At 43.9% G+C, this 228,496-nt stretch carries 228 protein-coding genes and 2 pseudogenes; 130 read left to right on the top strand and 100 right to left on the bottom strand.

The window, feature by feature from the left end:
- The 5 genes from OH461_RS08910 to OH461_RS08890 all read right to left on the bottom strand — a co-directional run.
- Positions 1 to 1,395 (bottom strand): VWA domain-containing protein (locus tag OH461_RS08910; RefSeq protein ID WP_270020279.1); only part of this gene is annotated, 1,395 nt, incomplete at its 3' end.
- Positions 1,388 to 2,356 (bottom strand): vWA domain-containing protein, encoded by a 969-nt coding sequence (locus OH461_RS08905; RefSeq protein WP_270020278.1) that lies wholly within the window; start codon positions 2,354 to 2,356, stop codon positions 1,388 to 1,390. The genes OH461_RS08905 and OH461_RS08910, both read right to left, overlap by 8 nt.
- Positions 2,357 to 2,358: 2 nt before the next feature.
- Positions 2,359 to 2,820: a DUF4381 domain-containing protein gene (locus tag OH461_RS08900; protein WP_270020277.1), complete on the bottom strand. Its 462-nt coding sequence runs from the start codon at positions 2,818 to 2,820 to the stop codon at positions 2,359 to 2,361.
- A 4-nt stretch (positions 2,821 to 2,824) separates the two neighbouring features.
- Positions 2,825 to 3,748, bottom strand: a complete 924-nt coding sequence (locus OH461_RS08895; protein WP_270020276.1) for a DUF58 domain-containing protein — start codon at positions 3,746 to 3,748, stop codon at positions 2,825 to 2,827.
- Between the two features lie 2 nt (positions 3,749 to 3,750).
- On the bottom strand, positions 3,751 to 4,707 hold the full coding sequence (locus OH461_RS08890) for an AAA family ATPase (protein WP_270020275.1): 957 nt from the start codon (positions 4,705 to 4,707) through the stop codon (positions 3,751 to 3,753).
- 346 nt (positions 4,708 to 5,053) lie between these two features.
- Here OH461_RS08890 and OH461_RS08885 point away from each other — a divergent pair, with 346 nt between their 5' ends.
- From OH461_RS08885 to lhgO, 4 genes are all read left to right on the top strand, one after another.
- Positions 5,054 to 6,970, top strand: a complete 1,917-nt coding sequence (locus OH461_RS08885; protein WP_270020274.1) for a methyl-accepting chemotaxis protein — start codon at positions 5,054 to 5,056, stop codon at positions 6,968 to 6,970.
- A gap of 112 nt (positions 6,971 to 7,082) precedes the next feature.
- The gene (locus tag OH461_RS08880; protein WP_270020273.1) at positions 7,083 to 7,283 is read left to right on the top strand and encodes a restriction endonuclease subunit S; all 201 of its coding nucleotides are present in this window, start codon (positions 7,083 to 7,085) and stop codon (positions 7,281 to 7,283) included.
- A 450-nt stretch (positions 7,284 to 7,733) separates the two neighbouring features.
- Complete coding sequence (locus tag OH461_RS08875; protein ID WP_270020272.1) at positions 7,734 to 7,955, top strand: hypothetical protein; 222 nt, start codon at positions 7,734 to 7,736, stop codon at positions 7,953 to 7,955.
- A gap of 110 nt (positions 7,956 to 8,065) precedes the next feature.
- The gene (gene lhgO, locus OH461_RS08870; RefSeq protein ID WP_270020271.1) at positions 8,066 to 9,280 is read left to right on the top strand and encodes an L-2-hydroxyglutarate oxidase; all 1,215 of its coding nucleotides are present in this window, start codon (positions 8,066 to 8,068) and stop codon (positions 9,278 to 9,280) included.
- Positions 9,281 to 9,292: 12 nt separating this feature from the next.
- On the opposite strand, the gene OH461_RS08865 is transcribed toward lhgO, so the two are convergent.
- Positions 9,293 to 9,652 (bottom strand): 2-oxoglutarate dehydrogenase, encoded by a 360-nt coding sequence (locus OH461_RS08865; RefSeq protein WP_270020270.1) that lies wholly within the window; start codon positions 9,650 to 9,652, stop codon positions 9,293 to 9,295.
- 241 nt (positions 9,653 to 9,893) lie between these two features.
- On the opposite strand from OH461_RS08865, the gene OH461_RS08860 reads away from it, so the two are divergent.
- The 3 genes from OH461_RS08860 to OH461_RS08850 all read left to right on the top strand — a co-directional run bounded on the left by OH461_RS08860 (position 9,894) and on the right by OH461_RS08850 (position 11,982).
- Entirely contained in the window at positions 9,894 to 10,730 is an 837-nt protein-coding gene (locus OH461_RS08860) for a DUF6279 family lipoprotein (RefSeq protein WP_270020269.1), read from the top strand.
- A gap of 90 nt (positions 10,731 to 10,820) precedes the next feature.
- Positions 10,821 to 11,588, top strand: a complete 768-nt coding sequence (locus OH461_RS08855) for a sulfite exporter TauE/SafE family protein (RefSeq protein ID WP_270020268.1) — start codon at positions 10,821 to 10,823, stop codon at positions 11,586 to 11,588.
- A 193-nt stretch (positions 11,589 to 11,781) separates the two neighbouring features.
- The gene (locus OH461_RS08850) at positions 11,782 to 11,982 is read left to right on the top strand and encodes a hypothetical protein (RefSeq protein WP_270020267.1); all 201 of its coding nucleotides are present in this window, start codon (positions 11,782 to 11,784) and stop codon (positions 11,980 to 11,982) included.
- A 35-nt stretch (positions 11,983 to 12,017) separates the two neighbouring features.
- On the opposite strand, the gene OH461_RS08845 is transcribed toward OH461_RS08850, so the two are convergent.
- Entirely contained in the window at positions 12,018 to 12,350 is a 333-nt protein-coding gene (locus OH461_RS08845) for a zinc ribbon domain-containing protein YjdM (protein ID WP_270020266.1), read from the bottom strand.
- A gap of 379 nt (positions 12,351 to 12,729) precedes the next feature.
- On the opposite strand from OH461_RS08845, the gene OH461_RS08840 reads away from it, so the two are divergent.
- A complete protein-coding gene (locus OH461_RS08840) occupies positions 12,730 to 14,886 on the top strand; it encodes a toxin-antitoxin system YwqK family antitoxin (RefSeq protein WP_270020265.1) in 2,157 nt (718 codons plus the stop codon).
- Positions 14,883 to 17,069 carry a hypothetical protein gene (locus OH461_RS08835; protein WP_270020264.1) on the top strand — a complete coding sequence of 729 codons (2,187 nt, stop codon included), beginning with the start codon at positions 14,883 to 14,885 and terminating at the stop codon, positions 17,067 to 17,069. The genes OH461_RS08840 and OH461_RS08835 overlap by 4 nt, the downstream gene beginning before the upstream one ends.
- A 76-nt stretch (positions 17,070 to 17,145) precedes the next feature.
- Here the strand turns inward: OH461_RS08835 and OH461_RS08830 are convergent, their stop codons facing one another.
- Positions 17,146 to 18,450, bottom strand: coding sequence for an inosine/guanosine kinase (locus tag OH461_RS08830; RefSeq protein WP_270020263.1), 1,305 nt, complete (start codon positions 18,448 to 18,450; stop codon positions 17,146 to 17,148).
- A gap of 166 nt (positions 18,451 to 18,616) precedes the next feature.
- Positions 18,617 to 19,090 carry a CreA family protein gene (locus OH461_RS08825; RefSeq protein WP_270020262.1) on the bottom strand — a complete coding sequence of 158 codons (474 nt, stop codon included), beginning with the start codon at positions 19,088 to 19,090 and terminating at the stop codon, positions 18,617 to 18,619.
- Positions 19,091 to 19,252: 162 nt separating this feature from the next.
- Here OH461_RS08825 and OH461_RS08820 point away from each other — a divergent pair, with 162 nt between their 5' ends.
- From OH461_RS08820 to OH461_RS08810, 3 genes are all read left to right on the top strand, one after another.
- The gene (locus tag OH461_RS08820) at positions 19,253 to 19,756 is read left to right on the top strand and encodes a flavodoxin (protein ID WP_270020261.1); all 504 of its coding nucleotides are present in this window, start codon (positions 19,253 to 19,255) and stop codon (positions 19,754 to 19,756) included.
- A 69-nt stretch (positions 19,757 to 19,825) separates the two neighbouring features.
- Positions 19,826 to 21,580, top strand: a complete 1,755-nt coding sequence (locus OH461_RS08815; protein WP_270020260.1) for an HD domain-containing phosphohydrolase — start codon at positions 19,826 to 19,828, stop codon at positions 21,578 to 21,580.
- Between the two features lie 144 nt (positions 21,581 to 21,724).
- On the top strand, positions 21,725 to 22,366 hold the full coding sequence (locus OH461_RS08810) for an HAD-IA family hydrolase (RefSeq protein WP_270020259.1): 642 nt from the start codon (positions 21,725 to 21,727) through the stop codon (positions 22,364 to 22,366).
- 54 nt (positions 22,367 to 22,420) lie between these two features.
- On the opposite strand, the gene OH461_RS08805 is transcribed toward OH461_RS08810, so the two are convergent.
- Positions 22,421 to 22,627 carry a hypothetical protein gene (locus OH461_RS08805; RefSeq protein ID WP_270020258.1) on the bottom strand — a complete coding sequence of 69 codons (207 nt, stop codon included), beginning with the start codon at positions 22,625 to 22,627 and terminating at the stop codon, positions 22,421 to 22,423.
- A 262-nt stretch (positions 22,628 to 22,889) separates the two neighbouring features.
- On the opposite strand from OH461_RS08805, the gene OH461_RS08800 reads away from it, so the two are divergent.
- The 3 genes from OH461_RS08800 (at position 22,890) to cutA (ending at position 27,461) form a co-directional block, all read left to right on the top strand.
- Positions 22,890 to 23,999: an efflux RND transporter periplasmic adaptor subunit gene (locus OH461_RS08800; RefSeq protein WP_270020257.1), complete on the top strand. Its 1,110-nt coding sequence runs from the start codon at positions 22,890 to 22,892 to the stop codon at positions 23,997 to 23,999.
- Positions 24,000 to 24,008: 9 nt separating this feature from the next.
- Entirely contained in the window at positions 24,009 to 27,074 is a 3,066-nt protein-coding gene (locus OH461_RS08795; RefSeq protein WP_270020256.1) for an efflux RND transporter permease subunit, read from the top strand.
- 72 nt (positions 27,075 to 27,146) lie between these two features.
- On the top strand, positions 27,147 to 27,461 hold the full coding sequence (gene cutA / locus OH461_RS08790; RefSeq protein WP_270020255.1) for a divalent-cation tolerance protein CutA: 315 nt from the start codon (positions 27,147 to 27,149) through the stop codon (positions 27,459 to 27,461).
- On the opposite strand, the gene OH461_RS08785 is transcribed toward cutA, so the two are convergent.
- Entirely contained in the window at positions 27,425 to 28,039 is a 615-nt protein-coding gene (locus OH461_RS08785; RefSeq protein WP_270020254.1) for a DUF2238 domain-containing protein, read from the bottom strand. The genes cutA and OH461_RS08785 overlap by 37 nt on opposite strands.
- Positions 28,040 to 28,273: 234 nt before the next feature.
- On the opposite strand from OH461_RS08785, the gene OH461_RS08780 reads away from it, so the two are divergent.
- Positions 28,274 to 28,888, top strand: a complete 615-nt coding sequence (locus OH461_RS08780) for a DNA-J related domain-containing protein (protein WP_270020253.1) — start codon at positions 28,274 to 28,276, stop codon at positions 28,886 to 28,888.
- Positions 28,889 to 28,940: 52 nt separating this feature from the next.
- On the opposite strand, the gene OH461_RS08775 is transcribed toward OH461_RS08780, so the two are convergent.
- The 4 genes from OH461_RS08775 to OH461_RS08760 all read right to left on the bottom strand — a co-directional run bounded on the left by OH461_RS08775 (position 28,941) and on the right by OH461_RS08760 (position 34,690).
- Positions 28,941 to 30,596 carry an ABC-ATPase domain-containing protein gene (locus OH461_RS08775; RefSeq protein WP_270020252.1) on the bottom strand — a complete coding sequence of 552 codons (1,656 nt, stop codon included), beginning with the start codon at positions 30,594 to 30,596 and terminating at the stop codon, positions 28,941 to 28,943.
- A gap of 87 nt (positions 30,597 to 30,683) precedes the next feature.
- Positions 30,684 to 32,597 (bottom strand): bifunctional diguanylate cyclase/phosphodiesterase, encoded by a 1,914-nt coding sequence (locus OH461_RS08770; RefSeq protein WP_270020251.1) that lies wholly within the window; start codon positions 32,595 to 32,597, stop codon positions 30,684 to 30,686.
- A gap of 193 nt (positions 32,598 to 32,790) precedes the next feature.
- On the bottom strand, positions 32,791 to 33,993 hold the full coding sequence (fabV, locus tag OH461_RS08765; RefSeq protein ID WP_270020250.1) for an enoyl-ACP reductase FabV: 1,203 nt from the start codon (positions 33,991 to 33,993) through the stop codon (positions 32,791 to 32,793).
- 94 nt (positions 33,994 to 34,087) lie between these two features.
- Positions 34,088 to 34,690, bottom strand: a complete 603-nt coding sequence (locus OH461_RS08760) for an arylesterase (RefSeq protein WP_270020249.1) — start codon at positions 34,688 to 34,690, stop codon at positions 34,088 to 34,090.
- Here OH461_RS08760 and OH461_RS08755 point away from each other — a divergent pair.
- The 3 genes from OH461_RS08755 (at position 34,689) to OH461_RS08745 (ending at position 39,529) form a co-directional block, all read left to right on the top strand.
- Positions 34,689 to 35,363, top strand: coding sequence for an ABC transporter ATP-binding protein (locus tag OH461_RS08755; RefSeq protein WP_270020248.1), 675 nt, complete (start codon positions 34,689 to 34,691; stop codon positions 35,361 to 35,363). The two genes, OH461_RS08760 and OH461_RS08755, sit on opposite strands and share 2 nt — an antisense overlap.
- Before the next feature lie 2 nt (positions 35,364 to 35,365).
- On the top strand, positions 35,366 to 37,801 hold the full coding sequence (locus OH461_RS08750) for an ABC transporter permease (RefSeq protein WP_270020247.1): 2,436 nt from the start codon (positions 35,366 to 35,368) through the stop codon (positions 37,799 to 37,801).
- Between the two features lie 288 nt (positions 37,802 to 38,089).
- Positions 38,090 to 39,529 carry an FAD-dependent oxidoreductase gene (locus OH461_RS08745; RefSeq protein ID WP_270020246.1) on the top strand — a complete coding sequence of 480 codons (1,440 nt, stop codon included), beginning with the start codon at positions 38,090 to 38,092 and terminating at the stop codon, positions 39,527 to 39,529.
- A gap of 30 nt (positions 39,530 to 39,559) precedes the next feature.
- On the opposite strand, the gene OH461_RS08740 is transcribed toward OH461_RS08745, so the two are convergent.
- From OH461_RS08740 to OH461_RS08730, 3 genes are read right to left on the bottom strand one after another with little or no spacing between them, the layout of a single operon-like run.
- Positions 39,560 to 40,486: a biotin-dependent carboxyltransferase family protein gene (locus OH461_RS08740; protein ID WP_270020245.1), complete on the bottom strand. Its 927-nt coding sequence runs from the start codon at positions 40,484 to 40,486 to the stop codon at positions 39,560 to 39,562.
- Positions 40,483 to 41,190: a 5-oxoprolinase subunit B family protein gene (locus tag OH461_RS08735; protein ID WP_270020244.1), complete on the bottom strand. Its 708-nt coding sequence runs from the start codon at positions 41,188 to 41,190 to the stop codon at positions 40,483 to 40,485. The genes OH461_RS08740 and OH461_RS08735 overlap by 4 nt, the downstream gene beginning before the upstream one ends.
- A 1-nt stretch (position 41,191) precedes the next feature.
- Entirely contained in the window at positions 41,192 to 41,935 is a 744-nt protein-coding gene (locus tag OH461_RS08730) for a 5-oxoprolinase subunit PxpA (RefSeq protein ID WP_270020243.1), read from the bottom strand.
- Between the two features lie 391 nt (positions 41,936 to 42,326).
- On the opposite strand from OH461_RS08730, the gene galE reads away from it, so the two are divergent.
- The 6 genes from galE (at position 42,327) to OH461_RS08700 (ending at position 45,911) form a co-directional block, all read left to right on the top strand.
- Positions 42,327 to 43,343, top strand: a complete 1,017-nt coding sequence (galE, locus tag OH461_RS08725; RefSeq protein WP_270020242.1) for a UDP-glucose 4-epimerase GalE — start codon at positions 42,327 to 42,329, stop codon at positions 43,341 to 43,343.
- 134 nt (positions 43,344 to 43,477) lie between these two features.
- Positions 43,478 to 43,924 (top strand): type II RES/Xre toxin-antitoxin system antitoxin, encoded by a 447-nt coding sequence (gene parS, locus OH461_RS08720; RefSeq protein ID WP_270020241.1) that lies wholly within the window; start codon positions 43,478 to 43,480, stop codon positions 43,922 to 43,924.
- On the top strand, positions 43,924 to 44,388 hold the full coding sequence (locus OH461_RS08715) for an RES family NAD+ phosphorylase (RefSeq protein WP_270020240.1): 465 nt from the start codon (positions 43,924 to 43,926) through the stop codon (positions 44,386 to 44,388). Before parS ends, OH461_RS08715 begins: the two co-directional genes overlap by 1 nt.
- Positions 44,389 to 44,468: 80 nt before the next feature.
- Positions 44,469 to 44,939, top strand: coding sequence for a DUF5680 domain-containing protein (locus OH461_RS08710; RefSeq protein WP_270020239.1), 471 nt, complete (start codon positions 44,469 to 44,471; stop codon positions 44,937 to 44,939).
- A 127-nt stretch (positions 44,940 to 45,066) separates the two neighbouring features.
- Positions 45,067 to 45,507, top strand: coding sequence for a GNAT family N-acetyltransferase (locus OH461_RS08705; protein WP_270020295.1), 441 nt, complete (start codon positions 45,067 to 45,069; stop codon positions 45,505 to 45,507).
- A gap of 2 nt (positions 45,508 to 45,509) precedes the next feature.
- Positions 45,510 to 45,911 (top strand): NUDIX hydrolase, encoded by a 402-nt coding sequence (locus OH461_RS08700; protein WP_270020238.1) that lies wholly within the window; start codon positions 45,510 to 45,512, stop codon positions 45,909 to 45,911.
- Between the two features lie 132 nt (positions 45,912 to 46,043).
- Here OH461_RS08700 and OH461_RS08695 read toward each other — a convergent pair whose 3' ends face one another.
- From OH461_RS08695 to nikA, 5 genes are read right to left on the bottom strand one after another with little or no spacing between them, the layout of a single operon-like run.
- Positions 46,044 to 46,922 (bottom strand): ATP-binding cassette domain-containing protein, encoded by an 879-nt coding sequence (locus OH461_RS08695; protein WP_270020237.1) that lies wholly within the window; start codon positions 46,920 to 46,922, stop codon positions 46,044 to 46,046.
- Entirely contained in the window at positions 46,915 to 47,673 is a 759-nt protein-coding gene (locus tag OH461_RS08690; protein ID WP_270020236.1) for an ATP-binding cassette domain-containing protein, read from the bottom strand. Before OH461_RS08690 ends, OH461_RS08695 begins: the two co-directional genes overlap by 8 nt.
- A complete protein-coding gene (gene nikC, locus OH461_RS08685; protein WP_270020235.1) occupies positions 47,670 to 48,497 on the bottom strand; it encodes a nickel ABC transporter permease subunit NikC in 828 nt (275 codons plus the stop codon). The genes OH461_RS08690 and nikC overlap by 4 nt, the downstream gene beginning before the upstream one ends.
- Positions 48,488 to 49,432 (bottom strand): nickel ABC transporter permease subunit NikB, encoded by a 945-nt coding sequence (gene nikB / locus OH461_RS08680; RefSeq protein ID WP_270020234.1) that lies wholly within the window; start codon positions 49,430 to 49,432, stop codon positions 48,488 to 48,490. Before nikB ends, nikC begins: the two co-directional genes overlap by 10 nt.
- 41 nt (positions 49,433 to 49,473) lie before the next feature.
- Positions 49,474 to 51,024, bottom strand: coding sequence for a nickel ABC transporter substrate-binding protein (nikA, locus tag OH461_RS08675; RefSeq protein WP_270020233.1), 1,551 nt, complete (start codon positions 51,022 to 51,024; stop codon positions 49,474 to 49,476).
- Between the two features lie 384 nt (positions 51,025 to 51,408).
- Between nikA and OH461_RS08670 the strand changes: the two genes are divergently transcribed.
- From OH461_RS08670 to OH461_RS08660, 3 genes are all read left to right on the top strand, one after another.
- Positions 51,409 to 52,059 carry a Qnr family pentapeptide repeat protein gene (locus tag OH461_RS08670; RefSeq protein ID WP_270020232.1) on the top strand — a complete coding sequence of 217 codons (651 nt, stop codon included), beginning with the start codon at positions 51,409 to 51,411 and terminating at the stop codon, positions 52,057 to 52,059.
- A 169-nt stretch (positions 52,060 to 52,228) separates the two neighbouring features.
- Positions 52,229 to 52,708 (top strand): hypothetical protein, encoded by a 480-nt coding sequence (locus OH461_RS08665; RefSeq protein WP_270020231.1) that lies wholly within the window; start codon positions 52,229 to 52,231, stop codon positions 52,706 to 52,708.
- A 182-nt stretch (positions 52,709 to 52,890) separates the two neighbouring features.
- Positions 52,891 to 53,145, top strand: coding sequence for a DUF4282 domain-containing protein (locus OH461_RS08660; protein WP_270020230.1), 255 nt, complete (start codon positions 52,891 to 52,893; stop codon positions 53,143 to 53,145).
- A gap of 89 nt (positions 53,146 to 53,234) precedes the next feature.
- Here the strand turns inward: OH461_RS08660 and OH461_RS08655 are convergent, their stop codons facing one another.
- A complete protein-coding gene (locus OH461_RS08655) occupies positions 53,235 to 54,620 on the bottom strand; it encodes an MATE family efflux transporter (protein WP_270020229.1) in 1,386 nt (461 codons plus the stop codon).
- A gap of 95 nt (positions 54,621 to 54,715) precedes the next feature.
- Here OH461_RS08655 and OH461_RS08650 point away from each other — a divergent pair, with 95 nt between their 5' ends.
- Together OH461_RS08650 and OH461_RS08645 are read left to right on the top strand one after the other, a co-directional pair.
- Complete coding sequence (locus tag OH461_RS08650) at positions 54,716 to 55,567, top strand: AraC family transcriptional regulator (protein WP_270020228.1); 852 nt, start codon at positions 54,716 to 54,718, stop codon at positions 55,565 to 55,567.
- A 61-nt stretch (positions 55,568 to 55,628) separates the two neighbouring features.
- Entirely contained in the window at positions 55,629 to 55,973 is a 345-nt protein-coding gene (locus OH461_RS08645; protein WP_270020227.1) for a HopJ type III effector protein, read from the top strand.
- 55 nt (positions 55,974 to 56,028) lie between these two features.
- Here OH461_RS08645 and emrD read toward each other — a convergent pair whose 3' ends face one another.
- Positions 56,029 to 57,234 (bottom strand): multidrug efflux MFS transporter EmrD, encoded by a 1,206-nt coding sequence (gene emrD, locus OH461_RS08640; RefSeq protein WP_270020226.1) that lies wholly within the window; start codon positions 57,232 to 57,234, stop codon positions 56,029 to 56,031.
- Between the two features lie 197 nt (positions 57,235 to 57,431).
- On the bottom strand, positions 57,432 to 57,740 hold the full coding sequence (locus OH461_RS08635; protein ID WP_270020225.1) for a DUF1289 domain-containing protein: 309 nt from the start codon (positions 57,738 to 57,740) through the stop codon (positions 57,432 to 57,434).
- A gap of 89 nt (positions 57,741 to 57,829) precedes the next feature.
- Here OH461_RS08635 and OH461_RS08630 point away from each other — a divergent pair, with 89 nt between their 5' ends.
- Positions 57,830 to 58,096 (top strand): hypothetical protein, encoded by a 267-nt coding sequence (locus OH461_RS08630; RefSeq protein ID WP_270020224.1) that lies wholly within the window; start codon positions 57,830 to 57,832, stop codon positions 58,094 to 58,096.
- On the opposite strand, the gene OH461_RS08625 is transcribed toward OH461_RS08630, so the two are convergent.
- Entirely contained in the window at positions 58,088 to 58,573 is a 486-nt protein-coding gene (locus tag OH461_RS08625; protein ID WP_270020223.1) for a MarR family winged helix-turn-helix transcriptional regulator, read from the bottom strand. The genes OH461_RS08630 and OH461_RS08625 overlap by 9 nt on opposite strands.
- 323 nt (positions 58,574 to 58,896) lie before the next feature.
- On the opposite strand from OH461_RS08625, the gene OH461_RS08620 reads away from it, so the two are divergent.
- Together OH461_RS08620 and OH461_RS08615 are read left to right on the top strand one after the other, a co-directional pair.
- Entirely contained in the window at positions 58,897 to 60,471 is a 1,575-nt protein-coding gene (locus tag OH461_RS08620) for a BCCT family transporter (protein WP_260260215.1), read from the top strand.
- 196 nt (positions 60,472 to 60,667) lie between these two features.
- The gene (locus OH461_RS08615; RefSeq protein WP_270020222.1) at positions 60,668 to 61,009 is read left to right on the top strand and encodes a hypothetical protein; all 342 of its coding nucleotides are present in this window, start codon (positions 60,668 to 60,670) and stop codon (positions 61,007 to 61,009) included.
- 188 nt (positions 61,010 to 61,197) lie between these two features.
- Here OH461_RS08615 and OH461_RS08610 read toward each other — a convergent pair whose 3' ends face one another.
- Complete coding sequence (locus OH461_RS08610; RefSeq protein WP_270020221.1) at positions 61,198 to 61,962, bottom strand: hypothetical protein; 765 nt, start codon at positions 61,960 to 61,962, stop codon at positions 61,198 to 61,200.
- Positions 61,963 to 62,048: 86 nt separating this feature from the next.
- On the opposite strand from OH461_RS08610, the pseudogene OH461_RS08605 reads away from it, so the two are divergent.
- From OH461_RS08605 to OH461_RS08460, 26 genes and pseudogenes are all read left to right on the top strand, one after another.
- Positions 62,049 to 62,438: pseudogene (locus tag OH461_RS08605) on the top strand (hypothetical protein); the annotation flags it as partial.
- A gap of 263 nt (positions 62,439 to 62,701) precedes the next feature.
- Entirely contained in the window at positions 62,702 to 63,004 is a 303-nt protein-coding gene (locus OH461_RS08600) for a hypothetical protein (protein WP_270020220.1), read from the top strand.
- 146 nt (positions 63,005 to 63,150) lie between these two features.
- A complete protein-coding gene (locus OH461_RS08590) occupies positions 63,151 to 63,603 on the top strand; it encodes an NUDIX hydrolase (protein ID WP_270020218.1) in 453 nt (150 codons plus the stop codon).
- A 121-nt stretch (positions 63,604 to 63,724) separates the two neighbouring features.
- Entirely contained in the window at positions 63,725 to 64,039 is a 315-nt protein-coding gene (locus OH461_RS08585; protein WP_270020217.1) for a DUF2834 domain-containing protein, read from the top strand.
- Between the two features lie 130 nt (positions 64,040 to 64,169).
- Entirely contained in the window at positions 64,170 to 64,667 is a 498-nt protein-coding gene (locus OH461_RS08580) for a hypothetical protein (RefSeq protein ID WP_270020216.1), read from the top strand.
- A gap of 158 nt (positions 64,668 to 64,825) precedes the next feature.
- Positions 64,826 to 65,181, top strand: a pseudogene (locus OH461_RS08575) (DUF6404 family protein).
- A 145-nt stretch (positions 65,182 to 65,326) separates the two neighbouring features.
- Complete coding sequence (locus OH461_RS08570) at positions 65,327 to 65,731, top strand: hypothetical protein (protein WP_270020214.1); 405 nt, start codon at positions 65,327 to 65,329, stop codon at positions 65,729 to 65,731.
- Positions 65,732 to 65,876: 145 nt separating this feature from the next.
- Positions 65,877 to 66,638 (top strand): PhzF family phenazine biosynthesis protein, encoded by a 762-nt coding sequence (locus OH461_RS08565; protein ID WP_270020294.1) that lies wholly within the window; start codon positions 65,877 to 65,879, stop codon positions 66,636 to 66,638.
- A 62-nt stretch (positions 66,639 to 66,700) separates the two neighbouring features.
- Positions 66,701 to 67,375: a DUF4272 domain-containing protein gene (locus OH461_RS08560; protein WP_270020213.1), complete on the top strand. Its 675-nt coding sequence runs from the start codon at positions 66,701 to 66,703 to the stop codon at positions 67,373 to 67,375.
- A 128-nt stretch (positions 67,376 to 67,503) separates the two neighbouring features.
- Positions 67,504 to 67,962, top strand: a complete 459-nt coding sequence (locus OH461_RS08550) for a hypothetical protein (RefSeq protein WP_270020212.1) — start codon at positions 67,504 to 67,506, stop codon at positions 67,960 to 67,962.
- Between the two features lie 215 nt (positions 67,963 to 68,177).
- Positions 68,178 to 68,444 (top strand): hypothetical protein, encoded by a 267-nt coding sequence (locus tag OH461_RS20095; RefSeq protein ID WP_333482220.1) that lies wholly within the window; start codon positions 68,178 to 68,180, stop codon positions 68,442 to 68,444.
- A 147-nt stretch (positions 68,445 to 68,591) separates the two neighbouring features.
- Positions 68,592 to 68,993, top strand: coding sequence for a hypothetical protein (locus OH461_RS08540; RefSeq protein WP_270020211.1), 402 nt, complete (start codon positions 68,592 to 68,594; stop codon positions 68,991 to 68,993).
- Between the two features lie 291 nt (positions 68,994 to 69,284).
- Complete coding sequence (locus OH461_RS08535) at positions 69,285 to 69,611, top strand: GNAT family N-acetyltransferase (RefSeq protein WP_443088452.1); 327 nt, start codon at positions 69,285 to 69,287, stop codon at positions 69,609 to 69,611.
- 145 nt (positions 69,612 to 69,756) lie between these two features.
- Positions 69,757 to 70,212 carry a GNAT family N-acetyltransferase gene (locus OH461_RS08530; RefSeq protein ID WP_270020210.1) on the top strand — a complete coding sequence of 152 codons (456 nt, stop codon included), beginning with the start codon at positions 69,757 to 69,759 and terminating at the stop codon, positions 70,210 to 70,212.
- A 665-nt stretch (positions 70,213 to 70,877) separates the two neighbouring features.
- Positions 70,878 to 71,234, top strand: a complete 357-nt coding sequence (locus OH461_RS08525) for a MerR family transcriptional regulator (protein ID WP_270020209.1) — start codon at positions 70,878 to 70,880, stop codon at positions 71,232 to 71,234.
- Positions 71,235 to 71,292: 58 nt separating this feature from the next.
- Positions 71,293 to 71,670: a carboxymuconolactone decarboxylase family protein gene (locus OH461_RS08520; protein ID WP_270020208.1), complete on the top strand. Its 378-nt coding sequence runs from the start codon at positions 71,293 to 71,295 to the stop codon at positions 71,668 to 71,670.
- A gap of 137 nt (positions 71,671 to 71,807) precedes the next feature.
- Entirely contained in the window at positions 71,808 to 72,500 is a 693-nt protein-coding gene (locus tag OH461_RS08510) for a hypothetical protein (protein ID WP_270020206.1), read from the top strand.
- Between the two features lie 87 nt (positions 72,501 to 72,587).
- On the top strand, positions 72,588 to 73,055 hold the full coding sequence (locus tag OH461_RS08505) for an ASCH domain-containing protein (RefSeq protein WP_270020205.1): 468 nt from the start codon (positions 72,588 to 72,590) through the stop codon (positions 73,053 to 73,055).
- 223 nt (positions 73,056 to 73,278) lie between these two features.
- A complete protein-coding gene (locus OH461_RS20115; protein WP_443088451.1) occupies positions 73,279 to 73,587 on the top strand; it encodes a lysozyme inhibitor LprI family protein in 309 nt (102 codons plus the stop codon).
- 163 nt (positions 73,588 to 73,750) lie between these two features.
- Entirely contained in the window at positions 73,751 to 74,275 is a 525-nt protein-coding gene (locus OH461_RS08495) for a hypothetical protein (RefSeq protein ID WP_270020204.1), read from the top strand.
- A 195-nt stretch (positions 74,276 to 74,470) separates the two neighbouring features.
- A complete protein-coding gene (gene cyaB / locus OH461_RS08490; protein WP_270020203.1) occupies positions 74,471 to 75,034 on the top strand; it encodes a class IV adenylate cyclase in 564 nt (187 codons plus the stop codon).
- A gap of 157 nt (positions 75,035 to 75,191) precedes the next feature.
- Entirely contained in the window at positions 75,192 to 75,689 is a 498-nt protein-coding gene (locus tag OH461_RS08485; RefSeq protein ID WP_270020202.1) for a hypothetical protein, read from the top strand.
- 197 nt (positions 75,690 to 75,886) lie between these two features.
- Entirely contained in the window at positions 75,887 to 76,450 is a 564-nt protein-coding gene (locus tag OH461_RS08480) for a rhomboid family intramembrane serine protease (protein WP_270020201.1), read from the top strand.
- A 135-nt stretch (positions 76,451 to 76,585) separates the two neighbouring features.
- Entirely contained in the window at positions 76,586 to 76,957 is a 372-nt protein-coding gene (locus tag OH461_RS08475) for an acyl carrier protein (protein WP_270020200.1), read from the top strand.
- 90 nt (positions 76,958 to 77,047) lie between these two features.
- Entirely contained in the window at positions 77,048 to 77,665 is a 618-nt protein-coding gene (locus OH461_RS08470) for a LysE family translocator (RefSeq protein ID WP_270020199.1), read from the top strand.
- 158 nt (positions 77,666 to 77,823) lie between these two features.
- Positions 77,824 to 78,576 carry an SDR family oxidoreductase gene (locus OH461_RS08460; protein WP_270020198.1) on the top strand — a complete coding sequence of 251 codons (753 nt, stop codon included), beginning with the start codon at positions 77,824 to 77,826 and terminating at the stop codon, positions 78,574 to 78,576.
- 120 nt (positions 78,577 to 78,696) lie between these two features.
- Here OH461_RS08460 and OH461_RS08455 read toward each other — a convergent pair whose 3' ends face one another.
- The gene (locus OH461_RS08455) at positions 78,697 to 78,984 is read right to left on the bottom strand and encodes a 2TM domain-containing protein (protein ID WP_270020197.1); all 288 of its coding nucleotides are present in this window, start codon (positions 78,982 to 78,984) and stop codon (positions 78,697 to 78,699) included.
- A 346-nt stretch (positions 78,985 to 79,330) separates the two neighbouring features.
- On the opposite strand from OH461_RS08455, the gene OH461_RS08450 reads away from it, so the two are divergent.
- The 5 genes from OH461_RS08450 (at position 79,331) to OH461_RS08430 (ending at position 82,807) form a co-directional block, all read left to right on the top strand.
- A complete protein-coding gene (locus tag OH461_RS08450) occupies positions 79,331 to 79,678 on the top strand; it encodes a hypothetical protein (RefSeq protein WP_270020196.1) in 348 nt (115 codons plus the stop codon).
- A 147-nt stretch (positions 79,679 to 79,825) separates the two neighbouring features.
- Complete coding sequence (locus OH461_RS08445; RefSeq protein ID WP_270020195.1) at positions 79,826 to 80,374, top strand: GNAT family N-acetyltransferase; 549 nt, start codon at positions 79,826 to 79,828, stop codon at positions 80,372 to 80,374.
- A 659-nt stretch (positions 80,375 to 81,033) separates the two neighbouring features.
- Positions 81,034 to 81,441: a PH domain-containing protein gene (locus tag OH461_RS08440; protein WP_270020194.1), complete on the top strand. Its 408-nt coding sequence runs from the start codon at positions 81,034 to 81,036 to the stop codon at positions 81,439 to 81,441.
- The gene (locus OH461_RS08435) at positions 81,438 to 82,148 is read left to right on the top strand and encodes a rhomboid family intramembrane serine protease (protein WP_270020193.1); all 711 of its coding nucleotides are present in this window, start codon (positions 81,438 to 81,440) and stop codon (positions 82,146 to 82,148) included. The genes OH461_RS08440 and OH461_RS08435 overlap by 4 nt, the downstream gene beginning before the upstream one ends.
- A 47-nt stretch (positions 82,149 to 82,195) precedes the next feature.
- Complete coding sequence (locus OH461_RS08430) at positions 82,196 to 82,807, top strand: chloramphenicol phosphotransferase CPT family protein (protein WP_270020192.1); 612 nt, start codon at positions 82,196 to 82,198, stop codon at positions 82,805 to 82,807.
- A gap of 145 nt (positions 82,808 to 82,952) precedes the next feature.
- On the opposite strand, the gene OH461_RS08425 is transcribed toward OH461_RS08430, so the two are convergent.
- From OH461_RS08425 to OH461_RS08405, 5 genes are all read right to left on the bottom strand, one after another.
- Positions 82,953 to 84,551 carry a BCCT family transporter gene (locus tag OH461_RS08425; RefSeq protein ID WP_270020191.1) on the bottom strand — a complete coding sequence of 533 codons (1,599 nt, stop codon included), beginning with the start codon at positions 84,549 to 84,551 and terminating at the stop codon, positions 82,953 to 82,955.
- A gap of 209 nt (positions 84,552 to 84,760) precedes the next feature.
- Positions 84,761 to 85,480 carry a 3'-5' exonuclease gene (locus OH461_RS08420; protein WP_270020190.1) on the bottom strand — a complete coding sequence of 240 codons (720 nt, stop codon included), beginning with the start codon at positions 85,478 to 85,480 and terminating at the stop codon, positions 84,761 to 84,763.
- A 7-nt stretch (positions 85,481 to 85,487) separates the two neighbouring features.
- On the bottom strand, positions 85,488 to 87,377 hold the full coding sequence (locus OH461_RS08415) for a DUF294 nucleotidyltransferase-like domain-containing protein (RefSeq protein WP_270020189.1): 1,890 nt from the start codon (positions 87,375 to 87,377) through the stop codon (positions 85,488 to 85,490).
- A 142-nt stretch (positions 87,378 to 87,519) separates the two neighbouring features.
- A complete protein-coding gene (locus tag OH461_RS08410) occupies positions 87,520 to 88,950 on the bottom strand; it encodes a methyl-accepting chemotaxis protein (protein WP_270020188.1) in 1,431 nt (476 codons plus the stop codon).
- A 287-nt stretch (positions 88,951 to 89,237) separates the two neighbouring features.
- A complete protein-coding gene (locus OH461_RS08405) occupies positions 89,238 to 90,452 on the bottom strand; it encodes an aromatic amino acid transport family protein (protein WP_270020187.1) in 1,215 nt (404 codons plus the stop codon).
- A gap of 501 nt (positions 90,453 to 90,953) precedes the next feature.
- On the opposite strand from OH461_RS08405, the gene OH461_RS08400 reads away from it, so the two are divergent.
- A complete protein-coding gene (locus OH461_RS08400) occupies positions 90,954 to 91,547 on the top strand; it encodes an acyl carrier protein phosphodiesterase (protein ID WP_270020186.1) in 594 nt (197 codons plus the stop codon).
- Positions 91,548 to 91,603: 56 nt separating this feature from the next.
- Positions 91,604 to 92,863: a DEAD/DEAH box helicase gene (locus OH461_RS08395; RefSeq protein WP_270020185.1), complete on the top strand. Its 1,260-nt coding sequence runs from the start codon at positions 91,604 to 91,606 to the stop codon at positions 92,861 to 92,863.
- Positions 92,864 to 92,905: 42 nt separating this feature from the next.
- On the opposite strand, the gene OH461_RS08390 is transcribed toward OH461_RS08395, so the two are convergent.
- Entirely contained in the window at positions 92,906 to 93,619 is a 714-nt protein-coding gene (locus tag OH461_RS08390; protein WP_270020184.1) for a TetR/AcrR family transcriptional regulator, read from the bottom strand.
- Positions 93,620 to 93,778: 159 nt separating this feature from the next.
- Here OH461_RS08390 and OH461_RS08385 point away from each other — a divergent pair, with 159 nt between their 5' ends.
- The 10 genes from OH461_RS08385 (at position 93,779) to def (ending at position 105,779) form a co-directional block, all read left to right on the top strand.
- A complete protein-coding gene (locus tag OH461_RS08385) occupies positions 93,779 to 94,855 on the top strand; it encodes an efflux RND transporter periplasmic adaptor subunit (RefSeq protein ID WP_270020183.1) in 1,077 nt (358 codons plus the stop codon).
- A gap of 2 nt (positions 94,856 to 94,857) precedes the next feature.
- Positions 94,858 to 95,910, top strand: coding sequence for an efflux RND transporter periplasmic adaptor subunit (locus OH461_RS08380; RefSeq protein ID WP_270020182.1), 1,053 nt, complete (start codon positions 94,858 to 94,860; stop codon positions 95,908 to 95,910).
- Entirely contained in the window at positions 95,907 to 98,966 is a 3,060-nt protein-coding gene (locus OH461_RS08375; protein ID WP_270020181.1) for an efflux RND transporter permease subunit, read from the top strand. The genes OH461_RS08380 and OH461_RS08375 overlap by 4 nt, the downstream gene beginning before the upstream one ends.
- Positions 98,967 to 99,547: 581 nt before the next feature.
- Positions 99,548 to 100,288, top strand: a complete 741-nt coding sequence (locus OH461_RS08370) for an SDR family oxidoreductase (RefSeq protein ID WP_270020180.1) — start codon at positions 99,548 to 99,550, stop codon at positions 100,286 to 100,288.
- Between the two features lie 10 nt (positions 100,289 to 100,298).
- Entirely contained in the window at positions 100,299 to 101,513 is a 1,215-nt protein-coding gene (locus tag OH461_RS08365; protein ID WP_270020179.1) for an acetyl-CoA C-acetyltransferase, read from the top strand.
- Between the two features lie 25 nt (positions 101,514 to 101,538).
- On the top strand, positions 101,539 to 101,886 hold the full coding sequence (locus tag OH461_RS08360; RefSeq protein WP_270020178.1) for a phasin family protein: 348 nt from the start codon (positions 101,539 to 101,541) through the stop codon (positions 101,884 to 101,886).
- 66 nt (positions 101,887 to 101,952) lie between these two features.
- On the top strand, positions 101,953 to 103,758 hold the full coding sequence (gene phaC, locus OH461_RS08355; RefSeq protein ID WP_270020177.1) for a class I poly(R)-hydroxyalkanoic acid synthase: 1,806 nt from the start codon (positions 101,953 to 101,955) through the stop codon (positions 103,756 to 103,758).
- A 313-nt stretch (positions 103,759 to 104,071) separates the two neighbouring features.
- Positions 104,072 to 104,848, top strand: a complete 777-nt coding sequence (locus OH461_RS08350; protein WP_270020176.1) for a hypothetical protein — start codon at positions 104,072 to 104,074, stop codon at positions 104,846 to 104,848.
- Between the two features lie 21 nt (positions 104,849 to 104,869).
- Positions 104,870 to 105,196: a hypothetical protein gene (locus OH461_RS08345; protein ID WP_270020175.1), complete on the top strand. Its 327-nt coding sequence runs from the start codon at positions 104,870 to 104,872 to the stop codon at positions 105,194 to 105,196.
- 85 nt (positions 105,197 to 105,281) lie between these two features.
- Positions 105,282 to 105,779, top strand: coding sequence for a peptide deformylase (def, locus tag OH461_RS08340; RefSeq protein WP_270020174.1), 498 nt, complete (start codon positions 105,282 to 105,284; stop codon positions 105,777 to 105,779).
- A gap of 54 nt (positions 105,780 to 105,833) precedes the next feature.
- On the opposite strand, the gene OH461_RS08335 is transcribed toward def, so the two are convergent.
- Entirely contained in the window at positions 105,834 to 107,486 is a 1,653-nt protein-coding gene (locus OH461_RS08335) for an FAD-dependent oxidoreductase (protein WP_270020173.1), read from the bottom strand.
- A gap of 176 nt (positions 107,487 to 107,662) precedes the next feature.
- On the opposite strand from OH461_RS08335, the gene OH461_RS08330 reads away from it, so the two are divergent.
- Genes OH461_RS08330 through OH461_RS08320 form a run of 3 tightly spaced genes read left to right on the top strand, consistent with a single transcriptional unit; the run spans position 107,663 to position 108,834 of the window.
- The gene (locus OH461_RS08330) at positions 107,663 to 107,971 is read left to right on the top strand and encodes an ArsR/SmtB family transcription factor (RefSeq protein ID WP_270020172.1); all 309 of its coding nucleotides are present in this window, start codon (positions 107,663 to 107,665) and stop codon (positions 107,969 to 107,971) included.
- Positions 107,971 to 108,375: a YeeE/YedE family protein gene (locus tag OH461_RS08325; protein ID WP_270020171.1), complete on the top strand. Its 405-nt coding sequence runs from the start codon at positions 107,971 to 107,973 to the stop codon at positions 108,373 to 108,375. Before OH461_RS08330 ends, OH461_RS08325 begins: the two co-directional genes overlap by 1 nt.
- Before the next feature lie 9 nt (positions 108,376 to 108,384).
- Positions 108,385 to 108,834, top strand: a complete 450-nt coding sequence (locus OH461_RS08320) for a YeeE/YedE family protein (RefSeq protein ID WP_270020170.1) — start codon at positions 108,385 to 108,387, stop codon at positions 108,832 to 108,834.
- Here OH461_RS08320 and OH461_RS08315 read toward each other — a convergent pair.
- Positions 108,815 to 109,705, bottom strand: coding sequence for an endonuclease/exonuclease/phosphatase family protein (locus tag OH461_RS08315; protein ID WP_270020169.1), 891 nt, complete (start codon positions 109,703 to 109,705; stop codon positions 108,815 to 108,817). The genes OH461_RS08320 and OH461_RS08315 overlap by 20 nt on opposite strands.
- Positions 109,706 to 109,999: 294 nt before the next feature.
- Between OH461_RS08315 and nrdD the strand changes: the two genes are divergently transcribed.
- Positions 110,000 to 112,120: an anaerobic ribonucleoside-triphosphate reductase gene (gene nrdD, locus OH461_RS08310; RefSeq protein ID WP_270020168.1), complete on the top strand. Its 2,121-nt coding sequence runs from the start codon at positions 110,000 to 110,002 to the stop codon at positions 112,118 to 112,120.
- Positions 112,121 to 112,204: 84 nt separating this feature from the next.
- Complete coding sequence (nrdG, locus tag OH461_RS08305; RefSeq protein WP_270020167.1) at positions 112,205 to 112,669, top strand: anaerobic ribonucleoside-triphosphate reductase-activating protein; 465 nt, start codon at positions 112,205 to 112,207, stop codon at positions 112,667 to 112,669.
- A 100-nt stretch (positions 112,670 to 112,769) separates the two neighbouring features.
- Here nrdG and OH461_RS08300 read toward each other — a convergent pair whose 3' ends face one another.
- On the bottom strand, positions 112,770 to 113,288 hold the full coding sequence (locus OH461_RS08300; RefSeq protein WP_270020166.1) for a phosphoribosyltransferase: 519 nt from the start codon (positions 113,286 to 113,288) through the stop codon (positions 112,770 to 112,772).
- Entirely contained in the window at positions 113,285 to 113,716 is a 432-nt protein-coding gene (locus OH461_RS08295) for an N-acetyltransferase (RefSeq protein WP_270020165.1), read from the bottom strand. Before OH461_RS08295 ends, OH461_RS08300 begins: the two co-directional genes overlap by 4 nt.
- A 258-nt stretch (positions 113,717 to 113,974) precedes the next feature.
- On the opposite strand from OH461_RS08295, the gene OH461_RS08290 reads away from it, so the two are divergent.
- The 3 genes from OH461_RS08290 to OH461_RS08280 all read left to right on the top strand — a co-directional run bounded on the left by OH461_RS08290 (position 113,975) and on the right by OH461_RS08280 (position 116,458).
- A complete protein-coding gene (locus OH461_RS08290) occupies positions 113,975 to 114,331 on the top strand; it encodes a hypothetical protein (RefSeq protein WP_270020164.1) in 357 nt (118 codons plus the stop codon).
- A 277-nt stretch (positions 114,332 to 114,608) separates the two neighbouring features.
- On the top strand, positions 114,609 to 115,790 hold the full coding sequence (locus OH461_RS08285) for an amino acid aminotransferase (protein ID WP_270020163.1): 1,182 nt from the start codon (positions 114,609 to 114,611) through the stop codon (positions 115,788 to 115,790).
- Positions 115,791 to 115,855: 65 nt separating this feature from the next.
- Positions 115,856 to 116,458, top strand: coding sequence for an ATP-dependent zinc protease family protein (locus OH461_RS08280; RefSeq protein WP_270020162.1), 603 nt, complete (start codon positions 115,856 to 115,858; stop codon positions 116,456 to 116,458).
- A gap of 103 nt (positions 116,459 to 116,561) precedes the next feature.
- On the opposite strand, the gene OH461_RS08275 is transcribed toward OH461_RS08280, so the two are convergent.
- Entirely contained in the window at positions 116,562 to 117,035 is a 474-nt protein-coding gene (locus tag OH461_RS08275) for an FKBP-type peptidyl-prolyl cis-trans isomerase (RefSeq protein ID WP_270020161.1), read from the bottom strand.
- A gap of 17 nt (positions 117,036 to 117,052) precedes the next feature.
- Entirely contained in the window at positions 117,053 to 117,673 is a 621-nt protein-coding gene (locus OH461_RS08270; RefSeq protein WP_270020160.1) for a thiol:disulfide interchange protein DsbA/DsbL, read from the bottom strand.
- Between the two features lie 215 nt (positions 117,674 to 117,888).
- Here OH461_RS08270 and OH461_RS08265 point away from each other — a divergent pair, with 215 nt between their 5' ends.
- Entirely contained in the window at positions 117,889 to 118,500 is a 612-nt protein-coding gene (locus OH461_RS08265; protein WP_270020159.1) for an OmpA family protein, read from the top strand.
- Positions 118,501 to 118,643: 143 nt separating this feature from the next.
- Here OH461_RS08265 and OH461_RS08260 read toward each other — a convergent pair whose 3' ends face one another.
- The 3 genes from OH461_RS08260 to OH461_RS08250 all read right to left on the bottom strand — a co-directional run bounded on the left by OH461_RS08260 (position 118,644) and on the right by OH461_RS08250 (position 119,879).
- Positions 118,644 to 118,817, bottom strand: a complete 174-nt coding sequence (locus tag OH461_RS08260) for a hypothetical protein (protein ID WP_270020158.1) — start codon at positions 118,815 to 118,817, stop codon at positions 118,644 to 118,646.
- A gap of 198 nt (positions 118,818 to 119,015) precedes the next feature.
- Positions 119,016 to 119,267, bottom strand: coding sequence for a YgjV family protein (locus tag OH461_RS08255; RefSeq protein ID WP_270020157.1), 252 nt, complete (start codon positions 119,265 to 119,267; stop codon positions 119,016 to 119,018).
- Positions 119,268 to 119,558: 291 nt separating this feature from the next.
- The gene (locus tag OH461_RS08250; RefSeq protein WP_260261903.1) at positions 119,559 to 119,879 is read right to left on the bottom strand and encodes a DUF496 family protein; all 321 of its coding nucleotides are present in this window, start codon (positions 119,877 to 119,879) and stop codon (positions 119,559 to 119,561) included.
- A 188-nt stretch (positions 119,880 to 120,067) separates the two neighbouring features.
- Here OH461_RS08250 and OH461_RS08245 point away from each other — a divergent pair, with 188 nt between their 5' ends.
- From OH461_RS08245 to luxQ, 5 genes are all read left to right on the top strand, one after another.
- Entirely contained in the window at positions 120,068 to 120,262 is a 195-nt protein-coding gene (locus tag OH461_RS08245; protein WP_270020156.1) for a hypothetical protein, read from the top strand.
- 53 nt (positions 120,263 to 120,315) lie between these two features.
- Positions 120,316 to 120,969 (top strand): YceH family protein, encoded by a 654-nt coding sequence (locus tag OH461_RS08240; RefSeq protein WP_270020155.1) that lies wholly within the window; start codon positions 120,316 to 120,318, stop codon positions 120,967 to 120,969.
- Positions 120,962 to 121,255, top strand: a complete 294-nt coding sequence (locus OH461_RS08235; RefSeq protein ID WP_270020154.1) for a GIY-YIG nuclease family protein — start codon at positions 120,962 to 120,964, stop codon at positions 121,253 to 121,255. The genes OH461_RS08240 and OH461_RS08235 overlap by 8 nt, the downstream gene beginning before the upstream one ends.
- Before the next feature lie 180 nt (positions 121,256 to 121,435).
- Positions 121,436 to 122,536 carry an autoinducer 2-binding periplasmic protein LuxP gene (locus tag OH461_RS08230; protein WP_270020153.1) on the top strand — a complete coding sequence of 367 codons (1,101 nt, stop codon included), beginning with the start codon at positions 121,436 to 121,438 and terminating at the stop codon, positions 122,534 to 122,536.
- Positions 122,536 to 125,100 carry a quorum-sensing autoinducer 2 sensor kinase/phosphatase LuxQ gene (gene luxQ, locus OH461_RS08225; protein WP_270020152.1) on the top strand — a complete coding sequence of 855 codons (2,565 nt, stop codon included), beginning with the start codon at positions 122,536 to 122,538 and terminating at the stop codon, positions 125,098 to 125,100. Before OH461_RS08230 ends, luxQ begins: the two co-directional genes overlap by 1 nt.
- Here the strand turns inward: luxQ and OH461_RS08220 are convergent.
- The 3 genes from OH461_RS08220 to yccS form a co-directional block, all read right to left on the bottom strand.
- Positions 125,087 to 125,746: a PilZ domain-containing protein gene (locus OH461_RS08220; RefSeq protein WP_270020151.1), complete on the bottom strand. Its 660-nt coding sequence runs from the start codon at positions 125,744 to 125,746 to the stop codon at positions 125,087 to 125,089. The genes luxQ and OH461_RS08220 overlap by 14 nt on opposite strands.
- A 268-nt stretch (positions 125,747 to 126,014) precedes the next feature.
- Positions 126,015 to 126,218: a hypothetical protein gene (locus OH461_RS08215; RefSeq protein ID WP_270020150.1), complete on the bottom strand. Its 204-nt coding sequence runs from the start codon at positions 126,216 to 126,218 to the stop codon at positions 126,015 to 126,017.
- 157 nt (positions 126,219 to 126,375) lie between these two features.
- Positions 126,376 to 128,532: a YccS family putative transporter gene (gene yccS, locus OH461_RS08210; RefSeq protein WP_270020149.1), complete on the bottom strand. Its 2,157-nt coding sequence runs from the start codon at positions 128,530 to 128,532 to the stop codon at positions 126,376 to 126,378.
- 194 nt (positions 128,533 to 128,726) lie between these two features.
- Here yccS and helD point away from each other — a divergent pair, with 194 nt between their 5' ends.
- Positions 128,727 to 130,793: a DNA helicase IV gene (gene helD, locus OH461_RS08205; RefSeq protein WP_270020148.1), complete on the top strand. Its 2,067-nt coding sequence runs from the start codon at positions 128,727 to 128,729 to the stop codon at positions 130,791 to 130,793.
- A gap of 101 nt (positions 130,794 to 130,894) precedes the next feature.
- Here helD and OH461_RS08200 read toward each other — a convergent pair whose 3' ends face one another.
- Positions 130,895 to 131,350, bottom strand: a complete 456-nt coding sequence (locus OH461_RS08200) for a methylglyoxal synthase (protein ID WP_270020147.1) — start codon at positions 131,348 to 131,350, stop codon at positions 130,895 to 130,897.
- Between the two features lie 9 nt (positions 131,351 to 131,359).
- On the bottom strand, positions 131,360 to 132,379 hold the full coding sequence (gene torT, locus OH461_RS08195; protein ID WP_443088450.1) for a TMAO reductase system periplasmic protein TorT: 1,020 nt from the start codon (positions 132,377 to 132,379) through the stop codon (positions 131,360 to 131,362).
- A gap of 58 nt (positions 132,380 to 132,437) precedes the next feature.
- On the opposite strand from torT, the gene torS reads away from it, so the two are divergent.
- Complete coding sequence (gene torS / locus OH461_RS08190) at positions 132,438 to 135,323, top strand: TMAO reductase system sensor histidine kinase/response regulator TorS (RefSeq protein WP_270020145.1); 2,886 nt, start codon at positions 132,438 to 132,440, stop codon at positions 135,321 to 135,323.
- Between the two features lie 80 nt (positions 135,324 to 135,403).
- Here the strand turns inward: torS and OH461_RS08185 are convergent, their stop codons facing one another.
- Together OH461_RS08185 and glgC are read right to left on the bottom strand one after the other, a co-directional pair.
- Positions 135,404 to 136,552 carry an iron-containing alcohol dehydrogenase gene (locus OH461_RS08185; RefSeq protein ID WP_270020144.1) on the bottom strand — a complete coding sequence of 383 codons (1,149 nt, stop codon included), beginning with the start codon at positions 136,550 to 136,552 and terminating at the stop codon, positions 135,404 to 135,406.
- Positions 136,553 to 136,913: 361 nt separating this feature from the next.
- Positions 136,914 to 138,128, bottom strand: coding sequence for a glucose-1-phosphate adenylyltransferase (gene glgC / locus OH461_RS08180; RefSeq protein WP_270020143.1), 1,215 nt, complete (start codon positions 138,126 to 138,128; stop codon positions 136,914 to 136,916).
- Positions 138,129 to 138,394: 266 nt separating this feature from the next.
- On the opposite strand from glgC, the gene OH461_RS08175 reads away from it, so the two are divergent.
- Positions 138,395 to 138,694, top strand: a complete 300-nt coding sequence (locus tag OH461_RS08175) for a hypothetical protein (protein ID WP_270020142.1) — start codon at positions 138,395 to 138,397, stop codon at positions 138,692 to 138,694.
- A 67-nt stretch (positions 138,695 to 138,761) separates the two neighbouring features.
- On the opposite strand, the gene fruA is transcribed toward OH461_RS08175, so the two are convergent.
- From fruA to fruB, 3 genes are read right to left on the bottom strand one after another with little or no spacing between them, the layout of a single operon-like run.
- The gene (gene fruA, locus OH461_RS08170; protein ID WP_270020141.1) at positions 138,762 to 140,480 is read right to left on the bottom strand and encodes a PTS fructose transporter subunit IIBC; all 1,719 of its coding nucleotides are present in this window, start codon (positions 140,478 to 140,480) and stop codon (positions 138,762 to 138,764) included.
- A 15-nt stretch (positions 140,481 to 140,495) separates the two neighbouring features.
- Positions 140,496 to 141,446 carry a 1-phosphofructokinase gene (gene pfkB / locus OH461_RS08165; protein ID WP_270020140.1) on the bottom strand — a complete coding sequence of 317 codons (951 nt, stop codon included), beginning with the start codon at positions 141,444 to 141,446 and terminating at the stop codon, positions 140,496 to 140,498.
- A 10-nt stretch (positions 141,447 to 141,456) separates the two neighbouring features.
- A complete protein-coding gene (gene fruB / locus OH461_RS08160; RefSeq protein ID WP_270020139.1) occupies positions 141,457 to 142,593 on the bottom strand; it encodes a fused PTS fructose transporter subunit IIA/HPr protein in 1,137 nt (378 codons plus the stop codon).
- 227 nt (positions 142,594 to 142,820) lie between these two features.
- On the opposite strand from fruB, the gene cra reads away from it, so the two are divergent.
- A complete protein-coding gene (gene cra / locus OH461_RS08155; protein ID WP_270020138.1) occupies positions 142,821 to 143,798 on the top strand; it encodes a catabolite repressor/activator in 978 nt (325 codons plus the stop codon).
- 87 nt (positions 143,799 to 143,885) lie between these two features.
- Here cra and OH461_RS08150 read toward each other — a convergent pair whose 3' ends face one another.
- From OH461_RS08150 to OH461_RS08140, 3 genes are all read right to left on the bottom strand, one after another.
- Positions 143,886 to 145,766, bottom strand: coding sequence for a methyl-accepting chemotaxis protein (locus tag OH461_RS08150; protein WP_270020137.1), 1,881 nt, complete (start codon positions 145,764 to 145,766; stop codon positions 143,886 to 143,888).
- 205 nt (positions 145,767 to 145,971) lie between these two features.
- Positions 145,972 to 146,493: a hypothetical protein gene (locus tag OH461_RS08145; RefSeq protein WP_443088449.1), complete on the bottom strand. Its 522-nt coding sequence runs from the start codon at positions 146,491 to 146,493 to the stop codon at positions 145,972 to 145,974.
- Positions 146,494 to 146,571: 78 nt separating this feature from the next.
- The gene (locus OH461_RS08140) at positions 146,572 to 146,937 is read right to left on the bottom strand and encodes a YgiW/YdeI family stress tolerance OB fold protein (protein WP_270020136.1); all 366 of its coding nucleotides are present in this window, start codon (positions 146,935 to 146,937) and stop codon (positions 146,572 to 146,574) included.
- Positions 146,938 to 147,126: 189 nt separating this feature from the next.
- On the opposite strand from OH461_RS08140, the gene OH461_RS08135 reads away from it, so the two are divergent.
- The 4 genes from OH461_RS08135 to modC are packed head-to-tail and all read left to right on the top strand — an operon-like array spanning position 147,127 to position 151,177.
- The gene (locus OH461_RS08135; protein WP_270020135.1) at positions 147,127 to 148,605 is read left to right on the top strand and encodes a cobyric acid synthase; all 1,479 of its coding nucleotides are present in this window, start codon (positions 147,127 to 147,129) and stop codon (positions 148,603 to 148,605) included.
- 22 nt (positions 148,606 to 148,627) lie between these two features.
- Positions 148,628 to 149,371 (top strand): molybdate ABC transporter substrate-binding protein, encoded by a 744-nt coding sequence (gene modA / locus OH461_RS08130; RefSeq protein ID WP_270020134.1) that lies wholly within the window; start codon positions 148,628 to 148,630, stop codon positions 149,369 to 149,371.
- On the top strand, positions 149,358 to 150,074 hold the full coding sequence (modB, locus tag OH461_RS08125; RefSeq protein WP_270020133.1) for a molybdate ABC transporter permease subunit: 717 nt from the start codon (positions 149,358 to 149,360) through the stop codon (positions 150,072 to 150,074). The genes modA and modB overlap by 14 nt, the downstream gene beginning before the upstream one ends.
- Positions 150,071 to 151,177, top strand: coding sequence for a molybdenum ABC transporter ATP-binding protein ModC (gene modC / locus OH461_RS08120; protein WP_270020132.1), 1,107 nt, complete (start codon positions 150,071 to 150,073; stop codon positions 151,175 to 151,177). The genes modB and modC overlap by 4 nt, the downstream gene beginning before the upstream one ends.
- Before the next feature lie 64 nt (positions 151,178 to 151,241).
- On the opposite strand, the gene OH461_RS08115 is transcribed toward modC, so the two are convergent.
- Positions 151,242 to 151,679 carry a DUF3069 domain-containing protein gene (locus OH461_RS08115; RefSeq protein WP_270020131.1) on the bottom strand — a complete coding sequence of 146 codons (438 nt, stop codon included), beginning with the start codon at positions 151,677 to 151,679 and terminating at the stop codon, positions 151,242 to 151,244.
- A gap of 156 nt (positions 151,680 to 151,835) precedes the next feature.
- Between OH461_RS08115 and OH461_RS08110 the strand changes: the two genes are divergently transcribed.
- The gene (locus OH461_RS08110) at positions 151,836 to 152,780 is read left to right on the top strand and encodes a GGDEF domain-containing response regulator (RefSeq protein WP_270020130.1); all 945 of its coding nucleotides are present in this window, start codon (positions 151,836 to 151,838) and stop codon (positions 152,778 to 152,780) included.
- A 32-nt stretch (positions 152,781 to 152,812) separates the two neighbouring features.
- Entirely contained in the window at positions 152,813 to 153,793 is a 981-nt protein-coding gene (locus OH461_RS08105; protein WP_270020129.1) for a Solitary outer membrane autotransporter beta-barrel domain, read from the top strand.
- Here the strand turns inward: OH461_RS08105 and OH461_RS08100 are convergent.
- Positions 153,790 to 155,025 (bottom strand): GGDEF domain-containing protein, encoded by a 1,236-nt coding sequence (locus OH461_RS08100; protein WP_270020128.1) that lies wholly within the window; start codon positions 155,023 to 155,025, stop codon positions 153,790 to 153,792. The two genes, OH461_RS08105 and OH461_RS08100, sit on opposite strands and share 4 nt — an antisense overlap.
- A 255-nt stretch (positions 155,026 to 155,280) precedes the next feature.
- Here OH461_RS08100 and OH461_RS08095 point away from each other — a divergent pair, with 255 nt between their 5' ends.
- From OH461_RS08095 to OH461_RS08050, 10 genes are all read left to right on the top strand, one after another.
- Entirely contained in the window at positions 155,281 to 155,646 is a 366-nt protein-coding gene (locus OH461_RS08095) for a late competence development ComFB family protein (protein ID WP_270020127.1), read from the top strand.
- A gap of 10 nt (positions 155,647 to 155,656) precedes the next feature.
- Positions 155,657 to 155,935 (top strand): HlyU family transcriptional regulator, encoded by a 279-nt coding sequence (locus OH461_RS08090; protein WP_270020126.1) that lies wholly within the window; start codon positions 155,657 to 155,659, stop codon positions 155,933 to 155,935.
- 294 nt (positions 155,936 to 156,229) lie between these two features.
- Complete coding sequence (locus OH461_RS08085; RefSeq protein ID WP_270020125.1) at positions 156,230 to 157,786, top strand: Re/Si-specific NAD(P)(+) transhydrogenase subunit alpha; 1,557 nt, start codon at positions 156,230 to 156,232, stop codon at positions 157,784 to 157,786.
- A 12-nt stretch (positions 157,787 to 157,798) separates the two neighbouring features.
- A complete protein-coding gene (gene pntB / locus OH461_RS08080; protein ID WP_270020124.1) occupies positions 157,799 to 159,193 on the top strand; it encodes a Re/Si-specific NAD(P)(+) transhydrogenase subunit beta in 1,395 nt (464 codons plus the stop codon).
- A 199-nt stretch (positions 159,194 to 159,392) separates the two neighbouring features.
- On the top strand, positions 159,393 to 160,805 hold the full coding sequence (vxrA, locus tag OH461_RS08075) for a sensor histidine kinase VxrA (RefSeq protein ID WP_270020291.1): 1,413 nt from the start codon (positions 159,393 to 159,395) through the stop codon (positions 160,803 to 160,805).
- Positions 160,780 to 161,439, top strand: coding sequence for a response regulator transcription factor VxrB (gene vxrB, locus OH461_RS08070; protein WP_260261869.1), 660 nt, complete (start codon positions 160,780 to 160,782; stop codon positions 161,437 to 161,439). Before vxrA ends, vxrB begins: the two co-directional genes overlap by 26 nt.
- The gene (locus OH461_RS08065) at positions 161,436 to 162,314 is read left to right on the top strand and encodes a DUF2861 family protein (protein WP_270020123.1); all 879 of its coding nucleotides are present in this window, start codon (positions 161,436 to 161,438) and stop codon (positions 162,312 to 162,314) included. Before vxrB ends, OH461_RS08065 begins: the two co-directional genes overlap by 4 nt.
- A 60-nt stretch (positions 162,315 to 162,374) precedes the next feature.
- Positions 162,375 to 163,514 (top strand): conjugal transfer protein TraF, encoded by a 1,140-nt coding sequence (locus tag OH461_RS08060; RefSeq protein WP_270020122.1) that lies wholly within the window; start codon positions 162,375 to 162,377, stop codon positions 163,512 to 163,514.
- Positions 163,515 to 163,567: 53 nt separating this feature from the next.
- Positions 163,568 to 163,720 (top strand): YoaH family protein, encoded by a 153-nt coding sequence (locus OH461_RS08055; RefSeq protein ID WP_270020121.1) that lies wholly within the window; start codon positions 163,568 to 163,570, stop codon positions 163,718 to 163,720.
- 934 nt (positions 163,721 to 164,654) lie between these two features.
- The gene (locus OH461_RS08050; protein ID WP_270020120.1) at positions 164,655 to 165,029 is read left to right on the top strand and encodes a regulator; all 375 of its coding nucleotides are present in this window, start codon (positions 164,655 to 164,657) and stop codon (positions 165,027 to 165,029) included.
- A gap of 719 nt (positions 165,030 to 165,748) precedes the next feature.
- Here OH461_RS08050 and OH461_RS08045 read toward each other — a convergent pair.
- From OH461_RS08045 to OH461_RS08000, 10 genes are all read right to left on the bottom strand, one after another.
- Positions 165,749 to 166,306, bottom strand: coding sequence for a DUF2726 domain-containing protein (locus tag OH461_RS08045; protein WP_270020119.1), 558 nt, complete (start codon positions 166,304 to 166,306; stop codon positions 165,749 to 165,751).
- A gap of 446 nt (positions 166,307 to 166,752) precedes the next feature.
- The gene (locus tag OH461_RS08040; RefSeq protein ID WP_270020118.1) at positions 166,753 to 167,874 is read right to left on the bottom strand and encodes a zonular occludens toxin domain-containing protein; all 1,122 of its coding nucleotides are present in this window, start codon (positions 167,872 to 167,874) and stop codon (positions 166,753 to 166,755) included.
- Positions 167,871 to 168,182 carry a VSK receptor gene (locus OH461_RS08035; protein ID WP_270020117.1) on the bottom strand — a complete coding sequence of 104 codons (312 nt, stop codon included), beginning with the start codon at positions 168,180 to 168,182 and terminating at the stop codon, positions 167,871 to 167,873. Before OH461_RS08035 ends, OH461_RS08040 begins: the two co-directional genes overlap by 4 nt.
- A gap of 1 nt (position 168,183) precedes the next feature.
- Complete coding sequence (locus tag OH461_RS08030) at positions 168,184 to 169,503, bottom strand: hypothetical protein (protein ID WP_270020116.1); 1,320 nt, start codon at positions 169,501 to 169,503, stop codon at positions 168,184 to 168,186.
- A gap of 129 nt (positions 169,504 to 169,632) precedes the next feature.
- Positions 169,633 to 169,848: a phage coat protein gene (locus OH461_RS08025; RefSeq protein WP_270020115.1), complete on the bottom strand. Its 216-nt coding sequence runs from the start codon at positions 169,846 to 169,848 to the stop codon at positions 169,633 to 169,635.
- 8 nt (positions 169,849 to 169,856) lie between these two features.
- On the bottom strand, positions 169,857 to 170,105 hold the full coding sequence (locus tag OH461_RS08020) for a single-stranded DNA-binding protein (RefSeq protein ID WP_270020114.1): 249 nt from the start codon (positions 170,103 to 170,105) through the stop codon (positions 169,857 to 169,859).
- 14 nt (positions 170,106 to 170,119) lie between these two features.
- Positions 170,120 to 170,428, bottom strand: a complete 309-nt coding sequence (locus tag OH461_RS08015) for a hypothetical protein (RefSeq protein ID WP_270020113.1) — start codon at positions 170,426 to 170,428, stop codon at positions 170,120 to 170,122.
- Positions 170,421 to 171,677 (bottom strand): replication initiation factor domain-containing protein, encoded by a 1,257-nt coding sequence (locus OH461_RS08010; protein WP_270020112.1) that lies wholly within the window; start codon positions 171,675 to 171,677, stop codon positions 170,421 to 170,423. The genes OH461_RS08015 and OH461_RS08010 overlap by 8 nt, the downstream gene beginning before the upstream one ends.
- A complete protein-coding gene (locus tag OH461_RS08005; protein ID WP_270020111.1) occupies positions 171,670 to 171,891 on the bottom strand; it encodes a hypothetical protein in 222 nt (73 codons plus the stop codon). The genes OH461_RS08010 and OH461_RS08005 overlap by 8 nt, the downstream gene beginning before the upstream one ends.
- A 1-nt stretch (position 171,892) precedes the next feature.
- Positions 171,893 to 172,447 (bottom strand): 3'-5' exonuclease, encoded by a 555-nt coding sequence (locus tag OH461_RS08000; RefSeq protein ID WP_270020110.1) that lies wholly within the window; start codon positions 172,445 to 172,447, stop codon positions 171,893 to 171,895.
- A gap of 228 nt (positions 172,448 to 172,675) precedes the next feature.
- On the opposite strand from OH461_RS08000, the gene OH461_RS07995 reads away from it, so the two are divergent.
- Positions 172,676 to 173,044 (top strand): DUF3693 domain-containing protein, encoded by a 369-nt coding sequence (locus OH461_RS07995; protein WP_270020109.1) that lies wholly within the window; start codon positions 172,676 to 172,678, stop codon positions 173,042 to 173,044.
- A 485-nt stretch (positions 173,045 to 173,529) separates the two neighbouring features.
- On the opposite strand, the gene OH461_RS07990 is transcribed toward OH461_RS07995, so the two are convergent.
- From OH461_RS07990 to OH461_RS07980, 3 genes are all read right to left on the bottom strand, one after another.
- Positions 173,530 to 174,105 (bottom strand): hypothetical protein, encoded by a 576-nt coding sequence (locus tag OH461_RS07990; protein ID WP_270020108.1) that lies wholly within the window; start codon positions 174,103 to 174,105, stop codon positions 173,530 to 173,532.
- Between the two features lie 134 nt (positions 174,106 to 174,239).
- Positions 174,240 to 174,551 (bottom strand): stress response translation initiation inhibitor YciH, encoded by a 312-nt coding sequence (gene yciH, locus OH461_RS07985; RefSeq protein WP_270020107.1) that lies wholly within the window; start codon positions 174,549 to 174,551, stop codon positions 174,240 to 174,242.
- A 3-nt stretch (positions 174,552 to 174,554) separates the two neighbouring features.
- The gene (locus OH461_RS07980; protein ID WP_270020106.1) at positions 174,555 to 174,929 is read right to left on the bottom strand and encodes a DUF3319 domain-containing protein; all 375 of its coding nucleotides are present in this window, start codon (positions 174,927 to 174,929) and stop codon (positions 174,555 to 174,557) included.
- A gap of 100 nt (positions 174,930 to 175,029) precedes the next feature.
- Between OH461_RS07980 and OH461_RS07975 the strand changes: the two genes are divergently transcribed.
- Complete coding sequence (locus OH461_RS07975; protein WP_270020105.1) at positions 175,030 to 175,986, top strand: tyrosine-type recombinase/integrase; 957 nt, start codon at positions 175,030 to 175,032, stop codon at positions 175,984 to 175,986.
- Here the strand turns inward: OH461_RS07975 and OH461_RS07970 are convergent.
- Positions 175,983 to 176,975: a D-alanine--D-alanine ligase gene (locus OH461_RS07970; protein ID WP_270020104.1), complete on the bottom strand. Its 993-nt coding sequence runs from the start codon at positions 176,973 to 176,975 to the stop codon at positions 175,983 to 175,985. The two genes, OH461_RS07975 and OH461_RS07970, sit on opposite strands and share 4 nt — an antisense overlap.
- A gap of 150 nt (positions 176,976 to 177,125) precedes the next feature.
- Positions 177,126 to 177,650: an SPOR domain-containing protein gene (locus tag OH461_RS07965; protein WP_270020103.1), complete on the bottom strand. Its 525-nt coding sequence runs from the start codon at positions 177,648 to 177,650 to the stop codon at positions 177,126 to 177,128.
- Positions 177,651 to 177,867: 217 nt separating this feature from the next.
- Here OH461_RS07965 and OH461_RS07960 point away from each other — a divergent pair, with 217 nt between their 5' ends.
- Positions 177,868 to 180,546, top strand: coding sequence for a bifunctional acetate--CoA ligase family protein/GNAT family N-acetyltransferase (locus tag OH461_RS07960; protein WP_270020102.1), 2,679 nt, complete (start codon positions 177,868 to 177,870; stop codon positions 180,544 to 180,546).
- Between the two features lie 13 nt (positions 180,547 to 180,559).
- Here the strand turns inward: OH461_RS07960 and OH461_RS07955 are convergent, their stop codons facing one another.
- Positions 180,560 to 181,447, bottom strand: coding sequence for a LysR family transcriptional regulator (locus OH461_RS07955; protein ID WP_270020101.1), 888 nt, complete (start codon positions 181,445 to 181,447; stop codon positions 180,560 to 180,562).
- A 266-nt stretch (positions 181,448 to 181,713) separates the two neighbouring features.
- On the opposite strand from OH461_RS07955, the gene OH461_RS07950 reads away from it, so the two are divergent.
- Positions 181,714 to 183,849: a TonB-dependent hemoglobin/transferrin/lactoferrin family receptor gene (locus OH461_RS07950; RefSeq protein ID WP_270020100.1), complete on the top strand. Its 2,136-nt coding sequence runs from the start codon at positions 181,714 to 181,716 to the stop codon at positions 183,847 to 183,849.
- 380 nt (positions 183,850 to 184,229) lie between these two features.
- Here OH461_RS07950 and OH461_RS07945 read toward each other — a convergent pair whose 3' ends face one another.
- From OH461_RS07945 to OH461_RS07930, 4 genes are all read right to left on the bottom strand, one after another.
- A complete protein-coding gene (locus OH461_RS07945; protein WP_270020099.1) occupies positions 184,230 to 184,481 on the bottom strand; it encodes a hypothetical protein in 252 nt (83 codons plus the stop codon).
- Positions 184,482 to 184,484: 3 nt separating this feature from the next.
- Positions 184,485 to 186,185: an SgrR family transcriptional regulator gene (locus OH461_RS07940; RefSeq protein ID WP_270020098.1), complete on the bottom strand. Its 1,701-nt coding sequence runs from the start codon at positions 186,183 to 186,185 to the stop codon at positions 184,485 to 184,487.
- A 70-nt stretch (positions 186,186 to 186,255) separates the two neighbouring features.
- Positions 186,256 to 186,489: a DUF3389 domain-containing protein gene (locus tag OH461_RS07935; RefSeq protein WP_270020097.1), complete on the bottom strand. Its 234-nt coding sequence runs from the start codon at positions 186,487 to 186,489 to the stop codon at positions 186,256 to 186,258.
- Positions 186,489 to 186,926 (bottom strand): hotdog fold thioesterase, encoded by a 438-nt coding sequence (locus tag OH461_RS07930; RefSeq protein ID WP_270020096.1) that lies wholly within the window; start codon positions 186,924 to 186,926, stop codon positions 186,489 to 186,491. The genes OH461_RS07935 and OH461_RS07930 overlap by 1 nt, the downstream gene beginning before the upstream one ends.
- A gap of 135 nt (positions 186,927 to 187,061) precedes the next feature.
- Here OH461_RS07930 and OH461_RS07925 point away from each other — a divergent pair, with 135 nt between their 5' ends.
- Positions 187,062 to 187,850, top strand: coding sequence for a M48 family metallopeptidase (locus tag OH461_RS07925; protein WP_270020095.1), 789 nt, complete (start codon positions 187,062 to 187,064; stop codon positions 187,848 to 187,850).
- A gap of 50 nt (positions 187,851 to 187,900) precedes the next feature.
- Here OH461_RS07925 and OH461_RS07920 read toward each other — a convergent pair whose 3' ends face one another.
- Positions 187,901 to 188,983 (bottom strand): site-2 protease family protein, encoded by a 1,083-nt coding sequence (locus OH461_RS07920; RefSeq protein ID WP_270020094.1) that lies wholly within the window; start codon positions 188,981 to 188,983, stop codon positions 187,901 to 187,903.
- Positions 188,984 to 189,248: 265 nt separating this feature from the next.
- Here OH461_RS07920 and OH461_RS07915 point away from each other — a divergent pair, with 265 nt between their 5' ends.
- A complete protein-coding gene (locus tag OH461_RS07915; RefSeq protein WP_270020093.1) occupies positions 189,249 to 189,806 on the top strand; it encodes an alkylphosphonate utilization protein in 558 nt (185 codons plus the stop codon).
- A gap of 71 nt (positions 189,807 to 189,877) precedes the next feature.
- On the opposite strand, the gene OH461_RS07910 is transcribed toward OH461_RS07915, so the two are convergent.
- The 4 genes from OH461_RS07910 to OH461_RS07895 form a co-directional block, all read right to left on the bottom strand.
- Positions 189,878 to 191,428: a methyl-accepting chemotaxis protein gene (locus OH461_RS07910; RefSeq protein WP_270020092.1), complete on the bottom strand. Its 1,551-nt coding sequence runs from the start codon at positions 191,426 to 191,428 to the stop codon at positions 189,878 to 189,880.
- A gap of 206 nt (positions 191,429 to 191,634) precedes the next feature.
- Positions 191,635 to 191,823, bottom strand: a complete 189-nt coding sequence (locus OH461_RS07905; RefSeq protein WP_270020091.1) for a hypothetical protein — start codon at positions 191,821 to 191,823, stop codon at positions 191,635 to 191,637.
- A 301-nt stretch (positions 191,824 to 192,124) separates the two neighbouring features.
- Positions 192,125 to 193,072 (bottom strand): TerC/Alx family metal homeostasis membrane protein, encoded by a 948-nt coding sequence (locus OH461_RS07900; protein ID WP_270020090.1) that lies wholly within the window; start codon positions 193,070 to 193,072, stop codon positions 192,125 to 192,127.
- A gap of 469 nt (positions 193,073 to 193,541) precedes the next feature.
- Positions 193,542 to 195,272: a bifunctional metallophosphatase/5'-nucleotidase gene (locus OH461_RS07895; RefSeq protein ID WP_270020089.1), complete on the bottom strand. Its 1,731-nt coding sequence runs from the start codon at positions 195,270 to 195,272 to the stop codon at positions 193,542 to 193,544.
- A gap of 215 nt (positions 195,273 to 195,487) precedes the next feature.
- Here OH461_RS07895 and OH461_RS07890 point away from each other — a divergent pair, with 215 nt between their 5' ends.
- Complete coding sequence (locus OH461_RS07890; protein WP_270020088.1) at positions 195,488 to 197,122, top strand: ATP-dependent endonuclease; 1,635 nt, start codon at positions 195,488 to 195,490, stop codon at positions 197,120 to 197,122.
- 83 nt (positions 197,123 to 197,205) lie between these two features.
- Here OH461_RS07890 and OH461_RS07885 read toward each other — a convergent pair whose 3' ends face one another.
- Complete coding sequence (locus tag OH461_RS07885; protein WP_270020087.1) at positions 197,206 to 197,700, bottom strand: DUF1097 domain-containing protein; 495 nt, start codon at positions 197,698 to 197,700, stop codon at positions 197,206 to 197,208.
- Between the two features lie 193 nt (positions 197,701 to 197,893).
- Entirely contained in the window at positions 197,894 to 198,799 is a 906-nt protein-coding gene (locus tag OH461_RS07880) for a LysR substrate-binding domain-containing protein (RefSeq protein ID WP_270020086.1), read from the bottom strand.
- A gap of 219 nt (positions 198,800 to 199,018) precedes the next feature.
- Here OH461_RS07880 and focA point away from each other — a divergent pair, with 219 nt between their 5' ends.
- Positions 199,019 to 200,464, top strand: coding sequence for a formate transporter FocA (focA, locus tag OH461_RS07875; protein ID WP_270020085.1), 1,446 nt, complete (start codon positions 199,019 to 199,021; stop codon positions 200,462 to 200,464).
- A gap of 107 nt (positions 200,465 to 200,571) precedes the next feature.
- Here focA and OH461_RS07870 read toward each other — a convergent pair whose 3' ends face one another.
- From OH461_RS07870 to OH461_RS07860, 3 genes are all read right to left on the bottom strand, one after another.
- Complete coding sequence (locus OH461_RS07870; RefSeq protein ID WP_270020084.1) at positions 200,572 to 201,141, bottom strand: YceI family protein; 570 nt, start codon at positions 201,139 to 201,141, stop codon at positions 200,572 to 200,574.
- Complete coding sequence (locus OH461_RS07865; protein WP_270020083.1) at positions 201,138 to 201,677, bottom strand: cytochrome b; 540 nt, start codon at positions 201,675 to 201,677, stop codon at positions 201,138 to 201,140. The genes OH461_RS07870 and OH461_RS07865 overlap by 4 nt, the downstream gene beginning before the upstream one ends.
- Positions 201,678 to 201,813: 136 nt before the next feature.
- Positions 201,814 to 202,068, bottom strand: coding sequence for a DUF2164 domain-containing protein (locus OH461_RS07860; RefSeq protein ID WP_270020082.1), 255 nt, complete (start codon positions 202,066 to 202,068; stop codon positions 201,814 to 201,816).
- Between the two features lie 125 nt (positions 202,069 to 202,193).
- Between OH461_RS07860 and OH461_RS07855 the strand changes: the two genes are divergently transcribed.
- The 4 genes from OH461_RS07855 (at position 202,194) to dcuC (ending at position 206,485) form a co-directional block, all read left to right on the top strand.
- Positions 202,194 to 202,829 (top strand): hypothetical protein, encoded by a 636-nt coding sequence (locus OH461_RS07855; RefSeq protein ID WP_270020081.1) that lies wholly within the window; start codon positions 202,194 to 202,196, stop codon positions 202,827 to 202,829.
- A 67-nt stretch (positions 202,830 to 202,896) separates the two neighbouring features.
- On the top strand, positions 202,897 to 203,685 hold the full coding sequence (locus OH461_RS07850) for a lipase family protein (protein WP_270020080.1): 789 nt from the start codon (positions 202,897 to 202,899) through the stop codon (positions 203,683 to 203,685).
- A gap of 279 nt (positions 203,686 to 203,964) precedes the next feature.
- Positions 203,965 to 204,759 carry an EAL domain-containing protein gene (locus OH461_RS07845; RefSeq protein WP_270020079.1) on the top strand — a complete coding sequence of 265 codons (795 nt, stop codon included), beginning with the start codon at positions 203,965 to 203,967 and terminating at the stop codon, positions 204,757 to 204,759.
- A gap of 358 nt (positions 204,760 to 205,117) precedes the next feature.
- Positions 205,118 to 206,485 (top strand): anaerobic C4-dicarboxylate transporter DcuC, encoded by a 1,368-nt coding sequence (gene dcuC, locus OH461_RS07840; RefSeq protein ID WP_270020078.1) that lies wholly within the window; start codon positions 205,118 to 205,120, stop codon positions 206,483 to 206,485.
- Between the two features lie 94 nt (positions 206,486 to 206,579).
- On the opposite strand, the gene OH461_RS07835 is transcribed toward dcuC, so the two are convergent.
- Positions 206,580 to 207,212, bottom strand: coding sequence for a response regulator (locus OH461_RS07835; protein WP_270020077.1), 633 nt, complete (start codon positions 207,210 to 207,212; stop codon positions 206,580 to 206,582).
- Complete coding sequence (gene narQ / locus OH461_RS07830; RefSeq protein WP_270020290.1) at positions 207,199 to 208,926, bottom strand: nitrate/nitrite two-component system sensor histidine kinase NarQ; 1,728 nt, start codon at positions 208,924 to 208,926, stop codon at positions 207,199 to 207,201. Before narQ ends, OH461_RS07835 begins: the two co-directional genes overlap by 14 nt.
- Before the next feature lie 203 nt (positions 208,927 to 209,129).
- Between narQ and napF the strand changes: the two genes are divergently transcribed.
- The 7 genes from napF to OH461_RS07795 all read left to right on the top strand — a co-directional run bounded on the left by napF (position 209,130) and on the right by OH461_RS07795 (position 214,916).
- Complete coding sequence (napF, locus tag OH461_RS07825) at positions 209,130 to 209,621, top strand: ferredoxin-type protein NapF (RefSeq protein WP_270020076.1); 492 nt, start codon at positions 209,130 to 209,132, stop codon at positions 209,619 to 209,621.
- A gap of 22 nt (positions 209,622 to 209,643) precedes the next feature.
- Positions 209,644 to 209,949, top strand: coding sequence for a chaperone NapD (locus tag OH461_RS07820; protein WP_270020075.1), 306 nt, complete (start codon positions 209,644 to 209,646; stop codon positions 209,947 to 209,949).
- Positions 209,946 to 212,435: a periplasmic nitrate reductase subunit alpha gene (napA, locus tag OH461_RS07815; protein WP_270020074.1), complete on the top strand. Its 2,490-nt coding sequence runs from the start codon at positions 209,946 to 209,948 to the stop codon at positions 212,433 to 212,435. Before OH461_RS07820 ends, napA begins: the two co-directional genes overlap by 4 nt.
- A 76-nt stretch (positions 212,436 to 212,511) precedes the next feature.
- Positions 212,512 to 212,976 (top strand): nitrate reductase cytochrome c-type subunit, encoded by a 465-nt coding sequence (locus OH461_RS07810; RefSeq protein WP_270020073.1) that lies wholly within the window; start codon positions 212,512 to 212,514, stop codon positions 212,974 to 212,976.
- A 26-nt stretch (positions 212,977 to 213,002) separates the two neighbouring features.
- Entirely contained in the window at positions 213,003 to 213,581 is a 579-nt protein-coding gene (locus tag OH461_RS07805) for a NapC/NirT family cytochrome c (protein WP_270020072.1), read from the top strand.
- A gap of 11 nt (positions 213,582 to 213,592) precedes the next feature.
- Complete coding sequence (locus OH461_RS07800; RefSeq protein ID WP_270020071.1) at positions 213,593 to 213,730, top strand: TIGR02808 family protein; 138 nt, start codon at positions 213,593 to 213,595, stop codon at positions 213,728 to 213,730.
- 247 nt (positions 213,731 to 213,977) lie between these two features.
- A complete protein-coding gene (locus tag OH461_RS07795; RefSeq protein ID WP_270020070.1) occupies positions 213,978 to 214,916 on the top strand; it encodes a hypothetical protein in 939 nt (312 codons plus the stop codon).
- Positions 214,917 to 214,963: 47 nt separating this feature from the next.
- Here OH461_RS07795 and OH461_RS07790 read toward each other — a convergent pair whose 3' ends face one another.
- Genes OH461_RS07790 through OH461_RS07780 form a run of 3 tightly spaced genes read right to left on the bottom strand, consistent with a single transcriptional unit; the run spans position 214,964 to position 220,626 of the window.
- On the bottom strand, positions 214,964 to 216,466 hold the full coding sequence (locus tag OH461_RS07790) for an efflux transporter outer membrane subunit (RefSeq protein WP_270020069.1): 1,503 nt from the start codon (positions 216,464 to 216,466) through the stop codon (positions 214,964 to 214,966).
- Positions 216,463 to 219,534, bottom strand: coding sequence for an efflux RND transporter permease subunit (locus OH461_RS07785; protein ID WP_270020068.1), 3,072 nt, complete (start codon positions 219,532 to 219,534; stop codon positions 216,463 to 216,465). The genes OH461_RS07790 and OH461_RS07785 overlap by 4 nt, the downstream gene beginning before the upstream one ends.
- Before the next feature lie 9 nt (positions 219,535 to 219,543).
- A complete protein-coding gene (locus OH461_RS07780; protein ID WP_270020067.1) occupies positions 219,544 to 220,626 on the bottom strand; it encodes an efflux RND transporter periplasmic adaptor subunit in 1,083 nt (360 codons plus the stop codon).
- 311 nt (positions 220,627 to 220,937) lie between these two features.
- Between OH461_RS07780 and gltS the strand changes: the two genes are divergently transcribed.
- On the top strand, positions 220,938 to 222,161 hold the full coding sequence (gene gltS, locus OH461_RS07775) for a sodium/glutamate symporter (protein ID WP_270020066.1): 1,224 nt from the start codon (positions 220,938 to 220,940) through the stop codon (positions 222,159 to 222,161).
- Between the two features lie 108 nt (positions 222,162 to 222,269).
- Here the strand turns inward: gltS and OH461_RS07770 are convergent, their stop codons facing one another.
- The 6 genes from OH461_RS07770 to OH461_RS07745 form a co-directional block, all read right to left on the bottom strand.
- The gene (locus OH461_RS07770) at positions 222,270 to 222,734 is read right to left on the bottom strand and encodes a GNAT family N-acetyltransferase (RefSeq protein ID WP_270020289.1); all 465 of its coding nucleotides are present in this window, start codon (positions 222,732 to 222,734) and stop codon (positions 222,270 to 222,272) included.
- A gap of 300 nt (positions 222,735 to 223,034) precedes the next feature.
- A complete protein-coding gene (locus OH461_RS07765; RefSeq protein ID WP_270020065.1) occupies positions 223,035 to 223,832 on the bottom strand; it encodes an AraC family transcriptional regulator in 798 nt (265 codons plus the stop codon).
- Between the two features lie 16 nt (positions 223,833 to 223,848).
- Positions 223,849 to 224,460 (bottom strand): LysE family translocator, encoded by a 612-nt coding sequence (locus OH461_RS07760; protein WP_270020064.1) that lies wholly within the window; start codon positions 224,458 to 224,460, stop codon positions 223,849 to 223,851.
- Between the two features lie 140 nt (positions 224,461 to 224,600).
- A complete protein-coding gene (locus tag OH461_RS07755; RefSeq protein WP_270020063.1) occupies positions 224,601 to 225,482 on the bottom strand; it encodes a LysR family transcriptional regulator in 882 nt (293 codons plus the stop codon).
- A gap of 79 nt (positions 225,483 to 225,561) precedes the next feature.
- Positions 225,562 to 227,106 carry a cryptochrome/photolyase family protein gene (locus tag OH461_RS07750; protein ID WP_270020062.1) on the bottom strand — a complete coding sequence of 515 codons (1,545 nt, stop codon included), beginning with the start codon at positions 227,104 to 227,106 and terminating at the stop codon, positions 225,562 to 225,564.
- A complete protein-coding gene (locus OH461_RS07745; protein WP_270020061.1) occupies positions 227,103 to 228,446 on the bottom strand; it encodes a DASH family cryptochrome in 1,344 nt (447 codons plus the stop codon). The genes OH461_RS07750 and OH461_RS07745 overlap by 4 nt, the downstream gene beginning before the upstream one ends.
- Positions 228,447 to 228,496 lie beyond the last annotated feature (50 nt).

Below are 228,496 nucleotides of genomic sequence, written 5' to 3'. Positions count from 1 at the left end.
TTGCTGTTGCTGTTGCTGTTGCTGTTGCTGTTGCTGTTGCTGTTGCTGTTGCTGTTGCTGTTGCAGCGCTTTCGCCGCTTTAGTTATCTCTAGGTTGTTCTTCGCAGAAGCATGATTAGGTTCGGCCTTTAGCAATTGCTCGTATAGCTTGATCGCTTCATCATACTGTTTATTTTGCGCATAAGCGTTGGCTAGATTGTATTGGGTATGAGGGGATTCAGTTTTACTCAGCGTATCAATAGCACCTTGATAATCTCCGGCTTGATATTGAGCTACGCCTTTCCATTCTGGGTTCTTAAATAGCTCAGCGGCTTGTGTGAACTCTTCGTTTTCATAGTGCTTTAACGCTTGCTGGTCTTGAGTTAGGAAAGGGTTAGCTTGCACTGGCTTAACTCCCATCAGTGGGAGAGCAATGATGACGCTAAATAGCATGCCTTTACGGAATATGAAAAGGCAAGGCAGTATCAACAATAGCACTAACCAATAACCGCTATTTACGTAGTTACTTACCGTCTCACCAGAGTCATTTTTCTTCGCGTTACTAACCTGATTAGTAAACTTAGCAAGAACCTCAACATCTTGGTTATCAAACTGGATTGCACTAAATAACCCATTATTTTTGCTAGCTAATGATCGCATATTGCTGAAATTGGTTTTTGCAATCACGGTTTGGCCCAGTGAATCTCGAAGTAACGTTCCATCTTCCAGTTGAATGGGGGCACCTGCCGCAGTGCCAATACCAAGGACACTTAAACGCCATGGAGCACCAGCTAGTAAATCGTTGATATCTCGTAATTCTTGACTATCAATGTCATCGCTAAATAAAACAATATCTCCCTCATCCATACCCGCATTGGTCAGCATATTGATGGCTTCTTGTACGCCAAGCGCGGCGTTAGCACCAACGATGGGCATGATGTCTGGTGATAGATTTGGTACTAAAGAAACTAATGTTTTGCTATCGCTGGTCAAAGGGCTTATTACGTACCCGTCCGCAGCGTATGCGACAAGCCCAGTATCGCCTTCTTTCCACAAGTTAAGTAAATCGATGGCTTTATAGCGTGATTGAGATAAACGGTTTGGCTTGACGTCAGTGGCATACATTGATCTCGACATGTCCATGACCAATACACGGGCCGCTGAATGACTAAAGCTAGGGCGTTCATTCTTTGAAAAGCTTGGGCCAGAGAGCGCGATGATTGCCACAATTCCCATTGTCGCAAAAACGTAGCGTACAAGATAAGTGTGCTGTTCTACTGCGATGCCCATAAGTTTAGCGATGTGGGGCGCAATCAGGGTTTGAGTGCGCTTACGATTGCCTATCCAAATAAACAGAGCAATCCATGGAATGAGTGCCCAAAGCCACATTGGATGAAGGAGTGCAAATTCAAACATGATTTCTCCTAAGCATGACGAGTAAAAAGCCTGCAATGAAAGCTAGAGAAAGAGGATAGTGGAACCATTCTTGTTGTGGTCGCCATGTTTGAGTCGCTTGACTAATGGGTTCTAACTTATTGATGGTTTGATAAATGTCAGCAAGATCTTGACTGTTGCGTGCTCGGAAGTATTGACCGCCAGTGAGTTCAGCAATTTTGGTCAGCGTGGCTTCATCAAGATCTTTAGCCGTATTGACGGTACGAGTGATAAAGAACTTGCTCACTTCCATTTCACCAGCGCCAATACCGACCGTATAAATAGTGGTGTTGAGTTTTTTAGCGATATTCGCAGCTTGAATAGGATCCAATACACCTGCTGTGTTGCTGCCATCACTTAGCAATATCATCACTCGTTGTGGCGCTTCACTGTCTACAAAGGTCTTAGTCGCTAAGCCAATGCCTTCACCGATTGCTGTACGAGCCCCAATCATATTCAACACAGTTCGTTTAAGCTGATCTTTAACTGTGTGGCGGTCTAGGGTTAACGGGGTTTGTAAGTACGCGTGATCGGCAAACAGTACCAATCCGACTCGGTCGCCCTCACGTTCATCAATAAAGTTACTCACAACGTGTTTTACTGAAGTAAGGCGGTCAATGTATTCGTCTTGATACAACATGTCTTCTTTAGCCATCGAGCCTGAGAGATCGACAACTAACATCATATCGCGGTGTTTAGGGTGAGCAGTCACCGGTTCTCCGTACCAAACTGGTCGTGCGGCGGCTGCAACAATTCCTATCCACATCAGCGTTGCTAGTACCTTCGCTAACAAGTTATTAGGCGCAGTCTGAACTGCACCTTTTGGCAAATATGGTAAATATATCGGCGATTGCTGTTTCACCGATGGAGCTAACCAATAGACAAGAAGTGGAAGAGGTAGCAGTAGCAACATCCACCACCAAACGAGCTCAAAATTGCCCAATGTTATTTTCTCCTTCTCTTAGGCGGAAGCGCTTGTTCTACCCATTGATAACAGTGTTGTACGAGCTCGTCAGAATTCTCGATAGGTTGTTTACTGTAGAGTACTTGTTGCCAGGTTTCGAAATTGTTTTCAAACATGGCGCCATCGGCTTGTTGATCTAAAAACGCATACCAATCTCGCCCAGTTAATTGAGCGATTTGCTCTCTAGGGAAATAGCAAAGAGCAGCTTGACGCACTAGCTCGATAGCCGCCGCAGGAGATTCTCGTTGAATTAGAGCGAGGGCGGTTTTCTTTGGCGCGAGTCGCTTTTTGTTCCAGCGAAGGTAATAAAGAAAGCTTAAACTGACGACGAAAATTGCAGCAATAGTTGCCCACCATCCCCAAGCGAGAGGCAACCATGATGGAGCGTCGGGTAATTGCATAGCATCAAGCGGTAATAAAGAATTATTGGTCGAACTGGTCATACACTTATCCAGAAATTTGTTGTAATAATTGTTGGGAAGAGGACAAGGTGCTATAGCTGATGCCCATTTGAAGGGCTAGGTTTTGCAATCCTTGCTGTTTTTTATCAAATACGTTTTCTATTTCTTGCCGGGTTTTACGTGAAGAGAAATCCAGCCATTGATTTTGCTGATGGTCAGAGACTTGCTCAACGCCACGATAATGGGTGTTTCCCGTTTCTAGTGGGTCTGAAATATGAACAAATCGCACTCGATTGTGTTGTCTGATGCGCGATAGTAAAGGCTTATGATTTTCGTTTAAGCGTATAAAGTCGCTAATAAAAATGACCTCACTTCCTTTCGGACATAGCCTGTTTACAGTGTGGAGCGCTTTGCTCATAGACTCATCATCGGCATCAATAGGCGATTTGAGCTGCTGAGAGTGGGTATCAATCAGTTTTTGCATGATGCCTAACGGCCCACGTCTTTGGCTGGTAGGTTTCACCTCAATAAGCTGATGACCCGTATCAATGATGGCCCCTACGCGATCCTTTTGAGCAACAGATAGCCAACTTATTAGGCTTGCCATATGAGCCATTAGTACTGATTTAAGCATTAAGGTCGAGCCAAAAATCATACTGCTCGTCAAGTCTAGATACAGTATGACGGGTTTCTCGCGCTCTTCGGTAAATAGCTTGGTATGAGGTCGGCCGGTTCTGGCAGTTACACGCCAATCGATGGCGCGAACATCATCACCGGGTTGATACTGACGTACTTCTGCGAAGTCCATACCGCGACCTAACTGACGGCTTTGATGTTGTCCAAGCATCTGTGACCAGAGGCTTTTCGCAGGAGGCAGCCACTTAACACTATGTTGCTGGTAATACAGCAATTCATCGAGATTTAGCGTTACGCCGTCACTATGGGGAGGAAGAGCATTATTGCTGTTCACGGTTACGCACTTCCCACTAAAGAGAGCAATTTGTCGATAACTTGATTCGCTGAAATGCCTTCAGCTTGAGCTTGGTAGCTAAGCAGAATACGGTGGCGAAGAACAGGGTAAGCCATCGCTTGAACGTCTTCAGGTGAAACGAAGTCACGGCCTGCAAGCCAAGCGTGAGCTCGTGCGCAGCGGTCAAGTGCAATCGTAGCACGTGGACTTACGCCCATTTCAATCCAATCGGCTAATTGGCCGTCGTAATCAACAGGGTTACGTGTCGCCATGATTAAGCGGATAATGTATTGTTCGACACCGTCTGCCATGTGGGTGTTGAGTACTTCATGACGCGCTTTGAAGATATCCGCTTGGCTAAGTGTTGGTGGCGTAACTTGATGGTCACCTTTGGCTTCTCCGCGGTTCAAGCGCAGTATTTCAAGCTCGCTCTCTGCATCTGGGTAATCAACTGCTAAGTGAATTAAAAAGCGATCTAGCTGCGCCTCTGGTAGAGGGTAAGTACCTTCCTGTTCGATTGGGTTCTGGGTCGCCATGACCAAAAACAATTCAGGTAAAGGGTAGGTATTACGACCTGCGGTGATCTGCTTTTCAGCCATAGCTTCAAGCATTGCAGCTTGGACTTTAGCAGGAGCACGGTTGATTTCGTCCGCAAGCACTAAAGAGTTAAAGATTGGTCCCGCTTGGAAAGTGAATTCCCCAGTTTCTGGGCGGAAAATATCAGTACCGGTTAAGTCGGCAGGAAGTAAATCAGGCGTAAACTGAATGCGGTGGAAGTTACCTTCAATGCAATCAGCTAGGGATTTTACCGCGCGGGTTTTCGCTAGCCCGGGAGGGCCTTCAACTAAAATATGTCCATCTGCCAATAGAGCGACCAACAGTTGTTTGACGAGTTCTTGTTGCCCGATAACTTGATTGTTTAAATATTCTCTCAGTTGGGCAAGCGCTTGTGATGTCATTAGTGTATATTCTCCTCGTTTTTCACTTAGTCAGCGGATTAAGTGAAAAGTTTTCCTTGTGGATCTCGATTGGCTATTTTTTATGCTACTACGCTTATAAAAAATATATGGGGATCATTGGCATAAGAAACAAGGTTAATTAGATGGCACTTATCTATATTTATGCAACGCAAACTTAGATTTCTGTAAAGTTTGTACGGTATGTGGCGATATAGAAGATGGTGACATCGATAGTTATGCGCAAGGCGCAAACCATTGATGCTTCCTTGAGCTGTTTTTAACCGCAAAAGGTTAATATGCCCTAGTATAATACTCTATAAAAATCAAAACTTTAAAGAAATTCTACATGATAAATTTCAATAATATCAGCATTAAACAGAAAGTGGTTGCCGGAATTACGCTTGCGGTACTTGCTTCGACTATCATTGTGGGCGTCATGGCCCAACGTCAGGCTAGAGAGGTTCTAGAACACCGCTTAGTCGATATTGAACTGCCATCTATGCTAAACCAAATCTCAACCGAGATTGATAACGAAGTACGCCAACTTTTAGAGGCAGCCAAACAACTAGCGACCAACGAGTTTGTTAAAGCTGCGATTCATAACGACGTGGTAACTGCCTCGGATGAAGCGTTAGTGGTTAAGCAGCTCAACAACGTGCGCAACCAGTACAAGCTGAATGATGCATCTGTTGCCAACCGTAATAATGCGAATTACTGGAACCAAAATGGCTTCTTACGCCAACTTAATCACCAGCAAGATGGCTGGTTCTTTGGTTTTACTCAGTCAGGCGCTCCAACTTCTGTCAGCATTTTCCAAGAAGCCAATGGCGATGTAAAAATGTTCGCTAACTACCAAGAGCTTAATGGCCTTGGCATGTCGGGCTTGTCAAAGTCGATGGACGATATGGTTAGCCTGTTAAATGGCTTTAAGATTGAGAAAACGGGTTTTGTATTCCTAGCCAATGCTGAAGGTGACGTACAAATCCACCGCCAAGCAGACAAGGCCAAATCGAACTTAAGTCAGTTGTATGGCGCGAAGTCTCGCGAACTACTGAACAAAAACAGCTTTAACCTGATTCAAACAGATTACCAAGGTCAACAAGTGTTTATTGGTTCTACGTATGTTGAGTCAATGGACTGGTTTGCTATTGGTGTTGTGCCCGTAGATGAAGTCTTTGCTGATTTGAATGACGTTGCGCGTAAGATGCTATTCACAACGTTAATTGTTGCGGCGGTATTCATCTTTATGGGAATTTTGCTAGCGAACAGCATTACTCAGCCGATTAAGGCTATCGCAAAGCGCTTTACCGACCTAGGTAAAGGTGATGGTGACTTGTCACAGCGTATCGAAGTGAAAGGTAATGACGAGATCGCGCAGCTTTCGTCAGGCTTTAATGGCTTTATTGAAAAGATTCACGTATCAATGCGTGAAGTAGCAGAAACCTCGAGTGCGCTTCAATCTGCAGCAGATGGCGTGTCGGGTAAAGCCAACCAGACTCATGACAACAGTCAGTTACAACGCGATCAGACGATCCAAGTCGTAACTGCGATCAACCAGATGGGCGCAACCATCAGTGAGATTGCTTCAAATGCAGCAACAGCGGCTGAAACCGCGAATCAAGCATCTGGCAACACGCAAGAAGGTCAGCATGTTGTTGGACAAGCAAAAGATGCCATTAGTCGTCTAGCGTCTGATATTGAAAGCACAGGTCAAGTTGTTGGTCAGCTTGCGACCACCACTCAAGAGATTGGCTCTATTCTTGATGTTATCCGTGATATCTCAGAGCAAACTAACTTGCTAGCTTTGAACGCTGCAATTGAAGCGGCGCGTGCGGGTGAGCAAGGCCGTGGCTTTGCTGTGGTTGCCGATGAAGTACGTAATCTGGCTAGTCGTACGGCTGTTTCTACTGAAGAAATTCAGAAAATGATTAACCAACTGCAAAGCGATGCTCGTGATGCTGTTACGGCGATGACTGCTGGTCAATCAGTAACTCAAGAAGGGGTAACCGCTTCGGATGAAGCAGTAGAGGTATTAGTAAGTATTTCTGAGCGTATTCACGATATTTCGGACCGTAACACTCAGGTGGCAACAGCGACGGAAGAGCAGTCGACCGTGGTTCATACCATCAACCAAAATATCGAAGAGATTAATGCTATTAACGAAATGACGACCAGCACAGCAGAAGAGCTTGCTGCGGCAAGTAGTGAACTGAAAGAGCTATCACTTCGTCTTGATCGCATGGTTGGCAGCTTCAAGTTGTAGTCGGTTGGATAACTCTGACATCAATTTGGTTTTCAGATTGTCTGAAACCTAGAATAACAAGGGCTAAGTAGGTAAACTTAGCCCTAATTGTTTTTAATAGGTAAGAAAAATCATGAGTGATTTTGCAAAAGAACTTGAGGCGATGACTCAAGAGATGGGCGATGAGCCTGAAATTAAACTGCCTTCAATTGAAGAGCAAAAAGCGATCGCTGCAGAACTTAAAAAGCTAGAAGCGGAAGGTAAGCTGACTCCTGAAGTATTGGAGCAGCACTTCGGTAAGTTCTACGCAAAGAACGATCGCCCAGTACACTAATCGCTTAGTATAATTGAAGCGAGCTGTTGCTCAATTAGAGAACCCGTATTAGCTAAAAGCCGGTCAAACTGCTGTTTGATCGGCTTTTTTGTGCTTAGTTTTCAGAGTGTGAAGCAAGATCGCTTTATATTGCAATCACTTAGGTAACAGGGATGTATTATTTGAACGATTATTACAAAGTTACAATTGTGGGCTTTTGGTCCATCAACATTTCTGTTTGTTTGCGCTAATCAATGCCATAAAAGGAAATTCAACTAAGTTTATATTTAACAATAAGTTATATTGATTCTATAGTGAGTGGCAAATTGCTTAGTAATTTAGGTACGATTGGGCTGTATTTAAATTACGTAAAATCATTACAAAAGCAGGGGGTTATGCGACCAAGGACGCTTTATTCCTGAATAAAATTCCAGTAAAGTGCCCGCGTTTTTATGCAACAGGGTTCGTTAAATGGATTTGTATGAAGTTGAGAAGTTACTTCATTCTCAAGGTGTTGATTTAAAAGATGTCGAGATTCGTCCTGCGTTAGTTATCAACGATAAAGTGGCATTACTGGGTAAACAAGGAAGAAACCCTATGTCCTTTGTGCGAGATATAAAAGTTGAGCTAGAGAAAGAGCAAATACAACAACGTCTGTTAAAACAAGGATTAATTAAAGTCACGAAACGTTAGTGAGTGGCTAGTGTGTTAATAACTTTTGTCGCTCTTCGTGCGTTTGCTGCCGGAATTACTTGTACAACATGAGTAAGATGCCAATATGGCAACGTGTTGATAGAGAAAGTATGTACGATTATATAATCGTGGGTGGGGGCATTGTTGGGGCTTCCACTGCATGGCAGCTAAAACAGAGATTACCTGAAAAGCGAATATTGCTGGTCGAGAAAGAAGCGCAATTTGCGCAGCATCAGACTGGGCATAACAGCGGTGTCATTCACGCGGGTGTTTACTACCCACCAGGCTCGCTTAAAGCGGATTTTTGCAAACGCGGTGCAAAGGCCACCAAAGCTTTTTGCCTTGAACATAACATTCCCGTTGAGCGATGCGGAAAATTGATTGTCGCGACTGACGAGTTAGAACAAGAACGTATGTCAGCTCTGTACGACCGCTGTGTTGAAAATGGTATAGAAGTGGATCTGCTTGACCACTTACAGCTAAAACTCGCAGAACCTAACATAGTCGGGGTTGGGGCAATTTATGTTAAGCAGACAGCCATCGTAGACTATCAGCAAGTGACGAAGGCTATGGTGGATGAGTTCAAAGCATTAGGCGGTGAAACTAGCCTGCGTACTGAGGTGATAGCCATCAATGAGTTGCCAGAAGAAGTTCAGCTAACTTGCCTCTCAGATGGTCAGACTATGCAACTCAATAGCCAACATTTGATTACTTGTACAGGCCTAATGGCCGATAGAGTAAGCCGTATGCTCGGCATTGAGACCGACTTTCAGATCATCCCTTATAGAGGTGAGTACTTTCGCCTTGATGCCCGCCACAATCAGATTGTAAATCACCTTATTTATCCAGTGCCTGATCCTAATTTGCCTTTTTTGGGTGTGCACTTAACGCGCATGATTGATGGCAGTGTAACCGTAGGGCCAAATGCAGTGCAAGGATGGAAGCGAGAGGGTTATGGCCGCTGGAATATGAGTATTAAAGACACTTGGCAAATGCTTCGTTTCAGTGGTTTTTGGAAAGTAACGAGAACGCACCTACAAACGGGTTTTAAAGAGTGGCTCAACTCTTGGTGGAAGCCGGGCTATCTTCGTCGCGTTAATCTATATTGCCCTTCCATAGAATTGGCGGACTTACAACCGTACCCTGCTGGTATTCGCGCCCAAGCCGTGACTAAAGATGGTCAGTTGGTGCATGACTTTTTGTTCAGTGAGAGCGAGAGAAGTCTTAATGTATGTAATGCGCCAAGCCCTGCTGCGACGTCAGCCATTCCTATCGGTGAGTATATTTGCGACAAGATTGAGCGCAAGTTCTCAGGTAAAGACTGACGTCAGTGCATTCTAGTGACAAAGAGGGCCTTGTTTTGCCACGCTGTCGATCATGTAGTCGTTGCGTAGGTTTCGGTGCACTATGCCATTCCAAACTTGGCCATTCGTCAGCTCGATTTCAATGGCGTAGTTTGTCCCATTCACAATTTGACGACGCACTTGGTTAATTTGTTTCAGCTCTGAGTCTGTTTCTATGCGTAACATGAGCGTTTCCACGGCTTGGTCAACTTCAGGCGAGATGTCGACCGCTTGCCAGCTGCCGGGCATGGCTTTAGATTGGCAAATTGGGGATGTATTTTGTTTCGGCGCGTCTGACTGAGCGCAGCCTGCTAGAGCGAGAGTTATTGATATCGCAATGATCATCATCTTCATGATGGCTTCCTTACAAAGAGTAACGCATTCTAAAAGTATGGTGTATTTGGGATGTTTATCTTCTCACTGATAAACCACGCCATTTTACTTCGCTAGTTTGAGCTAAGTGTTTGGTCAACGTCAGATTTGATCGCTGACTTATCCAGATTAGTATAATACTAAAGGTTTAGTCTCGTTCTTTACGAACTATCTTTATGGGCAATGCTCTAATTATTTAGGCTCTGACTAACAAGGAGAGGGCATGACAAGACGTTTGTTAATACTGATGCTAAGTTTAGTTCTGTTCGGGTGTGGCTCTCGTTTTGTGTACGACAATCTTGATTGGTTTGTGTTGCAGTACATCGACGAGTTTGTCGAGTTGAACGACCAACAAGAGCAGCTTATAAAGTCGAGCCTAAACGATTCTATTGAGTGGCATCGCGGGAAAGAAGTGCCGCAATATCTCGCTCAATTAAAGACTATTCAACTATCAGACCCTCGCAACGTGACGGACCAATTTTTGTTGTCACAAGAGCGGCAATTACGCGAGCATTCGACTCGGCTACTCGATAAGTTTTATCCTGCAATCGTTCAGCTAGTGGCAAAGTTGAATGATGAGCAGGCTGAACAATTGATGGATGCGATTCGAGTAAAGCACATCAAAGTAAAAAGCAAGTATGGCAGCCTTGATGAACAAGAGATTCGCGATTTGTACCAACAGCGAATTGAAGAGAATTTGACTGACTGGATAGGTCGGTTGAACACCAATCAAAAGCAACTTATTGAACAATGGGTTGCGGAACTCCAAGTAACCACGCCATTGTGGCTAAACTATCAAACCAATTTAAGAATCGAACTAAAAACGATACTTGCCCAGCGAACTAGCTCTGAAAAGCTTGAACAAGGATTGCACGCCTTATTGTATAACCCTGAACAATATTATGGTGAGCCGTTGGCTAGTGCGGTAAAACACAATAAGCAGGTCGGTAGAAAGTACATGATCTTAATGGGGCGGAGTATGTCCGAAAAACAAATTGAACATTGGCGAGATGAGTTACAAGACTGGATTGATATAGCGACAGATGTTGAAAAGCCCTAGTTTATTTGTGTGCAGCTAAAGTTGTATATCATCAGTGCTAAACCTTAGTAATAATAGTGATAGGTTATGGTCAATAAATAGAGGTGTTCAGTGGATTGGGTAGTTCTATTTTGTGCAGGTTTGCTAGGGGGAGTTCTCAATAGCGTTGCTGGAGGCGGCAGTTTTATTACCTTCCCAGCTTTATTGTGGTTCGGTTTAGCGCCCATAGTTGCCAATGCGACCAACACCTTTGCCGCTTGCGCCGGTTATATTAGCGGAGCGTGGGGGTTTAGACGAGATATCGCCAGTCAACCTAATAAAGTGTGGTCAATCGTAATCTTTAGTTTGTTTGGCGGCGCGTTAGGGGCGTGGTTATTGCTCAATACCTCAGAAGATTTGTTTGTTGCAGCCATACCGTGGCTACTGTTGTTTGCGACGTTACTTTTTTTGCTTGGCGAGAAAGTGCGTCATTTTGCTGATGTGCTCGCTTGTTCGTCCGTGAAATCAAAGAGACTTGCATCACTGGGATTGGTGCTCTGTTTGGTATCGGTTAGTGCTTACGGCGGCTTCTTTAATGCTGGCTTAGGTGTGATTGTTTTGAGTTACCTTGTTATCGCCGGCTTTAATGACATCCATCAAATGAATGGTCTAAAGTTGCTTATCTCAACCTGTGTATCACAGAGTGCGATTGTTTTGTTTTTGTGGCAGGGGGCAATCCATTGGCAAACTGGAAGTATTGTTCTTCTTGGCACATTAACAGGAGGCTATTTAGCCGCAACGATATCACGTCGTTTATCTCAACGAGCGGTTAAGAGGTTTGTCGCGATTTCAAGCCTTTGTATGACAGGCTACTTCTTCGTCGATGTTTATATGGTTTAGCAACATCACCGGGTAAACTGTCACCAAAGTAACACAAGCTGTTATGCTCACAGATTTATAATATTTGATTTTGTTTTAGCTGCTTTTTTGACCGGTAAAGCGCACAATAAATGCGTGGCAGAGATGAACTTGAGCCGGTTAATCGCATCGTCCACTGCCATGTGTGTTCGTACTTTTCTATTAAGGGGGAGTTATGGATAGAAAACTTGGTCAAGTGATGACACAAAGCCGAATGATTACTTTTATAGCGTTTCTAGCGGCGATATTTTCTTGGGCTTTGAATATGCGGGCTTTGCTATTCGTGTCGGTAGTTGCGTTGGTTGTCGCGATAGTTGTGTTTGTTAAACACAAACTGCATATCGGGCATCATCACAACAAAGAAAAGAGCGCCTAATTAGGCGCTCATTAATGAAAGATGAGATGTTTTCGTTACGCCTTCTTGACGAACTGAGCCGTTACCATCATTTCCCCAGCACCATCAACCTTGCAATCTAACTGATGGTCTTTCCCTTCGACAATACGTCTGATAATGGCTTTAGTACCAATCTTCAATACCAAAGAGCTGCCTTTTACTTTGAGATCTTTCGCTAGAGTGACTTTATCACCTTCCGAAAGCAGAGTGCCGTTGGCGTCTTTTACCGTAATGGCGGCTTCATCCGGCTCACTTGGGTTCCATTCGTGAGCGCATTCAGGACACACAAGATGCGCTTGATCTTGATAAACATATTCAGAGTGGCAACTTGGGCAAGGGGGGAATGACATAGCGTATTACTTCAATTGTGTTGTTTTGACCTTATGTTAAAGGCTTCGGGCTGCAATGGCGAATCAAATTGCACAGTTTATGCAGGTTGATTGGTTTTGGCTTCACGACAACTAAGTTCGAATCTTTAGCAAGAAAGACGCTTTAGTTTTGGCGTTTGATTATGAGGAGCAAAAAAGCGCCACCAAACTGAGTAATGGCTTTACATATTTCCTTAGATCTGAAACGTGATCACATATATGAATAGATTCATATTCTTATCGGTAAATAACAGTTTCATAGTTGTCCGCTCGGTTGCATAATCCCTCACTTTCAATCAACGTCAAAGACTCTATTTGGTTCAAGCTGAGGATATAACGTCAGCTCCGACAGGTAACAACTATGATTAACAAATTCACGCTTTCGGCACTCGCTTTAGCGGTGGCATTACCGCTAAGTGCGGGACAGGGTTCAATTTCCTACTTAGATAGCAACCTTGACCCGGCCACTAAGTCCGAGGCTTTGTATCAACACAGCCCTTTTAATGAAAATGAGCAGGGCGTGGTTGTTATCAATATCTACTACAAAGGCAGCGATCAAATTTACCTCGCTACACAAGGTTTTCGAGATGAGAGCGGTGCGTTAATTTATAATGGTAGCTTCGAGTATTTTACCCCTGAAGGCAGTGTTCTAGAGAAAGGTCAGTTCAAAAATAACCAGCGCGACGGCTTAATCATTAAGTCGGGTGATTACCAAGGGGTTGAATACCATACTACCTACGCGAATGGACTGATTGTTGATAAGCAAGAGTTTTACAACGGTGAGCTAGCGCGACGTGAAACTTACGAATATGACCCAAACAACAGCAAAAACTATGTGTGGCGCTGCTATTTGGGTGAAGAAACAACGTGTGTGAACCGCTTTGTAAATGGTTTACAGGAAGGCTTGCAAGAATCGTACGATGAGCGAACCAAGCGCCGACAAGAGTTACATTACCTCGCAGGCAAGATGCACGGCCTACAAAAGGTGTTCGTTGAGGGAGTGCTGTTAGTGACCGAAAACTACCAGCATGGTGAGCGACATGGCATCAGTAAAAGTTACCAAGAAGATGGAACGGTAGTCGCTGAGCGAAACTATCGCCATGACGTGCAGTTTGGTGAGACGATCATTTATTTTGCTGATGGCGGGATTAAGAAAAAAGTGATGTATGGAGAGGAAGGCGAGCCCATTTCCCATGATAGCTACAACCAAGATGGCACATTGCGTGAGACCATGCGTAGTGACGAAAAGCTAAATCAAACGTTAACTCGATTTGGCAATAACGGCGAAGTTGTCTTGGTAAAACATCAGCCCCGATTAGACAGTGACTGGAGTGAAAAACTGACGTTTGGTGAAGGCGGCTACTTGTATGAACGTTATCGCGCAGTGAAATCTACCGAGCAACGCCATGTAAAAGTATATCACCGTAATGGTGTGGTTAAGCGAGAGTACACCATCGCGGCTAACAGAGATAAGCATGATCGACAATGGGACTCAGATGGCATTTTAACCAGTGAGCTATTCGAGCCAGGCGACAGAGCACAATGGGTTAAAAGCTACAGCTATTACGACAATGGCGCGATTGAACGAGAGTCATTGGATTTACGAGAAGGACGCGTTGCGATTCGACACCGCTATAACAAAGAAGGTGTCCTTATCGCCAGAGAAGAACGAGTTGGGTTCGACAAACAAGGTGAGCAAATTACGTTGAGTGCTTCAGGCAATTACATTGATTTTACTCATTACCAGAACAACCAACCACACGGCTCATATAAACGGCGCAGTTTTGACGGCGAGTTTCTTGCCGCAGGCCAATACATAGAGGGTAATAAGAGTGGAGTGTGGCAGCAAATTGGCTTTGAAGATTTGCCTATCCCTGACGTGTTCCACTCGCGAACCAGTTATCCGATAGCGGAGCATGGCCAAGGCAGCCGATTGATCAGTGAATACAGAGATGGCCAGTTACATGGTAAATACCGTTTTAGCGACCATACTGGCGAAGTTCTGATTGATGGCTTGTTACAACAAGGTAAGCCTGTGGGCGATTGGTTAATTAAACGTAGCGCTAACGGTGAAGTACTAATGAAAAATCACTATGAAAACGGTCAGCCTAATGGCGATTGGGTTGATACTGATTTTCGTCATAGTGTGACCATGAAAGGCCGCTACCAACAAGGACTAAGAGTCGGGGAGTGGAAAGCGCGCGATGAGCAAGGACGAGTCCTCATTCAAGGCGAATTTAAAAACGGTCTTGCTGAAGGTGAATGGAAAACCTTCTCTTCTGATGAGCGCCTGCTGTGCAGCATGAATTATCAAAAAGGACAGCCAGAAGGCGAGTGGAAGCATTACAACCACAAAGGTGAAGTCACATGGGAGAGAACGTTGTCACCGGGTGAAATCTCAATTGAAACTAACCATGAAAACAGCATTGGCTATCGTTGGAACCGTGAAAACCAAGTGGGTATCCCTAGCGACTGTTACATCAATATCGAAAATTACTTCACGGTGGAATACAAATGAAAACGGCCACTTACAATAAAACCATCCTCGCGACGAAATGGTTCAAAGTTGGATCATTATCTAGTCTAGCGCTTCTTTTGGGTTGTTCTGAACCTAAACCGCTAGAGCTTCAAGCACAAGCGGGAAAAACCGTTAACTATTACGCTCAAGTTGAAGTTGAATTTGATTCATTCTCTCCTTATCAAGAAGAGCTACCTGTTGGCGACGCAAGTTTTCATACACCCATTTCTATCACCGTAAAAAATAACAATCAATCGGAGTCGACCCTAGTTGTCAAAGCTCATGAAACTGAATTTACCCGTTTAGATTTTCGTCAGTATGATGCAATTAATGAGCTGATTGAGGGGGGAATAGCGGTAACCCGAACAGGCGATACAGATTTAGCTTATGAGTTCAGTGAGGAGCAAAAAGCATTAGCGAATAATGAGGAGTTGTTTGCCGATTTTACCTCTTTGGCGACCCTGAGTGACTCTGCCGCACTGCATTCACTCGCTGTTTTCCCGCCTAAACTGCTTAAACAAGTAGGGGCTCAAACCAGCAAGACATACTCGAATGGCTTCGTCGCCAATTACTCAGTGACTTTAGCCAGTGAGCACCGAGTACGCGTTGAAATGAGCGGGAGCTTGCCACAAGCGAAAGCCCCACAAGAAATGACAGAGGAAGAGCGTTACCTTGAAGAGACTAAGGTTAAAGAGTCGATTCAGGGTTGGGCTGATTATCATCCTGAGACCGGTCAACTGATTCAGTTAAAAGCGGTAGTTAGTCTGCCTATTGGCGAACAAAGTAGTATCAAAGCGATGTTATTGGTGTCTGACAACCCTTTGATGCAGCCAGTTGAAGAGATTGATTCATATGCTTATCGCCACGGGCTAACAGATAAGCAGCACCGCCTGATGGTAGAACAGTTATCGACGAAAGCGCGTATTGCGAACACGCCGACAGTATTTTTATCAGAAGAGAATCAGCAACCGGAAGCGTTGCAAATTTCTGCTGTTCAGCAAGGTGATGCGAAGCCGATTTTGAAAAACTATGCTCTACTTGATTTAAATGGTCAGCCGATGGACAAGCAGTTCTTGGTCTACCATTATGCGTCACATGGCACGTACGGAGACCAATATCCAGACGATAGCACTGAACACAAGTTTAGCGGGATGATCTCTTCAGTTGCGCAAAGACCTGCCTATATCGAGGTCAATTATGTTCCTGAGAACTATGTTCAACATTCAGAGTCATTACCGATAAAAGAAGGAAAGGTTTCGTTTACCCACCCGCAATTTACTCTTGAAGGAAGCCAGATGGCACGGGAGCGCGGTTGGGAGTTTACCCTTACGGAGCATAAGAACGCGGATATTGGGTTCTATTCGCTGTTCGATAAAAGCAATGACATGCACGTATATAACTTAGACATGTTGTTTGATGAATCTCAAGGCTGGCAATACCCTGAAGGTTGGAATATTGCACGAGCAGACAAGAATACCTATCAAATACAAGTCAGCTACGATGAAGTGCCAAGTGGTCATATTGCATTTTCATGGTATGAAAAGCCTAAACAGCAAAGTGCTAAGATTCCATTTTGGTTCGCAGTGGAGAGCCTAAAAGAGCAGGCGCCAACGCATGACTTCTTTAATAACCGAGCAGTAACGGAACAGTACGAGAAACCGGTTATCGAGATTTTAAATCATCAATTGGTGGTCAACATGCCTCACTATATGGTGGCCTTGTGTGAAATGGATAACCCACCAGAAGGGGATTATCGTGGTACTGCTTATCAATGGCGCGAGAAAGCCAGTCGTCGTTTAGATAAACCATATCAATACTTCCTTTCTGCGTTTAACCAGTCGGTGTGGCATTTTTATGATGCTCATGTCGATGCGAAGTTGATGTGTAGTGAAGCGAGTTTATCTGAACTCGAAAAAGAAACGGATTACCGTCAACCTAAGCCTTGGATGATTGAGCTTACTGGCAAATATAGCCATTTTACATGGCAACAAGTGATGAAAGAGCTTCAGGCATACAACGAGAAAGGTGAAGTTATTCAGTGGGTAACGCCGAGCGATCAGGCGGATTACTCCGTCCCTTACGTCAAAGCTTGGGGCAACATTGCGAGTGTAAAACTGATTCAGCGTCGAGAGCCTAAAGTGGAATTTGAGCAATCAATACAATTTGGCTCAATGCCAGACTAAAATGCGAACCAACCCAATCGCGAACAACAAAAAAGCCGCTAAATGTTTAGCGGCTTTTGATTGTTTGCTATGGGGACTATCTGTCCCAGTATGCTTCTTCTAAACTGTCTTCACGTTCTGGAAGCGCGCGTGATAGGCGAGGTGAGTGCTGGGTTAGCACTTCGTAGCTCACGCGGTTAGCGTATTTACAGATCTGCGATAACGATGAGTAAGTCAAATATGGCTTATCATGTTTGGTCGAGTTTGGCACCGTCACTTCGTGGAAGCTGTTTGCTGCCATGTCATGCAATAGTGCAGAAAGAGCGGCATCGCCAGCGCCATTGGTATTCTTAATCTCTACCGGGCCGCCAAGGTATGGGCCAATATGAGAGTAGACTTTCGCTGCGTTTTGACAGTCTGCTTTACGCATTGCTCGGCTGAACTCATATTGGTTGAACTCAGCAATCGTGCCATGCTGAATTGGCAACTCAGTTTCACGCTTCACGTCTTCATCCGTATAGCCAGCCATGTAGAGACCATGCGGGCCAGCAGTACAAAGAACAAGGTCAACCCATTCCAATGCACGGTCAGCCGCTTGTAGCGGATCACTGAATCCTGTTAGCGCCTCACCTTCTTCTTCGTTCATAGCGACAACCGATACGTTTTCACGTAGGTAGTTCTGCCACCATTCTGCATTGCCTTCAATAACCCATTTAGTGCCAAGGGTCAGTACCACAGGAACATTCTTTTGCTTGGCAATTTCAATAGCGCGAGCAACGGCTTGCGGCATCGGGTCTTCTGGTTTACCACGCATTAGGTAAGAAGAGACAACAAGCGCGGACGCTTTGTCGAATACGCTTTCAGGAATGCTGTCTGGGCGCAGTTTGTTCATATGACCTTCGTTGATAGCGAATGTGCGTTCACCATCTTTAGAAATCAATGTGTAACAGCGACCAATCGGGCCTTCAACGGTTTGAAGGTGGTTCAGGTTCATGCGAGATGAAGTTCGGCATAGGTAACGATACGCGAACGAGCCAACTTCAATGTTGCGTGACATTACGCCAAGCAGTACAGACTTGCTGTCAGCGAGTACTGAATAGTTGTGTAGCGTGTTACCAATCGTGTCACCAGGGTACTGATGGGTAATCAGGCCGCGTTCAACCAACTCATCATAAAGGGCATCGGCTTTGCTTTCTTCAAGAACCAAAGAATGGCCTTTACTTAGCTCATATTTTTCTAAGAATTCGTCATCTACTCTCGCTTCAATATCAACGATGGTTTGACCAACACCGACAACAATTGGTCGGTACAGTTTAGGGGACTGTGTTGCTTGATTGATCAATGGATCGCGAGCATGAGATGGGAAATAGTGCTTAGATTTGCGCTGGCCAGGAAACTTCATCTTTTCATCAGGATTGAGAATTTTCCTGCATCATATCACACGACGTCTAGTTTCGTTTCATCTTTATTACATCAAAATTGATTGGTTAAACGAGTTTGCTCTGATTTTGCACAGTTTCGGGTGGGGGTAAAAAAGCGCGATGTTGATTCATCGCACTTAATTGAGATTATTCTTCTGTTGGTGGGTTCGTGCTGTAAGCTTTCGTTCCCCATAGCGGTACAGTAGAGAGGCTATGTTTAAAGCTGCCGCTGGTTTCCTTGGTTGTGTAAGACAAGTAGAGCAGCGTTTGATTTTCAGCGTCGTAGATACGGCGCACTTTCATCGTTTTAAAGAAGATACTTTTAGACTTTTTGAAGACCACTTCACCTGAGTCGCTTTTATCAATTTTAGCGATCATCTCTGGCGTGATGTCACCGGTCTGACGGCACGAAATTGAGCTATCACTTGGGTCAGCAAGGCTAAGGTCAGCCTCGACAGAAGCGATATGACACGTCACACCCGCAACAAGCGGATCATCAATCGATGAGATTTTAATATCTTTAAGAGTAAATAGACCTAAGCTGACATCGCCTACTTCACTGCTGTCACAAGCGGTTAGCGAAGCCGCCATGATTGTTGCTGCAATCCACTTCTTAAACATTATCAATTCCTTGGTATGTTATTTCTATCCTGTCAGCTTATCAGGTTTTTGGTTAAGTGGTGCATATCAAAGGTGAAAATAGTCAGATGCTTTATCAATCGCTTGTATTGTATCTTGGTACTGTTAAGCTGATGGCTCATTGATTACGAGTGTTCCGCCGTTATGACAACCTCAGTTCCAGCAATCGCTAGTGCGAAAAACCAGTGGCTCTATCAACATATAGATGTTAAGTATCCAACCAAAGAGTGCTTAGAAGGGCGTAAACTTTATAAACAGCGCATCGAGAGCGTGTCTTATAAGACGCTCGCTGAACTAAACTGGCAGGCTCCAGAATCTCCCGCGTCTTTGGAAATCCATAAGGTTGATTTTCACCGTTTAACGGTAATGTTCGCATTAATGCAAGCCAAACATTGGCCGCAGCAAGCTCAACAAGACCTCATCGTCGAATTTCTCACCCAGATTATCTACTCAGAGCCTTGTGAGCTCTATTTAGGGTTTATTGATGGTAATCCGGTCGCAGCGTCGATCATCACTACTCTGGATGGACAAGTGTTATTGTCGGACTTCTTCGTTGAAGAAGGGGTAAAAGATCAGTTTATCTCAGGCCTACTTGATCTGATTGATTCTGACACTATTGATAATAGTGACGTTTATCTCGAAATCTAATGCTTGTCTTACTCATGTTTTAATCAGTATGTTATTTTTAAATGACTGTTTGATTAGCGATGGGTTATTGTGCGTTCAACCATACTGCTTATAGCGTTACTACTGACGAGTTCATTTTTTGTTCAAGCCAAAGATTGGCAAACAAGAAATGTACTCGTATTGCATTCCTATTCTCCTTCTTATCAATGGACCGCTGATTTTCAAAAGGGCATCGATCAAGCCATCAAGAAATCGAACTATCAGTTCAAGCTCTCTATCGAATATTTAGATACCAAACGTATCTTCCATGAACAGTATTTCGCTGAGTTTGTGAAATACTTTGATGCCAAATATCAAGGCTACGAATTTGATGCGGTATTGGTTACGGATGACAATGCATTGAAGCTGTTAAAGCAATGGCCGAATAATCCGTTACGGGGCCTGCCGATCATCGCGGCCGGAATTAATGATCATCAAGCCACGTTGGCTGACGTTTCAGACCGAACCCACATCATCTATGAGCAAGATGAGATAGAGAAAACGATTCGTTTGATTAAAGACTTAAGGCCAAAACTTAAAAAGCTCTATTACCTTGCTGACCGTAGCGTTACCTCCGAGCTAGTTCGTAATAAGGCGAACGTGTATTTTGCGCAGCAGCCTGAGTTAGAAATTGTTGAAGTCCGTGATATCCCATTGAATGAACTGGGTAAGGTTTTGGGTGATATTGACCCAAATGACGCGGTACTGCTTACTCATTTTAATACCGATCTCGATGAAGGGATCTACCACAGCTATCAACATATTGCTGAACGAGTGGCTAGCAGTAGTGCTGCGCCAGTGTTTGTTTTCTGGGAGTTTTACATTCGTGAAGGCGTTTTAGGTGGCCATGTAAATCGGTCTGAGCAGATTGGACGCCAGATGGTATTGGCGTTAGATAACTTTTTACCACTCGATCTCACGTCAGAAATAACCGTTGGCAATGCAGCGCGCCCGGTAGTTGACCACAATGTAATGACGCGTTTTGGTATGTCTGATTCGTTATTGCCTCCTGAAACATTAATTCTCAATGAGCCAAGTAACTTTATTAAGCAAAATTGGCAAGTTTTTTCAGTCGCGTTCATTATTATCATCTGTTTAAGTTTGGTCATTGTTACTCAGGCGATTGTAATTAGGCATAAGCGAGAGTTAAACCTTAAGAATAAACGCATTGTCCAGTTACAGGGGCGAACGTTACAAACCCAGAAAGACGTTATCGTTGTACTGGGTGAGGCGATAGAAACTCGCTCAGGTGAAACCGGCAATCACGTAAAGCGAGTTGCTAAACTCTCATCGATGTTAGCGAAGCTAAATGGCTCTACCCATAGAGAAGTGGAACTTCTTGAAATAGTCAGCCCAATGCACGATGTCGGTAAAATCGCGATCCCTGAATCCATTCTCGACAAGCCAGGTAAGCTGGATCCGCAAGAGTGGGAGATCATGAAAACCCACACAACCCACGGTTATAACTTACTCAGTGCCAGTAAGGGGGATGTGTTCAGCTTGGCTGCAACGATTGCGAATGAGCACCATGAACACTGGAATGGCAAAGGTTACCCACAAGGTTTAGTGGGAGAAGAGATTCATATCTTTGCGCGTATTACTGCGATAGCCGATGTGTTCGATGCACTATTGAGTGTACGTTGTTATAAGCAAGCGTGGTCGTTAGATGAGGTCATCGCATTGCTTGAGCGTGAAAAAGGCGAGCAATTTGATCCGCATTTAACACAGCTGTTATTGGATAATCTCGATACATTTGTTGAGATTCGTAATACCTATCCAGATAAACCCACCAACAAAACACGCTAACAGTAGACTGCGGGAAAGTGATCGAGTCTATGTTTTGATTCATCCCCTAAAGGTGTGATTCGAAACTGTTAACTCGGTTACTGCAGTTTACTGATTCCCCCTTACTATCAGACTAATAAAAAGAAAAAGTAAAGGTGGCCAACCGTGAATAATACCCAATGTGTAATCTTTGATTGTGAAGGCACGCTTGTAGACAGTGAAACACTTTGTTGCCAAGCTTTATCGATCGTTTTTAGTCAATTTGGTGCCCATTTAACTACCGAGCAAGCCATGAACCATTTTGTTGGTGGAAAGCTTGCTGATATTTTGGAAGAGACGCGCAGACGTTTAAATATTTCGGTTTCAATCGATACTCTTGAGCCACTATATCGTGAGACGCTGAAAGAACTGTTCGATAGTCAACTTGAGCCAATGGAAGGGGTATTTGACGTATTAAAGGACTTAGAAAGCAAAAATATTACCTACTGCGTCGCCTCGAATGGGCCAAGAGATAAAATAGAACACGCGCTTGAACTTACAGGGCTACTGCCGCATTTTAAAGGCAAAATATTTTCAGCGTTTGAGACGAATAGCTGGAAGCCAGAACCTGACCTTATTCTCTATAGTGCGATGAATATGGGATATAGCGTCGATCAATGTCTGTATATCGATGATACCCCGAAAGGCATTGAGGCAGGAGTAAGAGCAGGAATGAAGTCCGTTCGGCTGTCAGGAGTGAGTGAGGGGACTTTCCCCGGAACCTATCAGACCATTGATAAGCTCAGCCAATTGGTAGAAATCGTATAAAAAAAGCCCGTTTAAGGGCTTTTTCTTTGCTTGAACATTTGTGAGTTAATGAGGTTAATTCATCATCGTACTAGCGTTGAAGTGGATAGGGGTCGCTGCTTTGATTTGCATAGGCTCTGTGGCAACCATTTGATGAACGTTTTCAAAAAACGAACCACATCCAGCACATAGCATCGAACCGGAATTTGAAACTAGGTATTCATCATTGCCACATAACGGGCAATGTTGAACGCTTGGGCTGAGCGCTTTCTTATCTTTCATTTTTTCTCCTACAGCGAAGCAAATAATGAAGGCAATATATTGTGCTTTTTGCCTTTTGTTAGTTTTATTAGTTATCGACCGCTAGACTAATGGGTAATTTGTCTATACGCAATTTAATTTTAGTCAATAAATCGTAAATTAAGTTTGTTACGAATTTATTGCACCAGACTCTGGGATGAGTTTCATAAAAACGCGGTTGTTTCTTCTAAAAATACGCTGTTTTGTTTATAATGGTATGAAATACCATAAATGAGACATCCTTGTGAAAATCTACTGGTTCATTCCCCTTGTCGCCCTGTTATCTGGTTGCGGCGACAACACGGCTGATATTCAAGATCAGCAAACCGAAGTCCGTTCAGTGAAATACACTGAAGTTTCCTTTGAAAACTATGAGCAAAGCCGACAGTTCGCAGGCGCAGTGAAAAGTGCAACCACTTCACCGCTCAGCTTTAAAGTGAATGGAACCACTGCCAAGATTGCGGTTAAAAAGGGTGAGGTAGTGACCAAAGGCCAATTGATCGCAGAATTAGAACAAGAAGAGTTTGTGATTGCGCTACAAAAGGCGAAAGCGTCATTAGGGTCGGCAATTGCGGCTAAGCGTCAGGTCGAAGACCAATATCAGCGCGCAGTAAAACTACAAGACAAAGGTTTTGTCTCCGATTCAGAGCTACTGTCTATTAAAGCAGATTTAGACGCGAAAACTCAGCAAACAAACGTCGCTCAAACAGACGTGAACAACGCTCGCCTGAGTTTAAAACGCACTAAGCTTTATGCGCCATTTTCTGGCCAAGTCAGTGCGGTATTTTTGGATGAGTTTACCAAGATCAACTCAGGAACAACGGTTGTTGAGCTAATCAGTTACAGTGCTTATCAAGTGGATTTTCTGGTACCAGAAAGTCTTATCGGTGAAGTTAAGTTTGGTGACAAACTGAATGTCACGATTCCTGCCCTTCATAATCTACCTTTTGTTGGCGAAGTCAGTGAAATTGGTGCTGTCGTTGAAAAGGGCAATGCTTATAGCGTGTCTTTGATCATGACGGATGACAAGTTGACCGAAAATGCCAAGCTGCTAAGAAATGGTATGTCCGCGAACATTGATTTTCGTATCGGAGAAAAACAACAAAACGTAGTTCGCTTACCTCTTGAGGCATTTGATCTAAGTGCCCCAGACGGCAAACATACTAAAACCCAAGCGCCGATTTATGTGATTACACCAGAGATGACGCTAGAGAAACGTTACGTTGATATCTTGCGTACGGTGAACACTCGCGTTGTTGTGGTGAATAATCTAGCTGAAGGTGAAAAAGTCGTCGTCGCGGGCGTGCCGTATCTGTATGAAGGGCAAAAAGTCTCTTTATGGAAAGGCATTTAAGGAGTCGTCATGCATAAGTTGACTCAGTTAGCGCTGGATTATAAGCGATTTACTCAAGTTTTCCTGTTGATGTTATTGGTGATTGGTTACCAAACATTTTTGAACGCGCCGAGTAAAGAAGATCCAGAAATATTAATTCGTAACGCCGTGGTGGTTGCTCAGTTTCCGGGGATGTCTCCTGAGCGTGTGGAAAAGTTCATCACAAAACCATTAGAGCGCGAGATCAAACAAATCCCAGAGGTGACTGACATTAAGTCAATGTCACAGACGGGCTTCTCGCAGATCACGGTGTCAGTGCACGATCGGTACTTTGACCTGCAACCGATTTGGGACAATTTGCGTAATCGCATGAACGCAATGGTGGCGGAATTACCGGAAGGCACACAAGGGCCTTTTGTTAATGACGAATTTGGTCAAGTTTATTCAGCGACGTTAGCACTAACCGGAGAGGATTTTTCTCAGCGTGAGCTAAACAAGACGGCGGAATGGCTTCAAGATCGCTTGAACAGTGTGGCAACGGTTTCTCAGGTTGAGTTGTATGGTGTTAATAAAGAAAGAGTATGGATTAAAGCCAAGCCAGATGCGTTAGAAAATGACAAATTCCAGTTTAAGCAGGTTGGCCAAGCGCTGAATGAACGTAATGTTGTTTTGCCGGGTGGCTTGATTGAAACGGACACTCTAGAGATTGAAATCGAACCGACGGGCAGTTTTAAAACGGTTGAGGATATTCTCAATGTCGATTTGTACATTCGAGAGCTAGGACACTCCGTTTTTCTACGTGATTTGGCGGAGGTCTACCGAGGCTACGAAGAGCCTTTTAATACGCCAGTGTTCTTTAATGGTGAACGTGCGATTACGATTGCCGCTGCTATGGTCGATGGTGCACAAAGTGATGAATTTGGCGTAGATATTCAAACATTCTTAGCCGAATACACACCACAACTGCCAGTGGGAATGTCGCTTGAAATCGCCACTTTCCAACCTGAAAAAGTAGAAGTGGCGGTTAGCTCTGCAACCAGTAACTTGATGCAAACCGTAGCGGTTGTATTAGCAGTTGTGATGTTGTTCCTTGGTTTGAGAATGGGCCTGATCGTTGGCAGCATCGTACCACTGACCATCCTTATGACCGTGATTGGCATGAGCATTTGGGGAGTGGAGTTGCAACGCATGTCTATTGCAGCAATCATCATTGCACTTGGTTTGCTGGTGGACAATGGCATCGTGATTGCCGAGTTCATCAAAAGCAAAATTGCGCAGGGCGTGGATAAGGTTGAAGCCGCTATTGAAGCTTCAAAAACGATGGCCGTACCGCTGCTTACCTCGTCGTTAACAACCATCTTAGCCTTTATGCCGTTACTTCTAGCTCAAGATGTCACGGGTGAATACCTGCGTTCTCTATCACAGGTAATTTCGTTGGCGCTGCTGTCATCTTGGTTCTTGTGTTTGTTCGCAACACCAGTGCTGTGTGTTTGGTTTATGAGCAGTAAACCTAAACAAGCGACAGCGCAAAAAGAGAGCCGGTTCCATCTAGGGTATCGTGCGGCGATCACCAATATCATCCGTTTCCGCTGGGTATTTTTGGCTGCGGTAATTGGCATCTTTGCTCTTTCGTTGTATGGATTCAAATACATTACTGTACAGTTCATGCCGGGTTCTGAGCGTAACCAATACCTGGTGTTTGTTGACTTACCAGCAGGTACGAAAGTCGAAGAAACAACCAAAGTCACCAAACGACTCAATGACTGGTTATTGGATAAAGAACAAAATCCAGATGTCGTTAATACAGTCGCTTACATTGGTGATGGCGGCCCACGTTTCTTCTTAGCATTGTCTCCGATCGACCGAGCTACCAACCGCGCATTCTTAGTGGTGAACACCAAAGATGTGGAAGGTGCGCTGGCGATGGTTGAGAAAACCAACCGTTTCTTTACTACAGATCTTCCCGAGGCGAGCGGCCAAGCAAAACGTATGTGGCTGGGTGGTACAGAACTTGGCTTGGTTGAATATCAAGTAGTAGGCAGTGATATTGAAACACTGCAGGTATTTGCTAAGCAGATAGAAAATGCATTGCGCCAAGTGCCGGGTGCGGTAGGTATCCGTAACGATTGGGAAAACAACGTTGCAAAACTGATCGTAAACATCGAACAGGGGCAAGCTTTACGAGCAGGAGCGACGAGCCGGGACATCGCAAACAGCTTAGACAGTTACCTGCGTGGTCGTGAAGTCACAAGCTTTAGAGATAATGACGATGTGATTCCAGTGATGATCAGTGGCGCAGACTCAGACAAACAAATCGAGAAGCTTACTTCGGCGCAGATCGTTGCTACAGGGTCGGGCGCATCACTGCCGCTGTTGCAGTTTGCTCACATTGAAACCAAAAATGAGCCATCGGTGATTCGTCGATTCAACTTAGAACGAACCATTACCGTAAGCGTGAAACATGATTCGCTACAAGCGAGTGAGTTAAATGCCATCGTACAACCTAAGTTGGCTGAACTCGATCTACCGTCGGGGTATGAGATCTTGTTGGGTGGTGAGCTGAAAGGCGCAAGCAAAGCCAACGGCGCGCTATTTGGTTATTTGCCGCACTGCTTTGCTGTGATGGTTCTATTGCTGTTATTGCAATTTAACTCGATACGTCGTCCAGCAATTATTCTGATGACCATTCCACTGTCGCTTATTGGTGCAGTATCTGGTCTATTGGTTATGGATGCGTATTTCACCTTCCCAGCCATGCTTGGTATCTTCAGTTTAGCCGGGATTATCATCAATAACGGCATCGTATTGATTGACTGCATAGAGCAGCAACGCGATAACGGTTTGAGTGTTAGACAGTCGATTATCGAAGCGTGTGTAGAACGATTCAGACCGATCGTTATGACAACCTTAACTACGATACTCGGACTGATTCCACTTGCAATTTCAGGTGGTGAATTCTGGTATTCGATGGCGATTGTTATGATCTTTGGTATGGCTGTAGGGACAGTGCTGACACTTGGTGTTGTACCAGTGCTGTACAGCTTGTTCTTTAGAGACAAAGCGGTCGAGGTTCAACCAGAGCTGACGCAAGCCTAGTGCACTAAAGGGTTTGCAAGTAAACTAAAGCCAGTGATGAACACTGGCTTTTTTACGTTTGAGGGAAAAATAATGGCGTATTGCATTACTCTAACCACCACCAATAGTGAAGAAAACAAGCAGGCACTGATTGAACAGATACTCAATCAACAACTAGCAGCTTGTATCCAAACCATGCCGATTGAGAGCCACTATGTTTGGCAGGGAAAGGTGTGCAATGATAAAGAGTGGCTTTTAGTGATAAAAACCACTCAGAAGAATTATCAAGCGTTAGAGCAAGTCATTGTTGCTCACCACAGCTATGAAGTACCTCAGGTTATCCAAGTTCCGTTTGTCGAAGGTTATAACCCTTATCTCAGTTGGTTAGAAGCAACCACTCGACCTTGAAACTTCATCAATAATAGCGAACTGATTGCGCCTAGGGTGTCCATTAGAATATCTTTTTGGGCATCCCAAATGTCACCTTGAGAGCCTAGGAACGCGATCCCTTCATCGCCACCCGCCAGTTCGGCATACCACCACTCAATCACTTCATAAGCAGCCGCAAGCGACATAATTGAGAATAGGGCGAAAACACACGCCAGTACGGGTTTCATTAAGTTTCTACGAATGAGATATTCGGCAATAGGGTAGGCGTAAAAGCCTATCGAGAAATGCGCCACGCGGTCGAAGTGATTTCGATCATCTGAGCCAATGAGGTTATTGAACCAATCAAACGGAACTTCTGCAAAGGTGTATTTAGAACCAATGGTATGCATCACAATCCAAACAAACATCAATACATAAGCGGTTTTGGAAAAAACGAAAGAACGAGACATCCACCAGATGATTGCCACAGCAATGACGACAGGGATTATCTCTGCGATCCATACCGCGCGAGATACAGGCTCGATAGCAGCGAATACAAACACAAGCGAATAAAGAGCTGTGAGAATTTTAAGTAATTTTAGGTTGGCGTTGTTCATGTTGAATGTCCGTATTGATTCAGTGCGTTTATCATGACAGATAATAAAACAGTGTTCAATTGCAAATTTAACCGATTTTAGAGTCGTTAATATTGGAAAGTGCACTGCCTTATGGTGAGCAAGATGCGTGACTGCTTCAAACTGTGAGTTAAAACTGGTACTTTCGATTGAAGCGGCAGGGACTGGGAAGGTAAGCTACACTTCATAAAAATACATCATTCTAATTAAGGCGTTATGGAACAACAAAGTCACTTGGCTAGATACAGTGAGATGGAGAATCCACTACTGTGGCCTATTCTAGAGATCTTACGTAAGCAACCTAGCGGATGGAAAGTTCACCTTTTAGCAGCGCATTTGATTGAGTTGGATCTGATGCCGGTGTTGGATGAGCGCCCAGAGAAAGATCTGTTTAAACGCAATTTCTTAATTATGAATGCGCTTTATCAGTTGCAAGAGACGCTTTATCCAGACAGTTGGGTACAAGTTGAAGCCATGTCCATTTCGTTGCATGGTTGTCGTGGAAGCCATGTCGCGCATGTGATTGATATGCAAGACCCGCTGCGAGAATACTACACTCAGTGGTCAAACTACGAAGCTGAAGAAGGCGAGATTAAACGGTTGTTGAACGAGTTTTGGACTCGTTATCGAGACTTTGTCGGCGGTAATGCTGCCAATCAGCTCGACAGAAACAAAGCGCTTTCATTGTTTGAGCTAGATCGAGACGCGAGCGATGGAGAAATTCGTAAGCGCTGGCGTAAATTGGCTTTGAAATGGCATCCTGATAGAGAGAATGGTAACTCCGAACGTTTCAGAGTGCTATGTGAAGCTTGGAACGTGCTTCGAGCATAAACTGGGAATTAGAAGATAGAAAAAGCGCCGTTAGGCGCTTTTTTAGTATCTTTTATTTTGATGTCTTGAACTGAGATTTTCTCATTCGGTTAAGTGCAGCCATGACATCTAAAACGCGAGGCTTAGCAAGGTCACCTTGATTTGGCATCATGGTGTGCCAAGAGTTAGTCAGCATTGCGGCTACTTCTTTTGCGGGGTTACTCGACCATCCCGGCAATTGAGCGAGTTGGAACCACAACCAACCGATCGCATTGATTTCTGCGCTTGATTCAAGCTGTTCTAGTGCTGATAGGTCAGCAAACTCTTTACCAAAGCGAAGCGAGTCTGTTCCTTTTGCAGCCACGCGGAATTTGCCGTCAGCCAAAATAGTTTGCAGCGCTGCGCGGTTCAAGCTACGAGGGCGGAAAGTAACCAGTGCACTTTCACTTTCGTTATGACGCTGAGTTGGGTGTTGCTCAATGACTTGCTTCGCTTTTTCCGTCACGTCAATGGCTTGATAGTCGTGCATTTGGATAACAGTATCCGCCACATCAAGGTAGTCGCCTGAACCACCCATAACCACGAGGGTTGAAATCTCAAGTTCATCACGTAATTGACCAATACGATCCACTAGCGGAGTAATCGGTTCGTCGCCTTTTGCCACTAGCGCTTGCATACGCTCATCACGAATCATGAAGTTAGTTGCTGACGTATCTTCATCAATGAGCAGGCTCGTTGCCCCTGACTCAATCGACTCTTGTAACCATGCTGCTTGAGACGTTGAACCTGACGCATCCTGAGTAGAGAAATCAGCTGTGTCTTTACCCATCGGTAAGTGGTTAATGTAGTTTGATAGGTTAAGGTTGTGTACACAACGACCATCTTCCGCACGAATCTTCATCGCAGCAGCATTGGTCACGATACGTTCACGGCCATCGCCTGGAATGTGATCGTAAATAGAGCGCTCAATAGCAGTTAGCAAGGTCGATTTACCATGAAAGCCACCACCAACAATTAAAGTAATGCCTTTTGGAACACCTAAGCCCGTAATGTCACCTTGGTTTGGTGTGTTCAGTGTCACTTCTAGTGAGGCTGGGGCGTTAAATGCAACCGCATCTTTCATTGGTAAATCACAGTTACCCGCAATGCGTGGTAATACTGAACCGTTCGCGACAAATGCGACTAGGTTGTGTTGATCAAGTTGAGCGCGAAGGGCATGTTGGTCTTCCACAACCTGACAATGTTCAATCAGGGCTTGTTTGTCGATTTCACGTTCTAACGTTGCGCGGCGAATAAACTTAGGCAGATGGAACGTGAGGATGTTCGTTGCTTTCTTGCCTAATACTGAACGGCCTTCTGCTGGTAAGTTAGCGCGGAAACGAAGCTCAATACCTTCTTCAGTAAAGAGTATCGCAGTAGAGTCCAATACCGTTTGACCTGATAGTGAAATATCAATATGTGACTCTTGCTTTGCGAACGCTGCAAACTGTCTAGCGATAAAGTCGCGAGCAGCAATTTGGTAGGCATCAGATTGTTCTTTTAACCAATCAAGACCAGTCACAGACCATGGGCGAACAGCACGTAATCGTGAAGCAGAGGCGTATGGATCAGCTTGGACGTAATCAACATGAAGAGTGAAATCAGTAAAGTCATATTGACCTTTGATTTGTTGATACGCGCGGTAGTTTTGTTTTTCGATTTTCTTTAGGGTCGCGATTAGCTGGTCCATAATGAATTCACTTCAAATAATAAAGGCGAGGATTATAGAAACCGCTCGCCATAGAGTAAAGAAACACACGAAGATAAACGCATTTAATTATTGTAAAGAGGGCTTAATCTCGTCGTAGTTTTGTTGATTGAGCAAATTGACCTCGAATTCTTCGCATGGCATAGGCTTTCCGTAAAAGAAACCTTGGCCAAACTCGCAGCCCTCACTAATGATGAATTCCTCGTGGCTGACGTTCTCAATGCCCTCAACGGTCACTTGCAAGTTAAGCTTTTTAGCCACACTGATGATGGAGCGGACAATCTCTTTGTCTTCCTCGCAGTTGTCGAGTTGTTGAATAAAGCTCTTATCCACTTTGATGGCATCGAACGGGAATTTCTTCAGATAGTTGAAAGAAGAATACCCAGTACCAAAGTCATCAAGTGACAATGTAACACCTAGTTTGTGTAGTGCTGCCAGCGTATTGCTTGCGGTACTTTCATCGGCAATAAGGCCACTCTCGGTCACTTCGAGCTCTAAGTACTCTGCTGGTAGGTTGTAGGCGTCAAGCAACTCTTTAATCTGCTCTGCAAAGTGGGGGTTTTTAAGCTGAACGGCTGAAATGTTAACGGCAATTTTGAAGTCGTTAACTTGGGTTACCCATTCGGCCGCTTTTTGAATGGCTGAACGCAATACAAATGTACCGACTTCAAAAATGAGCCCATTTTGTTCTGCCATGTGTATCAGCGTTTCGTTGGAGATATCGCCTAATATTGGATGACGCCAACGAAGCAGGGCTTCAGCCCCTGTCCATTGGTGCGACGTTGGTGATACTTTTGGTTGGAAGTACAACAACAAATCATCACTTCTAACCGCTTGTAATAAATAGCTTTCGAGCTGGTTGATGTTGGTTTGAACATCAGAGATGTCTTGAGAATAGAAGCTGTATTTGCGCCCTGAATCTTTACAAGCGCGCATCGCTTCAGCGGCATGTTTTAATAGACCTAAGCTGGTTTTTGATTCATTGGTCGTACTTACGCCAATGTAGGAGTGTAAATGTAAACGATCCCCTTCAACGTCAAATTCAGAATGGCTTGCTTCAAGAACTTGTGCGCATAAATGATTCAGTGTTTCTGCTAAATTGGCGGAATGAGTCAGTAGCACCAAATCGGTAGATGTTGGGCGAGCGACGAGCAACTCGACATTGGCGATTTGATTCAAACGTTGATGAAACTGAACCAAAATCCCTTCCCAAACATCATAACCATATTTTGCTTGGATCAACTTACCGTTGGTAAAGCCAATATGTAGCGCTGCCGCTTGATAGTGTGAATGTTTTTCACATTCCAATAAGATCTGCTCGGTTTCAAATTCTAACGAGTTGCGGTTAAGAAAGCCGGTGCCCAAATCGTGTCTTTGGTGATAAATGATTTTCTGCTCTGCTGCTCGGCGTTTATTAATTTCTTTGTTTAACGAGTAATTAAGGTCAACCAAGTCTTGAGTACGCGTGCTCACACGAGATTTAAGCTCTTGATTGAGCTGTTTCAGTTTTTCGTTTTGGTACAAGGTTGCTAGCTGTGCTTGAACCGTATCGCGAAAGCTCTCAAGCAGAGACTTGTAGGTGTCTGAAAACAGATTAGTTTCAGAGTCTAAAATACAGATGGTTCCAAATGGGTCACCATTTGGCCAGTTAATTGGCAGGCCACAATAGGCAATCATGCCCAGCTTAATATCAGGGTTGGTATTCCAATCGGCATCGTTAAGAGCATTGGGGACATGGAGCTCTTGCTGTGTACTGATGACGTGCTCGCAGTAAAGGCCTTGCCCTAGCGTTTCGCTGTCACCATTGTGATAAGGGTGCGAAGTGTTGTCATTATTTGATACCACCTCAATCGTTTTGGGGTGAATACGCATGATTAATGCCGCAGGAACGGAAACAATAGTAGAAAGTAAGTTGACGATATTTTGCCAACTTTGCGACATTTCATCGGGGATGGATAAATTCTCTGTTACGATTTTCGACATACTCGAATAGTCCTTCATGCCTATGGCAAACGAGAGCATTCCGTGCTCTTACTAATAATAGACTTATTTATTTGGTTAACAATGGCAGTGCAAGCAAACAGTGCTCATGACTGTTAACTGTATCAAAGAAAAACCCTGCAATGGTTGCAGGGTTTTGGCTTATTTCGTCGATCTCATTTTTGAGACGGTATTTTTAGCCTGAGTAAGGTTTGATAATTTTTTCTAAATCAACTGGTTGCGTATAATCAATTTGGTCAAACTCAAAGCCATTTAACTGCATAAACTCTTGCTTAAATCCAGCATAATCCCCCAACTGAACGAAGTTGTTTTGATCCATTTGAGATAATAATTGCGAAACTTGCTGTTGAGTATCAGCATCGAGCTCTAAATCATCAATACGAATTAAGCGCTCACCATCAACAGGCACATTCACTTGGCCGTAAAGCTTACTGTTGAATAGGCGTTGCATTTGTTCGATACACCCTTCGTGAGTTCCTTTTTGTTTCATCACTTGGTAAAGAGCGAGTAAGTAGGGCGTAAGGCCCGGAATGAACACACTGGCTTTCGTGACAAGCGCTTTACATACACTGGCGTAAGCGCCGCCATCAAAGTTGGCCAGTTTCAGATTCAGTGAGTGGCTGGTTTGGTGTAAATCGACTTTCGCTCTGCCTAATGTCCCGTCTAAATAGATAGGGTGGGTGAGCTCGGGGCCAATGTAAGAGAAAGCCACGGTTTGGCAACCTTGAGCTACTGATTCTGCATTAATTAAGGTGTCTACCCATGCTTCCCAGTCTTCACCGCCCATTACTTTAAGTGTGCCTTCAATTTCGGCTTCACTCGCGGGTTCAAGTGATGATTCGATCCATTGCTCATTGTCGAGCATGACTGAAGCGCCGGATACGGCTTCACCGATAGGCTTGATGGCTGAACGCCATATCTCACCGGTTTGATAGTTGGGTCTGACACCGCTGGCAACGCTGTATATGATTAAATCGACTTCACCTTCAAAATAGGTTTCAATCGCCTCAATGACTTCTTCTTTTATTTCTTTGGAGAACGCATCGCCTTGGATGTTTACCGCGATACGGCCTTCAACTTCAGCGTGCTTTTTAAAATAGAGGTTATTGTAAAAGCCGGCGCTGCCAACGCCCTTTTCTGATGGTCCGCGTTCAAACGAGACACCGATTGTGTCGGCCTCTGCGCCACCAAATGCAAGCGCAATACGAGTGGCTAAACCAAAACCAGATGAAGCACCGATAATCAGCACACGTTTAGGGCCATCTTTAATAGGCTCTGCGGATTTAACATACTCAATTTGTTTGAGTACCGCTTGCTCACAACCAAGGGGATGCGCGCTGCGTGCTACAACGCCGTGAATTTCTGGCTTTATTATCATTTTGCTCTCCTACGCCAAGTTTATTTATGTAGGGGTTGGACCTATAAGGTTCAACATAGCGTAAAACTAAGTAAAGTTTATTGAGCTATGGCAATTAGAGATGGTTTATTAACTGTTTAGAAACAAATTCGGCAATCCATGGTTGCGCATCGGGTTTTGGGTGTAACCCGTCACTCATCATCCACTGTGGATTGTCTCGAATGACTGGGTCTAAGAAAAATGGCAGTAGTGGCACATCTGCTTGCTGAGCTACATTTGGATAAACTTGGGTAAAGGCATTGGTGTAACGCTTACCGTAATTAGGTAAGACATGAATCTGCATCAGCAGCGGGGTCGCATTGCTTTCTCGGATCATGGTAATCATGGCGTTCAGGTTGCCTTCTATAAGCGCAGGAGGAAAACCACGCAAGCCATCGTTTGCACCAAGCTCAATGAGAACAAACTGAGGTTTATGCTCGTTTAATAAAGTGGGTAGGCGAGCTAAGCCATTGCCAGTGGTATCGCCGGAGATACTGCCGTTAATCACTTTGACGGGTTTACCCTGGTCGGCCATTACATTTGGCAATAAACTAGGCCAAGCATTTTCGATTGGCATTTGGTAGCCTGCACTTAGGCTGTCACCTAATATCAGAAGCGTTTTAGCGCTTACTGGATTGATGAAAAGTAACGCGAGTAGAAAGGATAATAGTCGTAACATGCAAACATCCGTCATTAAAGCAACATCTCTATCTAAAACAGTTTCCACCAATCAAGAGCAATTAACAATCCTTGATGGAGTAAACCTAGATATTAAGTCTGGAGAAATGGTCGCAATTGTCGGCACTTCTGGGGCGGGGAAATCAACCTTGATGACGTTACTGGCAGGCCTTGATGTTCCAACCAGCGGCGAAGTTTCTCTGTTAGGTAAGCCGCTTTCATCGCTCGATGATGAAGCAAGAGCAGCCATCCGAAGTGAGTCGGTGGGCTTTGTGTTTCAGAGCTTTTTGCTCATTCCTAGTCTTTCCGCCATTGATAACGTCACGCTACCTTGTTTATTAAAAGGTGAAGAAGAGGATAAGCAACGGGCGAAAAGTTTGCTTGAGTCAGTCGGGCTTGGTCATCGCATGCAACATTCACCAGCACAATTGTCGGGTGGCGAGCAACAGCGGGTAGCATTAGCGCGCGCATTTATGATCAATCCAGAAATTTTGTTTGCCGACGAACCGACGGGCAACCTAGATCAACAGACCGCGAGCAAAGTGGTTGAATTGCTGTTTGAGCTAAACCGTCAACATGGTACGACGCTTGTGCTAGTCACCCATGACATGAATCTTGCCAATCAGTGTGACCGCATTGTGAAAATTGCTGGCGGAAAAATCGAGGAGGCGTAACCATGAGCCAAATGCATGGATTAAATCGCCGTCTTTTTCGATGGAGTTTAAGCGAAATTCGCCATGGTCAACTCTGGCCAGTGACAATAGCACTCACACTGATCATCGCGTCAATTTTTGCTTTGACTGCGCTGGCAGAACGTATGGAGCAGGTGATCGTTAAGCAAGGGAAACAAGCGCTCACGGCAGACAGTGTTTATACCTCTGCCAATCCCTTACCAGATACGTTAGTCGCAGCGGCTGATGCGCAAAAGTTAGCTAAAGCCACACAAGTTCGCTTTGGTACGATGGCATTTAGCGATCAAGAGATGAAGCTTATCACCGTTAAAGCGGTGGATTCTGCTTATCCCTTGCAGGGGGAGTTGAGGCTTAGCCAAGCCGGAACGGAAGCACACCATGTAAAAGCAGGACAACTGTGGCTTGATGAGCGTTTATTTAGTCAGTTAGATGTCGAAGAAGGGCAAGTTATCGCCATTGGTGATGCGGAGTTTGCCATTACGGGGCGTGTGCTTGAAGAGCCGGGGCTCAGCTTTAACCCCTTCCAACAGATGCCTTCCGCTTATATTCACACCGATGATCTCGAAAAAACCGGCGCGATTCAGTTAGGTAGTCGCGTGCGCTACAACCTTTATTTGAACGGAACTGAGCAGCAGATAGAGACGGTTAAACAGTCGGTTGAATTGTCACCAAGCGACCAATGGCGCGATCAAAATAGTGCTAGCCGCACCAGCGAAATGTTTCAGCGTACCGAGCAATACCTCTCGCTTACTGTAGCGATTGTGGTGATCATGGCTGCCACAACCTTGGTTCTTACCTGCCAGCATTATGTGGCGACCCGCCTAAAAACCTTGGCGATGCTTAAAAGCTTGGGGGCGAGCCGAGCATGGCTGAAACGTTGGCTCTCAATCCAATTGGTGATTCTATTACTGAGCGCATCCATCTTTGGAGTTATTATTGGTATCGGCTTGGAGTATTTATTGCGCATTCCTTTGTCGGATTTATTACCTAATCCGTTACCGGGCTATGGTGCAACACCGGCGCTCATCGCTATCTCAACCAGCTTATTGATTGCAATTCCTGCTTTAGGCATACCGTTTATGAAGTTGATTAATATCAGCGCGGTTAACGTTATGCAGCCTCAAGCTCAGCAAGGTAAACGTGGTAAAGAGTATTGGCTATTACTGGTTCCGATCGTGCCGATGCTGGTGGTATACCACGCCAATCAACTGGTTTGGATGGTATTGGGTGGTATTGTCGCGTTGTTTTTGGTGTTGGCGTTACTCAGTGTTGCGATTACCCGCACCTTAGCGAAACTGCCGTTATCGCCGACTTACAAATTAGCGTTAAGCCGAATTAACCGTTCTAGCCTATCGACGGGAATTCAATTTGGTGCATTGGCTCTTTCTTTGATGTTGCTCGCGGTGATGTGGCTAGTTAGGACTGATCTTTTGGCCGATTGGCAGCGTACACTACCCGATGATGCGCCAAACGCGTTTGCACTTAATATTGCGCCCTATGAGATAGACAGTTACGTTGCCAAGCTAGACGAAGCCAAGTTGATTCGCTCAGATGCGTACCCAATTATTCGTGGTCGCTTAACGACGGTAAATCAGCAAGACGCGAAGGAAGTGGCGCAAGGAGAGGAAGCCAGTGACGCACTGCGTAGAGAAATCAACTTTACCTTTGCCGATGAAATGCCAAGTCATAACACATTGGTGGAAGGTGAGTGGCAGCAAGCGGGGAGTGTGTCAGTTGAATCGGATGTAGCAAGCGATCTTGGTTTAGAAATCGGTGACGAGCTAGGGTTTGTTATCAACAGTCAGCCGATAACGGCGAGGGTTGATAGCATTCGCGCTGTAGAATGGCGCGACATGAAGCCTAATTTCTACTTTATCTTCAGCCCTGACGTGTTGCAGTCGATTCCGGCGACTTACCTCGTCAGTTTTCGCGTGGAAGATCAGCATGATGAATTGTTGAATGATCTTTCTCGTCAGCACCCGACCGTCAGCTTGATGGATATTCGAGTCATGGGCGCAAAGATTCAGCAATTAGTCGAACAGATTGTTTGGGCGGTAACTTTGCTCGCGGGCTTGAGTGTTATTGCAGGGCTGTTATTGATATTTACTCTACTGCGATTGAGTTTAGGGCAAAGGCAAAGTGAAATTCAGCTGTATCGAACGTTAGGCGCGAGTAAAAAGCGAGTGGTTCGCACAATTTGGGCTGAATATGGATTGATGGCGCTCGTTGCTGGTATCGTGGCGGTGGCAGGCGCAGAACTTGTTGTTGCTGGGATCATAGAGATCGGTTTTGATATGGCGTTTTCGCTTCATTACCCACTCTGGATCGCCTTGCCAGTGCTTGCTTTTTGCACACTTGCGCTAGTTGTTAACAGTCTGATTAAGCAGCTGTTAGTCCCGATAAATAAAGACTTTAGCTGACATCCTGTACGTTATAATCGTTAGTTACCCACAGAAGCTGTGGATAAAGTTCGGGATAACTTAACTGGCGAATAATACGTGTTAGCTCACAAAGCCAATGACCACGATGTGTAGCGCAAATTTGTTATTCACACAGAGTGAGAATTGGCTTTTCACAAAAAATACGTCAAGCTTTTTTTCGTTTTTTTTACAATGAAATTATGTGTTCAAACCCATCTAAAAAATGTGATTTTCATACCAAGACAAAGTCTTTAAAATACCATCAGAAAGAATGAATTACTGATCGAAATGAACTCAACTAATGATCGAAAGTCGGCACCTAAAGTCGCAATAATCGGAGCGGGTATCGCAGGCTCAACGGCTGCAATACATCTTGCAGAGCAGGGCGTGAACGTCCACCTGATAGAGAAAAGCCCGGGCTTGGTAAGTGGACCTCCAATTTGTCATTTGCACGCTGGTGGAAACTTATACCGTGAGATCTCGCTAGAGCAATGCCTTGAGTTGCTAACCCAATCGATCAACTCCGTTCGTCTTTATCCACATACTCTCAATCGTCGTCCAACGTTAATTGTGGTTCCTAAAAGCGACGGCGGTGACCCAAACGCCTTATTGCCGCGTCTTCATCAAATTCAATCGGTGTATCAAAAGTTAGTAGAGCAAGACAGTGCGAACAAGGTGCTTGGTGAGCCTGGTGATTATTACAAGCTTTATTACCGAGAAGATTTAGAAGCATTGAAGCACACCGTTCAACCCGAGCAGCCACAAGGTTTTGATGAATGGTTGATTCCTTTTGCAGACCAAGCTGATCTTGATGGTATGACATATCCTGTCGTTGCCGTTCAAGAACACGGTTGGAGCGTTTTCCGTATCGCTGCGACCGCATCGTTAGTGCTCGAGCAACTGGATAACTGCCAGTTAAGTGTGGCAAGTAAAGTGGTCGATATGGCTGAACATGGTCAAGGGTGGGATGTAACCGTTGAGTCAGGCGAGGGGACACAAACACAGTATTACGATTACGTGATTAATGCTTGTGGCTTTAAAACCGGTTCTATTGACGATCTGGTTGCAAAGAAACGCTCACGTTTAGTGGAGTTCAAAGCCGCTTACGTCACCCATTGGTCTCATAATCAATATAAATGGCCGGAAGTGATTTTCCATGGACCTCGCGGCAGTAAAGATGGCATGGCACAGTTGACGCCATACGCCAACAACGTCTTCCAGTTACATGGCATGACCAAGGACATTACGCTGTTTGAAGGTGGCCTTGTGACCAGCAATAATGAATCTTCTCAGCCAAACCTTCCTCTTAGCTTAGAAAACAAAATCGAACATGGCTGGCCAGAGCACGTCCAAATTTCTCGTAGCGTGCGTGCGATTGAGCACATGAGTCGGTTTGTGCCCGATTACGCATCGGCGAAAGAGTATGGTTCGCCACTGTTTGGAGCGCAGCAGATCCCGGGAAATGATGACACGCTACGTACTGCAGATGTTAGCTTTGATGGCGACAATTATGCGCGTTTAGAAATCGTTAAAGGTTCTTCGGCAATTGAAGCGGCGATGAAAATTGCAGCGCAGTGGGGGTTAGTGAAAAATGGCGAAACTTCCATAGAAGAAGCGCACCCAGTGACAATGGGATTAACCGAGCAACTGGTTGTAGAGCGTGCCAAAGTATTAGCTTCTCAGCGCAGTTACCCTGTTGAGCTAGCAGAGGTATATGGAGAATATTAGGGCTAATGACCCTAATATTCCTCACTATCTTTAATAGCCAAAATAGTTTGCCCAACGACTCCAAATCGACTGTAATTCACCTAAATTCCCTTTTACGAATGTGACCGTTTGCCCCGGCTTCGCTTGTGCTAAGCGCGGCAAATCTACACGGGCGACACAGCCAAGTTTTGGGTATCCACCTAAGGTTTGTCGATCATTAAGTAATATAATCGGCTCGCCATCTGGTGGTACTTGAATGGCACCAAGGGCAACACCCTCACTGAGTAGGGTTTCTGTTGGGGCGGTTATGCTAGCTCCAGTCAGCCGATAGCCCATCCGGTTGATGTTTTGACTCACTGTAAATGAGGCGAGATAAAAGTGGGCCAATGCGTCGGGGTCGAAAAGATGGGTTTGATAACCTTCAATGACTCTTAATGTGACGGGTAATGAATAGTCGGGTTTGAAGCGAAAGCTCAGCTGATTTTCCTTGCTCGCTTGGCTAGTGATGACAGGGAGCTTGTCTCCGGGTTGCAGCGCTAAACCTTGCGCGATTCCACCTAATTTATCACGGGCAACGGTGGATACACTGCCAAGCTGAGGTGCGACTTGAAAACCATGTTTGACGGCAAGATAGCTACGTAATCCTGATTGTGCGATGGCAAAGCTCAGAACTTGGCCTTTCTTGGCATTAAAGCTCGCCCAGTTAGTGACAGGCTCGCCATCTAGGCTCGCATGCATTTCTGCGCCGGTAATAGCCAGTTGGCAGTCGGCTTGAATTTGATAACTGCTTTGGCCTAGTGTGATTTCGATACAGGCTGCGCCGGCAGGGTTACCTAATAACTTATTTGCCCAACTGTAAGCGTAGTCATCTAAAGCGCCACCTTGCGTGATGCCCATTTGGCTTTGCCCAAAACGCCCAAGGTCTTGCAGTAAGCTTAGAGCGCCGGGTTTGATGATTTCAATATAGTCTCTACTCATTTCCAACCCTCATGTATTTGACCGCCAAGTTCAATAAATGTCTCTTTATCGATGGAATAGAATTGCACTTCCGCACCAATAGAAAACGGAGTAACTGGCGTCTCAGTCGGGTCATATAGGTCAATCGGGCAATTGCCGATGATGTTCCAACCACCGGGTGAGGCACTTGGATAAATGGCAGTTTTACTGCCAGCAACCGCGACGCTGCCTTTCGGTACGTTTAGCCGTGGTGTTGCTTGGCGTGGCAGTTCAAGATCTGGAGCGACGTCGCTTAAAAAGGCGAAACCGGCAGAGAAACCAATCGCGCTAACAAAATAGGTGCGCTCAGTATGTAGCTCAATAATGTCATCGAGTGACATTCCTTTCGATTGATATAACGCGATGTCTGGGCCGACTTGACTAGAGTAGTACACAGGCAGTGGGATCACATCGTCACTGGCTTTGATTTGCGTAGGTTGGTAGTGTTCAATAATGGTTTCGATGGCGTGCGCGAGCGCTTGAGGCACCATTCGATTAGGTAAATAGTCGACCAAAATGGAGTCATACGCCGGGGTGGCATTCATGATGAAGTGTGCATGCTGGCGATAGATTTCATTGGCGATATAGCCGATGGCTATGGACAACGACTTGCTCGATGGATGATTAAAGCGAACCATTAATGCGGTTTCTGAAACGGGCTCAATACGATACTGAAAGTTGTCCATACTAACCTCTGCCTAATTGCTGGTTGAGTTCAATTAGCGTTTGAAGTGCGGCGGGGTTGTCTCCGTGAACACAAATTGTGTCGGCTTCAATATCGAGTGTGTAGCCATCAATGGTTCTTACCTTGCCATAATTGACCATTTGCAATACTTGGCCAACGATGTCTTCTTGATGAGTAAGTACCGAACCTGCTTGTTCTCTGGGGGCTAAGCTGCCATCGGCTAAGTAAGCTCTATCGGCAAAGGCTTCAAATAACAAAGGCACGTCGTATCGCTCTGCGATATCGAAGAAGTCGCTATTGTCTTGTTGAGCTAACATCATCACAGGTAGATTGAAGCTTGCCGCTGCATCAACTATAGATTCAAAGATCGCTAAATCTCGCATCATGTCGTTGTAGAGTGCGCCATGAGGTTTGATGTAATCAACGCTGTGGTTAAAGCTATCACAAATCGATTTAAGTGCGCCTACCTGATAGATGACCGAGTAAGTAATTTCTTCTGCGGATAGCGCCATGCTGCGTCGGCCAAAACCGACTAAATCTGGGTAGCTTGGATGAGCACCAACACGGACTTGGTGCCGAACCGCGAGTTTTACTGTGTTCGCCATGGTGACCGGATCAGACGCGTGGAATCCGCAGGCAATGTTTGCCATGTCGATTAATGGCATGACTTCGTCATCTTGTCCCTTGTTCCAACACCCAAAACTTTCACCCATATCGCAATTTAAGGTGAGGCGTCGTTGTGTCATAGATACGCTCCCTGTATTGAATCCTTTACCCATGTTTAGCATAGATTGCTGTACCGATAATCTCCGCGTTAGCCCATGCAACGGTTTGACATTTTGTCGTGTAAGCAATCCATTCCAACTAAAAGTTAGATTATCGTAAATACCAACGTTATGTCAGTGACTTAGGTAGGATTGTTGATGCGAGTGTGATTTCGAACATGGGCGTAACGCTCAAATTTATCATGCATTTCATGAGTCCTAATATGGGCGAATTAGAACATTAAAGTAGTGGGGCGATTCTCCCCATTAGATCAGCGAAAAGACATAAATTACACATAACTGTAAAACCCCTCTTATACTTTATATGAATCTAGATGTACTTGTGCCAACCAAGAATCTAAGAGGGCTGTGTATGAACGTACTTGTTACTGGTGGGATGGGCTATATTGGTAGCCATACATGCATTCAATTGCTAGAGGCGAATTACACGCCGGTTATTTACGATAATTTATGTAACAGTAAGGCATCGGTTCTGCACCGGATAGAGAAGTTGGCGCGCAGTAAACCTACATTTTATCACTTGGACGTACGGGATAAACCGGCTTTAGTTGAAGTGCTAAAAGACAACCACATTGACGCTGTTATTCACTTTGCAGGTTTGAAGGCCGTAGGAGAGTCAGTCACTCATCCTCTAGAGTATTATGAAGACAATGTCCACGGAACCTTAACTCTGGTCGATGCTATGCGAGAGGCTGGCGTGAAATCGTTGATTTTCAGTTCGTCAGCAACCGTTTATGGTGATCCTGCTAGTGTGCCGATCACAGAAGACTTTCCGACCAGTGCCACTAATCCTTACGGACGCAGTAAGTTAATGGTGGAAGAGTGTCTTGCGGATTTTCATAAAGCCAATCCGGAGTGGAGTATTACTTTGCTGCGTTATTTCAACCCGGTAGGGGCTCATCCATCTGGTGAGTTGGGCGAAGACCCACAGGGGATACCCAACAATTTAATGCCTTATGTTTCTCAAGTCGCAGTGGGTCGGCGTGAAGTGCTGTCGGTGTTTGGTGATGACTACCCAACCAAAGATGGCACTGGCGTACGAGATTATATTCATGTAATGGATTTGGCGGATGGTCATCTCGCGGCATTAAAACAGGTTGGTAATCAGCCGGGTTTGCATGTGTACAACTTGGGCACTGGAGTAGGATACAGTGTATTGCAAATGGTGCATGCGTTTGAGCAAGCGAGCGGCAAAGCAGTACCTTATCAGATTGTAGACCGCAGAGAGGGTGACATTGCAGAGTGTTGGGCTGACCCATCAAAGGCAAGGCTAGAGCTAAACTGGACTGCGACAAAGACATTACAGCAGATGACGCAAGATGCGTGGTGCTGGCAGTCAAATAACCCGGATGGCTACCCAGATAATTAACCCCTGCCTTTAACTTATCACTAAAAATCGTCCAACCCGAGTTGGGCGATTTTGTTTGTGTATGGAAAATGAGCAATATTGCTTGGTGCTTTTGCTCATTTGATACATAATGAATGTATCAAATGATGGAGGTGATGATGCAAACATTCCAAAGCTATAAACCAACGCCAACGAAAGCTTCATTCTGGCAACAAGTCGGTTTGCCTGCTCGCGGCATCAAATTGCATCAAGCATTGCATGAAGGTCTGCCTTTTGAAGTGTTTGGCAAACTGGCATCTATCTCTGGTTTTGAGAAACAAGATGTCGCAAATGCAACCGCAATCCCACGGGCAACGCTTCAGCGCAGAGCTAAGTCTGGTAAGTTTAATAAGGAAGAGAGCGATAGGCTGTATCGCTTTGCGGAAGTGTATCAAGCAAGTCTTGACCTGTTTGAGCTCGACGCCGTTAAAGCACGTCAATGGCTAACCACTTCGGTGACAGGGTTAGGGAATAATAAGCCAATTACGATGTTGTCCACTTCCGCAGAGACAGAAGCGGTACTTGACCTCATTGGCCGACTTGAGCACGGAGTCTTCTCTTAATGCTGTATGGCTACCGTATCGTGAGCAAGAAATGGGCGGCCAACGCTTTTGATGGCGAAGGCGCCCGTTTATACGGAGGACGATGGAACAGCAAGGGCAATAGTTGTGTTTATCTTGCAGGTTCTGAATCGTTAGCCATGTTAGAGATGTTGGTTCATTTGCAAAATAGCGAATTGCTCGCAAGCTATGAACTGTATCAAGTGACGTTTGGTCAACAAGCGGGTCTCACTATCGATGATGCGGATTTGCCTTCAAATTGGCAAGAGAACCCAGCACCAACAGATACCGCTGAGATTGGTGATCAATGGCTTAAAAGTTTGGCCAGCCCAATCCTATCAGTGCCTTCCACCATTGTTCCCCGCGAGCGCAATTATCTACTTAACATTCAACATCCTGATGCCAACCTAATTGTCCAATCTGCCACTCGTTTAAATTTTCAGTTTGATTTACGACTGATTAAATAGGTGTTTTTCATTTAAGTGAAGTGACTCGGAATAACTGTGTTTATATACAGTTGTTATAACTTCTTTGATCGGGAGGTTATATGTCATCTTTTACTAAACAAGAACTTTACCGCTTTATTGCTGAAGCAAAAGCTAACTCATATATCGGTCTAGCCCCTAAATGCTTACCATCGCGCAAAGGCGCTAGTGATATTCAATACCAAAGAGGCCCATTTCAATATCTAGACAGTTACTTTGGTGGCACCGATTTTCTAGGGCAAGAAGTGGTGTATTTCGAAGGTGAGCCTGTTTGGGCTATGAACTATTACGGGAAGATCTTAAGGCCTGATATATGTAACGGAGAAAAGGCAGGCAATGCAGTAATAACAGCATTAACTGAAATCTATCAGTCTGGCGAGTTTTTAGGTGATTCGGTGATTAATACAAACTGGGGATGCTATCACGACACCAATAAAGGGGATGTTAATTCGTTTACAGGATATGAATGGATTGAACTAGAACAGAAGAAGGTTTACGACTTGCACTATCATGGCGGCTTAATTAGGCGTTAAGTCTATTGTTTCGGCCGATGTGGTGCTCTTGGTCACACTCATAAAGAAAATTATGGAAAGGAAACTCTTGGCGGATTTTGACTGTTACAATCTACTGAGTGAGTCAATTGTATCGTCGGAGCTAGGTATGGAAATCTCGTTACGTAAAGCCAAATCCTCAGATTTAGATTTTTTAATGATGTTAAGAGATCGAACCATGAGGGAATACTTGATTGGTGCCGACATGCCAATCAGTGATGAAGCGTATCAAAAGCGGATCCAATACCATTTCGAACACGCACAGATCATAGAGTACAAAGGAAAATCTGTAGGCTTGTATAAAGCGACTTACGATCAGGATACAAATTATTGGTATTTGGTTCAGCTACAGGTTTTACCAGAGTATCAAGGCAAGCGTATTGGTAGCCAGTTGCTAGAGTATTTGATTGGCTGCGCACAACAAACCCGATCAAAAGTAGGCCTAAGTGTGATTAAGTCGAATCCAGCACAAAAGCTGTATTCGCGACATGGTTTTAAGGTTGTCGAAGAAAGTGAATCGGAGTTTTTAATGCGAAGGGAGGCTGTCTAGAAATGGAGGTTCATCAATGCGTTTCGTTTATGCTTATTAGTCAAAATAGGATATTGCTAGAAAAGCGTGGTGCAGATCGAGAGACAGATGCAGGTATGACTAATGTTCCCGGTGGTCATATGGAAGCGGGAGAAGAGCAAGAAGATACGTTGATGCGAGAACTGATGGAAGAACTGCAAGTAACGCCAGTACGCTCTAAATACTTGTGCTCTCTTTACCATCCAACTTCGGAGCTACAGCTGATTCACTATTACGTCGTTACTCAGTGGCAAGGGGAAATAACCGCACTCGAAGCGGAGAGTGTCGAATGGTTTGAGATTGACCCAGACAATGTCGCCATTGAAGCGGATAAAGTTGCGCTAAATGAGTATCGACGTTTAAGCGCCCACCTTATGCTGAAATGAAAGAGAGGCACTCATGCCTCTCTTTTATCTAGCCACTGACAGTGTGAGTTGTTTGACAGATGTTTGAAATGCCAAATGCGTGCTTAGGCACAATCACCGTGAGGCACAATCACATTGAGGCTTAATGCTTTGTTAAGCAGCACCTACATTTAAAGAGCTATCTTCATTTTGTAGATTCTCCACGGTTGATGTTGTCTCTTTAGCTCTAGTCACCGGCATAGCGGGTAGAATCGCTGAGTTAAGCTTTTTACCCATATCACTTTGCCAAGGTGCATTGGTATTTGCTGGGCGACTTTCCACAATCTCTCCTTGGTCGAGCACGATCACTCGATGGCAAAACAAATCGACTAAACGCAAATCATGGGTGATGAGTAAGAATGCAGTTCCAGATTCTTGCTGTATCGATTTCAACAACGCAATCATCTGTTGCTGTAGTACCAAGTCTAAACTTGATAAGGACTCATCAAGAGCGATCAACTTTGGCTTTACTGCTAGAGCCCGCGCAATACCGACCCGCTGTAATTGACCACCGCTTAATTGCCCGGCTTTTCTGGCTAATAGGGCAATATCCAATCCCACTTTGGCCATTAGCTGCTTACTTTCAGATTCGATTTCTGGCTTGGTCAGTTTACGTAGGTAGCGCAAAGGCTCTGCCAATATCTGTCCAATGGTTTGGCGTGGGTTTACGGCTCCTATAGCGTCTTGAAAAACCAATTGAACCTCTTGGCGATAGTTAATCCAATCTTGTTTAGTAAAGCTTGATAACGCTTGACCTTGGTAATAGATCTCGCCATCACTGGTTGGCTCTAAACCGAGTATTAATCGGCATAATGTGCTTTTTCCGCTACCGCTGGCACCGACCAAGGCGACGGATTCCCCTTGTTTTATTTCAAGGTTGATATCGGTCAGCACTTGTTTGCTAGTCTGCTTGGTGAGTAGCCCTTGTGGCTGGTAACGTTTTGCAGCGCCTTGAACCGAAATGAATGGCGTGTCTTGAAGTTCATTAACCATTGCTGACCTCCTTGTACAATGAGAGATGGGCATTGAGCAATGCTTGGGTCGCTGGGTGACTTGGCTGGTGGAATATCTTCTCAACCGAACCTCGTTCAACAATCTGGCCATCAGACATAACCGCAACTCGATCAGCCAAACGTGCAACGACGCCAAAATCATGGGTAACCAGCAATACACCTAAATTGCGTTTTTTGCTTATCTGTTCCAATCGATTAAGGATATGAGCTTGAACAACAAGGTCGAGGTCAGTGGTTGGTTCATCCGCGACTAATAATTGTGCACCACTTACGAGGGCAAGTGCGAGCATCATACGCTGCAACATACCGCCACTCATTTGAAACGGATAAAGAGTCAATGTGTTTTCGCATTCTTGCAAACCTGCATCTTGCATAGCCTCAATCAGCGCAGCTTCAGAGAACGGTTGACCGCTTGCTTGCATGGTTTCAAAGCCATGTTGGCGCATGGTTTGTAGCGGGTTAAATGCACTGGCAGGATTTTGCATGATACAAGTGATGTGCTTACCCCGAATGCTACGTACATCGATTGGTTGACCTTCAAGGCGTATTTCACATTCATGATTTAAGGAGTTAGGCAGTAAATCAAACAGTGCGGAACAAGTGACAGATTTGCCTGAGCCACTTGCGCCAACCAAAGCGAGTACAGAACCAGATTCAATGGTCAAATTGATGTCTTTGACTAAGCGAGTTTTGCCAGCGTTGACATACAGGTTGTTTAGTTCGAGTTTCATCCGCTGTGCTCCAAGTTCGGGTCAAGTTTGTCTCGCAGTGCATCACCTAATAGGTTAAATGCCATGACGCTGACTAAGATGGCGAGTCCCGGCCAAATGACGAGCATCGGGTTGCTCCAAATAAATTGGCGTGCATCGTTAATCATGACTCCCCATTCAGGAGTAGGAGATTGCACACCCAAGCCAAGAAAACTCAGACCAGACACATGCAGCATGACATGGCCAATATCCAACGTTGCCAATACCATGAGTTGAACCATAATGTTGGGCAGCACGTGGATACGAAAACGTGCAAATGGAGGAACTCCAGCGAGTTTAGCGGCTCGCAAGTAATCACTATGGCGAACCGACAACACAAGGCTTCGGGCAATACGTGCATACCAAGCCCAGTGGGTAACGGCGATGGCGATGATGACGTTAACCAATCCCGTACCAAGAATAGCTACCATGAAAAGCGCTAATACGACGGTTGGGAAAGTCATGAAAACATCGCAGGTTCGCATGATAACTTGATCGGTTCTACCGCCAACAAACCCCGCTAGGCCACCTAAACCAACGCCAATCACTAGCATCAACGCGAGGGTGGCAAATACGGCACCAAGCGATACTGAGGTAGCGGTGATTAGGCGTGAAAACGTGTCACGGCCAAGATGGTCTGTACCCAAAAGATGCTCGGTACTCATGCCTTGCAGTCGTTGAGTCAGGTCGATTGCGTTTGGATCGTATGGCGCTAACCAAGGTGCCGAAATGGCGATAAACAGTAATAGCGCAAGAACGATAAAGCCCAATAGTGCGCTGATGGGGGTATTTCGAATCATTGACATTCTGCGGCCTCCAAGCGAATTCTTGGATCGAGCCAAGCGTAAATAATATCAATCACCAAATTACATAAGATGAAGATGGTGGTCATTAGCAGAGTGAAACACTGAATGATCGGGTAGTCGTTGTTGCTGATCGCTGTGATGGCATATCGCCCCACACCCGGCCAACTGAATATACTCTCTACGACCAGTGAACCACCAATCAGCTCACCAATGTGCATACCAGCAGCGGTCACGATAGGCAATAAACTGTTGCGTAGAATATGAGTACGCTCAACACGGCTATCTGAAATGCCGCGGATACGTGCATAGCGCACGTGTCGTTGTCCGCTCACTTCAAGCATGCTTGCTCGAAGCAGACGTGCATTGATACATAGCGACATGAAAGCAATGGCAAACCCCGGCAGCAGCATGTGTGATAAGCCACCGTAACCCATTGGTGGAAGCCATTTTAGTTGGATGGAAAAGAGTAAAACCAACAGAAAACCGAGCCAGAAGTTAGGGATAGAAACGCCAATAAAGGCTAAGCCTCGAATGGTAAAGTCTGGCCATTTATCGCGGTAACGGGCTGCCCAAATGGCTAATGGAATAGAGAGCAGTAAGGTCAACATTAAAGCGAACGAGGCGAGTTTTAATGTCGCAGGAAGGTAATACATTAAATCTTCTAATACAGGACGTCCTGTCATGTACGAGGTGCCAAAATCTAGATGGACGGCATTGTAGAGCCATTCCCAATATTGTTCCCAAAGAGGTTTATCTAAGCCAAGAAAACGCTCTGCTTCTGCGATGGACTGATCGGAGAGCGGGATGTTGGCGGCACGTAAGTAGGCGAGCGCAGGTTCAGCACCACTTAGGCGTAAGAACAGGAAAATAATAAGCGATACTGCCCACAATAGGGGAACGACGAGCAGCAGTCGCTTTACAACAAAAGATAACATGGTGAGTCCTTTGCCAGCCTTGCGGCTGGCATTTGGTCGTTCTATTTTAATTGTTCAAATGGGATATCAAATACAGTTGCACCCATAGTCAGTTTGCCAAGCTTCTGCGAAGCAACGCCTGTAATACGCATGTAAGTCACAGGTAGATAGACTGCTTGCTCATGCAAAGTGCTTAGCAGTTTTGCGTAAAGTTGCTTGCGTTCCGCTTCATCGGTACTCGATAAGATCGCATCGATGTTTTTATCGATTTGAGGTTTCATTGCTAGACCCGCTTGCGCCATATAGTCAGCGTGAGAAGGTCTACGCATACCACTGACAAATGAATGTGGATCGTATGGTGCGCCCCAAGTGTTGTTGAAGATAAGATCAAACTCACCGGCTTTTTGGCGTTTATAGAAACGGCTGCGTTCTTCGGCAGTTAAATTCAGCTTGATACCCACTTGTTTAAAGTTGGCTTGAATAACTTCGGCAATGGCCTTTTGGTTTGCATCGTGCCCGTGATAAACCAGTTCAACAGCGAGTTGTTTGCCGTCTTTTACGCGGTAGTCAGAACCAGATTCAACTTTCCAACCTGCTTTATCTAGTAGAACTTTTGCCTGTTCTTGGCTGTGTTGATAGTTACTCAGCGGCACATCCGCGTAAGGTACGTTTTGAGCAAATAACGTGTAGGCAGGAGACTCTGTGCCATAGAAGATCCCTTTTGAGATCGACTTGCGGTCAATGGCATGGTTCATAGCGATACGAACAGGCAGTTCTTGCGTTGCAGAGCGAGCGCTGTTTAGGGCAATGAGTCGAGTAGAAATTGGGTCAGATAAGCCTGTGTGAAGTGATGGATCTTGACTGAAACGATCAAAAGTATCAGGAGATATTTGACCTTCAAGGCCATAGATTAGGTTCACCATGCCACTTTCAAATGCCAAAGCGCGGGCATTTGGGTCAGCAATCACCGCGACTTCCACTTCTTTGTGGTTTGGTTTCTCACCCCAGTAATGTGGGTTTTGCTCAAAGACGTCTTTTACGCCAAGGACAGTTTCTTTTAATTGCCATGGCCCAGTACCAATAGGCTTTTTGATACCTTCGCCAGTATGTCCTTCTTTAGGCATAGCAGACGGAGCCATAAAACGTACAGGGCGAACAAGCGTCAGTTCTTGAAGGGCTGGGTAATAGGCTGTTTTAAGGTGTAGAGAAACCGTAAACTCATCTTTAACGTCAACTTTATCTATTTGGTTAATCAGTTCTAACCAACGATGCTTATCGATGTTCTTTAATACTTGTTCAAAGTTCGCTTTTACTGCTTGAGCGTTAAAAATTTCGCCGTTAGAGAACTTTACGTCATCACGCAATTGAAACGTGTATTGCGTACCGTCTTCAGAAATCGTCCAAGACTTTGCAAGCCACGGTACTAATTTACCGCCTTCAGCGTATTTAACCAGTGGTTCATAAACCATCGCTTGAGCGTACATCTGGTTAGGTGAAGTTTGGTGAGGGTTGATTGGGCCAGCATTAACCGTCCAAGAAAAATTAATTTGGGCGGCAGATTGGAAGCTCGCCATGCCTAAACCTAATGAAAGTAGGCAACCGAGAAATTTCATTATTACTCCTTTAATCAATAGTGTTATAACGTACCAAGTGATAATGAGTATCAAATGAGAATGTGTCGTGTCAATGAAATTGGTTGAAATAATCAATTTGTTTATTAAACGACACTGGGGCTATTAACTAACGATCCAATTGTTAGGAGCATTTGAGGTGGGGCGGTTTTATAGGGTGTGAAATCGCTATGAGCTTAATGGTTAACTAAAACTATTTTTTTCGCGCGAGCGTAGCTTTAAAAGCTCAACTCGTCTCTAGAGGGGCTTAGAAGCTCAAATTGATAGCAAAATTGACGATTTTAACTCTTTGTTTTTATTGGTTTTATTTTTAGTGAATTGGAAGGGGAGTTACTGATAGTCTTAGCTCAACTAAAGGAGATATCGATGAGCTATGAAAATCAACTATTTGAAAATCATAATTTTTCTGGCCAAGACTTAAGCTATGAGAGTTTCACTAACTGTAAGTTTTATCGTTGTGATTTCAGTCGTACACAACTTATAGAAGCAACATTCGATAAATGTTGTTTTATTGAATCTGGAGACATTGAAGGTTGTCAGTTTCAGCATGCAAACTTAAAAGACGCGAGCTTTAAACATTGTCAGTTGGCCATGAGCAATTTCTATGGTGCGAATTGTTTTGGGATAGAACTGCGTAATTGTGATTTGAAAGGGGCGAGTTTCGTCCGCACCCAGTTCTCTAACCAAGTGAGTCATCATGTCTATTTTTGTTCGGCGTATATCACTGGGTGTAATTTGTCTTATACGAACTTTGAGCGCCAATGCATTGAGAAGTGTGACCTATTTGAGAATAGGTGGACAGGCGCAAATTTGCAGGGCGCGTCATTTAAAGGCTCCGATCTAAGCCGAGGGGAATTTTCTCAAGAGTTATGGGAACAGTTTGACATGCAAGAGTGCGATTTAAGCCACATTGACTTTTTAGGACTGAACATACGCAGAATCGATCTTAATGGGGTAAAGATATGTGATTGGCAACAAGAGCAGTTGCTTGAGCCTTTGGGTATTATTGTTATCTAGATGCGAACAGTAATGCTGTCCAAATCTCGCTCTCTAATCGAGAGTGATTTGCATTATTGTTTGTCGAGGGTATGATTCACGGTTCTAATAACAATAGGCCCTATATTTTCATCAGTCTCACTGAATGTCGAACGATGAGCTAGAGTAGGGCCATAACAATTGAACCACTATGCTTAAAAAAACACTGATCACAGCATGCTTCGCGCTCGCGAGTTTACCTAGTGCAGCTCAACTCGAACTCACACAACAATATCAAGATTGGCAAAGGTATGAAGCCAAAAGCTTCGACGGAAAAAACACAGTGATGTTAGGTGTCACTGAACCGATAGAATCGGAATTTAGTGATACGATCGCACTTCGTTGTACTACGGAAGGGGTTAATCTTTTGTTCTTTAACTCGGTGAGTCGTGAGGAGCTTGGATACGCGGCTAAAACACGAATAGATTCAAACGATCCATTTACGATGGACGTTTGGATTAAGGGCTCGACTCATTGGGCGACGGTACCTAGCGAACATCTTGAAAAGTTTAATAGCGGTTCCCAGTTAAAGGTTGAACTTCAAGGTGATACCAATAACGATAGTGTGACCTTGTCACTTAATGGGTTTAATGAAATGTACCAAGCGCTTACGCCTACTTGTATTGACTAAACGCCGTAATGACGCTGCCGACCGGTATTAGTGTGACTCACTGCCCACTGTGCGAAAACTAGCGATAGCTTCGGACAAATGTCCTTTTCTATTCATAAAACATCTATGTTAGGATGCGCGCTCTTCAGCCCCTAATGTGCTCTAAGCCATTGGAATATAATAAATAGGTACTGGGACAAACTATGAAAAACCTGTTCTTTTTTGACAAGATGTTGGCACCAAAGTTAATCACATTGATTTACTGGGTGTTGTTATTAGTTGCTGTGGTAAACGGCGCTTTCACCATCTTTGGTAGTTACTACTTCCACTTTACTGATGTGGTTTTCGGCATTTTACAGATTGCCGGTGGTGTTATCGGTGCGCGTATCTGGTGTGAGTTGATGATTGTTATCTTCAAAATCAATTCAAATTTACAAAAAATCGCGGACAAAAAATAGAACCGAATAGACAAAGAAAAGCCCAACGTTATCGTTGGGCTTTGTGTTTGCCAGCGGTGTAACTGGCAAGTTATGGGTTCGCTCTATTACTAGGTGGTTGATGGCTCGGCTTGATAATCATCCACCAAATTATTAATCCATTTTTTACTGCGTATGCGTTGGGTGGTAAGCCCAATCTTCACGATTTCTTCTAGCCAAATGATCATCAGTACCCATTCTAAAGACCAACCCAATACCAAGCCTGTGTAGTAGGCGAGAGGGATGCCGATTGCCCACTGACCAAATAGGTCGATAAAAATCGAGTAGTTGATATCGCCACCGCTTTTCAGCACGCCACCGATACCTACCATGTTGAACACTTTTAACACCATGCCAAAAATCATGATTAGGCAAGTATTTGTAGCCATTGTCGGATCTGAAATAGGTGTCATCGCCAATAGTGCAAAGATGAGCGGTTTAGCAATGAAACAGAGCAGAGCGACGACCAAAGCAAGCGAACAACTGATGTTAACGTACCACCAAGCGGTATTTTCAACGCGTTGATAGTTTTTCGCGCCGATTTCGTTAGCGAGAATTACAGATGCGCCAACAGCAAAGCCGAGGAATGCCGATATGACCACGCTTTCAATCGGTGCGAGTAGCGAGATAATGGCAAGCTCAGTAACGCCTAATTGGCCAACGAGCACGTTATAAACCAAGATACCACCCGCCCATGCGGCATCATGAATGATCATAGGTAAGCCAATTTTAAAGTAACGACGTAAATTAACCCGTTCAAAACTCTGCTTCATATTAGTAATGGTCGGAATCAAGTAGGCGTGACGCTTATAAACAATGCTAATTAGTAGCACGGTTTGAAATAGTCGGGATACCGCCGTACCAATGGCCGCACCAACGACACCCAGTTCAGGAAAACCGAACAAGCCAAAGATCAGTAGCGCATTCAACGTTGCGTTTAGGACGATAGCCCAAACGCCTACTACCGTAGGCAGTTTGGCTTCGCCCACTGAGCGTAATGCGCTTTCAAGAGGAACAACAAGCGCAGTAGCGATCAGTGTGGTTGCAGTGATCCAAAGATAATCACTGGCGAGATGCACATAGGTGGCGTCATCAGAGATAAACGACACCATAGTGTCAGGTGAGAGCATATAAAAGATAGAAAATGGGGTGGTGACCAAAACGGCTACCGCCAAAGATTGAAACAGAGTAATACGTACTCCGTCGAGATTTTTCGCGCCAAAGTATTGCGAAGCTAGCACGCTGACTGCTCCACTAATACCAACAACCACAATTAAGTTGAAGAAAAAAATGCGGTTACCGACGCCAACTGCCGCAGTTGCTGCTTCGCCCAATTGGCTAACCATCAAGATATCTACCACACCTAACAGTGAGAAAAGCATTGATTGCAATGACACAGGCAAGCCTATCTTTATTAGGTTTCGAATAAAATCTTTATCAAGACTTGTGTTGAACATCGCATTACTCCTATTGGTTTACGTCAGGTAGTTTATCTCTTTATCGAAAATGCGTATTTTCTCTAAGTATCCAATTATTATGCGAAACTATCATTATGAGTGATAAGCAAGAATGCCTTCACATTTCAGACAAAACCCAACATGAGTTTGTGAGTGACCATCATATTCTTGAATTGGAGCGCTTTGGTATTGTCCAGTGTGGTATTGCGCACTGTCGCGAGTTGTTCACTATTCATCGAACGAATATGTACAAACACATGCTGCTTTACACTGTAAAGGGGCAAGGGTGGTTAAAAGGAAAAGACACCGATATTAAGCTAGAGGCAGGCTCACTTGCTATTGTGCCTGCTGGGTTTGAAAACCGTTTTGGTATAGAACAAGAGGAGTGGCAAATTGCTTGGGTCTTTCTCTCACCGGATTGGGAATGGAACGGTTTAATTGCAGATAAAATTGATTATCGGTTGAGTTCAACCGCTGAAGCGATCTATGCGGCAGTGTTGATGCTGCTGAGAGCCAGAATGTTACCAATCGAGCTCAGTGGTAAGGTCATTGAATCAACCATCCAACAACTTGACTGGCTTGTTAATGCCCGTTTGGATGATGAGATAAACAGTAAGCAGGTCAGGCTGAGGCGCGTGTTTGATGTGGTACAAAGGCAGTTGCATAAAGAGTGGGATGTCGAGCAAGTGTCAGAGCTGTTCCCATGTTCGCCACCGCATTTTCATCGCTTATGTAAGCAATATTATGGTCATAGCCCCAAAGTTCACATCACTAGAATGCGAATGGAATATGCATCGCGCCTATTACTTTCTACAGACTGGGCCGTTCAGCACATTGGTGAGATGGTCGGTTACCCGATTGCCGCGAATTTTTGCGCTCGGTTCAAAGCATGGAGCGGCAAAACACCGCGTGAGCATCGAACTAACCCAACAGCGTTAGACTCTTAACCGCAATATGGAATACACTAAGCTAACTATCAACAGAATGTTTATTAAGTAAGTGAATCACATGGAATTGAATAACTTTATTGAGTGCGTAAAAGCGACATCAACTGACGTTGAATTTGAACAGACAATGCAAGTGATAGAAGCGAACTATCAATTTACGCCTACCGCTTTTAGCAACGGTACGACACGCAATAAAGCAGATGAGAACAATGGCTCGTGTAAGATTTTTGCTTTTGGCAAGCAACATGGCTTAACTGAGCAACAAACCTTAGCTCTATTTGGACGTTTCTATCGTCAAGATGTGTTGCAGAACCCGGAAGGTGAAGACCATCAGAACATTCGCAACTTCATTGCTCATGGTTGGCAAGGAGTTAAGTTTGAAGGAAAAGCCCTTACTGAAAAGTAATCGGGTGTGAGATAAAACAAGGGGAGCCAACTGGCTCCCCGTTTTTATGCGTGCTCTATACTGCTAACGGCATCTCGTTTGATGGGTCGTGTTTTTGGTTAACACGCAATAGACCTATCATGGCCAAGATTGCCATCAGTAGCATCAGAACACCCAGTGGGAACTGATCGTGTGCAGGAATCATCGATGCACCTAATGTCGCAATACCTGCGCCTAGGTTTTGGATCCCGCCTAACAGTGCACCGCCCGTTCCTGCATGGTAAGGGAATGGTGACAGCGCGCGCGTTGTCGCAGCAGGGAACAAGATACCCGCACCTAAAAAGTACAGTGCCGCACCACCAACTAAGGTTTCAGCTGAGGTATAGCCCATCGCTCCCGGGATAAGGATCACGAATGCTCCTAGTGCAATGGCAAACAAGCCGAACATAAGCGCTGCGTTTTCACCGCGCTTCGCTGCAATGATGCTAGACAGTGCTGCACCTACCAAATAACCCGGAATCGGTAATACAAACAGTAAGCTAACTGTGGTAGCAGGTAAGCCAAGTACGCCAGCCAACAGCACGCCTGCAGCGGCTTCAAAGATTGCAATACCAGAGAAGGTCGCAACTAGGCAGATTAAAAAGCCTTGGAAGCGCTTATCCGATAAAACGAACTTATAGCTTGTGGTCACTTTTTCATAGCGACGCTTTTCAACTGGTAGTGTCTCATCAAAGCTAGTCATCATAGTAATAGCGACTGCAATACCAAATAGTGCCAAGAACAAGTAGCTAGAGCGCCAACCGAAAGATTCGGTTAATACGCCACCTAATACAGGGGCAATAAGTGGTGAGAAGATCACGCACATACTAATTAGGCTATTTACGCGGTGTAGTTCACTACCTGAGAAGCAATCGCGAGTTAGAGTGCGAGACATCGCACCGCCACAGCCAATACCTAAGCCTTGGATAAAGCTACCGATCAAAAACCAGTGATATTCGGCAGCAAATAGGGCCACAATTGTGCCAACGATGTAGATTGCAAGACCTGCAATAATGATCGGTTTACGGCCTAATCTGTCCGATAGTGGACCATAGATGAATTGAGAAAAACCGTAAGGGATCAGGTAGCACGCCATCACTGCCTGTAGGGTAGCTGGGGTCACAATAAACTCATTTGCCATTTGACCTATTGAAGGTACATACATGGTTTGGGTCATTTGACCAACCGCAGTCAAAATGGCAATTAGAAACGTGAATTTAATGATTTGAAAAGACGCAGACATTAGTCGATACCCACAAAATAAACAAAACAGCGACCGCCGAGACAAGGAAGCCTTATCTCAGCTAATTAATTAAAACGGTAAAGGGAATTTACAGTGGCGCGATATTAGAGTGGGTTAGAGCGGATGGCAATCTAAAAGTGTGAACTCACGCAAGATAAAAATCTATGTGATTCATTAGATTTTCTAATTCAAAATAATTATTCAATCGGTAATGCGGACAGACACGTTCGGCACATACAAACGCCAGTTTCTTCAATGCCTGATCGATCGCGTTTTTCTAACTCGAAACACCAACATGTGGATTTTCCTGCACTGATGTCGCAATAAGCATTGCTATTACAGGTAGGGCAGGCATGGGTGGTTTCTTTTCTTGCGAGCTTATCCATGATGGCTTGGTGTTCTGCGTCGTCTAAATGGCGCCATTGGGTGATCTCACCAACCGTGCGATGACATCCACTACATATACCGCCATTGTTTTTACATGCGCCAATACAAGGAGTTTTCATTTATTGGTCCAGAAATTTCACAAAGCACTTGCTAATGATAACGATTCTCATTACTATCATTCTAAAGTAAATAATACTTATATAACGTAATGATGATACCTTCGCTTGCTGCTTGTTTTTTTATTTTTGGTTTGGGTAAAAAATTACACCTGAACAACATTGAAATCATCACCGCAATTGCATTTATTGTCGTGCTGGCAATGTTTGCGTCAGAGCTTGCGCTTTACGCGCTTCTGGGGTTATTTATTGCCGCGCCGTTTGCAATACGCTTGCGTAACTTAAACCTTGTTCACAGCCTATTTTGGGCGGCACTGATGTTACCAAGCACCGCGACCCTTGCTTATACTTTAGTGTGATTCCGCAGGCTTGGTGATACTGCCAAGCTCAAGAACCGCATCTACCTCTATATCTTCTGCATTCATCATGGATGACAAACGCTGCACAGACGAGAGAAGTAACGTTTGTTCCCACTCTTCAAGCTTTTGAAACTTATTAATAAAGTTTTGCTGCAATGGCATTGGTGCATCATTTAATACTTGTTTACCTTTGTCGGTAAGGTAGGCGTGTACTTTTCGCTTGTCTGTTTCACTGCGTCGACGCTCGATCAACTCATTTCGCTGTAAGCGGTCAAGAATGATGGTCGCAGTCGCTTGGCTCATGTTGGTATGGTTAGACAGTTCTTTGATCGTTACATCACCCAGATCACGGATTGAACGCATCAGAATAAGCTGAGGCCCGGTCAAACCTGACTCTTTGCTCAACTTCTTAGAGTGCAAATCGATGGCGCGGATGATTTGTCTGATAGAGACAAGAACTTCTTCGTGTTTTTCCAACTTGAGACCTTACAGATAGCGGTTTATAAGCGTGAAACATACCTTAAAAGTAGGGCAATGAGAACCCATCAGCCAATATTATTATTGAGCTCAAAACATTAGAGCACTAATCATATTTTCGTATGCCGTATTTATAGATTGCGTTATGCATCGAACAAAAAATATCCAGTTAAAAGCTAAATCGTAGATTTATCGACCAAAACCACGTTGCAAACTGGCAGATTTCGTTCAGAAGCGTACACTAATGAGAGTTTAATCAAGTTTTCATGCTGATTTAATTCGCTTATAGCTCTAAAGAAGATGAAAAGAGTAAGAGAGAAAATATGACAAAAGGAATCGATAAATACAGTATCGATAGTACCGATTATACGATCGGTCAGGACAATGTGCAGAAATGGGGCTTTGATGTTCATAACCCCGTTTTTGGTGTGAGTGCGGGCTTTATTGCTTTGTTCCTCTTAGCGGCTTTGGTTTTAGACCCAGAAGTAGCTAAAACACATTTGGATGGTTTTAAATGGGACATTATTGGTGCGTTTGACTGGCTATTTATTTGGTCTGGTAACATCTTCGTTATCTTTTGTTTAGCACTGGTTGTTTCACCACTAGGTAAGATTCGCCTAGGTGGTCAAGATGCAACAGCTGATTACTCATTCATTTCATGGCTGTCTATGTTGTTTGCAGCCGGCATGGGTATCGGCCTTATGTTCTGGAGTGTTGCTGAGCCAGTGGCTTACTTTACGGGTTGGTATGAAACTCCGTTAGGTGTTGAAGCCAATACCCCAGAAGCAGCACGCTTAGCGATGGGCGCGACTATGTATCACTGGGGTCTTCACCCTTGGGCTATTTACGGTGTTGTAGCGCTATCATTGGCGTTCTTTGCTTATAACAAAGGTCTACCGCTTTCTATCCGCTCCATCTTCTATCCGCTTCTTGGCGATCGCGCTTGGGGTTGGGCTGGTCACGTTGTGGATATTCTCGCTGTATTGGCAACGCTTTTCGGTTTGGCGACCTCGCTTGGCCTTGGCGCGCAACAAGCAGCAAGTGGTATTCAGCACGTATTTGGTTTTGAAGCAGGCTTAGGGCTGCAAGTTGTGGTGATTACAATCGTTACGCTGCTAGCTGTAGTATCGGTTTTACGTGGTATTGATGGCGGTGTAAAAGTGATCAGTAACATCAACATGGTGGTGGCATTCTTGCTGCTTATTCTTGTTGCGCTGATTGGTTGGGCGGTTGCTTTGGGCAATATTCCAAACACTTTCATGGCTTATGTAGAAAACCTAATCCCATTAAGTAACCCACATGGCCGTGAAGATGAAGCTTGGTTCCAAGGTTGGACAGTATTCTACTGGGCTTGGTGGATTTCATGGTCACCATTTGTTGGTATGTTCATTGCGCGCGTTTCTCGCGGCCGTACAGTTCGTCAGTTCATTACTGCTGTTCTAATTGTACCTACTGCAGTAACACTGGTATGGATGTCTGTTTTTGGCGGCATCGCGATTGATCAAGTGATACAAGGCGAGGGCATTTTGGGTGCAAAAGGTCTAACCGACGTTTCACTTGCAATGTTTGAGATGTTTGATGCACTACCATACGGCACTCTGCTTTCTGTCATCGCCGTAGTTCTTGTATTGGTATTCTTCATTACGTCTTCAGACTCAGGTTCGCTAGTAATCGACAGCATCACCGCGGGTGGTAAAGTAGACGCGCCCGTTCTACAACGTGTGTTCTGGGCATTTATGGAAGGTGCAATCGCAGTGGCCTTGCTTTGGATTGGTGGTACAGAAGCCATTCAAGCATTGCAAGCGGGTGCGATTTCAACTGCACTGCCGTTTACCATTGTATTGCTGCTGATGTGTGTCAGCCTACTAATGGGTATGCGCACAGAGCGCTACAAATAAACTCGGTAGTCATTTGATTGAAAGGGCGATTATATCGCCCTTTTTTATTGCTGGTCGAAAGGCAATAAAGAGTACGGATAGGGTAGCGATAGATGTAGGTCGTTTAATTAGTGCGATGTGTTAAAGTTTTAGCGTTATTCTCAAAAATAGTCATCCTAGCTTGGTGTGGTAGCCATGTTGCATATTGGGGCTAGTAATGAACAGTTTACTGGAAGCGTTGATTAACCAAGGATATAAAGCTAAATCTGAAGCGAACCGAATTAGTATTCGTTTAACATGGGCAACAATGCCAGTCTTTATTGTTCGAAACATTGAGCTGAATGTGTATGAATTAAAGTTACAACATTGGCGCTATGTTATCGTAATCATTGCTTTTTTATTTAATGCGCTTATTGGGATTCCCTTTGAGAACTCTTTAGGTATCATCTTATGGGGCTCTTTGTCACTTTTATACTTAGCTTCTGTATTTCTTGTTCATCGTAAATCGCGAGAACTACAAAATTATATAGATTCCGTTAATCGTATATATCACTCATAACAAAGTATTTAAGCGGCGGTCATACCTTAATACGGCGTTAGGTGTCTATTGGAGAACGATTCGGCACCCGTGGTATTTTTACTAAGTGGTGGTTGAGGTGATATACGAGGTTTTTTCGGTATTGCTTATAGAAAAAAGGTTGCCCATGTTCGGCAACCTTTTAATTGAATTTAAATTTGGATGGGTAGTTATTTTACCGTTACATCAAGAACGTAATCTTTTAGTCGTACTACAAAACTACCGTCTTCTTCAAATGTAGCACTTGCTTGGTAAGGTGAGCCCGAGTGACCATCTTTATATAAGCTGTAGTTGTAAGTTCCCATCTTTTCGATCAGTAGACGCTCTTTGCTAATATACTTGCCATTGGTCGTATCCACGAACGTCGCTTCAGTAATGTCACCATTAATAGCTAGAGCTTGATAATCATAGTAACTAGAAATTCGTGGCAATGGATTCACGTGGTTGATTGCTTTGATAAGAAGATCGATGTTTGAATCACCTTCTTCACGCTTAATAGAATACTTAAACTTCAAGCCAACATATTCCTTTGACCATTCTTCGTCATAACCAAGCTCACTTTGATACTGAAAGTGCGCTTTTCTCAATTCAGTGTCTAAACTATGGCGACACTTGCGTAAATCGTTATTAGTAGTTTTTGTGTTCTTACTTAACTTACTATTTTCCGCACGCTCTTCAGCACTCTGGTCACGCCAAGATTTACCATTCATTTTTACTCGGAAGTCTTTCTCTGCCTGAGTAGCATTCTGATAGGCAGAGCCTTGAGGTTTACACTTTGCTAAGATTGATTCTATATTTTTCCAGCTTGGTGCTGGATTTGATTTCATTTCAACAGTAAGTGGAGAACGTTGCGGCTGTTGTTTTTCATTTTTAACTTCGTCTTGGCAACCAGTAATAGCTATTAGAAGCGCGAGACCAAAAAACCTATTAAGCATTTTAAGTACCTTTAACTTGGATTATTTCGTACATTGTACTTTTAATGGCGCTGTAGGGAAAGAACATCAGGCGCAAAGAGTACTCAGTGTTAAGTAACTCTTTAGGTTCAATGAAGCGATTTTTGCATACGGTTCAATCGTTAGAACTAACAACGCTAGGCAAACTGGTTGGAAGTAAATTCCTGTTCCCTGCTATTCATTTTCAGTTGTTTGCGGTTCCACTCTGATTTGATATCACGTGGTCGTATGCATTTTTCTGGTACGCAATGATGATGGGTTCGATTGTCTTTTTGCACTTCGTACCAATGTATCTCTATCGCCCAATCGCATTACTGATTGTGATGTAATTAGTTATTTTAGCAACATTAATTCCAGCGCCAGTAGGTCTAGAGTGGCTTGCACCAATATTTATGATTAAGCTGGTACTTTCTCGTGGTGTGCGTGAAGAGCCGTACCGACCAACATTGACAGAGTAAACACCTGACATTGTGGGGTATTTCGTAGCTTGTGAGAAGCAGACAATTTACCGTGAGAAGTGATTGCCTATCATTGAGCCAGTTATTTACGGGCTCACTTAGGGGGTTTCAGCAACTAGCAGTCTAACTTACTGACATTGGTGTAGGGTATTGATTTGTAATTGAGTCAGTAAATGAAAAACGGCATTATGTGAGGGCTAAAGGCGGCTGTTAGTTGTCTAGTTAGCGTTATGTTTTTTGGTAGTTGAAACTAGGAGAAGAGCTTGAAAGCTGATGATTATAATCCGAAAGCAAGAGAGTTATTTGGAAAAACATTAGTTGATATTGGGGTGTCTATTTATAAAGGCTTGATGCTTTTATTGACAATAGTACCTCTAAGTTTTATTGCAAAAGTTACTGTAGAAAAAGGCGAAAAGCCATTGAGCTTTCTCGATTTCATAAGTTCGATGAGTGTTGGTACTTATCTGACATTTTTGAGTTTGTTAACTATTTCTTTCGCATTAGCTTATCACCTTCGCAAAGAAGGGCTCAGGCATATCCATGAGTCAGAGGAAGAATCAACATAACAAACAATTTAAGAGTGATTCAGCACGCGCGGCATTTTTACTATGCGTTGCGTTTAGTGTTTAAGGTGGTATGCGGAGGCATTGGTATTGCGTTGCTCACTACTTAATGCGGCGTTAGCCGACTATCGTAGTTTCTAGGTATAAAAATGATTCCAATAAATAATTCAATTGTTTCCGGTGTGGCGTTGTCGGAAATTAATGGCGAAACAAAGATGCTTCTAATGAAGCGAGTGAAAGGTGGCTTTTGGTGCCATGTTGCAGGTTCAATGGAAGAAGGTGAGTTGCCTTGGCAAACCATCGTTCGAGAGTTTCAGGAAGAAACCCAGATTGAAGTGACAGAACTGTACAATGGTCAATTTTTAGAACAGTTTTATGAGTCCTACTCGAACGTTATTGAAGTCATCCCAGTCTTTGTCGTTAAGTGCCAAGCGAATCAAGAGATCGTTCTTAATCACGAACACACAGATTTTAAATGGTGCAGCTTAGAAGAAGCGTTAGAGTTATCGCCTTTTCCAACACAACATGCAGCATTCAAGCACGTTTGGGAGTATTTTGTAGACAAGGCTATTAATGAGCTATGTCGTATAAAACTCGGCTAAAAAAGCATTAAGAGTGATTCGCAACGCTTGGCGCTTTCGCTTCGCTCAAGTATAGCCAAGCGTGGCTCACACCTTAACTGGGCGTTAGGGCTTAGTACAATAAATTTGCAAGGATGGCAAAATGGTAAGGTTTTATTTAGTTCTTACTTTTTTAGGTATATTGCTACCGTATGGAGCGTTGGTTCCTTGGTTAATTACTAATGGCTTAGATATTGGCCTTTTGCTCAATGATATGTTGGTAAACCCCATTAGTATAATGGCTTGGCTTGATGTTTTGGTTGGTGCGATTGCTCTGATAGGATTTATCTTAGCGGACGGACACAGACATAAAGTGAAGTATCGATATTTTGCAGTGTTGGGAACTTTGTCTGTAGGAGTGTCGTTTGGGCTCCCAATGTATCTTTACTTCAAAGAAAAACAGTCCCTTCAACCATAACCCTAACAAAGCGTTTAAGACGGATTCCCAACGCTTGGCGGCTTCACATCTGTGTTTATGACATTATGTCTAGGGTACAGTGGTAGCGTTGCTCAGTACTTAACGCGGCGTTATGCTACAAAGGTAAGTTATGCGTATATTATTGTTTATACTTGTGGTTTTTTCTTTGCCTATTAGTGCAAAAACATTCGAGATCAGAGAGTTCAAAAATGCAAATCAGCTGATATGGAATGATAATTTCAAATCGCATATAAATGAATATTTTGGCAGTAAGAGTAAGCAATATTTCTGGCCAAATGCAAAAATCTCAGAACAAGTTAAGGCTGGTTTTGGTGGTGCTCCCGATCTAGTAAAAGCTCTTGGAGCTAATACATATATTGTCAGTGCTTGTCGACATCATTCTTGTGATGAAAAATCAGCGTATGTTACAAACGGTGACTTAGAACTTTTTGCAATCATTTCATATCTTTGCGAAAGTCACTCGGGTGAAATTGAATTTTGCTCGGATGGGCAATTGGTGATTTTTTATAAAAATGTCTTTGCCAAGGATTTGTTGAGTAACCATCTTATCAACTGGAAAGACTATCATGCGCCTAAGGCTAAAGTCGTATATGAAAAAGTAACTTAACAAATCGTTCAAGAGTGGTTTGGCTCGCGTGGCATTTTTACTACGCGTTGGTTTCTTTCTGAGGTTAAGGTGCTATGCGAAAGGCTTTGTATTGCGTGCTTCACACTTTAATTAGGCATTATGACGCAGCACATTACCATCCACTTAAAGGAGCTATTATGGACAAAATGGAATTTGCTCGAACACTTTTAGTCGAAAAAGGCATTAGTGCCCGGTTAACTAAACCTTACCCTTATCTATTACACAGATGGGCAGGCCTAGACATGAAACCGAGGATATTTGAGAGTCCATTAAAACTATTTGCTCTTCAGGCTGTGCTTGGTTCAGCGTTTTGGGGTGGGTTTATGTGGGTATTGCTATGGCAGTTTGACGAATTTTCGGTTTCTCAGGTTTATGCGTCTTTGTTTTTTGGTGTAGGTACTGGCCTATTGCTTGCTATCGAAGTCGCGAGGGTGCGTAGCAAACATGGATTAACAGATTTGGACATTGGCTCAAAGCAAACAAAGTCGAATAGCGTCATAACAACGTGTTCAAGTTGACCGTTAATGATCGGCAATTTCGCTTCGCGAAGTGTAGGCTTAATACATTGCGGCAACTTAACTTAGTGTTATGCATCAGAATGTCTGGTGATTTATTACAATTATGGGCGAAGTTGGTATATGGAAATAATTAAATTGTTGTCTGTATTTGGGTTGGGTGGGATTTGTGTAAAAGTATTCGAGTTACTATTTCTGCAGCCGTACTTGGAAAAAAAAGAGATTCGTAGTTGGTTACGTGATAAGAAATTGATGGCTTTTTCAAACTTGATGCAGAACTTAAAATCAATGGGACAAAGTTCAGGGAATAGTTCTTTTTTTGCAGATCTTGGGTTACTTGCTGAAGCGCAGTTGTTGATAGATGATGAAAGCCTTTGTGAGCGTCTTGAAAAGCTTATCGAAAAGAGACATGAATTTAAACATGCTAGGGACGATATTACCGAGATAAAGCTTTTTGAAGAAATGGAATCTGAAGTCAACGAAATTCAAAAATTGCTAAAACAGAATTTGCGCGAATCTAATGCATAACAAAGCATTTAAGACGGATTCTCAACCCTTGGTATTTTCTGTTTGATTCGCTTTTAGTGTCTACGGAACAATGGTTTAGGTAAGGTGGTAGCATTTCTCACACCACCTTAATGTGGCGTTAAATTGCAATCGAGGGTGGTGAGTTATCAAATTAGAAACATATGATGTGTTTGGTGGTGAGTCGGCTTCTGGTAACCCTTGTGGTGTATTAGAGCTTGATAGTTGGCTTTCTGATGAAGAGTTACAGAAAATAACCTGTGAAGCAGGACTTCCAGTTACCTCTTTTGTCATCAAAATTAATGGACAGTTTCATATTCGTTGGTTTGCGCTGAATGGGGAAATTAACCTGTGTGGGCATGGTAGCTTAGGGGCTGGTGCTGCAATCATCTCTAAGTACAAACTCGATAGTGTAGTTTTCAGTAGCAATTACGGAGACGTTTCAATTGCCCAAAAGAATGGTGCGTATACTCTTGAGATGCCTAGCTGGACAGGTAAAACATGTGTCGTTCCGCCAGAAATAGCGGATTTGGCAATTGATGCTATTGACGTATTTTCAACTCGAGATTTAGTTATAGTCTTGCCCTCAATAGAATCTGTAAGAGATTTTAAGCCTGATGATATGCGCTTTAAACAGCTTGGTAATTACCATGCTTTAATCGTGACTGCAGCAAATGGTGAAAATGGGTACGTGTTAAGATATTTTGCGCCCAAAATTGGTATATCTGAAGATCTAGCGACAGGTTCTGCTCAGTGTTCTTTAGCTCCATACTGGTTTGAAAGGCTTGACTCAGATTCACTTCAGGTACACCAACTTTCGTCGTCAGGTGGCTATTTTGGCGTAAGGCGTATTTCAGGTGACTCAATCGTGGTATCAGCAAATGCAACGCTACGTAAAATAGCAATTTAACAAACTGTTTAAGAGGGTACCGCAACACTTGGCGCGGAGTTAGGCGCAAATAAGGAATATGCATGAATCTTGAAGCTATTAGGGATAAAAATTTAAAAAAGTTATCTGATTATGGTTTTTCTGTGTCTACGAGCTTACCTATATCTGATAGTGGTCTGATGCGAAGTTATAAAGAGATCGCAACCAGACTTTATGCTTTGGATGCCTTAGTTTGCTGGGTTGTCTTCAATGAAGAGCAAACTTCTTCTGAGAGGATAAGAAGTTATATCCACAACAATGGCTTGAGTGAATTCTTCACCTCGACGGAGACAGAAATACTTTCCCTTGAACGGACTACTGCAAATGAGCTGTACGCTGACACAATTGGTTGGCGTTTAGAGAACATGTGGGCTTTGTCTTGGGTACTAGGTTTTAAAATTGAACCAAGTGTTCTTGTTGGCCAGTTACCTGATGAGGTCACCAGAGCGATGGTTTATGATTTTTTGCCCGGCTTGGACTCATCCATCAGTGATTTGCTATCGAAAAATCGCGCTCGTTCTATTGAGGAAGTAATTGAGCTAGAAGATTTGTACTATTGTACTCACAATGCAGTGAGAAGTGCTCAACTTGGTGAGAACACTGTACCGTCTAACTATCATCCCATAATAGATGGTGGTGCTGTCCACGAACGTCGACATAGCCTAACGTGGTGTATTTCGCCAAACGTTGAATGGAGTGACGTTGACTTAAGCACATAATCAACTGTTTAAAAGGGATTCGCAACTTGTGGTATTTTCACTACGCGTTGGTTTAAGGCGGTATGCGGTGGTATTGGTATTGCGTTGCTAACACCTTAATGCGGCGTTGTTTTTCAGGAGTTACTACGATGAAAAAGTTTGTTTCGATTGTCTCTCTCTGTTTGCTATCGTTTTCAGTTTTAGCGATAGATGCAGAAGAATTTTGTAGCATTATAGAACCACGTGTAGAAAAAGTTCTTCCTACATTACCTCTACAAGCTAGCGAAACTGCGGTACTTACTGGAATCTCGATTTCACTCTCTAATAATATATGCGAGTTGCATTATGAATCTGTTGAAGACCTCACTACGTTAGTAAACGATTATTCCGACAAAAACAATATAAGTAAGAGTGAGACCGAGACGTTTCTCTCGACAGATGATGGAAATGAGTTTCTTCGAGCAGTGCTCAAGAAAGCCGTTAAAGGCGCAGTGCGCAATCAAATAGGAGATACCTCTGAGTACAAGGGGGTGAGAATCGTTTATACGTATAAGTTTAATTTAAAAGACGTCGCACCAGTGGAAGTGATTGCTCTGGAATCAAAATAAACATAACAAAGCGTTCATGACTGATTCACAACGCTTGGCATTTTCGGTTTGAATCGACTGAGTGTTTACGGCTCAATGGGTCAGGTAGGTGGTAGCGTTGCTCACTACTTGATGCGGCGTTAGACGCTTGGTTTAAAACGTAAGATCAAGCTCTTGGAAGTTGTGTCTTAAATCATTGATAATGTATTCAAACTACTTAGCAACTGAGTTTGTATATGGAACCCTCGAAAGAAGAACTTCTAGCCTTATTAACGAAAGAGTGCGAATTGTACTCATCTATTGCTGTTACGGAGCGACAGCAAAAGCGGGATAAAAAGTGCTTTATTAATGGTTTGATGACTGCTTGTCGAGTTGTAGGTATCAGTTTTGAAGAACTGAATACGATAATAGAATCGATGCCTCAACAGACAAAGTTCAAAGATATAGATGAGCAGTTGTCTATACCAACATATGTAAGGAACAACGTCGAGATTAAGTTATAAGGCTACGCGTCTAACAAACTGTTCAACATGCGAGCGCAACGCGTGGTGTTTTCACTATGCGCTGGTTTTAGTGTTTAAGGTGGTGTGCGGTAGCTTAGGTATTGCGTGCCTCACACCATAATAAGGCGTTAGGCTAAAGGTAGAAATATGTCATCGACAATTTATGGATTTATCGCTTGTAACTCAGGTGAAAAGAGTTACGAAGAGGCGGTCGAAGTTATAGCGAATTTACCCGAAAGTGGTCAATTGCTTGTTAAGCATTTATTCAACGTAATCCCTCGTTCTAGTGGGTTCTCCTATTATATGAATATGATAACTTTTGGTATAGATCAGAAAGATGATTGGTGTGTAGGAGAAGATTTTATCAGTCAATTTGAAAAGATTCTTGTTTGTATTGATTGGTCTCATGCTGAGCTTATTCATACATATAGTGGTACACGTGTCGCATGGAATAGAACAAAAACAAAGGAAGGTTTGTTTTGCGCGCGCAGTAATTTTGAGCGCGTAGCTTACGGGTCTTATCACGACTTGAAAGAAATTCAGATATAACAGCCGCGTTTCGACTCGAAGCCAGCTTAACAAGGCGTTTAAGATAGATTCGCAACGCTCGGCGACTTTGGTTTCATTGGCTTTTGTGATTATGGTGCGATGGTTTGGTGGTAGCGTTGCCCACCCATAAACAGGGCATTATGCCTTTCTACAAAATGGATTTTTTACATGGAAATAGTAAAAGCAAAAATCGATAATTTAGATGTTATTACACCTCTTTTTGATTCATATCGAGTGTTTTATGGTCAAGAAAGTAACCCCGATGTTGCCCGAGAATTTATTTAATCGCGCATTAAACACAATGAATCAGTGATATTTTTAGCACTTGATGACGAAGGTAATGCTTTAGGCTTTGTTCAGCTGTATCCAAGCTTTTCTTCGGTTTCTGCTGCGAGGACATGGATTCTCAACGACTTGTTTGTTGCTGATAATGCTAGAAGGATGGGGGTGGCCAAGAAGCTGATGAATGCAGCGAAAGAGATGGCACTAGAGACCGAAGTAAAGGGGCTTGCTTTGGAAACGGCAGATAGTAACGTAAATGCTCAGAAACTGTATGAGTCTCTGGGTTATGAGCGAGAGTCAGGGACGTATCATTACTTCTTGAAACTACAGGCATAACAAAGGGATTTAGACAGATTCCTAACGCTTTTCATTTTCGTCTTTCTTCAGTTTAAGTGTTTTGTCACAATGGTTTAGTTAGAGTGGTTTGCGTTACGCACCAATTAATGTGGCGTTAGCAGTCAGGAGTAATAAGGAGCTATAGATGGAATTAAAGTATCGTTCAGCTGATTTTGCAGATTTGGAAAATCTTGTTACTTTGCTTTCGAATGACCCGCTTGGTAACAAAAGAGAAGACTTATCTGTTCCGCTGAATAGTGCTTATATTGAAGCGTTCGAAGCAATTGCACGAGATCCAAACAACGAACTACTTGTTGTTGAACTGGGAAACTCTCTAGTCGGGATGCTTCAAATCACTTTTATTCCCTACCTGACACATATTGGTAGTTGGCGTTGTCTGATCGAAGGCGTTCGAATCCATAGTGACTATCGAGGACAAGGTTTCGGTGAGCAAATGTTCGCACATGCTATCGAACTGGCAAAAAAGAAAGGCTGTACAATCGTTCAGTTAACAAGTGATAAGCAGCGCCCAGATGCAATCCGGTTCTATGAAAAACTTGGATTCAAAGCAACCCATGAAGGGTTTAAACTCACGTTGTAAGCGGTCTGTTAACAAAGTACCTAAGAGTGATTCGCAACGCTTGGCAGTTTTGTTTCGCTCAAGTATAGCCTAGCGCTGGTCGCGTCTTAATGCGGATCTAGTCATCAAGGAGGATGAATACATCGTCGAAAGAACAAATATCTCATCGCATCTTCAGGGTGTTGCTTTTTAGCGGCATTCGCTCATTTGGGATGTATTGTATTTGGAGCTGACTGGTATCGAATGTTCGGAGCCGGAGAAGAGATGGCTCAAATGGCGGAGCAAGGGCTTTGGTATCCGACATTGGTCACACTTACAATCGCAGTTATTTTGTGTGTCTGGGGTACTTTTGCGTTGGCGGGTGCGGGCGTAATAAGGAAGCTTCCGTTCACGCGTTCCATTTTAGTTGTGATTACAAGTGTTTTTCTCCTGAGAGCATTCTCATTTTCAGCACTCAAGCCAATGTTTCCAGATAATTCCTTAACGTTTTGGCTGATAAGTTCAGCTATCTGTTTGTTTATAGGCAGTTTGTTTGCCGTCGGTATAAAGCTGGAGTGGTCGAGGTTAACTAAGGCAAATGTCTAACAAACTGTTTAGGAGTGATTCCTTACGCTTGTTGTTTTCGCTTCGCTTAAAGTGTAGCAAGGGTTACACCTTAACGTTGCATTATGCCTGGGAGTGAAATCATGAATATGAAAGAGTTTTCAAGTGTGGTTGGCTTGTCGTCACACACCCTTCGATATTATGAAAAAATAGGTTTACTCAAGAATATACAACGAAATAGAAGTGGGCACCGAGTATATACTTCGAAAGATTTAGCGTGGATTGAATTTGTGAAGCGCCTAAAAGAAACGGCGATGCCTCTCGAAGAAATTCTGGTGTATGCGCGGCTAAGGGAATCTGGGGTAGGTACTGTATTACAGCGTCAGCTGCTGCTAGAGCAACACAGAGAAAATTTGATAGCTCATATCGAGCAGCAACAAACACACCTTATTGCTTTAGAAGAAAAAATTAAACTTTATAATAATGGAAAAGTTCGTTGACTTAGAGTGAACTCTAACTTGTATGGTGTGCTTGTACTTACATAACAGGAGCATACCAATGGATAAATCACGTCTTGATACCGGTCTCGAATTATTAACAAGCATTGATGGCGAAGCCGGAAGAAATGTTATCGAAAGTTTGCAAGATATCTGCCCTGATCTAGCCAGATATACTATAGAATTTCCTTTCGGTGATATATATGCGCGCAAAGGGTTAAATGTAAAATCAAGAGAAATAGCAACGGTTGCCGCATTAACAGCATTAGGGAATTGTGCGCCTCAGCTTAAAGTTCATTTAAATGCAGCTCTTAACGTTGGTTGTAGCGAAGATGAGCTCAAAGAGGTGATATTGCAAATGTCAGTTTATGCCGGTTTTCCTGCCGCTTTAAATGGTATGTTTGCATTTAAAGAAGTGATTGCCGAGCGAAAGGCATAACAAAGCAACGAGAGTGATTCGCAACGCTTGGCATTTTTGCTATGTGTTGCGTTTAGTGTTTAAGTTGGCGTGCGAAAGCATTCGAATTTCGTTGATCACAACTTAACAGGGCATTCGCGGGAAAAGGAATTATCGTTATGAATTTTATAAAAAATCCATTCACAAAAAACAAGGCCGAGCCTGTAGATTTAGCTCCAGTCTGGAAAGAACTTCAGGAAGGAAATTTCGACAGGGTCATTGAATTAGCAAGCGAACACACAACGTCAAAAGCTAAAGAGACGGTAAAAGAGTCTCTCAAGTTAATTGGGTTATCTTATTTTCATAAAGAGTTACCTGAAAAAGCACTGCCATATTTTAAGAACGCAGCTAAGATCACTCCTGAAGTAAATGACTGGTTTAATGTTTCAACTTCAGCGACTTTAGCTAATGAAATTGATGTAGGCAGAGAAGCGCTTAATGAAGCAATTAAGTTACAGTCGGAGTCTGGACACTCTCAAGAACCTAGCATTCCGTATATGAAGTTATATTATGCATGTGCGCTTAGAGATGTTTCAGAGTTCAGGCTAGCTTTTGATCAAATAGAGGAGCTTAGGCCAATCTACGAGCAGTTGAAGATAACGGACACAACATTCCTGCACATTCGTGGCGTGCCATTTTTATCTCACACCGTAGAAACAGCTATCGACATCTTCAAAGGCTTAGGAGACAGCGTTAATGCTCTTGAATGGCTAAAACAGTTCTCTTATAAATTAGATGAAGATGGCCAAAAATATATTGCAGAGGTAAGTGCAAATTTTACAACTAACAAGGCGCTTAAGTCTGATTCGTGAAACCGTGCCATTTTCGCTTCGCTGCAATGTTGGCACACTTTCACTCACAGTTTAGCTTGGCGTTAGAAATTACAAGGACAAGTAATCATGGATGCAAGGTATCTGGACTATTTCCGAGCCTATTTAAGCACATTGCCTAAATCTCAACTTCCTGAGATTGAAGAAATCGAAACGACTTATTTTTGTGACGACGAGTACAATACAAATGAGTGTGCTCGACTTGTCTCAATTGGTCAAAAGCGTGCGACTTGTAGCGTCAAAGAAGCGTACCGTATTGAAGGAGAGGAATTTCCTAAAATAGGGCAGCATCAAATCGTGCTTGATTGGGTAAAGAATCCGGTTTGTATAGTAAAAATAACTAATGTGGACTTTTGTCCCTTTGGTCAGGTTAGCCGAGAGTTTGCCGAGTCTGAAGGTGAAGGGGATGGTACGTATGAGTGGTGGTACAAAGCACATAATGACTTTTTCACAGAAGACTGTAAATCATCTTATGGTATTGAATTCAACGAATCGACAGAGTTAGTTCTTGTAACGTTTGAGTTGGTACACAAGTAATTTCTAACAAGTCTTTTAGACGGTTCCCCAACGTTCGGCATTTTAGGTTTGCCTAAACTCAAGTGTACAGCACAATGGTTTAGGTCTGGTGGTAGCGTTGCTCACACCTTAATACTGCATTATGTACTAATGATTAGGAGTAGGTTAAGTGCGTAGGTTTTTGGTTTTAGTTCTTTGCTGCTCATCGTTCTCACTTTCTGCAGAAAATAACGTCGAAGATTGCATGTTATTTGGCTATCTGTGCGAGCTTCAGGCGACGTTTGATTCGGCAGATAAAGAGTTGAATGATGTTTATAAACATATAATGAATCGTATCAATTCAGGAGATTTGTCTGATGGCACTCTTGTGGATTCAGCTGAACTTAAGCAAAGTTTGCTTAGCAGTCAACGAAGTTGGCTTAAGTTCAAAGAGTCCAATTGTGATGCATTTTATGTACTCAATAGTGGAGGTAGGCAGCGAAATGAATCTCGAATGGAGTGTGAAATAGAAATGACCAAGGAGCGTACTAAATATTTAAGAAGGTGGTACTAACTTGGTTTGAGTACGCACATAACAAACTGTTCAAGAGTGATTCGGCACGCGTGGTATTTTTACTATGCACTGGTTTTGGTGATTAAGGCGGTATGCGGAAGCTTCGAGATTGCGTTGCTTACACCTCAACAGGGCGTTAGGTTTCTGTTAGATGGAGGATTTTATGGATAAGCAAGACTTTGACGCGCTCTGCGATAGAGTTTTGTTCAAACCTCTGCTAGAGGACGGTCTTTTTCAGCGAAAGGGGCAATCAATATTTAAAATTGAAGATGATATTTTGGTTTCGCTGATAAGATTAGGTGGACGAAACAGCAGCCCCGGTTCGATAAGTCATGTCTTATGTATTAAATGCTTATGCATGCCTAACTTGAATGAAAAAGTGACTGCTACCTACGATTCAAATGTGTTTTCATATCCTTTTAAGTTAAAACCAATGGATTTATTGGAACCTGAAATTACAATCCAATACAAACCTTCAAATTTAAGATATGACCACGAATGTTACTCATATCATAATAAAACTTCAGAAGAGGTTGAGACGTATTTGCTTAATGTACTGGTTGCATTAGATGTAGTCCGGGGTTGGACGCATAACTTGTCGCATCAGATGTTCATTGAGCAGATAGAAACTTATGGTGAGCAGGCATGGATTGAAAATTTGTGGTTAGACAGCCTGAAATCTCAATGAACAAACTTAACAAAGTATTTAAGAGCGCTTCGTAACATTTGGCGACTTTAGTCTCAGTGGGGTTTTGTTATCACAGAACAATGGCTTAGATTGCGTGGTTAGCATTGCTCACTACTTAATTCGGTATTATGCATACGATCATTTTTAGGTAATCACGATTATGATAAAGTTCGCATTTTAAAATTGGATAACAAAATGAGCGATGAGCATTTTCAAGGTAAATATGAGGTAGAGCTTAAGTACCGCCTTGAGTCGAAGACTGATCTTTTGAATGTTTTGTCATCTATACCTCATGAAATAATGCTTGAGGACAACCTAGAGTCTGACTGTTATTTTGATACTCCTGATAAATTATTGTCCCGACAGAATAAGAGCGTCTGTATTCGTACTATGAAGCCATCAGGTATCAAACTTTGGATTGTTAAAGGCCCAGAGGTAGACCGATGTGAAGCGACGAATATCACCGATGCGGAAAGTGCAAGAAGTATGCTTGAAACGATGGGATACGAAATTACCTTAAAAGCGACCAAAACTCGAAGTATCTATTTTGTCGACAAGTTTCATATTACCGTTGACTCTTTAGATGACATTGGTGACTTTGCTGAGTTTGCTATCATGACAGATGATGAATCGATGTTAAGTGCTTATAAGTCAGACCTTGAAGCTTTAGCTAGTAAGTTTGGGTTAACAGAGTCAGCATTGCAGACAAAATCCTATAAACAGATGTTCATGGAAAAGTGCGAAGAAAAAAGCGTTTAAAAAGGATTTTCCACGCTTGGTGTTTCGGCTTACTTGATTCTAAGTATTTATGTCACAATAGATGAGGCAGGGTGGTCTGCGTTGCTTACCACTTAACAGGGCGTTATGTGTAAAATCTAGTTTGAATTTGTCAATAAGTTAAAGAGAGGTTGCATTAATGAATGATATTTTGTGCAAAGTTATATACTTTGACCAACATTTAGTCTTCAAGAAAAGTTTATACGAGAAAGTGTCTCATGACGAACTAAGTGTTGTTTTTAGAACTAATGAAAATGTACTTTGTCATCCGTACATTTATTTTCGTCCCATCAATGTGACTGATGTTTTCAAAGAGTATGAATTTTCAGAGCTAATATTTGAATGTTATGAAGGGCAGGCCAATGTTGTTTCGCAGTCAGTTGAAGAATACGACGACGAAGTTCATATAGTCACGCGTTATTTTATGCCGCACGATGACGAGTTAGGTAGCTTGCGAGGGAATAAATTTATATATCAAACAGATGATTACACTTTTGAATATCAGATCGAAAGTTCTCTAGTGCCTCTCGACAGAATATTTACTTCTCTTAACCCACTAGGTTTATCAATTGAAGGTACTCTTAAGTGTTGGGTAGTTGAAGAGCCTTTGGATAAATATCTTTCTTTATACAGATGAGCATGGTTTTACACATAACAAAGCATTTAATACGGATTCTCGACGCTTGGCATTTCGGTTTACTGGATTCTAAGTATTTATGTCACAATAGATGAGGCAGGGTGGTCTGCGTTGTTTACCACTTAACAGGGCGTTAGTAGCAAGGAGGCAAACGTGACAAAAAAGCACATACCCTACCCTACGCTACGTTAGTATTAGTGTTGTTCACTGTAGTTGTATCTTTGGTTGTAAATTTCCAAATATCAGGATCGCTATTCGGAAAGATTAAGATTACAGAACTCGAGCCTTTTGGTGCGTTTACATACAAGCACATTTTGGATTTAGAGCTATGGCGTTTGGTCGTCTCTCAGCTCATTCACGTGAAGCAGTTTCACATGATTTACAACGCTTTTTCATTGCTTGCTTTGGGCTATGTGCTTGAGCGAAAACTCGGTTCCAGTGTTTTCCTATTAATTTGGTTTATTGCGGGCTCGATAGGCACCTTTGCTAGTACATTCACGGTACCTGAACCATGGAATTTGGGGACTGGCGGTTCCCAAGCAATTTTAGGGCTAGCGGCTGCTGGGCTCATAATGTATCTAAAGCGACACATTGAAGGGAAGTTAGCGTTGACCGTTTTGATGCTTACTATTGTTCCTGCATTCGCTCTAGATTTAATTTTCAGTGAGTACCATCTTCCAAAGGTTGGTCATGTGGTTAGCTTTGGCTTAGGTGTTTTGCTTTTATATAGTTTTCAGCAACGTGGTAAAACCTGCTACTAACAAAGCGTTTAAAAGTCTACTCTACGCTTGGCATTTTCGGCTTACTTCATTTTAAGTATTTATGTCACAATGGTTTAGGTAGGGTGGCAGCGTGTCTTACACCTTAATGAGGTGCTAGGTAATAAAGAGGAAAATATGAAATATCTCAAACTTGTGTTCTGTTCAGTGTTAGCAATTACGTACTCAAACTTGGTTTGGGCCAATAACTGTGATGCAGTAGACGAGAAAGTATTAGATACAATGGCTAAGACTCTCGATGTTCGTTTGGGTGAAATTGCTATTGATAAGACATTCTATGAACAAAACTTTGAGACTGATGTTTTAGACCTGATAACCATAGTTGTAGATATGGAAGAAGCTATTGGAGTTGAGCTCAAAGACGAGGATGTAGTCGATCCGGTTGTTTATTTCGATAAAGAAGAGTTCGAGCCAAAAATTAAAGACACAGTAACGGTTCGAGAGTTTCAAGAGACAGTTTACAAGGCGTGTGTTAGCTCTTTGGGCTAGGCACTAGTTGTTGAAATTAAGACAAGTTGTTCAAGAGTGATTCTGCACGCGTGGCATTTTTACTATGCATTAGTTTTTCGAGGAAATATTGTGGAAATCTGGACGTTGTTGTTCTTTATACCTGCGTGTTTTGCGCTCAATATGACTCCTGGGCCAAACAATCTATTGTCCATGAACAATGCACGTTGTTACGGTTTTAAATCCGCTTTCATTGCTGGCCTTGGTCGTATTGCAGCATTCTCTGCAATGATCGCTTTGGCTGCTTCCGGTTTAGCCGTTGTTCTTTATGCTTCGGAGACTCTATTCCTAATGATTAAAGTTGTAGGCGCAGCATACTTGTTGTGGATTGCCTTTAATCTTTGGCGTTCGGAAGTAAGCCCTGTTTCTGAGCTAGAAAACGCTCGTGATCGATTAGGTTTGGCGAAACAAGAATTTTTGTTAGCGGCTGGTAACCCAAAGGCGATACTGATCTTTACCGCCTTTCTACCACAGTTCGTGGATGTTTCAGCGAGTGTAAATCAACAGTTCTTCGTTTTAGGGGGTACGTTCCTTATTTTAGAAATGGGTGCAATATCAATTTATGCATTATTTGGAATGTACTTAAGGCAGTGGTTTACGAAGCCGAAAATGGCAAAGCGCTTTAATAGAGGTTGTGCAACTTTTTTGGCTATGTCTGGAGTAAGCTTGTTACTGAGTCGCCAGCAATAAAACTAGCAAAAAATTCAAGACTTGTTCGGCACGCGTGGTATTTTTACTATGCGTTGATTTTATCTGTTAAGTTGATATGCGGTGGCTTTGGTGTTGCGTTGCTCACACCTTAACAGGGCGTTATGCATTTCTCCAATTTCGATATTCAAGGATGATATATGAGTGAATCAAAAGTAGTTCTAGTCACCGGAGGTGGTAGAGGGATCGGCGCGGCTACAGCAAAGTTATTTGCTTATAACGGCTATGCTGTTTGCATTAATTACAAGTCAAATTCGGCTGCGGCCGAAGCGCTAGCTAATGAAATTAGGCAAACTGGCGCGCAGTGTATTGTGGTTCAAGCGGATGTTTCAAATGAAGCGGATGTCTCAAGGTTGTTTGAGACAATCGATGATGAGCTAGGCTCCTTGTCGGTGCTTGTAAATAATGCGGGAATTCTTCGCAAACAATCTCGACTCGAAGATATGACCGCTGATCGAATCAACGGAATTCTGTCCAATAATGTGACGAGTTATTTTCTTTGCTGTCGAGAGGCAGTTAAGCGAATGTCTACTCGTCATGGAGGAAAGGGCGGAGTGATCGTGAATGTTTCATCAGGTGCATCTCGTTCTGGTTCACCAAATGAATATATTGATTACGCAGCATCAAAAGGTGCTATCGATACATTAACAAAAGGCCTATCTCTAGAAGTTGCCTCTGAGGGAATCAGGGTTAATTGTGTCCGTCCTGGACTCATTCATACGGAAATGCACGCTGATGGTGGTGAACCTGAAAGAGTTGAACGGTTGAAAAGCATCATCCCGCTTCAACGAGGAGGACGCCCTGAAGAAGTAGCAGAAGCAATCTATTGGCTTTCTTCAGAAAAGTCATCATTCTCTACGGGAAATTATTTAGATCTGTGTGGAGGCCTCTAGATGCATAACCAAGCGTTTAAATTAGATTCGCAACACTCGGCGTTAGCTTTCTAAGGAATCACCATTGATTTTGTCCCATTTTTATACGGAGAATCCATAGAAAGCCTCGACTCTAGTCGCTCATTTTCGGGTTTTCTTTAAGCGCTTTTCTACTTCTTTTTGCTCCCAGTCATCCCCTAAAAAATTAAATACCTCAAATGCATTGATAGCGTGTGAGACCATAAAAATGCCCCAGCCTAAGGCCGGGTAAATAGCCCACAGCTCCTCAGTACCGGTTACGAAATTAATCACAAATAATAGGGATATTACCGATAAGTATTTGGTTAAATGGTTATAGAATTCTTTTATCTTTTTAACTTGAGCCACTACTTTTTCTTGTTGATTCGGTGCGTGCATTGTTTGCTCCATTTTATTGTCCTTTCTTTTAACGTAAGTATTCAATACGTAGAATGATAAATGGTGGAGTGGATCTTGAGGCCTCTTTGCGACGAAACGCTGTAAAATGAGAGTGAAGAGTCAATAACGAGGATAGAGTGCACACGTTTAAAGAATACGAACAATAAAGTGACATTCTTGAGTCTCTCGCTTTCCCAAGCTAGTAAGTGAATAGAGCACTTAAAGGGAATCAAAATGCTTGGCGGTTTGGCGCCATAGTTTTAATTAAATGTTTATGTCACAATAGCTTAGCTTAGGGAGATGGCGTTTTTCGCCCTTAATGCTGCGTTATATTACTAGGGACGATAAGGAGATCAAATTGCTAGGTTTAATAAGGTTTTTTGTTGTTAGCAATCTGCTTTCAGCCTCTTTAGTCGTTGCAATAGAGAAGTCAACGGGGTTCTTTGGTCTTAACTTTTGGTCCGATTACGCCTTCTTTGTTTTGATAATTCTTTGGGGAATAGCAGCGTTGTTTTTCATGTATCCGCCAGAGCGTGGTTTTCAGGGGGATAAAGCTGAAAGGGTCGCAGGTTCAATGGTTGATAGCTCAGCAGCTAACGAAATTGATGATGAGCGCTTTTCCTCAAATACGATATTTTGTATCAAGCTTTTTGTTTCGGGGTTACCAGCGTTTCTGACGTGCGTAATCGCAAGCTTCACAACCTAGTAAAGTGTTTAATATGGGCTTCCCACTTTAGGTGGCTTTTAGTTCAGAAGTCTTCATCTGTGTTTTTGGCACAATGCCTTGAGTGTCGCGATAGCCTTGTTCACTCCTTAACTATGCGTTATGCCTCACAAACAAAAGGAACTTTCGATGTTTAAAATCGAGACTAAGCGTTTAATTATTAGGGATATGCGTCTGAGCGATGAAGATGCTTTTGTTACTATGTCTCAGGATGCTAAATATCAGCGTTTCTATGACGAAAGCGATTGTGACCCTAATAAATACCGAGAGTTAACAAGCTTGTTCATCGCTCAGGCTTCTGAGAAACCTAGAAAATCATACCAATTAGCTGTTGAGTGTAAGGTGTCTGGTGAGTTCATTGGGACTGTTTGTTTACGTTTAGAAGAGAATCAGCAGGCTTCGATGGGGTGTGCATTTTCCAGAGTTTCTCAAGGTAACAAGTTAAGCCACGAAGCCGCCTTGGCTTTGGCCAATTTTGGTTTTTCGGAACTGGGTGTTCACCGCATTTACGCAGAGACAATCAGCAAAAACTTGCCAGCTATTAAGCTTTGTAAATCTTTGGGTATGCGCCAAGAAGCTCACTTTAGAGAGCATCGTTTTTTTAAAGAACAGTGGTGGGATACAGTGGTTTTAGCAGTCCTCCGAACCGAGTGGGACAATGAACAACAAAGCGTTTAAGACAGAATCGCAACGCTTGCAGGTTTAGTTTGAATAGGCTTTAGATTTTTCCGAAAAATAGTTTAGCTTAGGTGGTCGTTATGGCTCGCGTACTTAACGCGGCGTTAAGTTTTAGGGGGTAATATGAGTCACGAGTTTGTCGTCATCCACGGCAATAAATGGAACAAAGCTGATATAGAAGAATCGGTTGAGTGGGCAAAAACTAAAATGTGGGTTAAGGAAAAGTGGACATCTGGCTCTGAACAATGGGACCACGATCATTGTCAGATATGTTGGTGGAAAATGTATGCTTGTCATGATAGTGAACATAATACAGGTTACCGTAATTACAAAAACGATAACTGGATATGCATAGAATGCTATGGGCAGTTTATAGGGGAAAAACATAACAAACTGTTCGAGAGCGATTCGTAACGCTCGTCGATTTTCGTTTTAAGTGGGTTTTGTGTTTATGGTACAATGACTTAGGTTGCATAGCTATTGTATTCACTGCCTAACTTAGCGGCGGTGTTACAAATGTTATTTAGTGTAAGTATGGTTATTCAGCAACAGTCTTAATCCATGGTCAAAATGGTGTGCAGACTGACAGTTGTAGGATATTTAAGCCGGGTCATACGAGCAATTTCGAGATGGAAACTGGAACATAATCAGGAGTAATAATGAACAAAGAACAGGCTAAAAAGCACATTGAAGAGAATCTCAATGATGGGGATTCGCTGATAGGTTTTTTTCAGGCAATGAGTCCACCAAATTATTGGCTAGTCTTCCTAATTGGTCCTTTTTTCATTTTAACCATGAAAGTCTATTTTTTAGCTGTTACTGAGAAAGGTATATCTTTTCACAAATTGAGCATGATGGGTAAATTCAAGGAGCATGATTTCTTTGAGTTTGATGACATTGAAAGTGTGAAAATTGGAAAAGGGTTAATACAAAGACCTATGAAGTTCACATTTAAAAACAACCGAAAGATTAAAATAAAAGCACAATTAAAGGGTGTGGAAAAAGTCGCAAAACTGTTGCCTGATGTTCAAAAGCATATCGAAAGCAATATACCTTTAGTCCAATGATTATATTTCTTATCGCAGTTGTAACTTATGTTGGCTTATTGATTTTAATAAAGCCTGCTCCGAGTAGTTTGAAGGCTGTTCCAATCACTTATAGTGAGAACTTTAAGTTTGTTTGGGCTTCTATCTGTTCAGGGGTTACAGTTCTTCTTGTATTCCTTCTGACAACCAACTTTGATTTCATTGCCGTAGATGAGAGCCTGTATCAAAAGTTGGCACTGAGTAATGATATTGATCACTTTCTAAAATGGCCGTTGCAGTCAGTCACGCACCTATTTATCCATGGCAATCTGATTCATCTCGCTGCAAATGTAGTTGGCATAGGTCTCGCATCTGCCTATGAACGCAGGGTTGGAGCTAAAAGATATTTTGCAGTTATTCTTGTGAGTAGCTTGGCATCCATACCATCTATATTATTCTATTCGGAAAGTGTGTTGGTCTGCGGGATTTCGGGTGGCGTTTTTGGTCTGGCAGCGGCTTATTTTACCGATGAAGCGGAATTAACCACCAAAGAGTGGTTTTTAGCGATTTCACTGTTCCTATTTTTGGCAATAGTGCTTGCCCTAGATTCAGAGTTTAAAGGTGGTTTTAATAACGCGTTAGATATGAAAATTGATCACATTGGTCATTTTTTGGGAGCATTGGGCGCAATTGTGTATTGCCGCTTAAAGCCACAGCGTTTAACAAGTGTAAGTACTGGAAGTATATAAACTTCGGCTTCACCTCCGCGTTAGTTTCCCTGTGTTGCCTGCGTTAGGTGTTTCCTTGTGAATCAGTAGTCTTACACTATCAGATTGATTTTAATAAAGAGTTTTATGGTTTGGTCATATTTTTAAATGGAACGTCCAGTTCTGGGAAAACAACATTGAGTCATGCGCTTCAGCAGGCGTTGGCTGATGTTTACCTACATGTCTCAGTTGATACTTACTTGTCTCAAATTTCGCAATCTGATCTAAGTAATGCGACACTGATGGAGGAGCGATTTCCAAATATCGTTAATGGTTTCCATGAATCAGCAGCGGCCATTGCACGTGCAGGGAATAATGTAATCGTAGACTACGTTCTTCAGCAGCCAGAATGGTTAGATGCTTGTGTAAAAGCGCTTGAAGGTTTGCCAGTGGTGTTCGTTGGTGTGCATTGTCCTCTTGAAGTGCTAGAAACGCGTGAAGTGTCTAGAGGTGACCGTAAATTAGGAGCCGCCCGTTTTCAGTTTAATCGCGTACATAGTCATGGTACTTATGACCTTGAATTAGACACATCAAGTTTGAGCGTTGAAGCCTGCGTTTCAACAATCATGACCTATATTGAATCCGGCTTGAAACCCTCGGCATTTGAAAGGCTTAGGTTTCAACGTGAAATTGGAAACTAACCCCTACAGCCGTTCAAGATACTCAGTCTAATTTGTTTCGAGCGCGTTTCACTGTTACAACGAAACGTACTTTTGGTTGCACCCAAAAACAAAAAGCCACTTACGAGAGTAAGTGGCTTTGTCAGTATTAGGTTGCTATCTAAGCTTAAACTTTAGCGTAGCTTGCTTTAGTAAATTCCATTTCGGTTTTAAGGCCTAAGATTAGGCTCCAGCACATGAGCAGTAGGATGAACATAAATGGCAGTGCCATTGATACTGTACCTGCTTGCAACGCTTGAATTGACTCCGTACCGCCAACCCAAAGTAGTACCGCTGCGATAGCACCGCCGATCACTGCCCAGAACACACGTTGAGGTACTGGTGCATCCACTTTACCGCCAGATGTAATACTGTCGATAACGAGCGAGCCAGAATCTGAAGAGGTGATAAAGAACACCATGATCAGTACGATAGAAACCACAGATAACACAGAGCTAATTGGTAGAGCATCGTAAGTGTGGAATAGCGAAAGGGTAATATCTTTCAAGCCATTTAGACCAATTTCACCCACTTTGTTGATCACTTGGTCAATCGCGATACCGCCGAAGACTGCCATCCAAATTACGATAACGGCTGTTGGGATAAATAGCACTGCAACCATAAACTCGCGGATTGTACGACCTTTAGAGATACGTGCGATGAACATACCGACGAATGGTGACCATGAAATCCACCAAGCCCAGTAGAATACTGTCCAGCCGTGCATCCATGTTTCATCTTCACGGCCGTGTGGATTACTGAGTGGAATGAAGTTTTCTATGTAGCCCATCAGCGCTGTTGGTACCGATTTCAATGCAACCATGCCGCCAGCAATCGCAACGAACACCAATAGGAAAAAAGCAACGATCATGTTGATGTTACTCAGTACTTTTACGCCGCCGTTAATGCCGCGAATTACTGAGATGGTCGCCAGTAGAGTCACTACCGCAATCACGCCAAGCTGCATACCAATGCCGCCTTCAGTACCAAACACATGGTTAATACCACTCGCGGCTTGTTGAGCACCTAAGCCTAGTGAGGTTGCAAGACCGAATAGGGTCGCCAGTACAGCCACGATATCAACAATATGGCCGAACCAACCCCATGTTCTGTCACCCAATAGCGGGTAAAAAATAGAACGAATAGAAAGAGGTAAACCTTTATTGAAAGAGAAGAATGCAAGAGCAAGCGCTACGACCGCGTAAATGGCCCAGCCATGAATGCCCCAGTTGTAGATAGTTGCGCCAAGTGCTAGTTTCACGGCTTCAGGAGAGTGGGCTTCAACGCCCAGTGGCGTTTCATACCAACCTGTAAAGTAAGCGACAGGTTCTGCAACGCCCCAGAACATAAGGCCGATACCCATGCCCGCGGCAAATAGCATCGACATCCATGATAGTGTGGTGTGTTCTGCTTTGGCATCATTGCCACCGATTCGGATTTTTCCGTAAGGGGAGACGATGAGGGCAAAACAGAAGATAACGAAGATGTTTGCTGCCCACATGAAAGTGACATCGAAGTTATTGATGATCTTCCATTTTACGCCGTCTAATGCGGCTTTTGCGGTTTCTGCGTCTGCGACTAGAAGGGCAACTAGAAATAGAATGATAGCGCCAGCGCTAATACCAAATACTGGGTTGTGAACATCAAAACCCCATTTCTGAATATTGTCTTGGCCAATTGTATAGTCAGTATTCTCGATACTATACCTATCCTTAGTATTACTCATTAATCCTCTCAATTGTTTAGAGCTCAAAATATATTTCGGGCGCAAGATTAACAGGATTGAGACAAAAACTAAAGCTATCTCACAAAATTGGCGGAATTGTCGCCTTTATCTGTTTAATAATTTAGACAGAGCTCTAATGAAAAAGCGTGTTAGAGAAATTCTAACACGCTTTAATTTGCAGTTGATCCAGAGAGTAAATCTTATACAGCTTATAGCCAGTGCTTGCTGATGGGATCTTTAGGGTTAAAGTGATAAGCGATCTGAGCTTGCAGAAGTTCTGCTGTCGCAACGGCATCAGTTAAGGCGTGATGAGGGGTGTATTGTGGGAGGCCATAACGAGTACGGCTAGAGCCTAATCGAACCGATTCAGGTTTTTTTCCGGTCAGCCTGTTTAGGAAGCCACCTGATTGCGCTTGCTGAATTTTGGTTTCAATATCCATCGTATCAAGCACAGGGAACTCAATGCCTTCTTTGATGCGATCACGCAAAGCGAGGTCAAAAAACTCTCGCTCGATTCGTTGATAATGAACCACCATGATTTTCCCTGCCATCTCTTTAAGCACCTCAGGGAAAACCGCGCTTAAATCAGGCGCGCCGAGTACATCACTGTGCGTGATACCGTGGATGACGACAGATTCTTCTTCCAGTTGTTTACGAGGTCGTACTGTCCAGTGTTTGGCTTGGCTCATATAGATTCGATTCAAATCAAACGGCACAGTGCCGATGGTAATGATGTCATCATCTACAGCGTTTAAACCTGTTGTTTCGAAATCAATCGCCAGAAACAACACCTCGTCGAGCGGGGTTTCGGTATCGGGCAATGGTTCTCCATAGTATTCCTTTAACTGCTGGTTTTGAGTGACTTGCAGCTTGCGCTCAAACTTGTTGGGCCAATCAATTATCGGAGCGCGCATCAGTTTTTTAATCATGCGTTTCTCACTTAAAATTATTGCTGGCTTGGTAGCGGAATTTAAGGAAGTTTTGCGCGTTACTCAATATTTGGAATGCGTCTTTAAGATTACGACGTTCAAAGTCAGAGAGGTTTTCCGGTTCTATGTTGTTATCCGGTTCAATCTGGTTTTCGACGTCATAAGCTTGGTGGCGAATCCGAACCATTGAAATAAACTCTAAGGCATCATGCAGGGCGCGGGCTTTACCTTTGGGTAAGATGCCTGCATCGTGAATGTCATCTAATCGCTCAAACGAGTTTTGAGAACGAGAACCTACCGCAAGCGCATGTACGCGGATCAAATCAGCCAGAGGTGCAGTACCGCGGCGTTTTAGGTTAATAGAGTTTTTGTGGCGGCCATCTTTCTCCATCACGAAATCTTTAAAGAACCCTAATGGAGGCGTTCGGTTCATGGCATTGCGAGCAAGACACGCCAAGAAACGGTTGTTCTTACGTGCGCGGCGGACAATAAATCCATTTAGCTGTTCTGCCCATTTTAATCGGCCATACACGCCATCAAGGTCAAAGAAGATCGAGGCATTCAGTAGTGCTTTAGGGTTTGGGTTATCAATCCAATCTGCAAAGCATTCTTCCCATTCTGTTCGGGTCATGCGCCATTCTGGATTTGTCGCCATGATGTCGCCGGTACAATAGGTATAGCCGCATTCATTTAGACCATCACAAACGCGTTTTGCCAATTCAGCAAAGTATTCGCCGTGTTCTTTTTCGTCGTAGCTGTTATCTAAAATAATGGCGTTGTCTTGGTCGGTGACGAGCAGTTGCTCATCACGTCCCATTGAGCCAAGGGCTAGGAAGCAATACGGAATTGGCGCTGGGCCTAATTCTTCTTCGGCGAGTTCAATAATGCGCTGCTTAAAGCTTCGACCTATTACCGACATCGCGCTGCCAACCATGTGTGAGTTAGCGTCTTCGTTAACCAAGCGAACGAAACTGTCTTTGAGCTGCTCGGATAGGGAAGTCAGCTCTTCGATACTTTGCTGGTGGAAAATACTGCTTACCAATAACAATGAGTTTTGCGATTCGTAACGAACAATATCGGTCGCTTCAATGATGCCGATTGGCTTTTTGTCTTTGAGCACAGGAAGATGGTGTGCGTTGTAGCGAAGCATGGTCAACATGGCTTCATAAACGTAGGCATTGTGATCAAGTGATATCACATCGGTCGACATGACGCTGGCAACGTCATCGGTAATGTCTAAGCCTTCGGCTAACACACGGGTACAAAGATCGCGGTCTGTGATGATGCCAACCAGTGCGTTTGAATCTTCGTCATCGCTGTCGACAGTGTCTGGATCCATGATAAGCAAAGAAGAGACATTTTCTTCTGCCATTTTGATAGCGGCATTTTGAATGGATTCAGTGGTGTATACGTAAGGCGCGTCCCGAGTGAGCAAGGTACGAACTTTTGAAGTAGTGAGGTCGTTTTCTTGCTTGGTGCTTGAAACTGTTTGGCGTAGTCGCGCGTTGCCTTCTAATTCAACAAAGTCAGCGAATGATTCGTGATTGTCATACAGTTCTTGGAATACGCCTTCTGGGATGCAGTAAATCAGGGTGTCTTTGATCGCTTTAGCGGGAAACTTCACCTTGTTGTTGGTCAGCAAACCCATTTGACCAAACAGCGCGCCTTCGTCGATACGGTTATAGAGTTCCCCTTTACGACGATATACCTCGACAACACCACTACGAACCATGTAGAGATCGTGGATGTGATCACCAAAGTGGATGATGGGTGTGTCTTCGCGGTAGTAGGAGATCTCGATGTGTCGGCTGACGTAGTTGAGGACATCATCTTCAAGTTCGTCAAAAGGGGGGTGCTGTGATAGGAAATTTTTAATTTCCAACAGTTCTGCTTCCATGAGCTATTCCGTGTAATACAACTTCTGCTTCAATGTTACATGATAACGGCTTGCTCTGCATGGCACAGGGTAAAATTAGCGCCACAAAAGTAAAATAAAAAAGGCTTGGAATATCCAAGCCTTTTCAAGTGTTACTGCAACATTAAGTGTGGTAGCGGCTGAGAATCGCGCCCAAGTTCTGTGACGCTTTGGTCAGGTTATGGACACCGAACGATGATTGCTCTGCCACTTCTTTGATGTTATTTGACTGAGCTCGAATGTCACTCAGCTCTTTGGCAATGTCGGTCGCGACTGAGCTTTGCTCTTGCGCAGAGGTCGAAATATGCAAGCTCATGTCATTGATGGCTTGCGCAGACTGGTAAATCGTTTCGATGTCGTTACCAATAGAGGAAACGATCTCGCTGCTTGCCTGAGCTTGAGTCACCGTTTGTCCAGTGATGTTCGCAATACTCGCGCTTTCTTGCTGTAGCTTTTCGATCATGGCTTGAATTTCAACTGTGGCTTGCTGAGTACGGCTTGCCAGTGTACGAACCTCATCGGCAACTACTGCGAAACCACGCCCTTGTTCGCCTGCACGAGCGGCTTCAATCGCAGCGTTAAGTGCAAGCAAGTTAGTCTGCTCAGAAATTCCGTTGATGGTAGTGATGACTTCACTGATCTGGCTCGTGTTGTCATTGAGTGAAGACACCGAAGAAGACGTTTGCTCAATGTAGCTAGAGAGCGTGCCAATTTCATTAATGGCTTTTTGCACGCGCTCAGCACTGTCACGAACATGCTGACTATCTTGTTCTGATTGATTTGAAGCTCGATCTGCAATTTGCGTCACTTCTTGCGCCGATGCAGTCATCTCTTCCATGGCTGTCGCCACAGAATCAAGAGATGTGTACTGGCGGTTGATTTCTGTTTCACTGTGTTTCATCTCTTCTTCAAATGAAGATGACGTCTCGCCCAAGGTCGTTGCGCTCTCTTTTACAGCCACTACAAGCTCGGTTAGGGTATCCATTGCGCGGTCAAGGGCACAGCCGATGGTGCCAAACTCGTCACGACCCGGGTGGAAGCCTAAACGAGAGGTTAGATCGCCTTCAGAAATTTTAACCGTTGTGGTGTAAAGCACCCAAAGTGCACCACCAAGGAAGGTCGCAACCCAATAGACAAATAATGCAAATGGAGCAATGAAGAGTAGGCTGAGTAATAGGCTAGTGGTTGCCTCACTTTTAGCCGCTTGTATCGTTTGAGCGTGGTTCTCGCTTAAACGATAGAACTGACCCTGCTTATCTTGCGCATAAGCAGTGACCGTTGTGCCCTGAATTGAAGGCGCACCAAGTGTTGCTGAGCTCACTGGTTCAAGGCCGGGTATGTTATTAGTAGAAGCCGCGGCGCTTAATATACCGTCAAGTCGAGCTTCGACTTTCACCATGGCAAGTTGTTCGGCATGAGAGATTTGGTCGAGATAACGGTTACCGGCAACGCTTGCGAGCGAAATAACGAATAGAGCGAAAATCGCCCACATTTTGTCGTTAATAGACATTTTTATGAATAGACGGTCAATTGTCCTAAATTGAACTTCTTTCATGTGAACTCCATTTTATTATTTTATGTCAGTGTCAATCTATAAATTGACAGTCAACAAGTATGCGCTGAAGCACTAAAAACATGAAACTAATGTTGGATAAATAATCAATATTGAGAAGTTGATCGACCTGTTAGGTGATGGGGTTCATAAAACAATTGAACGATAGCGAATTGTAGGAATGCAAATGGTCGCGTTGGGTTTAAGAAGTGACTGATAGGGGAAATACAAAAAGAAAAGACTCAGCGAATAGAGGTTTCGCTGAGCCTTTCTAGGAACAAATTGACGCGTTATCCCAGCGAGGGAAGTACACCAGCGCTAATCAGTAACTGAGCACAAACAATCAGTACACCGCAGGTGAAGCAAGTCACCAATCCAATATGACCCCCTTTTACTTGGTATGCTACGTTAGCGGCGAGCTTACGAGTTTTTGATACCATCACGATAGGTAAGAAGATGGCTAAAATGGCCAGAGCAATGGCGGCGTAACCCAGTGCCATAATAAAGCCTTGCGGATAAAATAACGCAAAACACATCGGCGGTAGGAAGGTAATTAAACCTGTGATGCTGCGATTTAGAGCCTGTGAGCGATGAGTACTGTTTTTCTTCAGTGTATCGCCTAAAAACTCAAATAGCCCTAAGCTCACACCTAAGAATGAGGTTAAAAGCGCAAGGTCTGCAAAAATACCAATCGTCCCGGCTAGATTGGATTCGCTCACGGTTGAAGCCAACGTACCAATCAGCGCGCTTAAGCCTTGATTTTCGAGCAGTGTCGATTGGTTAATCACACCCAAAGTAACGACTTGCCAGAATACGTAAATGATGAGAGGGATTGCAGAGCCGATCACAATCGCCTTACGTAGCGATGGCGTATCGCCATCTAAGTAACGAACGATTGCAGGAATGCTGCCGTGAAAGCCAAACGAAGTAAAAATCACAGGAATAGAAGCAACGATTAAGCCTTGCTGAAGCGGCATACTCATTAAGTACGATTGCGTAACATTTGGTGCAAGGAATAATAGCACGCTCGCCATTGCGATCAGCTTAAGAGTGAAAAGTAGGCGGTTAACTTTATCAACTGTGGACGTACCCACCGTAACCACACCTGCCACTAGCATTGTAAAAATGACTACGCCTTGAGTGGCTGTTACTTCAAGATCAAACCACTGCGCTAAACGATCACCGAATTGCGCGCCACCACCTGCGATGTAGGCTGCACACAACGAGTAAAACAAAAATAGCATAGCGAAGCTCGCAAGCCATTTTCCTTTATCACCTAATATCTGCTTGGCAAGAGTATGTAATGTCGCGCTACTGTCTGCGTGTTGGTGCAGCTCGATCATGATGAGCGCGGTATAGGCCATTACAGCCCATAAAACAGCCATCATTAAAAGGGAGGTTGAAAAGCCTATGCCTGCCGATGCCAAAGGTAATGCGAGCATACCCGCGCCAATGGTTGTACCGGCGATGATCAAAGTGCTTCCTAAAATCTTTGATTTACTCATCTGTACACTATTCTTTACTTAGGTTGAGGTTCGTAGCGGTTATATTCCAAATAAAAAGGGTTTATTGGCTATAAACACTGGGATGATCGTATATTGTGAGAAAATAGACCTAAGATCAAGCGTTGTGTAAACATTTTTATCCTTGCGTGTAAACTAAAGTATACGGCGGAATGAAATCGTATTCACTCATGGCAGGCAAACGTTTACCTATCGAAAGTGACGCAAAAGTGATTAAAAAGGCTTCCCCTGTTCAAAAAACTGTCATATAAAGTCGATATAAAGGATATGCCCGACGCAATGTTGGGCTTTTTATTTTAAGTAAGGAGGTCCCATGAGTGACCAAACATTCAATGATGAATGTCTTGAACTGCTAGATGCGATGGAAATAGGCATCGCACTCTCAGAATATGAGCAGTCTCTAGAAGAAAGCAGCGGCGAATAAGCGGTCTGCATCCCTGATAAGCCAGTGCCCCGCACTGGCTTTGTGTTATTGTTACCCCCATGAACTATCTTGCTCATCTACACATCGCTCATTTATGCCAATCAAGTTTAACTGGTAATTTGCTTGGGGATTTTGTGCGTGGTAACCCTGAAGGCCGTTGGTCTACCTATATCGTGAAGGGTATTCGTATGCACCGATTCGTCGACTCTTATACGGATTCTCATCCACTACTCGCCGATGCGAAGGCTTTTTTTGACCCTCGCACTCGCAGGTTCGCGGGTATTGCGTTAGATGTATTTTGGGACCACTGCTTAGCCAATCAATGGCATCAGTATCATGAGCAAAGTTTAGAGTCGTTTGCGCGCACTTCGGGCGACCGTTTACTCGCCGCGCAGCAGCCGGATTTTCCGCAAACCTATTTGGCTGTGGTTTCTCGTATGGTTCAAGGGCAGTGGCTAGTCTCTTATCGTGAAATGGATAATATTCATTTTGCTTTGCAGCGGATTTCACAGCGTAGGCCGAAATTTGAGCCTGTTGCTGAGTGCTCGAAAGTCATAGAGACGCACTATCAAGAGCTCAATCAGTGTTTTGAGTTGTTCTATCCAACCTTAATTGCTGCAAGTAAGCAGTTTCAAAGCTCGCAAAGCATATAGCATCTCACCCCTTATTCATTATAGAATCGCCCGGTCTTTATTACGGGTAGTTTATTATGTCTCAAGCCTTTGCCGGCCTCGGCCTTTCTTCTGCACTCCTTGCCACGATTGATCAGTTGGGTTTTTCTCAGCCGACTGAGGTTCAACAGCAAGCAATTCCGCATGTTTTGCGCGGAGCAGACGTACTTGCTGGCGCTCAAACTGGTACCGGTAAAACGGCGGCATTTGGTTTGCCGATTATTCAATCGCTCGTGGAGCAGGGTATTGAACGTGACGTTCAGCGTAGTGATGTGACGGCTTTGATACTTGTACCAACGCGTGAATTGGCTCAGCAAGTGTTTGATAACATGACCGCTTATGCCAAAGAGACGGATTTGCATATCGTTACGGCCTATGGCGGCACAAGTATGAATGTGCAAACCAAAAACTTGCTACATGGCTGCGATATTTTAATTGCAACTCCCGGACGCCTACTCGACCATCTATTTTGCAAGAATATCTCGTTGCAACGTACTAAAACACTGGTACTCGACGAAGCCGATCGTATGCTTGATATGGGCTTTATGCCTGACTTGCAGCGCATTCTTAAAAAGCTGAACCCTGAGCGACAAACGCTGTTCTTTTCAGCGACGTTTGATAAAAAAATCAAAACCATCGCTTATAAGATGCAAAATGACCCTGTAGAGGTTCAAGTGAGCCCATCAAACAGCACCGCAGATACAGTGGAGCAGATGCTCTTTCCTGTAGACAAAAAACGCAAAGCAGAGCTACTTGCTTATCTCATTGGTTCCCGCAATTGGCAACAGGTGTTGGTGTTTACGAAAACCAAACAAGGCAGTGATGCGCTTGCAAAAGAACTAAAATTGGATGGGATAAAAGCGGCCTCAATTAATGGCGATAAAAGCCAAGGTGCTCGTCAAAAAGCATTGGATGATTTTAAATCTGGCAAAGTTCGCGCTTTGATTGCTACCGATGTAGCGGCACGAGGCCTCGACATTCAGCAGCTAGAACAAGTCGTCAACTATGAAATGCCGTTTAAAGCGGAAGATTATGTGCATCGTATTGGCCGAACGGGTCGAGCAGGGCAAAAGGGCTTGGCAGTCTCTTTAATGAGTCGTGATGAAGAGTACTTACTTGAAGCGATTGAAAGGCTGCTAGACACACGTTTACCGCAACAATGGCTCGAAGGTTTTGAGCCGAGTTTGATTGAAGAGATTGAGCCGGATAAAGCGCCACGCCGTAAAGGTCGCAGCTCAGATAAGCGAAGAATGAAAGCAAAGTTGAAGATTCATGCCAATAGAGGCAAGAAAAAATAACACGAAAACAAAAAGCGCCAGCAATTGCTGGCGCTTTTTAGTTTAACAGTTGTCACAACAGCCTGTGTCATAAACAAGCTCAGCTACGCTGCTCGGCCTAAGTGCTTTGTCTGCCGGGATATGGAATCTATTCAACATGACTTGATTGAACAAGTTCCAATGGTTCAGTAAGCATTGGTCGTAGCTGTCGGTCTCATCTGCCCAAGTTTCACGCATGAAAGGCTCAAGACTTGCCGCGCCGTGACCATACATGATCATCTGCCATTTGATTTCCCAAATCTTCACTGGTGACTCAGGAAAATCGCGATTGTACTCAGCCGCAATTTCATCAATGATTTGTTGCAGGCTACCTGACTTATCGATGAAGTAGTCAAACAAACCTTCTTCTTGTCGCACCGCATCGGCAATCAATTGAATTGGTCGTTTAAACGTCAGCATATGAGCGAGCAGTCGCACAGCGAAGAAGTACAGTTTTTCGTTCGCCGCTGCATCTTTGGGAATATGCTTGATGATGGTCTTTAGATACTCTTGCATAAAATCATGCAAGCTATCGCTGATCGCATGCCAGATCTTCTCTTTGCTACCAAAATGATGTCGGATCAAGCTATGGGAAACCCCAGCCTGTTCACTGATATTTCGGATAGAAACACGCTCATACCCGAGAGTACAAAACATATCCGCAGCTACTTTCAGTATCTCACGCTTCGTGTTCTCGGCATCTTGTGCGCTTCTACGCCCTTGTTTTCTTTCGGTCATACTCTTACCAACCTCTGTATCGCGACGTATTTCTACCAGAAATGTAATCCTTTTTCATCAATAAATAAATACTGCACAGTTGGAAAATAAATGTTGATCTCATTTCTCGGATGAATATACTGCACATGTGTGTAGTAAATATAATGAAGAGATTTTCCCATGCTCAACAACAAAATGAAGTTGAAGCCACTCGCTACCCTACTCAGTATGGGCGCTATTAGCCTGTTCTTAAGTGGCTGCAACCAAGCGAATTCAGAAGAGACCGCACCAATCGTAAAACCCGTTAAGTTGATGCAAGTGCCAGACAATGCACAGCACCAATACGATTCATTCATCGCCAAAATAGATGCAACCGAACGCGCAGGTTTATCTTTCCAAGTGGCGGGAGAAATAGAACATATTTTTGTCAAGATGGGCTCTCAAGTGAGCAAAGGGCAAACTTTAGCGAAGCTCGACCCAACCGATTACCAACTTGCATTAGATGCTAAGCAAGCTGAATTTGATTTAGCGAACACGGCTTACCAACGCGCAAAAACTTTGTTTGGTAAAAAGCTGATTAGTACTGATGATTTTGATCAGCGCGAGACTGAATACAAAGCGGCTAAATCATCACTAGAGCAAGCCAAAACCGATCTCACTTATACCCAAATTATTGCTCCGTTTGATGGGGTTATTTCGCTCTCATTTAGTGAAGAACATCAGGTTGTGGGGGCAAATCAACCGGTTCTTAATCTCATCAACAACAAAATCATGGATGTGGTGTTCACAATCCCAGTGACGTATGTCGAGTCGCATGGCTTAGAGCGTATTTCTAACTCAGCGTTAAGCGTGACGATGGATAGCCACAAACAAATTCAAATTCCTGCCACGTTCAAAGAGATTTCAACCAAGCCAGACACGGATACTAACAGCTACCGCGCTGCTGTAACGATTGAGCGTCCTGAGCATCTCAACCTACTGTCTGGTATGACGGGGCAAGTTAATCTGCAAAAGCGTGATTACACCAAAGGTGTCATGTTGTCTGATTCAGCGTGGGTTTCACGCGATGGGGAAACCGGTACGGTTTATCGCTTTGATGAGCAGACGCAAATTATCAACGCTGTCACCGTTGGCATTGATGACAATGGTCATGTGACTTACGGATTGAACCCGGGTGACTGGGTTGTTGAAGCGGGTGTAGAGAAATTGGTATCGGGCCAGCAAGTTAAAGCTTGGGCCAAAGAAGGGGGCATTTAATCATGCGCATCAAATATTCAGCACTGGCTTTAGCAGTAGTCGCATTGACAGGGTGTAATACCGACGTACAGCACCGTGAGAGACCTTCTTTAGAGGTGAATACTTTTGAAGTCGCTGCCCCTATTTCAAGTCAGTTTCGCGTGTTTAATGGTCAAGCAATGGCGGCAGAGCTTACGCCTCTGTCATTTAGAATCGATGGTGAAATTAGTTCAATTTTGGTTCAAGAAGGTGACCGCGTAGAGAAAGGCCAGGTTATTGCTTTACTTGATGATGCGAAAGCGAAACAGACACTGTTTGATGCTCAAGCGCGATATGAACTCGCGCTTAAACAGCACCGTCGTGGTCAAGAACTCCACGGCACGAGCATGATTTCAAAAGCTGAGCTTGACCAATTAGCAGCGGGCTTAAAGTTAACCAAAGCGCAGTTAGGTTCGGCGCAATCTCAGGTGAAATATACCCGTTTACGTGCGCCTTTCGCCGGCATTGTGTCTGATGTAGATAAACAGAAATTCGAGAACACCTCGCCGGGTGAAACCGTGGTGTCCATTTATCAAGATGACAAGGTATACGTGAAAATTAATGTTTCAGACACCGTGTTAGCAATGGTAGAGCCGGGCTTAAACAAACGTAAATATCATCCGCATGCGACGTTCGCAGGTCATGAAGGTTCGTACACCGTAAATTATCTAGAGCACACTAGCGAACTTCACCCAGACAGCCAGTCGTACGAGTTTTGGTTGTCTATGCCACAAACCGATCCCGCGGTACTGCCGGGTACAAGTGTCAAAGTGTCTGTTGATATGGTTGCCGCGGGGATTGGTTCTCAGCAAGGTTTCCAGTTACCGATGACTGCAATTGATGCGGGTACGACAAGCAATGAGTTCTTTGTTTGGAAGTTGCAAGGCGATGTGGCGCACCGCGCGCCGATCAAAATTGAGCAAATTAACGGCTCGGGTGCCATTGTCGGCAGTGGCGTAACTCAAGGCGATATTTTGATTAATTCAAACCTACGTAAATTGAGAGAAGGTATGGAAATTAAAGGAGCACAGCTGTGAACATTGCTGAGTATTCAATAAAAAATAAAGTAATCAGTTGGTTGTTTCTTATCATCCTTGCGGTTGGCGGTGTTTCTTCATTTAACCAGTTAGGCCGTTTGGAAGACCCTGCATTCACCATCAAAGATGCGATGGTTATTGCAACGTATCCGGGGGCGACTTCTCAAGAAGTGGAAGAGGAGCTGACCTATCCGCTAGAAAAAGAGATCCGTAAGCTCCCATATATCGACAAGATTACTTCGACCTCGTCAAATGGCATGTCGCAAATCATGGTCAGCATGAAAATGGAATATGGGCCTGATCAATTGCCACAAATTTGGGATGAAATGCGTCGTAAGATTAATGACTTAACGCCAATGTTGCCATCAGGAGTTAACTCATTGCAGATCATCGATGATTTTGGTGACGTTTACGGCATCATGTTGATGCTAACCGGTGACGACTACGATTACATCGAGCTAAAACGCTACGCTGATTATTTAAACCGTGAACTTGAGCTAGTAGAAGGTGTCGGTAAAGTTTCTATTGCCGGAGATCAACAAGAGCAGCTGTTTGTTGAAGTGTCGCTTGAGCGTCTTGCGGCGGTCAACCTCGATATGAACACCGTAGTGGGCTTACTTAACCAACAAAATAGCGTTCAATCTGCTGGTGAAGTAATGGTTAATGGTCAGTCTTTAACGATTCGACCAAACGGCACAATGAGCACTGAGCAAGAGCTTGAAGACCTGATCATTCATGGCCGTGATACCGGTAACCTCATTCGCCTAAAAGATGTAGCGACTATTTCGCGTGGTATTCAAGAAAAGCCATCAAACATCATTACGTTTAACGGTAAGCGCGCAATCAACCTTGCAATCTCATTTGGCGCAGGAGTGAACGTAGTTGAAGTAGGTAAGGCGATAGATGCAAAACTCACCGAGCTAGAGAGCATTAAACCAGCCGGCGTGGAAATTGATCATTTCTACAACCAAGCCGCAGAAGTAGAAAAATCGGTAGACGATTTTATCGTTAGTCTGGCTCAAGCGGTTGGCATCGTAATCGTTGTATTACTTTTCACTATGGGTATGCGCAGCGGCATCATTATCGGTGCAGTATTGCTTCTAACGGTGTTTGGCACCTTTATCTTAATGCAACGTACGGGCATCGAGTTACACCGTATCTCGCTTGGTGCGCTGATCATCGCTCTAGGTATGTTGGTAGATAACGCCATTGTGGTGGTTGAAGGTATTTTAGTCGGCCTTAAGCGTGGAAAGTCTAAGCTGCAAGCAGCAATGGATATCACCAAGCAGACTCAATGGCCGCTACTTGGCGCGACAATCATTGCTATCACAGCCTTTGCACCTATCGGCTTGTCTGAAGATGCGACAGGTGAGTTCATGGGCTCGCTATTCTGGGTTCTGTGTTATTCACTCTTCTTAAGTTGGATTACTGCACTTACGTTAACGCCCTTCTTATCTGCGCTTCTACTTAAAGAAGAAGACAAGAAAGAGGGTGAGGTTGAAGATGACCCGTACAAAGGCGTCATGTTTACCGTGTTTGGTCGTATCTTGAAATTTGCTTTACGTTTTCGTTGGTTAACCGTAGCGAGTTTGATCACTTTGCTGGTGGGTGCGGTTGCTGGCTTTGGTATGGTGAAACAACAGTTCTTCCCTGCATCGAACACACCAATGTTTTATGTCGATATGTGGATGCCAGAAGGCACAGATATTCGAGAAACTTTGCAAGAAACACAAAAGGTTGAAGCTTACATTCGTGGTAAAGACAACGTTGAGTTTGTGTCGACCACAACAGGTCAAGGGTTACAGCGCTTTGCGTTGACCTATCAACCTGAGAAGAGCTACGAAGCGTACAGTCAACTGCAAGTCCGTACAACGACACGTGAGTCTATGTTCGAGCTGCTGCATGAGCTAGATAGTAAGTTGGCTAAAGAGTTTAATACGCCAACATTCCAGTTTAAGTTGATTGAGTTTGGTCCATCGCCAGCGTCGAAAATAGAGGTTCGTATTACTGGTGCTGATCCACAAGTACTGCGCAATATTGGCACTCAGGTAGAGGATGTGTTACTGCAAGATCCCGGTGCACGTAACGTTCGTCATGACTGGCGTGAGCGTACTAAAGAGTTAGTTCCTCAGTTTAACGAGTCTAAAGCACGTCGCCTTGGCATCTCAAAAGCGGACGTTTCTAACACCTTACAAATGGCCTTTGGTGGTTCATCAATCGGCTTGCTGCGTGATGGCACTCATATGTTACCGATCATTACACGTTTGCCTGAACAAGAGCGTGTCGATTTTGAATCGATCGCCAACGTTAAGATTTGGAGTCCTTCACTGCAAACTTACATTCCTGTTGAGCAAGTCATTGATGGTGTATCGCTGGATTGGCAAGAGCCACTGATTCAACGCCGTGACAGAAAGCGCACTCTAACGGTGCTTGCAGACCACGACATATTAGGTCATGAAACCCCAGCAAGTTTGTTTAGCCGAGTTCAACCAGCGGTTGAGGCAATACCTCTTCCAGAAGGTTACAGCATCTCTTGGGGTGGTGAGTATGAGTCATCGAAAGATGCGCAAACCATGCTGTTTGCTTCATTGCCAATGGGCTACTTACTGATGTTCATCATCACTATGCTGCTGTTTAACTCTGTACGTAAGCCCCTGGTTATTTGGTTTACTGTTCCATTATCAATTATCGGTGTTTCGATCGGTTTATTAGCTACAGATATGCCATTTAGCTTTACTGCGTTTTTAGGTCTACTGAGCTTGAGCGGTATGATTTTGAAGAACGGTATTGTACTGCTCGACCAAATAAACATCGAGCTAAGTGCCGGTAAGGATAAATATCAAGCGGTTTATGACAGTGCGATTTCTCGTGTTCGTCCGGTGAGTATGGCCGCGTTAACCACCATACTTGGCATGATTCCATTGGTATTTGACGCGTTCTTTGGCTCAATGGCTATTACGATTATGGCAGGTTTAGGCTTTGCAACTGTTCTTACTTTGATTGTGGTGCCAGTGCTATTCGCTATTTTCTATAAGATTAAACCAATTACTGCCTAATTAATTGTCACAAATTAGACGATTGAAATATTGCCCCGACCTAAGTGTTGGGGCTTTTTTATACGACTTTAGTATTAATAGGAATTATTAATGCTATCTGCATAATTAATAATGGAATTTAATTTCTTGATAGAGTTGTTAATTTTGTTTTGATTAGACTAAAGTCGCCATAAATATTTTCTGTTTTACCGATTATATTGCCTAAACTATCAATTGAAATAAAAGTGCTAAGTTGTTGAAATATTGTCATGAAAACTAAATATGAATGGTTAATATATTTAAATTCAACTACTTAACAACGTGGTGATGAATTTGTTATTAATGTAACTCTTTTAAATTCAGTGGTTTGTTGTGTTTATAACATAAAATCAACATTTCATTGTTATGAGATCTCGTTCAACTTTATGCATATTGTTTGATAAATTATTTGAAGTGTCATAATTCCCGATTAATTTTAATTAGTAGATAAAGTCGAAAACTAAATATCGACAATGACTTATTTTGGTTTGGTGTAAATTATAAATCACCCAAATAAGAGTTAGCTTTAATATTTAACTTGCTGTAATGAACGGAGTCTATTAATGGAAAAGATCGCTTTGATCACGGGATCAAAAGGCGGAATTGGGTCTGCTATTTCAAATAAACTTGTTGAACAAGGTTATCGTGTCATTGCTACCTATTTTACGGGTAAGCATGAGTGCGCGCAGAAATGGTTTAAAGAGAACGGATTTACCCAAGAACAAGTTCGCTTATTTGAACTCGATGTGACCGATACTGAGCAATGTGCTGAGCGTTTGGCAGCGTTGCTGAATGAAGAAGGTACGGTCGATGTTGTGATCAACAATGCCGGTATCACCCGCGACGGTGTGTTTAAGAAAATGACCGCAGAATCGTGGAAGGATGTAATCGATACCAACCTAAATAGCGTTTTCAACGTCACGCAACCATTGTTTGCCACCATGTGTGAAAAAGGTGGTGGGCGCGTCATTAATATCTCATCAGTAAACGGTATCAAAGGTCAATTCGGCCAAACCAATTATTGCGCAGCAAAAGCGGGCATGATTGGTTTCTCTAAAGCATTAGCAGCAGAAGGCGCACGCGCTGGCGTCACGGTCAATGTTGTTGCTCCTGGTTATACGTTGACGCCGATGGTCGAGATGATGAAGCCAGAAGCGCTCGAATTTATCAAAGATCAAATCCCTATGCGCCGACTCGCAGAGCCACAAGAAATCGCAGAAGCGGTGAGCTTTTTAGTCAGTGATGCTGGTGCCTACATCACAGGTGAAACCCTGTCGGTGAATGGCGGCTTGTACATGCAATAAGGGATTGAACATGGAAAAAGTATTTGTAGTTGCTGCAAAACGCACACCGATTGGCGCTTTTGGCGGTTCATTGAAAGACGTGGCGGCGGGTGATCTTGCTGCGGTTGCCATTAAAGCTGCGCTTAATGAGGCGAACTTAGCCGGTGAACAAGTTGATGAAGTCATCGTTGGTAACGTAATTGGTGCAGGGCAAGGTATGAGCGTAGGCCGCCAAGCTGCCTTGTATGCAGGTGTACCAGAAACAACACCAGCGTATAGCGTCAATATGGTGTGTGGCAGTGGCATGAAAACCGTCATGGACGCGGTAAGCCATATTCGAAGTGGTGATGGTGAAGTCATCGTGGCGGCAGGTGTCGAAGTGATGTCTCAAATTCCATTTGTGATTCCAGCATCTGTGCGAAATGGCCACAAAATGGGTAATTTAGTTACCACAGACTTACTGATTAACGATGGTCTAACCGATGTGTTTAACCAATATCACATGGGCGTGACAGCGGAAAACGTCGCATTACAAGTTGGAATCAGTCGTGAACAACAAGATGAATACGCATTAAGTAGTCAGCAAAAAGCGGTGGCCGCGATTGAAGCAGGTCGCTTCAAATCAGAAATCGCCCCAGTTGAAGTCAAACAGCGTCGCCAAATCGTCAACTTTGACACTGACGAATATCCAAAAGCAAACGCAACGCTAGAGGGTCTACAGAAACTACGCCCTGCGTTCGATAAAGAAGGCTCCGTCACTGCTGGTAACGCATCTGGTATCAATGATGGTGCAAGTGCGATTGTACTGGCGAGTGAGAGCGCTGTTAACAAGTACAACTTAAAACCAGTGGCAGAGGTAGTGAGTTACGCACAAGCGGGAATCGATCCGAAGGTAATGGGGTTAGGGCCAGTACCAGCGGTAACTACTGCACTACAAAAAGCCAACTTAACCACCAGCGATATTGATGTCTATGAGCTAAACGAAGCGTTTGCTGCACAAGCGCTTGGCGTTATTCATGAGCTTGCTCGTGAACATCAAGTTTCGGTGGCAAGCATCCAAGAAAAGGCGAACCCGAATGGTGGTGCAATTGCGTTGGGCCATCCTTTAGGCGCATCAGGAAACCGTATTCTAGTTTCACTGATTCACGAACTAAACCGAAGTAGCGGCCAGTATGGCGTTGCCTCACTTTGTGTTGGCGGAGGTATGGGTACCGCTGTCATCGTTAAATCTGTCGAATGGAATTAATTTTTTATATTTAGGAGTAATACTCATGTACACCGATTTTTTCAAAAGCTTCACTGATCAAACAGAAAAAAGCCTAGAACCGTACATCAAGTTCAATAAGTTAGTGACTAAAAATGTCGAAGTGCTAACAGAGCTGCAATTGAACGCAATTCGTACATACAGCGAGATGGGTTTAACTCAAATGAAAGCCGCGAGTGAAGTGAAAGATGTAACATCACTGACGGCGTTTAATGGCCAACAACTTAGCGTGTTGTCAAAACTGTCACAGCAAATGATGGATGACAGCAACAAGCTGCAAAGCATTGCCAAAGAGTTCAAAGATGATGTAGAGCAGCTAACATCGGAAAACCTTAAGACAGTGACTCCCGCATAACCACTGACTTATCTTTGCCGCCTTTGTTCCCAAGGCGGCTTTTTTCCGATTATAGGAGTTGCAAACATGTTTCAACACTTCTTTTCGGACTACCTTGTGAAGCTCCAAGAAACCAATCAACAATGGTGGCAAGATTTAGAACTGAACAGGGCAGCCGTAAACACCCCTCTTAACAAGGCCATGCAAGAAGTGAATTTCGAAGATACCGCAAAGCTTTTTGAAAGTGCCGCGAATCAACCTGCAGCGCTGTTAGAAATTCAAACCAAATGGTGGCAACAACAGCTAGAAATTTGGCAAAAGGTTGCATTAACAGGCAATACTGAAAGTGTGGTAGAAGCAGAAAGGGGCGATAAACGATTTTCCAATGAGAGTTGGCAAAATGAGATTGTGTTTAATTTTATTAAACAATCGTACCTACTCTTTAGCCGCAGTTATTTAGAAGCGATTAATGGCATCGAAGGGTTAGATGTAAAAAGCAAAGAACGGTTAATCTTCTTTTCTCGCCAAATGATCAATGCACTTTCCCCTAGTAACTTTATCGCGACCAATCCCGAGTTACTCAAATTGACCATCGAACAAAACGGCGAAAACCTGCTAGCGGGTTTGGACCAGTTTAAAGATGATCTCGAATCCAGCGCGGATATTCTTAAAGTTCGAATGACCAACAATAACGCCTTTAGAGTCGGTGATGATATCGCCAACACGAAAGGCGATGTGGTTTATCAAAACGAGCTTTTTGAGCTGATTCAGTACAAGCCGCTGACTAAGCAGGTTAACGCGACACCATTGCTGATCGTGCCGCCTTTCGTCAACAAGTACTACATTCTTGACCTCAGGGAAAAGAACTCGATGGTGCGTTGGCTGTTAGAACAAGGCCATAGCGTCTTTATGATCTCTTGGCGTAATCCGGGGGCGGCGCAGCGTCATGTCGAGTTTGGCGATTACGTCACCGAGGGCGTAGCAAAAGCCGTTTCAGCGATTGAAGATATTACCGGGCAACCGCAAATTAATGCTGCGGGCTATTGCATTGGTGGTACGGTGCTGGCATCAACCATTGCGTACTATGCTGCGAAACGTATGAAGAAACGCATTAAAAGCGCAACGTTCTTCACTACGTTACTCGATTTCTCTCAACCGGGAGAGGTTGGGGCATACATCAATGATCCGGTCATCAACGCTATTGAGATTCAGAACAACGCTAAAGGCTATATGGATGGGCGCTCACTGAGTGTGACATTCAGCTTATTACGTGAAAACAGCTTGTACTGGAACTACTACGTCGACAACTATTTGAAAGGCGCGAGCCCGGTTGATTTCGACCTGCTCTACTGGAATAGCGACAGTACTAACGTAGCAGCACCAACGCATAACTTCATGTTACGTGAACTCTATCTTGAGAATAAATTGGTCCAAGATAAAGGCGTGAAAATTGGTGGCGTTTGGATTGATTTGGATAAGATAAAGATTCCAAGTTACTTCATCTCAACCAAAGAAGATCATATTGCTCTTTGGCAGGGTACTTACCGTGGTGCGCTTAATGTGGGTGGCAATAAGACCTTTGTACTTGGCGAATCTGGCCACATCGCGGGTATCGTTAACCACCCAGCTAAGAAGAAATACGGCTATTGGGTTAACGATAGCTTAGATGACAGCGCTGAGGAATGGTTGACCAACGCCACTCATCAAGAGGGTTCATGGTGGACGCACTGGCATCAATGGCTGATGGGCTTTAACCCAGACGAGCAAGTTGAGCCATTCAACCAAGGGAGTGACCAGTTCCCAGTATTAGGTGCTGCGCCGGGTGATTACGTTAAGCAAGTTCTCCCTATTGTGGAAGAAGTTAAACCCCAAGAGGAAGAAGTAGAAGCGTAAACGCCAGTCATCCAATCACTACTAGTGAAACACAAAACGAAAGGGAGCTTAGCTCCCTTTTTTCTGACTAGAGTACTTTCAATTTGAGCGGATACGCCCCAGTTTATGAGTCACTATTTAGGGCTATTTCTCTGCATATAATGTCGATCTATTCGGCAAAGCCATAAAAGAGTTTGGAGACAATTCTCATTTTGAACCATTGTTGTGTTTTCACTCGTTAGGTAAGTGTATATTTTGCCAACGATTTCACAAATTTCGCGGTATGAGTTTGTTTGAAAAAATAAGTAAAAAGTCTGTTTTTGCAGTAGTCGTTTTGACTTCAGCATTGGTTTTCTTATTAGGTAATAAGCGCAGTGATGGTGAGTTAGTTTTGCCTAAATGTACGCTAAACAATACAGTTTCAACATCTATCACCTTCTTCGTCGACGAAAAAATCAAACAGAGTGCCTCCATTGATGTGGTGAACGAGCGCATTCTAGATGCCATCAATTACTCCAATCTTGTGCTGTCTAATTCGTGCGTCCCTATGACTCGTACCCTTGAAAAAATAGAATGGGTTAAACTGCCGGATCAATCTGCCGTCGACAGCGATACTTTGCATTTACAACTGTTAGATGTAGTAGGAGAAGCGCGCATTAATCAGATGAGGCGAGACAAAACGGCCTATTATGGTCTAGTACTTGAAAAGCAGCACAACTATGTACTAGGTAACGTTGCTGCATCAGAGCATGTTAACTTCAACGGTAGCTTCTTTATTTTGGCTGAAAATGCCGCCCTTAATACACTCGAGCATGAGCTTGGTCATATCGCTTGGGCGATGCACGCGGACACTAAGCCAGTTGCGTCATTGGATAAGTGGGTGAAATCGAAAATACCTCGTGAACATCATCATAAGATAAAGGCGTATGCTAAGGGTTTCTCGTGCAAAGGTGCGGGTACGGTTATGAGCTTCTCTGAGGTCAGCCTGCCTGTGTATTCTTCTCCAGATGTTCAATATGATGGTGAAGTATGCGGCGATGCAAAACATGGCGATAACGCAAGACAAATGAAAGAATACGCGCTGAGTTTGATGGATAAAGCGAGAATTTAAGGAGATGAAAAAGAGATGAGCATGATGCGTAACCTAGCACTGATTGGTGCTGTGCTCACTTTAGTTGGGTGTTCTGAGCCAATTCCGGATGATAAACAAGACTACATTGGTCTTTGGCAGAGCGAACAAATGCATTTGCTGATCAATGCAGATGGCACCATAGACTATAAGCGAGAAAGTGAATCAAGAACTACGACCATTGAAGCGCCGATCACCGAGTTTAACGGTGACGATTTTATCGTCGGTTTTCTTTTCATCGAAACAGAGTTTGATGTCATGCAACCTCCGTATATTGATGGTGGTGAATGGAAGATGATCGTCGATGGTGAAATATTGACTAAACAGTAATTAGTTAAATGAGAATTGCTTTCATTAATCGTTTTTAGTACCGTACATCCCATCAATGTTGATTTTACTAAAAGTGCTTAACTCTATGGCCGTACTCGATATTTTGACCATTCCTGATCCTCGCTTAAGGGTGAAAACTCATCCTGTGCAAGACGTAACTCAAGTTCAAGGGTTGGTCGATGACATGCTTGAAACGATGTATAACACAGGTAATGGTATTGGTTTGGCAGCTCCACAAGTGGGGAGTGACCAATCGGTCATTGTGATTGATATTTCAGAAAATCGAGATGAACCTTTAGTACTGATTAATCCTGAAGTTGTGCGCGGTAGTGACAAAGCGATGGGGCAAGAAGGGTGTTTGTCTATTCCCGGTTATTATGCCGATGTAGAGCGCTTTACCTCTGTAACGGTTGATGCTCTCGATAGAGAGGGAAACAAAATAACCATAGAGAGTGATGAGTTTTTAGCGATTGTCATGCAACACGAGATTGACCATTTACTCGGTAATTTATTTATAGATTATCTTTCACCTTTAAAGCGAAAAATGGCGTTGAAGAAGGTGAAGAAAGCCAAGCGAAATTAATTTACGATATACAAGAAAGGAGCCAGTTGGCTCCTTTTACTTTTGTAATTGCGATTACTTCTGCGCAAAGAGGTAGGTGCGGTAACCACCAATTAGATTTCTGGCCTTGTAGCCGCGGTTAATGAGTTGTCGATAAGCAACGTTACCACGTAACCCAACTTGGCAATATATGATGATTTCTTTGTCTTTTGGTAACTCATGCATTCGATCCCGAAGCTCATCCACAGGGATATTGATATCACCTTGAATGAAGTTACCGTTGCTGCGCTCACTTGGGTTGCGGACATCGAGTAAAATTTGATTGTCAGTGAGCGATTCTATTTCATCATAATGAATCGGGGTTGCATCACCTTTAATGATGTTGTTCGCGACAAACGCGGCTTGATTGATTACATCTTTGGCACTGCCAAACGGTGGGGCATAAGTTAGCTCTAAATGTTGCAGCTGATCGACCGTCATACCGGCGCGTTGTGCTACTGCCATAACGTCGATTCGTTTATCGATCCCATCTTTACCGACCGCTTGCGCTCCGAAGATTTTCCCAGAGGTTGGGTCAAATAACATCTTAAATGACACAGTTTCTGCGCCTGGATAATAACTGGCATGGCTAGCTGTGTGCACATAAACCTTCTGGTAGTGTGTGCTTGAAGCTTTAAGTTGCTTCTCGTTCTTACCTGTTGACGCGATGGCTAAGTCAAACACCTTACAAATGGCAGTGCCTTGTGTACCTTGATAGGTTTCACTGCGGCCAAGCATATTATCTGCTGCCATCCGGCCTTGACGGTTAGCAGGCCCAGCTAATGGCACAAGCGTTTGTTCGCCAGTGGCAAAATCCATTTCTTCAATGGCATCACCTACGGCATAGATCGACGGATCGCTCGTTTGTAGATGTTGATTGGTGTAGATCCCACCTAGTTCACCAAGTTGAAGGCCGGCTTCTTGCGCAAGAGTTGTCTCGGGACGAACGCCAATAGCCATGATTAGGATATCTGTTTTGACAGTGTCGCCATTGTTAAGCGTTAAAGTAAGGTGTTGTTCTGATACGTGGTATTTGACGGCTTCTAATGCTACGCCGAGCTTAAGGTCGACGCCTTTATTGCGGATTTCATCATGAACAAATCCTGCCATTTCTTTATCAACGGGCGTCATGACTTGGTTTGCCATTTCAACTAATGTGGTTTGTATGCCTAACTGGTGGAACGCTTCCATCATTTCAAGGCCGATAAAACCACCACCAACAACGGTGGCATGCTTTATTTGTTTACGTTCAATCGTGGCGATGATGCGGTCCATATCAGGAATGTTACGCAGCGAATGAGTCAACGGATTGTCTATGCCCTGAATATTCGGAACAATAGGGGCAGCGCCCGGGCTAAGCAGTAAGAAATCGTAACTCTCTTGATATTCATGACCATCAAGCAGGTTTTTAACGGTGACGGTTTTGCTTTGGCGGTTAATGCTCACCACTTCATTCATCACTCGAACATCGACATTAAAGCGTGCTAAGAAGCTTTCAGGGGTTTGCAATAGCAGCTTGCTGCGATCTTGTATGTCGCCGCCGATATGATAAGGCAATCCGCAGTTGGCGAAGGAAACAAATTCGCCTCTTTCAAACATAATGATTTGAGCATCTTCACTCAGGCGTCTTGCGCGTGCCGCTGCAGAAGCACCACCGGCAACACCACCGATAATTACAATCTTAGTCATTGCTATTCCTAAACAAACGTCGGGCTAATATTTGAACAATGGCTATTACTATAAGTTTGTATTTTAGTAATGTCTAATGTTATTTCATCTAAATGTTAAATTGCTAATTTAGACTTGACTAATATTTTGGTGTGACGTTATTGTTTAAATAGCGTTCAACGAAATGGTAGCTATAGATGGACATTGAGCAGTTTAAGCATGATGCCACCGCGGCATCTGATTGGCTAAAAGTGATCGCTCATCCAGAGCGTTTAATGGTGTTGTGCCAGTTAACACAAGGTGAGGTAGGTGTGGGTGAACTTCAGGCTAACTCTGCATTAACCCAATCGGCGTTTTCGCAACATCTCACAGTCTTGAGAAAGCATGGAATGATTAAACCTCGCAAAGTTTCTCAGCAGGTTTACTACTCATTAGCGGATGAGAGAGTCGAGCCGTTAATTGGCAGCTTACATGCGATCTTTTGTCAGCAAGAAGAGGAATCGTAATGAGTGAATACTGGATGTCACTTACGGGCGGCATGTTACTGGGCGTTTCGGCCACTTTGCTGATGCTTGTTTCCGGTAAAGTGGCGGGAATCAGCGGCATATTACGCGGAACGTTGCTTCCAGTGAAAGGCGACGTTGCGTGGCGATGGGTTTTCCTTATCGCGATGGTCATAGGTGGCGTATTCGTGAGTTGGCTAGTTGATTTTAATTTGCCAGCGGAGCTATCGAGCAATCGCGGTATGGTAGTGGTGGCTGGATTATTGGTTGGCGTTGGCACATCGCTCGCTAATGGATGTACAAGTGGTCATGGTATCTGCGGAATCGGACGCCTATCAGGTCGTTCTATTGTTGCCACTGTGACATTTATGGCCATGGCAATACTGACGGTTTGGATAGCTAAGTAAGGTAACGTCATGAAACAACCAATCAAAGTTCTATGGTTTTATCTCGCATCATTGGGCGCAGGGGCGTTATTTGGCGCAGGAATGGTGCTCTCAGGTATGGCTAATCCTGAAAAAGTCATCGGGTTTTTAGATATCAGCGGAAGTTGGGACCCAAGCTTGATGTTTGTAATGGGTGGAGCGCTTCTGGTGTTTTTGCCATGTTACCACTTGTTTATTAAGTCTCGACCTCGTGCGGTGTCAGGGTTCGAGATTAGTGTACCGACTCGCTCAGACATTGATGCAAAATTGATTGTCGGGGCTAGCCTCTTTGGCGTAGGTTGGGGCATGTTAGGTGTTTGCCCGGGGCCCGCGATAGCGAGTATTGCGTTAGGCAACAGCGACATATGGCTATTTATCGCCGCGATGTCGCTGGGTTTGATTATGCCAAAATGGCTGCCGCTTAGGGTAGGTAAAGTGTAGCGTTAAGCGGGCAGTGATCGCTGAGTTGATAGTTGAGCACATCTTTAGACTCAAACACAGTTTGCTTTGGTGCGCTGAGTTCTAGCGATTGGCTAATCACTATGTGGTCGATCAAAGACCTAAACTGATGCAATCGGTTTGGGTCATTGCGGCTTTTTACTTTGCACTGTGCTTTCGTGTCTCTGGTTGCTAGTCGTGCTGACGTACTCTCAGAGAGCATTTCCCACATCCAATCTTTAGGGTGGGCGAGGTTATGATTGAAATCACCAATGATAGCGTAGTTCTGTTGATTCGCTTCTCGCTCACTAATCCACTTATTTAGGGCTTGGGTTTGTTGTCGTAAAGTATTGCAGTTGCGGTTAGTTTTGAACTTGCCGCTACAGCCTGCTTTTAAATGGACATTGAGCAGATGAAGAGGTTGCTCAGTTTCAATGATGATGTAAGACGCGAATCTTAGCTTTCTTTGGTTGGCGCTCAATAGGTTAATGTCGGTAGGGTCAGAAACCGATAAAGATCTATCGACGGCAAATCCAGTGTATTGGTTAATATCTTCGAACTGAAGATGGCTGAACTTGGTTAATGATCGGTCCGACAAATAGATATGGTATTGATCGCCGACGACTTTAGAAATGGCTTCTTTACTTGATACCTCTTGGAACGCAAGGATCAGCGGATTTGATCTCTCCAAATAGTGCGACATTTTGTAAAAATCGTCACTTTTGCGTAACGACGGAGCGAAACGTTCATTTCCGCGTAAATCGAGCCATTCCATATTCCATGATGACAAATTGACCAATTGTTGCGCTTGTGTTGGTAGTGAACACAAAACCACTACATATAGAAGAATGGAACGTTTTATAACCGATTTCATGTCTGTCACTCCTGTGAGACTTGTCTATCCTTTATCTTACAAGCCCTCCCAAAAAATCAAGTTTAAATGCCTAATTTTTTCAATTTTCATAGTTTTCTTTGTATCTGAGATCCGTGCCGCCAAGATCGATTTGATCTTGTACTGGAGCTAAATTTTATTGATCGAAATCAATACTTTTAGGTAGTGCTTTGGAGTTTAATACGCCACAACATATAGTGTCAGCCAAACAATAATAAACCCTATATAGTGTATTTGTGGATAACTCTGTGAGTATTCTAGGGGTAAGGAGAAAAAGTGAAACCTATCGTAATCAAGCGTGACGGCTCTCGGGCTCCGTTCAGCAGGGATCGTATTCAAGCAGCAGTGGAAGCAGCATCAGAGCACGTAGATAAAGAAATCGCTATCTATGCCCTAAATGTGGCATTAGCGGTAGAGCTGAAACTGAGTGATCACGACGAAGTTCACATCAATCATATCCAAACCCTAGTAGAAGATGAGTTGATGCAAGGGCCATATAAAGAATTGGCTCGTAACTACATCGAATACCGTCATGACCGCGATATTGCGCGTGAGAAGCAAAGTACGCTTACTCGTGAAATTGAAGGTCTTATCGAAGAAAGCAACGTTGATTTAATCAACGAAAACGCGAACAAAGACGGTAAAGTTATCCCAACTCAGCGTGACCTACTTGCTGGTATCGTGGCTAAACACTATGCGAAAACACACATTTTGCCACGTGATATCGTTCAAGCGCATGAAGAAGGTGATCTGCATTACCACGATCTAGATTACGCACCATTCTTCCCAATGTTTAACTGCATGCTGATTGATTTAAAAGGCATGCTGACACATGGCTTTAAAATGGGTAATGCTGAAATTGATACACCAAAATCAATTTCTACTGCAACTGCTGTGACCGCGCAAATCATTGCTCAAGTAGCAAGCCATATCTACGGCGGTACTACCATCAACCGTATCGACGAGGTGCTAGAGCCATACGTACTTGCAAGCTTTGAGAAGCATCTTGAAATTGCAAAAGAGTGGGATATCCACAACCCAGAGGCGTTTGCGACTGCACGTACTGAGAAAGAATGTTTTGATGCATTCCAATCGCTAGAGTACGAAGTAAACACGCTACATACCGCTAATGGTCAAACACCATTTGTAACGTTTGGCTTTGGCTTAGGTACGTCTTGGGCTTCGCGTCTGATTCAGCAATCTATCTTAAAGAACCGTATTGCAGGTCTAGGTAAAAACCGTAAAACAGCGGTATTCCCGAAACTGGTGTTTGCTATCCAAGATGGTTTGAACCACAAAGAGCAAGATCCAAACTACGATATTAAGAAGCTAGCGCTAGAGTGTGCCTCTAAGCGTATGTACCCAGATATTCTTAACTACGACAAAGTGGTTGAAGTAACGGGCTCGTTCAAAACACCAATGGGCTGTCGTAGTTTCCTAAATACTTACGAAGAAAATGGCGAGCTGATTCACGAAGGTCGTAATAACCTTGGCGTAGTAAGCTTGAACCTACCTCGTATTGCGATTCGTGCGAAAGGCGATGAGAAAGAGTTCTACAAACTGTTGGATGAAAAACTGCATATCGCTCGTCGTGCACTTGAGACGCGTATTTCTCGTCTTGAAAATGTGCGTGCTCGCGTAGCGCCAATCCTATATATGGAAGGTGCATGTGGTGTTCGTCTGAAGGCTGACGATTCAATTGCGGAAATCTTTAAGAACGGCCGTGCGTCTATCTCATTGGGTTACATCGGTATTCATGAAACAATCAATGCGCTATTTGGCAGTGATGAGCATGTATATGACAACGGTGAATTGCGTGCAAAAGCCATTGCGATTGTTGAATACTTGAAGAAACAAGTAGAGCAATGGACGGAAGAAACAGGTTACGGCTTTAGCCTATACGGCACGCCAAGTGAAAACTTGTGTAGCCGCTTCTGCCGCATCGATACTAAAGAATTCGGCGTACTTGAAGGTGTGACAGACAAAGGTTACTACACCAATAGCTTCCACCTAGATGTTGAGAAGAAAGTAAACCCATACGATAAGATCGACTTTGAAATGCCTTACCCGCATGTGTCATCAGGTGGTTTTATCTGTTACGGAGAATTCCCTAACATGCAGCGCAACATTGAAGCGTTAGAGAATGTGTGGGATTACAGTTATACCCGAGTACCATACTACGGTACGAACACACCAATTGATGAGTGTTACGAGTGTGATTACACCGGTGAGTTCGAATGTACAAGCAAAGGCTTTACTTGCCCAAGCTGTGGTAATCATGACTCTACCAAAGTGTCGGTAACGCGCCGTGTGTGTGGCTACCTAGGCAGCCCAGATGCACGACCATTTAACTTTGGTAAACAAGAAGAAGTGAAACGCCGCGTTAAGCACCTTTAATGAGAAGCGCTTAACCGTTCACTGAATGTCTCTTTAATACTATCACCAGCTCGGTATCGGGCTGGTGTTTTGCACTCTAAGCTTATGAATTATCTTCAATACTATCCTGTTGATGTGGTTAACGGCCCCGGCACTCGTGTAACACTCTTTGTTTCGGGATGCGTACATGCATGCCGCGGTTGCTATAACAAGAAAACATGGAAACTCGATGCCGGCCATTTGTTTACTGAGCAAATGGAAGACCAACTGATTGCTGATTTGAACGATGACCGTATCAAGAAAAAGGGCTTGTCGCTATCGGGCGGTGACCCACTGCACCCAGCGAATCTTGAAGGTATTCTTCGTATCGTCAAACGTGTTAAAGCAGAGTGCGAAGGGAAAGATATTTGGATGTGGACGGGCTACACCTTAGCTGAACTCACACCAGAGCAACGCGAAATTGTCGACTATATCGACGTATTGGTTGACGGAAAGTTTGAGCAAGACAAAAAAGATCTTAACTTGGAGTGGCGAGGTAGCTCGAACCAAGTGATCTACCGTTTTAAATAGATTTGCCGTGTTATCGGCGGGATGAGCGTTAAGAGACTGAGTCTAATAAGAACGCCGCTAGTAGAACACATAGAGCCAGCGCAACGCACTGACTCTATTTCTATTTGACTAGTTTTGATACGTAAGGGATGTTTCTTAACTTATCTTGCCAAGGTAGACCATAACCAACGAGCAAATCGTCATTTTCCATTGTGTAGGCGTAATACTGAGGTACGGGAATATCCACTCGATTCGGTTTAACGAACAGCGTCGCAATGGACAATGACTTTACGTCATAGTGCTCTTGGATGTGAGCTACTAATCTTTTCATTGTTCCACCCGACTCAATCGCATCGTCAATCATAATGACATCTTGGCCATCTAATGAGATATTTTCATGGAATCTAATTGTCGATTGATTGTTGCTGTCGCCGGGCGTGTGAGGGCAAGAAATGTAGTCCATCTTGATGTCGAACTTCAATTTTCGCACTAAGTCAGCAGTAAACAAGATACCACCTGGAACAACGGTCACGACCACAGCATCACTGAATTGACGGTTGAGCTTTTCAGCCACTGCTTCAACGCCTTCTTGAATTTTCTGTTCACTTAAGACCAATTCACCAATATGTTGAGATTTCATCTATTTCTCCTAATAAACATGCTGTACGCTGCGCAACCTGTATGCTCACAAACGTGCTGATTGTCGATGGTAAAACCTCGCGACAGATAAAACTTGTAAGCAGCTTGATTATCTTTGTAAACGTTTAAAGTCAATTCTGCACATTGTCCTTTAGCATGGGCCATCAATTCTTTACCCATCCCTTGCCCTTGATAGAGGGGAGATACGAACATCGCTGCTAGCTGATTTTCGTATAACGAGTAGAAACCGATTACGTTTGAATCTTTCTCGAAGACATAAGTATTAGACGCGGGAATGTAAATTTCACGCATATTCGCAACTTGTGATTGCCAAAATTCTGGTGCGACAAAGTCATGTGCTTTAATTGACGCTTCTAACCAAATATCTAGGATTTGGTCGATATCTGCGGGTGTATATTGTCTGATCATTGATTGCTTCATGGTTGGATGCGACTCACTATAACCGCGATTATGGCTGCTTGAGTTAAACAAGTATTGAACATTTACGGCAAGTTAAGGCTGAGCCCACATTAAACAATAGTGCAGAGTCAGGTGGTGAGTGATGCTTAGTTACATAGCCGTGTTGAATCATTCATTGATTGAATAAGTAATAATTTAGTTTATATTATTTGTACTCGGCTTAAAAACCTAAAGCCATTGACAAATATACAAAATTTAGGAGTTTTGATGAAAGCACTTGGTATTGTCGCGATGATACTTGCGATTGTTTCAATTTTTGTGCCGGTAGTAGGCCCGTACCTTACTCTAATCTGCGCTTTATTAGCCGCATTTGCAGCTGGAGAAGGGCTAACATTTGCAATCGTCGCTATCGTACTCAACATTCTTAACGTGGTTCTTCTTTCTCCTTCGTTAATGGTTGTTGCAGGCGCAGCTGAGATAGAAAGCGTGGGTCTGGGCTCTCAACTTCTAGCAGGTATGGCTGTGGTTTTCATTGGTGCACAAGTCGTGGCTGCTATCATTTTGACTATCGTCCATGTGATGTGGAAAAAGAAACAGGCTAACAAGAAGCTCGCTGCGGTTTAAAAACCTCGAGCTTTAAGTGCAACTCTGCAGTAGGGTTATGGAGAAATACCGTCACCCTATTTTTCTAACTAAGGTGATAGTCAGCTTTTCCAAAGTTGTGTTTAAGTCATTTAATTCACGAGCCTCCTCGTAACAACAATTTAGCTTAAAAAACCAACCAAATTCTTATTCAGCAATAATTATTCATGTGTTATCGGTTTTTTATGGTCGAAATCCGCATAAACAAGTGGTACTTTGAATTTCAATCAATAGTGAATTTCAAAGGGCTGTGACTTTCATGTTTTCTCAATTACCAACACCAACGTTGGATCCTATTCTTTCTCTTTCTGTAGCATACCGAAATGATCCTCGACCAGAAAAGGTCGACCTTGGCATTGGTGTGTATAAAAACAGCGCAGGTGAAACCCCTGTTATGCGTGCAGTCTCTCAAGCACAAGATATCGTGGTCGCGACGCAAAAAACCAAATCTTATGTAGGATTGGCTGGTTGTGAAGAGTTTAACCAATCCATGATTGATTTGTTGCTGTCAGGTACTTCTGCGATGGATCGCGTGGCGGCAATTCAGACTCCCGGCGCAAGTGGCGCACTGCGCATGTTGGGTGACTTAATGAAAATAGCCCAGCCAAATACCACCGTTTGGATCTCTAACCCAAGCTATGTAAATCATAAGCCTGTCATGGAAGAGGCAGGGTTAAAAGTGAAGTATTACTCTTACTTTAGTGCGGATACTAAACAAGTCGATCAAGAAAAGATGTTGGCGGATTTGTCTCACGCAGGCAAAGATGATGTGGTACTTCTGCATGGCTGTTGTCATAATCCAACTGGTGCAGATATTAACTTCGACGCTTGGCAACAAATTACTTCGCTTGCGCAGAAGAATGGTTTTACGCCTTTCGTTGATATTGCCTACCAAGGTTTTGGTGAAGGTCTTGAAGAAGACGCAAAAGGTTTGCGCTTTATGGCAAACAACGTTGAAGAGATGCTGATCACGATCTCGTGCTCGAAGAACTTTGGGTTATACCGTGAGCGAACCGGTGCGGCAATTGTTGTGGGCCAAAGCGAAGAGCACGTCAATAACGCTAAAGGCAAACTCCTGACATTGGCGCGTTCTACTTACACGATGCCACCTGATCATGGCGCTGCTTTGGTGAAAACCATTTTAAAAGATCAACAGCTAACCAGCGTATGGAAGCAAGAGTTAAGTGAAATGCAGCAGCGTTTGTTAAACCTGCGTAAGAGTTTGTGTGATGAGTTGAGAAATAGCCACAATACTTCACAATTCAACTTTATCGAAAGCCACAAAGGTATGTTTACGGTGCTAGGCTTTAGCCCGGAGCAGATGTCTAAACTTCGTGATGAATATGGTATCTACGGAGTGGGGGATGGTCGCATTAATATTGCGGGACTGACCGAAAAAGATATCCCTTATGTGGCCGATGCAATAGTCAAAGTGTCGTAGGCTCAGTAAGATAGAGGCTCAAACGAGCCTCTTTTTTATTGGGCAGAACTGGATTAGGTGATTGAATGAATAAACCGTGGAAACTTCTCCTTCCGTTACTAATTGGTGGCGGTTTAACTGCCTGTGCTAATACTAACCCTTCTGCTGAAACTGCCTCCAGCGATGTTGAATCGCCAGACGTGATTGCTCACCCCATCCATCCTGTGCCACCACCTGTCATTGAGGTACAAGCGAAACATACTGCTGATGGTCGCTTGATCCTTGGCGAGCAAGAGTGGGTATATATTCCCGGCCTTGAAGAGAGTTTCAAAGCGCGTATTGATACTGGTGCAACTACGTCATCAATCAGTGCAACGGATATCGTGCCATTTGAGCGAGATGGAAAAGATTGGGTTAAATTCAAAATCGAACACGACAACATTAAAAGTAAAGAAATGGCGTTACCAGTAGACCGTTGGGTGAAAATTCGTCAGTCTAGCGCAGAGGGTACACAGAGACGTGCTGTGGTTCAGGCGTGGATTCAAATTGGTGACGTGAAAGAGAAAACCGCATTTACGCTGGCAGACCGTACACACCTTACTTTCCCTGTGTTACTTGGTCGTAGCTTCTTTAATAATGTTGCGTTAGTTGATGTGTCTAAAAAATATGTTCAAGACAAACGAGAATAATGAGTTTGTCATTTTTACTGGCTTCATTCGGACAATAACGAACAAAAAGACCGCTTGAGAAAGCGGTCTTTTTACGTTTAACGTGATCTGATACTCAGATGGGTTATTTCACTTCTAAAAGCTCAACATCAAAGATAAGGGTTGCAGCTGGTGGAATAGGGCCAGTGCCGTTTTTGCCATAAGCGAGTGGGCTTGGGATAAACAAACGGAACTTGTCGCCTTCTGTCATGTAGGTTAAACCTTCTTGCCAGCCTTTGATTACTTGACCAACGCCGAACTCAATTGGCTCACCGCGCTCAACCGAGCTATCAAATACTGTTCCGTCAATCAAAGTGCCGTGGTAGTGCACTTTTACTTTGCTGCTCGCAGTTGGTGAAACTGTACCTTCGCCTTTAGACAACACTTGGTATTGCAGGCCACTTTCCGTAGTGATCACACCTTCTTTTTGACCATTCTCAGCTAAGAAAGCCTGACCAAGTTGAAAGTTTTCATCTGATGCTTTGTGTGTTGTCCAAGTTCGGTAGATGAAAAAGCCTGCCAAAACGAAGATAACAATAGGAAAAATAATCTTAGACATGAACGCTATCCGTTGAATTATTGTTGGTTAATTAGGAAATTGATTGTGTTTGCGATGCCATCAACATCTTGGTGTCCTGATGTAATCACCTGATATTTGCCATTAACGATAAAGGTTGGGACTGCGTTAATTTCAGCTTTAGTTGAGATCTCATCCGCTAGGTGAATGGCTTTGAAAAGCTGAGTTTGCTGCTCTTCATTTAGGTTATAAGGGCTAATTAGACCACGGCTTTCGAACGCTTTATCAATGGCTTGTTTACGCTCGGTATTAGTCGCGCCTTCACCCATTTGAACTGCAGCGAAAAGATCCGCCAGCATGTCGTGATCAGGCTGTTTTGCTAATTGCATTTCAGCGCTGTAGTAAATCATGGCACTGATTTGCGCAGATTCGTTGAAAGTGACGTGCAGCTTGCCAATTTTTTGGTTAGTCAGCTGCTCAATTTTTCCTAGTTCACCTTCCATTTGACGGCAGTGACCGCAAGTTAGTGAGAATACCTCGGTAACTTGAGGTAAACGATAAGTTGAAAGGTTTGCAGGAAGAGCTTGGTACTGCTTACCTTCAACTGGAGTCGAGTTGTCTGAACAACCAGCAAGAACAATGCTTGCACCAAGCGCTAGAAGGGTTAGAAGCTTTTTCATAGTTTGTATTCTCTAATCACACATGTGAATCAAAATTGACGGTGATTTTACCGTTAACTCAGGGGTTTATATAGAGAGATTAGCAAAATCTAACAACTTAGGGTCATAGAAATGTCGAGATCACATCTGCAATGGGTTTTTCGTAGATAAACCTAAAGAAATTATTCAACGGTACGATATAGAAGTTGCACGCTATACGACCCTACGGTGAATCCATGAGAATAATTGCACTTTCATTACTACTAACCCTAACTGGTTGCGGTACGATCCCAACGGATATGCTATCAAGCGACATGCTTGATGTGGCTCCGATGAGCGATTACGACGTAAAATACCCGGAGTGGGGCAAGGCGACGATCGTTCAAAGCTCAGGCGTAGAAGGGCCGTATGGCGAAAAAAAGCCGGATGATCAAAGTTCATTGGAGAGTTTTCTGGCTAAGCACAACTTGAACTATCAAGTACTGCCGGGAAATCACATGATGGTGAAGCTGACGGATACCATCAAGTTTAATACTGGCTCGTCACAGGTTTCGAACGAGTCTGCATACTGGCTAGATATGCTCGGCCGTTATATCGCCACTCAACCGGGCATTGATATTGTGATTGATGGACACGCGGACAATACTGGTTCAAGTGGCTTCAATGATAGCTTGTCAGAAAAGCGCGCTGACGCGGTCAAACGCCAGTTAATGCAAAATAGGGTCAGCCAGCAAGCGATTTTCACTCGTGGATACGGTGAATATGCGCCTGCATGTACCAATGCGACTCGTGACGGTAAAGCGTGTAATCGCCGCGTAGAAGTACTGTTTATTGTCTCGACGGATTAGTCTCAATTCGTAAGTGCACCAAAATAAAAGAGCGAGAATGACCAATAGGTGATTCTCGCTTTTTGCCATTTATCGCTCTAAATAGTTCGGCGTAGTTCTTGCCCTAGTTGAAGTCGTTGCATGATGATTTTGCTTCGCTAGGTTCAATCTGTCTTATCTCGCGATTCATCGCTCAGTTCGTCTTTACTTGCATCTGCTATATCGTTTGATGCGTGGTCTACATTTGCATCGTCGGCAATAGTTTGGTCGCCATCTCGCTGATAGCGTTTGACAAGAAAAGGAGTCAGCATGACGCTTGAAGGGAAGAAGTGTTTCATGACGATAACCTTATTTACAGCAAGTTGGTATAGGGTCTTAAGACCTTGGCTATTGGCGTTAGCCTAAACTGGCGTCGGTAATAAGGTTTGTCCTAAATCAGAAAACGAATCGAAATAGGTATTGGTTTGGGATGAATGACTGCTTTTGTGACATATGTATAGATAAAAGCCCTGAAATATTCAGGGCTTTTGAAAGGATTAAGCGGTAGTTTCTACCTTAGCTGTTTTTTTTTCTTGCTGCATTTTCGCTAAGAAGTAGACGTTAACACATGCGATGAAACCGTTAGTTAAAACGACTGGCCACGCGTCGATCATCAAACCGTAAGCAGTGAAAAGTGTACAACCGATAAAGTTAAGAACACGCAGTTTTACAATGTCTTTCATAGTTAGTGAGATAGCAACCATGATTGATGCTGCGTAACCTAGAATTTCAATCACATTCATTTCCATTATTTGACCCTCTTAAATTTATGCCGCTTGATTGCGGTACCAATCTTCTCGTCTTGAGATAGTTGAGGAAGCTCCGTGCCTCGAGTGGTCTTAATTATCTGCTGCAAAATATAACAGTCATAATTCTGTGATTAAAGTCCAAATTCTAGGTAAAGTGAAGGTTAGCGATTACGCAAACGATTTGCGCAACAAAAATACATTCATGCGGTTAACGAATAAAATAAAAAAAGCCTACATTTGATAATGCAGGCTTATATTTAAAAACATTCAAAGCTTTTTGTTACAGGTAGATTACTTCTTTTTACCTTGTAGAACTTGCTTGTCTTCTTCAGTCAGTTCGCGGATACGACGGCTGATGTCACGACGCTCTTTAGAGATTTCAGCGCTCTTGATGATGTGATCATCTACGCGATCTTCGTAGTCAGCTTTCATGTTTTTGATGATACCAACGATTTCGTCAGTGCTCATGTCAGTTTCGATGTAGTCTAGAAGGTTTTCTAGTAGGTCTACACGTTTACGGTTATCACGAACTTTTTTCTCGTTATCAATAAGTTCACGTTTTAACTTATTCTTACGACGTGCCTGAGCTACGATTTCAAATACACCACTCATAGGTTCCTTTCCTAGTTTTAACGTTAACTGTAAGTGATTAAATCACAACAGCGCACACGTTTACAGTATTAAGATCAATCATTACGGTAACTTGACGAATTTATCATCAGATAGATTGTTAGGTCATTGAGCCAACGAAGGGAACGATATATGATTTTGCTATCCAAATGAGTAGTGAAGTGTAAACAATGCGTCATTCAGACATCATCATTCCTAAGTCGGAAGATAAAGTTAGCAATCTGCGAACTGAAAAACTTGGCGATGCTTATAAGTTTGAGCGCACGCAACAAGAAATCACCGAAGTAGAGTTAAATCGAACTAAAATTGTCATGATCGATGAGAATGGCAACATGAAGCGTGTTCCGATACTTTCTGAGCATTAACCAAAGAACTCACTCTGCTGCTCAATCTAAAATGAAAACATAAGGATATTGCGATGAATATTGAGCTTAACCCCGTTGAAGCGCGTGTGATAGGTTGTCTGATTGAAAAAGAAGTGACAACACCGGATTATTACCCACTGACACTCAACAGCTTAACCTCCGCCTGCAATCAAAAAAGCAATCGCGAACCTGTCTTATCATTAGATGAAAGTGAAATTCAACAAGCCGTTGATTCTCTTATCGCCCGCCGTCTAGTTAGCGATGAAAGTGGCTTTAACAGCCGTGCTAACAAGTTCCAACACCGTTTCTGCAATACCGAGTTTGGTGATTTAAAACTGACCGAACAAGAAAAAGGCATTGTATGTTGCTTATTATTACGCGGTGCACAAACGCCGGGTGAACTGAGAACTCGTACTAACCGACTCGCAGCCTTCACTGATGTAAAAGAAGTCGAGGCGGTACTAGAAAACATGGCCGCGCGATCGGAAGGCGCGCTTGTGGTGAAGTTACCTCGCGAAGCGGGTAAACGTGAATCTCGCTATCAACATCTATTCAGTGGTGAAGTGGACATGGAGGCGCTACAATCCGCAGCTCATGTTGCGCCAGTAGCCAACTCCTCGCGTATCGAACAGTTAGAAGAAGAACTTTCGGCACTAAAAGCCGAGGTGGCTGAATTGCGTGCCATCGTCGAACAGCTTAATGGTTGATTCGGTAAAACAGTGGAGCGTGTACTATGTTCGTACACGCTCTAATGCTCTTTATTGCGGTATAACAACGGATGTAGACCGTCGCTTTCAACAACATTGCAATGGCACTGGAGCAAAAGCGTTAAAGGGTAAGGGGCCGCTTGAGTTGGTTTGGTCTCATCCTGCTGGGGAATCTCGTAGCAGCGCCTCAAAAATCGAATATCAATTGAAAAAAATATCGAAACAACAAAAAGAAGCGCTGATCATTGGTAAGATGAGCCTTGATGCTGTGCTCGAAAAGTCATAACAGCAATAAAACCGCAACGGATATGCGAAAATGTATTACCCTTTTTTAAAGGGGGCGTAAATTAACTGCCAAACCAAAGAGATATGGTTAGATAAGCAGCGACGCCAAATACAACGAATAAACGCAACTAACTATAAAACGAACAACGCTTCGTAACGCTAGGCAAAAAAGAGAACGGTTATGTATAAAACGGCGGTTGTAACCCTATTGTCGTCGGTTGTATGCGCGTCAGCATTCGCGCAAACGACGCAAGTGCTAAATGGTTACTGGCAATACGACGAATATTTGCAAGAAAACGCAGTACAAAGACAACTCACTCAACAGTTGGCTGAGTCTGTTAGACAACAGCCAGTACCACTGCGGGCAAATCAGCAGAAACCGATCAATATTTCAGTGGTTTATCCCGGTCAGCAAGTTTCAGACTATTGGGTTCGGAACATTAAAGCCTTTGAAACGAGGATGGAAAAGCTAGGCATTCAATACAGCTTAAACCAAGTTTTCACCCGTCCAAACGTTGATGCACGTCAGCAAAGCTTATCTTTGCTGGAAGCGGTTCAAAACCGCGCTGATTATCTTATCTTTACCCTAGACACCACTCGTCACAGAAAGTTTATTGAGCATGTTCTCAGTTCGACAGACACTAAACTGATCTTACAAAACATCACCACACCAGTGCGCGCTTGGACAGATCAACAACCATTTATGTATGTTGGGTTTGATCACATGACAGGGGCGCGCGAGCTTGCCAAATACTACCAAGAGTCGTTGGATAAAAAAGGGGACTACTCGGTCCTTTATTTCTCTGAAGGTTATGTGAGTGATGCTCGTGGCGATACGTTTATCGAGGAAATGCATCGAAACAGCAATTTCAAATTATCTTCCTCTTACTACACCAAAGCTACGCGTGAATCTGGTTATCAATCAGCGCTAAATGCGGTGAAGCAAAACCCTAACATTTCGTTTATTTATGCTTGCTCAACCGACGTTGCGTTGGGCGCTGCGGATGCTCTAGAAAGCATTGGTCGTGGCGACATCATGATCAACGGATGGGGTGGAGGAACGGCAGAGTTAACCGCGATTGAACAAGGAGAACTCGACGTTACGGTCATGCGAATGAACGATGATACTGGCATCGCAATGGCAGAAGCGATCAAGTTAGACCTGCAAGGAGAGCCAGTTCCTCAAGTGTATTCCGGCGATCTTGAGTTGGTTTCAGCACAGGATTCACAACAAAAAGTCGATCAACTTAAGCAGCGTGCATTTAGGTACTCAGATAATTGATGGCGTTCTGGAAAAGGTCTAGCGGAAACTATCGATTAGCTAGGCTCTTTACACATTCGATATTCTTGACCATCAGTGTACTGACGGTGGTCGTGCTGCTGCAAAACTACCAAGTAAACCGTCAAGTCGTTACGCAGGAGGTTGCCCGCTCCAAGCAGCAAACCTCAAGTTTAGTGCAGGAAATCTTTAACTTTCGATTAGAGTCGATAGAGCTTCTACAAGACAGTTACAGCCGTAGCATTATGCTGGCGGACGCTATTCGTGAGCGTAAAACGACAGACATTGATCACTTCTTTCTCGCAGTTGATCAAATTGATACGGATATTTCCCCAGACTTTCGTTTTATTAGCCGCAGTGGCCATTTGCTGTGGGCCGATGGTAACAACCAGTTTTATGGAATTAAAGATGAGCAGTTGATGCACATCTCAACCGATATGGTCACGGGTAATGAGTGGTATTTGTCTCAAACGCCATCAAGTATGGGGACGCGTTATTTATTGGTACGACGCACTTCATTGGTGTCGATGCAAAATGGCGAAGTACTCGGGGATGTATTTGCTGGTTTGGTGCTTAACGATAATTTCGCGTTAACTCGTGCCTTGCTTAAAGGCAGTAATGTGGATGACATTGCGCTTTCGGTCGGCTCTGAAGTGATTGCCACCAGTATTAAAGATTCCAAACGTCACATTGAATGGTTGGAACAATATTCACCACAGCTTAATGCTAACAAATACATGGTGTCGCGCACCGATTTGACCATTAATGGCGTTGCGACGTTTTTGTCTGTTTATACCATTCAGAATAACTCCCACATCGCATTAATGATGCGTGGCCATTATGCTTGGGTCGCGGTGGCTATCATTTCCATTTTGATTATTGCCTTGTACAGTCGTTACTGGTTAAGCCAACGTGTATCAAAAGAGCTACAAAACCTGATGCTTTATACCGAGCAAAGTGTTGAAGCTCAGCGCGTAGAGCCTTTTGATGGTTCAAGTATCGCTGAGTTTAATAAAATCGGTCAATCATTCCAGCGTTCATTCAAGCGTTTGAGTGAACAAGAGAAACAGTTTGCGGATCTGTTTAACTTCTCAATCTCGCCAATCACACTATGGGATACGTCAGGCAGCCTATTACGAATGAACCCTGCGGCTGAACGCAGTTTTCGCAGTGATGACCCTCATCAAGACAATTATCAGTTTTTGCTCGATAAACTCATGCCACAGATTCGTATGTGCGCTCATGGTGCGGCATTAACCGGCATCAACTTAACCATTGGCGATAACACCTATCGTTGGAATTTATCGCCAATCGTAATTGATAACACGACCCGTTATGTGATTGCTCAAGGCCAAGATGTAACCAGCTTCGTAGAAGCAGAGAAGCAAAGCCAAATGGCACGTCTGGAAGCGGAAGAGTCGGCGCGTGCTCGAGCGGACTTCTTAGCGAAAATGAGTCATGAATTGCGCACACCGCTAAATGGTATTTTGGGCGTATCTCAGTTACTCAAAGGTAAACTGAGTGACTCAAATGATATCGAACACGTTGAAGTATTAGTGAACAGCGGCGAACATTTGTTGGCGGTATTAAACGATATTCTCGATTTCTCGAAGATAGAGCAGGGTAAGTTCCATATTCAACACTCTGAGTTTAGGTTACAAGAGCTACTGAGTGCGGTTGAAAAGATCTATCGCCCACTTTGTCATGACAAGAATATTGAGTTGGAAGTGTACAGTAACATACCGTCCGACCTAGTAGGGGCAAGCGATCAAGTTCGCTTAAACCAAGTGTTGTTTAATTTGGTCAGTAACGCGGTCAAGTTTACGCATCAGGGCCATGTTCGAGTCGAATTGATATTAGACAGAAAGCAAGAAGTACCGCAGTTAGAGATCTTAATTGAAGACACTGGTATTGGTATAGACAAACAACGTTTGGCACATATCTTTGACCCATTCGTTCAGGCCGAGGCAACGACAACGCGAGAATATGGCGGCAGTGGTTTAGGGCTTGCGATTGTTTATAACCTTGTTGAACTGCTTGATGGTTCCATTCAGGTGTCCAGTGAGATAGGCAAAGGCTCTCGGTTCGTGGTTATCTTGCCATTAGAAGTGGTGGAGAACGCAGCAGAACTTACCTCAGGTGAGTTGCTTGAAAGCCCTGAAACCATGTTTGATCGCGACCTGAACGTACTATTGGTTGAGGATAATCATACCAATGCCTTTATTGCGCGGGCATTCTGTGAGAAATACGGCATGAAGGTGACTTGGGTAACGGATGGCTATAACGCCATTGAACACTTAAAAGATAACCCGAATGTCGATTTGATTTTAATGGATAACCAATTGCCTAATTTGGGCGGTATTGAGACCACGAAAATCATCCGCCACGATCTGGCGATGAATGTACCTATCTATGCCTGTACCGCAGATGGTATGCAAGATACTAAGCGTTCGTTCCTAACCGTGGGTGCAGATTACGTCATCATCAAACCGATTAAGGAAATCGCCCTTAATCAAGCGTTCATTCACTATAAGCAAAACTTCTATTTGCCCGCTAAAGCGGAGTAGCAAGGAAGGCTTTTTCAAGCAAGGCTTGTTTTAATTCGGTATTCATTTCAATCTCATGGCTGAATTTAATACCGAATTTATGCCCTGCGCGCCGTTTTTCAATACTTACGATAGTAAGTTGCATTTCTTCAGCGAAAAACGAGTTAAATTCCGAATCAATTTCGATCACACTGTCGTTTTCGAGAGCATTTTCACCATTGATGAATATCGCGCAGCCGTTAATAGAGAAATCGAGCATGGTCGCACTGTAGGACACGGTGTTAGACACCACGGTAATCGGCATATCCATTGGGTAACGCTCATGATGACGAATGGGTTTTGACGCGAAGTGGGACGGAATGCGCAGTAGCATTAGGTTCGTAGGGTGATTAACTATCGACAATACCGAGGTCTTAAAGGCGATGATATGGCCAAGTTTTGATTGGGTAATCGCTCGAACAACAATTGTGACGTTCGCTAACTGGCGCATCACTAAGGCTTCTTGAACCTTCTTCGGCAAATCGATCAGAAGAAATCGGTCAACCTTACAACCGACATATTCAGAGTTAAAAGCGTAAGTGTCTTGAGGGCCAAATTGTAGCGAAACTGACAATTTGAGTCCGGCAGAGAGCAAAGGTAGAAGGTGCTCGACATGTGAATTGGGCATAATCAAAACTGGCTAATAATACAGAACAATAACTATACGATTAAACTCAATTAATAGAATGGTTTGCAATCAATGAAAGCGATAATTGGGAGCTTAATCCACAACAATGATTGGCTTGTCGAATAGTGAAGACGTGTTTGAACTTGTTGCGTAGCGAGGTGCTTGAACTTTAAAGGGGCGCCAAAGGGACGAAAGGGCCGCTTCGGTTTAAGGGGCTAACCACTGCAGTTGCCATTATTGTTATATAGGTTGGCTGGCTTATGTTGGTTCAATTAAACAGCTTATTGATAAATAGTGCTTCCTCATCAGTAATACTGACACTGTTATAGTCATCAAGCTGAGTATTGATTTCGCCGCGTAAAACCATGAGCTGCTGTGGCGAAAGCTTATTTATCTGCGCCCTTAATAATTCGAAATGTTTAGGATTACGCATCCTGTGCTGACCTGTTTGGTCACTAATTGGTAGTTTCATAATTTATCCCCCGAGATACTCAGAATAAAACAAGCTGGTTGTTTTTTGTCCGGGTTATGTCAGGTGACATTTATAAAACCGTAAATAGACAACGGGTGAAGCGTATTAAGGCTTCACCCGTTTAAACGAAGTTACGGTTATGAGTGTGCTGCTAACCCTATTTGGTTACTCGCACGGCAAACTTGCTCGCAAGTGAATGGAACTCTGGCAGCATTCGATAGATCAAATAAAGCTGTTGCAGCACCATGCGTGCAGAGCTGTCATCTTCGTCGCGCCATTCTGACAGGCGTTTTTCAAGCGCAGGATCGTCAATGTCGCTGGTATCACATTGATCACATTGTTGGTTGAGTTGAGCAAAAAGAACATCCAAATGACGGTGAATGACCCGGTGCGCGTCCAGTACCAGTTGGTGAATATCTTCATCCGCAATACGCGTACGGTGCGCTCCGAGCGCTGACACATAACTAAGTAGGGCATGGTTTAACGTCAATAAGCGGAAGCTTTCATCCACCGCGGCATGGTAGCGCCCAGGTTCAACTAGCATAGAGCTAATTGCTGACGCAAGGTTAGCATCTTGGTTGTGTGCAGAACGACGAGTAATACGATAGGTCAGGTTGTCCTTTTTACCGATTCGATATTGTCCAATGATTTGACCAAGATAGTCACGATTGGCACCAATCGCATCGGCCATCACCTTGTGCAAACGACGTGATTGCCAGTCCGGTAAAATAAACATGACCGCGCCTACCGCGAGGGCACAACCAATCAGTGTGTCGGCTAAGCGAGGCAATACCACAGCATAACCTTCGCCTAGCTGGTTAAAACAGAACAGCACTAATAAGGTAATAAAGCCTGTCGCGTAGCCATAATTCGCTAATCGGAAAGCGAAGAAGGCGACGCCGGAGATGACGATGAAGACCAACTGGCTTTCTTGCGATGGGAACATAGTAAGCAAAGGTACGCCAATGAGTAAGCCAGCCAATGTACCCACAACGCGAGCAACCAGCTTTTGTCGGGTTGCGCTGTAGTTTGGTTGGCAAACAAATAGTGTGGTCAGTAATATCCAGTAACCGCGTTCAATATCAAACGCTTGAATAATGCCATAGCCGAGTGTTAGAGCGATTGACATGCGCAGTGCATGTCGAAACAGCATCGAATCTTTGTTTAAGTTGGCACTGATGCGTTGCCACATCGTCTTGATGGTGTGGGCTTCAGTATCGTCTAGAACCCCTTCTTCTAATCGGTTTGCATCAGGGTTGTTAACGTTACTTAGCTGTTTATCTACCGTCGCCAAGTTATTAAATAAGTAACCGAGTTGGCTAAGTAGCGAACGCCAGTGTGGGTTTTGCTGTTGTTGCAAATAAGCGAGCGAGTTTTGTAGCTCATCAAGCGCTAAGACTGAATCAGTCCCGTATTGGTATTCTTTGCCGAGGCGGAGCGCTGTGGCTATCTCGCGAGATGCTTGGGCTTGCATCTGCAAAACGTGTTTGAAGCGAAACAGAATGTCAGAGCGATCAAAATGCCCAGCGAGTTCTTGGTAACGATAGTGGCTAGAGCTCACACGTTCATGAATGTCTTGTGCCAAAAAGTAGATATTTAAAAAACGGTCGCTGGCACCATCAATATGGCCACGTTTGGAGCGGTTCAACAAAGTTGATTTACACATATTAAGTGCGCTTACTGTCGCGGCATTTAACGTCGCTTCTTTGATTCGGTGAGGCTGCGGAGTGAGGTTAGATATCGGATGAAACAGCTCGCTTTTGGCATCCAAATAGTTGGCCAGTTGAAGAAAGACATGTGCCAAGCTTTGTTGCACAGGTTGCATTGGCCACAGAGCATGCCAAATCATCGACATGAAGTAATACCATGCGGCACCAGTCATCAGCATTAATGGCTGAAACCAAACATTCGTACTTTCGTGTGCGCCTAACATGGCGTAGATAGCGATCAGCAGCGAACCAAAAGCAATGCTCGCGTAACGCGGGCCAATGGCGCCCAACATGATAAAACCGAATGTTGAAACAAATAGGCCAAGGGCAAACATTGGCGGATGATCAAACAAAAACTCGATAGAGAAAGAGGCGATACCAAAACAAATGAAGGTCAGCGTTAGCGCTTTAAGCCTGCCAGTAAAGCTATCGTCACTTTCGGCAAGTGCAGCGGCAATAACACCAAGAATGAGGGGAATGATCAGAGAGTTGAGTTGGTAGTACCAAGCCGGTATCACCACACCAAGCAGCGTTACTAATATCAGTATGCTGTAATTAAAGGTCTTATTGGCCCAATAGAGGCGTAATTGACTTACAAATTGCACGAGACTTCAACTTTTGGTTTATAAGAGTATTAATGCTAGCACTTTAGCAGAGTGCTCATGTTAAACTGCTGATGCAGATAAAGAAACTCGTTTATTTGCTCAACTTTCGAACATTCGTATTGTTGACATTAAATTTTCAAATAAAATTCTTATTACGTTATGATGGCTAAATCAGTACCCAAAGGCTTATTAGAATGCAGCTAAACGCAAACAAGACTGCAAAGTTTTTTATTCAAAACGAATATCACCAAGTCTCTATTGAAGAGCATCACCTTGTTTTAAGTTCCGAAGCCAGTGAAGAACGTATTCCATTTAATGTATGGGATGGTCGCGTAGAGGTAAAGCGAGGGCTATTTTGGGGAGCTCTTCAATTCTATGCTCATAATACTGATGGCATTCAACAAGCTTGGCTAGTTCAGGGACTTCCATGGGAAAAGTGTCGCAAGTTCGCACGTCAAGCAATCACACAGTATCAGCAATGGCACAGCCATCAATGCAAGCAGCTTAATCAATACCTGCCAAAGTGGGAAGAGAGTGTTGATGCTTTTACTCGCTCTCAATCTTTTGTTACCCATAGCCAAGTCGAACATTGGTTGACTGAAATCAACCAAGATTTTGCCAATATGGCGATGACACTCGAAGACGCAGAGCTTCGAATGCCAAGCCGTATGGAAAAGTTATTGCCTTGGATAGAGCAACCCGACATGACTCTGGCAGAGCGAAACCAGCAATGGATGGAGAATGAGTTAGAAAACTGGAAAGTGCTCTTTTCGCAAATTGAATCTTCGCCGCTAAACTTAAGCCAGCAAAAAGCGGTGTTGCTCAATGATAACAATAACCTCGTATTAGCGGGAGCAGGCTCAGGCAAAACCAGCGTGTTGACCGCGCGCGTTGCCTATCTGCTAGAAGGGCACTTAGCTCCGGCTGAGCAGATACTGATGCTGGCGTTTGGCCGCGAAGCTGCAAAAGAAATGCAGCAGCGTCTTTCAGCCAAAGTTGGGCCAAGTACCAATGGCGTTACAGTCAATACCTTCCATCAGCTTGGTTTGCACATCTTGCGCCAAGTGGAACAAGAGCCAGTCGTGATCTCACCAATTGCTTTGGATGACAAGCTGCGTCATGCGTGGTGTATTGACTGGTTGAAAAAGCATTGGATGACTCCAACTAACTTCAAGCGTTGGCAAAAGCATTTATCCCAGTGGCCAATTGCTTACTTAGCCGGTGATGACGAACTGGGGAGCCAAGTTGAAAACCCTAAACTGATTGCATGGCTTGATACTCAATTGCAGCAATTAGCGGCGATGGGTTGCACTAAGAAACAACTGCAAGAGAAATTGGTAGAGAGCAGTGATTACACTCGTTTCAATAGTGAACTTGCTTTGGTGTGGCCTTGCTATCAAGCGTGGCAACAAATGCTGAAAGAGCAGGGTGAGATTGATTTTAACATCATGATCAGTCGTGCGACGCAGTATGTACAGAAGGGTAAGTTTAACTCGCCTTGGAAGTACATCATGATTGATGAATACCAAGATATTTCGCCCCAACGTTTGGCATTGGTTGAAGCATTATGTAAGCAAAAAGAGCAACAAGATTGTGTGCTGTTTGCTGTAGGTGATGATTGGCAGTCCATTTATCAGTTTGCGGGGGCCGATGTTGATCTGACGACAGGCTTTGCAGAGCGTTTCCCGAACTCAACACTGCATTATTTGGATACGACGTATCGCTTTAATAATCAACTTGGCAACGTAGCAAATCAATTCGTTCAGCAAAACCCACGTCAAATTGAAAAGCAACTTAATAGCCATAAAGAGCAAAAAGCCAAAGCGGTGGTGCTAACTGCGATAGGTAATGTTGAGAAAATCTTGGATCAACTGGATCGTAACAGCAAAAAAGCACAATCAGTGTTGTTGCTTGGTCGTAACCATTACCATAAACCAGAGCTTTATGCGGAATGGAAGAAGCAATTCAACAACCTGGATATTGAGTTTATGACTTGTCACGCCAGTAAGGGTAAAGAAGCCGATTATGTGATTGTTTTGAATGTCGACGAAGGGCAGTTCCCAGCGCGAGTCAAAACGCCGCACATTGATAGCGCTTTAACCCGTTCAGATGACGATTTCCCTTACGCAGAAGAGCGCCGCTTATTTTACGTTGCATTGACTCGGGCGAAAAAGAAAGTTTGGGTGACTTATACCGGAGGTGGCTCAAGCTTTATTAAGGAGTTACTACAAGGGGACTATCCCGTCGTAGAAGCGAAATAGCGAGTACAGAAGTTACTGTAGAAGTGTTACCGATAAAAAACCGAAGCATTGTGCTTCGGTTTTTTTGATTCAGGATATTGGTTTAATTTATTGCTAGCAGGTCAGGTTCTTTCTGCCAAATACGCTTCGTAATCTGGTATTTCAATATCTACTTCTTGTTCAATCAAATCAGAAGTGAACAAGAACTTGGCGGTAGCTCGGTTAGTTGCCACAGGAATGTTCCATACACTGGCGATGCGCAATAATGCTTTTACATCTGGGTCATGTGGCACCGCGTTGAGCGGGTCCCAAAAGAAGACTAATACGTCGATCTTACCTTCTGAAATCAGCGCACCTAATTGCTGATCGCCACCCATCGGGCCACTGATCATAGATTTGATAGCTAAACCAGTTTCCTTGCTAAGCATTGTGCCTGTTGTGCCTGTCGCATAAAGGAAGTGACGTTGTAGTTTTTCTTTGTTTTCCTTTACCCAGCGAAGTAGTTCTGGCTTGCAGTTGTCGTGAGCAACAAGGGCTACGTGTTTATGGGCTGGCATAGTGCGCGTGGTTTTTTGCATTAATACGTCCTAGTTTGTATAGAAAGTTGGGCGATACTCTGAAGGAGAAAGCGAGTCTGCCACAACGGTAGGGTTAAGGTTATTGGGTGTCAAAGCTTCAATAATCGGTGCTTCGATCTTTTTAAAAGGAGTTTCGTTAAGATAGGCAATGGCTTGTCTCATGGATAGACGGCCTTGCAGTACCATTTTATCTGTTGGAGCAAACTCAACGCGTTTGCGTAGTAATCCACGATATACACCATGACTGAGATAGGTAGACACTAAACCAATTTGGTCGGATTTATTGGCAGCGCGAAGCTCACTGATTGCCGCTTCAATCGCCACGGCACTACCAACAATATAATCGACGTCGTAGTTGTCGATGGTTTGCTGGACTAAATTACGCTGAAGCTCTTTGTCGTTGTCAGCCCAGAAGGTATCAAGAATATTGATATCACTTTCTTTCAGCGCTGCGATTAGACCCACCATGACAGGTTTGGTACCGCCGCTTGATTTTGGCCCTGGCAAAATGACGATGTTCGTTTTGCCCGAACCTTTAGGGTGTTTATCTTTCAGGTACTTGCCTGTGTAGTATCCCATCCAGTACCAATCAACACCGACTTCACCTTTCAGTACTTGGTGGTTCGTGTTATCGACCAATAGTTTGTTCACGGTGGCAAAAACGGGTGTGTTGCCAACATATTGCTTGAGTGAGCTGAAATATAGCTCTGGCGCGACCGTACCAAGTATGATGGCATCTGCGCCCCAGCGGGTGCACAGAGACAACTGTTGCTGTTGTTTATCGTGATGCGGGTAGCCACCAGCTTCAAGAACGCGTAAATCGACGCCCAGCTTGCGAGCTTCGTCAACCATGCCATAGTTAACAGAAAGCCAGTATGAGTCTTTCAAGTGCGGATAGATCGCGCATACTTTATGCGGCTCTTTGGCGAAAAGACTCGTCGAGCAGGTCAGTCCGGCGAAAAGCAGGATAAAAGTGCGCAATGTTTTGCGGGCAATAGGTAATGGCATGCGGTTTTCGTTGGATAAAATAGTGTAAACATTGCAGAATATAGCGCATATTCTGAGAGTTAAGAAGTGATGAATTTGAATGTTACTCGCTAAAGCCAGTATTGGTCGCAAGCTGTTATTTGCCTTTCTCGCGATGGCCTTGTTGGTATTATTGTCATCGGTGATCGGTGTATTTGGCTTTTCCTCTGTAGCGAAAACAGAGCGTAACGTCGTGAACTCAGCCATCCCTTCGATGATTGAAGCTCGCCAAGTCGCGGAGCTCAGCTCTCGCATCATCGCTTCGGTACAGACGCTTTCTAATGCGAAGAATGAAGCGCAACGCAAAGAATCGGGCCAAGTACTTTTCTCGCAGCTCGAAGCCTTACTTACTCACATTAAGCAGTTAGGGTCAGATTCATTTGACTCGCAACTGCTTTCTACGCTTGAGAATGATGTACAGAAAGTCATAGACACACTTAGCCAACTGGGTGTCGTGGTGGAAAAGAAATTATTCCTAGAGCAAGATCTTGCTGTTCGCACCAAGGAGATGCGTACATTAGCGCAAGAGCTTGAACAGCTCACCCGAACTCAAGTTTCCAATACCAGTACTATCGCAGTTGCAAACGTCACTCACATTTATGATTTGTTAGCAAAAAAGCAAACGGGTAAAGCGTACCAAGCATTGGACGCCTTGGTTGAAGTTGACCTTGATTTGGCTGAACGTCTGCATGAGCTTCACTTGATGGCGTTTCAAATGCTCAATCATATTGAAGAGGTGAGAACCATCTCTGACCTTGAGCGCTTGTACACGATTCGTGACCAGTTCAAAGACAACCTATCTATAATGCAGCGCAGGGTTAAAGCGGTAGAAGACCCAACTCGTTCAGTCCAAATGTCGGATTTGCTGCATAAGCTTGAGAAGCGTGAAGTGGTATTTGACGTATTGTTACAGCGTCACGATAACGACCGTCTTTCACAACAGCTTATGCAAGATACATTGACCCAGTTTTCTACTTTGAACGCCACGGTAAATAAATTGGTCGATGACTCTAACTTAACCACAACAGAAGCGGTTGAAGAGCTCAAAACAACCCTTGATTATGCTCAGCTTTCACTGACCATCATCACTGTATTGGGTATGGTGATCGTAGTCGTGATCGTTTGGAAAGTGGTTTATGTCTCGGTATTAAAGCGCCTAGCAGAGTATTCATCAGCGCTACTTTCGATAGCGCAAGGTCAGCTTAAAGTCGATATCACCGTTAAAGGTAACGATGAGTTGGCACATATGGGGCAAGCAATCATTACCGCGCGAAACACAGCGCAGGCGCTTAAAGTCGTTGCGGAGAGCGAGATTAAGGCCAAACGCGAGTTAGAAGAACATAAAGGTCAATTAGAACAATTGATCACAGAGCGCACCTATCAGTTGCAACAAGCGAATACGCGATTGAATCAAGAAGTAATAAATCACAATAAAGCGCGCCAAGAAGCGGAGCAGGCGAGCCGAGCGAAGTCGGCATTCCTAGCCACCATGAGCCATGAAATTCGTACCCCGATGAATGGCGTGCTGGGCACAGCGCGTCTACTAAAAGATGAAGGCTTGAATAATCAGCAGTCTTACTACGTGGACATTATTAATCGCAGCGGCAAAAACCTCATGGCAATCTTAAATGACGTACTTGATTACTCAAAAATTGAAGCAGGACACCTTGAGATCCGTCCGGTCGATTTCAATCTACATCATATGGTTGAAGACATTCATCAGCTGTTAATGGGTAGAGCGCAAGAGAAGCAGTTGGACTTGAGCTGTGTGATTGAAAGTGATGTCGCACCGTTTTGGTATGGTGATGTCACACGTATCAGCCAAGTCATGACCAATTTAGTGGGCAATGCGATTAAATTTACTGACCAAGGTCATGTCGATATTTACGTATCACTCGATGAAGATGAAAAGCATGTGCTATTTGAAGTATCAGACAGCGGCATTGGTATTTCAGACAAAGAAATCGAGACTCTCTTTGATGCCTTTACTCAAGCATCTGGCGGCTTAGGCAGTAAAGGGGGCACAGGGTTGGGCCTCGCTATTAGCCAGCGGATTGTTGAAGCCATGGGTGGCAAGCTTGAAGTAGAAAGCCAAATGGGACAAGGCAGCCGTTTCTGGTTCTCAATCCCTCTCGCGGAAGGTAAAGAGGTGACCAAGAAAGAACTCGCTTCTGAATGTATTACTTCAGCTAAAGTACTATTGGTCGAAGATAATCCAGTAAACCAAGTAGTGGCAGAAGGGTTCTTGCAAAAACTTGGCCATCAGGTGGTGATTGCTGAAGATGGCGCGCAAGCAAAAGCCTTGTTTGCAGAGCAGATATTCGATATCGCGTTGCTAGATATCAATTTACCAGATTGCGATGGGATGGAGTTACTGGGTGAGTTGCGTCATCTAGAGCAAACGAAGCAACAAAGTATTATTCCTTTTATTGCCGTTTCTGCCCATGTCTATAATGAAGAAGTAGAGAGCTACCTTGCGGCAGGTTTTGATGGTTACTTACCGAAGCCACTCGATAAAGACGCGCTTTGTCGATTGATTCAAAGCCACTTAGACGGAAAAACGTTAACGACAAACTTAGCACTTAGTGAACCAAAACCGGAAAAAGAGATGACAGTGCAATTACTTAATGAGCGCATTATTCAAGATGATTTAGCCGTGCTTGGTAAAGCGAAGATGGAACAAATTATCACGCTATTTGTTGATGGTAGTGATGAAATGCTTCAAGAATTATCACAGGCAGAAGAGCGTGATAATGCAATACAAATAAAACAGATTGCCCATAAGTTGAAAGGCTCATCAGGCAGTTTGGGATTATTAGCCTTACATGACATTTGCCTGCAAATTGAAAAAGATCCAGCACCACTTGAAGCGTATCAACAAAGAAAAGACGCATTAGTCGATCTGGTTCAGCAATCGAAACTGGCTCTGTTATCTGCGGTCAGTTGATCGACGCTATATATAGTGTAAACAAAATAGAGCCAGCGAATTGCTGGCTCTATTACTATGTGGTTATTGAAGCTCTATGCTTACACGATCGCATCTTCTAGGATTTGGCGAGATTGCTCCAAGCTAATCGCTTGTTTTTCACCTAATGCAACCATGCCATGCTTTTTAAGTTGGTTGATAACGGCATCGATAGCACTTTGCTTATCATTTTCATAACCGTTGAATGTCGTATCAACGCCAAGGCTATGATAGAACGCTTCGATCTGTTCAATGGTTTTCAGCGCTAAGTCATCACTTGCAGGTAAATCAAACACGTTTCGCCCCAATTGTTCTAATTTCGCTTTTTTGCTCTCGAGCTGATTGCGAAGAAGATGAGGTTGAACGATCGCAAGTGAGCGTGCGTGGTCTACATGCCATAGTGCAGTTAGCTCATGGCCAATCATATGGGTTGCCCAGTCATGAGGAACACCTGAACCGATCAAACCATTGAGCGCTTGGTTTGCTGTCCACATTAGGTTTGCACGCCATTGATCGTTATCGCGCTCTGCGAACTCACTACCTAAGTGTTTTAGATTGCGAAGTAACGCTTCAGCGTAACCATCTTGAACCATAGCGCCATGGTCAAAGGTTAAGTATTGTTCACAAACGTGTACCCATGCATCCACTAAGCCGTTGAGTAACTGACGCTCTGGCAGAGTTTTCATTACATCAGGGTCCATCACCGCGAATACTGGCTGAACGTGCGCAGACATGAACGGAAGTTTGTCTTGAGTTTCTGCTTTGGTAATAACTGCGCCTGAGTTTGATTCTGAACCTGTTGCAGGAAGGGTTAAAATCGCACCAAGTGGAGTGGCACTCGTCACGGCATGTTTACCCACCATAATATCCCAGCCGTCGCCATCATATTTTGCGGCAGCGGCAACATACTTACTGCCATCAATCACTGAACCACCGCCAACAGCCAGGATAAAGTCGATGTTGTGCTCTTTGACCATCGCAACGGCTTTATCCAAAGTTTCTTTGGTTGGGTTTGGCTCTACACCTGAAAACTCAAGCCATTGATGTCCTTCAAGTGCTTTGGTTACTTGCTCATAAACACCATTTTTCTTAATTGAGCCACCACCGTAGATCACTAATACTTTCGAACTGTTTTCAATGGCGGTTGAAATTGCGCTGATTTGACCTTGGCCAAAATAGATGTGAGTAGGGTTAGAGTAGGAGAACTGCATGGACATTACCTCGTAGAGTGTAATTTCGAACTCGATGCAAGCGGTAATCTGCTGGTTTTAGGCAAACTAGCGTTCAATCATAGAGTCGCGTTATTGTTAGTGTTATTTGATTTATCGACATTCAAGCTTCTACGACGTTGAGTGGTAGATTGATCAACGACGATTGAGTGGCCTAAACATAAAGTTAAGATAGGGACTGAGGGGCACGAATACAAGTGCCATGTCAAAACTAAATAGGGAAAAAATAGTTTACAAAATTGCTGTTTTTAATTGAGTTATTTTTGTCCATACTGAACGTCCCCTATAGGAGATCTAGTCAATCTTCTTCGACACCCTCTAACAATGTTAGAGGGTGTTTTGTTTAGAACTGATAACTCTCCGGTATGACAACAATACCGTTTTCAGAGATATGGAATCGCTTGGCATCTTCGACTCGATTAAGCCCAATTTGCGTTCTAGGTGGGATACGAACATGTTTGTCGACGATACAGTTGATCAGTTGGCATCCTTCGCCCACCTGAACGTCATCAAATAAAATACTATCGACCACGGTCGCGGCATCATTAATACGCACGTTGGCTGACACTACCGAATGTTGAACAGATCCTCCCGAATTGATAACCCCATTGGCAATAATTGAGTTGATAAATATGCCTTCGTTTCCCGTTTCTGATGACACAGTTCGAGCTGGTGGGTATTGGCGCTCATAAGTACGAATCGCCCAGTCTTTTTGATATAAGTTCATGGGCGGAATCGGCTTTAATAGATCCATATTTGCTTCATAAAATGAATCAATAGTACCGACATCGCGCCAATAACAGTCAACGGCGACACGACCTAAATCATTGCAAAATTGGTGGGCGTAAACTTGCTGAGAATCGATAAGTTTGGGGATGATGTCTTTGCCAAAATCATGGCTTGAGGCATCGAGTGTTGCATCTGTTTCTAGTGCTTCGCGTAACACTTCGACATCAAATACATAGATTCCCATCGAAACCATGCTGCGGTTCGAGTGGCTGTTGAGTGTGGGTGGGTTGTCGGGCTTTTCAATAAATTCAGTAACCACGCCGCTCTCAGTTGTATTGATCACGCCAAATTGTTTGGCATCTTCTTTGTTCACTTCCATGCTGGCAATGGTCAGCTTAGCGTTATTACGTTTGTGCTCTTCAATCATGGCCGCATAGTCCATGCGATAGATGTGATCGCCAGAGAGCACCACGACATATTTCGCTTCGCTACGGTCGAGCAACCACAAGTTGTGATAAATCGCATCCGCTGTACCTTCATACCATTTACCACCCCCGCGCATTTGGGGAGGGACAACTGAAACAAACTCACCAAGCTCGGGATTAAAAATAGACCAGCCATCGCGTAAGTGTTTTTGTAATGAGTGGGATTTATATTGCGTAAGAACCAAAATACGACGTAAGCCTGAGTGCAAACAGTTGGTTAACGTGAAGTCGATGATGCGATATTTACCTCCAAAAGGAACGGCAGGTTTCGCTCGGTCATCGGTAAGGGGGCTCAATCTTGAGCCTACGCCTCCGGCGAGTACAACGGTCAGCACATCTTGCATGGTATCTCCCTATATTTCGGAATGTTCTACCAGAGTAGTACAAGAAATAGACCACATTGGAAGTGACTGGTTTTTATAAACATTTGGAGTAGGGAATAGCAACCATTGTCGCAATCTTGTGCAACGCTAGTGCGTGTTGCACCAAAATGAGGTGGAGGATTAGTTCCAGTTTTGTGCAAAATTAGGCCTAATTTAAAAGAAACGCTGTTCTTTATAATTTTGTTTTGATATATTGGAACGGCATACCAAATAAATAGGGTTTAAAAATGAAGAAATTAGCATTAGTTGTTTTAGGTCTATCATTTTCTTTTTCAGCGATGGCTAACGTTGATGTAGTTATTGAGAAGAAACGTGTGTTCTGTCATTCTCAAAGTGCAATGAACGCATTCATGAAGCGTAAAGACCGCACTAATTTGGTAAACCTACCTGACGGTTGTAAGGTAACTGATCGCAAACGTCGTGGTGAATTGGTTAAAAAATTCCCGAAACTTGGCTACGTTGAAGTTGAGTTGAAAACAGGCAACAACGTTTACGTTGACCGTCAAGCGATTCGCATTGATAACTAATCGAAGCGTTTGATGAATAAAAAAAGCACCTCATTTGAGGTGCTTTTTAGTTTCTATTAATCAGTGTTTATTTCTGTGAACGTTGCTTTAGGAAAGCATAGCTAAGGCCCGTAACAGCAGTACCTGCGGCAATTGCTACCAAGTACATGAATACTGGTGTAATCGCGTTTGGAATCAATAATACGAACAAACCGCCATGTGGGGCCATCAGCTTCGCGCCGACAAGCATTGAAAGTGCACCAGTCAATGCACCGCCGACCATACAGGCAGGAATCACGCGCATTGGATCTTTCGCTGCAAATGGAATCGCACCTTCAGAGATAAAGCAAAGGCCTAGAACGAAAGAAGCTTTACCTGCTTCTTGCTCACCTTTCTCGAACTTATCTTTAGCAAGGAAAGTCGCCAAGCCCATGCCCAACGCTGGTACCATACCTGCCGCCATGATTGCTGCCATTGGCGCGTAAGTTTGTGAAGCAAGTAGGCCTACACCAAATGTATAAGCGGCTTTGTTGATTGGGCCACCTAAGTCGAAGCACATCATTGCACCAAGAACGACACCCAGCAGTACCGCGTTGGCAGATCCCATGTTGTTTAGGAACTCGGTCATCGATGCCATGATGCCTGCAACTGGGCCGCCAACGATGTAAATCATCACAAGACCAGTAAACAAGCTCGCAATAAACGGGATAATTAAAATCGGTTTCAGTGCTTCCATCGATTGTGGTAATTGCACTTTATCAGCGATGAGTTTCGCGCTGTAACCGGCGATAAAGCCAGCCGCGATACCACCTAAGAACCCTGCACCTGTCGAACTGGCTAACATACCACCAATGAGACCCGGCGCTAGACCAGGGCGATCAGCGATAGAGAAAGCGATAAAGCCCGCAAGCACAGGAATCATTAACGCAAACGCGGAACCACCACCGATTGTCATTAGTGCAGAAGCTAATGTGCCTTCTTGTTCAAACGCTTTGATACCAAATACGAAAGAGAGCGCGATGATCAAACCACCTGCCACCACAACTGGCAGCATATGTGAAACACCGGTCATTAAGTGTTTATAAACGCCTTTCTTCTCTTCAGACGCAGGTTGAGATTCGGATGTGCTAGCATTGAACACACTCGCGTGTTCAAACGCTTGAGTGATCTCTTGCTGAGTCTTCTTAAGCGCAAGACCCGTGCTGGTTTTGTATAGGCGCTTACCATTAAAACGCTCCAACGGTACTTCAATATCAGCAGCGATGATCACAAGATCGGCTTGTGCAATATCCTGAGCGCTTAACTGGTTTTTAGCACCTACAGAGCCGCGTGTTTCCACTTTGATCTGGTGGCCCATAGCGGTCGCGTGCTCTTCTAGCGCTTCTGCCGCCATAAATGTATGCGCAACACCGGTAGGGCAAGCGGTAATTGCAACAATGCGTTTTGCGCTTGCCAGTGAGCTGCCAGCGGCAATTGCTGTAGGTGAACTACTTTGCTTCAGTAGTGTTGCTTTAACACGTGACGTTTTAATTACGTTATCGGCATTAGCGAGAACTTGGGGAATATCAACGCGGTAAACTTGTTTACCTACAAAGCGCGCATCATCAATTTCTGTACTGGCAGCAATGATCACCACATCAGATTGCTCGATTTGCTCAGCCGTAAGCGGCGAATGAGGGATAACACTTGACTGCGCTTCTACAAAAGCAGTGTGTCCGTTTTTAATGGCGGATTTTTCCAGTAACCCGGCGGCGATAGTGCTGTTAGCAACGCCACTTGGACAAGCGGTAATAATCGCGATTTTCATAATGACGACCTTTTATTATTCGTTAAACGACGAAATTGGATTGATATGTACTTGTTGTTGTAATGATTCAACTTGCTCAACACTTTCCACGCCGACACCAATTTGGCTGACGGCTAGGGCAGAAAGAGCGGTAGCAAAGCTGATGAGTTGTTGTTTAGGCATCTGTTTCATGTGTCCGTAGCAAAGACCTGCGACTAGCGTATCGCCTGCGCCTACGGTGCTAACTACGGACATTTTTGGTGGTTGAGCGTGTAGCCATTCGTCCTGATTGAGCCAAAGCACACCCTCTGCGCCCATAGAGACCACAATGTTCTCTATGCCTACGGCGACTAAAGATTCAGCGGCGGTTTGGCATGCAAGTTGAGAATCGAGCGGTTGATTGACTAGCTCTGCCAGTTCTTCATCATTGGGTTTAATTAGCCAAGGTTTTGCGTTGATGCCGGCTTTAAGCGCTGCACGGCTAGAGTCAAATAGCACTTTTTTACCTTGCTGCTGTAAACGAGATACCCACGATGCCGCTAGCTCAGGTGTAATGCCGTTTGGCAAGCTACCAGCAAATACGAAGTAGTCGTGTTGCTCGCACAAAGCATCAAGTGTCGATTCAAACTGCTCTATATCTGATTGATTAACGGTAACGCCAGGGAAGTTGATGTCGTTTACTACGCCACTTTTTTCTACTAATTTAACGTTAATGCGCGTCGAGCCAGCCACTCGAACAAATTGATCATCTGCGCCCATTTCGGCAAAGAGCTGGCAGAACATTTCTTGGTTATCTTGGCCTAGAAAACCCGTTACAGTGACTTCTGCACCTAAATCAGACAGCACTTTTGCGACGTTTACGCCTTTGCCCGCAGCATGCAGATCGCTTTGCTCGACGAGGCTTACGCTACCAAGGTTTAGTTGATCTAGGTGACCTGTCAAATCCAGCGCAGGGTTTAATGTAATGGTGACAACTTTGTTGGTCATAGCGATTTCCTTACCCTTCACCTAGGCCAGATTGGATGGCTTGACCAATGGCTTCTAGTGCGACTTGTGCATCATGTCCATCAGCAGAGAACTCGAGCTTGTGGCCATGTTTCACGCCAAGCGCGATGACTTTCATGAGGCTTTTGGCATTGACCGGTTGGCTTTCAGTATCAAGGTTTCTTACTGAGATGGACGCATCAAATTTCTTAGCGCAAGCCACTAACATTGCGCCCGGTCTTGCATGTAAACCATGTGCGTTTTTGATGGTGAAGGTTTGGCTATTGCTGCTCTCTGTTAGTTGGCTCTCTTCGGGGGTTGAGTAGCCAAACAACGCCAGTAGTTGCTCGATATTAAGAGTGTTTAATTTGCGAATATCACCATTACCGAGCATTTCTGTAATGGTTTTTAGCTGAGAGTGATGAGCACCATTGCAAGCAGCAAAGCCAATTAATGTACGTACCTCTTGTTGTTTGTAGCGGCATTGGTTTGCTGTCGTCACAAATGACATACCACTTTGTGAAACGCCTTTGCTTGACGATGCTAGCCAGACGCCTTCGCCTATGTGGGTAGGGGATTGCGATACAAAATCGGCGACTAACTCACTATTTGCACAGCCACTGTTTTTTAACAGCCCGGCCGCTACCGCAGTCATTTGCACCATATCGCTAGCAGGAAAGTCTAGTTGAACAAGTGAGGCATCGAAGTTGATGCTTAGTTGTGTGTTCCCTTCGAGCAGAGAGATTATCTCTTGCTCGGTTTTTGCGTTTTTTAGCGCTTGTTCAACACCATCCGCAGAAAGCACTTTGGTCAGTTGCTTCAGTATGCCTAAGTGCTCGTCGCTTTTCGCTGCAATGCCAATCGCAAGATAAACTCGATTGCCATCTCCCCAATCAATGCCATTAGGAAAATGCGCAATGGCAACGCCAGTATTTTTCACAAGGTGACGAGTGTCTGTAGTGCCATGTGGAATTGCAATACCATTACCAAGAAAGGTGGAGTTTTGCGCTTCGCGGTTTTTCATGCCTTGTACGTATTCTGATTCAACGAATCCGCGTTGAGTAAGCTGCTGAGCAAGATAGTCAATGGCAGATAACTTATCGGTATGCGTTTGAGCAAGCGAAATGTCTGTCGTGGTTAATGTAAGCATATTAGCCTCGAATATTATGATTATATATTTAGCTGAATCGGTTCAGCTAAAGTTTAAAAAAATTCAGCAAACCGTAACAGAGGTCTAAAATAGACAAAACTGTGATGTTGCTGATGTTTGCTGAATCCTTTCAGCTTTAATGCTGAATCGGTTCAGTCTATAATGCAAACATTCCAATGATCATAGTTCATAAACTTTGATCGAATGCACAGAAAGCACGAGCAGATATGACACTAGATGAAATAGCAAAACTGGCCGGAGTGTCCAAAACGACGGCGAGTTATGTAATCAATGGTAAGGCGCAAAAATATCGCATTAGCGAAAAGACACAGAAAAAAGTGATGGCAGTGGTCGAGCAGTATAACTATCGACCAGATTTAGCTGCGAGCTCTTTGCGTGTTGGGTCGAGCCGATCGTTTGGTTTGGTGATTCCCGATTTAGAAAACACCAGTTACGCGCGTTTGGCAAAGTTGCTTGAGCAGAATTCTCGTAAAGCGGGCTACCAGATTCTTATTGCTTGCTCTGATGACGACCCAGACACTGAGCAAGCGGTCGTATCGGCATTGGTTAGCCGGAAAATAGATGCATTGTTTGTGGCAAGTTGCCTTACTGATGCCAACGAGTTCTATTTTACTTTGCAACAGAAAGGAACACCTGTGGTCGCGATCGACCGAGCCTTAGACGATGAGTTGTTTTGTTGTGTCATAAGTGAAGATTTTGGCGGTGCTTATGAGCTTGCGGATTCAGTTATAAGTGACAATGTCACCAAGGTGGGACTGATTGGCGCATTGCCTGAACTTAACGTTTCTAAAGAGCGTGAACTGGGCGTTAAGTCCGTAGCGACAGAAAAAAAGATTGAGATGATATCCACGTACGGTGAACACTTTAACCGCGAAGAAGGTCGCCGCCTGTTTCAGCAGTGGGTAAGCGAAGATGATTTACCTCAGGCTATCATCACCACATCTTACACCTTGCTTGAAGGGGTGTTGGATGTCTTATTAGAGCAACCTCAACTGATGGCAAAAGTGAAATTAGCGACCTTTGGTGATAACCGACTGCTGGACTTTTTGCCCATCAAGATTAATTCAATGCAGCAACAATTTGAGCTGATCGCAGATAGTGCATTGGCGTTAGCATTGAATGGCGCGGCTAAGCGTTATGAAGCCGGCATAGAGTTAGTGCCGCGTAAGATTGTTGTTCGATAGTCCGCTCCTTGGTTATTGATGCGGACAAAAAAACAGCGCTGGTAGATTAACTATCAGCGCTGTTTTGGTTTTTGAGCTTAACTCATATTAGTGTTTAAACATTTGCACTTGTTTATGCAGTCGCTTGGCGATGCCGCGTAAATCTTCAGACAATGCGCGAGAGCTATCCGCTTGATCAGATAAACGGTTAGAGACGTCATTAGCTTGCTGAATGTTCATGCTGACTTCTTCGGTTACAGTGCGTTGCTCACTGGCTGCGTTTGAAATTTGCGATGCCATGTCAGAAATTTGCTGAATTGAAACCGCGATCTGCTCCAATGCTGCTGTGGCGTCATTGGCATCTTCCACACTTGAAGCCGCTAATTGTTGGCTTTGTTGCATTGATTCTACGGCTTCAACGCTGTTTTTCTGCAAGCTTTCGATCATTTGGCGAATTTCTTCTGTAGAGCTATGTGTGCGCTGGGATAGAACTCGAACTTCATCGGCAACCACAGCAAAGCCACGGCCTTGTTCTCCAGCTCGCGCCGCTTCAATAGCTGCATTGAGTGCCAGTAAGTTGGTTTGCTCTGCAATATCGCTAATGGTCGAAAGGATGGTGTTAATATCAAGTGCGTTGCGCTCGAGCTCTCCAATCACCTTGGCCGCATTTTCAACTTGAATTGCGAGGTTAGTGATAGACTCTTGGTTACGAACGATCACTTGCTTGCCATTGTTACAATGGTCAGTCGATGCAATTGCAGAATCAGCGGTCGTTTTTGCATTGTTGGCAACTTCTTCAGCCGTTGCTGACATTTCATGTACCGCTGTTGCAATTTGCGATACTTCATTGAGCTGAACTTGCAGTTCATCGCTGATTTTACGAGCTACTTTGGTGCTAACCTTTGATTGCTCGTCAAGGCTATGGGATGAATTGGAAATATCACCGACCATCTCTTGTAGCTTCGCAATGAAGGCATTCACGTGAGTTGCCAAAATGCCAATCTCATCTTGAGACTTAACTTCGATACGCTTGGTTAGGTCACCGTTACCCGCCGACAAATCTTCGATGGAACTTGATAATGTGCCCAGTGGCGCTAACGCTTTTTTGATAATGAACAATGAGATCAAGGCAATCATCACCACTTGCAACACACTCATAATCGCAGAGTCTTTGACTAGCTGACGATGGGCTTGAAATGCGTGTTCTTTGTCAATCACGAGCGCTAAATACCAATCTGTATTGGGCACACTGCGCGTAGTAAGCAGGGAGGCGACACCAGAAATCGAGGTTTCTTCCAGCTCGACCTTATTCGATAAACGTTCAATCAGAGCCATATTTAGGTCGCCTGAAATCACGCTGAGATCTTTGAGAGTGAGTGAGGCATCCTTATGAGCAACGATCTTACCCTGACTGTTTACTAAGAAAGAGACAACACCCTGCTCATCGAGGCTAACCACATCAGACACCAGATCATCAATGACGACATCAGCCCCCAGAACGCCAGTTTGCAGTTGTGTACTGAATGGTTGCGCGATGGTGACGACTAGTTTTCCTGTACCTGCATCGAAGTAGGGTGTGGTAATCGTTACATTGTCACTACGTTCTGCTTGCTGATACCAACTGCGAGTACGTGGATCAAAGCCCTCTGGAACGGGGAGATCAACCCCTTGTACAAATCGGCCATCGGAAAGCCCAGCATATACAATTTGAAATTCACCAGCAGTCGAGCTTTGTGCAAGGTAAGACTGCGGATTACTGCTATAGGTAAAAGAATTTGATGCCGCTTGTAGAATAGCCACTTTTGAGTCAATCCATTTATCCATTGCAGCAATATGGCCGTCAACTAACGTCGTACCATATTGAGTAATTGAACGCTTGGTTTCACTCAGCATCTGGCGACCTGTGATGAAAGTTTGCGCCGCTGTCATGACAAGGATCGCCAAGACAAAAGCCAAAGTAAGTTTGTTTTTTATTGATAACGCTGACATATACAACTTTTCCCCTATGTCTGTTTGAGCGCGCGGAGAATAGCAGTGGTTCAGTATTTTGACTCGTTACATTTTGCAATTGTTAGATCTAGATTCATGTTTTTTTTTACTTTATAAAATAAAACAGTTCTGGATATAACTTATACGAATTAGTAGGGGGATAAACTGCCAAAAAAGTAATTGGCAGTATATATAACTATCGGTCTTAGTACTGAAAACGTACTGACATTGAAATTTGTGGGCCGTATAAACCGTAGTTACGAGTTTCTGCTGATAGTGAAAGCTGATCAGTGGAATGGAAACGCAGACCTGCATGGAAAACAGAATGTTCATCAAGGCGACCAACACGCGTTGTCGCTTCAATTTGATCGGCTAGCCATACGCGCAAACCAATATTTATTTCTGCCGCATTTTGGCGATCGCGGTTCATTTCGTCAGGGAATGTCGAGCTGTGAAACAAAGCTTGGCCAAAAACGTCTGCAAATTGATTGATAGGGCCGTTAAAGCCAACACCTGCAGCTAAGTCGACATCGCCGGAAAATTGGCTGTCTGCACGGGCAACAAAATGGACGTTCTCCATCAGTAAACTACTAAATTCGACGCCTGAAAAGGTAGGGTCAATTGCTGTGCGGAACTCTAAGTAGTTGTAATTAAAGTTATTACCAAACGCTTGAGGTGCTATTGCAAGGGTACTCAATGCGCCTGCTAGGATTCGCTTTTTCAAAATGGATCTCCGGCCAACATCTATAACTAAAATGACCTGCAATAAGCAGGCCACGTTAGTTTACTGATAAACCCGCGAGATTTACAGTACTTGAAGGTTGTCTACGTCGATTTCAGGGGTAGAGCCGCCCTCGTATTCGCCATATAGACGTAAGCGCGTTGTCGCATTAATTGCTTGGTTGAGGCGAATATCATCGTCAAGCTCAACACGGATTTCAGCGTTACCATCACTAAACACGTAAGCTTCTTGGTTGATTTGCTTAACAAGGAAGCCTTCAACAACCACGTCTTTTTTAGTAAACATGCCAGTATCTTGCAAAAGTGTTGCTACTGATGTGATGTCTACTGGGCCTTGGTACTGAATTGATTGTTGTTGGTTGCTGTGACCATTCGCCATCGCAATCGTCGGTGCTAGAGTGAGTGCAGTTGCAAGCATCAATTTTTTCATAATGATTCCTTTATCATTGTTCTGTTTTGATGTTGCTATTAAACAACAGTGGTTGTGAACCCTTGCTGAGCGAACCGTTCATATTTGGTTCATTATCAACATTATTATCAGGGGCGTGCATGGCGTTAGATACCTAAACACGCTATCATCGCTTGAATATCAAGGATTCTCATAAAGTTAGTCAAAATTATGCAACCCGCATTCAAAGCATTAATGGTACAAGGCACTACTTCAGACGCAGGAAAGAGCGTTCTAGTGGCTGGATTATGTCGTGTGTTAGCCCGCAAAGGTGTCTCTGTAGCGCCGTTTAAGCCGCAAAATATGGCTCTCAACAGCTCGGTCACTCGCGATGGTGGTGAAATAGGCCGAGCGCAAGCGGTACAAGCTGCTGCGTGTAATATTGAGCCTTCAGTACATATGAATCCAGTATTGCTAAAACCTAACTCTGATACGGGTGCACAAGTGATCTTGCAAGGTCGTGCGGTAACGAACATGGAAGCCACCAGCTATCACGATTACAAACTGGTTGCCATGAATACGGTAATGGATTCGTTTGCCAAGCTACAAAATGATTATGAATCGGTCATGATTGAAGGAGCGGGTAGCCCAGCGGAAATTAATCTACGTAAAAACGATATTGCTAACATGGGTTTTGCCGAAAAAGCCGATGTTCCAGTCATCATAGTGGCAGATATCGACCGCGGTGGGGTATTTGCCCATCTATATGGCACATTAGCTTTGTTGTCTGAATCGGAGCAAAACCGTGTAGCAGGCTTTGTCATAAACCGTTTTAGAGGTGACATTGCGTTGCTGCAATCGGGCTTAGATTGGTTAGAAGAAAAAACGGGTAAGCCAGTTATCGGTGTATTGCCGTACTTACATGGCTTTGATCTAGAAGCGGAAGACGCTATCAACAGCGAACAGACACAACAAGGCGAAGCGAAACTTGTAGTGGCAGTGCTTGTCTTTACGCGAATTAGCAACCACACCGATTTTGATGCTCTGCGCCAAAACCCTGATATTGATTTGCGTTATGTGGGCAAAGGTGAGTCGTTACAAGGTGCAGACGTGATTATTTTGCCGGGATCAAAATCGGTACGCGCTGATCTTGAATACTTGCGCAGTCAAGGTTGGGATAGAGACATTGCCCGTCATCTTCGTTTCGGTGGTAAATTGATGGGAATCTGTGGCGGTTATCAAATGTTGGGTAAACTCATAGATGACCCACTTGGCGTTGAAGGTCAGCCGGGTAGTAGTGAGGGCTTAGGTTACCTCGACATCACAACTCAGCTCACTGAACATAAAGCGCTGAATAATGTTCAAGGTACATTAAACCTTAACGGTCAAACAAGCCAAGTAAAAGGGTATGAGATCCATGTTGGCGTGAGTGACGTCAATCATAAACAACCGATTGAACTAGACACCGGCGCTCTTGATGGTGCTGTTAGTGAATGCGGGCAAATTTTCGGTACGTATTTACACGGCATTTTTGATACACCAGATGCACTTAGCTTGCTATGTGAATGGATGGGGCAACAAGGGATCGCGATAGTCGACCATCACGCAAACCAAGAGAAGGCGATCAATCGTATTGCTGATGCTATTGAACAACACTTGAATCTGGACCTGCTTTGGCCAGAATTAAAGCAAAACTCTGCGACAAAATAACCATTACGATAGAGTGCTAATAATGAAAATGACTCGCCTTATATGTGCGGCTGCTTGCTTGTTGATAGCCACACCACTTTACGCGCAGCAGACGATTCGTGTTTACGCTGCGTCTTCGTTAACCAATGTGGTTAATGATCTTATTGATCGTTATGAGGGTAGCGATGTTAGCGTGGTTCCGGTTTATGGTGGGTCATCTTCCTTAGCTCGCCAAATCGAGCGTGGCGCACCTGCTGATGTTTATTTGTCGGCCAATAATCGTTGGGTTGATCATCTTGTAAAGCAAGAGATCGCCCAACAGTCGGATGTTCAAATCATCGCGCGCAACCAACTCGTGCTAGCTAACAACAAAAACAATCCAGTTTCTATCGATGTGAGTAGTACCAACGATTGGCTCAACATTCTTAAAGATCAGCGCTTGGCCGTTGGGCAAACCAACGCAGTGCCAGCAGGTATTTATGCCAAGCAAGCTTTGCAAGCTTTAGGTGTTTGGCAAGCGGTCAGCTCGCACCTCGCACCGACCAACAACGTGCGTGTGGCACTCACTCTACTCGAACGACAAGAAGTTCCTCTCGCCATTGTTTACGCGACCGACGCAAAACAGTCAGATGGGGTTGAGGCAATACACACTTTTGCCGATCAAACTCATCAAGCTATTGAATACCCGCTGGTTACTATTAAGCACAGTGCGGCAACTGATGAGTTTGTTGCCTATCTTTTAAGTGAAGATGCTCAGCACGTTTTTGCTGAATATGGATTCAAATAAGGGCGGTTCATTGCTTTCTGAATACGAAATTCAAGCGTTATTACTAAGCTTAAAAGTCTCTTTCTATGCCATTGTGTGGTTGTTGCCGATTGGCGTAGCCCTTGCGTGGTTGCTAGCGAGGAAAAACTTTCCGGGTAAATCTTTGCTCGATAGCGTGATCCATTTGCCTTTGGTGCTTCCCCCTGTCGTGATCGGCTATTTACTGCTAATCATGATGGGAAGACAAGGCTTATTGGGCGCTTGGCTATATGACTATTTCGGGATTGTCTTTGCTTTTAATTGGAAGGGCGCAGTACTGGCATGCATTGTTGTTGCCTTACCCCTGATGGTTAGAGCGATTCGCTTAAGCTTGGAAAGCGTTGATCAAAAGCTGGAACAAGCCGCAGCTACGCTTGGCGCGTCACCGCTACGTATTTTCATCACTATTACCTTACCTTTGACGATTCCCGGCATCATTAGCGGTATTATGCTTGCGTTTGCCCGCAGTCTCGGTGAATTTGGGGCGACCATAAGCTTTGTTTCTAATATTCCGGGTGAAACACAGACGATTCCGCTCGCAATGTACAGCTTTATTGAAACGCCGGGCTCTGAGCTAGAAGCAGCAAGGCTTTGTATTATTTCCATTGTGATAGCGCTTAGCTCCCTGTTGGCATCTGAATGGATGGCTCGCCGAGTTACTCGTCGATTGGGAGCTCGCCAATGAGTCAGATTGAGATTCAATATCAGCAAACCCTTGGTGACAGTTCATTTAATATTGATGTTACGCTTCCTTCTAGTGGCATCACGGCTATTTTTGGCCGCTCTGGGGCGGGAAAAACCTCATTGATCAATGTGGTTGCCGGCCTAAGCACTCCCGAAAGTGGCATTGTGCGTGTCAATGACCATCTTCTGTATTGCTCTAATCAAGGCGTGAACTTACCCACGCGGCAACGGAAAGTCGGCTACGTCTTTCAAGAAGCGCGCTTGTTTCCCCACTATAAAGTACAAGGTAACTTGCTTTATGGTGTGGTGGAGAAAGATGAGCAATACTTTTCGCAAGTGATATCGTTACTTGCGCTAGAGCCACTGTTGCAACGCTACCCAGACGAGTTATCGGGCGGTGAGAAGCAACGAGTCGCGATTGGTCGTGCTTTGCTTTCCAAGCCGGATGTTTTATTAATGGATGAGCCTCTAGCGTCTCTTGATTTACCGCGAAAACGCGAAGTCTTACCGTTCTTAGAGCATCTAGCAAACACGGTGAATATTCCAATTTTGTACGTGACGCACAGTTTGAACGAGATCGTCAGGCTAGCCCAACACCTAGTCGTCATCGAGCAAGGGCAAGTCAAAGTCAGCGGTTCAATTGAAGATGTATGGGCATCTAACGCCATGCGACCGTGGCAATCATTTTCAGACCAAAGTTCTCTTTTTGAGGCGACTTTAGTTGATCAAATCGAAGAGTATGCACTGTCAGGATTAGAACTGGCTGAGAGCGTGATGCTATGGGTGCAAAAAGTAGAAGCACCAGTGAATAGTAAAGTTAGACTGCAAGTGCGTTCTAACGATGTTTCTCTAATCCTCGATAAGCCACAAAGAACGTCGATTCGTAACGTATTACACGCCACCATCGTTGATATTGAAACGTTTCACTTTGGTCAAAATAGACAAAGCGTATCGGTGAAACTTCAGTTAGCTAACCATTGTTACTTATGGGCGACGATCACCGCATGGGCGAGGGATGAACTTGAACTGCACGTTGGCATGAGTGTTTATGCGCAAATCAAAGGTGTGAGTGTCACGCAACGAGATATTGCGTTGTCCTATTAAAAGCGTTCAGTTGAAAACAAAAAATGCCGCGAAAAGCGGCATTTTGTATTTCTTGAAGCGCGGATTACTTAGCAAATACTTCAGTAAAGTCGCGCTTTAGAATTGGGTCACGGCGAGCTTTTTTAAGCTGTTTAACCATGTCTTTAACACAGTTGTGTAGAACTTGGTCTAGCAGTTCAGCACGGTACTGCTCTTTTTGCTCATCAGTCATGTCTTGAGGAAGGTTTAACGTAGGGAACTCTTCCATTACGTTAATGCCTGCGAAAGACTGGCTTACAGAGATCAGTGCATGAAACTGTTCAAAGTTATCAAGAACGTTCTGCGCACTTTTAGGAAGCTCATCCCATGCTTCGCGAACCGCTTCTTCTGACACTTCATGGATTGACGTTACCATTTCGTACATTGCTTCAGGCACGCCATCGAATTCGATAACTTGGCGAAGTTCTGCAGAAACTGTCGCTAAATCAATTGGTTGTTTTTCTGTTTGAGTTTGGTCAGACATTGTCTCGATCTCTTTACTTGTTGTAAGCGCGATATCCTAATTTTTCTACGTAAAATGTCAACCTCAGTGGAGGAATTGCATAACCTAGAGTATGCTTATTAAACAGCTGATTTATAAGCGTATAAGGGACTCATTTTGCAAACTACGGGCACTCCAATGAAAATAATGCTGGTTGACGATGTACAAATGGAACGCATGCAGTTAGCAGTAAGGCTTAAGCAACTCGGCCATAACGTCGAGATGGCTGCTTCAGGGCACGAAGCGCTAGAGCGTTATAGTGAGTTTTCACCCGATCTGGTGTTACTCGACATTACCATGCCAGATATGAATGGCTTTGAGGTTTCAAAAGAAATTCGCCGACAATTCCCAGAGTGGATTCCGATCATTTTCTTAAGCTCTCACGATGCTCCCACAATGATAGCAGAAGCCATCGAGGCAGGTGGGGATGATTATCTCATAAAGCCAGTAGATAAGATCGTATTGCAAGCCAAGTTAGTCGCAATGCAGCGTATTGCTTTTATGCGTCGCCAGCTTAATCAAAAAACCGCTGATCTAGCGCGAGTGAACCAAGAGCTTGAAAAACTCGCTAGTGAAGATGGTCTCACTAAGGTTCGCAACCGTCGAGACACTGACAAGAAGCTTAAAGAAATGATTTCCGTTCATGGTAGGCATGAAATGCCTTTGAGCGTGATACTTATGGATGTAGACTACTTCAAATTGTTCAACGACAATTACGGTCATACAGAAGGTGACAAGTGCCTGATTGAAGTGGCGGGGGCGCTTAAAGAACTATTCAGCCGTAACGGCGAGGTTGTTGGGCGCTATGGTGGTGAAGAGTTTGTTGTTTTGCTTGGTCATACCGATGAACATCAAGCAAAGGAACATGCTGCTCGTATTCAAACGACCATTGCTCAACTGGCAATACGTCATGAACATAGCCAAGTAGCAGGGTGTGTTACAGTGTCACAAGGTGTCGTTTGTTTGTATCCCACAGGCCATGAGACGCCTGAGTCCATGTATCAAAAAGCGGATACCGCGTTATATCAAGCGAAGAACCAAGGAAGAAATCGTTTTATAATTTATCAGCCATCTATGGATTAGATGACTGATGATGTGTTAAGCAATACTCATCCATGAATAAACAGACCAAATTGGTTGCTGCGTTTGCTGCTTTACTTCCTATGTCAGCAAACGCGCAAGGCTACAAAGAAGTCCAAACCTATTTAGAACAAGCATTTTCAGCAGCAATTGTGATGACAGATAGTGACGTTGTCACATTTGGTGTGCACGATTTTGACCCAAATGAATGGTTTAATCTACAAAACGAGAATTTAGGCTCTGCTGACTCGATCAATTTGCGTCAGCAGTTTGCGGTATCTGCGTTACCTTATACATACGAGCTTAGCGATGAGGATAGCATCCATAAATCCCAGCTATTCATGCGTTTCTCCGCTTTGGTGTCTCGTCAAGATGTGGAAATATATGATGGCATCGAAGATGATTATCAACGTGAAACAGTGCTAGGTGGCTACGCAGCATACCGCTATCAATATCAAATTAATGATGCGTGGCAAGTAACGCCCGGCTTAGGTGTGCACCTACAGCATTTTCGAAATGAACATGACTATAGAACAGACCTAACCAAGCAGTTCTTTAAACCTTTCTTAGATGGGCTAATGTTTAACACTACAGCATGGGCTGCAACCATAGAGCCACATGTAACGCTCAAGTATAACCATGACACAGAATGGGGCAGTTGGAACGCGAGCAGCTCTGCTCACTATTTTTATGGCAAAGGTTGGGGCGATGCGAATTTCGGACAAGTAGGCAACCCCGAGGGTTGGTATGTTGCTAATGGAGCAGAAATCTATTACAACGTCGCGAAGTGGGGACGCAGCGTACAATCGCTCTTCTCAAGTGTTCGTCGAGTCGATTTAGGCGGGGACAGCGAGAATCCATTCGGTACGCACTACTACTATGAAACGTCGGTAGGTTGGCTAATGACGCCACCTTTTAAGTCTGACTGGATAGATAATATCGGTATAGGACTCAACATCAATTATGGTAGTAAGCTAAAAGGTGGCAGTATTGTGCTGTTCTTTAATCAGGATTAGGCGGCAACCACTCGGTTACGACCGCCTTTCTTCGCTTTATAGAGCGCTTCGTCAGCCGCTTTAATAATGTTCTCTACTTTACGATCTTCGCTGCTGTCACACGCGCCGATACTTACCGTCAAAGAAACCGTTTTAGTCGCTTTATTCTTTCCGCGCTGTTTACTGCCGGTTTTGTCATCCTTAGGACGAGAGGCGTTATTACGCACCACCATTTCGTAAGAGGCGATCGATTCTCGCAGTTCCTCTAAATACTCCATTGCGTCATCAACGTATTTACCTTTAAACAACACGGTAAATTCCTCGCCGCCATAGCGATAGACAGATGCTTTCCCGCCTGTTTCCGTCAATTTACTCGCCACAAGTTTCAGTACGTCATCGCCAGTGTCGTGACCGTAGGTATCATTGAAAGATTTAAAGTGATCGATGTCGAGCATCGCGATGGTGAACTTGCGACCGAGGTGTTTTAAATCAGACTCAAGTGCCAGACGACCTGGAATATTGGTCAAACGATCGTTAAATGCTAGCTCGTAACTGGCCGACATTAAATACACCAACAGCAGGATACCAGACACACTGAATAGGGTGCTTGATATGTACGCAACATCAAAAAAGATAAAGGTTGCCGATGCAGTCAGCATTGCAGAATAGATGATCGCATCGAGGATTAGATTCGCTTTTAAAACCCGAATTGCAGCAATAAGGGTTAACGAGCTTAAATAAAGCACAAGCAGGAAAGGCAATAAAGAAATCTCTTCAACGGCTTGTAAGTAACTATAATCGATTGCGGTAAACCCACCTTCATAAAAATGGGTCAGGATAAGCTTGCTCCATAGCGCCATAAGTGACAGCGTCACCACGTAGATTAGATAACTTCGACTACGTAAGCTACTGTCTTTAAAGCAATATACAACAAAGCAACAGATAGGCAGTAAAATGGCAAGTAGGGATAATTCGAGCAGAGTTGTGCCTGTAGACAAAGGGCTTTGTAAGCGGTGTTGCACAACCCAATACGCCACAAGCATGGCGGTAGAGACCATTGCACAGCGACTTTGCTTAAACACGTGGCTAAGCAAAATGACAGATACAAAAAGTACGTAAGGCAGATTGGTGCTTACGCCGCTATTAGCTTCAATAAGTGAAGTAACGTTATTAACCCCAAGGGCTATCATCAGTAACAACAACAGAGGGAACGTTAAACGAAACCAACTCGCAGTTACTAAAGAGAATGACATGAACTAGGCCTTGACTGCAGGTGAAAATAAAATTGGACCAGCCTGTAAGCATACTGTTATTTGATGATTTTCCAAGTCTTTTGCTCTGTTTGTGACTGAAAAATGCGCTGTAACGTAGACTATTGATAATATTTGAGCGGAACGGATGAATCTTAACTAGGATTTCTTTAATCTAAGATCCTTGTTTTGGTTTACACTTGAATAGTAACTTACTGAATTATTGTGTATTTATAAATTGTTGCAGGAGTGCAATGTATGCAGATTAGTGTCGATGTACATAACTATATGGAAACGTTAGTAGGGCAAGTGCTTGGTACTCCCGAATACGCAGAGCATTTCGATCATGATCAGTTGGCTGATCTTGCTTGTCTTGCACTTATTCAATTAAAGCCTGTCTATATAAGACACGACATTGATTTTCTCTCAACACTCTCTGAAGACAGGTTAGTTACTCTCAAGCAGTACGCTGAAACCGCCGTCGAGGCCGCAAAAACTATGATTGTTGACGATCGACGTAAGAATCGCCAAGATGAATTCCCTGTGATATTTAATAAGCCGCGTTTTGATGAAGACGCTGAGCTTGAATGGTTTGAAAAACCAATCTTAAAGAAAACAAATTAAAGGAGCTAGAGTGGGTTTATTCTCTCGCTTGTTTGGCGGCAACAAAGAAAAGCCGCAACCCATTGTTGAACCTATCGAGTACAAAGGCTTTTTGATTTACCAAGAAGCGATCAACGAATCGGGCCAGTACCGCATTGCCGGACGCATTGAAAAAGAGATAGATGGTGAAGTGAAATCACACCGTTTTATTCGCTCAGACGTATTATCTAGTCAATCAGACGCCGATGAATTTATGCTCAAAAAAGCGCAAATGTTCATCGATCAAATGGGTGAGAAAATTTTCGATTAGATTCACCACAGCTTGATAGATGTCATAAATTTGAGAACCATTAGCAGTTATGCTGATGGTTCTTTTTGTTTGGAACAAACTGTAATTTACTGTTTTTTCTTCTGTTTTTGCGATCTGGTTTGACCTCTGTTCACATCTAAGGCTGTTGTTTCATTTCAGTCAAAATTGCAAAATACACCATCACTTTCGGTTATATGTAATGAAATTTTGTGTTTTTATTACAAAATGCTTGTATTTCATACATCCGTTAGATAAAAACTGAATAATCATTGTGCCAATAGTCAAGGAATAGCTATGCAAATTGGTGTGCCAAAAGAAATACTCGCAGGTGAAACGCGAGTAGCTGCCTCTCCGAAATCGGTTGAGCAGCTAATTAAACTGGGCTTCGACGTGGTTGTCGAAACTCATGCAGGGGAGTTGGCTAGTTTTGACGACGCCTCTTTTGAAGCCGCAGGGGCGAAGGTTGTTTCTACTGAAGAAGTCTGGCAATCAGACATCATCTTTAAAGTAAACGCGCCTGTTATTGATGCTGAACAAGGCTCTGACGAGCTTGCTCTTATTAAAGAAGGGGCAACTCTCGTTAGCTTTATTTGGCCAGCTCAGAATCCAGAGCTTATGGAGAAGCTTTCAAGCAAGAACATTAACGTACTTGCAATGGATGCTGTGCCGCGTATCTCTCGTGCTCAAGCACTTGATGCACTGTCTTCTATGGCTAACATTGCCGGTTACCGCGCAGTCGTTGAAGCTGCACACGAATTTGGACGTTTCTTTACAGGTCAAATTACCGCTGCAGGTAAAGTGCCGCCGGCGAAGGTACTTGTTGCCGGTGCTGGTGTTGCAGGTCTTGCTGCTATCGGCGCTGCTGGTAGCCTTGGCGCAATTGTTCGCGCATTTGATGTGCGCCCAGAAGTAAAAGAGCAAGTTCAGTCAATGGGTGCAGAGTTCCTTGAAGTTGATTTTGAGGAAGACACTGGCGCTGGTGACGGCTATGCAAAAGAAATGTCAGATGAGTTCAACAAGAAAGCTGAAGAGCTGTATGCTGCTCAAGCTAAAGACGTTGATATCATCGTTACAACAGCGCTAATTCCTGGTCGTCCTGCGCCGACGCTAATTACCAAAGAAATGGTAGATAGCATGAAAGCAGGCAGTGTGATTGTTGACCTTGCAGCCGCAAATGGTGGTAACTGTGAATACACAGTCGCTGACCAAGTTGTAACAACTGCAAACGGCGTGAAAGTTGTGGGTTATACCGATATGGTTGGTCGTCTTCCAACTCAATCTTCACAGCTTTACGCAACTAACCTCGTTAACTTAATGAAACTGCTTAGCAAAGAGAAAGATGGCAACATCGATATCAACTTTGAAGATGTAGTTCTACGCGGTGTCACTGTCGTGAAAGAGGGTGAGGTTACTTGGCCTGCGCCACCTATCCAAGTTTCGGCTCAACCAGAGCAAAAACCTGCAGAAGCGCCAGCACCAGCTCCAAAAGTGGAAGAGCCGACCTCGCCAGTTAAGAAGTACATCGGTATTGTTGCTGGTGTTGCAGCCTTCGGTTGGATTGCATCGGTTGCTCCAGCTGCATTCTTAGCGCACTTCACTGTATTCGTATTGGCTTGTGTGGTGGGTTACTACGTAGTTTGGAACGTTACACATGCACTGCATACTCCGCTTATGTCGGTAACTAATGCCATTTCAGGCATCATCGTTGTCGGTGCTTTGCTACAGATTGGCCAAGGAAATGGCGTCGTCACGTTCCTTGCGTTCATCGCCGTATTGATAGCGAGTATTAATATTTTCGGTGGTTTCACCGTCACCAAGCGTATGCTTGAAATGTTCCGTAAAGATAAATAGGAGTAACAAGGAATGTCTGCAGGACTAGTACAAGCAGCTTACATTGTTGCTGCTGTTTTCTTTATTCTCAGCCTAGCGGGTCTATCGAAGCAAGAATCTGCGCGAGCGGGTAACTACTACGGTATCATCGGTATGGCGATCGCGTTGATCGCGACGATCTTTAGCCCGTCAGCGGAAGGTTTCGCTTGGGTAATCATCGCGATGGTTATTGGTGGTGGTATTGGTATCCACTACGCGAAAAAAGTTGAAATGACTGAAATGCCTGAGCTTGTTGCTATTTTGCACAGCTTCGTTGGTATGGCAGCCGTTCTAGTTGGTTTTAACAGCTACCTTGCGCCACCTGCGCCGGTATCCGTTGACCCAGCCGGTATCCACGCAGAGCACGTGATTCACTTAATCGAAGTGTTCCTCGGTGTATTCATCGGTGCGGTAACCTTTACTGGTTCAATCGTAGCATTTGGTAAACTGCGCGGTATCATCAGCTCTTCTCCGCTGAACCTACCTCACAAGCACAAAATGAACCTTGCTGCGATCGTTATCTCAACTCTGCTTATGATCCACTTCGTTAAAGCAGATGGCAGCATGTTCGCACTGATTGTTATGACGCTTATCGCATTTGCATTTGGTTACCACCTTGTTGCCTCTATTGGTGGTGCGGATATGCCAGTAGTTGTGTCAATGCTGAACTCATACTCAGGTTGGGCAGCAGCCGCAGCTGGTTTCATGCTAGCGAACGACCTATTGATCGTAACAGGTGCATTGGTCGGTTCGTCAGGTGCGATTCTTTCTTACATCATGTGTAAAGCCATGAACCGTTCCTTTATCAGTGTGATCGCTGGTGGCTTTGGTCAAGAAGTGGTTGTATCTGGCGATGTTGAATACGGCGAGCACCGCGAAACCAATGCTGAAGACGTGGCGGATATGCTGAAGAACTCTAAGTCAGTGATTATCACTCCGGGATACGGTATGGCAGTAGCACAAGCGCAGTACCCGGTGCACGAAATTACTGAAAAGCTTCGCGCACAAGGTGTTAACGTACGCTTTGGTATTCACCCAGTTGCGGGTCGTCTACCGGGTCACATGAACGTTCTACTTGCTGAAGCTAAAGTACCTTATGATATCGTGCTAGAAATGGACGAAATCAACGATGACCTGAGCGAAACAGACACGGTTCTTGTTATCGGTGCTAACGATACGGTTAACCCTGCTGCTCTTGAAGATCCAAACAGCCCAATCGCAGGCATGCCGGTTCTTGAAGTTTGGAATGCGAAAGACGTTATCGTATTTAAACGCTCAATGAATACGGGTTATGCGGGTGTACAAAACCCACTGTTCTTTAAAGAGAACACACAAATGTTGTTCGGTGATGCGAAAGATAGCGTAGACGCAATCGCGAAAGCACTATAATCAAACCCAGCATTTAAAACTATTGAAGCCAGCAATGATTGCTGGCTTCTTTTGTTTAGCACGTAACATAATTGACACTCACCTTACATTAATCATGTCTATTTTTGCCATAATCAGGCAGTATTCTGGTAAATAATTGAACTGCTAAGACTTTGTTTTGATTCGACACTTCCTAAAACCGCTGCTGATTATTGTTGCAATGAGCCCGCTCAGCGCCAGTGCGGATTCATTACCAGAACGTATAGATAAATTTGTCAACTTATTCAAAATGGCTGAAGCCGATGTCACCTATGATATCCGAGTGCTGCAATCTGATTATCCGACTAGATTGCTTACGCCAGAGTCCATGCTGCCACAAACTTCAAATTACCCACTTAAAGATATCCAAACACTTTATCGTTTGTCGGTTTCTTGTACGGGTAAATTACCGTTAAGCCCCTTAGTTACTGAGCCTTTGGTATTTACTCGTGCCATGTGTAAGGGCAGTAAATTAAGCCCTAAGTGGTTTGCGAGAAGCAGCCTTGTTCACCCGGGCGGGGGTACTTACGCGAGCCGCTACATTGCCATTCACCCTGACCAAGTTGCCATGCTTGAGCAGTACATGCATATTAAAGAGCGTCCCTTAGCATCGGAGCAAACCTTGCTCGGACGTTTACAGCGCATGGACGAAGAGAGCATCTTAGCTTTGATCTCCGGTGCGAGCATGTTTATTGAAAACGATGAACTTTGGCTGCGAAAAAATGATAATTACTACATCTATCCAGAGGATATCTGGGCAAACAATGTAACAAAAGCCGGTTTAAGTTTAACCTTGGGCAGCACGTCAAATACCTGCTTCGTGCAACGAGGTAATATTTGCTGGGATATAGAAGATCACGCTAATCTCTTAAGAATTGGTATGGTCGGTTTAGTGATAGCGAATATTCTCTTGGTGATTGGTTGGTCGATTTATCGTTGGAACACCAAACGACAAGAAATGAAGAGTCGCATGTTGGTTTTGCAAATATTGACCCATGAACTTCGCACTCCGATTGCAAGCTTGTCTCTAACAGTAGAGGGCTTCCGCCGAGAATTTGAGCAGCTTCCTGAATCGGTTTACGATGAATTTCGCCGTTTGTGTGAAGATTCGAGGCGATTACGCCAATTAGCGGAAGCAAGTAAAGATTATTTGCAGTCTGATAACAAACCGCTAGCCACAGAATGGGTACCATCTATCGCTGAGTGGCTTGAATTTAAGATCGAAGAAGAATTTTGTAACCAAGTCGAGCTAGATATCGACAACGACGTCGCTGCTAAGCTGAACGTCTACTGGCTTGGTACTTGTATCGACAATTTAATTCGTAACGCGGTGAAATACGGAATTAAGCCGATTAAACTGGATGTTAAGACATCTAAAAACAAAATTACGCTCAATGTTATTGACCAAGGGACACTGACTCACAAAGATTGGAAACAATTAAGAAAACCTTTTGTGAGTAAGAGTGGTTTAGGGTTGGGCTTAACAATCGTTGATTCTATGGTCGGGCGAATGGGTGGCAAAATGACACTGATTGGTCCGCCGACAACGTTCATATTGGAGATACCTTGTGAAACAGACACTGCTTCTCGTTGAAGACGACAAAAATTTAGCTGACGGTCTACTTGTCAGCCTTGAACAAGCAGGTTACGAGTGCTTCCATTCAGAAACTATTGCTGATGTTGAGCAGTACTGGGCAAAAGCAGATCTCGTTATCCTTGATCGTCAATTGCCTGATGGTGACTCAGTAACACATCTTAGCCAATGGAAAGCGATCAAGGATGTTCCGGTGATTCTGCTTACTGCATTGATTACCGTTAAAGATAAAGTAGCAGGATTAGATTCTGGTGCGAATGATTACCTAACCAAGCCATTTGCTGAAGCTGAGTTGTTTGCTCGCATTCGCGCACAATTGCGTTCACCAGAACAACAAGAGCAAGATGACAGCAAAGTTAAAACAGATAACTTATTGATTGATAAAAACACCCGCGAAGTGTTCTTCAATGAGCAGTTAGTAACATTGACTCGAACAGAGTTCGACTTGTTGTTGTTCTTAGCAAGCAATTTAGGCCGTGTATTTACGCGCGACGAGTTGCTTGACCATGTATGGGGCTACAATCATTTCCCAACAACAAGAACGGTAGACACTCACGTACTACAGTTACGCCAAAAATTACCCGGCTTAGAGATCGAAACGCTACGTGGTGTTGGCTATAAGATGAAGGCATGATTAAAAAAGCATTATTACTGACGGGTGCACTTTGCAGTGCACCCGCTTTTTCAGACGGCGTGCCATGGTTTGACGGCAATTCACCTCTGACTCAAACCCACAAACATCTACTAAATGACGATTTGAACGCGATGTTCAACTCGCTAGTAGAAGTATGGCAACTCGAAGATAACGCCACACTAAAACCCCATCTAAATAACTTGTTGCTGCAATCGCTGGAAGTTGATTGCGGACGTGGCTTAGACAACAAAAGTTTCCCCGAATGGTTAAAATCCGTCGTTGTTAAACGTACCGAAATTGAAAGCCCGGGGCGTGATGCCTTTCGCGCAGTTGTTGAAATTCAATCAGCAAAAGATGTCGCAGATATCAATCTCACTCGCTGGATAGAACGCGACATCTCAAATGACAACGCACTGAGCAAATTGAGTGAAAATGATGAGAGTGGCGTTGGCACATACGTAAAACGCTACAATATCAACAATCGCCTGCAAATGGGGCTCTATCGCATTGATGTGGTCACCAAAGATGATGAATCTTGGAGTTCATGGCTAGTTCTTGGTGAACCACAAGCAAACATGACCGTTCGTTGGCAATCCAAAGATCATTGGCTAGTCGAACAAAATAGCTTATTGAATTCAAATTGCCCGTTACCTAAGTTAACTGCATCGCTGTATGACTATGTAGACGGAACTTATAACAACGTTTGGAATGAATCTTACGAATCGGATTATCCTGATTCATTGTTGACGACCGATATAGAATCAGGCCGATATGTATTAGCCGTGAGCATGGTTCATAGACGCTGGCAGGGTAAAATTATCGTAGAGCAGGCACAAATTATCAGCAAAACCTATGATGTTTCACTAGAGGAATAACTAAAGATAGGTGACAATAGGCCGATATAAGTTTTACCGGACACTAAACACGATATCGTTATGAAAACCGTACTAAGATTATTACCACTATCGATCGCTTTTGCGGCCACTACTGCATCTGCAGCGAATTACGCTGTTGAGGCACGCGGCGACGCAATGGGTGGAGTAGGTGTTGTCTCTGCTAACTTTCTAACTGCACCATTTTACAACCCTGCACTAACGGCTATTTATCGTCGTAACGATGATATTGGCATGATCACACCGAGTATTGGTTTTGAATACACCGACAGCGGTAGTTTTATTGACGGTCTCGATAGCACCAAAAACTTCATCAACAACCCGGGTAATGATGCCGAATTGGCAAAAGCGCTAGATGCCCTGAATGGTGACAGCCTTAACTTCGAGCTTGGTGGTGTTGTTGCTTTCGCTATCCCGAACCAATACATTGCAGCTAATGCCTTTGGCAAGGCGTACACGGAATCTTTTGCGACCGCAAATATCGATTCAACAACAGGCAGCGCCTATACGGATGCTGCGAACAGTACGGTAGAAGCGGTTTCTGTTGGCGTTACAGAGGTTGGTATCTCACTAGCAAAATACCAAACATTTCTTGGCCAACATATTTCCTTCGGTGTTAGCCCTAAACTTCAGCGCGTTTACACATATCTTTACGAAGCAAGCTTGACCAATTATGACCTTAAAGATTTAAGAGATAATGGCACTGGCGAAACTATGTTTAACGTTGATGCCGGCTTCCTTTGGTTTCATGGCCCATTTCGCGTAGGTATTTCAGGCACAAACCTGATCGAGCGCGATATTGAAACAAAAACCATTTACTCGACAGTAGATAATTCACCGATTTCATATTCTTACAAAATGTCGCCACAGTACACTGTTGGCGCTGGTATCGTTGCGGACTACTTTACTCTAAGTGCAGATTACGACTTAAAAGAAGAAGAACGCTACAACGAGTTCGCGGATAACCGACAAATGGTTCGAGTTGGTGCTGAAGTTGATATTCTGCGCCAATTAAAACTCAGAGCGGGTTGGAACAAAAACCTAGCTTATGAAAACCTAGATGATACGGTGACGGTTGGTTTAGGTCTTTCGCCACTCAACTTATTCCAACTGGACGTTGGCGCGAGCTACACTAACGAAAACTCAATGGGCGCTTACGTTAACTTCTTAACCAGTTACTAGAATTTTCGTACAAATCGTAATATAGTCGGCTCCTAAATTTAGGAGCCTTTTTTATGTTTGATGATTTAAGCCTTAGCCACGATGAGCAACAAAAAGCCGTAGAACAAATTCAAAAATTAATGGCGCAAGGGGTGAGTACCGCAGAAGCCATCAAGATCGTTGCTAGTCAAATCCGAGAGCAAGCTAATCAGCAAGACGAAGAGTAATTCACTACACTTCGCAACTAAAGAGAGAAGGGCACATAGTGCTCTTTTTTTGTAATATCCTGCCGCACTATAACACTTCTAACTTTCTCTTTTGCGCCTTCTTAGCTTCCTAATAAAAAGTGACACTCCTTAGAATTACAAAATTACAGTAGTGGCACAAAAGTCTTAAGGCATACGCTTAATAACAAAAATGAACTGAATTTCAGTCATTTATGACAATATATAATTCTGTTGTGAGTGCAGCTTTGAGCTTGCTTGTAATTAAATTACAAACCTGTAAGTCCATCATTACTTCGCGATTTATAGCCAGTGAATTAGACTGTGTCGTTAAGCTGTCACATTTGGTTGTACCAGAAGTGCTAACGGTGACGTGTTTAATTTTGATATTAGTGACCACGTCACAAGCGCGACAGTCGCTGTAGTTTTTAGGTAGGTTTAAATTCTGCGTGTTTGTTGCTAAGTGGCTATAAGAAGCTAAAACGACGCAAGTTACGTACAACGCGTCATTGTCTAGAACTGTAGATTTGGATTTAGCAAGCAGTCGATAAGAGATGATAAATAAACGTGTGGACAATCAACGTGCACATATCCGGGTAAGTCATCAACAACACTGTGTAAAAGTGGCGGATGAAAATCTGATTTTTAGTTGAGGTAGGATTTTGCTAGAACGTATGTTTACAGCAATTAGTTATGCATGATCGCTAAGTTGAATGACAAAAGTGCCCAAGGCGAATTGTAATTGCTAATCAAATACTGAGATTAGTTGACAGCAAGTTTTGTCGTTGTAAGGCCGCAATTCCTAAAACAAGAACGCGAAAACCTTACTGCCTTGAAATAACACTTAAGTGCGTATTATCCGTGCTTATGTTTAACGCGGCGCACATCACGCTAATGCATATATTTATAGAATCTCTCGCTTTTGCGAGAGTTAACTATGAAGTATCACGAAATGACTAAAAACTATATTTTTCGTGAGTTTACGTGCCAACTTTCAGTCGAAGAGACTGCGGAACTATGTTTTAAATCTGTGAGGACTGTCACGGAGTGGGATAGAGGAAAAACGATTCCAAGAGAGTGTAGACGTCTTATGAAAATGGCAAAAGGTCGGGCACTTGGCACATCTAGCGATTGGAAGCAATTCAAAATGAATGGGAACAAAATGGAGTTACCTACGGGGCGCTTAGTGAGCTGCCAAGAGATCTTAACAGGGATCGCTTTGCTAGAGATTCAGTCAGAACTTGAACTGGCTACATCAACGAAGTTGCTTCGTTATGCTAGAGCAATCGCATCGATATTATCTAAATCATAACGGTTAAAAAAGGCCGAACTGGAGTCTTACAGTTCGGCCATCCGCGTTTGCAAGCGAAAGTGTCTGAGGCTAGTCAGAAATTCAAACATAGATCATGAATGCTTGAAGTGACTTAATGATAACAAATTCTATGACTTAGGCTAAAGTGTTGTTGTTATATTATAACAAATATCACAAATATAATTACTGTTAATTTAGTAAATTACAGACTTTAACGTCACTAATATCACTCTTAAAATTCTCTTATTTCTAACCGCCTCCCTTAGTATTTAGACTAGACTTAAAATATTGATATTTCGTTCAAACGAACAACTTTAGGTTAAAGGACTGATATTGTGATTTATATCGAACTGCTCCTAATACTCCTGCCTTGCGTGCTCGTTCTCATGGCGAAGGTTGAGGTTTTACCCTTAAAAGCTATCCACTTTATCTATTGGTTAGGATTTGCGGCTCTACTCAGCATAATGCTGTACTTGGGGTTATTAAAATTAGGTCTAATTGGGGAAATTTTTAAACCCAATAAAACTATTTTGATTAGTGGTGATTTTGACTCGATCCTAACTAGCACTGGCATTTCTTTGCTATATTTAATTCTGCACACATACATCCCATCATCTGCTCAACATCTCGGTGTAAAGTAAAACGCCTATTTACATGGCACGCTAAGGTAGATAGGAATAGTTGCGTTTACCCCCGTAATATACGACAGGGGGTGTCGGTTACAGCACTCGTTCAAGCTTCTTATTTTCCGTTGAAGTCGTTCCATATAGTTCATTTTCTAGCTCAAAATAGTCATAAGATTTTTGAACTTTAAAGCGCTTAAATGTAAGACCAGCAGAAGCCGTTGCTGCATCAACAAATGCATCACGTTCCTTTCTATCACCACGCTCATGACTAGAGTCATCTAACTCAATCACCATATGAATATCTAGTGTTTCAGGGTCACACAATACAAAATCGTAGTGCTTACAAGCAATCTGGTTGAACGCTCTACGCCAATTACTTTTGTCATATTCACCTTTCTTTGGGCTTAACACATCAGCAATGCGCACTTTAGAAAATACGAGATGGCGATTTCTAACAGAGACGGTTAACGCTCTATAAAAGGCGAGTTCTGATTTTGTAACCAGAGTCTTTCTCGATTGGTATAAGTAATCGGTCGTTATTTTACTTTCGCTTATTGCGTTTGGTGAGTTGTTCGTTCGTCTTGATAACCGCCCGATAAGAACCAAAACGAGAATAATACCAACAGCGAATACGATAAATTTAAGAACCATGTAACTTTCCTTTCTTTGGAAGATTCGAAATATTATCAACTATTTGCATATATTTAAGAGCGAAAGATCAAAGATCGTTAGTCTTTAGGGGTAAGACTTTCACCCCGTATTACTATACGGGGATGCTGCTTCGCAGTGCGGACACTCATTTCCGACACTCCAATGAGTGAGGTGTTGTAGGTTAGGTGGGTTGCTGTAGCAAAAGCCCCACTGGTGCGGTGAGGCTCTGCGAGGGTTGGCTTAATAGGAAAGGCGTGTGATTTTCTTTGTGTTGAGTGGGACAGCTAACCGCGCCAATCGGCTTGCTCGATTTCCTTGCCGCAAGTGGGTGGCTTGGTGCTTCGTTCCCGCTGCGCAGTCACTTTTCCCTGCGGGGCTAATTCAGTTAGGTGTTTTGTTGATGGTATCCCCGACGAAACGGGGCCCCTCCATCAAAAAACACCGTATTAAAGTAGCTTAGGCATTTGGATAAGTTCTTCTTCCTCCGGTTTGTTTTCCACGACCTTGCGGCAAGTGACAATGCGACTCTCACCGTGATAACTCATTTGATAAACGCACTCGGACAGGCGCTTAAACTCATAGCCAAGTTGCAGCAAATCGGAATGCTTGAGGCTGAACTCCAAACGTTGCTCTCGATACACATCGACATAAACGCGATAGAAGCTCTTGTCAGCATCAAACCCCGTATTGGTAAACACCGCTTGTTTGCTCCAACCAGAAACAAAGAACTCGAAATCCTCTAATAAACCAAACCCGCGTGGGGCAGCTGGCTTACGTTCGTCGGTTGCGTTCGCTTCGCTAGTTTTGGTTTCGGTTTGCTCAGTCGGATGACTGGCCACGTCTTCTTCATCGTCACCGCTGAACATCATAAAGCCGAGCACTATCAAGTAGAGGATACCGCCAAACACAAACACCTTACCCAGTTTGTATTGCCAAGTGTCATACACGCTCTTGGTATCGGTCGCTTGAGCTTCCGTTACCGCAGAACTACTGGCCGTGTGCGATTGGTAGAACGGGAAGTAGTTCTTATCGTAGGTTCGCGTTTCTTCAAACACTGGGTTTTTGGTTTCACTGCCGAGGAAGTTCTTACGCGTATAGGTCTTATCCGTGCCTAAGTGCGTGTTCTTCACACAGTAGTAGGTCATCTCAATCATATCTTTGATGTCTTTGTGGATCTTACGCAGGTTCTGCGTCACCAAGATGATGTCGATACCGTGATGGCCGTGCATGGAATAGAAGTACAAAATCTCATTGTGCAGTTGGCGGCCAAGCACCATGTGGGCTTCATCAATCAGAAACAATGGCCCTTGGTTTTGTTCGTTGCGCCACTCGGTTTGATAGTCTTCAGGATGGGTGAAGGGACGCTCCTTTGCACCATAGTCGTTAAACTTACCTTCGCGCACTTCAATGAGGTCGGCCTTATCTCCAAACACCTTGCGTATGCGCTCGATGTTCACGGGAATATTGGTGATGACCTGACGACCCGCTTTGATAGCAGGGATGATGTGAAACACGACGGCTTCATAGGATTTGCCCGAACGTGGGCGACCGACTAATGCGTATATCATGATCCTAACCTCACAAATGGGATCAATTGCAGCAGTACGCGGATAATCAACGCACTAGTCACGATGACCAGCATTTGAGGCACACCAATTTGCGACAGTACCCAAGAGACTCCGGCAGGCAAGGGCAGGTTATCCGGCATTGGGATAGCAGACAGTGAAGCAAGGATAGACTCAAGCAGCTTATTGACCACGGTAAGCAGTTGGTCAAACACAAAGCCCGCTATGTCTTTGAGCGCATCAATTAACGCCCTGAACAGAGCGTAAAAGAACTCCAGAATTTTGTTAATGGCATCGGTTATCCAGTCCATATTAACCCCCGAACACTAAAGAACGTGCGTAAAGAATGGTGGAAGCCATGAGCACGATACGAATAAACAGAAAGATGTTGCCCAGTCCCGCAACTTGGAAGATGTCATGGCGACCATAGTTACCAAACGCGCCAAAGTTCAGGTCAATAACGTAAGAGGGCTTCGATGCATTACTGATGTCGAGCGTGTTGAACTTGTCCATCATGCCCGTAGTCACTTGCTGTTTCAGTTGCTCGTAATGCTTCATCAATATCCCACCGATACCATTCTCATAGGCGGGTTGATACAACCGCATGCAACTGTCGGTTTCCCAACAGCCACCTTTACCAATCTTGGAGGTATCGACCGTGGTCAGGGTATTAGTCAGCTTCTCGATACGGTTGCCAACCTCATTCACGCTATTGGTCACACCATCGATATTTGAGGCGAGGCCATCGACACTTTGCTTGACTTGCTTGGTCGCTTCGATTTGATCCTTTGCGTTTTGGTCTGCTGTAGCACTGGCGTTTGCTATCTCGGTTTTGGTGTCATCGGCCTTAGTCAGTAAGTCATCAAACTTAGTGGATTGACTGAGTAACGTTTGATCGAGTTTATCCAGGCGCGAGTTTGAATCGAGTTTGAGTTCATCCAGCTTGGCGATGACATCGGCGTTGCCTTTGTCCTTATCACCGGCATTATTATCGCCGCCAGAGCCGTTACCACCTGAGTTGTCACCACCGGAATTGCCACCCGAGTTACCCCCATTATCACCGCCCGTATTTGGGTCGGTGGGTTTCGGCACGCCTTGATTACAACTGAAACTGTAGTTATTGCGGTCGGTACAGCTATGGGAAAAGTCAGTCAGATGATTAGGGTACTTAGCGGCACACGCTTCGTTCTCTTTGACCAGCATGTCGGTAAACTCAGACGAGTCACAAAAGGGATCTTCTACGATGGGTTGGCACTGGCCGAGTTCGTCCAGTTCGTGACCAACGGGACAGGATTTCTCACAGACACCTTTTTCGTCTACTGTTTTACCTTCGGGGCAACTGGCCACCTTTTTCAGAATGAAACCTGTGCTGTTTCGCTGATATTTGCCCGAGCCATAACGAAAACCGTTCCAACCTCCATCAAACGTCGCAAAGTAAATGTCACTAATCCGCCCTTGATAGTAATCCACGCCTATACAATTTGAGGTAATGGCGGCCTTAGAGCCAACCCAACCAATCACCAAACCACAACTTGGAATACCACCGCCACCTGTCATCTCATACAACTGCGCAGCCGAGGCCGTGACAGGCAACAAGCAGCAACACAACAGCAAGAACTTGCTTTTCATCATTCGTTTACCCAATAAAAAAGGGCGCTAAGCGCCCCAGTTAATCCCTGAAATTCAACGAGGCGATGAAGCCTGCCATCCCACCAATCAATACCCAGATGGTGAGCTGCATGTCGAACAGGGCAAACACCATTACGCTTTACCAATCACACGCTTGGCGATGCTAATGCCTTTCTCTGACATACAAATGCCAACGATAACCACACCAATACCAACGACACCCGCCGCAACAGCGGTCAGGTTAATCGCACTGAGGTAGTTTGAAACAGGGTCAGAGGCGTCAGCGGCCATCGCATTGCTCGCCATTACGACAGAAGAAAGAGCTAGGATTTTAAGTTTGTTTTTCATAGTGATACCTATATGAGTTTAATGAGGCGTTTTGCTAGAGCGACGCCATACGTGGATAAATAACCAAGGCCAAATACAATGGCGAAACCAAAGGAAACGGCCGTGCCTACTTGAGCGGGAGACAGCGATTGATGGGTCATCAACTGGCTGTACTCCGCAGAACTGACCATCACAAAAGCAGTGCAATCACTCGGACGGGTAATCTGTCCTTGACTCACTAACACACCGTTAGCCGCAATATCGATACACATGGCCATGCGATGAACTCCAATTAACCCAGTGCTTTAATGTCCACAACGTGGTTACGCTGCGGATTGCTTGGGTCTACGTCTAAATGCAGTTCGCATTGCATCGGGAACTGGTCATTGAGCTTTTGAAATTCCGCCACCAAAGACGGGCTAGGGTTCATTTGGATTTGCTTTTGCACCAAGCCGACGGCATTACATGCGCCTTTCTCAGACTTCCAACCCTCATTTGGGGCAAGGTAGTTCACCTGAGCAAAGTTGTAAGGGCGATCGTCTTTCTTAGATAGACCTTGCGAGTGTTCGCAGCCAATCACAATGACGGTTAATTTAGACATGGGATAATTCTCCAGATTGATTTAAGTTGTCCCGACAGACTGGAATGTTTAAACGGTCGGGAATATCGCTTTGTGTTAAGCCTTTGGTTAACAAGGCCACCACGGTTTGCGGGGTCTCATTGACCATGTTCATTAGGTTGATGAATTTGCCGTACTGGTTACGGGCATGCTCTAAATAGCGCTCAAAACTGGCGCGAGCAATCACACGAGAGATAGGAATAATCATTGGTTCAACGTCGTCCAGAGCTGCGGTCAGGGCAGGGTATGAGCCCGCAAAATAGGGGTCGCTATTGATGAGCACCTCAAGCGGCAGTTCGCGATTGTTATTGCGCAGTTCGACTTCTAGGCGCACCCAATTAGGGTAATCGGCTGACTTGAGTTGTTTGCCTTTCTCATAGCCTCGGAACAGCTTGCCGTTCTTGCGGTTGCCGACATAAAACGTGCGACCACCATCTGGCACCATTCCATATTTCTTTTTGTCGTCACTGGTGACCAATGAGCCCGATTCAAAGTAACCGTATTTAGGTGGCGCACCACGAGTGATAAAGTCACCGTTTTCATAGGCATTGCGCAGAGCGGGCACATCGATGTGGCCTTGTAAGTCATCAAAGGCAATATCGACCCGAGTCAAACGCACGTCAGGCATTTGCAATAGCGCCTTGTGTAACACATCCATTTTGATAGCCGCGCAGCCAACACCAGAGAACGACACGTAGTAACCGAAGTTCTTTGCGCCCCAAGCCACTAAACCCGCTTGAGTTCCATTACACTGTAACTTTGCGCTATGTGAATATCCGGCAAAACCGCCACTGGGTTGTAGCGTCCACACATTACCATCCACCGTGATTTCGGTATTGAGCAATTCAAGGAACGATTCAATCTCGCCATGACAAAGCACGTCGAGCATATCGATGCCGATATTGGCAATCAGATGCTGATAGCAATCGTTGAATGACATACCTGTGGCAATACACACATCCGCGTCACGCAGTTCTTTATCCAGTGCGGCATAGTACAAATCGCGATTGGCGAAGTTCTCTTGTTCAACACAGCCAAGCACTTGCGCGAGGTTTTCCGCGAAGTAACGAATCTTGGTATCTTCACAAAACTGGATTGCGTTAGGGCTTTGTGATGCTGTAACGTTTTCACGCTCATTTAAAGCAAAGCGCTGTTTCGCCATTTCTTTACAACGTGTCAGCAGCAACGGAGAACCGGAAAAGCTCAAGAAATCGATAATGGTCTTACTCATGGTGATTCACCTCGAACGCACCAGACTCGCGAAGCTGCAATTGGTTGTCGTGAGTAATCTCAATCAGTTCGCGGTCATCTTCACAGGCGAACAAATACATCTCGTGTTTGGTTTTGAAATACTCCGGTAAACCATCAATCGAGCACCAGTAACCATCAGCGTGTTGTTCGAAGTAAACCGGACGTTTACGAGATGTCGTATAATTGAAAGTCATATCACGCCCCGATTTTTGCGTTAACGGCATGAATCAAGCGACGTGTCATTTCGCAATCAGCCAAAGCACGGTGAGCGGATAAATCAGACACATCAACACCTTGTTGAGCACAGGCATTAGTAAGAGATTGCCACTTAAAGTTTTCGTGGTATTCATTCCAATCACCATAAAATTCGGCATACCACAGCATGGCGCAATCACCATCAATAAAGTGAAGTAAGTTATGAAGTGGATAGCCAAAATCGGATAGCGATTGACGAATCAGGCGGAAGTCATAGTTGAAGTTATAGATGATTACAGTTTTATCGAATAGGTGAAACTTAACCGTATCCCAAACCAAATCGAATGTTGGCATGTCTTTAACATCCGAGTCGGAAATTCCATGAACTGATTGAGCTTCCTGTGGGATTTTGCATTGTGGATTTACCAAATGACTAAACAAAACTTCACCAGAATTCGCGCAGATTACGGAAATTTCAACGATTCGAGCATCGGAATCCAAACCTGTAGTTTCAGTATCGAGTATCACAGCATTTGAGATATCAATCTTTTCCATGACAACCACCTTGAACAGTTGGGCGACCACCAAGAACAAAAGCTTCAAGGGTTTTAGTTCGAGGTGGTCTGAAGTGATCGCCCGAATCACCGAGACAAGGAAAGATGAAACGGGCTTAATACGCTTAATTGCGTATAGTAAATACGCGAATAAGCGTAATGTAAATACGCAAAATCGAGTACAGATAAGCTAGAATCAAGTGAATACGCATAACTGAGGATTCCGAAAATGTACATTAATGACTTACTAGATGCCTATAAAACGGCTAAGAACTATGTGCAGGAAAAGCAAATTGCACATGACTTAGATATAAGCGTCCAAAAGTTATCAGATATACGCAAAGGAAGACGCTATCTAACTGAAACAGAAGCGCTTTTTATCGCCAAAGAAATCGACGCTGATACAGAAATGGTTTTGGTGTACCTAGCTGCGGACAAAGCGAAAACTTACGAAGCTCAACAAGCGTGGGCAAAGATTGCAAAAAAGTTTGACGGGCTCGGTTTATCAGGCGCTTCAATGGCTTGCATGGGTTTAGCTTTGTGGATTGGAGTCCCGTCGGATGCATTGGCTCAGTGCGTATTATCTATCTTATGTTAAATAATCTATCGATGTAGATATCTGACTAGCCCCATTGCACCGCCAATATTCTGCCTTGCTTAAGGAGCTCAGCAAAGACACTTAACATAACCGATTTACCATAAAGTACTTAATATTCAATCATCGTCCTGAAGACGATAACTGAATATTGCCTCTAAGAGTGCCATTCGTCGTAATGGCATGTGACTTGCTCTTCTATGCCTATTTTCAATCGATTATAGATGTCTTATAGGTATGGAAACTTGCCCGAATTATCAATGCCCTAATTGTAGTGGCGATCATCAATTTGAGCTAAAGGATATTGATACGGTATTAAACACTGGAGAACTAACCTGCATTTATTGTAAAGACAGTCTCGTTGTGTCTGAGGATGGCTATGAGCTTGTAAAACTAAGAAAATCGCTAAGAAGCAAAATGTAGGCATGTTAATTATGTTTGTCTCAGCGTTAGTCGTGGCTGTGTTAAAGCAAACTCGTTAACACCGCTTAGTTTGGATTCTTGTACTTAAACAAATGAATATCTTCGATGACGACGCCGGCATCTGAAATTTCTCCGATCAACTTAGCGTATTGTCCTTGCTCTGCGTAGTACCAGATTAACTTATGTTCGTAACAAATTACCCCAAGCCTTTCTAGCTCGATTCCACCTTCACATGGGGGCTTTCCGCCTTTGATGTATTCATCGTTCTTCCCTAACACTTTAACGACAATTTCACCCTCATAGCGAGTCGTAAGATGCAAAATGTTTTGTATCATTAAATGCGCGCCCAAGCATAAAATTGAGTTAAATACGGTTATGACAAACAAGCCGTAAAGCATCTCTTTAAATGGCACATCCAAAGTACCTTTTTGGTAGTTACGCCAAATTCGCCATATCACCAAAAACGCCAGACCATAAAAGTACAAATATACGGTTACGCCATCTACACTATCTGGCCACGTTTTAAAGGTATGAATTTTAGGTAGCAGTAAACCGCCAAAGATTCCGAGGAAAGCGATGATGGAATAAACATATACGACCCAACCACACAGTGTGGAAGGAATGAATTGTTTGATTTTCATACACCAGAAAGAAATGAGTGCAAATTACCGCCTATGATACATTAAGACAAAGGTAAATTTTTCCATAAATATCAATTTACTAGCAATAAAAAAGGAGTGCGATTGCACTCCTCTTAAATCATCGGTAAACGCTATCAGCCGCCTGCGAGTTTAACCGTGTGACCCTTTTTCTCGAGATGAGCTTTTATCTTATCTCTTGCATCACCTTGGATTTCGATCGTGCCATCTTTCACTGAACCGCCACAACCACACACTTTTTTGAGTTCTGCCGCCATGAGTTTTAGCTGAACATCATCCATATCTAAACCAGTGACTACGCTCATGCCTTTTCCCTTGCGTCCTTTGGTTTGCTTTTCAATACGAACGATGCCGTCACCTTTTGGGCGCTGCGGTTTATCTTCTTCTGGTTTAATTCGGCCAGTTTCAGTGGAGTATACAAGAGTCATAACTTACTTCTTTTGCTGTTCTGCTTTTTTCTTCGCGATGAGATAAGCTTCGATGTGTTTCTGAATCGCTAGTTTACCACCTTTAATCAAACGACCGTTAAAAAAACAGTACCAAGCGTTGGGTTCGCCTGTGTCGTTTTTAAGCATGTAACCATAGAAATTTTCTTGAACCGCTTTACCGGCAGCTTCTCGCTGTTTCGATAATGATGAGAACTCTTTAGGATCGATGACAGTAGCGGTATCGCAAAACCAATCAATGCTTTTTTTCAGCGCAGCCATGTTGCCCTGTAAAACTCGAGTTTTAATTTGAACTTGCCAAATATCAGTTGAAGTACCAACGGTCTTAATATTAAAGCCTCGGTATGTCGCTACAGCCATAGTTTCAAACTTCTCAATTAGTTAGATGTTTTTAATAATAATTGTAAATTTGCGGTAAGCAAGTATATTTAGTTGAATATTATGGTTATAGTGCACCAAAATGAGAAAAAACCTGCCCATCATCACAGATGAACAAGTGAAAAAACAAACGATTGCTCAGTTTATAAACTACGCTTCGCTAGATGAATTCGCTCAACTTACTAGCAACCAGTATTCTCGGAGTTCATTGTTAGGCTTTACCAAAGATTGGAACTTGTTTTTGGAATTTTGCCATTTAAAACGCGTCGCTCCCCTGCCCGCATCTACTACCGCGGTACGTTTGTACTTAGAAAAGTGTGGAGAAAGCAAAAAATACGCGACCATACGACGTTACACGGTCACTATATCTTTAGTTCATCGTTTGTTGAGCTTCCCAGACCCAACTACAAATAGCAGAGTTCAATCAGCACTGGCTGGACTTCGCTTAAATAAGAAAGGTGACAGTAAACAAACGGAGTCTTTTACTAAAGAGCACCTACAAACATTAACAGAGCAACTATCTAGCTCCGACGACTTACTAGATATTCGTAACCTCGCTATCTATCACGTAATGTTTGATGCCTTGATGAAGCGATCTGAACTGAAAAACTTAACAGCGGTTAATATAGATACAACTCAAACTCCCTACTCTATCGTGCTGGGTGAGCATCGCTATCCACTTACTGAGCGCGGACATCAATGTTTGAATCGATGGCTAAGTTACAGAAATCACAGCTCCAACTATATTTTTACTTCAATCGATCGCCACGGAAACGTTGGTGAAGACAGGCTCAATGATTCATCGATATATCGAGTATTACGTAAGGCAAGTGAGCAGCTAGGATTAGCTGTCGCGTTCTCGGGCCAATCGTTACGAGTTGGTGCTGTTAAAGATTTAGCGAACCAAGGGGTGAATACTAAAGAGATTCAAATTAGAGGGCGTTGGCTCAGCCCTGCAATGCCCTATCAATATTTAGGAAATAGAACACAAGCAGAGCTGGAAAAGATGAAGTTCTTAACGATTAAACCTATCGATTAAATGGACGAGTTCACGCAGTAAGCTAAAAACTCATGGAACTTATCACCGTTGTTTTCAAGCATTTTCGGGAACATCGAAATTGGTGTCATTCCTGGGAAGGTATTCACCTCATTTAGATAAATTTGGCCATCTGGCGTTAAGAAGAAATCAATTCGTGATAAATGACGTAGTTTCATCTGCTTAAACACTTTTTCGGCGTTAACACGAATCGACTCAAGCTGATCTTCAGTTAAGTTTTGCGCTTCGATATCTGTGGTTGAATGGCTTGTTTCAGCATACTTTTCTTCGTAGCTGTAAAACGCGTCTTCGGGCGCTTTTACTTCACCCGGCTTTGTTAATACTAATTCACCGTTGTACTCATACGCAGCGACTTCTAATTCACGAGGCTTAACTGCTTGTTCAACAAGTACTTGATCTGAATAGGTGAACGCATCACTGATGGCCTTTTGCAGCTCAGATAGTTCAGTGACTTTATAACAACCAACTGATGAACCTTGGCACGCAGCCTTAACAAACACACTGCCCCATTGATTAAATGCCTCAACACTACGCGTGTATGATTCTTGATTATCTTCCGATAGGAACAAATATGGCGTATTAGGGATACCAAGTGCGTCGTACCACAATTTAGAAGTGATCTTGTTAAAGCTGTTGGTGCTTGCTTCAGCACGGCAACCTAAATAAGGAATACCTGAAAGCTCTAAAAGGGATTGAATATCACCGGTCTCACCAGGGAAGCCATGAATACATGGCACTACAAAGTCGATATGAAGAGAAGTATCGGCAAAGTTAAGTTGACCGGTGTTGGTATCAAGTAACGCAAGTTCACCGTTCTCGGTAAACCAACCGTCTTTCTTCATTTCTACGCGAATTACCGAGAATTCCTCAGTAAGCTCTAACTGAGATTGCAGGTAGTTAGCAGAAACTAGAGAAACTTCGTGTTCTGACGAACCGCCACCACAAAGTAGAAGAATGGACGTTTTTTTCATTAAAATCTTTCCGTGAAACGACAAAAGCAAAGGTCAGTCCATAATAAAGAAAACTGAGCCAAGTTACACTTGTATCGCGAATATTATTAAGGCAGATAGCCTGTTAGGCCAATATTTAGACGTTAAAAAAGGGGCGATTGCCCCTTTTTATCAATTTAGCTTGTTAAGGGTTGGGTATGGCGAGTTTTTAATTGCGTCAATACTCTTAACGAATGGCTTCAATGCTTTGAACTCAGCCGGTAGGCGGCTAATTGCTTTTTTGGCATCAGCTTGCGTTGCGTAATCGCCGTAAAGCACCGTGTACCACTTCGTACCGTTAACAACTTTGTAGTTTTCCCATACTGGCTCACCGTTGCTTGGAAGGTTGCGAGCAAAGTGGTCAACTTTAGCCTGAGAACCTACAGCCACTACTTGGATAGTGTAACCGTAGCGAGCAGGCATCGCGTTTTGTTGCTTTTTAGAAGGCGGTACGATGGTGACTGCTGGTTTAGTTTCAACAGCGACAAGTGCTGGCGTTTCGACTGTCGTTTCTGCTACTTCGTTAGTTACAGGCAGTTCAACTTGCGCTGTTTTGTAATCTTCGCGGTAACTCTCTGAACTTACATCTGTTGTGTATTGTCCTGACACACAAGCGGAAAGTAATACAGATAAGCCAACAATTGCTATTTTTTTCATGAATTCTTCAAAGCCCTAGATAGAATTTACTGTAAATCATGCCGTTAGACAGACCTTTAATCAAGCATACTGCGTGAATATATTATTAGACACTGTGACTTATAACACAAACTGATACGCAGTTTCGGTGATCTGATTAAAACAACGCCAATTTATCACAGCATATACGCTTAGAGTCCGTTACGATAAAGTGAATATATCGTTAGGAAGTTGATTTATGAACAGTTTAAGCCAGCTACTTAAGCCCAAATCGATTGGAGTTATCGGCGCGTCAACTCGACCAATGCGAGCAGGCAATATCGTGATGAAAAACCTGCTCCAAGATGGTTTTGAAGGTGCGATAATGCCAGTCACGCCCAACTATACCTCTGTATGTGGCGTGTTGGCTTACCCTAACATCGATGCCCTTCCAATTATTCCCGATGTCGCCATCCTTTGTACTCATGCGAGCCGAAACATTGAGATCTTCACTCAACTGGCCGCTAAAGGAGTGAAATCGACCATTGTACTTTCTTCCGATATGCATGAGCTTAGCAGTACTGGCGAATCTATCGAGAGCTTGTGTATTGGCATCGCCAAGGCTTCAGGGATGCGCGTGCTGGGGCCGAATAGCTTGGGGTTGATATTACCTTGGCTCAATTTCAATGCTTCGTTTTCACCTGTCAACGCGCAGAAAGGTAAAATCGCCTTCATCTCGCAATCGGCCGCCATGTGCACCACGATTTTGGATTGGGCGAATGATAAAAACATTGGCTTCTCTGCATTTATTTCGCTTGGCAACGCGCTAGACGTAGATTTTGCTGATCTACTTGATCATCTTGCTACGGATACACACACCGAAGCGATCCTACTTTACGTCGATACGATCAAAGACGCACGCCGCTTTATGTCAGCCGCTCGAAGCGCTTCTCGAAACAGGCGAATTTTGGTACTCAAAGGTGGGAAAACCGCAGAAGGACGTCGAGCTGCTCAAGCGCATACTGGCGGCAATGACACACTCGATATCATTTACGATTCGGCAATCCGCCGTACAGGTATGTTGCGAGTTAAAAATTCTCATGAGCTGTTCGCAGCCGTAGAAACTCTGACCCACTCTGTGCCATTGCGTGGCGAACGACTTGCGATAATCACAAATGGCGGTGGCCCGGCGATAATGGCAGTGGACACATTACTCGAACGTGGTGGTAAATTAGCTGCGTTAGATGACTACACTCTTGAGCAACTGTCCAATAAGTTGCCATCGAGTTGGAGCAACAACAACCCTATCGACATGGTTGGCGATGCCGACAGTAAACGATACGTCGATACACTCAATACAATAATGGATAGCGATTGTGCCGACGCAATTCTCATCATGCATAGCCCCTCTGCTATCGCTCGCTCAGAGCAGACCGCCATCGCTATTGTCGAGGCAATAAAGGCTCACCATAGGTACAAAAGATTCAACATCCTTACCAATTGGTCGGGTGAACAAACCGCAAAACCCGCGAGAAATATCTTTACTCAAGCCGGTATCCCAACTTACCGAACCGCTGAGAGTGCTGTCGTCGCGTTCATGCATTTGGTCGAATACCGACGCAATCAAAAGCAATTAATGGAAACGCCCACCACGGCTGAACCTGTTCATATTAGTGAACTTGAAAATGCGAAGTCATGGATAAACCAACAACTACTGGATAAAGATACAGTTATTTTAGACACACATCAAATTGGCTACTTTTTACGCTGCTTTAACTTTAACGTATTGCCGACATGGATAGCCTCTGAAGCAAGTGAAGCGGTACATATTGCCGGAGAAATAGGTTATCCCGTAGCCGTTAAATTGCGCTCACCCGATATTGCTCATAAATCAGATGTGCATGGCGTTATGCTCAATTTGCGTAACAGTCAGGAGGTGGCAAGTGCGTCTCAAGCCATTCTTGATCGAGTCAAGCTCTCCTATCCTGCCGCTAACGTCCACGGGCTATTAGTCCAAGGCATGGCAAAGCTTGCCGGTGGCGAAGAGATAAGAATTAAGGTCAAACATGATGATACTTTTGGCCCTGTGATTCTGCTTGGCCAAGGTGGTTCTGAATGGGATGAAGCGCTCGATGCTGCGTCTGCATTGCCGCCATTGAACATGGCACTCGCACGTTACCTTATCGTAAGAGCGATAAAAAGCGGCAAAATACGTCTTCAGAAACTGCCTGATCCAATCGACATAAATGGCCTATCGGAAGTGTTAGTTAAAATATCCCAAATGGTGGTGGATTGCCCGCAAGTGCATGAGCTGGATATACATCCAGTACTGGCCAATGGCAGTGAGTTTACCATTCTCGATGCAGATTTAACGCTTAAAACCTACCAAGGCGATGCACAGCAAAGACTCGCCATTAGGCCTTATCCTGTCGAGCATGAAGAGTGGGCAGCACTCAAAGATAAACGACAAATTTTATTGAGACCCATCCTACCCGAAGATGAGCCATTACATGCTCAGTTTATCAATGGCGTATCGAAAGATGATTTATATAAACGCTTCTTTTCCGATGTTGGTGAGTTCAACCATGAAGCCTTAGCCAAATTCACCCAAATTGATTATGACCGTGAGATGGCATTTGTCGCCGTCAGAGAACAATCTGGTCAACAAGAGATCATTGGCGTATCACGAGCACTGATCAATCATGACAATAGTGATGCAGAATTTGCCATCTTGATTCGCTCTGACATGAAAGGACAAGGGCTAGGAAAACTACTGATGAGCAAAATCATCGATTATTGTAAGGCGAAGAAGACCCAACAAATGTCGGGGATGACCATGCCTAACAATCGTGGAATGTTAACCCTTGCACAGCGGTTGGGCTTTGAAATTGATATCCAGTTTGAAGATGGCACAGCAGACATGGTGCTGCGTTTATAGCAGCACCGTATGGTTATTTCATCGCCCAGTTTTTATTTAGGTATTGAATACACCATGATTTCGCTTCACCAATCTTATTTCGTTTCCACGCCATAATAATATCGATTGGAAAAGGCTCAGTGCCTTCAATCTGCTGTAATACGCCCTGTTCGATAAGAGGCAGCGCGACTGTTGAAGGAAGCGTGCCTATACCTAAGCCACTTTTCAACGCTTCGACTTTGGATGCAAAATTGCTGACCGTAAGGCGCGGTTGCTTCTGTAGCACGTTAATCGAAAGTGGAGGCTGCTCTCTTGCCGTATCAGCTATCGCAATAATGCGATATTTTTCTTGTGCTGTTTGATCAAACTCACCCACTCGCTTGTGTACATAGTGATCTTTTGCCGCAACCCAGATCATTTCAAGCTTTCCGATAGTTTGATGCTTAATTTCCAAAGGCAAGTTATCAAGCTGCGGGCACACCAATAGATCTGAACGCCCTGTTTCTAGCGACTCTAAGCCACCAGCAAGTATCTCTTCTTGTAGACGTATTCGCGTGCTACTCACGTTACCGAGGGCATCAACCATAGCGAAAAAGTTATCAATAGGAATAATGCCATCAAATGCGACAGTAATATCAAGCTCCCAACCATTGGCAAGCACACTGGCATCGTTAACCAGTTTTTCGGTAGCCGATAGAATTGCCCGGCCTCGTTCAAGGATCAACTTGCCCGCTTCTGTAAATGCGGCTTTATGCCCAGAGCGATCAAAGATCATTATATCGAGATCTTGTTCGAGCTTTTGAATTTGATAACTTAACGACGACGGCGCTCGATCAAGCTCATTCGCCGCTGCAGCAAAGCTGCCCCTTCTATCAATTGCGTCAAGAATATGAAGTGCTTCAAGAGTCACTGGACTCTGCATGTCTCCTCCTAATGACAAAACTGTCATATACAAAGCTCAAATCTGAGAAAATTCACAGAATACGAAAAAAATTTTAAAGAAATATTAAACAAAATAACAGTTTGTAAGCCAAGTAAAAACAAACAGTTAGAGCCATGTAGCCCATATTCTGAACATTTCAAACCAAAAACCACTTAATGCGAATGGTATTAATTATCATTTAGATCAAATAGAATCCTCTTCGGTTTACCACTCTCACTAAAATAACAAGTAAGGTTTAGTTTCAAATGTATAAGAAAACACTCCTCTCAACATCCATTATTTTGGCGTGTTCGCCAGTAGCATTTGCTCAAGATTTCGATTTATTTGATGAAGTTGTTGTCTCTGCAACCCGAACAAGCCAACAACTCGACGATGTAGCCGCTTCGGTCACGGTGGTGACTGATGAAGATATCGAAGCTAACTTATCTAACAGTGTCGAAGATATTCTAAAATACACGCCTGGCGTGACTGTGCAAGGCGATAGCCGCCAAGGTGTTCAGTCAATCAACGTTCGTGGTTTAGAAGGTAATCGCGTTAAAATCATCGTTGATGGCGTATCGCAAGCAAACCAATTTGAAAACTCATACGCGTTCATCAACTCAGGGCGCGTTGACGTTGATGTCGATCTACTTAAATCAGTAGAAATCGTCAAAGGTGCAGCTTCATCATTACAAGGCTCTGATGCCATCGGTGGTATCGTAGCGTTTGAAACAAAAAGCCCAGCTGATTTCTTAAAAGACGGCAACGATGTTGGTGGCCATGCGAAGTTTGGCTATTCATCCGCTGATTCGACCTTTTCTGAGTCTGTCGCTATCGCAAATCGATTTGATGATATAGAAACCCTGATTGCTTACACTCGTAAAGATGGTGAAGAGCTAGATAACTTCGGTGAAACCTACCCGCTTGAGTCAACAGCAGACAACCTACTAGGTAAACTTCAAATCCAATTAAATGATGATCACCGTCTAGAGTTTACAGGTGAATACATCGATAAAGATACTCAATCAGACCTAACGAATAGTAACCGTAATAGCAGCGGCAGTTATGATACTTACTTGGGTGATGATACAGAAACAAAAACGCGCATTGGCGTTAAACACCTTTGGGCGACCAATACCAGCTTTGCGGACAATCTAGAATGGCAATTGGATTACTTAGATAAAGAATCAAACGGGCTAACAGATCGCGTCAGCAGCTCAAATACGCAAAACAAAGATTACGTTTACGAAGAGTCCGGTCTTCAGTTTAACTCTCAGTTCGACAAGTTCATTACCCTTGGCGGTTCTGAGCACTACCTTGTTTACGGTTTCTCCTACTCTAATCGCGACATTTCAAACGTAAACCACGAATACAACAGTAGCAGCGCAGACAAAATTGTTTATTACGTACCAGATGCGACTGAAACAAAATACGGCCTGTTTTTACAAGATGAAATCGCTTTCGGCGATAGCTTAATTGTCACTCCTGGTATCCGTTACGATTCATACAAAACTGACCCTAATGGCGGCATCGCTAATGGCAATGATGGTGGCTTTGACCAAGATTCTTATAAGACTTACGAAGAATCTGCGGTAACTGGTCGTCTTGGTGTGACTTGGTCCGTCAATGATGAACACAAACTATTTGCTCAAGTCAGTCAGGGGTTCCGAGCGCCAGACTTCCAAGAGCTTTACTACTCGTTCGCAAACGCGGCGCATCGATACACGTCATCGCCAAACCCTGATTTAAAAGCAGAAGAAAGCATTTCTTACGAACTCGGATGGCGCGCAAACAATCGCTTCGTTCGCAACGAAATCGCCGTATTCCAAAGTGAATATGATAACTTCATCGAACGACTATCTCGCGCAAGTACAAACCCTGCGTTCCGCACTGAGTACTACTACGACAACGTGACAGAAGCGACCATCAAAGGTATCGAACTGTCTAACATGTTAGATTGGCACGAGATTGCAGATGCGCCTAAAGGTTTAACAACCAGTTTGGTTGCCGCTTATACCAAGGGTGAAGACAACGAAAACAATCCACTGAACTCAATCATGCCTTGGAATGCGATTGCGGGTATTAGCTTCGACGCTCCTTCTAAAGTTTGGGGGACTTCATTGAAGATCTCTTATACCGCGAAGAAAAAAGAGGGTGACATCATTGATAGTGTTGACCGTTACGGCAACCCAGAGGGCAAATTTGCACCAGACGCCTCAACAGTGGTTGATTTAACTGCCTACTACCGCCCAATTGAAGACTTAACCATTCGCGGCGGTCTCTTCAACCTAACTGATGAAGAGTACTACAACTGGACAGATGTACGTGGTCTAGCTGAAGAAGACAAATTCTACACTCAAGCAGGTCGAAACTTCTCTGTTACCGTAAAATATGACTTCTAAACCAACATAGAAGTCCTAGAAAAACAAAAGCCAGCGAAATCGCTGGCTTTTTTCTATTTCAAACATTCAAAAAAGTATAAAGAAATTGGGCTGAATGAGTGATTATTTTGAGGTTTTCATCTCTTTTTTCACCATAATTGCAGATGCAACGATGAATGCGATGATTAAACCTAGTTCCATGACTTACCCCTACGAAAATCAAATTGAACACTTGGACTTACATTCTAAAACGTTGTCATTTTAACAGCATTCGGAAAACATGAAAGTTTTTAACGATTTTTTTACGACTTTTATCGACTCAGATCAAAAACCGCACCGTCCTACTCATTTTCAACAATAATGGTAAATCACTCAATACGGCAAGTTGTTAATAAAACGTATCACTTCATCGTGACTTTCCCACCTGCAAACTTATAAGCGGGTGTACCTCTAACCAAAGTGTCGCGTGCAAATTCAGATTCACAGCCGGGACAAATACAGGGAGTTTGAGTGAAATCATCCACTATTCTCTCTTTAAAACACTTAATCAAAGCGCCTTTTCCTCCCTTTCGGTATTTAAACAGGTGAAAACGGCATTTTGCACAATAAATGTTAACGGTTTTACTTGGCTGTTTTTTATTTGGTTTGGCCATAAATTAACTTTGATTCTCTTCCATTGGCTTAACCCAAACCTCACTGAAGTCAAACCAGCCTAGAGCATTACATTTCGCGTTCTGCAGTGCACCACATTGATCCTTGCTTACCCCTAACCAACAATGGAACATAGGAATGAGCTGCATTTTGTCTGCCAATAACTTACCCAGTTCCTGCGCGGCAAATGGTGTCGATTCAGATTGTCGCCACTGAGTGACAACGTCACTCCACTCAGCAAAATCGGCCTCTTGGCTCATGGTATCAATATCACTGTAATCCAATAGCCAACCTGCTAATGCATCATCTCGGTTTTGGCCAAGCCCCATTGGCTTTATCCAAATATCGACTTTCGAGGTGTCTGGCATTTCCAAATCATAGGTGATCAGCTCAACCTCTAAGTTATCCTGCTTTAACAACGCTTCAAGACACTTAACTAAGGTTGGGAACATTGGATGCATACCATGATACGCAATCGTCACGGTTCGGTAACTAGGTGGGGGCGTATAGTGGGATTGGCGAGAGTGATGATACCAACCGGGCTTTAAGCCGTGTGCAGGCAATGCGCCCAGTTCAACCACCTTATCTTGAGGTAACTGCTGAAAGACACTCAAGGAAGACAAGCGCTGGCTGAAATAACGCGCCCAATCATCTTGTTTTGCGAGGCCTTCCTTACGATTAAGAAGCAAAAAGGTACAACCGGGATCGAGTTCAACTTCATCATTCATCGTACTGCCAGTACGTGACATTGGCTTCGCGAGGCTTGGAAATACAATCGACGAATGCAGCGCATTGATTACCCAAACTTCAACACTGTCCATGAGCGGTCTAAAGCCAAAGTAGCCATCAAAGGCTTTTAACACCAGACGCTTCTCGTCATTTTGCACCACTTTATATGGCCCAGTACCGATGGGAAACTGGTCATACTCTTCAGTGCGTGAAGAGACTGGTAGCAAGATTTTTGCGCATGCTTCGGTGAGCAGAAGTGCCAATTTATAGTCATCTTGAGAGAGGTGTATATCGAGAACGTTCTTCTGGTGAACTTCCGCCAGTTTAATATGGCTAAAAAGCTTACGACTCTTCAATGAATTGATACTTTCTGCCACGGCTTCTGTGGTTAACAAATCGCCATTATGGAATCGGACCGCAGGTCTTAAATAAAAGCGCCAATGGCGCGGCGATAGCATCTCCCAACTATGAGATAAGTCAGGCTGTAGCACTTCTTGGTCGTCGAGTTTAGTTAAGCCACTAAACACTTGTCGCGTAATATGTTGCTCTGAACGACGAATGTATTTACGCGGGTTAAGCATGGAAAGCGGACGATAATAAGGCAGGCGAACAACTTGCTCCCCCTCTTGATGCTGTACACCGAGGTAGCTCTCCACCACTTGAGCAAGTTTAGCCGCATCTTGGTCGAGCACTTTAAGCGCTTGGCTTATTTTGCCTTCTTCGAGATACCTTCTCGCCAGCGTTTCACTTACGTCGGCGCGAGTTCGCTTAAAGTTAAGTTGAGAAAGCTTGCCACGCCCCGGAGCTGGGTGCCATTCTAACCAACCCTCTTCTTCCATTTTGTTTAATACAATCCGAGCGTTGCGGCGAGTACAGCAAAGTATGTCCGTGATGTCTTCTAGCTGGACGCCAGAGTCAACACCATCATAGTGTTCAAACAGGGTTTCGAACTGAACGCGAAGGCGGGGGCTACTCATAAAGGGGAAATCTCAACCAATATTGGATATTGATTTATTTTCCCCCATTTAAAATCATTAGATCAAGCGGTTACTCAATCGCAATACCAATTTGTGACGCTAATTCCTCGATTTGCTCTTGGTTATCTAATTTAACTGACCATTTGCACTCGCTGCCATTTACATTAACCACATTGGCGCCGCGACCAATCAATTGAACCGCATCAACTTGCGCTTGAAGTGTCACCATCGCGTCACCTGTTAGTCTCACGACAATTTCATGGGCCGTAGCGATGATTTTTCCATTGGAAAATTCAATAACCATTATTCGCTTTTCGCTTTCTTATGTTGTTTTACTGCAATCGTTAAGCGACTGGTACACACTAATCGCTCTCGTTCATCGGTAATATTGATTTGCCATACTTGAGTGGACACACCTAAATGGATTGGCTTCGCAGTACCTATCACCATGCCACTGCGCATTGCTCTGACATGATTGGCATTGATATCTAAACCAACGCAATAACTCTCTTCTGTAACGCAGAAATTCGCCGCAACTGAGCCTAAGGTTTCTGCCAATACTACCGATGCCCCGCCGTGTAACATACCGAGGGGTTGATGAGTAAAATGACAAACCGGCATAGTGGCTTGAATAAAATCCTCGCCTACTTGCGAATATTCTATCTGTAAGTGCTCGATTAGGGTGTTTTTTGAGGTTTGATTTAAGCGCTGTAAATCGATTTCACGTTTCCAAATACTCATACTTTTCCTACGTAGAGAAAGCCAAGACATCAATGAATGATGAATCACTCATCACATCTGGCTATTGAGGTTGGTAGGCTATCAGTTTAACCTAATGTTATAATTAAGAAATAGCTAGTTTATATGGAACGTAATATGTCGTGGTTTAAGTATTCAACTCTTGCCTTAACGATTGGCTTAACTGCCTGTACCGCCTCACCGACCGGTAGAAACCAAATTCTGCTCTTTTCCGATAACGATATGAGCAGCTTAGGCGCGCAATCTTTTGAGCAAATGAAGCAGAAGCAAAAGATCAGCAGCGACAAGAAGCTCAATAACTACGTTCAATGTGTGGCTGGCGCCATCACCCGTTATGTACCTGTTCAAGGCTCATTCCAAGAGTGGGAAGTGGTGGTATTTGATAGTAAGCAAGTGAATGCCTTTGCTCTTCCGGGCGGTAAAATCGGTGTGTACACCGGATTGTTGGATGTAGCAGAAAACCAAGACCAACTCGCAACGGTAATTGGCCACGAAATTGCTCACGTTCTTGCCGATCATAGTAATGAACGCTTATCTCAATCCCAACTGGCTAATGCCGGTTTACAGATTACCAGCGCCGCACTTGGTGCATCAGACTACGCGCAGTATCGAAATGCAACAATGGCTGCCCTTGGCTTAGGGGTGCAATATGGGGTGTTAATGCCCTATGGCCGAACTCAAGAATCAGAAGCGGATATTGTTGGCCTAGAACTCATGGCTAAAGCGGGCTTTGATCCACGAGAAAGCGTCAACCTTTGGTACAACATGGCGAAAGCCAGTGGCGGTAAGCAGCCACCTGAGCTGCTGTCTACTCACCCATCTCACAGCACTCGGATATCGGATCTTCAGCAAACTATGGAGCGTTTACCCAGCTACGCCACTCAGCGTCCGAACTGTAAGATATAGAACTTATTCACCGCGGTAGAAACTAAATAGGGAGCATTCGCTCCCTATTTTTATGTACCTAAGATTTGCATCGGCAATGACAACATGGTGTCACCGGATGAAGCAAAGTACCAGATGATTGAGATAAGCCCAGCTACCAAGGCGACATACCAAACCGCCGCCACACATTGACCATAACGATCAAGAGGCAGTAAATGGCTTGAATGGCGATAGCGCCACTCCAATATGACTTCCAACATACCCATAATCAGTAAAAATCCCAGCAGCGTAAGCCCTAACCAGTAACTTAAAAATACGCCGCCGGCCGCGGCTGCGGTACATAACACCAAGCCCGCTAAGGAGTTCATTGAAAAACTGATGCTTTTGAGTATGTGTCCGCCATCTAACGGCAAGATTGGCAATAGATTGAATAAATTAAGAAACGCATTGAACGCTGCAAGCCCGGCAAAGAACACTTCACCCGTAATCCAATACACACCAACTAAAATAACAGACAGCACAAAACCAAACATTGGCCCCATTATGGATATCACCACATCCTGCCAACGGGTATTGATCTTTTCGTCGCTGAGGGCCAGACCTCCTAAAAATGGTACAAGGTAAATCCCCTTGGTTTTCATACCAAAGTACTTCATTGCTTTAACATGACCGTACTCATGCACCACTAAACAAGCAATCAACGCCAAAGCAAACTGAAATGAGAATAACCATGAGTACGCGGCTAAACTTGCGGACGCAAAGATCACTTTGATCATCTTCGCGCTTTTGAGCGCTTTCATACCAAGAGAGACAAGGCCAATTAGGCTAAAACGTTTTTCAGCAGGCGGCGGCGTGTAGGGTGTTTGCTGCTCAATATCTTTGGTCGTCCGCTCACCTTGCGTGATCAATTGACCATCTACCGTTGCACTATAACGAAATTCAAAAGGTTGCCACTCAAGTTCACAATCCAGTTGGCACTGTAATTCACTCTCTCCATTAGTGAGAGTGAACTTATGCTGGCTATTTTTTCCGCGTTCAGAATCGGCATTTAACTGCGAAACAATTTGGTTATCCCAAAACAATTGTTGCCATCCAGCCATTGAACCTTCTAAACGAAGAGGCTTGCCAAGAAACTCTATTGATAATAGTTCCAATCTATCAACCTATTAAATTGCTATAAAAAACTAGCTGATTATGCCGCTAAGCTCTAATAAGGTAAATAGCGAGTGACAATATGTTACACGGTCACTCAAATAAGTTATTGATGAGGTTTATATTTGTTATTGATAGCGCTACAAATATCAGCGAAATGTCAGTTTGCACAAGTTAATCCTTTGCTTTACCGCATCCCCCTTTCTTTTCCATGGATAAAGTGGATAATAGCCCCGTTTATTAACCCCGACTATATGTGAGTCCATTATGTCTATTGAAGCAACAATGCTACAACGCTGTGAATCTAAATGTGAATTATGTGCTAACGAAGCACCTCTAACGGCATACGCTGTGCCACCACACAGCCACGTGACGGTTGATCACGGCATCATGGTATGTGACAAATGTATGGGTGAAATTGATGACCCACAAGACATCAACCACTGGCGTTGTCTAAACGACAGCATGTGGAGCCAAGTTGTTCCTGTACAAGTAACTGCATGGCGCCAACTTACTCGCCTAAATGCAGAAAGCTGGGCACAAGACGCGCTAGATATGATGTACATGGAAGAAGAAACAAAAACTTGGGCAATGAAAGGTATGTCTGCTGACGACAAGCCATTCGATTGCAACGGCGTTGAGCTTAAAAAAGGTGACGACGTAACGGTTATCAAAGACCTACCAGTGAAAGGCACTAACCAAGTTATCAAACAAGGCACGGTTATCCGTGGCATCAGCATTGGCGACGATCCTAAGCTTGTTTCAGGTAAAGCAAACGGCGGCCAATCTATGTACGTGATTGCAGAATACTGTCGTAAGAAGTAATTCTCACTCATAACAAAAGCACCTATAAGGTGCTTTTGTTTTATCTAACGCTTGTTATTTTGCAGACTTGTTTAAGCGATTTTTTGTATTACTTCCGTCAGTTCATTAGTGCTGTCTTGCACCTTGGCATTCATGTCATTGGTTTGCGTCATCAACTCATAAGAGTCTGCGTATTTAACGTTGATCGACTGAATATTCTCGTTAATTTCATCTGACACGTGCACTTGTTCTTCAATGGCAACCGCTATTTGTTGGTTTCTATCCACCACGTCTTGCACAAGCTCTTCAAGTAACACAATACTCTCTTGCGCTTTGCTTAGCAGCTCTACTGTACTGGCGGATTGATCATTGCCTTTTTTTAGCGCTTTAACCGCAGAATTACTGCCCGATTGAATACTCTCAATCGCCGACTGAATTTCAGTGGTTGATTCTTGAGTACGTTGAGCCAAGGTTCTTACTTCATCAGCCACGACAGCAAAACCTCGACCTTGCTCTCCTGCCCTCGCCGCTTCAATTGCTGCGTTTAGGGCTAATAGGTTGGTTTGCTCTGCAATGTCATTAATCACTTCAACCACCGAACCAATCTGCTCTGTTTGTTGGTTAAGATCAGTAACCGTTTGCGATATCTGTTTCAGTTCATTGACAAGCTCAAGCACAGAGGTATTGACGCCATCAATAACCCCGCGGCTATCGGTCATGGTGTTCTGCGCTTTTAAGGTGGCGTCTGCGGTTGCTTGCGCATTTTGAGAAATCTCAGTGGAGGCCGCTTGCATCTCATTAACAGAAGTGGCAACGACATCAATCTCGATTTTTTGCTCGCTTAAGTTTTGCGTGACGCGCTCACTGTTATCAGCAGCGGAATCGGCATTCGTTCGAGTTGCGTTACATGAATCCATCACTGATATACCAACGCGACCTATCAGTGCATCCGCGTACTGCTTACGCATTTTCATCCCTAGCTCAATTTCAGCCAGATCATTAATTCGCCCGCAATAGATGTATTCCATAAGAGGGTTATTGAAATCTTTACGCGCCATTTGGGCGATTTTTTCTAACGGACGAGTCAGCAAATAAACCGCACTTATCGAGATCGCTGCCATTGCACCTAAACCCACTAAAGGTGATTGCCCAAACTGTAGCAACGCACTCGACACACCAAACGCTGCTGCGATTCCCATAGAGCATCTCATCCAAAGGCGTGTGCGAGGAAAATACATGGTAAGAGGTTTACCCCCTCCACGTAATTTAGTGTAAGCCTTTTCAGCACGGTCGACGAAGGCGCGTTCAGGTTTAAATCGAACCGATTGATACTCTACGATTTCACCATTAAGTTTGATAGGAGAAGCAAACGCATCGACCCAATAGTAACCGCCCCCTTTGCGCTGGTTTTTCACCATGCCCATCCAATGTTTGCCTGATTGCAAATGTGACCATAAGTCTTTAAAGGCGTCTTTAGGCATATCTCGATGGCGGACAACATTATGAGGTTGGCCGTCTAACTCACCGTCGTCGTACCCCGCAACTTCACTGAAATGCGCACTGGCATATTTGATATAACTGGATGGGTCTGTAATGGAGATGAGATTGTAGTTCGCGGGATAATCGTATTCCATATCACTCATAAATCGTTTCCTTACCTAGCTAAATGACATTTATTTTTTATGCAATCAAACACCTAACGTCATTGGTAAGAATAGAACACTATTTTGTCATTCCTCGCATAAATACCACAATTTTTACATTGTATTACATAAGTGCTTATCTGGATTAGATTTTTTAGCAAAAAAAAACGCCAGCGTATGCTGGCGTTTTAAACAATTCTTTTTTACTAGCGGTATAAACCGATATCTTTTTGCATGTGACCTGAAAGATCATTCGCGCTGTATAGACGCTCAGAGTTATCAGTAAACAAAATGTCTAGTAAGTGTGCTATCAATCCTTTGAAGCTAACCGAGTAGGTTCTCTTTTCCATAGAGTTTGGGGTAATCATGGTATCAACGTGCATTACTTGCGCCATATCAGCCTCTCTATAAATTCGGGTAACTTGATTTGATGTAGAAATTCTAGTCACTTTTTTTGCGAGTAAAAAATGACAAATCTTCTATTTTCAGATTAGATTTTCTTATGACACAAATCGATAACAACGCCAATTTACGATTATGCATAAACCGACGATTCTGGCGACTAAATATCCATAATATAGGTAAATTTAGTCACCAGTCGTCACACTGCGCATTAAGCATTAACAATGCCTTTACATTCTAACCTGTAATAAATATCGCATTGCTCGCATTATTAATTACTTGAGATAACGTTGGTTATTGTAATCCCGTTTGTTGTTGCTGCTTTTGCTTCATTACAGAAGCAATCACTGCAACTGTCATTGTGGTTAGCAACACAAGCAGTGACACTGGTGTAGGGATCTCCCACGCCGAGCCGACAAGCATCATCTTAATACCGATAAACACCATAATGAATGACAGTGCTGGTTTTAGGTAGATAAACTTATCCATCATACCTTGCAGTACAAAGTACAGAGAACGTAAGCCAAGTAGCGCAAATACGTTTGCTGCTAATACCAAGAACGGTTCACGAGTAACTGCAAAAATCGCTGGGATTGAGTCTAAAGCAAACATCACATCCATAAATGCAATCACGCCGATTACAATCATCATTGGTGTTACTACACGTTTGCCATTTTCAATCACAGTCAGTGCATTACCACGATAATCATCAGTCACATTCGCGAAACGGCGAATCAGTTTCTCAGGTAGAGGGTTTACTTCCTCATCACCTTTATCACGTGCAAGTTGAATACCCGTCCAAATTAGGAACAGTGCAAATACATAAAGAACCCAGTGATACTGAGCCAGTAATTGTGCGCCCACTGCAATCATGATTGCACGTAGTATTAGCGCACCAATCACCCCCCAAAGTAATGCGCGCGGACGCAAATGCTCAGGAACGGCGTATTGATGGAAGATGATTGCAAACACAAATAGGTTGTCCACGCTGAGAGACTTCTCTAATAGATAACCTGTCACAAACGATACGGTTGCTTTTTCTGCAGTGTAGCTACTTCCTGGTGCGTAAAAATCCCAGAAAAAGTAAATAGATGCGGCAAAGAAGAACGCCAACACGAACCAAAATACACTCCATATTGCAGCTTTCTTGATGGTAATTTTACCGCCACGAGTTTGCCAAATATCTAGAGCGACAAGGATGAAAGTCAGTAGGCCGAAACCTAAGTATGTAGATGGGGTCATGTTTCCTCCAAATAACGGAGGGATCGAGAGCAAGTATTGGTTACGATCCCTACCGCAAACAAACAACCTTATACGGATAAATCCCGCATAAGAATTTGATTACGTTGGTCTCGTCGAAGCGCTGAACGCTTATACTTACCGGAAAGGCAATGCCTAACGAGATGACGATAAGTAAACCAGAGGCGACTACTCCCCAAACGCTGCGGATAGTACGCCTACTTTATCCATTCGTCTATAAATAAAATCAAAAAGGAGCAATAAAAATTGCTCCTTTACGTTAGGTGGTTGATATTAAAAACCACCGGCAGGGATAAAGTAAACCAATGAGGTCCAAACGCAGACCCAACTGACTACAACTGCCACATCGACCCAGTCTTTACTCCACATAATGACTCCTTATGCACTGTTAAGGATCCCATGACAGAATACTTAATGCATAAGCCATGCCACTGTGTTGAATTTTTAACCATCAGTTTCGGTAAGCAACGGAGTCACAGCTTAAAATCTCAGGCTTATCTTTGAGATATTGAATAAAACAATCCGCCATAGAGAGTGTTGTTACCTCCCCTTCGCCTTGCATATTGAGGATGGCTTCATAACCCTCTTTACCTTTCATGGTATAAGCAGAGGATGTACCAGTGTAGGTATGATGGTCATCTATCGGCTGCCACCCTGTACTTTCGCGGTAAATCTCAAGCGATTCAATACGCTGCCCCATAGGTGCAGTGGCATCATAATCAAACCTTAAATTCGCTGTATATGGGTATGAGCCATCGCCTGTCCCTTTAACGCCGTTACTCAAGGCATTATTGATTGCATCCTCTAATGTGGCTCTGATGAACTCGCCCTTTATGCGATATACACCAATCGGCACGGCGAACGGCAACACCTTTCCGGCAATATCGGCCACTGAGATAGGCCCCGGGTTAATAGATGTTCTGACACCACCCGCGTTATGAATGGCAAAATCTATCTCATAACCTTGCGCTATCATAGCATGCTGGAAAGACTGGCTCACCAACGGTGCGATTTCGCTACCACCTTGCTCATCGGGTACACGAATATGGCGAAGTTTGTTACTGGCGGTAGCTAAAATTGTTTGTTGTAAAGCTCGAACTCGGCTTTGATAACGCTCTTGAAGCAGTTTCTGAATTTGATTGTCTTTATGACAAACCATCACGTTGGGATGGTTTTCTATTTGAGCACGCAGGGCTTGGTAATCTTGTTGCTGCCAAGATTGACTTCGGCTGGTATCAATAAATAGACGACGACCAATAAGAAGCTCGTTTTTACCATTAAAGCGAGCCACTGTCCCTTGTTCATCAAATTCGATGTCACAATGACCAAGCGCCAGTGCGTGATAACCGGCTTGAACGACGTAAGTTTGATTTACCTTTACGCCATACTCATCAGACTTACCTAGCCCTAGTTGGCTAAAGTCCCCTTGCAACACGTGGCTGTGACCACCAACAATAATTGAAATACCACCAACATGATTGGCAAAGTCCAAGTCAGTGTCGTAGCCCATATGGCTAAGTAAGATGATTTTATTAATGCCTGCTCTGTGAATCTCACACACGGTATTACGCGCGGTTTCTATCGCGCTAACAAATGGCGTGTCGGCATCTGGATTGGAAATGTCCGCCATTTTATCAAGCGTAAGGGAGAAAATGGCAATCGCTTCATCACCGATATGTTTTACTATCCACTGAGCCGATCGGCTGTATGGGCGGAATGAAAATACATTTGGATTACCGCTTAACCGTTCAGGTTTATCCTCACACTCTTTGGATAAATCCCAATTGCCCGCCAATAACGGGAAATCAATCTGCTTAGCAAATTGGGCAACCGGTAAATTACCCATGTCTAATTCATGGTTGCCTACCGCCATCGCATCCAAACCAAGTTGGTTGAGCATGGTGGAATTGGCTTCGCCTTTAAATAAGGAGAAGTAGAGCGTGCCTTGGAAGCAATCGCCCGCGTGTAAAAACAAGAAGCCCTGTTCGTTTTCTTCTGCTTGCTGTCTGAGCTGTTTAGCTCGCGTGGCAATACGAGCAAAACCACCCGCACTAACAAACGGGGTTTCAGTGCCTGAGCCGCTCGGCAAACTTAATTGTAAGGACGTTGGTTCAAAATAAGAATGGGTATCGTTGATGTGCGCCAATTTGATTCGCGTGGCTTTATTTTTTCTTTCTGTCATAAGTATCTCTCTTTTCACCGCGATCCTACCTCAATCTGTATGACAGATTCATTACTTTTTATAAAAACTTGTTTTTAGATTAGCCAAGGGACGTACATCTCTTTGAATTTTCGGGAGTTTATTTTTGAAAATTCGTGGTATTGTGAGCTAAATGCCTGCCAATACTCACTTTTTCTTTTATTCTTAATGATGTACAGGTTAATTTAGGTGAGCTTATGCAACTAGAACGCATCGAAATCGCGGGCTTTCGCGGAATTAAACGCCTATCACTTTCTTTTGGCCAACTCACCACATTAATTGGTGAGAACACTTGGGGTAAATCATCACTGCTTGATGCACTCTCTGTTGCTCTGCCAGCAGAAGGTATTCCCTACGAGTTCGAGATGACTGATTTCCATGTCGACTACTCCATTTCTCATCCACAGTCTCAAGACTTACAAATTATTCTTACGCTGATTTCCAATGAAAAGAACGAAATTCGTTCCGGGCGATACCGCAAGATCAAACCCATTTGGGTCACCGATGATCAGAATACCAAGCGCATCATTTACCGTTTAAGCGCCAGTCGTGAGCAATATGAAATCAAAACCGAATACGATTTTTTGGATATGCAAGGCGACCCGCTTCCTTTGCACCACACAGAAAAACTCGCTCAAGAGTTAATGTCGTTACACCCTGTTTTACGACTTAAAGATTCTCGCCGTTTCGAGCGCCCCATTCATTCTAATGGAGATAAAAATGAGCGCATAGAAAAACGCATCAACAACACCTGTCGCCGCTTAATGGCTGTACCGGGCCACGTCAATAAAGGTGAAATGCGCAGTAGCTTGAATTCGATGAGCATGCTGGTGGATCACTATTTCTCATTTAAGCCTTATACGCGGAGCAATCTACGTAAACAAAGAGACGGCATCTTTTACAGCGGTCATAACACAACAGGTATAAGCATTTCTGAATTTGTAGAGCAAACCAACAGCAAGCAAACCAGATTGTTGTTTATGGGGCTACTTAATGCTTATTTACAGGCAAGAGGGCCGAATAAACTGCGTCGCTGCGCTCGACCTTTGTTGATCATTGAAGATCCTGAAGGCCGCCTACACCCTACTCATCTAGCAAGAGCATGGGGTCTGTTGCAACTGTTACCGATGCAGAAGATTCTAACTACCAATAGTGGCGATCTACTTGCTCAAGTTCCTCTGCATAGTATCCGCCGTCTCGTGCGACAGTCAGACAAAACCGTATGCACAAGCTTAGCTTTGCAAGGTTTATCAAACGATGAACTGAGAAAAGTCGGCTTTCATATTCGCTTTCACCGCTCTGGGGCGCTTTACGCCCGTTGTTGGTTATTGGTAGAAGGTGAAACCGAAGTTTGGCTGTTTAATGAACTGGCCAATCAATGCGGCTATAACCTTGCCGCCGAGGGGGTACAAATTATTGAGTTTGCCCAGTCAGGGCTGCGTTCATTAATAAAAGTAGCGAAAGCATTCGGTATTGATTGGCATGTCGTCACAGACGGCGATCCAGCAGGGAAAAAATACGCTGCATCTGTTAGGGCTCGTCTAGATGGAGAGCATGAGCGTCATCGTTTAACGGAACTTCCCGACCGCGATATCGAACACTTCCTCTACAACAATGGCTTTGAATCCTTCTTCCGTGAAATGGTAAAAGTGCCGCCAGAACACCCTATTCCTGCCAAAAAGGTGGTGGCTAAGGTACTAAAGAAATACGCTAAACCCGATCTTGCCCTCGCAATCGTCTCTCACTGTGAGGACAAAGGCACTCGCTGTATTCCTAAATTGCTCCGTTGGACTCTGAAACGTGTCGTGACACTTGCCAATGGCAACACCTAGTAAAGAAAAAAGGCCTCATTAATGAGGCCGGTCTTCAAATTCGAAAACGAATATCGGGGGTGTTTCAATTTTTTTGATAATGCTTATTTTAGCTCAGAGACCTGAGAATCTTGATTGATGGCTTTGGTTTGGTTCGCACGCTCATGAAGCCATAAACCCGTTGCTTTCATGGTGTATCCAAACAAGCCACCAAGAATCAGTGAAGGAATCACAATCTGCCAATCGCCACCTGCCGCAAATGTCGCGCATGAACCGATAAACGTACCCGGAATGAACGACAGCAAGGTTTTGTGCGCTTGTAGACACATAAACAACGTCACGATACCAGTGAGCACATAGCCCAAAATATCACTCGACACAAAACTAGAACCTTGAATGATCATCATCGCCCAAAATACACCAGATAAATTGGTGATAAGGCTTATCAATAAACCTTTATAGCCTTCATGAGGGGTCGCAAAGTAACTTGTACAACCAAGAAAACCCGCCCATGCTAGTAAGCCTAGCGAGACGGCTACCCAGCCCCAAACACCAGAAAGTATGGCTGTAGTGATAGAAATGGCGATCAATGTATTCATGCTGAATGTGCCCTTGCGTCTAAAACAGCATCATAGTGATTCCCCCTCTCGCCCTAAACGACCTAGATCACATTAATTATCTCGAAATTACAAATATTACATGATTATTTTGACGCAAACGCAGAATCAACAGATTTAGTAAATAAAAAAGCCGCACCACAGTCAGTGGTACGGCTTTTAAAAAGTAAAACTGTTAAAAAACGCTTGGTTTGCCTTTCATCATTCGCAATCCTTCACGTTTGATACACTCTACTAGTGGGTTTTCCACCATATCAGCGCGCCAAATAAAAGAAAGCGTTCGTTCCATGCTTAGCTCTGGTACGTTTAACGCGACTAATTGCCCACTCTCTATATAATGTTCTACATCAAGATAAGGTAAACATGTGAGGTATTGACCATTCGCCACCATGCTGCGTAACACAGGAACGTGCTCATATTCACGCCAAACGTCTAGATCTTCAATTAAATGATGAATTGAACTATCAAAAATCATGCGAGTACCTGACCCATGCTCACGCAGTACCCATTTCGCTTGCTCTAACTGAGCTAAACTCACTTTAGGTGCCATCGCAAATGGATGATGCGCCGCAGCCACCACTGTTAAATGGTCACGACACCATACTTCTTGATGCAAACGGTTATCGTCACAGCGCCCTTCAATAATGCCAATATCGTATTTGTAGTCGATGACACCCTGAATAACGCTATCGGTGCTTTTTACTTTCAGTGAAATTCGCATCTCCGGAAAGTCACTATCAATATTGCTGATAAGATCAGGCACCAAATGCTCTGCTGGTGTCTGGCTCGCACCGACACGCAGTTCCCCACTAAGCAAATGTTGTTCGTAGAAGCCCATTTCTATCTGTTGGGCATCTTGTAATAGTCTCTTCGCTTTTGGTCTTAGCCAAATCCCCCAATGAGTCAACGCCATTTGCTTGCCTTGTCTTTCAAACAAAGGCCTGCCAAGCATTTTTTCTAACTGAGCAAGCGACATACTCGTTGCAGATTGGGTTAACGCAAGTTTATCTGCAGCCAAACTTACACTTCCAGTGTCAGCCACAGCGTCAAAAACCGCTAATTGTTTCAATGAATAGCGCATAACTCTCCTTTCGTTATTACGTTCATTTTTATTATCGCGATGCGCGCATGGTTTCATTTTACTGGCTATTTTCCTCATATCAAATTATTTGATGAGGATTCTAAACATTATCAATTTTACCTCTAGGTTTTGGCACCGTAATCTGAATTGGCAACGACGAGTTAAGCGTTGCAATCATCATAAGGAGGTTATTTATGAAACTCATCACTAGGAGTGCTTATGTCATCTACTCAAGCCAACAATGATTACTTCTCGCCCATGGAGATGATGGCTGAGGCTGAAAAGTTCGCCCTAAGCAAAGCAAAGAAGAGCAGCGGTATGACTCTTAGCCTAGCCATGATGGCAGGCGCATTTATCGGTTTAGCGTTTCTTTTTTATATCACTGTTACAACTGGTAGCACGGAATCAGGTTGGGGTCTAAGTCGTCTAGCTGGCGGATTGGCCTTCAGTATGGGGCTAATACTTATCGTCATCTGTGGCGGTGAACTGTTTACCAGCTCAGTTTTGTCGAGCATATCGTGGGCTAATCGCCAAATCAGTTTTGGCAAGATGCTTTCTATTTGGGGCAAGGTTTACGTCGGAAACTTTATTGGCGCAATGATTTTACTGCTGATTGTTTCAGCAGCTGGTTTGTACCAAATGGATCATGGTCAATGGGGCTTAAATGCGCTCAACATCGCGCAACATAAGCTGCACCACACAACGGTACAAGCTTTTGCACTAGGTGTTTTGTGTAACCTCCTAGTTTGTTTGGCGATTTGGCTAACATTTAGCAGCGCGAATGCCATGACAAAAGCCGCAATGACAATCATGCCGGTGGCAATGTTTGTTTCAAGTGGCTTTGAGCACTGTGTGGCAAACATGTTTATGGTGCCGCTAGGTATCGTGATTCAAAACTTTGCGCCAGAAAGTTTCTGGCAAATGACTGGCACAACTGCCGCGCAGTATGCCGACTTAAATATCTTGCAGTTTGTTACTGCAAACTTAATCCCTGTGACACTTGGCAACATTGTTGGTGGTGCCGTATTAGTTGGATTGGCGAACTGGTGTATCTACCGACGCCCTCAACTAAAAGCAGCCAACATCGCAACGATTACTACAACCACTAACATTACGTCAGTTAAGGAAAATACTATGAACAGCAACATTATCGTAAAAGACATCATGGACACTCAACCTGTAACACTAAGCGCTGAGCTAACCACGCCAAAAGCGATTGACGTGTTGCTAAAAAACCACCTTGCAAGTGCACCGGTATGTGACATTCAAGGTCGCTTGGTAGGCTTCTTCTCTGCACACGATGTGATGGTTGATTTGTGGTGCCAAGATTACATTCCAACACAAGGCCAAAAAGTGGTGGATTTAATGTCTCGTGACGTAGTGGCGATTGACGTAAACGACAAACTGGTCGATGTGGCTGAGTTCCTATGTATTGATAAAGAACAGCTATATCCAACCAGCAGCATGGGCATCGCAACTCGCTTTACTACCCTTTCTTTAGAAGAACGAGCAAAGAGCATCAAAGTAAGCAAACCGCATGTTTTACCTGTACTTGATAACGGTCAAATGGTGGGTGTGGTTAACCGTCTAAGCGTACTTGAAGCAATGCGCAACATTTACGGCAAACCAACAGAAGTGGTTGAAGAACAAAAACAAACAGCATAAGCGAATACTTCAACAACATTGGCTAGAAACCAAAGCGCCTCATTACTATGAGGCGCTTTTTTATGTTTATCATTTAAAGACGTTTTTATGGCATACAACCAACAATGTTACTTTTTGATGCCTTCAATATGTAAGTCCATATCAACATAGCTAGAATCACCCATCACTGGGATATTGAAATCAGCCAGTTCTAGACGGGTTGTACCTTCGAAACCTGCACGCTCACCACCCCATGGGTCTTTGCCTTGGCCAATCACTTGCGCATCAATGGTGATCGATTTGGTAACGCCATGAAGATTTAGATCGCCTATCAGGTCGAACTTACCATTGCCCTTATCAACGACTTTAGTGCTATTGAACGTGGCGCTTGAAAACTTACCTGCATCAATAAAGTCGCCACTGCGAATGTGCTTATCACGCTCTGCATGGTTTGAATCTAAGCTTGTCGTATCCACATTGACTGATACTTTTGATGCCGAAAGATCCGCCGGGTCGTAGCTAAAATCACCTTCAAATTTATTAAAGCGCCCCTGAATAAAGCTGTAGCCCAAATGGCTTACTTTAAAGTTAATGGAAGCGTGTGCCCCCTTGGTATCAATAACGTAATCCGCTGCGCTAGCTGTAAATGGCACAGCCATCACCATAGCCAATCCTGTAGCAAGTAACGTTTTTTTCATTTTGAAGCTCCTATCATTTTGCGTAGCGTGTTATCTCGGTTAATAAAGTGGTGTTTAAGTGCCGCAGCCGCGTGTAATGCCGCCATGATGATCAATGACCATGCCGCGTAGAAATGAATCTGCCCTGCAAGGTCAGCTTGACCTTCAAACAGTGCACCGGCGCCGGGTACAGCAAACCAATTAAAGACATCAATAGAACGTCCATCTTCGGTTGAAATCAAATACCCAGAGACAAATAAGACGATAAGTACTAGATACATCAGCATGTGAACCAATTTTGATGCCACCTTCTCAAAAGCATTACCTTCCACTTTCGGTGACGCGGTAACATGCTTCCAAATCAGACGAAAGATGGTTAATCCTGCTAATAAAATACCTATAGACTTGTGCCAATGAGGCGCGGTTCGATACCATTTACTGTAGTAAGTAAGATCAACCATCCACAAGCCGACGGCAAACATACCAATAACGACTAATGCCGACAGCCAATGTATCGATCTCGCCACGCCATTGTAATTTGTCACCTGCTTGCTCATGTTATTCCCTTACGTTATACATTAACGCGTCTACTTAAACTGTATAACAAAGTATTTACCAAAGTGAGCATGGATAAAAGAGACGGGATTAGAATAACTCGTTCAAAATATTCGAAGGAACTTCTCGGGCTCGTGATTACCGTTCGAACTCATCTATCTGTTCGATTTGAAATATCTCATCAGCAATGTCTAATACTTTACGTTCCATAATGGCCTGAGCATCTGACAGCCCTTTGTTGTAAAACACTGGCGCAAACTTAGCGATAACAAAATCGAGCAAAAATTGTGCGTCAAACTGCCCTAACTCTGTTTCTAACTCGTCCGCAAGGTATTCTTGTAGTGCTTCCGCCATCTTCTGTTTTTGTTGTGACGTAAATTCAATCTTCGACATAAATCCTCTTTAAGGTCAGTGTTTAAGCTGATTTAGTGTAACGAATTATCAGCCACGCGTGTTAATCTAACCGCCGTTTTGGGCATAACTGCTACCCTTTGGCTAAGCATAAATGGAGAGATACCTTGTTACTGGACACTCTGATTCAAAGTGTTAATGAGTTCCAAGCAGACTGTATGGCTCTGTGCGAAAACCACTATCCTACGATCCATAATAAAGGGATGAGCGAACACCACCTTGGCCTCGCTTTTGCTCGTCGCTTAGCCCGCACACTCACTGAATTTGGCCATCATTGCGATTATGCCGCGATCGAATCCTACCCGAGTGGTGAACAACCTAGCCATTATAGAGTCAGCTCTGATATAGGGACGGTATGGATTCTCACCTCTCACCTTGTGAGCGCTGGTTCAAGTTGCCGCCGTAAGCTGTTCCGCACGGTTCAACAGTGGCAACATGAGTACGAATTTGCTATCCAACCAAACGATTTATTACTGCTTCTTACTGATCACTGGATCACGCGCAGCAAACAAAGCCGTGAGCTCATCCATTGGTGGACAGGTCAGATCCCTGACAATATTGAAGAGTATGGAGCGCAAGGCGTAAGCTTGTACGAAAGTGATTCTCAGCTATCGCAAAGTCTTGACGAATATTTCTCGATAAGCCCTTATTACGTCAAGTTCACCCATCCATTAAAACGCTCGACAGATCAACAGTTAGTCAGAAAATACGTGCAACTCTATTCAGTGATTCAATTAAGTTGATAGCCGTCATTTAATTTTCATTCTCATACGCCATACTTTTTGCTAAAGCCCTAGCAAAAGGTCGCGCGTGAAAAAACTCAAACGATATCAGTACGAACGCTATGCCGTGCTTTGCAATCTCGCTTACAGCCGCGTTCTAAAACAAACCCGCTATGGCTTTGCTCCAAAAGGGCAGCGTGTTATTGCCAATCGATTCGGTTTACCCATGATTAGAGTTCTGTGGAGTAACGATAGCGAAGAAGTCATCGTAGTGCTTAAAGGGTCACACAACCCTTGGGATTGGTTGCTCAATTTAGGTTTGTGGCAAAGGCCCTGCGATCAAATGAACCTAAGCTATTCAATCCATGCGGGCTACCACTTTTTAATTCATCAAAACAGCCAGCCTTTCCACAAACAAGATGCGCCAAATCTTACTGTCTACCAACGCTTATTTGATACCATTGTTCCGCTCATTTTAGAGGGAAAACGAATTACGTTTACCGGCCATTCTTCAGGTGGCGCTATCGGCACCGTGTTAGCGGATCAACTTGAACATCGTTTCCCTCGTAGCGTAAAGCGAGTGGTCACCTTTGGTCAGCCATCCATTGGTGGCAAAAGCTTTAAAGCTGCGTACCTTTTGTCTCATAAAACCTACCGTATCTGTTGTGATCTCGATATTGTGACTTTCTTACCCCCTATTCCTTATTTCTATCAACACGTGGGTAAAATGCTGTGGCTTTACAATGGCAAGATCTACGAGAACACACCTACCATTCAGCGATTAGCTCGCTCGATCGGCTCTTGGTTAATGCGCCCTTTTTCTTACCATCTGATGACAAAGTACATCCGCAACAAAGATTTCTTTGATGAACGATGAGTAATGAGAGATGACTCGGGAATATCCGTCACTTTTTAGCGGATTGCTGTATTTCAAAACTCAACAAATCTATGGTTAATCAAGTAGCACCAAAGTCTTGAAATCCAATTATCCCTATTTAAACGAAAAGTTTAGGATCGATTTCAAAATTGCAGCGCTTGTCACCGTCAAAATAGCTTAATCGAACTTTATTCGTTGACAAAATAATGTCATTGTCAATAAGATGACAAACAAGTTGCACTATCCCATGCGGATTATATTAGGAAGGCACAATAAGCGATGATTCTGTCCAGTAAAACTCAGTTCCAGCGATGCGTCTCAGTGACGAGCGAGCAGCAGTTTGTGGCGAATTATAAAGGCTTAGACCTTCGCAGCGTCTACCAACCCATATTCGATAATCAAAACTCTGTTGTCGGTGTGGAAGCCTTAGTACGGATTTGCAATGAAAAGAAGCAAAACATCCGTCCTGACTTGTTTTTTGACTCTCCAGACGTCAGTCTCGAAGATAAAATCAACGTTGAACGACTCAGTCGCGTGATTCACATTCGCAACTTTTCCAATTCAAAATACCGCAAGCTCAATCTCTTTTTAAATGTGCTACCAAGTGCCGGTGAGTACTTTGCGCTAGAAGATTTGAAAGACGGGTTACTCTCAAAACGATTACGAGATTTGCATATTGATAACACGCAATTGGTAATGGAAGTCGTAGAGTTAGACTCTCGCAATGAAAAATGCTTGCAGCACGCAATGAATCGTCTGGCGCAGCATGGCTTTAATATCGCGATTGATGACTACGGCATGCAGGCTTCAACCCGTGAGCGTGTCGAGTTATTAAAACCCGCGATTATCAAAATCGATCGTAAGCTACTACTCGACTATATGGATGGTGATGAACAACCAATCCTTGAAGGCATTAAGCTAGCACGCGAGTTCAGCGCTCGGATCGTCGTTGAAGGTATTGAGACTAAAGAGCAGCACCAAGCAATGAAACGCTTAGATATAGACATGTTTCAGGGCTATTACCTTGCCACGCCAAAACCCATTGCGCCGCTACAATTAGAGAAAATCAGCTAAGCTTGTAACGATTGTATTTTCAATCACTTACTTATCCCCATAAACCCCACTTTAAAGCGGTCATTATGAGCGCATTGCTGGGCCTAACATCTACATTATGTTAATGAGTTTTCCGTTTGTTGTGACTTGTTATCTATAGATTTCATAACTTTCAAATACCCCCACTTTTTCAGTGCATATCACCAGTGATTTACAAATAAAACAGCACATGTCTCTCTTTGATATATATATTTACATTTATTGTTTTAGATCATGAGTTGCGCAACTTTCGCTCGTGCTACAAGCCCTTCTTTTGTAGATTTACGTTCATAGTTTGATACAAATCTTTCATAATTATACTTATCTACAGAGGTCTTATATGCTGGAGCTACTCATTGGTTTAGCCGTTACTGTTGCGGTCGGCTATTTCATCGTTAAAAGCTACAAACCTGCTGGCGTTCTTCTAACAGCCGGCTTACTGCTACTGCTTCTTACTGGCCTACTTGGCCACGACGTGTTGCCTTCAAAAGTGGCGTCTACTGGTAACATGTTTACCGACGCTCTAGAGTATGTGAAATACATGCTTCAATACCGTGGCGGCGGCCTTGGTATGCAAATCATGCTTCTTTGTGGTTTTGCTTCTTACATGACGCACATCGGTGCTAACAATGTTGTCGTTAAGCAATTCTCTAAGCCTCTGTCTTTCATCAAATCGCCTTACATCCTTTTAGTTGCAGCGTATATCGTGGCATGTTTGATGTCTTTGGCTGTAAGCTCAGCAACAGGCCTTGGTGTGCTATTAATGGCAACGCTATTCCCAATGATGACAGCGATGGGTATCTCTCGCCCAGCGGCAGTTGCAGTGTGTGCGTCTCCAGCAGCGATCATCCTTTCACCAACTTCTGGTGACGTTGTTATTGCAGCAGAAAAGTCAAACATGGCACTTGACGTGTTTGCAGTACAAACCGTACTTCCAGTTTCTATCTGTGCAATCATTGTAATGTCTGCAGCAGCGTTCTTCTGGAACAAGTACCTTGATAAGAAAGACAACACACCAATGGAGCGTATCGACGTTTCTGAAATCGAAGTAAACGCACCTGCATACTACGCTGCACTGCCTTTCCTTCCAATCTTCGGTGTATTCCTATTTAACGGTCGTACTATTCCTGGCCTATCACTAGACATCTACACCATCGTAGTTCTATCTATCTTTGTTGGTGCATTGGTAGACTTCGCGACAAAACGCTTTAACGGTAAGAAAACGCTAGAAGATCTAGAATCTTGCTATGCGGGTATGGCGGATGCGTTTAAAGGCGTGGTAATGCTATTGGTTGCTGCGGGTGTATTTGCTCAAGGTCTTATGTCTATTGGCGCTATCGATAACCTACTTCACCTTGCTGAAACAGCGGGCGCAGGCGGTATCGCACTAATGTTTATCCTGACTATTCTTACTGTTGCAGCAGCGATTGCGACAGGTTCTGGTAACGCACCTTTCTACGCGTTCGTAGAGCTTGCGCCATCATTAGCGGCGAAGATGGGTCTAAACCCAGCATTCCTAATCATCCCAATGCTTCAAGCATCTAACCTAGGTCGTACTGTTTCACCAGTTTCTGGTGTGGTTGTTGCAACCTCTGGTATGGGTAAAATCAGCCCATTCGAGGTAGTAAAACGTACTTCAGTACCTTGTCTACTTGGTCTGATTACCGTAATTGTTGGTACTATGTTCCTTGTTCCTATGAGTGCATAAGCAACATGCCAAAATTGAAAAAGGGTGCAGCTGCACCCTTTTTTATTGGTTATAAGATAATATTAACCCTCTACTCTTCTTCTAAACTATCGCGTTATTTCAGCTCACCAAAACGTTCAAGATACATCACTGTTGCGGCAGTACGAGAAGGCACGGCGAGCTTTTTCAGTAGGCTCTTCATATGCACTTTCACGGTTGATTCCGAGATAAATAGAACGTCAGCAATCTGCTTATTGCGCAGCCCTTTCGCCACTTGTTGCAAGATTTGCATCTCACGATCAGTCAAGCCATCAAATACATCATCTCGATTTTCTCGATCAGCGAGATAAGTCGCCACCTCTTGGCTGTACGCTTTATCTCCTGTTAGAGACTTCTTCAAAAGGCTGACTAGCTCATCCGGTTCAGTGTCTTTTAACAAGTAGCCATCAGCCCCCGCTTTCACTAGCGCATCAATATCTGCCGCACTGTCAGACACGGTTAGAATCACGATACTAGCGTCACAGCCATCTGTCCGTAACGCATTTAATGTATCCAAACCAGACATACCCTTCATATTGAGGTCAAGCAAGATCAGATCAGGTTCTACCTCATGGTTCTTAGCCACCGCATCAGCACCAGAACTAGCCTCAGCGATCACTTCAAACTCATCTTCAAAACTCAGTAACTGGTTTAATCCGCGTCTCATTAGTGGATGGTCATCCACCAGCATTACTCTACATTGTGTCAATGTCACCATCCTTTACTCTCGGATACGTTAATTCAATTTCACAGCCTTGATTCAACGCTGTATTAATCTTCAATTCACCATTTAAGCGTGATGCACGCTCATACATAATACTTAGGCCGTAGTGATTCACTTTATTGTTGTCGCCGTCCATTCCGACGCCATCATCTTTGATTTTTACTACAACTAAATTGTCAGCTTCAATACAACTAATATCGATATTCCTCGCTTGCGCATGTTTTATTGCATTGATGGTTGCTTCTCTAATTAACTGTAGTAGATGAACCTGCTCATGCGCAGCTAACTCTATGGAAGATAGCTCATTTTTTAACGAAATCGTGGCATCGGTCTGATCATCTAACTGCTCAACCATCTCATTCAACGCATTACCAAAGCTACCCTGCTTAATGGAGAGACGGAATGTGGTCAATAACTCGCGCAATTGTACGTAAGCATCACCAAGCCCTGTATCAAGCTCCGCAATAACCGAGTTAACCTGATTGCTTTGCTCAGACTGTGGCACTTTGCCCATCGAGCGTTTCAATAACGATACCTGTATCTTTAAATACGATAATGATTGTGCGAGCGAATCGTGCAGCTCCCTTGCGATAGTTGCGCGTTCTTCTAGCAATAATAATTGCTCAGATTGACGCTGCGCTTGGTTGTAATATACCGCACGAGATAAAATTCTGACGAAGTTGTCGATCAACGCTTGATCAGGACAAGGCAAATGCCAGTTCCAATACAAAGTACCTAGGTCTACGTTATCAAGCGTGAGTAACTGGCTTTGTAGGTTGTTTTCAGAGACGTCGCCTTTTTCTATGACCCAAGGCTTCTCCCCTGCACTGGCATTCACTTCTAAGCGCACCGCGATGATGCCTTCAATACTGACGATATAATCTAAAATCGCGTCGAAGTTTTCAGCGGTGATTCGCGAAGCGGTCAACTCGCTTGATGATTTATACAACACTTCTAAAGACTGGTTAGCGTGAGTCAACTTATGAGTTTTTTCGTTAACAGCTCGCTCCAATCCACGGTACATCTGACCGAGTTGCTTAGCGGTGCTATTAAACGCTTGGGTCAAAATTCCCATTTCATTATCCGATACGACGTTTAGTTCGACATCGAATGAGCGCGAACGAATTTGCTCACTGGCTAAAATCAAGGCTCTAAGCGGGTTTACGACCTCGCGGCGAACAAACAGAACAACAAAAATACTCACCAATAAGACGCCACCCAAGCCAATACCACCGACTAAGGCTAAATCACGCAGTTTCTGCTCTGAATAGTTTTGCAGCTTGAAAACAAAGGCATCAATTTGAGATACGAAGTTAGGAACTAGCATTAGATACTCTTGGCGATTTTCGCTTTCCAATACCTGTTTTAACTCGTGCCAACGCGTAATAAGCTGGTAATAGTCGTAAGTAATATCGTCCGGCACATCCCAATCTTGCAGAGCCTTCATTGATGGCGAATAGATGGATTGTTCAAATAAGAAAATATGTGAAGAGTAATCGACCGATTTAGCTTGTATGTCATTGGCTAATCGATAGCTCTGCATCCGCATTGAACCTGCAACATTGACAGCCTCTGCATCATTCAAACTTGATGCAAGAGCCACAATCGCATAACCGATCGTTATAACAGATAGCAACACGATCAATGCCATTGCACGCGCAATCGTGCCAATTACTGACTTTTTAACTCTTTTAAACAAGCCTACCTCACGGTTCAATTAGAAATATCTTTGCAGCTAGTACGTTAACCCGTTTATCAATATGTGATCAAATCCAAGCTAATTAATTGATCTGAGACAATAGTACATTTCAATTACCCCCTTAGAGGTATTTATACAAATGTGTCAAAAACTACAATTTATTTATTGATAAATGACACTTTGTTAACGGGAAATGTGACTGAATGGTCGATCTGTCCAAACGACGCTTGTTTAGCCGCAAAGTGGTACACGACGAAACGGTACGTCTACCTTGGTTATCCAACCCAGCAGCCTTCACCGATTTATGTACTCAGTGTGGCGCCTGCATTAAGTCTTGCGAAACCAACATCATTATTAAAGGTGATGGCGGTTTCCCTCAGGTCGATTTTACTCGCGATGAATGCACCTTCTGTTACGCCTGCGCTGAAGTTTGCCCTGAACCGCTGTTTGAGCCACAAACTGCAACCCCTTGGCATGCTAAAGCAGACATTGGCGATAACTGCCTCGCTCACAGTAATGTGGAGTGTAGAGCATGCAGTGATATGTGTGATTCGCTCGCGATCCAATTTCAATTGGAAATCGGCAAAGTCGCCCAACCCAAACTGAATACTGAGCAATGCAACGGCTGTGGCGCGTGTGTCGCTGTCTGTCCGACTTCATCTATCAATGTGAGCCATCAAACCGCCAATCATTAAGCGGTCAAAACGAGAATAATAAATGTCGTTAAACGAAGTACACATCTCGAGTTTAGTCGTTCATGTCGCCCCGCAACACCTTGAGGCGATTAAAGCGCAAATTACATTATTCGACAATGCCGAAATTTATGGCGATAGCCCTGAAGGCAAGATTGTTGTAGTGCTTGAAACCGAAAACCAAGGTTTCATCACTGACACGATTGAAGCCATCAACAACCTACCTAACGTGCTGAGCACTGTGCTGGTCTATCACCAAATCGAATCTGGCCTCAACGATGTTGAGCCAAACACTGGAAAACAACAATCCCAACTAGAGGATGAAGCATGAAAATGACAAGACGTGCGTTTGTTAAAGCAAACGCAGCGGCATCAGCTGCCGCAGTCGCTGGTATTACTCTACCCGCTTCTGCGACTAACCTGATTGCAAGCTCGGACAAAACCAAAATTACCTGGGACAAAGCACCTTGTCGTTTTTGCGGTACAGGTTGTTCTGTTCTAGTGGGTACACAAAATGGCAAAGTGGTTGCGACTCAAGGTGACCCTGAAGCACCAGTAAACAAAGGCCTTAACTGTATCAAAGGTTATTTCCTTTCTAAGATCATGTACGGTGAAGATCGCCTAACTCAACCTCTGCTACGTATGAAAGATGGCAAGTTCCATAAAGATGGTGAATTTGCGCCAGTTTCTTGGGACACCGCTTTCGATGTAATGGCAGAGAAGTGGAAACATGCGCTGAAGAAACAAGGCCCAACCGGTGTAGGTATGTTTGGTTCTGGTCAGTGGACAGTAATGGAAGGCTACGCTGCTGCGAAAATGATGAAAGCGGGCTTTCGTTCAAACAACATTGACCCTAACGCTCGTCACTGTATGGCTTCGGCTGTGGGCGCTTTCATGCGTAGCTTTGGTATTGATGAACCAATGGGTTGTTATGATGACTTCGAAAACGCGGACTCGTTCGTGCTTTGGGGTTCAAACATGGCAGAAATGCACCCTGTACTTTGGACACGTATCACTGACCGCCGTTTAAGTCACCCTCATGTAAAAGTGAACGTGCTTTCTACTTATTACCATCGTTCTTTCGAGTTGGCGGATAAAGGTTACATCTTTGAACCGCAAACCGACTTGGCAATCGCCAACTTCATCGCGAATTACATCATCGAAAATGACGCGGTAAACTGGGATTTCGTCAACAAACACACTAACTTCAAACAAGCAGAGACCGACATCGGTTACGGTTTGCGTGATGACGACCCACTACAAAAAGCGGCGGCTCACCCTAACTCAGGCAAAATGACCTCAATCAGCTTCGAAGAATACAAGAAGTCGGTTGCGCCATACACGGCAGAAAAAGCTTCAGAAATGTCAGGGGTTGAAGTTGATAAACTGATCGAGCTAGCGAAGCAATACGCCGATCCAAACACCAAAGTGATGTCACTATGGACAATGGGCATGAACCAGCACACTCGTGGTGTTTGGATGAACAGCCTAATTTACAACATTCACTTACTAACCGGTAAAATCGCAACTCCGGGTAACAGCCCATTCTCTTTGACTGGCCAACCTTCAGCTTGTGGTACTGCCCGTGAGGTAGGTACATTCTCTCACCGCCTACCAGCAGATATGGTTGTTGCCAATCCGAAACACCGTAAGATCGCGGAAGGCATTTGGAACATTCCTGACGGTGTCATCCCTCCTAAACCGGGTTTCCACGCCGTTGTGCAAGACCGTAAACTTCGTGACGGCAAACTGAACGCCTATTGGGTAATGTGTAATAACAACATGCAAGCAGGTCCAAACATCAACAACGAACGTTTGCCGGGCTACCGCAACCCAGAAAACTTTATTGTATGTTCTGACCCATACCCAACCGCTACTGCGCAAGCGGCTGACCTTGTACTACCAACAGCAATGTGGATTGAAAAAGAAGGCGCATACGGCAACGCTGAGCGTCGTACTCAAGCATGGTACCAACAAGTTGAAACAGTCGGTGAAGCAAAATCAGACCTTTGGCAAGTAATGGAGTTCTCTAAACGCTTCAAGATGGAAGAAGTTTGGACAGAAGAGCAACTGGCTAAAGCACCGCAATACCGCGGTAAAACCATGTACGACATGCTATTTGCTAACGGTAGCGTTGATAAATTCCCTATCGAAGAAGCAAATGAATTGAACGATGACGCCCATCACTTTGGCTACTACGTTCAAAAAGGTCTATTTGAGGAATACGCTCAGTTCGGTCGCGGCCATGGCCACGATTTAGCACCGTATGATCGTTACCACGAAGTACGCGGTTTACGTTGGCCGGTAGTAGACGGCAAAGAAACACTTTGGCGCTACAAAGAAGGCTCAGATCCCTATGCAAAAGCGGGTTCAGGTTGGGACTTCTACGGTAAGCCAGACGGCAAGGCTTTGATCATCTCAGCACCTTATGAAGCGCCACCGGAGTCACCTGATTCTGAGTTTGATATGTGGCTATGTACTGGCCGTGTGCTTGAACATTGGCACACCGGTACTATGACGCGACGCGTACCTGAGTTGTATAAAGCGGTACCTGATGCTGTCTGCTACATGCACCCAGACGATGCGAAGAAACGTAACGTTCGTCGTGGTGAAGAAGTTCTTATTTCTAACAAGCGCGGTGAAGTACGCGTTCGTGTAGAAACCCGTGGCCGTAACCGTCCACCACAAGGCTTAGTGTTTGTGCCGTTCTTCGACGCACGCATTCTAATTAACAAACTGATTCTTGATGCAACCGATCCGCTTTCTAAGCAGACCGACTTTAAGAAGTGTCCAGTGAAGATTGCAAAAGTCGTTTAAAGCGACATGAATGCGAGCCCTACCCCTTGCTGGGTGGGGCTACACCGGAAGTAAGCCATTAGGCGGAGAATTAACAATGAAAAAAATCATCCTCGCACTGCTATCTATCAGTGCCCTTAGTTTAGCCAGTGTTACCGTTGCACAAGTTGAGCTTGATAATCCAGGCGGTATTGGTGGCCTAGAGTCCCTACGCGGCGCAAGTGAGTTAGAAGACACTCGTGCTGCAGATGAGTTTAAAAAATACCCGCGTGAGCACGAAGTAGATAGTAGTTATGTGTATCAGCCACCATTGATCCCTCACAACATTCGCAGCTATGAAGTATCGCTAAATGCAAACAAGTGTCTTGCTTGTCATAGCTGGAAAAATGCAAAAGAGATGAACGCGACCAAAATCAGTGTGACTCACTACGTAAACCGTGAAGACGCTGTACTTGCTGACATGTCACCGCGTCGCTACTTCTGTTTGCAATGTCACGTTCCACAAGCGGATGCAAAACCTTTAATTAAAAATGACTTTGAAAGCGTCGATTCACTTCATTGATCGTATAAAGTAAAAAGAGGCGATTTATGAAACTACTAAAAACATTTTGGAAACGATTGATTAGTCCTAGTAAGGCCGCTGTTGGTGTGGTTTTATTCATGGGTTTCTCAGGCGGTTTGCTGTTTTGGGGCGCGTTCAACACAGGTATGGAAGCGACCAATACCGAGGAGTTTTGCTCTGGCTGTCACGCTCCTATCGTTGCGGAAATTCAAGAGACGATTCACTACTCTAACCGCTCAGGCGTTCGTGCCATCTGTTCAGATTGTCACGTACCTCATGAGTGGACAGATAAGATCGTTCGTAAGGTTCAGGCATCAAAAGAGTTGTTTGCGCATTACGTATTGAAAACCATCGACACCCCGGAAAAGTTCCAACAGCGCCGAGCACACCTCGCGGAGCGGGAATGGTCGAGACTGAAAAAGAACGACTCATTAGAGTGTCGTAACTGTCACCAGTTTGACTATATGGACTTTTCTGAACAAAGTGAACGCAGTGCCAAACAACACTCTACAGCGCTTGCGAATGGCGATAAAACTTGTGTAGATTGTCACAAAGGTATTGCACACAAACTGCCAGACATGCACGGCGTTGAAGGCTGGCAATAGGAGAAAGCTAAATGAGTACATTAGAGTCGGTGATTTGGCATATCTTAGGCTACAGCGCGATGCCGTTTATCATCCTTTCAGGCTTCGTAGCCGTCGCAGCCATCTGCGTTTGGATATTGTCACTAGGCAAAGACAAACACGCTGAGTAACGATAAAGCTCTCTTCTTGTCACAGAAGAGAGCTTTTTTAATAAACATTAACAATATCAATAACTAAACCTTGATCTAATACCACTCTCTATTGATCATCCACGTAATCTTTCATGCCTTATATGCACATCCTTTTATACTGATCGCATTTACCACCACCATTGCAACTTGGCCATCGTCTCAATAGTTAAACGCTTCCAAAATGGAGTGGCACTGATGCACTTCGCTTTATTTTTTGGAGGTTTACATGAAGTTAAAAGCTCTTTTAGTGGCCGCTATTGCTAGCGTCTCCTTTTCTGCGCTTGCCCAACCCACGCTGAATTTTATTGACGCCACGCAAGGGGCAATAGAGCTAAGCAAAAATGATGATTTTATGGTTCGCCTTAGCCAGTTTGATATGGAAGCTAGGATGAAAACCATCGATCACGTATCGAAGCCCGAATTTAAGCGCTTCATTCGTCAAAACACATTAGACTGGACAGAACAAGACAAAGCTTACGTAAACCAAGCCTACGCTGAGTTACAAACTGAACTAAGCAAATACCCGCTAAACTTACCTGCACAGATTAAAATGATACTCACCACAGGTGCAGAAGAAGGCACCGCGGCGTACACGCGCGGTACCTCGATCATTTTGCAGCGCGACAAATTAACATTGGGGCGCGAGCTTAAACGCATCATGGCTCATGAGATTTTCCATTTATACACTCGTCATAACCCAGTTAAGAAAGACGAAATGTATAACGCGATTGGCTTTAAGTATGATGGTGAAATCGAATTTCCAGATGACCTAGAAGATCGAAAGATCACTAACCCAGATGCACCAGTTAACGACTACTCTATTTTTATTTCACACAACCAACAGCCTATTTGGGCAATGCCAATTCTTTACTCTGTGTCTGAAAAATACGACTTAGAAAAAGGCGGGGAATTCTTCAACTACCTACTGTTTAAGTTCTTAATCGTTGCTGATGAGCACGGTAACTGGACTTACGATGAAGATCACCCAGTCATTGTCGACCCAAGTGAGGTGGAAGGTTTTTACGAGCAAATTGGTTACAACACCAATTACACCATTCATCCAGAAGAAATCTTAGCAGACAACTTTGCACTGCTTATTCTCAATGTTACTCCTGTTAACTCTCCGGAGTTACTAGAGAAAATGAAGTATATTTTGCTTAACTAATAGTAAAACCGCCTCGTTAAATTGCGAGGCGGTTTTTCTTAGCTGAATTACTGTGCTGAGACTTGCCAGTCGCCGCCCAGCGCTTTAAATAGTCCCACGGTAACTTGTGCTGTTTGCAGCTTTGCAGCCACTTGCCTATCTTCAATCACGCGGCTTTGTCGCTGTGCATCCAGTACTGACAAATGATCAATCAAACCGGCTCTATAGAGTGATTTGGCTTTATTCACTGCATGCTTAGAAGCAAGAACGGCATCTTGCATGCGAGCTTCATTTTCCTGACTTCGCCCATAAGCAAATAGCATAGAATCAACCTCTGCAACCGCAGCATTTACTGAATGTTGGTAGCCAAGTGCTGCACTTTCAAATCTCGCTTGGTTAATATCCACCATGGCTTCACCTCGGCCGCCATCAAACACATTCCAATGTACGCCCGCAGAGCCCACCCAACCAAATGAGTCACTGCTAAACAGGTCACCAAAACTGCTCGCTGAAACACCGGGTGCACCAGTTAGGAAGAACTTCGGATAACGATTTGCGATACTTGCAGCCAACTCTTGGTTTATCGCCGCCATCTCGCGCTCAGCTATTTGAATGTCTGGTCGTCGCTGCAACAGTTCAGATGGCAACCCTACCGGAATCACGCCCTTTATATCATGTAAGCCTTCATCACTCGCTAAACGGATATCCACCGCACTTAACGGTTCACCGAGTAGCGTGGCTAAGCGCTGCTTATGCGCTTGTTGCGCGATTTCTAATTGAGGTAGTAATGATTCAGTTGCTGCTAACATGGTTTGCGCTTGAGCAAGATCCAAATCTGAGCCATAGCCGCTACGCACCACCTTCTCAATCAGTCGCATTGTCTTCGCCTGATCATCTAAGTTTGCTTTAACCAACTCGATACGACGCTCTGCCCCACGATACTGTAAGTAGTTGTGCACCAAATCCGCGCTAATTAATGTCACCAAACCGTTTTGGTAGATTTGTGCTTGCTCTACTCGAATAGCGGCAGCGTTGGCTTGATGATCGATTCGGTTAAACAAATCGACTTCCCAAGCGATTGAAGCCCCAACGAAACCACCATCATGATCTGCCTCTAACAAAGTCATATTGCCAAGTGCTGGAGGTAGATTGGCCACGCTATCGCCAATGGGATTCAACGCTGGCCCCATCAGCGAATCGTTCTTACTAAGCTGATAGTTGAAATAACCCGCCCCAACACTCACCGTCGGCACTTTGAATGACTCAACGACCGATTGATAACCTTGAGCCATTTTTATCCGTTGAGCCGCCACTTGCAGCGGAATGTTTTGCTGCTGCACATCTTCAATCATGGTGTTTAGCGTTTCATCTTCAAATTGACGCCACCAATGATTGCTGTCAATCGTCTGGTTTTCGCTTGCTGTATAGAGATAGCTTTCAACCAAGGTTGTCGTTTCAAACGTTTCCTGTTGATCATAATCTGGTGCGATAGAACACCCTGATAAAATCACAGCTAACGCAATAGGAGTAAGACTTAACGCCTTGCTAAGCTGTTTTACTTTATTGCTCATTGAATCGCTCCTGTTGTCGTTACTTTATACTCGACGGCTTTTAGTGGTTTAGGCTCATCTTTATAAGCCAATCGATACAAGGCAGGCATAACAAATAACGAGAGAACAGTCGCTGCCGCTAGGCCACCAATAATGGTTGCAGCCATTTGGTCAAACAGAAGATCGCTAAGCAGTGGAATCATACCTAACGCAGTGGTTAGCGCCCCCATTGAGATCGCCATGGTTCTGTTGATGGTTGCATGTTTAATCGCATCAGAAAGCGTACGACCTTGGCTTCTTTCGAGTTCGATTTGATCCATCAGCACGATGCCATTCTTAATAATCATCCCCATCAACGTAATCGCACCAATTAATGCCATGAAACCAAACGGCTTTCCGAACCCAAGCATCGCAAAAGTTGCACCGGTCGCAGCCAACGGAATGGTGGACAAAATAATCACGGGTTGTTTAAAGCCATTGAACATCGCAACCAGAATAATCACCATAATTAACATCGCTTTTGGTAGTTGCTTGAGTATGTCCGAGACTGCTTTGTACTCATCGTAATACTCACCACCCCACTCCAGTGTGTAACCCGCAGGTAGCTCAATCGCTTCGATTTGGTCTTTAATCGCATTGCGCACTTGTGCCGGAGTTGTGCTGCGCTCAACACCTGCTTGCGCAGTAATGGTTTTTACTCTGTCACGACGCCAAATCATGCTCTCTTCTGTGGTCAGTTCGAATCCATCAATCACTTGGCCTAGAGGCACTGAATGAACGCCCAGTAAGGACTTAACCGGTAACGTCTCCAAAGAACCCATATTTTGCTCGGTAGCTCGTAGCTGAATTGGAATCAATTCATCATTTAGGTTCATCTGACCTAATGGCATACCATCAGAAGCACGCTTTAGAGCAAAAGCAATATCCGCTCGATTGATACCAGCTCGGCGAGCTTTGTCTTGATTGACAATCGGCTTTAACACTTTGCTTTGTTGGCGCCAATCATCCCGAACGTACTTGGCATCAGGGTGAGTACGCATAATCGCTTTTGCTTGATTGGCTAAGCCATGTAATACCGCTTCATCTGGCCCAGAGAACCTCGCTTCCACTGCATATTTGTCAGCGGTTGCCAGTTTTAACGCTCTAAAGCGCGGCTCTGCCTCAGTAAAGTTTTCGGCTATCCATTGATCACCTCGTTCGACCAAGCTAGAGATAGCGTGATAATCAGTAGTGTTAATTAGAATTTGGCCGTAAGCAGGATCAAGTGGCTCTGGCTCGACCGTCACGGAGAAGCGTGGCACACTCGCACCAATCGAAGTCGAAATGCTCTCCACTTCTGGTTGCTCAAGTAACCAACGCTCGATTTTCTTCATGTCCGCTGAGGTCTGCTCAATCTTAGCGCCGTTCGGCAGCCAGTAATCGAAAAATACGACTGGTCGGTCTGACTGAGGAATGAAGTTAATCGCAACGTAAGGCACTGCAAAGCCCGTCACGATAACAAGCGGAATCAACGTCAGTAGAGCTTTCTTTGGGTTATCCACGGTCCAATGAACGCAGCGTTTGTAACCCGCTAAGCGATCCTTTGTACTCTTAGTACTTGGCTTAATAAACAACCAACACATCAAAATGGTAAAGGTCATCGCCACTAACCAAGAGAGCAACAGCGAAGAGGCAATAATGTAGAATACTGAGCCAGCAAATTCCGCAGCATCCGTTTTTGAAAACAGCACGGGACTTGCGCCCATGATGGCTATCACGGTTGCACCAAATAATGGCAAAGCAGTTTCTTTTACCGATTCAAGCGCGGCTTGAGTGCGTTCAACACCTTTATTCAGCTTAGCAATCATCATATCGGTAATCACGATGGCATTATCCACCAGCATACCGAGAGCCAAGATAAACGTACCTAAAGAGACACGGTGTAAATCGATACTTGCGATATTCATGTAGATTAGGGTCAATAAAATGGTAAGCAGCAAGCTTGACCCAACAATAGTCGCACTTTTAAAGCCCATGAAGACAAGCAATACGATAAATACAATGCCGACACTCTCGAGCAGATTACCAACAAAATCATCGATGGACTTCTGCACTTCGTCAGGCTGATATGCCACCGTAGAAATCTCTACGCCGAGAGGTAACGTTGCTTGATAGTCATTGATAATGGTGCGAATGGTATCGCCCAAAGACACAACGTTTATCCCCGGAACAGGGCTCACTGCGAGCGTGACTGATTGTTCACCGTTGTAGCGGTTTTCCGTCATAGCAGGCGTTTGATAACCCATGGTCACATCAGCAATATCGCCTAAACGAATCATGCCTGTACCAATCGAACTCACGCCACCTTTGATCATCAGGTTTTCAACGTCTTGAATCGATTGCAACTCGCTACTTTGATTAACTCGAATTCTCTCCGTACCCACATCAAACTGACCCGCTTCAAAAGTCATATTCTGATTGTTTAGCTGACTCCAGACCTGAGCCATAGAAAGCCCATACTTCGACAAACGCTCATTAGGAATATCGATAAAAACGGTACGTGGTCTCACGCCATGCAGTTCCACTTTCTTGATGCCATCGACCGCTTTTATGCGACGTTGCAGCTCTTCTGAGTAACGGCGTAACTCATCTGGCTTGGCATCATCGCCATGCACGGCGAAAAGCATGCCGTACACTTCAGAGAACTCATCTTGAACAATGGAAATCTGCGCGGTTGCTGGCAATAACAACTTCACGTCATTCACTTTTCGGCGCAGTAAATCCCATTGCTGTGGTAGCTGCTCTGAATTGAGACTCTCTTTGATATCAACAAACACCATAGACATCCCCGGGCGCGAGAGCGAACGCAGTCGATTGAGCTCAGCCATCTCTTGTAACTTGGTTTCTATGGTATCAGTGACTTGGCTTTCTACCTCTTGTGCTGACGCCCCAGGATACAGGGTAACAACAACTGCGGTTTTAACCGTGAAGGTTGGATCTTCCAATTTGCCTAAATCAAAATAGGAATAGATCCCCGCAATGATGCTTAGCGCGGTGAAAAACAGTAGGAATGTGCGTTGCTTAATAGCAAATTCAGCAAGTTTAATCATTATTTCCCCTTACTGCGTTCGCACAACGATATTGCCGACTTTATCGCCATCAGCTAGGTATTGAGAACCACTCACCACGACTAAGTCACCGCTTTGCATTTCAGCCTGAACGCAAGCTTGGTAAGCATCAATCGAGCGCAAGTTCACCGGCGTTGAAACGATTCTATTTTCACGAACTAAGTTGACGTGCATACTCTGCTTTTCGCCCACTAAGGCAGAATATGGCACACAGTGGTCCTCATTTTCAGAACCTAAAGACGCGCTGACCGATACCACCTTTCCCGGGAACAAACGCTCGTCCCCTTTTTCTAAGGTGTAGGTCACTGTGTAGGTTTGCTTAATAAGATGAGGGATTGGCGCAATTTCAGACACATTGCCTACCAATTCTGTGTTTCCTTGATACCAAGTCACAGCTCCTATTTGGCCTAATTCAAACTCCGAAATTAGGTTTTCTGGTACATCGATATCCACTTCCAACTGCATGTCATTTTGCAACGTCGCAAACGCTACGCCCGGGATAACTTGCTCAAACTTTTCGTTGTTAACACTGCCAACCACACCATCAAATGGCGCTTTAAGCTCGGTATAAGACAACATATCCTTGGCCCGTTGAATATTCTTTTGAACTACTTTTATCGCAGCCAAACTGCGTTCATAACCGCTAATAGCTCGGTCTAAATTGACCGCCGCAATGGCATCATCATTGGTTGCTTGTTTAACACGTTTTAACTCAGCTTTAGCTAGCTTATGAGCCGATTCAGCCTCTAATAGCCTTGCTTCTAATTCTTGAACAGTTACTTGATAATCATGAGGGTCTAACGTTGCAATTATCTGTCCTTTTTTGACCATGTCGCCTTTGCTTACCAACACGCTTTCAATAGTACCGGGAATGCGAAAAGAGAGATCAGCACTATCGATTGCGCCAACGACACCACTAAAGTGTTTTGTCGAACGGCTATCTGGTTCGGCCAATTCGACAACTTGCACCGTTTTAGCTCTTGGAATAATAGGATGATTGTCTTGCGCTTGATTACAACCACTGACCAGTAAGGCTAGCGCTGTAATACAAAAAAATTGGTTTGGTCTTTTCATATCAAATAGCTCCAATGTTGATGGGGCTATCTTACAATCGAACACCGTTCAAATAATCACTCACTATTGTGACTCACTGTCACGAAAATTATGACAATCTACGTAAGAGTTCTGCCAATCAACGATATTCTGTGCATTTCAGCATGACAAAATAGCGCATTCGCGGAAGCACATTGTGGTCAAAAGTCAATTTATAAATTTGTAGTTTCAATCACTAATTTCGTAGCTAAAGCGGAAACTTAGCAGTAATCTGTGCGCCTTCATAACCCGTATGATCGTTCCACGGAGAGTGAACGAATAAAGAGGACATAATGAATCAAGTGCTATCGATTGGCCCTCAGGTATCATTCCTGTTAGCCATGGTTGTGCTTTTTTTAGGTCAGTGGGTAAACAAACAAGTACCACTGCTTCAACGCTTTTCAATTCCTGAACCCATTGTAGGCGGCCTAATCGTTGCCACTGCACTTACCATCGCTCACTTTATTGGCATAGAAGTGCGCTTTGATTTGCCTTTACAAAACACCTTCATGCTGATGTTCTTTGCAACCGTAGGACTCGCTGCAAACTACACTCAACTGATCAAAGGCGGTGTAAAGGTATTTATATTCCTTGCCATTGCTTCAATCTATATCGTGATTCAAAACGCGGTTGGCGTGTCACTTGCCACACTACTCGGGCTCGATCCACTGCTTGGGCTTATTGTAGGCTCAATCACTTTATCTGGCGGGCACGGTACTGGCGCAGCTTGGGCGACGACTTTTCAAGAGCAGTATGGCATCAATAATGTGCTTGAGATTGCGATGGCATCAGCCACCTTCGGCTTAATTATCGGTGGTATCATCGGTGCACCTATGGCGCAGCGTTTGATCAAAAAACACAATCTTAAGAGTGCGTTTGGCAATACACATCAATCGCATAAGCGCTTCCCAGAGCTTGTCACCTACCAAGTGGATGAAGAGGATAAAGTGACCGCGAAACGGGTTGTACATAGCTTGGCGCTTATTCTGCTTTGTGTCACTGGTGCGACCGCATTTAGTGATTGGGTGAGCAGTTTCGGCATTCGCTATCTTATGATTCCTGACTTTGTCTATGCGCTATTTCTTGGTGTCATCATTACCAACACTTTGGAAGTCAGCAAAGTCAGTAAGCTCGATGTAGAGACCGTAGATATGCTGGGGACAGTGTCATTGTCGCTGTTCCTTGCAATGGCATTAATGAGCTTAAAGCTGTGGAACATATTCGATCTCGCATTACCATTGCTGCTCATCCTATGTATTCAATCGATTTTACTCGGTTTGTTTGCGACTTATGTAACCTACCGTTTTATGGGACGAAACTATGATGCAGCAATTATTGCTAGCGGACATTGTGGTTTTGGCTTGGGAGCAACACCGACTGCTGTGATGAACATGGGGACCTTAGTCAATCGCCACGGACCGTCACCACAAGCTTTCCTTGTTGTGCCTATCGTCGGTGCCTTTTTTATCGACATCGTTAACCTGATCATCTTACAAGGCTACATCGCGTTAATGTAACCTTTAAGTATTGCTCCCTAAAATGGGAGCAATACTTTCTACTTTAAAGCTGCCTCATGCGCTTTCTGATATTAAGCCCTACTGCTCTGGATGGTAGAAACCATCACTTTATCCATGAGTGAAACATTGCCTTGTTACCGTGCCCCACTTATGGTCTTCGTATATATCTTCAACGAAATTGTCAGCCGTGTAATCACCGACGACATCACGCCAAAAACTTATTGCATGATCTGCACCCGCGACTTGTTTGATTTCCCATGAACCGCCGAGCTGCTTAAACAGGCTGGAAATAAATCGCTTACCAACTTTGTTCTTACGAAAACAAGGCAGTACGTAGAAATCGCAAATTTCATACGCCTTCGGTGACTTCTCATCAATTGCCGTAAGCGCGGCGGGTAGACCGTCCAAGTAAAGCAAATACCCAGTAACAGTGCCTTTAAGCTGCGGGTAAACCTCAAACACACCATTTTCGTCTGGCTTGTCATCGATGATTCGAGAAAACTCTGCGCCATAGCCTTGATAAAGATTGGCATAGACATGGATATTACTGTCGTCTACTTTCACTATGTTCATCATGAAATCTCCATGATTGATTAACCGTTCTCTTCATATTAGCGTCTCTTCGCTTTAGAGAGAATCACCATTTACTACTGCAATGCACTTTAGTTCGCTAACCAAAGAGCAGCAAAAAAACGTTATTACACGTACTTTCACTGAGAAAATGTAAATCGAAAATTCAACCAATGGCCTTAATCAATAAAGGTCGGTACAGCTAAGTAAAACTATTATTTAAACTGCCACTAACAACTTATTGAACGAGAACCCCACATAAAAAATAGCAGTAATATACATTTACTCCGCCGCTAATGAAGACTAGCGCTTGTACTGAGTAGGTGTGACTGCTACTAATTTTTTAAAATGCCGATGGAAGTGACTTTGATCATTAAACCCTAATTCAGTAGCCACCGAGACGATATTGTCCCCTTTTTTAAGCAACGTTTTTGCTTCATTAATTCTCATGGTTATTTGCATTGCATGAGGCGTAATACCATAAGATTTTTTAAACGCATGAATTAAGTGGAACTCACTTAACCCAGCATTTTTAGCTATCTCTCTGATAGAAATATTATTCTTAAAATTAGCTAATATAAAATCATGGGCTCTGACGACATTTTCCTTTGGGCCCGAATCGTCGACGTTTAAAGCGTTGGCATTACTAAACAAGTTAGAGAAAAACGTAATGCTTTCTTCCTCTACTTTCATGCTATCAACATCATTTATAATCGAGTCTGCCAAAGATTGAAACTGGTTATAAAGCAACGGGGAAGTTGTATGAATAGCGGAAAATGGGATAAAACTTTTAGTTGGATTGTCTACAATCATTGATTGAACGTCGCCCATCCATTTCGGGCACACGTACAGCATTTTATAGCTCCAATTGGCATTTTGTACCGGATTACATGAATGCACCGCCATCGGATTTACTATGACCAAAGAACCCGCTTCAATTTTACATTCGATATTGTTATTGAAATAGTCACTTTGACCACTGTCTACCACACCAACAGAAAACTCTTCATGAGTATGCTTTCCATAACAAGCGTATGAATTTTTAGAACAACGCAGCTCTAATGGGACGGAATTAGGCCGATAAAATTGTTGTTTAACCATTGAGGTAAACTCTGTATCAACTGGATAGGAAAAAAGTATATATAACCGTTAGCGCCAGTAGTAGTGCCATAAACACATTAAACAGCCGAAACTGCTTAGGTGTCTCTAAAATCGCGCTAATGGCAACCCCAAGTTTTGCCCAGACTGAAATCGATATATAGCAAACAACAAAAAATATCACGCAAAATAGACTTAACATCCAAATCCCAGCATCGTGCCCAGTATAGAAAACCGAAATACCCGCTAGAGAAACAATCCATGCTTTAGGGTTCAACCACTGACACATGATTCCTTGTAAGAGAGACGGTGCAGTTCGACTACCTTTGCATTCTTCATTATTAATGGAGGGTTCTTGTGTTGCGACTTTGTAGGCAAGGTATAGTAAAAAGCTCCCTCCGACGTATGTCACCTCCTTCGCTAAATTTGATATCTCAATCATCATCAGAGACAAACTAAGTCCAAATAAAAACAAAATTGAAACGAAGCCAAGCGTTGCGCCGATAATATGCGGTACTGTACGAGCATAGCCATGATTAGCGCCTGTAACCGTCGCGATAATATTTACGGGACCAGGGGAAATCGAGGTAACCAAGGCGAAAACTGCCATAGGGATTAATAGTGAAGTCATCGTGTAGCCCTTTATTCAAACGTACGCTACACAATAAAACTCTCGCTTAGACGAGTATTGTACAAAACTGTTATTTACACCTTGTTCTTCAAACGTGGTCTTAAATGTAATAAGTACTTTTCCCCGCTAAGAATCACTCGTTAATTCAACTTAGGGATCTCCGCTAGCAAATGCTCTATCAATTGGCGGCTAACATGGCTTAGGGTTTTTGGCTGCGGATACAGCAGATAACCATGTTCGTTTCTAGCCACTTGATCGGTCAATAACGGCACAAGCTCACCAGAACTAAGCTGCTGCTTAACCAGAACTTTAGGTAAGAAAGCGATGCCACGCCCTTTAAGCGTCGCGTCTTTTATGAACGCCACGCTATTTGCTATGAACTTAGATTGAACTCGAACACTTTCATTTGAAAACGGCCATTCTTGATCCACTTCACCGGTAGGCCAACGAAAACACAACGCATGATGCTGCGCGATATCGCTTACCGATTTCGGTTCGCCAAATTGCTCAATATACTGAGGTGACGCTACTAAGCAGCGATCTAACTGCAATACTTGCCTTGCAACTAAATCTGAATCGACCAATGCCCCGCCGTGAAACGCAAAGTCTAACCCCTGTTGGTACATATCGATAAAACCATTTTGAATCACACGGATATCAACCTCGACCTCAGGATGACGGTCGAGAAACTCGAATAAAATTGGCTGCAACAGATCGTGGGTTTCAGGCAAGATCCCGAACTTAACCTTGCCCTTTAAGGTATTAGTATCACGGACGATGGTCTGATTGAGGCTATCAAAACGCTCTAATATTTGGCGAAGTTCTTGGTAATACGCTTCGCCTTGATGGGTTAGAGATAGGCTACGCGTCGTGCGATGAAACATAGGCACACCTATGTCAGTTTCTAAGGTGTTAATCCTACGGCTGACATTCGCCCTAGGTAAATCAAGCGCATTCGCCGCCGCAGTAAAGCTGCCTAGTTCTACTACTTTCACCAGTAACTTCAAATCATCGATTTTCAAACGCTTAGCCTCTCACTATTGTGTTGAAGCAGTGTAAAGCTAGGGGTTATACAATGCGAGGGCTTGGATCAAGTTTGCTTTAGAGAGATTCTATATGCTGCAAGTAATACTCTGCTCGCTGCAATATCGCTTGTTGTGCAGGCTCTGGCATGTTGTCCCAAGAGCGAAAAATCATGCCCATTCTTGGGTTATTACCTATGCTTGGGCGATGCTTAACCATAAAGCGCCAATATAGGCTATTTAATGGGCATGCATTCTCTTCAGATTTGAGCTTTTGGTTGTAGTGACAGCCTTTGCAGTAGTCGCTCATTCTTTGAATGTATGCACCACTAGCAGCATACGGCTTAGTCCACACAATACCGCCATCAGCAAACAATGCCATGCCGCGAGTGTTGGGCATTTCTACCCATTCTATTGCGTCAATGTAGACGCCAAGGTACCACTCATCAACTTGGTCTGGCTCAATCTCAGTAAGCAGACAAAAATTCCCTGTTACCATTAAACGCTGAATATGATGAGCATAGGCATAATCGAGAGACTGAGTGATCGCTTGGTTTAAACAGCTCATCTTAGTCTGACCATGCCAAAAGTAATCGGGCAATTTTCTACTGGCTGCAAGGGAGTTGATCGAACCATAATTTGGCATATTCGCCCAGTAAATTGCGCGAATGTACTCTCGCCAACCAATAATTTGCCTGACAAAGCCTTCGATCTGAGCGAGATCGATACGAGCATCGCAACTGTAAGCCGACAAAGCCGCATCAACCACTTCTTTAGGCGAGAGGAGCTTGGTATTGAGCGCGAACGACAATCGACTGTGATATAAGCTCCATTGTGTGGGCGAGTTTTTGGTCATTGCATCTTGAAACTGACCAAATTTTGGCAAACATACGCGGCAGAAATGAGCGAGCAGACTTAAACTTTGCGCGCGGTTGATGGGCCATAACAGCATCCTTTCAGGCTGCCCGATGGTACTCACCTCGTGTCTCTCTAACCGTAGTAGAATATCCCCAACATCATTGCTGAACATGAGAGGTTCAGGCAACTCACCAAGATCGTTTGCTTTTAGTTTATTGCGATTATTCGCATCGAAATTCCATTTACCACCAAAGGGCTTGCCATCTTCAACTAAAATGCCATAGCGCTTGCGCATTCGGCGATAAAACGGTTCCATTACAGTGCGTTTATTGGGTTGAAAGTGCGCTGAGATTTCATCAAACGGCAGCATAAAATGTTCGCTATCAACGCAGTTAATGTGGCAGTTTTCTAACTCCAGCGATTTCATACTTTCGAGCAGTCGATATTCGTCTGGTCGTTGGTATTCAAATTGCGTTGCAGAGTGTTGCTGCACGACTTCACCAATTAAATGATTCAAATTTTTGTATTTGCTGCTTTCATCAAGGCTTAAATGCAACACATGATGACCTTCTTGTTGCAAGGCTATAGAAAACGCCTCCATGGCAGCAAAGAATGCACACACTTTTTGCACATGGTGTTTCACGTAGCCAGTCTCTTGTTTTAGCTCCGCAATGAGGTACAAGGTAGAGGGATCTACCTGATTAAACCAAGTGTGATTATGATTAAGCTGGTCACCGAGAATCAGTCGTACCCGAGTTATATTCACTGTAAGCCTCGCTTCATGTTCGCTTCTACTGGCCAGTCGACCATATCGACACTGTCTATCACTTCAGTCTTCCCAATATGATTATACTCAGAGCCACACCATTTCATGATGAATTGACGTTCAGGATCGTAAAATTCGGTTTGCTTAGCGATATCAAAACGTCGTAGGCCTCGAGGGTCAGCGCCTACTCCTGCCAGATACTGCCAATTACCCCAATTGGATGACACATCATAGTCTATCAATTGAGTCTCAAAATATGCGGCTCCATAGCGCCAATCTAATTGCAGTTCATTAACTAAACAACTCGCGACAATTTGCCTACCTCGATTAGACATAAAACCCGTTTGATTGAGCTGGCGCATACAAGCGTTAACCAAAGGAAAGGCCGTCGCACCTTGTTTCCACTGTTGAAAACGCTGAGCGTAGAAACTGGTTAACGGCGACGTTTTCTTTATGCCACTAAACTTAAACAACTTGCTACCATGCTTTCGGCTATACCAATAGAAATACTCGCGCCACAGAAGTTCAAACTCTATCCAAGCGGTTGAGTCATTCGTGCCATGACAAGCCTCGAAAATCCTGAGTTTACGTAATATCGTTTGTGGAGACACACAGCCAAGCGCCAACCAAGGAGAAAACTGCGTAGAATTGCCCTCACCCTCTAAGGCATTGCGCGTCTGCTTGTAATGCAATGCAAAATCTTGTTCAAAGTAGCGTTCCAAATGATTCAATCCGGCTTGCTCTCCGCCAAGGAAATCGGAACCACCACAATGAAAACCGCTTATTCTTATCTCACCCGATAAAGAAATGCGCTTTGGTAGGCTAAACAGAACCTCATGGGCGTTTAAAGGTATGCTCGATTCCACACGCCTCCTAAACTTGGAAAACGTGTCTAAATCCCCTTCTCTAAGCAGAGGTAGATGATTTTCATCAAACAGCATTCGATTGTTAACGCTTACTACCTTGAGGTTAGGGAAATAGTGTGTGAGCTTTTCAATCACTCGCTTCTCATTCCATCCAGCAAAGTCGTCACAATAAAGGTGAGTGATATCTAAGGAGCTGATTAACTTATATAGGTGCTTGAAGGGTTCATGAGCGAAAGTGTGGAGCTTTTGACCATAATCTTGCAGTGCGTGGTTGAAATCGTAAATCGTTTGTTTGATGAACTTATCTTTGTTACGACCGATCCTCGTCACACCAGCATAGTGTTGTAAGAACGGCGTAACACCTGGCAAATAGTGGACGATCGCCAACTCATCCACTTCATTCGTTTTATTGAGCAGTGGGTTTTCTTTTACCCGAAAATCATTGGTAACCCAGTAAATTCCACGTTTTTTCATTCACTGCTCTCCTTTTTTATTCACTTAAATGAATACGAAAGACAAAGGAG

Origin of the sequence: Vibrio sp. LaRot3 (genome assembly GCF_027587025.1) — a bacterium.
GTDB lineage: Bacteria > Pseudomonadota > Gammaproteobacteria > Enterobacterales > Vibrionaceae > Vibrio.
This window is presented reverse-complemented; position numbering and strand designations above follow the sequence as displayed.

Excerpts from the sequence above, each read along its gene's own strand:
- OH461_RS08900 (WP_270020277.1), bottom strand. The coding sequence starts at position 2,820 with ATGACCAGTTCGACCAATAATTCTTTATTACCGCTTGATGCTATGCAA.
- OH461_RS08890 (WP_270020275.1), bottom strand. The coding sequence starts at position 4,707 with ATGACATCACAAGCGCTTGCCCAACTGAGAGAATATTTAAACAATCAA.
- OH461_RS08885 (WP_270020274.1), top strand. The coding sequence starts at position 5,054 with ATGATAAATTTCAATAATATCAGCATTAAACAGAAAGTGGTTGCCGGA.
- OH461_RS08880 (WP_270020273.1), top strand. The coding sequence starts at position 7,083 with ATGAGTGATTTTGCAAAAGAACTTGAGGCGATGACTCAAGAGATGGGC.
- OH461_RS08875 (WP_270020272.1), top strand. The coding sequence starts at position 7,734 with ATGGATTTGTATGAAGTTGAGAAGTTACTTCATTCTCAAGGTGTTGAT.
- lhgO (WP_270020271.1), top strand. The coding sequence starts at position 8,066 with ATGTACGATTATATAATCGTGGGTGGGGGCATTGTTGGGGCTTCCACT.
- OH461_RS08865 (WP_270020270.1), bottom strand. The coding sequence starts at position 9,652 with ATGAAGATGATGATCATTGCGATATCAATAACTCTCGCTCTAGCAGGC.
- OH461_RS08860 (WP_270020269.1), top strand. The coding sequence starts at position 9,894 with ATGACAAGACGTTTGTTAATACTGATGCTAAGTTTAGTTCTGTTCGGG.
- OH461_RS08850 (WP_270020267.1), top strand. The coding sequence starts at position 11,782 with ATGGATAGAAAACTTGGTCAAGTGATGACACAAAGCCGAATGATTACT.
- OH461_RS08845 (WP_270020266.1), bottom strand. The coding sequence starts at position 12,350 with ATGTCATTCCCCCCTTGCCCAAGTTGCCACTCTGAATATGTTTATCAA.
- OH461_RS08840 (WP_270020265.1), top strand. The coding sequence starts at position 12,730 with ATGATTAACAAATTCACGCTTTCGGCACTCGCTTTAGCGGTGGCATTA.
- OH461_RS08835 (WP_270020264.1), top strand. The coding sequence starts at position 14,883 with ATGAAAACGGCCACTTACAATAAAACCATCCTCGCGACGAAATGGTTC.
- OH461_RS08830 (WP_270020263.1), bottom strand. The coding sequence starts at position 18,450 with ATGAAGTTTCCTGGCCAGCGCAAATCTAAGCACTATTTCCCATCTCAT.
- OH461_RS08825 (WP_270020262.1), bottom strand. The coding sequence starts at position 19,090 with ATGTTTAAGAAGTGGATTGCAGCAACAATCATGGCGGCTTCGCTAACC.
- OH461_RS08820 (WP_270020261.1), top strand. The coding sequence starts at position 19,253 with ATGACAACCTCAGTTCCAGCAATCGCTAGTGCGAAAAACCAGTGGCTC.
- OH461_RS08805 (WP_270020258.1), bottom strand. The coding sequence starts at position 22,627 with ATGAAAGATAAGAAAGCGCTCAGCCCAAGCGTTCAACATTGCCCGTTA.
- OH461_RS08795 (WP_270020256.1), top strand. The coding sequence starts at position 24,009 with ATGCATAAGTTGACTCAGTTAGCGCTGGATTATAAGCGATTTACTCAA.
- cutA (WP_270020255.1), top strand. The coding sequence starts at position 27,147 with ATGGCGTATTGCATTACTCTAACCACCACCAATAGTGAAGAAAACAAG.
- OH461_RS08785 (WP_270020254.1), bottom strand. The coding sequence starts at position 28,039 with ATGAACAACGCCAACCTAAAATTACTTAAAATTCTCACAGCTCTTTAT.
- OH461_RS08780 (WP_270020253.1), top strand. The coding sequence starts at position 28,274 with ATGGAACAACAAAGTCACTTGGCTAGATACAGTGAGATGGAGAATCCA.
- OH461_RS08775 (WP_270020252.1), bottom strand. The coding sequence starts at position 30,596 with ATGGACCAGCTAATCGCGACCCTAAAGAAAATCGAAAAACAAAACTAC.
- OH461_RS08770 (WP_270020251.1), bottom strand. The coding sequence starts at position 32,597 with ATGTCGAAAATCGTAACAGAGAATTTATCCATCCCCGATGAAATGTCG.
- fabV (WP_270020250.1), bottom strand. The coding sequence starts at position 33,993 with ATGATAATAAAGCCAGAAATTCACGGCGTTGTAGCACGCAGCGCGCAT.
- OH461_RS08755 (WP_270020248.1), top strand. The coding sequence starts at position 34,689 with ATGCAAACATCCGTCATTAAAGCAACATCTCTATCTAAAACAGTTTCC.
- OH461_RS08760 (WP_270020249.1), bottom strand. The coding sequence starts at position 34,690 with ATGTTACGACTATTATCCTTTCTACTCGCGTTACTTTTCATCAATCCA.
- OH461_RS08750 (WP_270020247.1), top strand. The coding sequence starts at position 35,366 with ATGAGCCAAATGCATGGATTAAATCGCCGTCTTTTTCGATGGAGTTTA.
- OH461_RS08745 (WP_270020246.1), top strand. The coding sequence starts at position 38,090 with ATGAACTCAACTAATGATCGAAAGTCGGCACCTAAAGTCGCAATAATC.
- OH461_RS08740 (WP_270020245.1), bottom strand. The coding sequence starts at position 40,486 with ATGAGTAGAGACTATATTGAAATCATCAAACCCGGCGCTCTAAGCTTA.
- OH461_RS08735 (WP_270020244.1), bottom strand. The coding sequence starts at position 41,190 with ATGGACAACTTTCAGTATCGTATTGAGCCCGTTTCAGAAACCGCATTA.
- OH461_RS08730 (WP_270020243.1), bottom strand. The coding sequence starts at position 41,935 with ATGACACAACGACGCCTCACCTTAAATTGCGATATGGGTGAAAGTTTT.
- galE (WP_270020242.1), top strand. The coding sequence starts at position 42,327 with ATGAACGTACTTGTTACTGGTGGGATGGGCTATATTGGTAGCCATACA.
- parS (WP_270020241.1), top strand. The coding sequence starts at position 43,478 with ATGATGCAAACATTCCAAAGCTATAAACCAACGCCAACGAAAGCTTCA.
- OH461_RS08715 (WP_270020240.1), top strand. The coding sequence starts at position 43,924 with ATGCTGTATGGCTACCGTATCGTGAGCAAGAAATGGGCGGCCAACGCT.
- OH461_RS08710 (WP_270020239.1), top strand. The coding sequence starts at position 44,469 with ATGTCATCTTTTACTAAACAAGAACTTTACCGCTTTATTGCTGAAGCA.
- OH461_RS08705 (WP_270020295.1), top strand. The coding sequence starts at position 45,067 with ATGGAAATCTCGTTACGTAAAGCCAAATCCTCAGATTTAGATTTTTTA.
- OH461_RS08700 (WP_270020238.1), top strand. The coding sequence starts at position 45,510 with ATGGAGGTTCATCAATGCGTTTCGTTTATGCTTATTAGTCAAAATAGG.
- OH461_RS08695 (WP_270020237.1), bottom strand. The coding sequence starts at position 46,922 with ATGGTTAATGAACTTCAAGACACGCCATTCATTTCGGTTCAAGGCGCT.
- OH461_RS08690 (WP_270020236.1), bottom strand. The coding sequence starts at position 47,673 with ATGAAACTCGAACTAAACAACCTGTATGTCAACGCTGGCAAAACTCGC.
- nikC (WP_270020235.1), bottom strand. The coding sequence starts at position 48,497 with ATGTCAATGATTCGAAATACCCCCATCAGCGCACTATTGGGCTTTATC.
- nikB (WP_270020234.1), bottom strand. The coding sequence starts at position 49,432 with ATGTTATCTTTTGTTGTAAAGCGACTGCTGCTCGTCGTTCCCCTATTG.
- nikA (WP_270020233.1), bottom strand. The coding sequence starts at position 51,024 with ATGAAATTTCTCGGTTGCCTACTTTCATTAGGTTTAGGCATGGCGAGC.
- OH461_RS08670 (WP_270020232.1), top strand. The coding sequence starts at position 51,409 with ATGAGCTATGAAAATCAACTATTTGAAAATCATAATTTTTCTGGCCAA.
- OH461_RS08665 (WP_270020231.1), top strand. The coding sequence starts at position 52,229 with ATGCTTAAAAAAACACTGATCACAGCATGCTTCGCGCTCGCGAGTTTA.
- OH461_RS08660 (WP_270020230.1), top strand. The coding sequence starts at position 52,891 with ATGAAAAACCTGTTCTTTTTTGACAAGATGTTGGCACCAAAGTTAATC.
- OH461_RS08655 (WP_270020229.1), bottom strand. The coding sequence starts at position 54,620 with ATGTTCAACACAAGTCTTGATAAAGATTTTATTCGAAACCTAATAAAG.
- OH461_RS08650 (WP_270020228.1), top strand. The coding sequence starts at position 54,716 with ATGAGTGATAAGCAAGAATGCCTTCACATTTCAGACAAAACCCAACAT.
- OH461_RS08645 (WP_270020227.1), top strand. The coding sequence starts at position 55,629 with ATGGAATTGAATAACTTTATTGAGTGCGTAAAAGCGACATCAACTGAC.
- emrD (WP_270020226.1), bottom strand. The coding sequence starts at position 57,234 with ATGTCTGCGTCTTTTCAAATCATTAAATTCACGTTTCTAATTGCCATT.
- OH461_RS08635 (WP_270020225.1), bottom strand. The coding sequence starts at position 57,740 with ATGAAAACTCCTTGTATTGGCGCATGTAAAAACAATGGCGGTATATGT.
- OH461_RS08630 (WP_270020224.1), top strand. The coding sequence starts at position 57,830 with ATGATGATACCTTCGCTTGCTGCTTGTTTTTTTATTTTTGGTTTGGGT.
- OH461_RS08620 (WP_260260215.1), top strand. The coding sequence starts at position 58,897 with ATGACAAAAGGAATCGATAAATACAGTATCGATAGTACCGATTATACG.
- OH461_RS08615 (WP_270020222.1), top strand. The coding sequence starts at position 60,668 with ATGAACAGTTTACTGGAAGCGTTGATTAACCAAGGATATAAAGCTAAA.
- OH461_RS08610 (WP_270020221.1), bottom strand. The coding sequence starts at position 61,962 with ATGCTTAATAGGTTTTTTGGTCTCGCGCTTCTAATAGCTATTACTGGT.
- OH461_RS08590 (WP_270020218.1), top strand. The coding sequence starts at position 63,151 with ATGATTCCAATAAATAATTCAATTGTTTCCGGTGTGGCGTTGTCGGAA.
- OH461_RS08585 (WP_270020217.1), top strand. The coding sequence starts at position 63,725 with ATGGTAAGGTTTTATTTAGTTCTTACTTTTTTAGGTATATTGCTACCG.
- OH461_RS08580 (WP_270020216.1), top strand. The coding sequence starts at position 64,170 with ATGCGTATATTATTGTTTATACTTGTGGTTTTTTCTTTGCCTATTAGT.
- OH461_RS08570 (WP_270020214.1), top strand. The coding sequence starts at position 65,327 with ATGGAAATAATTAAATTGTTGTCTGTATTTGGGTTGGGTGGGATTTGT.
- OH461_RS08560 (WP_270020213.1), top strand. The coding sequence starts at position 66,701 with ATGAATCTTGAAGCTATTAGGGATAAAAATTTAAAAAAGTTATCTGAT.
- OH461_RS08550 (WP_270020212.1), top strand. The coding sequence starts at position 67,504 with ATGAAAAAGTTTGTTTCGATTGTCTCTCTCTGTTTGCTATCGTTTTCA.
- OH461_RS20095 (WP_333482220.1), top strand. The coding sequence starts at position 68,178 with ATGGAACCCTCGAAAGAAGAACTTCTAGCCTTATTAACGAAAGAGTGC.
- OH461_RS08540 (WP_270020211.1), top strand. The coding sequence starts at position 68,592 with ATGTCATCGACAATTTATGGATTTATCGCTTGTAACTCAGGTGAAAAG.
- OH461_RS08530 (WP_270020210.1), top strand. The coding sequence starts at position 69,757 with ATGGAATTAAAGTATCGTTCAGCTGATTTTGCAGATTTGGAAAATCTT.
- OH461_RS08525 (WP_270020209.1), top strand. The coding sequence starts at position 70,878 with ATGAATATGAAAGAGTTTTCAAGTGTGGTTGGCTTGTCGTCACACACC.
- OH461_RS08520 (WP_270020208.1), top strand. The coding sequence starts at position 71,293 with ATGGATAAATCACGTCTTGATACCGGTCTCGAATTATTAACAAGCATT.
- OH461_RS08510 (WP_270020206.1), top strand. The coding sequence starts at position 71,808 with ATGAATTTTATAAAAAATCCATTCACAAAAAACAAGGCCGAGCCTGTA.
- OH461_RS08505 (WP_270020205.1), top strand. The coding sequence starts at position 72,588 with ATGGATGCAAGGTATCTGGACTATTTCCGAGCCTATTTAAGCACATTG.
- OH461_RS20115 (WP_443088451.1), top strand. The coding sequence starts at position 73,279 with ATGTTATTTGGCTATCTGTGCGAGCTTCAGGCGACGTTTGATTCGGCA.
- OH461_RS08495 (WP_270020204.1), top strand. The coding sequence starts at position 73,751 with ATGGATAAGCAAGACTTTGACGCGCTCTGCGATAGAGTTTTGTTCAAA.
- cyaB (WP_270020203.1), top strand. The coding sequence starts at position 74,471 with ATGAGCGATGAGCATTTTCAAGGTAAATATGAGGTAGAGCTTAAGTAC.
- OH461_RS08485 (WP_270020202.1), top strand. The coding sequence starts at position 75,192 with ATGAATGATATTTTGTGCAAAGTTATATACTTTGACCAACATTTAGTC.
- OH461_RS08475 (WP_270020200.1), top strand. The coding sequence starts at position 76,586 with ATGAAATATCTCAAACTTGTGTTCTGTTCAGTGTTAGCAATTACGTAC.
- OH461_RS08460 (WP_270020198.1), top strand. The coding sequence starts at position 77,824 with ATGAGTGAATCAAAAGTAGTTCTAGTCACCGGAGGTGGTAGAGGGATC.
- OH461_RS08455 (WP_270020197.1), bottom strand. The coding sequence starts at position 78,984 with ATGGAGCAAACAATGCACGCACCGAATCAACAAGAAAAAGTAGTGGCT.
- OH461_RS08445 (WP_270020195.1), top strand. The coding sequence starts at position 79,826 with ATGTTTAAAATCGAGACTAAGCGTTTAATTATTAGGGATATGCGTCTG.
- OH461_RS08440 (WP_270020194.1), top strand. The coding sequence starts at position 81,034 with ATGAACAAAGAACAGGCTAAAAAGCACATTGAAGAGAATCTCAATGAT.
- OH461_RS08435 (WP_270020193.1), top strand. The coding sequence starts at position 81,438 with ATGATTATATTTCTTATCGCAGTTGTAACTTATGTTGGCTTATTGATT.
- OH461_RS08425 (WP_270020191.1), bottom strand. The coding sequence starts at position 84,551 with ATGAGTAATACTAAGGATAGGTATAGTATCGAGAATACTGACTATACA.
- OH461_RS08420 (WP_270020190.1), bottom strand. The coding sequence starts at position 85,480 with ATGATTAAAAAACTGATGCGCGCTCCGATAATTGATTGGCCCAACAAG.
- OH461_RS08415 (WP_270020189.1), bottom strand. The coding sequence starts at position 87,377 with ATGGAAGCAGAACTGTTGGAAATTAAAAATTTCCTATCACAGCACCCC.
- OH461_RS08410 (WP_270020188.1), bottom strand. The coding sequence starts at position 88,950 with ATGAAAGAAGTTCAATTTAGGACAATTGACCGTCTATTCATAAAAATG.
- OH461_RS08405 (WP_270020187.1), bottom strand. The coding sequence starts at position 90,452 with ATGAGTAAATCAAAGATTTTAGGAAGCACTTTGATCATCGCCGGTACA.
- OH461_RS08400 (WP_270020186.1), top strand. The coding sequence starts at position 90,954 with ATGAACTATCTTGCTCATCTACACATCGCTCATTTATGCCAATCAAGT.
- OH461_RS08395 (WP_270020185.1), top strand. The coding sequence starts at position 91,604 with ATGTCTCAAGCCTTTGCCGGCCTCGGCCTTTCTTCTGCACTCCTTGCC.
- OH461_RS08390 (WP_270020184.1), bottom strand. The coding sequence starts at position 93,619 with ATGACCGAAAGAAAACAAGGGCGTAGAAGCGCACAAGATGCCGAGAAC.
- OH461_RS08385 (WP_270020183.1), top strand. The coding sequence starts at position 93,779 with ATGCTCAACAACAAAATGAAGTTGAAGCCACTCGCTACCCTACTCAGT.
- OH461_RS08380 (WP_270020182.1), top strand. The coding sequence starts at position 94,858 with ATGCGCATCAAATATTCAGCACTGGCTTTAGCAGTAGTCGCATTGACA.
- OH461_RS08370 (WP_270020180.1), top strand. The coding sequence starts at position 99,548 with ATGGAAAAGATCGCTTTGATCACGGGATCAAAAGGCGGAATTGGGTCT.
- OH461_RS08365 (WP_270020179.1), top strand. The coding sequence starts at position 100,299 with ATGGAAAAAGTATTTGTAGTTGCTGCAAAACGCACACCGATTGGCGCT.
- OH461_RS08360 (WP_270020178.1), top strand. The coding sequence starts at position 101,539 with ATGTACACCGATTTTTTCAAAAGCTTCACTGATCAAACAGAAAAAAGC.
- phaC (WP_270020177.1), top strand. The coding sequence starts at position 101,953 with ATGTTTCAACACTTCTTTTCGGACTACCTTGTGAAGCTCCAAGAAACC.
- OH461_RS08345 (WP_270020175.1), top strand. The coding sequence starts at position 104,870 with ATGATGCGTAACCTAGCACTGATTGGTGCTGTGCTCACTTTAGTTGGG.
- def (WP_270020174.1), top strand. The coding sequence starts at position 105,282 with ATGGCCGTACTCGATATTTTGACCATTCCTGATCCTCGCTTAAGGGTG.
- OH461_RS08335 (WP_270020173.1), bottom strand. The coding sequence starts at position 107,486 with ATGACTAAGATTGTAATTATCGGTGGTGTTGCCGGTGGTGCTTCTGCA.
- OH461_RS08330 (WP_270020172.1), top strand. The coding sequence starts at position 107,663 with ATGGACATTGAGCAGTTTAAGCATGATGCCACCGCGGCATCTGATTGG.
- OH461_RS08325 (WP_270020171.1), top strand. The coding sequence starts at position 107,971 with ATGAGTGAATACTGGATGTCACTTACGGGCGGCATGTTACTGGGCGTT.
- OH461_RS08320 (WP_270020170.1), top strand. The coding sequence starts at position 108,385 with ATGAAACAACCAATCAAAGTTCTATGGTTTTATCTCGCATCATTGGGC.
- OH461_RS08315 (WP_270020169.1), bottom strand. The coding sequence starts at position 109,705 with ATGAAATCGGTTATAAAACGTTCCATTCTTCTATATGTAGTGGTTTTG.
- nrdG (WP_270020167.1), top strand. The coding sequence starts at position 112,205 with ATGAATTATCTTCAATACTATCCTGTTGATGTGGTTAACGGCCCCGGC.
- OH461_RS08300 (WP_270020166.1), bottom strand. The coding sequence starts at position 113,288 with ATGAAATCTCAACATATTGGTGAATTGGTCTTAAGTGAACAGAAAATT.
- OH461_RS08295 (WP_270020165.1), bottom strand. The coding sequence starts at position 113,716 with ATGATCAGACAATATACACCCGCAGATATCGACCAAATCCTAGATATT.
- OH461_RS08290 (WP_270020164.1), top strand. The coding sequence starts at position 113,975 with ATGAAAGCACTTGGTATTGTCGCGATGATACTTGCGATTGTTTCAATT.
- OH461_RS08285 (WP_270020163.1), top strand. The coding sequence starts at position 114,609 with ATGTTTTCTCAATTACCAACACCAACGTTGGATCCTATTCTTTCTCTT.
- OH461_RS08280 (WP_270020162.1), top strand. The coding sequence starts at position 115,856 with ATGAATAAACCGTGGAAACTTCTCCTTCCGTTACTAATTGGTGGCGGT.
- OH461_RS08275 (WP_270020161.1), bottom strand. The coding sequence starts at position 117,035 with ATGTCTAAGATTATTTTTCCTATTGTTATCTTCGTTTTGGCAGGCTTT.
- OH461_RS08270 (WP_270020160.1), bottom strand. The coding sequence starts at position 117,673 with ATGAAAAAGCTTCTAACCCTTCTAGCGCTTGGTGCAAGCATTGTTCTT.
- OH461_RS08265 (WP_270020159.1), top strand. The coding sequence starts at position 117,889 with ATGAGAATAATTGCACTTTCATTACTACTAACCCTAACTGGTTGCGGT.
- OH461_RS08260 (WP_270020158.1), bottom strand. The coding sequence starts at position 118,817 with ATGAAACACTTCTTCCCTTCAAGCGTCATGCTGACTCCTTTTCTTGTC.
- OH461_RS08255 (WP_270020157.1), bottom strand. The coding sequence starts at position 119,267 with ATGGAAATGAATGTGATTGAAATTCTAGGTTACGCAGCATCAATCATG.
- OH461_RS08250 (WP_260261903.1), bottom strand. The coding sequence starts at position 119,879 with ATGAGTGGTGTATTTGAAATCGTAGCTCAGGCACGTCGTAAGAATAAG.
- OH461_RS08245 (WP_270020156.1), top strand. The coding sequence starts at position 120,068 with ATGCGTCATTCAGACATCATCATTCCTAAGTCGGAAGATAAAGTTAGC.
- OH461_RS08240 (WP_270020155.1), top strand. The coding sequence starts at position 120,316 with ATGAATATTGAGCTTAACCCCGTTGAAGCGCGTGTGATAGGTTGTCTG.
- OH461_RS08235 (WP_270020154.1), top strand. The coding sequence starts at position 120,962 with ATGGTTGATTCGGTAAAACAGTGGAGCGTGTACTATGTTCGTACACGC.
- OH461_RS08230 (WP_270020153.1), top strand. The coding sequence starts at position 121,436 with ATGTATAAAACGGCGGTTGTAACCCTATTGTCGTCGGTTGTATGCGCG.
- luxQ (WP_270020152.1), top strand. The coding sequence starts at position 122,536 with ATGGCGTTCTGGAAAAGGTCTAGCGGAAACTATCGATTAGCTAGGCTC.
- OH461_RS08220 (WP_270020151.1), bottom strand. The coding sequence starts at position 125,746 with ATGCCCAATTCACATGTCGAGCACCTTCTACCTTTGCTCTCTGCCGGA.
- OH461_RS08215 (WP_270020150.1), bottom strand. The coding sequence starts at position 126,218 with ATGAAACTACCAATTAGTGACCAAACAGGTCAGCACAGGATGCGTAAT.
- helD (WP_270020148.1), top strand. The coding sequence starts at position 128,727 with ATGCAGCTAAACGCAAACAAGACTGCAAAGTTTTTTATTCAAAACGAA.
- OH461_RS08200 (WP_270020147.1), bottom strand. The coding sequence starts at position 131,350 with ATGCAAAAAACCACGCGCACTATGCCAGCCCATAAACACGTAGCCCTT.
- torS (WP_270020145.1), top strand. The coding sequence starts at position 132,438 with ATGTTACTCGCTAAAGCCAGTATTGGTCGCAAGCTGTTATTTGCCTTT.
- OH461_RS08185 (WP_270020144.1), bottom strand. The coding sequence starts at position 136,552 with ATGCAGTTCTCCTACTCTAACCCTACTCACATCTATTTTGGCCAAGGT.
- glgC (WP_270020143.1), bottom strand. The coding sequence starts at position 138,128 with ATGCAAGATGTGCTGACCGTTGTACTCGCCGGAGGCGTAGGCTCAAGA.
- OH461_RS08175 (WP_270020142.1), top strand. The coding sequence starts at position 138,395 with ATGAAGAAATTAGCATTAGTTGTTTTAGGTCTATCATTTTCTTTTTCA.
- fruA (WP_270020141.1), bottom strand. The coding sequence starts at position 140,480 with ATGAAAATCGCGATTATTACCGCTTGTCCAAGTGGCGTTGCTAACAGC.
- pfkB (WP_270020140.1), bottom strand. The coding sequence starts at position 141,446 with ATGACCAACAAAGTTGTCACCATTACATTAAACCCTGCGCTGGATTTG.
- fruB (WP_270020139.1), bottom strand. The coding sequence starts at position 142,593 with ATGCTTACATTAACCACGACAGACATTTCGCTTGCTCAAACGCATACC.
- cra (WP_270020138.1), top strand. The coding sequence starts at position 142,821 with ATGACACTAGATGAAATAGCAAAACTGGCCGGAGTGTCCAAAACGACG.
- OH461_RS08150 (WP_270020137.1), bottom strand. The coding sequence starts at position 145,766 with ATGTCAGCGTTATCAATAAAAAACAAACTTACTTTGGCTTTTGTCTTG.
- OH461_RS08140 (WP_270020136.1), bottom strand. The coding sequence starts at position 146,937 with ATGAAAAAATTGATGCTTGCAACTGCACTCACTCTAGCACCGACGATT.
- OH461_RS08135 (WP_270020135.1), top strand. The coding sequence starts at position 147,127 with ATGCAACCCGCATTCAAAGCATTAATGGTACAAGGCACTACTTCAGAC.
- modA (WP_270020134.1), top strand. The coding sequence starts at position 148,628 with ATGAAAATGACTCGCCTTATATGTGCGGCTGCTTGCTTGTTGATAGCC.
- modB (WP_270020133.1), top strand. The coding sequence starts at position 149,358 with ATGGATTCAAATAAGGGCGGTTCATTGCTTTCTGAATACGAAATTCAA.
- modC (WP_270020132.1), top strand. The coding sequence starts at position 150,071 with ATGAGTCAGATTGAGATTCAATATCAGCAAACCCTTGGTGACAGTTCA.
- OH461_RS08115 (WP_270020131.1), bottom strand. The coding sequence starts at position 151,679 with ATGTCTGACCAAACTCAAACAGAAAAACAACCAATTGATTTAGCGACA.
- OH461_RS08110 (WP_270020130.1), top strand. The coding sequence starts at position 151,836 with ATGAAAATAATGCTGGTTGACGATGTACAAATGGAACGCATGCAGTTA.
- OH461_RS08105 (WP_270020129.1), top strand. The coding sequence starts at position 152,813 with ATGAATAAACAGACCAAATTGGTTGCTGCGTTTGCTGCTTTACTTCCT.
- OH461_RS08100 (WP_270020128.1), bottom strand. The coding sequence starts at position 155,025 with ATGTCATTCTCTTTAGTAACTGCGAGTTGGTTTCGTTTAACGTTCCCT.
- OH461_RS08095 (WP_270020127.1), top strand. The coding sequence starts at position 155,281 with ATGCAGATTAGTGTCGATGTACATAACTATATGGAAACGTTAGTAGGG.
- OH461_RS08085 (WP_270020125.1), top strand. The coding sequence starts at position 156,230 with ATGCAAATTGGTGTGCCAAAAGAAATACTCGCAGGTGAAACGCGAGTA.
- pntB (WP_270020124.1), top strand. The coding sequence starts at position 157,799 with ATGTCTGCAGGACTAGTACAAGCAGCTTACATTGTTGCTGCTGTTTTC.
- vxrA (WP_270020291.1), top strand. The coding sequence starts at position 159,393 with ATGAGCCCGCTCAGCGCCAGTGCGGATTCATTACCAGAACGTATAGAT.
- OH461_RS08065 (WP_270020123.1), top strand. The coding sequence starts at position 161,436 with ATGATTAAAAAAGCATTATTACTGACGGGTGCACTTTGCAGTGCACCC.
- OH461_RS08060 (WP_270020122.1), top strand. The coding sequence starts at position 162,375 with ATGAAAACCGTACTAAGATTATTACCACTATCGATCGCTTTTGCGGCC.
- OH461_RS08055 (WP_270020121.1), top strand. The coding sequence starts at position 163,568 with ATGTTTGATGATTTAAGCCTTAGCCACGATGAGCAACAAAAAGCCGTA.
- OH461_RS08050 (WP_270020120.1), top strand. The coding sequence starts at position 164,655 with ATGAAGTATCACGAAATGACTAAAAACTATATTTTTCGTGAGTTTACG.
- OH461_RS08045 (WP_270020119.1), bottom strand. The coding sequence starts at position 166,306 with ATGGTTCTTAAATTTATCGTATTCGCTGTTGGTATTATTCTCGTTTTG.
- OH461_RS08040 (WP_270020118.1), bottom strand. The coding sequence starts at position 167,874 with ATGATATACGCATTAGTCGGTCGCCCACGTTCGGGCAAATCCTATGAA.
- OH461_RS08035 (WP_270020117.1), bottom strand. The coding sequence starts at position 168,182 with ATGGACTGGATAACCGATGCCATTAACAAAATTCTGGAGTTCTTTTAC.
- OH461_RS08030 (WP_270020116.1), bottom strand. The coding sequence starts at position 169,503 with ATGATGAAAAGCAAGTTCTTGCTGTTGTGTTGCTGCTTGTTGCCTGTC.
- OH461_RS08025 (WP_270020115.1), bottom strand. The coding sequence starts at position 169,848 with ATGAAAAACAAACTTAAAATCCTAGCTCTTTCTTCTGTCGTAATGGCG.
- OH461_RS08020 (WP_270020114.1), bottom strand. The coding sequence starts at position 170,105 with ATGGCCATGTGTATCGATATTGCGGCTAACGGTGTGTTAGTGAGTCAA.
- OH461_RS08015 (WP_270020113.1), bottom strand. The coding sequence starts at position 170,428 with ATGTCTAAATTAACCGTCATTGTGATTGGCTGCGAACACTCGCAAGGT.
- OH461_RS08010 (WP_270020112.1), bottom strand. The coding sequence starts at position 171,677 with ATGAGTAAGACCATTATCGATTTCTTGAGCTTTTCCGGTTCTCCGTTG.
- OH461_RS08005 (WP_270020111.1), bottom strand. The coding sequence starts at position 171,891 with ATGACTTTCAATTATACGACATCTCGTAAACGTCCGGTTTACTTCGAA.
- OH461_RS08000 (WP_270020110.1), bottom strand. The coding sequence starts at position 172,447 with ATGGAAAAGATTGATATCTCAAATGCTGTGATACTCGATACTGAAACT.
- OH461_RS07995 (WP_270020109.1), top strand. The coding sequence starts at position 172,676 with ATGTACATTAATGACTTACTAGATGCCTATAAAACGGCTAAGAACTAT.
- OH461_RS07990 (WP_270020108.1), bottom strand. The coding sequence starts at position 174,105 with ATGAAAATCAAACAATTCATTCCTTCCACACTGTGTGGTTGGGTCGTA.
- yciH (WP_270020107.1), bottom strand. The coding sequence starts at position 174,551 with ATGACTCTTGTATACTCCACTGAAACTGGCCGAATTAAACCAGAAGAA.
- OH461_RS07980 (WP_270020106.1), bottom strand. The coding sequence starts at position 174,929 with ATGGCTGTAGCGACATACCGAGGCTTTAATATTAAGACCGTTGGTACT.
- OH461_RS07975 (WP_270020105.1), top strand. The coding sequence starts at position 175,030 with ATGAGAAAAAACCTGCCCATCATCACAGATGAACAAGTGAAAAAACAA.
- OH461_RS07970 (WP_270020104.1), bottom strand. The coding sequence starts at position 176,975 with ATGAAAAAAACGTCCATTCTTCTACTTTGTGGTGGCGGTTCGTCAGAA.
- OH461_RS07965 (WP_270020103.1), bottom strand. The coding sequence starts at position 177,650 with ATGAAAAAAATAGCAATTGTTGGCTTATCTGTATTACTTTCCGCTTGT.
- OH461_RS07960 (WP_270020102.1), top strand. The coding sequence starts at position 177,868 with ATGAACAGTTTAAGCCAGCTACTTAAGCCCAAATCGATTGGAGTTATC.
- OH461_RS07955 (WP_270020101.1), bottom strand. The coding sequence starts at position 181,447 with ATGCAGAGTCCAGTGACTCTTGAAGCACTTCATATTCTTGACGCAATT.
- OH461_RS07950 (WP_270020100.1), top strand. The coding sequence starts at position 181,714 with ATGTATAAGAAAACACTCCTCTCAACATCCATTATTTTGGCGTGTTCG.
- OH461_RS07945 (WP_270020099.1), bottom strand. The coding sequence starts at position 184,481 with ATGGCCAAACCAAATAAAAAACAGCCAAGTAAAACCGTTAACATTTAT.
- OH461_RS07940 (WP_270020098.1), bottom strand. The coding sequence starts at position 186,185 with ATGAGTAGCCCCCGCCTTCGCGTTCAGTTCGAAACCCTGTTTGAACAC.
- OH461_RS07935 (WP_270020097.1), bottom strand. The coding sequence starts at position 186,489 with ATGGTTATTGAATTTTCCAATGGAAAAATCATCGCTACGGCCCATGAA.
- OH461_RS07930 (WP_270020096.1), bottom strand. The coding sequence starts at position 186,926 with ATGAGTATTTGGAAACGTGAAATCGATTTACAGCGCTTAAATCAAACC.
- OH461_RS07925 (WP_270020095.1), top strand. The coding sequence starts at position 187,062 with ATGTCGTGGTTTAAGTATTCAACTCTTGCCTTAACGATTGGCTTAACT.
- OH461_RS07915 (WP_270020093.1), top strand. The coding sequence starts at position 189,249 with ATGTCTATTGAAGCAACAATGCTACAACGCTGTGAATCTAAATGTGAA.
- OH461_RS07910 (WP_270020092.1), bottom strand. The coding sequence starts at position 191,428 with ATGAGTGATATGGAATACGATTATCCCGCGAACTACAATCTCATCTCC.
- OH461_RS07905 (WP_270020091.1), bottom strand. The coding sequence starts at position 191,823 with ATGGCGCAAGTAATGCACGTTGATACCATGATTACCCCAAACTCTATG.
- OH461_RS07900 (WP_270020090.1), bottom strand. The coding sequence starts at position 193,072 with ATGACCCCATCTACATACTTAGGTTTCGGCCTACTGACTTTCATCCTT.
- OH461_RS07895 (WP_270020089.1), bottom strand. The coding sequence starts at position 195,272 with ATGACAGAAAGAAAAAATAAAGCCACGCGAATCAAATTGGCGCACATC.
- OH461_RS07890 (WP_270020088.1), top strand. The coding sequence starts at position 195,488 with ATGCAACTAGAACGCATCGAAATCGCGGGCTTTCGCGGAATTAAACGC.
- OH461_RS07885 (WP_270020087.1), bottom strand. The coding sequence starts at position 197,700 with ATGAATACATTGATCGCCATTTCTATCACTACAGCCATACTTTCTGGT.
- OH461_RS07880 (WP_270020086.1), bottom strand. The coding sequence starts at position 198,799 with ATGCGCTATTCATTGAAACAATTAGCGGTTTTTGACGCTGTGGCTGAC.
- focA (WP_270020085.1), top strand. The coding sequence starts at position 199,019 with ATGTCATCTACTCAAGCCAACAATGATTACTTCTCGCCCATGGAGATG.
- OH461_RS07870 (WP_270020084.1), bottom strand. The coding sequence starts at position 201,141 with ATGAAAAAAACGTTACTTGCTACAGGATTGGCTATGGTGATGGCTGTG.
- OH461_RS07865 (WP_270020083.1), bottom strand. The coding sequence starts at position 201,677 with ATGAGCAAGCAGGTGACAAATTACAATGGCGTGGCGAGATCGATACAT.
- OH461_RS07860 (WP_270020082.1), bottom strand. The coding sequence starts at position 202,068 with ATGTCGAAGATTGAATTTACGTCACAACAAAAACAGAAGATGGCGGAA.
- OH461_RS07845 (WP_270020079.1), top strand. The coding sequence starts at position 203,965 with ATGATTCTGTCCAGTAAAACTCAGTTCCAGCGATGCGTCTCAGTGACG.
- dcuC (WP_270020078.1), top strand. The coding sequence starts at position 205,118 with ATGCTGGAGCTACTCATTGGTTTAGCCGTTACTGTTGCGGTCGGCTAT.
- napF (WP_270020076.1), top strand. The coding sequence starts at position 209,130 with ATGGTCGATCTGTCCAAACGACGCTTGTTTAGCCGCAAAGTGGTACAC.
- OH461_RS07820 (WP_270020075.1), top strand. The coding sequence starts at position 209,644 with ATGTCGTTAAACGAAGTACACATCTCGAGTTTAGTCGTTCATGTCGCC.
- napA (WP_270020074.1), top strand. The coding sequence starts at position 209,946 with ATGAAAATGACAAGACGTGCGTTTGTTAAAGCAAACGCAGCGGCATCA.
- OH461_RS07810 (WP_270020073.1), top strand. The coding sequence starts at position 212,512 with ATGAAAAAAATCATCCTCGCACTGCTATCTATCAGTGCCCTTAGTTTA.
- OH461_RS07805 (WP_270020072.1), top strand. The coding sequence starts at position 213,003 with ATGAAACTACTAAAAACATTTTGGAAACGATTGATTAGTCCTAGTAAG.
- OH461_RS07800 (WP_270020071.1), top strand. The coding sequence starts at position 213,593 with ATGAGTACATTAGAGTCGGTGATTTGGCATATCTTAGGCTACAGCGCG.
- OH461_RS07795 (WP_270020070.1), top strand. The coding sequence starts at position 213,978 with ATGAAGTTAAAAGCTCTTTTAGTGGCCGCTATTGCTAGCGTCTCCTTT.
- OH461_RS07790 (WP_270020069.1), bottom strand. The coding sequence starts at position 216,466 with ATGAGCAATAAAGTAAAACAGCTTAGCAAGGCGTTAAGTCTTACTCCT.
- OH461_RS07785 (WP_270020068.1), bottom strand. The coding sequence starts at position 219,534 with ATGATTAAACTTGCTGAATTTGCTATTAAGCAACGCACATTCCTACTG.
- OH461_RS07780 (WP_270020067.1), bottom strand. The coding sequence starts at position 220,626 with ATGAAAAGACCAAACCAATTTTTTTGTATTACAGCGCTAGCCTTACTG.
- gltS (WP_270020066.1), top strand. The coding sequence starts at position 220,938 with ATGAATCAAGTGCTATCGATTGGCCCTCAGGTATCATTCCTGTTAGCC.
- OH461_RS07770 (WP_270020289.1), bottom strand. The coding sequence starts at position 222,734 with ATGAACATAGTGAAAGTAGACGACAGTAATATCCATGTCTATGCCAAT.
- OH461_RS07765 (WP_270020065.1), bottom strand. The coding sequence starts at position 223,832 with ATGGTTAAACAACAATTTTATCGGCCTAATTCCGTCCCATTAGAGCTG.
- OH461_RS07760 (WP_270020064.1), bottom strand. The coding sequence starts at position 224,460 with ATGACTTCACTATTAATCCCTATGGCAGTTTTCGCCTTGGTTACCTCG.
- OH461_RS07745 (WP_270020061.1), bottom strand. The coding sequence starts at position 228,446 with ATGAAAAAACGTGGAATTTACTGGGTTACCAATGATTTTCGGGTAAAA.